The sequence below is a fragment of the Natronococcus roseus genome, from assembly GCF_043677095.1.
Taxonomy (GTDB): Archaea; Halobacteriota; Halobacteria; order Halobacteriales; family Natrialbaceae; genus Natronococcus; species Natronococcus roseus.
In genome coordinates this window covers 325,129-544,539 of sequence record NZ_JBHLJR010000004.1, presented here as the reverse complement: position 1 = coordinate 544,539, position 219,411 = coordinate 325,129, and the positions used below count along the sequence as shown (strand labels likewise).

At 66.2% G+C, this 219,411-nt stretch carries 234 protein-coding genes, 2 tRNA genes and 2 pseudogenes (2 of these 238 cut by a window edge); 134 read left to right on the top strand and 104 right to left on the bottom strand.

Annotated elements, in window-relative coordinates; genetic code table 11:
* From ACFEMD_RS13930 to ACFEMD_RS13920, 3 genes are all read left to right on the top strand, one after another.
* On the top strand, positions 1-47 hold the 3' end of the coding sequence (locus ACFEMD_RS13930; protein WP_394741617.1) for an RIO1 family regulatory kinase/ATPase domain-containing protein. Its footprint begins 766 nt before the window's first position; only the last 47 of its 813 coding nucleotides appear in the window; its start codon lies beyond the left edge, outside the window; its stop codon occupies positions 45-47.
* Between the two features lie 82 nt (positions 48-129).
* Positions 130-618, top strand: a complete 489-nt coding sequence (locus ACFEMD_RS13925; protein ID WP_394741616.1) for a hypothetical protein — start codon at positions 130-132, stop codon at positions 616-618.
* Between the two features lie 58 nt (positions 619-676).
* Entirely contained in the window at positions 677-2,212 is a 1,536-nt protein-coding gene (locus tag ACFEMD_RS13920; RefSeq protein ID WP_394741615.1) for an aldehyde dehydrogenase family protein, read from the top strand.
* A gap of 144 nt (positions 2,213-2,356) precedes the next feature.
* Here ACFEMD_RS13920 and ACFEMD_RS13915 read toward each other — a convergent pair whose 3' ends face one another.
* On the bottom strand, positions 2,357-2,689 hold the full coding sequence (locus ACFEMD_RS13915; RefSeq protein ID WP_394741613.1) for a 2Fe-2S iron-sulfur cluster-binding protein: 333 nt from the start codon (positions 2,687-2,689) through the stop codon (positions 2,357-2,359).
* A 128-nt stretch (positions 2,690-2,817) separates the two neighbouring features.
* On the opposite strand from ACFEMD_RS13915, the gene ACFEMD_RS13910 reads away from it, so the two are divergent.
* Positions 2,818-3,519 carry a class I SAM-dependent methyltransferase gene (locus ACFEMD_RS13910; protein WP_394741612.1) on the top strand — a complete coding sequence of 234 codons (702 nt, stop codon included), beginning with the start codon at positions 2,818-2,820 and terminating at the stop codon, positions 3,517-3,519.
* A gap of 222 nt (positions 3,520-3,741) precedes the next feature.
* Here ACFEMD_RS13910 and ACFEMD_RS13905 read toward each other — a convergent pair whose 3' ends face one another.
* From ACFEMD_RS13905 to ACFEMD_RS13875, 7 genes are all read right to left on the bottom strand, one after another.
* On the bottom strand, positions 3,742-4,566 hold the full coding sequence (locus tag ACFEMD_RS13905) for a carbon-nitrogen family hydrolase (protein WP_394741611.1): 825 nt from the start codon (positions 4,564-4,566) through the stop codon (positions 3,742-3,744).
* On the bottom strand, positions 4,563-4,997 hold the full coding sequence (locus ACFEMD_RS13900) for a CoxG family protein (RefSeq protein ID WP_394741610.1): 435 nt from the start codon (positions 4,995-4,997) through the stop codon (positions 4,563-4,565). Before ACFEMD_RS13900 ends, ACFEMD_RS13905 begins: the two co-directional genes overlap by 4 nt.
* Before the next feature lie 125 nt (positions 4,998-5,122).
* Positions 5,123-5,347: a DUF7123 family protein gene (locus ACFEMD_RS13895; protein WP_005553547.1), complete on the bottom strand. Its 225-nt coding sequence runs from the start codon at positions 5,345-5,347 to the stop codon at positions 5,123-5,125.
* 89 nt (positions 5,348-5,436) lie between these two features.
* Positions 5,437-5,622, bottom strand: a complete 186-nt coding sequence (locus tag ACFEMD_RS13890) for a DUF7525 family protein (protein WP_005553549.1) — start codon at positions 5,620-5,622, stop codon at positions 5,437-5,439.
* A gap of 79 nt (positions 5,623-5,701) precedes the next feature.
* Complete coding sequence (locus ACFEMD_RS13885; RefSeq protein ID WP_394741608.1) at positions 5,702-6,559, bottom strand: bile acid:sodium symporter; 858 nt, start codon at positions 6,557-6,559, stop codon at positions 5,702-5,704.
* 228 nt (positions 6,560-6,787) lie between these two features.
* Complete coding sequence (locus ACFEMD_RS13880; protein ID WP_005553556.1) at positions 6,788-7,819, bottom strand: phosphate signaling complex PhoU family protein; 1,032 nt, start codon at positions 7,817-7,819, stop codon at positions 6,788-6,790.
* A gap of 103 nt (positions 7,820-7,922) precedes the next feature.
* Positions 7,923-9,029: an ATP-NAD kinase family protein gene (locus ACFEMD_RS13875; protein ID WP_394741607.1), complete on the bottom strand. Its 1,107-nt coding sequence runs from the start codon at positions 9,027-9,029 to the stop codon at positions 7,923-7,925.
* A 96-nt stretch (positions 9,030-9,125) separates the two neighbouring features.
* Between ACFEMD_RS13875 and ACFEMD_RS13870 the strand changes: the two genes are divergently transcribed.
* Complete coding sequence (locus ACFEMD_RS13870) at positions 9,126-9,251, top strand: hypothetical protein (RefSeq protein WP_394741605.1); 126 nt, start codon at positions 9,126-9,128, stop codon at positions 9,249-9,251.
* 70 nt (positions 9,252-9,321) lie between these two features.
* Here ACFEMD_RS13870 and ACFEMD_RS13865 read toward each other — a convergent pair whose 3' ends face one another.
* Positions 9,322-10,014: a competence/damage-inducible protein A gene (locus ACFEMD_RS13865; protein ID WP_394741603.1), complete on the bottom strand. Its 693-nt coding sequence runs from the start codon at positions 10,012-10,014 to the stop codon at positions 9,322-9,324.
* 127 nt (positions 10,015-10,141) lie between these two features.
* On the opposite strand from ACFEMD_RS13865, the gene ACFEMD_RS13860 reads away from it, so the two are divergent.
* From ACFEMD_RS13860 to ACFEMD_RS13830, 7 genes are all read left to right on the top strand, one after another.
* Positions 10,142-10,531, top strand: coding sequence for a winged helix-turn-helix transcriptional regulator (locus ACFEMD_RS13860; protein WP_394741601.1), 390 nt, complete (start codon positions 10,142-10,144; stop codon positions 10,529-10,531).
* Between the two features lie 410 nt (positions 10,532-10,941).
* Positions 10,942-11,397, top strand: coding sequence for a 6-pyruvoyl trahydropterin synthase family protein (locus tag ACFEMD_RS13855; protein ID WP_394741599.1), 456 nt, complete (start codon positions 10,942-10,944; stop codon positions 11,395-11,397).
* A 1-nt stretch (position 11,398) separates the two neighbouring features.
* Complete coding sequence (locus tag ACFEMD_RS13850; protein ID WP_394741598.1) at positions 11,399-12,238, top strand: 7-carboxy-7-deazaguanine synthase QueE; 840 nt, start codon at positions 11,399-11,401, stop codon at positions 12,236-12,238.
* 20 nt (positions 12,239-12,258) lie between these two features.
* Positions 12,259-13,044 carry a 7-cyano-7-deazaguanine synthase QueC gene (gene queC / locus ACFEMD_RS13845; protein ID WP_394741597.1) on the top strand — a complete coding sequence of 262 codons (786 nt, stop codon included), beginning with the start codon at positions 12,259-12,261 and terminating at the stop codon, positions 13,042-13,044.
* A gap of 86 nt (positions 13,045-13,130) precedes the next feature.
* On the top strand, positions 13,131-13,898 hold the full coding sequence (locus tag ACFEMD_RS13840) for a DUF5518 domain-containing protein (RefSeq protein ID WP_394741595.1): 768 nt from the start codon (positions 13,131-13,133) through the stop codon (positions 13,896-13,898).
* 105 nt (positions 13,899-14,003) lie between these two features.
* Positions 14,004-15,305 carry a serpin family protein gene (locus tag ACFEMD_RS13835; RefSeq protein ID WP_394741594.1) on the top strand — a complete coding sequence of 434 codons (1,302 nt, stop codon included), beginning with the start codon at positions 14,004-14,006 and terminating at the stop codon, positions 15,303-15,305.
* A 127-nt stretch (positions 15,306-15,432) separates the two neighbouring features.
* Positions 15,433-16,482, top strand: coding sequence for an NAD(P)/FAD-dependent oxidoreductase (locus ACFEMD_RS13830; protein ID WP_394741593.1), 1,050 nt, complete (start codon positions 15,433-15,435; stop codon positions 16,480-16,482).
* 167 nt (positions 16,483-16,649) lie between these two features.
* On the opposite strand, the gene ACFEMD_RS13825 is transcribed toward ACFEMD_RS13830, so the two are convergent.
* Positions 16,650-17,834: a M24 family metallopeptidase gene (locus tag ACFEMD_RS13825; RefSeq protein ID WP_394741592.1), complete on the bottom strand. Its 1,185-nt coding sequence runs from the start codon at positions 17,832-17,834 to the stop codon at positions 16,650-16,652.
* 279 nt (positions 17,835-18,113) lie between these two features.
* On the opposite strand from ACFEMD_RS13825, the gene ACFEMD_RS13820 reads away from it, so the two are divergent.
* The 3 genes from ACFEMD_RS13820 (at position 18,114) to aroA (ending at position 22,072) form a co-directional block, all read left to right on the top strand.
* Positions 18,114-19,895, top strand: a complete 1,782-nt coding sequence (locus ACFEMD_RS13820; RefSeq protein ID WP_394741591.1) for a carbamoyltransferase family protein — start codon at positions 18,114-18,116, stop codon at positions 19,893-19,895.
* A 132-nt stretch (positions 19,896-20,027) separates the two neighbouring features.
* The gene (locus ACFEMD_RS13815) at positions 20,028-20,672 is read left to right on the top strand and encodes an SDR family oxidoreductase (protein ID WP_394741590.1); all 645 of its coding nucleotides are present in this window, start codon (positions 20,028-20,030) and stop codon (positions 20,670-20,672) included.
* A gap of 104 nt (positions 20,673-20,776) precedes the next feature.
* Positions 20,777-22,072 (top strand): 3-phosphoshikimate 1-carboxyvinyltransferase, encoded by a 1,296-nt coding sequence (gene aroA, locus ACFEMD_RS13810; RefSeq protein WP_394741588.1) that lies wholly within the window; start codon positions 20,777-20,779, stop codon positions 22,070-22,072.
* 74 nt (positions 22,073-22,146) lie between these two features.
* Here aroA and ACFEMD_RS13805 read toward each other — a convergent pair whose 3' ends face one another.
* A complete protein-coding gene (locus tag ACFEMD_RS13805; RefSeq protein ID WP_394741586.1) occupies positions 22,147-22,878 on the bottom strand; it encodes a GNAT family N-acetyltransferase in 732 nt (243 codons plus the stop codon).
* A gap of 107 nt (positions 22,879-22,985) precedes the next feature.
* Between ACFEMD_RS13805 and ACFEMD_RS13800 the strand changes: the two genes are divergently transcribed.
* Both ACFEMD_RS13800 and ACFEMD_RS13795 read left to right on the top strand, forming a co-directional pair.
* Complete coding sequence (locus ACFEMD_RS13800) at positions 22,986-24,257, top strand: alkaline phosphatase family protein (RefSeq protein ID WP_394741584.1); 1,272 nt, start codon at positions 22,986-22,988, stop codon at positions 24,255-24,257.
* A 43-nt stretch (positions 24,258-24,300) separates the two neighbouring features.
* Positions 24,301-24,513 carry a hypothetical protein gene (locus ACFEMD_RS13795; RefSeq protein WP_394741583.1) on the top strand — a complete coding sequence of 71 codons (213 nt, stop codon included), beginning with the start codon at positions 24,301-24,303 and terminating at the stop codon, positions 24,511-24,513.
* Between the two features lie 18 nt (positions 24,514-24,531).
* Here the strand turns inward: ACFEMD_RS13795 and ACFEMD_RS13790 are convergent, their stop codons facing one another.
* Entirely contained in the window at positions 24,532-25,086 is a 555-nt protein-coding gene (locus ACFEMD_RS13790) for an FxLYD domain-containing protein (RefSeq protein ID WP_394741582.1), read from the bottom strand.
* 198 nt (positions 25,087-25,284) lie between these two features.
* Complete coding sequence (locus ACFEMD_RS13785) at positions 25,285-26,016, bottom strand: hypothetical protein (protein WP_394741581.1); 732 nt, start codon at positions 26,014-26,016, stop codon at positions 25,285-25,287.
* Between the two features lie 215 nt (positions 26,017-26,231).
* Here ACFEMD_RS13785 and aroC point away from each other — a divergent pair, with 215 nt between their 5' ends.
* The 5 genes from aroC (at position 26,232) to ACFEMD_RS13760 (ending at position 31,208) form a co-directional block, all read left to right on the top strand.
* Entirely contained in the window at positions 26,232-27,383 is a 1,152-nt protein-coding gene (gene aroC, locus ACFEMD_RS13780) for a chorismate synthase (RefSeq protein WP_394741579.1), read from the top strand.
* A 170-nt stretch (positions 27,384-27,553) separates the two neighbouring features.
* Complete coding sequence (locus ACFEMD_RS13775) at positions 27,554-28,606, top strand: thiamine pyrophosphate-dependent dehydrogenase E1 component subunit alpha (protein ID WP_394741578.1); 1,053 nt, start codon at positions 27,554-27,556, stop codon at positions 28,604-28,606.
* Positions 28,603-29,613 (top strand): alpha-ketoacid dehydrogenase subunit beta, encoded by a 1,011-nt coding sequence (locus tag ACFEMD_RS13770; protein WP_394741577.1) that lies wholly within the window; start codon positions 28,603-28,605, stop codon positions 29,611-29,613. The genes ACFEMD_RS13775 and ACFEMD_RS13770 overlap by 4 nt, the downstream gene beginning before the upstream one ends.
* The gene (locus ACFEMD_RS13765; RefSeq protein ID WP_394741575.1) at positions 29,613-30,644 is read left to right on the top strand and encodes an NAD(+)/NADH kinase; all 1,032 of its coding nucleotides are present in this window, start codon (positions 29,613-29,615) and stop codon (positions 30,642-30,644) included. The genes ACFEMD_RS13770 and ACFEMD_RS13765 overlap by 1 nt, the downstream gene beginning before the upstream one ends.
* 54 nt (positions 30,645-30,698) lie before the next feature.
* Positions 30,699-31,208: a VOC family protein gene (locus ACFEMD_RS13760; protein WP_394741574.1), complete on the top strand. Its 510-nt coding sequence runs from the start codon at positions 30,699-30,701 to the stop codon at positions 31,206-31,208.
* Positions 31,209-31,217: 9 nt separating this feature from the next.
* Here ACFEMD_RS13760 and ACFEMD_RS13755 read toward each other — a convergent pair whose 3' ends face one another.
* Entirely contained in the window at positions 31,218-33,035 is a 1,818-nt protein-coding gene (locus ACFEMD_RS13755) for a 2-oxo acid dehydrogenase subunit E2 (RefSeq protein ID WP_394741573.1), read from the bottom strand.
* 257 nt (positions 33,036-33,292) lie between these two features.
* Between ACFEMD_RS13755 and ACFEMD_RS13750 the strand changes: the two genes are divergently transcribed.
* A complete protein-coding gene (locus ACFEMD_RS13750) occupies positions 33,293-35,197 on the top strand; it encodes a 2-oxoacid:acceptor oxidoreductase subunit alpha (RefSeq protein ID WP_394741571.1) in 1,905 nt (634 codons plus the stop codon).
* Positions 35,198-35,200: 3 nt separating this feature from the next.
* A complete protein-coding gene (locus tag ACFEMD_RS13745; protein ID WP_394741569.1) occupies positions 35,201-36,136 on the top strand; it encodes a thiamine pyrophosphate-dependent enzyme in 936 nt (311 codons plus the stop codon).
* Positions 36,137-36,371: 235 nt separating this feature from the next.
* On the opposite strand, the gene ACFEMD_RS13740 is transcribed toward ACFEMD_RS13745, so the two are convergent.
* Positions 36,372-36,788: a hypothetical protein gene (locus tag ACFEMD_RS13740; RefSeq protein WP_394741567.1), complete on the bottom strand. Its 417-nt coding sequence runs from the start codon at positions 36,786-36,788 to the stop codon at positions 36,372-36,374.
* A gap of 58 nt (positions 36,789-36,846) precedes the next feature.
* On the opposite strand from ACFEMD_RS13740, the gene lrpA1 reads away from it, so the two are divergent.
* The 5 genes from lrpA1 to ACFEMD_RS13715 all read left to right on the top strand — a co-directional run bounded on the left by lrpA1 (position 36,847) and on the right by ACFEMD_RS13715 (position 40,260).
* Entirely contained in the window at positions 36,847-37,275 is a 429-nt protein-coding gene (lrpA1, locus tag ACFEMD_RS13735) for an HTH-type transcriptional regulator LrpA1 (RefSeq protein WP_394741566.1), read from the top strand.
* Between the two features lie 108 nt (positions 37,276-37,383).
* Complete coding sequence (locus ACFEMD_RS13730) at positions 37,384-38,043, top strand: HAD family hydrolase (protein WP_394741565.1); 660 nt, start codon at positions 37,384-37,386, stop codon at positions 38,041-38,043.
* A 51-nt stretch (positions 38,044-38,094) separates the two neighbouring features.
* Entirely contained in the window at positions 38,095-38,574 is a 480-nt protein-coding gene (locus ACFEMD_RS13725; RefSeq protein ID WP_394741563.1) for an SRPBCC family protein, read from the top strand.
* Positions 38,575-38,629: 55 nt separating this feature from the next.
* Positions 38,630-39,271 (top strand): nitrous oxide reductase accessory protein NosL, encoded by a 642-nt coding sequence (locus tag ACFEMD_RS13720; protein ID WP_394741562.1) that lies wholly within the window; start codon positions 38,630-38,632, stop codon positions 39,269-39,271.
* An 80-nt stretch (positions 39,272-39,351) separates the two neighbouring features.
* Positions 39,352-40,260, top strand: a complete 909-nt coding sequence (locus ACFEMD_RS13715; RefSeq protein ID WP_394741561.1) for a DMT family transporter — start codon at positions 39,352-39,354, stop codon at positions 40,258-40,260.
* A 1-nt stretch (position 40,261) separates the two neighbouring features.
* Here the strand turns inward: ACFEMD_RS13715 and ACFEMD_RS13710 are convergent, their stop codons facing one another.
* From ACFEMD_RS13710 to ACFEMD_RS13700, 3 genes are read right to left on the bottom strand one after another with little or no spacing between them, the layout of a single operon-like run.
* Positions 40,262-40,477 carry a hypothetical protein gene (locus tag ACFEMD_RS13710; RefSeq protein ID WP_049891396.1) on the bottom strand — a complete coding sequence of 72 codons (216 nt, stop codon included), beginning with the start codon at positions 40,475-40,477 and terminating at the stop codon, positions 40,262-40,264.
* A gap of 59 nt (positions 40,478-40,536) precedes the next feature.
* A complete protein-coding gene (locus ACFEMD_RS13705; protein WP_394741559.1) occupies positions 40,537-41,379 on the bottom strand; it encodes a BKACE family enzyme in 843 nt (280 codons plus the stop codon).
* Positions 41,376-41,606 (bottom strand): hypothetical protein, encoded by a 231-nt coding sequence (locus ACFEMD_RS13700; RefSeq protein WP_394741558.1) that lies wholly within the window; start codon positions 41,604-41,606, stop codon positions 41,376-41,378. The genes ACFEMD_RS13705 and ACFEMD_RS13700 overlap by 4 nt, the downstream gene beginning before the upstream one ends.
* Before the next feature lie 141 nt (positions 41,607-41,747).
* Here ACFEMD_RS13700 and ACFEMD_RS13695 point away from each other — a divergent pair, with 141 nt between their 5' ends.
* The 5 genes from ACFEMD_RS13695 to ACFEMD_RS13675 all read left to right on the top strand — a co-directional run bounded on the left by ACFEMD_RS13695 (position 41,748) and on the right by ACFEMD_RS13675 (position 45,790).
* A complete protein-coding gene (locus ACFEMD_RS13695) occupies positions 41,748-42,311 on the top strand; it encodes an OsmC family protein (RefSeq protein WP_394741557.1) in 564 nt (187 codons plus the stop codon).
* Between the two features lie 116 nt (positions 42,312-42,427).
* The gene (locus ACFEMD_RS13690) at positions 42,428-43,429 is read left to right on the top strand and encodes a ring-cleaving dioxygenase (RefSeq protein WP_394741555.1); all 1,002 of its coding nucleotides are present in this window, start codon (positions 42,428-42,430) and stop codon (positions 43,427-43,429) included.
* Between the two features lie 66 nt (positions 43,430-43,495).
* Positions 43,496-44,722 (top strand): iron-containing alcohol dehydrogenase family protein, encoded by a 1,227-nt coding sequence (locus ACFEMD_RS13685; protein ID WP_394741554.1) that lies wholly within the window; start codon positions 43,496-43,498, stop codon positions 44,720-44,722.
* A 141-nt stretch (positions 44,723-44,863) separates the two neighbouring features.
* Complete coding sequence (locus ACFEMD_RS13680) at positions 44,864-45,523, top strand: helix-turn-helix domain-containing protein (RefSeq protein WP_394741553.1); 660 nt, start codon at positions 44,864-44,866, stop codon at positions 45,521-45,523.
* Between the two features lie 123 nt (positions 45,524-45,646).
* Positions 45,647-45,790, top strand: a complete 144-nt coding sequence (locus tag ACFEMD_RS13675; protein WP_394741552.1) for a hypothetical protein — start codon at positions 45,647-45,649, stop codon at positions 45,788-45,790.
* A gap of 526 nt (positions 45,791-46,316) precedes the next feature.
* On the opposite strand, the gene ACFEMD_RS13670 is transcribed toward ACFEMD_RS13675, so the two are convergent.
* Complete coding sequence (locus tag ACFEMD_RS13670) at positions 46,317-46,778, bottom strand: hypothetical protein (RefSeq protein ID WP_394741550.1); 462 nt, start codon at positions 46,776-46,778, stop codon at positions 46,317-46,319.
* Between the two features lie 121 nt (positions 46,779-46,899).
* Here ACFEMD_RS13670 and ACFEMD_RS13665 point away from each other — a divergent pair, with 121 nt between their 5' ends.
* Positions 46,900-47,901 carry a zinc-binding dehydrogenase gene (locus ACFEMD_RS13665; RefSeq protein WP_394741549.1) on the top strand — a complete coding sequence of 334 codons (1,002 nt, stop codon included), beginning with the start codon at positions 46,900-46,902 and terminating at the stop codon, positions 47,899-47,901.
* 27 nt (positions 47,902-47,928) lie between these two features.
* Here ACFEMD_RS13665 and ACFEMD_RS13660 read toward each other — a convergent pair whose 3' ends face one another.
* The 3 genes and pseudogenes from ACFEMD_RS13660 to ACFEMD_RS13650 form a co-directional block, all read right to left on the bottom strand.
* Entirely contained in the window at positions 47,929-48,195 is a 267-nt protein-coding gene (locus ACFEMD_RS13660) for a lipoyl domain-containing protein (protein ID WP_394741547.1), read from the bottom strand.
* Complete coding sequence (locus ACFEMD_RS13655; RefSeq protein ID WP_394741546.1) at positions 48,192-49,226, bottom strand: alpha-ketoacid dehydrogenase subunit beta; 1,035 nt, start codon at positions 49,224-49,226, stop codon at positions 48,192-48,194. The genes ACFEMD_RS13660 and ACFEMD_RS13655 overlap by 4 nt, the downstream gene beginning before the upstream one ends.
* A pseudogene (locus tag ACFEMD_RS13650) lies at positions 49,226-50,240 on the bottom strand (thiamine pyrophosphate-dependent dehydrogenase E1 component subunit alpha). The gene ACFEMD_RS13655 and the pseudogene ACFEMD_RS13650 overlap by 1 nt, the downstream one beginning before the upstream one ends.
* Before the next feature lie 137 nt (positions 50,241-50,377).
* Here ACFEMD_RS13650 and ACFEMD_RS13645 point away from each other — a divergent pair.
* The gene (locus ACFEMD_RS13645) at positions 50,378-51,034 is read left to right on the top strand and encodes a helix-turn-helix domain-containing protein (RefSeq protein ID WP_394741544.1); all 657 of its coding nucleotides are present in this window, start codon (positions 50,378-50,380) and stop codon (positions 51,032-51,034) included.
* Positions 51,035-51,114: 80 nt separating this feature from the next.
* Positions 51,115-51,465 (top strand): DUF7344 domain-containing protein, encoded by a 351-nt coding sequence (locus ACFEMD_RS13640; RefSeq protein ID WP_394741543.1) that lies wholly within the window; start codon positions 51,115-51,117, stop codon positions 51,463-51,465.
* Positions 51,466-51,475: 10 nt separating this feature from the next.
* Here the strand turns inward: ACFEMD_RS13640 and ACFEMD_RS13635 are convergent, their stop codons facing one another.
* On the bottom strand, positions 51,476-51,685 hold the full coding sequence (locus tag ACFEMD_RS13635) for a hypothetical protein (protein WP_005553627.1): 210 nt from the start codon (positions 51,683-51,685) through the stop codon (positions 51,476-51,478).
* 115 nt (positions 51,686-51,800) lie between these two features.
* Complete coding sequence (locus ACFEMD_RS13630) at positions 51,801-52,040, bottom strand: hypothetical protein (protein WP_394741541.1); 240 nt, start codon at positions 52,038-52,040, stop codon at positions 51,801-51,803.
* 102 nt (positions 52,041-52,142) lie between these two features.
* Here ACFEMD_RS13630 and ACFEMD_RS13625 point away from each other — a divergent pair, with 102 nt between their 5' ends.
* From ACFEMD_RS13625 to ACFEMD_RS13600, 6 genes are all read left to right on the top strand, one after another.
* Positions 52,143-52,895: a prephenate dehydrogenase gene (locus ACFEMD_RS13625; RefSeq protein WP_394741539.1), complete on the top strand. Its 753-nt coding sequence runs from the start codon at positions 52,143-52,145 to the stop codon at positions 52,893-52,895.
* On the top strand, positions 52,892-54,358 hold the full coding sequence (locus ACFEMD_RS13620; RefSeq protein WP_394741537.1) for a small ribosomal subunit Rsm22 family protein: 1,467 nt from the start codon (positions 52,892-52,894) through the stop codon (positions 54,356-54,358). The genes ACFEMD_RS13625 and ACFEMD_RS13620 overlap by 4 nt, the downstream gene beginning before the upstream one ends.
* A 48-nt stretch (positions 54,359-54,406) precedes the next feature.
* On the top strand, positions 54,407-55,213 hold the full coding sequence (gene surE / locus ACFEMD_RS13615; RefSeq protein ID WP_394741535.1) for a 5'/3'-nucleotidase SurE: 807 nt from the start codon (positions 54,407-54,409) through the stop codon (positions 55,211-55,213).
* A 357-nt stretch (positions 55,214-55,570) separates the two neighbouring features.
* Positions 55,571-55,966: a helix-turn-helix transcriptional regulator gene (locus ACFEMD_RS13610; protein ID WP_394741534.1), complete on the top strand. Its 396-nt coding sequence runs from the start codon at positions 55,571-55,573 to the stop codon at positions 55,964-55,966.
* A gap of 247 nt (positions 55,967-56,213) precedes the next feature.
* Positions 56,214-58,157, top strand: a complete 1,944-nt coding sequence (locus ACFEMD_RS13605; RefSeq protein ID WP_394741533.1) for an aldehyde ferredoxin oxidoreductase family protein — start codon at positions 56,214-56,216, stop codon at positions 58,155-58,157.
* Between the two features lie 30 nt (positions 58,158-58,187).
* A complete protein-coding gene (locus ACFEMD_RS13600; protein WP_394741532.1) occupies positions 58,188-58,556 on the top strand; it encodes a hypothetical protein in 369 nt (122 codons plus the stop codon).
* 273 nt (positions 58,557-58,829) lie between these two features.
* On the opposite strand, the gene ACFEMD_RS13595 is transcribed toward ACFEMD_RS13600, so the two are convergent.
* Positions 58,830-59,660: a hypothetical protein gene (locus ACFEMD_RS13595; RefSeq protein WP_394741531.1), complete on the bottom strand. Its 831-nt coding sequence runs from the start codon at positions 59,658-59,660 to the stop codon at positions 58,830-58,832.
* A gap of 611 nt (positions 59,661-60,271) precedes the next feature.
* Positions 60,272-61,027, bottom strand: a complete 756-nt coding sequence (locus tag ACFEMD_RS13590; protein WP_394741530.1) for a CHRD domain-containing protein — start codon at positions 61,025-61,027, stop codon at positions 60,272-60,274.
* A gap of 377 nt (positions 61,028-61,404) precedes the next feature.
* Here ACFEMD_RS13590 and ACFEMD_RS13585 point away from each other — a divergent pair, with 377 nt between their 5' ends.
* Positions 61,405-62,298: a peptidase associated/transthyretin-like domain-containing protein gene (locus ACFEMD_RS13585; RefSeq protein ID WP_394741529.1), complete on the top strand. Its 894-nt coding sequence runs from the start codon at positions 61,405-61,407 to the stop codon at positions 62,296-62,298.
* A 246-nt stretch (positions 62,299-62,544) separates the two neighbouring features.
* Here the strand turns inward: ACFEMD_RS13585 and ACFEMD_RS13580 are convergent.
* A tRNA-Ala gene (locus ACFEMD_RS13580) sits at positions 62,545-62,616 on the bottom strand.
* Positions 62,617-62,817: 201 nt separating this feature from the next.
* Here ACFEMD_RS13580 and ACFEMD_RS13575 point away from each other — a divergent pair.
* The 6 genes from ACFEMD_RS13575 (at position 62,818) to ACFEMD_RS13550 (ending at position 68,890) form a co-directional block, all read left to right on the top strand.
* Positions 62,818-64,413 (top strand): long-chain-fatty-acid--CoA ligase, encoded by a 1,596-nt coding sequence (locus ACFEMD_RS13575; protein ID WP_394741527.1) that lies wholly within the window; start codon positions 62,818-62,820, stop codon positions 64,411-64,413.
* 101 nt (positions 64,414-64,514) lie between these two features.
* Positions 64,515-66,137, top strand: coding sequence for a long-chain-fatty-acid--CoA ligase (locus ACFEMD_RS13570; RefSeq protein WP_394741525.1), 1,623 nt, complete (start codon positions 64,515-64,517; stop codon positions 66,135-66,137).
* 175 nt (positions 66,138-66,312) lie between these two features.
* Positions 66,313-66,780 (top strand): 30S ribosomal protein S15, encoded by a 468-nt coding sequence (locus ACFEMD_RS13565; RefSeq protein WP_394741524.1) that lies wholly within the window; start codon positions 66,313-66,315, stop codon positions 66,778-66,780.
* A 3-nt stretch (positions 66,781-66,783) separates the two neighbouring features.
* Positions 66,784-67,962 carry an exonuclease gene (locus ACFEMD_RS13560; RefSeq protein ID WP_394741523.1) on the top strand — a complete coding sequence of 393 codons (1,179 nt, stop codon included), beginning with the start codon at positions 66,784-66,786 and terminating at the stop codon, positions 67,960-67,962.
* Entirely contained in the window at positions 67,959-68,252 is a 294-nt protein-coding gene (locus ACFEMD_RS13555; RefSeq protein ID WP_394741521.1) for a KEOPS complex subunit Pcc1, read from the top strand. Before ACFEMD_RS13560 ends, ACFEMD_RS13555 begins: the two co-directional genes overlap by 4 nt.
* Positions 68,249-68,890: a 30S ribosomal protein S3ae gene (locus ACFEMD_RS13550; RefSeq protein ID WP_394741520.1), complete on the top strand. Its 642-nt coding sequence runs from the start codon at positions 68,249-68,251 to the stop codon at positions 68,888-68,890. Before ACFEMD_RS13555 ends, ACFEMD_RS13550 begins: the two co-directional genes overlap by 4 nt.
* A 31-nt stretch (positions 68,891-68,921) precedes the next feature.
* Here the strand turns inward: ACFEMD_RS13550 and ACFEMD_RS13545 are convergent.
* Positions 68,922-69,862, bottom strand: a pseudogene (locus tag ACFEMD_RS13545) (DUF3179 domain-containing protein).
* Positions 69,863-69,908: 46 nt separating this feature from the next.
* Entirely contained in the window at positions 69,909-70,352 is a 444-nt protein-coding gene (locus ACFEMD_RS13540; RefSeq protein ID WP_278294113.1) for a cupredoxin domain-containing protein, read from the bottom strand.
* Positions 70,353-70,573: 221 nt separating this feature from the next.
* Here ACFEMD_RS13540 and ACFEMD_RS13535 point away from each other — a divergent pair, with 221 nt between their 5' ends.
* From ACFEMD_RS13535 to ACFEMD_RS13525, 3 genes are all read left to right on the top strand, one after another.
* Positions 70,574-71,305 (top strand): protein sorting system archaetidylserine synthase, encoded by a 732-nt coding sequence (locus ACFEMD_RS13535; protein WP_394741518.1) that lies wholly within the window; start codon positions 70,574-70,576, stop codon positions 71,303-71,305.
* 66 nt (positions 71,306-71,371) lie between these two features.
* On the top strand, positions 71,372-72,913 hold the full coding sequence (locus tag ACFEMD_RS13530; RefSeq protein ID WP_394741516.1) for a HEAT repeat domain-containing protein: 1,542 nt from the start codon (positions 71,372-71,374) through the stop codon (positions 72,911-72,913).
* 54 nt (positions 72,914-72,967) lie between these two features.
* A complete protein-coding gene (locus ACFEMD_RS13525; protein ID WP_394741515.1) occupies positions 72,968-74,734 on the top strand; it encodes a phospholipase D-like domain-containing protein in 1,767 nt (588 codons plus the stop codon).
* A gap of 39 nt (positions 74,735-74,773) precedes the next feature.
* Here ACFEMD_RS13525 and ACFEMD_RS13520 read toward each other — a convergent pair whose 3' ends face one another.
* The 7 genes from ACFEMD_RS13520 to ACFEMD_RS13490 all read right to left on the bottom strand — a co-directional run bounded on the left by ACFEMD_RS13520 (position 74,774) and on the right by ACFEMD_RS13490 (position 84,422).
* Positions 74,774-75,202, bottom strand: a complete 429-nt coding sequence (locus ACFEMD_RS13520) for a metal-dependent transcriptional regulator (protein ID WP_005553659.1) — start codon at positions 75,200-75,202, stop codon at positions 74,774-74,776.
* Between the two features lie 64 nt (positions 75,203-75,266).
* The gene (locus ACFEMD_RS13515) at positions 75,267-75,761 is read right to left on the bottom strand and encodes a ferritin-like domain-containing protein (protein WP_394741513.1); all 495 of its coding nucleotides are present in this window, start codon (positions 75,759-75,761) and stop codon (positions 75,267-75,269) included.
* 32 nt (positions 75,762-75,793) lie between these two features.
* Positions 75,794-76,540: a hypothetical protein gene (locus ACFEMD_RS13510; protein WP_394741511.1), complete on the bottom strand. Its 747-nt coding sequence runs from the start codon at positions 76,538-76,540 to the stop codon at positions 75,794-75,796.
* 80 nt (positions 76,541-76,620) lie between these two features.
* Positions 76,621-77,841 carry a Fe-S cluster assembly protein SufD gene (sufD, locus tag ACFEMD_RS13505; protein ID WP_394741509.1) on the bottom strand — a complete coding sequence of 407 codons (1,221 nt, stop codon included), beginning with the start codon at positions 77,839-77,841 and terminating at the stop codon, positions 76,621-76,623.
* Between the two features lies 1 nt (position 77,842).
* Complete coding sequence (gene sufB / locus ACFEMD_RS13500; RefSeq protein WP_394741507.1) at positions 77,843-79,273, bottom strand: Fe-S cluster assembly protein SufB; 1,431 nt, start codon at positions 79,271-79,273, stop codon at positions 77,843-77,845.
* Between the two features lie 61 nt (positions 79,274-79,334).
* Complete coding sequence (locus ACFEMD_RS13495) at positions 79,335-80,243, bottom strand: ABC transporter ATP-binding protein (RefSeq protein WP_394741506.1); 909 nt, start codon at positions 80,241-80,243, stop codon at positions 79,335-79,337.
* Positions 80,244-80,456: 213 nt separating this feature from the next.
* Positions 80,457-84,422: a DNA polymerase domain-containing protein gene (locus ACFEMD_RS13490; RefSeq protein WP_394741505.1), complete on the bottom strand. Its 3,966-nt coding sequence runs from the start codon at positions 84,420-84,422 to the stop codon at positions 80,457-80,459.
* A 110-nt stretch (positions 84,423-84,532) separates the two neighbouring features.
* Here ACFEMD_RS13490 and ACFEMD_RS13485 point away from each other — a divergent pair, with 110 nt between their 5' ends.
* The 3 genes from ACFEMD_RS13485 to ACFEMD_RS13475 are packed head-to-tail and all read left to right on the top strand — an operon-like array spanning position 84,533 to position 85,819.
* Entirely contained in the window at positions 84,533-84,721 is a 189-nt protein-coding gene (locus tag ACFEMD_RS13485; protein ID WP_394741503.1) for a DUF7331 family protein, read from the top strand.
* 55 nt (positions 84,722-84,776) lie between these two features.
* The gene (locus tag ACFEMD_RS13480) at positions 84,777-85,331 is read left to right on the top strand and encodes a DUF7322 domain-containing protein (RefSeq protein ID WP_394741502.1); all 555 of its coding nucleotides are present in this window, start codon (positions 84,777-84,779) and stop codon (positions 85,329-85,331) included.
* Entirely contained in the window at positions 85,328-85,819 is a 492-nt protein-coding gene (locus ACFEMD_RS13475; RefSeq protein WP_394741501.1) for a DUF7346 family protein, read from the top strand. The genes ACFEMD_RS13480 and ACFEMD_RS13475 overlap by 4 nt, the downstream gene beginning before the upstream one ends.
* 28 nt (positions 85,820-85,847) lie before the next feature.
* On the opposite strand, the gene rad50 is transcribed toward ACFEMD_RS13475, so the two are convergent.
* The 3 genes from rad50 to ACFEMD_RS13460 all read right to left on the bottom strand — a co-directional run bounded on the left by rad50 (position 85,848) and on the right by ACFEMD_RS13460 (position 90,367).
* Positions 85,848-88,526: a DNA double-strand break repair ATPase Rad50 gene (rad50, locus tag ACFEMD_RS13470; RefSeq protein WP_394741500.1), complete on the bottom strand. Its 2,679-nt coding sequence runs from the start codon at positions 88,524-88,526 to the stop codon at positions 85,848-85,850.
* Entirely contained in the window at positions 88,523-89,983 is a 1,461-nt protein-coding gene (gene mre11, locus ACFEMD_RS13465; RefSeq protein WP_394741499.1) for a DNA double-strand break repair protein Mre11, read from the bottom strand. The genes rad50 and mre11 overlap by 4 nt, the downstream gene beginning before the upstream one ends.
* A 114-nt stretch (positions 89,984-90,097) precedes the next feature.
* Positions 90,098-90,367, bottom strand: coding sequence for a MarR family transcriptional regulator (locus ACFEMD_RS13460; RefSeq protein ID WP_005553676.1), 270 nt, complete (start codon positions 90,365-90,367; stop codon positions 90,098-90,100).
* Positions 90,368-90,492: 125 nt separating this feature from the next.
* On the opposite strand from ACFEMD_RS13460, the gene pan1 reads away from it, so the two are divergent.
* Positions 90,493-91,710, top strand: a complete 1,218-nt coding sequence (pan1, locus tag ACFEMD_RS13455) for a proteasome-activating nucleotidase Pan1 (RefSeq protein WP_394741498.1) — start codon at positions 90,493-90,495, stop codon at positions 91,708-91,710.
* 37 nt (positions 91,711-91,747) lie between these two features.
* Here the strand turns inward: pan1 and ACFEMD_RS13450 are convergent, their stop codons facing one another.
* The gene (locus ACFEMD_RS13450; protein WP_278291453.1) at positions 91,748-91,885 is read right to left on the bottom strand and encodes a hypothetical protein; all 138 of its coding nucleotides are present in this window, start codon (positions 91,883-91,885) and stop codon (positions 91,748-91,750) included.
* 90 nt (positions 91,886-91,975) lie between these two features.
* Between ACFEMD_RS13450 and ACFEMD_RS13445 the strand changes: the two genes are divergently transcribed.
* From ACFEMD_RS13445 to ACFEMD_RS13435, 3 genes are all read left to right on the top strand, one after another.
* A complete protein-coding gene (locus ACFEMD_RS13445; RefSeq protein WP_394741497.1) occupies positions 91,976-92,530 on the top strand; it encodes a GMP synthase subunit A in 555 nt (184 codons plus the stop codon).
* Between the two features lie 210 nt (positions 92,531-92,740).
* A complete protein-coding gene (locus ACFEMD_RS13440; protein WP_394741495.1) occupies positions 92,741-93,109 on the top strand; it encodes an ArsR/SmtB family transcription factor in 369 nt (122 codons plus the stop codon).
* A 75-nt stretch (positions 93,110-93,184) separates the two neighbouring features.
* Entirely contained in the window at positions 93,185-94,012 is an 828-nt protein-coding gene (locus ACFEMD_RS13435) for a hypothetical protein (protein ID WP_394741494.1), read from the top strand.
* 36 nt (positions 94,013-94,048) lie between these two features.
* Here ACFEMD_RS13435 and ACFEMD_RS13430 read toward each other — a convergent pair whose 3' ends face one another.
* Entirely contained in the window at positions 94,049-94,459 is a 411-nt protein-coding gene (locus tag ACFEMD_RS13430) for a hypothetical protein (protein ID WP_394741493.1), read from the bottom strand.
* Between the two features lie 262 nt (positions 94,460-94,721).
* Between ACFEMD_RS13430 and ACFEMD_RS13425 the strand changes: the two genes are divergently transcribed.
* Entirely contained in the window at positions 94,722-95,627 is a 906-nt protein-coding gene (locus ACFEMD_RS13425; RefSeq protein WP_394741492.1) for an NmrA/HSCARG family protein, read from the top strand.
* Positions 95,628-95,642: 15 nt separating this feature from the next.
* Here ACFEMD_RS13425 and mfnA read toward each other — a convergent pair whose 3' ends face one another.
* Positions 95,643-96,740, bottom strand: a complete 1,098-nt coding sequence (mfnA, locus tag ACFEMD_RS13420) for a tyrosine decarboxylase MfnA (protein WP_394741653.1) — start codon at positions 96,738-96,740, stop codon at positions 95,643-95,645.
* Positions 96,741-96,884: 144 nt separating this feature from the next.
* Here mfnA and ACFEMD_RS13415 point away from each other — a divergent pair, with 144 nt between their 5' ends.
* Together ACFEMD_RS13415 and ACFEMD_RS13410 are read left to right on the top strand one after the other, a co-directional pair.
* Positions 96,885-97,259, top strand: coding sequence for a TrmB family transcriptional regulator (locus ACFEMD_RS13415; RefSeq protein ID WP_394741490.1), 375 nt, complete (start codon positions 96,885-96,887; stop codon positions 97,257-97,259).
* The gene (locus ACFEMD_RS13410; protein ID WP_394741489.1) at positions 97,249-97,599 is read left to right on the top strand and encodes a type II toxin-antitoxin system PemK/MazF family toxin; all 351 of its coding nucleotides are present in this window, start codon (positions 97,249-97,251) and stop codon (positions 97,597-97,599) included. The genes ACFEMD_RS13415 and ACFEMD_RS13410 overlap by 11 nt, the downstream gene beginning before the upstream one ends.
* A gap of 39 nt (positions 97,600-97,638) precedes the next feature.
* Here ACFEMD_RS13410 and ppsA read toward each other — a convergent pair whose 3' ends face one another.
* The 3 genes from ppsA to ACFEMD_RS13395 form a co-directional block, all read right to left on the bottom strand.
* Positions 97,639-99,981: a phosphoenolpyruvate synthase gene (gene ppsA, locus ACFEMD_RS13405; protein ID WP_394741487.1), complete on the bottom strand. Its 2,343-nt coding sequence runs from the start codon at positions 99,979-99,981 to the stop codon at positions 97,639-97,641.
* Positions 99,982-100,088: 107 nt separating this feature from the next.
* Positions 100,089-100,988, bottom strand: a complete 900-nt coding sequence (locus tag ACFEMD_RS13400; RefSeq protein WP_394741485.1) for a PhzF family phenazine biosynthesis protein — start codon at positions 100,986-100,988, stop codon at positions 100,089-100,091.
* A 107-nt stretch (positions 100,989-101,095) separates the two neighbouring features.
* The gene (locus ACFEMD_RS13395; protein ID WP_394741484.1) at positions 101,096-102,418 is read right to left on the bottom strand and encodes a S46 family peptidase; all 1,323 of its coding nucleotides are present in this window, start codon (positions 102,416-102,418) and stop codon (positions 101,096-101,098) included.
* Positions 102,419-102,547: 129 nt separating this feature from the next.
* On the opposite strand from ACFEMD_RS13395, the gene ACFEMD_RS13390 reads away from it, so the two are divergent.
* The 3 genes from ACFEMD_RS13390 to ACFEMD_RS13380 all read left to right on the top strand — a co-directional run bounded on the left by ACFEMD_RS13390 (position 102,548) and on the right by ACFEMD_RS13380 (position 105,210).
* A complete protein-coding gene (locus tag ACFEMD_RS13390) occupies positions 102,548-103,243 on the top strand; it encodes a phosphoribosyltransferase (protein WP_394741482.1) in 696 nt (231 codons plus the stop codon).
* A 49-nt stretch (positions 103,244-103,292) separates the two neighbouring features.
* A complete protein-coding gene (gene mtnP / locus ACFEMD_RS13385; protein ID WP_394741481.1) occupies positions 103,293-104,147 on the top strand; it encodes an S-methyl-5'-thioadenosine phosphorylase in 855 nt (284 codons plus the stop codon).
* 451 nt (positions 104,148-104,598) lie between these two features.
* Positions 104,599-105,210, top strand: coding sequence for a DUF7344 domain-containing protein (locus tag ACFEMD_RS13380; protein ID WP_394741479.1), 612 nt, complete (start codon positions 104,599-104,601; stop codon positions 105,208-105,210).
* 76 nt (positions 105,211-105,286) lie between these two features.
* On the opposite strand, the gene ACFEMD_RS13375 is transcribed toward ACFEMD_RS13380, so the two are convergent.
* The 4 genes from ACFEMD_RS13375 to ACFEMD_RS13360 form a co-directional block, all read right to left on the bottom strand.
* A complete protein-coding gene (locus tag ACFEMD_RS13375; protein ID WP_394741478.1) occupies positions 105,287-106,222 on the bottom strand; it encodes a segregation/condensation protein A in 936 nt (311 codons plus the stop codon).
* Positions 106,215-109,796 (bottom strand): chromosome segregation protein SMC, encoded by a 3,582-nt coding sequence (gene smc, locus ACFEMD_RS13370; protein ID WP_394741476.1) that lies wholly within the window; start codon positions 109,794-109,796, stop codon positions 106,215-106,217. Before smc ends, ACFEMD_RS13375 begins: the two co-directional genes overlap by 8 nt.
* Before the next feature lie 53 nt (positions 109,797-109,849).
* Positions 109,850-110,164, bottom strand: coding sequence for a DUF7518 family protein (locus ACFEMD_RS13365; protein ID WP_394741474.1), 315 nt, complete (start codon positions 110,162-110,164; stop codon positions 109,850-109,852).
* Between the two features lie 84 nt (positions 110,165-110,248).
* Positions 110,249-110,965, bottom strand: coding sequence for a helix-turn-helix domain-containing protein (locus tag ACFEMD_RS13360; protein WP_394741473.1), 717 nt, complete (start codon positions 110,963-110,965; stop codon positions 110,249-110,251).
* Between the two features lie 143 nt (positions 110,966-111,108).
* On the opposite strand from ACFEMD_RS13360, the gene ACFEMD_RS13355 reads away from it, so the two are divergent.
* From ACFEMD_RS13355 to ACFEMD_RS13320, 8 genes are all read left to right on the top strand, one after another.
* Positions 111,109-111,966: an SDR family oxidoreductase gene (locus tag ACFEMD_RS13355; protein WP_394741472.1), complete on the top strand. Its 858-nt coding sequence runs from the start codon at positions 111,109-111,111 to the stop codon at positions 111,964-111,966.
* An 8-nt stretch (positions 111,967-111,974) separates the two neighbouring features.
* The gene (locus tag ACFEMD_RS13350) at positions 111,975-114,032 is read left to right on the top strand and encodes an AMP-binding protein (RefSeq protein WP_394741471.1); all 2,058 of its coding nucleotides are present in this window, start codon (positions 111,975-111,977) and stop codon (positions 114,030-114,032) included.
* A 134-nt stretch (positions 114,033-114,166) separates the two neighbouring features.
* A complete protein-coding gene (locus ACFEMD_RS13345) occupies positions 114,167-115,183 on the top strand; it encodes a PhnD/SsuA/transferrin family substrate-binding protein (RefSeq protein WP_394741470.1) in 1,017 nt (338 codons plus the stop codon).
* 245 nt (positions 115,184-115,428) lie between these two features.
* The gene (locus tag ACFEMD_RS13340) at positions 115,429-115,689 is read left to right on the top strand and encodes a hypothetical protein (protein WP_394741469.1); all 261 of its coding nucleotides are present in this window, start codon (positions 115,429-115,431) and stop codon (positions 115,687-115,689) included.
* Between the two features lie 48 nt (positions 115,690-115,737).
* Positions 115,738-116,010: a hypothetical protein gene (locus ACFEMD_RS13335; protein ID WP_394741468.1), complete on the top strand. Its 273-nt coding sequence runs from the start codon at positions 115,738-115,740 to the stop codon at positions 116,008-116,010.
* Between the two features lie 220 nt (positions 116,011-116,230).
* Positions 116,231-117,727 carry an Asp-tRNA(Asn)/Glu-tRNA(Gln) amidotransferase subunit GatB gene (gatB, locus tag ACFEMD_RS13330; RefSeq protein WP_394741467.1) on the top strand — a complete coding sequence of 499 codons (1,497 nt, stop codon included), beginning with the start codon at positions 116,231-116,233 and terminating at the stop codon, positions 117,725-117,727.
* A 95-nt stretch (positions 117,728-117,822) separates the two neighbouring features.
* A complete protein-coding gene (locus ACFEMD_RS13325) occupies positions 117,823-118,836 on the top strand; it encodes an MBL fold metallo-hydrolase (protein ID WP_394741466.1) in 1,014 nt (337 codons plus the stop codon).
* 107 nt (positions 118,837-118,943) lie between these two features.
* A complete protein-coding gene (locus tag ACFEMD_RS13320; protein ID WP_394741465.1) occupies positions 118,944-120,455 on the top strand; it encodes an amidase in 1,512 nt (503 codons plus the stop codon).
* Between the two features lie 40 nt (positions 120,456-120,495).
* Here ACFEMD_RS13320 and ACFEMD_RS13315 read toward each other — a convergent pair whose 3' ends face one another.
* Entirely contained in the window at positions 120,496-121,200 is a 705-nt protein-coding gene (locus ACFEMD_RS13315) for an SDR family oxidoreductase (protein ID WP_394741464.1), read from the bottom strand.
* Positions 121,201-121,299: 99 nt separating this feature from the next.
* The gene (locus ACFEMD_RS13310; RefSeq protein ID WP_394741463.1) at positions 121,300-122,091 is read right to left on the bottom strand and encodes an N-acyl homoserine lactonase family protein; all 792 of its coding nucleotides are present in this window, start codon (positions 122,089-122,091) and stop codon (positions 121,300-121,302) included.
* Positions 122,092-122,291: 200 nt separating this feature from the next.
* Here ACFEMD_RS13310 and ACFEMD_RS13305 point away from each other — a divergent pair, with 200 nt between their 5' ends.
* Together ACFEMD_RS13305 and ACFEMD_RS13300 are read left to right on the top strand one after the other, a co-directional pair.
* On the top strand, positions 122,292-122,429 hold the full coding sequence (locus ACFEMD_RS13305) for a transporter (RefSeq protein WP_394741462.1): 138 nt from the start codon (positions 122,292-122,294) through the stop codon (positions 122,427-122,429).
* Positions 122,430-122,496: 67 nt separating this feature from the next.
* Positions 122,497-123,795: an NAD(P)/FAD-dependent oxidoreductase gene (locus ACFEMD_RS13300; RefSeq protein WP_394741461.1), complete on the top strand. Its 1,299-nt coding sequence runs from the start codon at positions 122,497-122,499 to the stop codon at positions 123,793-123,795.
* A gap of 73 nt (positions 123,796-123,868) precedes the next feature.
* Here ACFEMD_RS13300 and ACFEMD_RS13295 read toward each other — a convergent pair whose 3' ends face one another.
* The 3 genes from ACFEMD_RS13295 to artA all read right to left on the bottom strand — a co-directional run bounded on the left by ACFEMD_RS13295 (position 123,869) and on the right by artA (position 126,074).
* On the bottom strand, positions 123,869-124,273 hold the full coding sequence (locus tag ACFEMD_RS13295; RefSeq protein WP_394741460.1) for a hypothetical protein: 405 nt from the start codon (positions 124,271-124,273) through the stop codon (positions 123,869-123,871).
* A gap of 74 nt (positions 124,274-124,347) precedes the next feature.
* Positions 124,348-125,067 (bottom strand): metallophosphoesterase, encoded by a 720-nt coding sequence (locus ACFEMD_RS13290; protein WP_394741459.1) that lies wholly within the window; start codon positions 125,065-125,067, stop codon positions 124,348-124,350.
* Positions 125,064-126,074, bottom strand: coding sequence for an archaeosortase A (artA, locus tag ACFEMD_RS13285; protein ID WP_394741652.1), 1,011 nt, complete (start codon positions 126,072-126,074; stop codon positions 125,064-125,066). Before artA ends, ACFEMD_RS13290 begins: the two co-directional genes overlap by 4 nt.
* A gap of 107 nt (positions 126,075-126,181) precedes the next feature.
* Between artA and ACFEMD_RS13280 the strand changes: the two genes are divergently transcribed.
* Complete coding sequence (locus ACFEMD_RS13280; RefSeq protein ID WP_394741458.1) at positions 126,182-126,961, top strand: DUF7839 domain-containing protein; 780 nt, start codon at positions 126,182-126,184, stop codon at positions 126,959-126,961.
* 67 nt (positions 126,962-127,028) lie between these two features.
* Here ACFEMD_RS13280 and ACFEMD_RS13275 read toward each other — a convergent pair whose 3' ends face one another.
* The 7 genes from ACFEMD_RS13275 to ACFEMD_RS13245 form a co-directional block, all read right to left on the bottom strand.
* Positions 127,029-128,408 carry a flavin monoamine oxidase family protein gene (locus ACFEMD_RS13275; protein WP_394741457.1) on the bottom strand — a complete coding sequence of 460 codons (1,380 nt, stop codon included), beginning with the start codon at positions 128,406-128,408 and terminating at the stop codon, positions 127,029-127,031.
* A 79-nt stretch (positions 128,409-128,487) separates the two neighbouring features.
* A complete protein-coding gene (locus ACFEMD_RS13270) occupies positions 128,488-128,667 on the bottom strand; it encodes a hypothetical protein (protein ID WP_394741456.1) in 180 nt (59 codons plus the stop codon).
* A gap of 76 nt (positions 128,668-128,743) precedes the next feature.
* The gene (locus tag ACFEMD_RS13265) at positions 128,744-129,520 is read right to left on the bottom strand and encodes a proteasome assembly chaperone family protein (protein ID WP_394741455.1); all 777 of its coding nucleotides are present in this window, start codon (positions 129,518-129,520) and stop codon (positions 128,744-128,746) included.
* Positions 129,521-129,526: 6 nt separating this feature from the next.
* Entirely contained in the window at positions 129,527-129,706 is a 180-nt protein-coding gene (locus ACFEMD_RS13260; RefSeq protein ID WP_005553723.1) for an RNA-protein complex protein Nop10, read from the bottom strand.
* Positions 129,706-130,560: a translation initiation factor IF-2 subunit alpha gene (locus tag ACFEMD_RS13255; RefSeq protein ID WP_394741454.1), complete on the bottom strand. Its 855-nt coding sequence runs from the start codon at positions 130,558-130,560 to the stop codon at positions 129,706-129,708. Before ACFEMD_RS13255 ends, ACFEMD_RS13260 begins: the two co-directional genes overlap by 1 nt.
* Entirely contained in the window at positions 130,557-130,730 is a 174-nt protein-coding gene (locus ACFEMD_RS13250; RefSeq protein ID WP_394741453.1) for a 30S ribosomal protein S27e, read from the bottom strand. Before ACFEMD_RS13250 ends, ACFEMD_RS13255 begins: the two co-directional genes overlap by 4 nt.
* 5 nt (positions 130,731-130,735) lie before the next feature.
* Complete coding sequence (locus ACFEMD_RS13245; RefSeq protein WP_394741452.1) at positions 130,736-131,017, bottom strand: 50S ribosomal protein L44e; 282 nt, start codon at positions 131,015-131,017, stop codon at positions 130,736-130,738.
* 124 nt (positions 131,018-131,141) lie between these two features.
* On the opposite strand from ACFEMD_RS13245, the gene ACFEMD_RS13240 reads away from it, so the two are divergent.
* From ACFEMD_RS13240 to ACFEMD_RS13225, 4 genes are all read left to right on the top strand, one after another.
* Complete coding sequence (locus ACFEMD_RS13240; RefSeq protein WP_278291410.1) at positions 131,142-131,408, top strand: HAH_0734 family protein; 267 nt, start codon at positions 131,142-131,144, stop codon at positions 131,406-131,408.
* Between the two features lie 51 nt (positions 131,409-131,459).
* Positions 131,460-131,906: a GtrA family protein gene (locus ACFEMD_RS13235; RefSeq protein ID WP_394741451.1), complete on the top strand. Its 447-nt coding sequence runs from the start codon at positions 131,460-131,462 to the stop codon at positions 131,904-131,906.
* Positions 131,907-131,972: 66 nt separating this feature from the next.
* Positions 131,973-132,047 (top strand) — tRNA-Met (locus ACFEMD_RS13230).
* A gap of 474 nt (positions 132,048-132,521) precedes the next feature.
* Positions 132,522-133,397, top strand: coding sequence for a hypothetical protein (locus tag ACFEMD_RS13225; RefSeq protein WP_394741450.1), 876 nt, complete (start codon positions 132,522-132,524; stop codon positions 133,395-133,397).
* A gap of 11 nt (positions 133,398-133,408) precedes the next feature.
* Here ACFEMD_RS13225 and ACFEMD_RS13220 read toward each other — a convergent pair whose 3' ends face one another.
* From ACFEMD_RS13220 to ACFEMD_RS13175, 10 genes are all read right to left on the bottom strand, one after another.
* On the bottom strand, positions 133,409-133,951 hold the full coding sequence (locus ACFEMD_RS13220; RefSeq protein WP_394741449.1) for a hypothetical protein: 543 nt from the start codon (positions 133,949-133,951) through the stop codon (positions 133,409-133,411).
* 46 nt (positions 133,952-133,997) lie between these two features.
* Positions 133,998-135,377, bottom strand: coding sequence for an ABC transporter ATP-binding protein (locus ACFEMD_RS13215; protein WP_394741448.1), 1,380 nt, complete (start codon positions 135,375-135,377; stop codon positions 133,998-134,000).
* Positions 135,374-136,459: an ABC transporter ATP-binding protein gene (locus ACFEMD_RS13210; RefSeq protein ID WP_394741447.1), complete on the bottom strand. Its 1,086-nt coding sequence runs from the start codon at positions 136,457-136,459 to the stop codon at positions 135,374-135,376. The genes ACFEMD_RS13215 and ACFEMD_RS13210 overlap by 4 nt, the downstream gene beginning before the upstream one ends.
* 1 nt (position 136,460) lies before the next feature.
* Positions 136,461-137,510, bottom strand: coding sequence for an ABC transporter permease (locus ACFEMD_RS13205; RefSeq protein WP_394741446.1), 1,050 nt, complete (start codon positions 137,508-137,510; stop codon positions 136,461-136,463).
* The gene (locus tag ACFEMD_RS13200) at positions 137,503-138,459 is read right to left on the bottom strand and encodes an ABC transporter permease (RefSeq protein ID WP_394741445.1); all 957 of its coding nucleotides are present in this window, start codon (positions 138,457-138,459) and stop codon (positions 137,503-137,505) included. The genes ACFEMD_RS13205 and ACFEMD_RS13200 overlap by 8 nt, the downstream gene beginning before the upstream one ends.
* Before the next feature lie 39 nt (positions 138,460-138,498).
* A complete protein-coding gene (locus ACFEMD_RS13195) occupies positions 138,499-140,436 on the bottom strand; it encodes an ABC transporter substrate-binding protein (RefSeq protein WP_394741444.1) in 1,938 nt (645 codons plus the stop codon).
* 202 nt (positions 140,437-140,638) lie between these two features.
* Positions 140,639-141,205: a hypoxanthine/guanine phosphoribosyltransferase gene (gene hpt, locus ACFEMD_RS13190; RefSeq protein WP_005553743.1), complete on the bottom strand. Its 567-nt coding sequence runs from the start codon at positions 141,203-141,205 to the stop codon at positions 140,639-140,641.
* A gap of 157 nt (positions 141,206-141,362) precedes the next feature.
* Positions 141,363-142,562, bottom strand: coding sequence for a bifunctional phosphopantothenoylcysteine decarboxylase/phosphopantothenate--cysteine ligase CoaBC (coaBC, locus tag ACFEMD_RS13185; RefSeq protein ID WP_394741443.1), 1,200 nt, complete (start codon positions 142,560-142,562; stop codon positions 141,363-141,365).
* A gap of 46 nt (positions 142,563-142,608) precedes the next feature.
* The gene (locus tag ACFEMD_RS13180) at positions 142,609-144,720 is read right to left on the bottom strand and encodes an IucA/IucC family protein (protein ID WP_394741651.1); all 2,112 of its coding nucleotides are present in this window, start codon (positions 144,718-144,720) and stop codon (positions 142,609-142,611) included.
* 49 nt (positions 144,721-144,769) lie between these two features.
* A complete protein-coding gene (locus ACFEMD_RS13175) occupies positions 144,770-145,558 on the bottom strand; it encodes an FAD-binding protein (protein WP_394741442.1) in 789 nt (262 codons plus the stop codon).
* Positions 145,559-145,741: 183 nt separating this feature from the next.
* On the opposite strand from ACFEMD_RS13175, the gene ACFEMD_RS13170 reads away from it, so the two are divergent.
* Both ACFEMD_RS13170 and ACFEMD_RS13165 read left to right on the top strand, forming a co-directional pair.
* Positions 145,742-146,263: an SRPBCC family protein gene (locus ACFEMD_RS13170; protein WP_394741650.1), complete on the top strand. Its 522-nt coding sequence runs from the start codon at positions 145,742-145,744 to the stop codon at positions 146,261-146,263.
* 282 nt (positions 146,264-146,545) lie between these two features.
* The gene (locus ACFEMD_RS13165; RefSeq protein WP_394741441.1) at positions 146,546-147,019 is read left to right on the top strand and encodes a response regulator; all 474 of its coding nucleotides are present in this window, start codon (positions 146,546-146,548) and stop codon (positions 147,017-147,019) included.
* Between the two features lie 96 nt (positions 147,020-147,115).
* Here ACFEMD_RS13165 and ACFEMD_RS13160 read toward each other — a convergent pair whose 3' ends face one another.
* On the bottom strand, positions 147,116-147,652 hold the full coding sequence (locus ACFEMD_RS13160) for an FxLYD domain-containing protein (RefSeq protein WP_394741440.1): 537 nt from the start codon (positions 147,650-147,652) through the stop codon (positions 147,116-147,118).
* Between the two features lie 134 nt (positions 147,653-147,786).
* Positions 147,787-148,854 carry a M42 family metallopeptidase gene (locus tag ACFEMD_RS13155; RefSeq protein WP_394741439.1) on the bottom strand — a complete coding sequence of 356 codons (1,068 nt, stop codon included), beginning with the start codon at positions 148,852-148,854 and terminating at the stop codon, positions 147,787-147,789.
* A 164-nt stretch (positions 148,855-149,018) separates the two neighbouring features.
* Between ACFEMD_RS13155 and ACFEMD_RS13150 the strand changes: the two genes are divergently transcribed.
* The 4 genes from ACFEMD_RS13150 to ACFEMD_RS13135 all read left to right on the top strand — a co-directional run bounded on the left by ACFEMD_RS13150 (position 149,019) and on the right by ACFEMD_RS13135 (position 152,900).
* Positions 149,019-150,185 (top strand): thiolase domain-containing protein, encoded by a 1,167-nt coding sequence (locus tag ACFEMD_RS13150; RefSeq protein WP_005553751.1) that lies wholly within the window; start codon positions 149,019-149,021, stop codon positions 150,183-150,185.
* Positions 150,182-150,571 (top strand): Zn-ribbon domain-containing OB-fold protein, encoded by a 390-nt coding sequence (locus tag ACFEMD_RS13145; protein WP_394741438.1) that lies wholly within the window; start codon positions 150,182-150,184, stop codon positions 150,569-150,571. The genes ACFEMD_RS13150 and ACFEMD_RS13145 overlap by 4 nt, the downstream gene beginning before the upstream one ends.
* A 62-nt stretch (positions 150,572-150,633) precedes the next feature.
* A complete protein-coding gene (locus tag ACFEMD_RS13140; RefSeq protein ID WP_394741437.1) occupies positions 150,634-151,989 on the top strand; it encodes a DUF389 domain-containing protein in 1,356 nt (451 codons plus the stop codon).
* Between the two features lie 56 nt (positions 151,990-152,045).
* Positions 152,046-152,900 carry an NAD+ synthase gene (locus ACFEMD_RS13135; RefSeq protein WP_394741436.1) on the top strand — a complete coding sequence of 285 codons (855 nt, stop codon included), beginning with the start codon at positions 152,046-152,048 and terminating at the stop codon, positions 152,898-152,900.
* 85 nt (positions 152,901-152,985) lie between these two features.
* Here the strand turns inward: ACFEMD_RS13135 and ACFEMD_RS13130 are convergent, their stop codons facing one another.
* From ACFEMD_RS13130 to ACFEMD_RS13120, 3 genes are read right to left on the bottom strand one after another with little or no spacing between them, the layout of a single operon-like run.
* Complete coding sequence (locus tag ACFEMD_RS13130) at positions 152,986-153,978, bottom strand: alpha/beta fold hydrolase (RefSeq protein WP_394741435.1); 993 nt, start codon at positions 153,976-153,978, stop codon at positions 152,986-152,988.
* 46 nt (positions 153,979-154,024) lie between these two features.
* Positions 154,025-155,098: a methylmalonyl Co-A mutase-associated GTPase MeaB gene (gene meaB, locus ACFEMD_RS13125; RefSeq protein ID WP_394741434.1), complete on the bottom strand. Its 1,074-nt coding sequence runs from the start codon at positions 155,096-155,098 to the stop codon at positions 154,025-154,027.
* Entirely contained in the window at positions 155,095-155,511 is a 417-nt protein-coding gene (locus ACFEMD_RS13120) for a cobalamin B12-binding domain-containing protein (RefSeq protein WP_394741433.1), read from the bottom strand. Before ACFEMD_RS13120 ends, meaB begins: the two co-directional genes overlap by 4 nt.
* A gap of 229 nt (positions 155,512-155,740) precedes the next feature.
* On the opposite strand from ACFEMD_RS13120, the gene ACFEMD_RS13115 reads away from it, so the two are divergent.
* A complete protein-coding gene (locus tag ACFEMD_RS13115) occupies positions 155,741-156,412 on the top strand; it encodes an HD domain-containing protein (protein ID WP_394741432.1) in 672 nt (223 codons plus the stop codon).
* A gap of 88 nt (positions 156,413-156,500) precedes the next feature.
* On the opposite strand, the gene ACFEMD_RS13110 is transcribed toward ACFEMD_RS13115, so the two are convergent.
* Positions 156,501-157,175, bottom strand: coding sequence for a LysE family translocator (locus ACFEMD_RS13110; RefSeq protein ID WP_394741431.1), 675 nt, complete (start codon positions 157,173-157,175; stop codon positions 156,501-156,503).
* 29 nt (positions 157,176-157,204) lie between these two features.
* Here ACFEMD_RS13110 and ACFEMD_RS13105 point away from each other — a divergent pair, with 29 nt between their 5' ends.
* The 5 genes from ACFEMD_RS13105 to ACFEMD_RS13085 all read left to right on the top strand — a co-directional run bounded on the left by ACFEMD_RS13105 (position 157,205) and on the right by ACFEMD_RS13085 (position 160,143).
* Positions 157,205-157,396, top strand: coding sequence for a hypothetical protein (locus tag ACFEMD_RS13105; RefSeq protein ID WP_394741430.1), 192 nt, complete (start codon positions 157,205-157,207; stop codon positions 157,394-157,396).
* Positions 157,397-157,694: 298 nt separating this feature from the next.
* A complete protein-coding gene (locus ACFEMD_RS13100) occupies positions 157,695-158,336 on the top strand; it encodes a TlpA family protein disulfide reductase (RefSeq protein WP_394741429.1) in 642 nt (213 codons plus the stop codon).
* Between the two features lie 117 nt (positions 158,337-158,453).
* Positions 158,454-159,149: a TlpA family protein disulfide reductase gene (locus ACFEMD_RS13095; RefSeq protein WP_394741428.1), complete on the top strand. Its 696-nt coding sequence runs from the start codon at positions 158,454-158,456 to the stop codon at positions 159,147-159,149.
* A gap of 190 nt (positions 159,150-159,339) precedes the next feature.
* Positions 159,340-159,642, top strand: a complete 303-nt coding sequence (locus ACFEMD_RS13090; protein WP_394741427.1) for a ribbon-helix-helix domain-containing protein — start codon at positions 159,340-159,342, stop codon at positions 159,640-159,642.
* Entirely contained in the window at positions 159,643-160,143 is a 501-nt protein-coding gene (locus ACFEMD_RS13085) for a hypothetical protein (RefSeq protein ID WP_394741426.1), read from the top strand.
* A 21-nt stretch (positions 160,144-160,164) separates the two neighbouring features.
* Here the strand turns inward: ACFEMD_RS13085 and ACFEMD_RS13080 are convergent, their stop codons facing one another.
* Positions 160,165-162,648, bottom strand: a complete 2,484-nt coding sequence (locus ACFEMD_RS13080; protein WP_394741425.1) for a DNA topoisomerase I — start codon at positions 162,646-162,648, stop codon at positions 160,165-160,167.
* Between the two features lie 308 nt (positions 162,649-162,956).
* On the opposite strand from ACFEMD_RS13080, the gene ACFEMD_RS13075 reads away from it, so the two are divergent.
* Positions 162,957-164,408, top strand: a complete 1,452-nt coding sequence (locus tag ACFEMD_RS13075) for an MATE family efflux transporter (RefSeq protein ID WP_394741424.1) — start codon at positions 162,957-162,959, stop codon at positions 164,406-164,408.
* Here ACFEMD_RS13075 and ACFEMD_RS13070 read toward each other — a convergent pair.
* Both ACFEMD_RS13070 and ACFEMD_RS13065 read right to left on the bottom strand, forming a co-directional pair.
* Positions 164,405-165,922 carry a flippase gene (locus ACFEMD_RS13070; RefSeq protein WP_394741423.1) on the bottom strand — a complete coding sequence of 506 codons (1,518 nt, stop codon included), beginning with the start codon at positions 165,920-165,922 and terminating at the stop codon, positions 164,405-164,407. The genes ACFEMD_RS13075 and ACFEMD_RS13070 overlap by 4 nt on opposite strands.
* Before the next feature lie 84 nt (positions 165,923-166,006).
* Positions 166,007-166,402 carry an FxLYD domain-containing protein gene (locus ACFEMD_RS13065; protein WP_394741422.1) on the bottom strand — a complete coding sequence of 132 codons (396 nt, stop codon included), beginning with the start codon at positions 166,400-166,402 and terminating at the stop codon, positions 166,007-166,009.
* A gap of 104 nt (positions 166,403-166,506) precedes the next feature.
* Here ACFEMD_RS13065 and ACFEMD_RS13060 point away from each other — a divergent pair, with 104 nt between their 5' ends.
* From ACFEMD_RS13060 to ACFEMD_RS13050, 3 genes are all read left to right on the top strand, one after another.
* On the top strand, positions 166,507-167,436 hold the full coding sequence (locus ACFEMD_RS13060; RefSeq protein ID WP_394741421.1) for a sulfide-dependent adenosine diphosphate thiazole synthase: 930 nt from the start codon (positions 166,507-166,509) through the stop codon (positions 167,434-167,436).
* A gap of 229 nt (positions 167,437-167,665) precedes the next feature.
* Positions 167,666-167,857, top strand: coding sequence for a hypothetical protein (locus ACFEMD_RS13055; RefSeq protein ID WP_394741420.1), 192 nt, complete (start codon positions 167,666-167,668; stop codon positions 167,855-167,857).
* A gap of 51 nt (positions 167,858-167,908) precedes the next feature.
* Positions 167,909-168,811 (top strand): NAD-dependent epimerase/dehydratase family protein, encoded by a 903-nt coding sequence (locus tag ACFEMD_RS13050; protein WP_394741419.1) that lies wholly within the window; start codon positions 167,909-167,911, stop codon positions 168,809-168,811.
* Positions 168,812-168,840: 29 nt separating this feature from the next.
* Here ACFEMD_RS13050 and ACFEMD_RS13045 read toward each other — a convergent pair whose 3' ends face one another.
* The gene (locus ACFEMD_RS13045) at positions 168,841-169,134 is read right to left on the bottom strand and encodes a hypothetical protein (RefSeq protein ID WP_394741418.1); all 294 of its coding nucleotides are present in this window, start codon (positions 169,132-169,134) and stop codon (positions 168,841-168,843) included.
* Between the two features lie 91 nt (positions 169,135-169,225).
* Between ACFEMD_RS13045 and ACFEMD_RS13040 the strand changes: the two genes are divergently transcribed.
* Positions 169,226-169,990, top strand: coding sequence for a DUF7001 family protein (locus ACFEMD_RS13040; protein ID WP_394741417.1), 765 nt, complete (start codon positions 169,226-169,228; stop codon positions 169,988-169,990).
* A gap of 80 nt (positions 169,991-170,070) precedes the next feature.
* A complete protein-coding gene (locus ACFEMD_RS13035) occupies positions 170,071-170,481 on the top strand; it encodes an acyl-CoA thioesterase (RefSeq protein WP_394741416.1) in 411 nt (136 codons plus the stop codon).
* On the opposite strand, the gene ACFEMD_RS13030 is transcribed toward ACFEMD_RS13035, so the two are convergent.
* Genes ACFEMD_RS13030 through ACFEMD_RS13020 form a run of 3 tightly spaced genes read right to left on the bottom strand, consistent with a single transcriptional unit; the run spans position 170,478 to position 172,546 of the window.
* Entirely contained in the window at positions 170,478-171,164 is a 687-nt protein-coding gene (locus ACFEMD_RS13030; protein ID WP_394741415.1) for a class I SAM-dependent methyltransferase, read from the bottom strand. The genes ACFEMD_RS13035 and ACFEMD_RS13030 overlap by 4 nt on opposite strands.
* A gap of 1 nt (position 171,165) precedes the next feature.
* A complete protein-coding gene (locus ACFEMD_RS13025; protein WP_394741414.1) occupies positions 171,166-172,065 on the bottom strand; it encodes a thiamine-phosphate synthase family protein in 900 nt (299 codons plus the stop codon).
* Between the two features lie 55 nt (positions 172,066-172,120).
* Positions 172,121-172,546 carry a universal stress protein gene (locus ACFEMD_RS13020; protein WP_394741413.1) on the bottom strand — a complete coding sequence of 142 codons (426 nt, stop codon included), beginning with the start codon at positions 172,544-172,546 and terminating at the stop codon, positions 172,121-172,123.
* 80 nt (positions 172,547-172,626) lie between these two features.
* Here ACFEMD_RS13020 and ACFEMD_RS13015 point away from each other — a divergent pair, with 80 nt between their 5' ends.
* Positions 172,627-172,980, top strand: a complete 354-nt coding sequence (locus ACFEMD_RS13015) for a hypothetical protein (protein ID WP_394741412.1) — start codon at positions 172,627-172,629, stop codon at positions 172,978-172,980.
* Here the strand turns inward: ACFEMD_RS13015 and dcd are convergent.
* Both dcd and ACFEMD_RS13005 read right to left on the bottom strand, forming a co-directional pair.
* Entirely contained in the window at positions 172,977-173,579 is a 603-nt protein-coding gene (gene dcd / locus ACFEMD_RS13010) for a dCTP deaminase (protein WP_394741411.1), read from the bottom strand. The genes ACFEMD_RS13015 and dcd overlap by 4 nt on opposite strands.
* A gap of 53 nt (positions 173,580-173,632) precedes the next feature.
* Entirely contained in the window at positions 173,633-174,202 is a 570-nt protein-coding gene (locus tag ACFEMD_RS13005) for a YIP1 family protein (protein ID WP_394741410.1), read from the bottom strand.
* A gap of 91 nt (positions 174,203-174,293) precedes the next feature.
* Here ACFEMD_RS13005 and pth2 point away from each other — a divergent pair, with 91 nt between their 5' ends.
* From pth2 to ACFEMD_RS12955, 10 genes are all read left to right on the top strand, one after another.
* A complete protein-coding gene (pth2, locus tag ACFEMD_RS13000; protein WP_005553789.1) occupies positions 174,294-174,632 on the top strand; it encodes a peptidyl-tRNA hydrolase Pth2 in 339 nt (112 codons plus the stop codon).
* Between the two features lie 60 nt (positions 174,633-174,692).
* On the top strand, positions 174,693-175,346 hold the full coding sequence (locus ACFEMD_RS12995; RefSeq protein WP_394741409.1) for an alpha/beta hydrolase: 654 nt from the start codon (positions 174,693-174,695) through the stop codon (positions 175,344-175,346).
* A gap of 366 nt (positions 175,347-175,712) precedes the next feature.
* Positions 175,713-177,083: a tRNA pseudouridine(13) synthase TruD gene (truD, locus tag ACFEMD_RS12990; RefSeq protein WP_394741408.1), complete on the top strand. Its 1,371-nt coding sequence runs from the start codon at positions 175,713-175,715 to the stop codon at positions 177,081-177,083.
* Between the two features lie 78 nt (positions 177,084-177,161).
* Positions 177,162-177,590: a zinc ribbon domain-containing protein gene (locus ACFEMD_RS12985; protein WP_394741407.1), complete on the top strand. Its 429-nt coding sequence runs from the start codon at positions 177,162-177,164 to the stop codon at positions 177,588-177,590.
* Between the two features lie 48 nt (positions 177,591-177,638).
* Entirely contained in the window at positions 177,639-178,373 is a 735-nt protein-coding gene (locus ACFEMD_RS12980) for a DUF2103 domain-containing protein (RefSeq protein ID WP_394741406.1), read from the top strand.
* A gap of 606 nt (positions 178,374-178,979) precedes the next feature.
* Complete coding sequence (locus ACFEMD_RS12975) at positions 178,980-179,186, top strand: hypothetical protein (RefSeq protein ID WP_394741405.1); 207 nt, start codon at positions 178,980-178,982, stop codon at positions 179,184-179,186.
* Positions 179,187-179,234: 48 nt separating this feature from the next.
* On the top strand, positions 179,235-179,492 hold the full coding sequence (locus ACFEMD_RS12970) for an eL43 family ribosomal protein (RefSeq protein ID WP_005553799.1): 258 nt from the start codon (positions 179,235-179,237) through the stop codon (positions 179,490-179,492).
* Between the two features lie 20 nt (positions 179,493-179,512).
* The gene (locus tag ACFEMD_RS12965) at positions 179,513-179,647 is read left to right on the top strand and encodes a DNA-directed RNA polymerase subunit P (protein ID WP_005553800.1); all 135 of its coding nucleotides are present in this window, start codon (positions 179,513-179,515) and stop codon (positions 179,645-179,647) included.
* Between the two features lie 5 nt (positions 179,648-179,652).
* Positions 179,653-179,925, top strand: coding sequence for a KEOPS complex subunit Pcc1 (locus ACFEMD_RS12960; protein WP_394741404.1), 273 nt, complete (start codon positions 179,653-179,655; stop codon positions 179,923-179,925).
* A gap of 48 nt (positions 179,926-179,973) precedes the next feature.
* Complete coding sequence (locus tag ACFEMD_RS12955; protein WP_394741403.1) at positions 179,974-180,459, top strand: DUF2243 domain-containing protein; 486 nt, start codon at positions 179,974-179,976, stop codon at positions 180,457-180,459.
* A gap of 6 nt (positions 180,460-180,465) precedes the next feature.
* Here ACFEMD_RS12955 and ACFEMD_RS12950 read toward each other — a convergent pair whose 3' ends face one another.
* Positions 180,466-181,665: a DUF7350 domain-containing protein gene (locus ACFEMD_RS12950; protein ID WP_394741402.1), complete on the bottom strand. Its 1,200-nt coding sequence runs from the start codon at positions 181,663-181,665 to the stop codon at positions 180,466-180,468.
* Positions 181,666-181,787: 122 nt separating this feature from the next.
* Here ACFEMD_RS12950 and ACFEMD_RS12945 point away from each other — a divergent pair, with 122 nt between their 5' ends.
* From ACFEMD_RS12945 to metG, 5 genes are all read left to right on the top strand, one after another.
* The gene (locus ACFEMD_RS12945; protein WP_005553807.1) at positions 181,788-182,189 is read left to right on the top strand and encodes a prefoldin subunit beta; all 402 of its coding nucleotides are present in this window, start codon (positions 181,788-181,790) and stop codon (positions 182,187-182,189) included.
* Positions 182,190-182,438 (top strand): DUF3194 domain-containing protein, encoded by a 249-nt coding sequence (locus ACFEMD_RS12940; RefSeq protein ID WP_394741401.1) that lies wholly within the window; start codon positions 182,190-182,192, stop codon positions 182,436-182,438.
* A 269-nt stretch (positions 182,439-182,707) separates the two neighbouring features.
* Positions 182,708-184,021: a GTPase HflX gene (hflX, locus tag ACFEMD_RS12935; RefSeq protein ID WP_394741400.1), complete on the top strand. Its 1,314-nt coding sequence runs from the start codon at positions 182,708-182,710 to the stop codon at positions 184,019-184,021.
* A 70-nt stretch (positions 184,022-184,091) separates the two neighbouring features.
* Positions 184,092-184,421 carry a hypothetical protein gene (locus ACFEMD_RS12930; protein WP_394741399.1) on the top strand — a complete coding sequence of 110 codons (330 nt, stop codon included), beginning with the start codon at positions 184,092-184,094 and terminating at the stop codon, positions 184,419-184,421.
* Positions 184,422-184,470: 49 nt separating this feature from the next.
* The gene (metG, locus tag ACFEMD_RS12925) at positions 184,471-186,573 is read left to right on the top strand and encodes a methionine--tRNA ligase (protein WP_394741398.1); all 2,103 of its coding nucleotides are present in this window, start codon (positions 184,471-184,473) and stop codon (positions 186,571-186,573) included.
* 556 nt (positions 186,574-187,129) lie between these two features.
* Here the strand turns inward: metG and ACFEMD_RS12920 are convergent.
* On the bottom strand, positions 187,130-187,417 hold the full coding sequence (locus ACFEMD_RS12920) for a GYD domain-containing protein (RefSeq protein ID WP_394741397.1): 288 nt from the start codon (positions 187,415-187,417) through the stop codon (positions 187,130-187,132).
* 118 nt (positions 187,418-187,535) lie between these two features.
* On the opposite strand from ACFEMD_RS12920, the gene pyk reads away from it, so the two are divergent.
* The 6 genes from pyk (at position 187,536) to ACFEMD_RS12890 (ending at position 193,521) form a co-directional block, all read left to right on the top strand.
* Positions 187,536-189,296 carry a pyruvate kinase gene (pyk, locus tag ACFEMD_RS12915; RefSeq protein WP_394741396.1) on the top strand — a complete coding sequence of 587 codons (1,761 nt, stop codon included), beginning with the start codon at positions 187,536-187,538 and terminating at the stop codon, positions 189,294-189,296.
* 45 nt (positions 189,297-189,341) lie between these two features.
* A complete protein-coding gene (locus ACFEMD_RS12910) occupies positions 189,342-189,692 on the top strand; it encodes a DUF7312 domain-containing protein (protein ID WP_394741395.1) in 351 nt (116 codons plus the stop codon).
* A 42-nt stretch (positions 189,693-189,734) separates the two neighbouring features.
* A complete protein-coding gene (locus tag ACFEMD_RS12905) occupies positions 189,735-190,346 on the top strand; it encodes an NfeD family protein (RefSeq protein ID WP_394741394.1) in 612 nt (203 codons plus the stop codon).
* A gap of 58 nt (positions 190,347-190,404) precedes the next feature.
* A complete protein-coding gene (locus ACFEMD_RS12900) occupies positions 190,405-191,610 on the top strand; it encodes an SPFH domain-containing protein (protein ID WP_394741393.1) in 1,206 nt (401 codons plus the stop codon).
* A 120-nt stretch (positions 191,611-191,730) separates the two neighbouring features.
* A complete protein-coding gene (locus tag ACFEMD_RS12895) occupies positions 191,731-192,822 on the top strand; it encodes an SPFH domain-containing protein (RefSeq protein ID WP_394741392.1) in 1,092 nt (363 codons plus the stop codon).
* Positions 192,823-192,903: 81 nt separating this feature from the next.
* Complete coding sequence (locus ACFEMD_RS12890) at positions 192,904-193,521, top strand: winged helix-turn-helix transcriptional regulator (RefSeq protein ID WP_394741391.1); 618 nt, start codon at positions 192,904-192,906, stop codon at positions 193,519-193,521.
* Between the two features lie 57 nt (positions 193,522-193,578).
* On the opposite strand, the gene ACFEMD_RS12885 is transcribed toward ACFEMD_RS12890, so the two are convergent.
* Positions 193,579-193,812 (bottom strand): DUF7123 family protein, encoded by a 234-nt coding sequence (locus ACFEMD_RS12885; protein ID WP_394741390.1) that lies wholly within the window; start codon positions 193,810-193,812, stop codon positions 193,579-193,581.
* A gap of 188 nt (positions 193,813-194,000) precedes the next feature.
* The gene (locus ACFEMD_RS12880; RefSeq protein ID WP_394741389.1) at positions 194,001-194,516 is read right to left on the bottom strand and encodes a DUF84 family protein; all 516 of its coding nucleotides are present in this window, start codon (positions 194,514-194,516) and stop codon (positions 194,001-194,003) included.
* Positions 194,517-194,741: 225 nt separating this feature from the next.
* On the opposite strand from ACFEMD_RS12880, the gene ACFEMD_RS12875 reads away from it, so the two are divergent.
* On the top strand, positions 194,742-195,722 hold the full coding sequence (locus tag ACFEMD_RS12875; RefSeq protein WP_005553824.1) for a transcription initiation factor IIB: 981 nt from the start codon (positions 194,742-194,744) through the stop codon (positions 195,720-195,722).
* A gap of 48 nt (positions 195,723-195,770) precedes the next feature.
* The gene (locus ACFEMD_RS12870; protein ID WP_394741388.1) at positions 195,771-196,475 is read left to right on the top strand and encodes a type I 3-dehydroquinate dehydratase; all 705 of its coding nucleotides are present in this window, start codon (positions 195,771-195,773) and stop codon (positions 196,473-196,475) included.
* Between the two features lie 16 nt (positions 196,476-196,491).
* Here ACFEMD_RS12870 and ACFEMD_RS12865 read toward each other — a convergent pair whose 3' ends face one another.
* Entirely contained in the window at positions 196,492-196,926 is a 435-nt protein-coding gene (locus ACFEMD_RS12865; RefSeq protein ID WP_449560123.1) for a DUF7344 domain-containing protein, read from the bottom strand.
* A 480-nt stretch (positions 196,927-197,406) separates the two neighbouring features.
* Between ACFEMD_RS12865 and ACFEMD_RS12860 the strand changes: the two genes are divergently transcribed.
* Positions 197,407-198,198, top strand: a complete 792-nt coding sequence (locus tag ACFEMD_RS12860) for a hypothetical protein (RefSeq protein ID WP_394741386.1) — start codon at positions 197,407-197,409, stop codon at positions 198,196-198,198.
* Between the two features lie 79 nt (positions 198,199-198,277).
* Here ACFEMD_RS12860 and ACFEMD_RS12855 read toward each other — a convergent pair whose 3' ends face one another.
* Positions 198,278-198,805: a DUF7344 domain-containing protein gene (locus ACFEMD_RS12855; RefSeq protein ID WP_394741385.1), complete on the bottom strand. Its 528-nt coding sequence runs from the start codon at positions 198,803-198,805 to the stop codon at positions 198,278-198,280.
* Positions 198,806-199,159: 354 nt separating this feature from the next.
* Here ACFEMD_RS12855 and ACFEMD_RS12850 point away from each other — a divergent pair, with 354 nt between their 5' ends.
* The 4 genes from ACFEMD_RS12850 (at position 199,160) to ACFEMD_RS12835 (ending at position 203,355) form a co-directional block, all read left to right on the top strand.
* Positions 199,160-199,996 carry a SipW-dependent-type signal peptide-containing protein gene (locus ACFEMD_RS12850; protein ID WP_394741384.1) on the top strand — a complete coding sequence of 279 codons (837 nt, stop codon included), beginning with the start codon at positions 199,160-199,162 and terminating at the stop codon, positions 199,994-199,996.
* Positions 199,997-200,401: 405 nt separating this feature from the next.
* Positions 200,402-201,463: a hypothetical protein gene (locus ACFEMD_RS12845; protein WP_394741383.1), complete on the top strand. Its 1,062-nt coding sequence runs from the start codon at positions 200,402-200,404 to the stop codon at positions 201,461-201,463.
* 123 nt (positions 201,464-201,586) lie between these two features.
* Positions 201,587-202,495: a signal peptidase I gene (locus tag ACFEMD_RS12840; RefSeq protein WP_394741382.1), complete on the top strand. Its 909-nt coding sequence runs from the start codon at positions 201,587-201,589 to the stop codon at positions 202,493-202,495.
* Positions 202,492-203,355, top strand: a complete 864-nt coding sequence (locus ACFEMD_RS12835) for a putative sodium/potassium/calcium exchanger (RefSeq protein WP_394741381.1) — start codon at positions 202,492-202,494, stop codon at positions 203,353-203,355. The genes ACFEMD_RS12840 and ACFEMD_RS12835 overlap by 4 nt, the downstream gene beginning before the upstream one ends.
* A gap of 705 nt (positions 203,356-204,060) precedes the next feature.
* Here the strand turns inward: ACFEMD_RS12835 and ACFEMD_RS12830 are convergent.
* From ACFEMD_RS12830 to ACFEMD_RS12820, 3 genes are all read right to left on the bottom strand, one after another.
* Positions 204,061-204,618 carry a hypothetical protein gene (locus ACFEMD_RS12830; RefSeq protein WP_394741380.1) on the bottom strand — a complete coding sequence of 186 codons (558 nt, stop codon included), beginning with the start codon at positions 204,616-204,618 and terminating at the stop codon, positions 204,061-204,063.
* Between the two features lie 469 nt (positions 204,619-205,087).
* Entirely contained in the window at positions 205,088-206,281 is a 1,194-nt protein-coding gene (locus ACFEMD_RS12825; RefSeq protein ID WP_394741379.1) for a DUF5305 domain-containing protein, read from the bottom strand.
* A 45-nt stretch (positions 206,282-206,326) separates the two neighbouring features.
* Entirely contained in the window at positions 206,327-207,490 is a 1,164-nt protein-coding gene (locus ACFEMD_RS12820) for a signal peptidase I (protein WP_394741378.1), read from the bottom strand.
* A gap of 411 nt (positions 207,491-207,901) precedes the next feature.
* Between ACFEMD_RS12820 and ACFEMD_RS12815 the strand changes: the two genes are divergently transcribed.
* From ACFEMD_RS12815 to ACFEMD_RS12805, 3 genes are read left to right on the top strand one after another with little or no spacing between them, the layout of a single operon-like run.
* Positions 207,902-208,471, top strand: a complete 570-nt coding sequence (locus ACFEMD_RS12815) for a DUF7344 domain-containing protein (protein ID WP_394741377.1) — start codon at positions 207,902-207,904, stop codon at positions 208,469-208,471.
* On the top strand, positions 208,468-208,944 hold the full coding sequence (locus tag ACFEMD_RS12810) for a hypothetical protein (RefSeq protein WP_394741376.1): 477 nt from the start codon (positions 208,468-208,470) through the stop codon (positions 208,942-208,944). Before ACFEMD_RS12815 ends, ACFEMD_RS12810 begins: the two co-directional genes overlap by 4 nt.
* Before the next feature lie 50 nt (positions 208,945-208,994).
* Complete coding sequence (locus ACFEMD_RS12805; RefSeq protein ID WP_394741375.1) at positions 208,995-209,420, top strand: DUF7575 domain-containing protein; 426 nt, start codon at positions 208,995-208,997, stop codon at positions 209,418-209,420.
* Positions 209,421-209,426: 6 nt separating this feature from the next.
* Here the strand turns inward: ACFEMD_RS12805 and ACFEMD_RS12800 are convergent, their stop codons facing one another.
* Entirely contained in the window at positions 209,427-210,629 is a 1,203-nt protein-coding gene (locus ACFEMD_RS12800; protein WP_394741374.1) for a 3-dehydroquinate synthase II, read from the bottom strand.
* A 154-nt stretch (positions 210,630-210,783) separates the two neighbouring features.
* Here ACFEMD_RS12800 and ACFEMD_RS12795 point away from each other — a divergent pair, with 154 nt between their 5' ends.
* Entirely contained in the window at positions 210,784-211,458 is a 675-nt protein-coding gene (locus ACFEMD_RS12795; RefSeq protein WP_394741373.1) for an HAD family hydrolase, read from the top strand.
* Here the strand turns inward: ACFEMD_RS12795 and ACFEMD_RS12790 are convergent.
* Together ACFEMD_RS12790 and ACFEMD_RS12785 are read right to left on the bottom strand one after the other, a co-directional pair.
* Positions 211,455-211,994, bottom strand: a complete 540-nt coding sequence (locus tag ACFEMD_RS12790) for a hypothetical protein (protein ID WP_394741372.1) — start codon at positions 211,992-211,994, stop codon at positions 211,455-211,457. The genes ACFEMD_RS12795 and ACFEMD_RS12790 overlap by 4 nt on opposite strands.
* A 45-nt stretch (positions 211,995-212,039) precedes the next feature.
* Positions 212,040-212,609 (bottom strand): SprT family zinc-dependent metalloprotease, encoded by a 570-nt coding sequence (locus tag ACFEMD_RS12785; RefSeq protein ID WP_394741371.1) that lies wholly within the window; start codon positions 212,607-212,609, stop codon positions 212,040-212,042.
* A gap of 83 nt (positions 212,610-212,692) precedes the next feature.
* Here ACFEMD_RS12785 and ACFEMD_RS12780 point away from each other — a divergent pair, with 83 nt between their 5' ends.
* A complete protein-coding gene (locus tag ACFEMD_RS12780) occupies positions 212,693-213,637 on the top strand; it encodes a phosphorylase family protein (RefSeq protein ID WP_394741370.1) in 945 nt (314 codons plus the stop codon).
* 36 nt (positions 213,638-213,673) lie between these two features.
* Here the strand turns inward: ACFEMD_RS12780 and ACFEMD_RS12775 are convergent, their stop codons facing one another.
* The 5 genes from ACFEMD_RS12775 to trpC form a co-directional block, all read right to left on the bottom strand.
* Positions 213,674-214,267, bottom strand: a complete 594-nt coding sequence (locus ACFEMD_RS12775) for an HdeD family acid-resistance protein (protein ID WP_394741369.1) — start codon at positions 214,265-214,267, stop codon at positions 213,674-213,676.
* Between the two features lie 132 nt (positions 214,268-214,399).
* Positions 214,400-215,194, bottom strand: a complete 795-nt coding sequence (locus ACFEMD_RS12770) for a 2-amino-3,7-dideoxy-D-threo-hept-6-ulosonate synthase (RefSeq protein ID WP_394741368.1) — start codon at positions 215,192-215,194, stop codon at positions 214,400-214,402.
* Positions 215,195-215,218: 24 nt separating this feature from the next.
* Positions 215,219-216,049, bottom strand: a complete 831-nt coding sequence (trpA, locus tag ACFEMD_RS12765) for a tryptophan synthase subunit alpha (protein ID WP_394741367.1) — start codon at positions 216,047-216,049, stop codon at positions 215,219-215,221.
* Positions 216,046-217,305: a tryptophan synthase subunit beta gene (gene trpB, locus ACFEMD_RS12760; protein WP_394741366.1), complete on the bottom strand. Its 1,260-nt coding sequence runs from the start codon at positions 217,303-217,305 to the stop codon at positions 216,046-216,048. The genes trpA and trpB overlap by 4 nt, the downstream gene beginning before the upstream one ends.
* Complete coding sequence (trpC, locus tag ACFEMD_RS12755; protein ID WP_394741365.1) at positions 217,298-218,086, bottom strand: indole-3-glycerol phosphate synthase; 789 nt, start codon at positions 218,084-218,086, stop codon at positions 217,298-217,300. The genes trpB and trpC overlap by 8 nt, the downstream gene beginning before the upstream one ends.
* A gap of 96 nt (positions 218,087-218,182) precedes the next feature.
* On the opposite strand from trpC, the gene ACFEMD_RS12750 reads away from it, so the two are divergent.
* Positions 218,183-218,653 (top strand): MGMT family protein, encoded by a 471-nt coding sequence (locus ACFEMD_RS12750; protein WP_394741364.1) that lies wholly within the window; start codon positions 218,183-218,185, stop codon positions 218,651-218,653.
* Between the two features lie 677 nt (positions 218,654-219,330).
* On the opposite strand, the gene ACFEMD_RS12745 is transcribed toward ACFEMD_RS12750, so the two are convergent.
* A protein-coding gene (locus tag ACFEMD_RS12745) for a hypothetical protein (RefSeq protein ID WP_394741363.1) crosses the window boundary here: on the bottom strand, positions 219,331-219,411 show its final stretch. The gene runs 264 nt beyond the window's last position; only the last 81 of its 345 coding nucleotides appear in the window; its start codon lies off the right edge, out of view; it ends in the stop codon at positions 219,331-219,333.

Here is a 219,411-nt window from a genome sequence, read left to right as displayed (position 1 = left end):
TGCGAAGCGAACTCGAGAAGGCGGCCGATCTGGGCCGGCAGCGCTGACGGCGCCACGTCTTCGGACGAGCGATCGCGACCCCGCGAGTGCAGGCACTGCCGGTTTTTTCCGCTCACCGTTAGCCCGCCCATGGGAACGCAACTCACCGAGGCCGACGTCGGCAAACCGGTCGAGACCGCGGACGGCGAACGGGTCGGCGTCGTCGCTTCACTCGAGGGTGCGACGGCCGAGATCGACTACGATTCAGACGCGCTCGAGTCGCTCAGGGGAGCGCTCGGCCAGAACGTCGACACCGATGCGGAAACGGTTTCGTTTGGCGAGGACGACGTCGGCGGGGTCACGGACGAGACGGTTCGGCTCGAGCGCGCCGGCGACGACAGGGGGCCGGATCCCCACACCGAGGACGAGACAGTAGCCGGACGAGACGACAAACACACGGAAGACGCCGAGGGACGGTCCGCGGGAGCCGACGAGTCAGGACGCTCCGGCGAGGCCCTCGAGCCCGAGACCGAGGAGATGGACGAGGCCGGCGACGAGCGCCACCCCGACACCGAGGAGGCGCCGCCCGAGGGCGATCGAACGGTGACCCGAGACCGCGGCAAGGACGAGGACCGCTGACCCGCTCGCGACCCTTGTTTCCATCAACGTTTTCACGTCGTTTGTCCTCTGTTCACACATGAGCCAACAGGCCACCGAGCAGGTACACAGCCACTACATCGCGGGAGAGTGGATCGACGGAAGCGGTTCGGAGACGTTCGCGAGCGAGAACCCGGCGACGGGTGAGACGCTCGCGGAGTTCCAGCGCGGGACCGCCGACGACGTCGACGCCGCCCTCGAGGCCGCCGAAGAGGCCTTCGAGGAGTGGCGCGGCCTCTCGTACATCGACCGGGCGGAGTACCTCTGGGACATCTACCACGAGCTCCGTGAGCGCCACGAGGAGCTCGGCGAGATCGTTTCCCAGGAGTGTGGCAAGGAGATCAGCGAGGGGAAAGCCGACGTCACGGAAGCCTGGCACATGGTCGAGTGGGCCGCCGGCAACGCTCGCCACCCCCACGGCGACGTCGTGCCGAGCGAGGTCGCGAACAAGGACGCCTACATGCGCCGCAAGCCGCGGGGCGTCATCGGCTGTGTCACCCCGTGGAACTTCCCGGTCGCGATCCCGTTCTGGCACATGGCTATCGCCCTGGTCGAGGGCAACACGGTCGTCTGGAAGCCGGCCGAGCAGACGCCGTGGTGCGGCCAGATCATCGCCGAGATGTTCGAAGATTCGGGGATCCCTGAGGGCGTGTTCAACATGATCCAGGGGTACGGCGACGCCGGCGCCGCGATCACCGACGACGAGCGCGTCGACACCGTCCTCTTTACCGGCTCCGCGGAAGTAGGCCAGGAGATCGCCAGCAAGGTCGGCGGCGAACCCGGCAAGCTCGCGGCCTGCGAGATGGGCGGCAAGAACGGCATTATCGTCACCGAGGAGGCCGACCTCGAGATCGCCGTCCACTCGGCGATCATGTCGAGTTTCAAGACGACCGGCCAGCGCTGCGTCTCGAGCGAACGGCTGATCGTCCACGAGGACCTCTACGACGAGTTCAAGGAACGCTTCGTCGAGATCGCCCAGGATATCGCCGTCGGCGACCCCCTCGAGGAGTCGACGTTCATGGGGCCGGCCATCGAGGCCGAACATCTGGAGAAGATCGAGAAGCATAACGAGCTCGCTCGCAAGGAGGGTGCCGAGGTGCTGGTCGACCGCTTCGAACTCGAGGACGGCGAGATCCCCGACGGCCACGAGGACGGCCACTGGGTCGGCCCGTTCGTCTACGAGATCGAGTACGACACCGACCTGCGCTGCCTGAAAGAGGAGTGTTTCGGACCCCACGTCGCCCTGCTCGAGTACTCGGGTGACATCGAAGACGCCGTCGAGATCCACAACGACACCCCCTACGGGCTGGCGGGGGCGATCGTCTCCGAGGACTACCGCCAGATCAACTACTTCCGCGACCGCGCCGAGATCGGCCTGGCCTACGCGAACCTGCCGTGTATCGGCGCCGAGGTCCAGCTTCCCTTCGGCGGCGTCAAGAAGTCGGGCAACGGCTACCCCAGCGCCCGCGAGGCCATCGAGGCCGTCACCGAGCGCACCGCCTGGACCATGAACAACTCGAAGGACATCGAGATGGCCCAGGGGCTCTCGGCAGACATCCTCACTCGAGAGGACTGATACGGTTTGCTGTGACGATCTACCGGTGCAACCGCGACCGCTCTGCGGTTGCACCGGTAATGACTCACAGTAGACCGTATGAACGGCGTCCTCGAGCCAGTCTCCGTTTTCGATGCACCGACCCCTGTCGGACAGCCCGCGACGCTAGTCGCGCGGCGTGTTCTCCGTGTGCTGTCCCCAGAACCCGCCGTGTTTCTCGACGTTCAGATCACCCTGCACTTCCGTCTGACAGGAGAGCCGTAGCCCGCCGTCGGAGCCGTGTGGCGGCACCGAGAGCCGGCGTTTTTCGCGCGTCGTCGGCTCGCTCGCGGGGCCGTCGATCTCCACCGCGCACGTCCCGCAGGTCCCGTGGCCCCGGCAGTTGAGCAGGGCCGCCCGCCCGTTGTGCGGCGACAGCCCCGCCTCGAGCAGGACGTCCCGAAGGGTCGCTCCGTCCTCGCAGTCGATCTCTTCCCCCTCGAAGGTAACCGTCGGCATGGGCTCCGTACGCGGCGCGGGACAAAAGATGTTTGCGACTACACACCACGGAACTTGGTGCCAATATCCTCATTCCTCGGTACCGACTCTCACTCACGCTTACGAGAGTTGAAAGTGTGTCACACAGTATGACAGCACACGATCCGTTCGGTCACGCCGTCCGCGACCACTACCGCGGCGAGCGAACGGCGCCGCTGCTCGACCGCGACGGCGAGGAGACCCGCGAGCACACTATCGAAGAGTGGTACTTCGGCGACCACGACGAGGACGCCTGGCGCGACGCGTGGCTCGAGGGACCGCTGCTCGACATGGGCGCCGGTGCGGGGCGGGACGCACTCTACTACCAGGAGCGGTTCGAGACCGTCGCTATCGAAGTGAGCGAATTCCTCGTCGACCTGATGCGGGAGCGGGGCGTCGAGGACGCCAGGCTCGCCGACATGTTCTCGCTCAGGGAACGCTTCGACCGCGACCGGTTTCGGTCGGCCCACGCGATCGGGACGCAGGTTGGACTGGCCGGTTCGATGGACGGTGTCCGGGAGTTTCTGGCCGATCTCGCGTTCGTGACGACTCCCGACGCTACCGCCGTGCTCGACAACTACGCGCCCGAGCTGGCGGCGACCGCGGACGCCTTCGGCTACCGCGAGGACGCCGTGCCCGGGCTGGCCTACAGAGCGTACCACTGCGAGTACGAGGGCGACGTCGGTCGGACGCTGCTGTTTCGACTGTTCAGCGTCGATCGGCTTCGGGAGGCGACCCTCGGCACGCCGTGGACGGTCGCCGCGACACGGTACGGCGACGTCCAGTGGCGAGCCGTTCTCGAGAAACGATGACTCGTCGAGCCGACGCGATGCTCGAGGTCGGAACGTGAAAGACGCGGGCGAAAGGAGTGGCGCGGACGAAGGCGAGCCGACGGGAGTGGGTCGCTCGATTCCCGGGAGATCGAGCGAGGCGCGGCCGGAGCGACGCGCAGTGCCGGTCTGACGTGAAAAGCGCCTGTAACCGGCATCGAAGACAATGCCGTCAGTGGATAAAAAAACAGCGGTCGAGGTCGGCTACAGTCTTCGGTCCCGAAGCGCGGGGAACTCCTCGCGAATCGACGCGATCGCGTCCGGATCGATCTCGGCGGTGACGAAGGCCGGATCGTCGCCGCTCGAGGCCAGCGTCACGCCCCAGGGGTCGTAGACCGTCGACCGTCCGAGCAGTTCGGCGCCGGCGTCGTCGAACTCGCCGGAGCCGTTGACCGTCGCGACGTAACACTGGTTCTCGATCGCCCGCGCCCGCGAGAGGGTTTCCCAGTGTTCGATCCGCGGGTAGGGCCAGGCGCTGGGGACGACCAGCAGCTCCGCGCCGGCGTCGACCAGCTCCCGGTAGAGTTCGGGGAATCGCAGGTCGTAACAGGTCGTTACGCCGATCGTGACGCCGTCGATCGTCGCCGTCTCGATCCGCTCGCCAGGGACGAGCAGCTCGGCTTCGGCCGAGTCGTAGCCGAAGAGATGGTGTTTGCGGTAGACCAGCTGTAACTCGCCGCCGGCGTCGAACAGCGCGGCGGTGTTGGCCAGTCCCTCGTCGGCGGGCGTCTCGACGGACTCGGTCTCGGCGAGATCCTCGACGATGGTCCCCGCGAGGACGGCGATCCCGTGATCGGCGGCGGCCTCGCCGAGTCGGGTGAACGTCTCACCCTCGAAGGGCTCCGCGTAGCGCTCGTAGAGGTCGAACGCGAAGTAGCCGACGTTGAACAGCTCCGGCAGGGCGACCAGGTCGGCCCCTTCGTCGGCGGCCCGTTCGACCGCCTCGAGGGCGCGCTCGACGTTGCCATCGACGTCGCCGGCCTCGATATCGAGCTGGGCGAGCGCGAGGTCGAGTCCGTCGGCGGTCACGGCGATCCCTCCAGGTCGCGCTCGAGCGCCCGCTGCAGGTTCTCGAGTTCGCCGTCCAGATTGCGCTTGAAGAACTTCTCGACGCCCGGCAGCTTGCCGTCGACGACGAACTCGTTCTCGAGGCGGCTTCCGGTCTCGGTCTCGACGATCCGGTGTTCGCCGGTGACGTCCAGCCCCGTCGATTTCCCGGTGAACTTGACGTACTCCGGGGGGTCTCGAGTGATATCCTCGGTTTCGACGGCGACGGTCTGGCGAACGAGCGGGATCGGCAGCTCGACCTGCCAGGTCGCTCGTCGGCCCTCGGGGCCGTCGATGGAGTACTCCTGGACGACGCTGATCGCCCGGGCGCGGTTCTCCGGATCGACGATGAACTCCCAGACCCGTTCCGGCGGCGCCGCGAGCTCGAACGACCGGTCGACGCGTACAGTCATGCAACTACGTCGGTCGTTCGCGGGTAAAAAGACCACGAACCCCTCAGACGGACCGTCACAGCGAGTTCCGACTCATCCTCGAGCCGTCCCGTGATCGCGTCGAAGCCGGCGTAGCGCGGCCCGCCTCAGCTGACGGTAACTCGCCAGGTCGTCGACCGGGCACGACCCCACTTCTCGATGTCGACCTCGTCCGACTTCTCGGCGAGGTGGGGGAGGCGGGCGCCGACCTGCTTCGAGGAGAGGTCGATCGCCTCCGCGATGTTTTTCGCCCGGAAGTACTGCTCGCCGCGGGCGGCACTCTCCCTGAGGTACGAGAGAATACGCTGCTCTTCGTCGGAGTAGTTCGTCATCGTCCGTTACACAGTGTAGGTCGTCGGCGGTATTAACGTTTGACGCCAACTCTCGAAGGGCGATATCGAACGGCGAACCGATGGGATCGTCAGTCCCAGTAGAGGTGAATCCCGACGACCGCGAGCGCGCTAAACAGCATTGCGCCGGCAAAGCCCCACGCGGCTTCGATGTCGGGGGCGCCGACCAGCATGCCGAGCGCGCCGATGGTTGCGACCGCACCGAGTGCAAGCGCCAGTCCCAGGCCCTTGTCCGTCGACTCCGATTGCGTAGTCATGCTCGAGGGTTCCGAGTGGCGTCGCTTAATTGCTTTCATTCGTGCAAGCCGAGGGGTACCCGCAACCGGGCACCGACGACTATCCGGAGGTGGCAGCGTCGAGATGACGAACCAGTGAGCTGCTCACGAGCTGCTGGACGACGTAGAAGGCGGTGATGCTGGCGACGATCGTCCCTCCGCCCAGCACCGCGCCGATCATCACCGAGACGCTCATGTTCTTCATTGAACTCGAGAACAGGACGGTGACGCAGTCGTCCTGTCGTACCCCATGTACGTACAGTCCGTACGCGACCGCCGCGCTGAGGCCGATCGCCGCGGCCCCGATCGCGCCGACGAACGCAAGCTGGGAGGGCTCGAGCGCGAGCGTCGAGCCGCCGACGCCGGCGTAGATCAGCGCGCCGATCGTGGCGATCGAGAACCCGTCGAGCTGGCTCTCGGAGACCGAGCCCTCGGGAACGACGTAGGCGAGCGCCCCGCCCGCGAGGACGATCGCGCCGAGCTCGAGGATCAGCGCCGAGGCGGAGACCTCGACTGCAGAGTCGGCGAACAGGGTGATGAGCGATGGCATGACGAGTGGCGCGAGCAGCATCGAAGCGAGGACGACGAGCGTCGTCAGAACGGTGTTCCCGCCGCCCAGGCGCGTCCAGATGATCGAGCTCCCGGCCGCCAGTGGCGCCGAGAGGACCACGAGGACGCCCAGGAGCATCTCCCCGGAGAGCACCACGGCGGCGACGGGGTACAGCGCAACCGGAACGAGCAGGTAGAGACAGAGCAGGGAGGCGACGACCGGCAGCGAGACGCGCTGGTCCGCCGCCTCGCCGAGGCTGAACCCGTAAAAACCGGTGAAGATCAGCCCGGCGACGAGCACCGGCAGGAGCGGCTGGAGTGGGGAGGCGAACGTCGGGTACGCGACGCCCGCGAGCGTGGCGCCGATCACGACCAGGAGCGTACTCTGCGATCGGGCGGCGTTCCGGAGACGGGCGATGTGTCGGACGATGGCAGCGAGTATTGGAACGGCCGTATATGTGTCTTTTCACTCGGCCAATACCTGATCTAAATTAGTGAGGAATACCGCTGGGAGCCGCGCTGGGCTCCGGCTCGAGCACTCGAGAGAGCCCTTCGTGACGGCTTCACGAGACCGGCGAGACCGAAGTTCGGAGACCGATCAGCTGATCGTCGTGTGCTCGGACTCCTCGTTGAGCGCGAGGTTTGCCGAGATCTCGGCGTTTCGCATCGCGTACTGGGCGGTCTGCTGGAGGCTAACGAGCACCTCGCGAACCCGCAGCAGGTCTTCGTTGTCCATCTCGGGAAGGTCGGCGAGGATCTCCGACTCCCGATCGGCGATCTCGTGGAACAGCGCTCGAACCTCGTTTGATTTGTCGTAGTCCCGCTCGACGGCGGCCTCGACCGCCAGCGAGGTGATCTCGTCGACGATCTCGTTCAGCTCGCGGATGTCGCGCATGACGGAGCTGTCGATGTCGAGGGTGTGGCCCTCCGTCTCCATGACGATGTCGGCGATGTCCTCGGCGTTGTCGGCCGTGAGTTCGAGGTTCTTCGCGATCGAGCGGTAGCCGATCAGCGGGAACCCGCTGTTGAGCCCGACCGCCCGAGCGAGGTTCGGGTTCTGGTAGGCCGTAAAGATCAGGCGCAACAGGAGCACGAAGATCTTGTTGGCCTGGCGCTCGCGGTTCAGCGCGCGCTGGGCGAGATCGGGGTTGCCGTGGGCCAGCGCCTTGATCGCTTCGCCACGCATCGTGCTCCCGGTTCGCTCGAGGCGCTCGAGGAGGTTGTCGAGGGTGAAGTCCTCCGGGTCGACCGAACAGCGAATCGAGATGTTCTCGGGGGTCTCCTCGATCACGCCCAGTCCCATGAGCTGGGTTTCGGCCTGGTAGACCGCGTTGATGTGCTCGGACTCGAGGGCGCCGTCCTCACACTGGATCCGGATCACTCGTCGGCCGAGCACGTACTGGGCGACGATCGCTCGTTCGACGGCGGCCGCGTCGAGATTGTCGACGTGGATCGTCGCTTCGGTCTCCTCGGTGTTAGCCGATTCGGGCATCACGGTCAGCGTTCCCTTGCCGCTGGTCCGGATCGTCACTTCGTCTCCCTTCTCGACGTCGTGTTCGGACGCCCATTCCGCCGGGAGGGTCATCGCGAGCGTCGACGGACCGAGTCGCTGCACTTTCCGCGTTTCCATACGCCGAAGTAGGCTAGAGGACACCTTAATCCTGACTATACACACAGTATATTTGCATCCGATAGTAATATCGTTGTCACAGATCCGTTAGAACGGTCTCTCCTTAAACAACCTTCACGAGCCGGGTCGTGAACCGTCCCGTTCGCACCTTCATCCAGCCCCGGAGCTCCTCGTCGAGGTCGTCGTCGTCGGTGTCGACCCGGAGCGCGTCGATCGCGTCCAGCTTCTCGCCGGCGGCGACGACCGCGATCTCGTCGGCCCGCTCGATGACGGCGGGCGAGAGCTGGTGGTTGCCCCGCCCGAAGACGAACCCCTGGCCGCCGATCGGCGAGACGACGATCGTGACCGGGTCCTCGAGGACTGCGAGGAGCTCCGCCTCCGCGGCGTCCCGTGCGAGGACCTCGCCGTCGCGCCAGACGTCCACCCCGAGCGGGGAGGCGTCGATCCCGAGTTCGGCCTCGATCGCGCCGACCGTTCCACCGGGACCGAAGACGTAGGTCCGCTCGTTCTCGATCTCGCGGGCAAAGCCCGCGGCCAGCGATTCGGTGCTGCCGCTCGAGACCTGCTTGCCCGACTGAACATCCGGCGCGACCGGTACCGGAACGACCGCCCGTAGCTCGGATCGAACCTCGCCCTCGCGGTAGGCCGCCTCGTCGATGTCGTTGACCTCGCGGGGCTCGACCGCGTCGAACCCGGCCGCGATCCGCCCGGCGTCTCTGGGCGTGACGGCGAACACCGAGGAGTAGATCTTGACCCCAGCCGGCACGCCGAGCATCGGCGTCTCGTCGCCGATCTCCTCGAGCACCTCGGCGACGTCGACGGCCGTCCCGTCGCCGCCGACGAACAGGACGAGATCGACGCCCCGCTCGAGAAACGCCCGGACGGCCGCCCGCGTGTCCTCGGCGGAGGTCTCGGCGTCACCGGGGTCCTCGGGCGGTCCCTCGGCGGACTCCGACCACGGATCGTAGACGACCTCGGGCTCGAAACCGGCGTCTCGAGCCGCGTCCTCACCTATCGGGCCCGCGGCCGCGTACACCGTCAGCCCGTCGGTCTCGCGGGACAGTACCTCGAGCGCCCGGCGCGCCCGTTCGGGCGCCCGCGTGGTCGCGCCGCGCCGACGCGCTTCCGCGACTTTCCCGTCGGTTCCCTTCAGCCCGACCCGCCCGCCCATGCCGGCGATCGGGTTGACGACGACGCCGATCGTATCCATAGCGGGCCTTCGGAGGCGGCGACCAAAGCCGTGTGGCTTTTCGTCGAACGACACGCTTTCTGAAAGACTAAGAGGGACCGGAACCGACCGCGACGCATGAACGAACTGATTGCCGTCGTGCTCGAGGCCGAACCGACGCTGCCGATGGATATCGCCGGCTGGGGAACGCTCCTGTTGAGTCTCGTCGTCACGGTCGTCTGGCTGGCGTATCTCTACCGGTAGACCGGGCGAGTGCCTCGAGGCCTGCCCCGAGGCATTCCCGATAGCGCGGTCCGACGGGTGTCCGCGACCGCTACGACTCCTCGACCGTCTCCACTCGCTCGCGGAGCCACGTCGCCGCCGCCGCGACCGTCTCCTCGTCGGGTCCGGAGAGCTCGAGCCTGACCGACTCGCCGGGGTAGCTCCCCACCGAGACGTCGAACTCCCGGTTGAGGGTCTCGAGGCGATCGAGCAGCGCGCTCTCGGGTTCGTCGGCGACGACCGTCTCCCGGTACACCCGGGTCCCGGTGAACTCCTCGGCGACCGTCTCGAACATCGCCCGCATCTCCGACGGAACCCCCGGGAGAACGTAGACGTTCTCGAGAACCGCGCCGGGTGCGACTCCCGCATCGTTGTGTAGCGGCCGTGATCCCGCGGGCAGGTCGGCCGTTCCGGTCGTCAGATCCGACCGCGAGTAGCCGTGTTCCTCGAGCCACTCGAGGGCGGTCTCGTCGGTCTCGAGCTCCCGTCCGAACGTCGCCGCGATCCCCTCCATCGTAACGTCGTCGTGAGTCGGACCGAGCCCGCCCGTGACGAGGACGGCGTCGTAGGCCGCGCTGTAGTCGCCGACGACCGCCGAGATGTCCTCGATCCGGTCGGGGACGGTCGTCACGCGCTCGACGGTCACGCCCCGATCGGCGAGCCGTTCGCAGAGCCAGGTGGCGTTGGTGTTCGTCGTCCGTCCGGCGAGCAGTTCATCTCCGACCGTCACGACCGCGGCGTTCATACCCTCGCCTTCGAACCGACGGTTGAAATGGCTCCCGCCACCCGTCGACCCCGCTCCCTATCGCATAAAAAGAAATACTTTCAGTCGATCCACAATACTCACTGCCGATTCGCGCGTGGACGGTTCCATGACTCGAGGCCGGAACGACGACCTGACTCGAGACCGAAGCGACGACCGTATCGACTCGCCGGCGCCGACGGTGCTGTCGGCGGTCGGCAAGGAGTACAGCGCGTCGATCCTCTGTGCGGCGGCGACCCCCAAGTCCGCGAGGCGGTTGAGCGACGACGTCGGCATCCCGATCGCCACCTGCTACCGGCGCATCGAGGAACTCGTCGACGCCGGCCTGCTGACCTGTGACGGACAGCGGCTCTCCGAGGAAGGTCGCCAGACGACCGTCTACCGCCGAACGGTCGACGAACTCGAGGTCGAGTTCTCGCTCGAGGGACCGACCTGCTCCCGGGAACGGCGAAGCGAGGCGAGGGTTCGGCTACAGGAGCGACTCGAGGGCGAGCCGTAACGGCGGTTGGGAGTACGGTTTCGAGATCGAGTGCTATCCGAGACTCCGGATCAGATGAGCCTTCACGCACAATCGGTATCGAGGTACGCGGAGGTCGAGTTCCTGGGAACAGAGTTTGTTCCGAGTGACCTCCTCCCCGTCGTAAACGACGGGGCTTCCCACGGCACCGCACCGCTGGATTGGGATATTTACTGGTTTCCAGCCTGTCGGCATGACGGGCGGATGGCGGGGCCACACCGCCGTTACCCCTATCCCGGCAGGGGACCCGGAGTTATCTTGACCGAGACACCACTGTCGACGCTCGTTAGCGAAGAACAGCGGAAACGTACTCTCCCACTCCTCCCTCACTTTGGACCGTCGACTCGAGCACGGACCGACCGGTCTAAGTATTCCAGGAAGAATATCCAGGTATGACCGAGAAGCACACCGCCCGCGAGGAGAGCGTGGCCGGCAGCCGCCGGGTCCTCCACGTCGGCCGGGACCGCCCGATTCGGATCAGCGCCGGCCATCGGCTCCTTCACCACGACGGCAAGTGCGCTCGACCCCACGGGCACAACTACGAGGTGGCCGTCAGGGTCGAGGGCGAGCTCACCGAGGAGGGGTGGGTCGCGGACAAGGGCGATATTACCGCGGTGATCGACGAGTGGGATCACATGTTTCTGCTCGAGCGGGGCGACCCCCTGGTCGAAGCGTTCGAGGAAGCCGGCGACGACGACGGCGTCGTCGTCCTCGAGCACCCGCCCACGGCGGAGGTGATGAGCGTCCTCCTCGAGGAGAAACTCGAGGCGGCCCTGCCCGACACCGTGGTCGACGTCGCCGTCCGGGTCAACGAGACGAGCGAACTCTGCGGGGGAGGGCGGCTCTGAGATGCCCGTCTCCGACTCCGTCGACCGGGAGGCAGTCGGCGACCGCTCCCCGAGCGGCGAGGGCCTCCCGATCAACGAGCTGTTCTACTCGCTGCAGGGCGAGGGGACCCTCGCCGGGGTTCCGTCGGTGTTCGTCCGCACCAGCGGCTGCAATCTTCGATGCTGGTTCTGCGACTCCTACCACACCTCCTGGGAGCCGACCCACGCCTGGATGAGCCTCGAGGAGATCGTCGCCGAGGTCGAGGCCCACGCCGAGGCCGACCACGTCGTCCTCACGGGCGGCGAGCCGCTGCTCCACGAGCGAAGCGTCGCCCTGCTCGAGGCCCTCGAGGAGCGTGGCTACCACACCACCGTCGAGACCAACGGCACGATCCACCGCGAGGCGCCGATCGACCTCGCCTCGATCAGCCCGAAGCTCGAGAGTTCGACGCCGACGCCCGAGCGAGATCCCAGGAGCGAGATTCCTCCGGAATCTGGGAACGGTGAACGGCGACCGGAGGGAGCCGTGAACCAAGGAGAGGGCGAGTGGGCCGAGCGCCACGAGAACGACCGCATCGACCTCGAGGCGCTTTCCGCGCTCGTCGAGGACTACGCGTTCCAGCTGAAGTTCGTCGTCACCGACGAGGGCGACATGCCCGAGATCCTCGAGCTGCTCGAGGAGCTTCGCGAAGCAACGAGCGAGCCGATCGGCGACGACGACGTCCTCCTGATGCCCGAGGGTGCCACCCGCGAACGCCTCGCCGAAACCCGCAGCCGCGTCGCCGAGCTGGCGATGGAACACGGCTTTCGGTACACGCCCCGACTCCACGTCGACCTCTGGAACGACGCCCCCGAAACGTAGCTGACGATACCGATCGCACCATGACCGACGACACCACGACCACGACCACGGCCGACGGCACCACCACGACGACCAAGGACACGTCCGCACGGGACGACGAACCGGCCGCAAAACGCGCCGTCGTCCTCCTCTCGGGAGGGATGGACAGCGCCACCGCCGCCGCCGTCGCCCGCGAACGGGGCTACGACGTCTACGCCCTGCACACCTCCTACGGCCAGCGTACCGAAGACCGCGAACTCGAGTGCGCCCGCAGGCTGGCCGAGGCGTTCGACGCGGCCGACTTCCTGCGGATCGAAACGGGCCACCTCTCGGCGATCGGCGCCTCGAGTCTCACCGACGACGAGCTCGACGTCGCCGACGCCGACATGGACAGCGAGGAGATCCCGACCTCCTACGTTCCCTTCAGGAACGCGAACCTGCTGGCGATGGCGGTCTCCTACGCCGAGGCCAACGGCTGCGAGGCGGTCTTTATCGGCGCTCACAGCGAGGACTTCTCGGGCTACCCCGACTGCCGACCCGAGTTCTTCGAGGCCTTCGGGCGCGTCGTCGACGTCGGCACGAAACCAGACACCGAGATCGCGATCGAGGCGCCGTTCGTCGAGAAGTCGAAGACCGATATCGCCGAGCGGGGGCTCGAGCTCGAGGTCCCGTACGAACACACCTGGAGCTGTTACCGCGAGAACGAGCCCGCCTGCGGCACCTGCGACGCCTGCGCCTACCGCCTGCAGGCGTTCCAGCGCCTCGGCGTTCGGGATCCGATCGAGTACGAGCAGCGGCCGTCATACCTCGAGGGCGAGTCAACGTAGCAGTCGGTCCCGACAGCCCGAGTTCGGTCGATTCCACTTCGGTCCCAACGAGCTATAAGGAACCGCGTCGCGTACGAACGAATGTCATGGGATCGACACCAACCGAGCGGGTAGACGGGGAGCGGCATCCGACCGCTGACGAGCCGTTGCCGGCGGTCGTCGACTGGATCCTCGCGACCGTCGTCGCGCTGGTCGGCCTGCTCTCGATCGTCGCCGGCAGCGCGCTCGTCTTCCTCGTCGACCGGGACGAGCTGGCGGCGGGGATCGAGGATGGCACGGTGACGGTAACCGTCGGAACGACGGAGCTGACCGACGCCGAGGCGCTCGAGGTGGCCGACGCCGTCGTCTCGTGGACGGGGACGGGACTGCTGGTGGTCGGCGCCGGGACGGTGCTGGTCGCCGTCGGCTACCTCGTCGCGAGACGGCGCGCCCACCGCCGAAGCGAGGCGGACGAGCCCGCGAGTGCGTATGGAACCTACGCCGTCCTCGGCGCCGTCGTCACCGTCGTGCTGTCGTTCGTTCCGTTCTCGCCGGCGCTGGGCGGCGCGCTGGCGGGCTACCTCGAGCGCGGCGAGTCCGAGCGAACGGTCAGCGTCGGGGCGCTCGCCGGGTTCCTCCCGGCGGCCCCGGTCCTCGCAGTTCTCGTGTTCGTCCTCGGCGGACTGATCGCAGGGCTGCTGACGATCGGACAGGTCGGTGAGGCGATCGTCGTCGGAGCGACGCTGTTCCTGACCGCGATGCTCGTCGCAACCCTCGCGGGCGCGCTCGGTGCACTCGGAGGCTACGTCGGCGGCCGGTTCGCGGAGCGTCGAGCGACGGCTCCTCGCCCGCGGAACGCTCCCGACAACGGGTAGCGACGCGGTCTCGAGAGCGCTCCCGATCCGCCTACGCTACCCCTAGCTCAAATGCCCCTTTCACCCTGCCCCGGGGTTTTTCGACGCCGCCAACGAGTTAGAAGCATGAAACTATCGCGACGACGGCTCGCGACCGCGTCGGGGGCGGCCCTCGCGAGCGGCGCCCTCTGGTGGCGGTTCGGCCGCGACGACGCCTCGAGCTCGAGCGTCGAGCCCGTTCCCGGCGTCGGCGCGGCGACCGATCACGACGGCGACGCCCTCGAGCGGGCGGTCGAGGGGAACGTCGAGTTCGGGCTCGCGCTGCTGAATCGGCTCGCCGACGCCGACCCCGACGAGAACCTGCTCGTCTCGCCCGCCAGCGTCGGCTTCGCGCTCGGGATGGCCGACGCCGGGGCTCGCGGGGAGACGGCCGAGGAGCTCGCCGAGGCGCTCCGGTTTCCGGACGACCGCGAGGCGCTCCGATCCGCCCATCAGCAGCTCCAGTACGAACTGAACGAGCGTGCGGACGCCGCGACCGACGGCGAGTTCGAACTCGCGGTCGCGAACGGGGTTTGGGGACTCGAGGGCTACCCCTACCGCGAGTCGTACCTGGAGACTCTCGAGGACCACTACGGGGCCGAGCTGCGAACGGCCGAGTTCGGCGCGGATCCGGAGGGGGCCCGCGAGGAGATCAACGGATGGGTCGCCGAGCGGACGAACGAGCGCATCGACGAGCTGTTTCCGGACGGCTCGTTCGACGGTCAGACGCGGCTCGTGCTGGCGAACGCCGTCTACCTGCTGGCCGACTGGCACCACCAGTTCGAGGAGAGCGACACGCGAACGGAGGAGTTCACGCTGCTGGACGGCGAGACGGTCGAGGTACCCCTGATGCGCCAGACCGAGACGTTCCCCTACGCCGAGGTCGACGGCCACCAGCTCGTCGAACTCCCCTACGTCGGCGAGGGGGTCGGCATGCTCGTCGTGCTCCCGTCGGAGGACGAGTTCGAACGATTCGAGGACGAGCTCGACGCCGAGGCGCTCGCGACGCTCACGGCGGCCCTCGAGGATCGGGAGGGCGAGGTCGTCCTCCCCCGGTTCGAGTTCGACGCCGGATTCGACCTGACCGACGCCCTCGCGGAGCTGGGGATCGAGCGGGCGTTCGACCCCGACCGGGCGAACTTCGACGGGATGGTCCCCCTCGAGGAGATCGACGAGAACCTGTTCGTCGACGACGTCCGCCACGAGACCTACGTCGCCGTCGACGAGGAGGGGACCGAGGCCGCGGCCGCGACGGGGGTCGAGATGGAGGCCGACTCCGCCCCTGCGGTCGACTTCCGGATGGTCGTCGACCGGCCGTTCCTGTTTCTGATCCGGGACCGCGAGACGGGCGCGACGCTGTTTCTCGGCCGCGTGGTCGACCCCCGATAGTCCCCTCGAGCCGTCGAACCTTCAGCGAGACGAGCCGTCGAACGACCGTTCTCGAGGGACGCCGCGACAGCCGGCAATCGACGCCGACTGCGGAAGGGTACTTCCGGGTTGCCCTCGAACGCCGCGTATGAAACGGATCGGGATCGTCGGCGCGGGCGTCGGCGCCGCCGGGGCGGCGTTCGCCCTCGAGGAGTCGACCGACGACGTTTCGGTGACGGTACTCGAGAAATCGGGCGGGCTCTGCGGACGGGCCGCGACCCGTCGCCGGGACGACGTCGTCTACGACTACGGCGCGAACTACCTGAAAGCCGGCGACGATCGGGTCGTCGAACTGGTGACGGAGACGCTTCCGACGGAGGGCCTCGTCGACGTCGAGGACCCGGTGTGGACCTTCGACCGGGACGGCGCGATCGAACCCGGCCGCGACGCGGATGACCACAAATGGACGTACCGACGGGGACTGACCCAGCTCGCCAAGCGGCTGTTCGCCTACACCGACGCGACGATCCACCGCGAGACGCGCGTCGAGCGACTGGTGCGAGACGAGGACGCCGGGACGTGGACCCTCGAGGACGCCGCCGGCAATCCATGGGGCCCGTACGATATCGTCCTCCTGAATCCGCCGGCGCCACAGACGGCGACACTGCTCGAGTCGAGCGTCTGGGAGTCGGACCGGCGGGAGTCGCTGCTCGAGGCGCTCGCCGAGGTCTCCTACCGTCGCGTGTGGACCGGCGTCTTTCGCTACCCGTTCGAACTCGACGTCCCCTACTACGCGCTGGTCAACACCGACAAGGACCACGAGATCGGCTGGATCAGCCGCGAGGAGTGCAAGTCCGGCCACGTTCCCGACGGCGACTCCCTGCTGATCGTCCAGGCCAACCACGAGTGGTCCGTCGACAACTACGATCGTGACCCGGAGCGAAACCTCGCCGAACTCGCCGCGCTGACCGCCGGCCTGCTCGAGGACGACCGCCTTACCGAACCCGAATGGGCCGACCACCAGGGCTGGCGCTACGCGATCCCCGAGGACGGCGTCTCGAGTGACTCGCTGGAGCGAGCGGAGTCAGAGGGGTTGTACTGCGTCGGCGACTGGACCGCGGGCGAGGGACGGATCCACGCGGCGCTGCGAAGCGGCCTCGAGGTCGGCGAGCGGATCGCCGGGCGACGTCGGGACTGAACGATCGGACAAAAGGGGGGGGGGAGAGGGGTGGATCAGCCGGGACGGCGTACCAGCGATTCGGACGCGGTTGGGGGGGATCGGTCCCGGCTATCTCTTCGTTCAGCCCTCCAATATAAATGCTTTGTGGAAGGGCCTGAAAAATAGATCAAGAGCCCCCGAGCCACTCAGTTCGCCCGCGGCTCGAGTCCGATCGGGTACTCGGTCAGATTCTCGTAGCCGTCCTCGGTGACGACCACCAGGTCCTCGATGCGGACCCCGCCGACCTGGGGGTCGTAGATACCGGGCTCGACGGTGACGACGTGGCCCGGCTCGAGTTCGCCCCCGGTCGGCGAGAGGCTGGGCTGTTCGTGGATGTCGAGGCCGACGCCGTGGCCGGTGCTGTGGATGAACCCGGTCCCGGCGCTGGGGTCGCTCCGGAGCGTCTCGTAGCCGGCGTCCTCGATGACGTCGCAGGTCGCGTCGTGGACGGCCGCGCCGGTGACGCCGGGCTCGATCGCCTCGAGAGCAGCGTCGAACGCTTCGCGGGTGACGTCGTACCGCCGTCGGGCCTCCTCGCTTGGCTCGCCGCGGACGAAGGTACGGGTCATGTCCCCGAAGTACCCGGTTCCCTTGTCCCGCGGAAAGATGTCGATCACGATCAGTTCGCCGGCCTCGAGCGTCCCGCTACCGCGGTTGTGCGGGTCGGCGCCGTCGGGACCGCAGGCGACGATCGTCTCGTCGAGCGCGCAGCCGTGGCGCAACAGCGCGATCTCGATCTCCTCTTTGACCCGTTCGCTGGTCAGCTCCTCGCCGTCGCGGACGAGCGCGCCGTCCTCGACCTCGGCCGTCGCGATGAGCCGTTCGGCGACGGCCATCGCGGCCTCGTTGGCCGACTGGGTGGCGCTGATCTGGTTCGCCTCCCAGGGCGTCTTGGTCGCACGGATCCCCTCGACGACGCCCTCGCGCTCGACGGCGACCTCGAGCCCCCGCTCGCGGAGCCCGTCGGCGGTCCCCGTCGGGAAGTTCCGCGGGACGGCGACCGAGTCGACGCCGTGATCCGCGAGGAACGCGGCGATCGTTCCCACCGTTCCCTCGTAGGAACCGTGCTCGGCGACCAGTTCCTGGTAGTCGTACTCCGATCGTCGGCTCACGGAGTCGGCGTCGGCCTCCTTCGTCGCGCGGCCGTACTCGAGCCCCGAGACCAGCAGGTGGACGTCGCCGTCGGCGGTGACGAGCGTCTGGTAGGCGTCGGGCGCCGTAAAGCCGGAGACGTAGCGCTGATCGGAGTCGGAGTCGTCGTCGTCGATGAGGTAGCCGTCGAGCGAACCGTCCTCGAGGACGGCGAGCAGCGGGTCGAGATCGGGTTCCATGTCACGTGCTTCCGGAACCGTCCTACATAATTGCGGGGGTTGCGGGCCGGCGTCGCCCCGCCAGAGCCGGATGCCCCGCCGTTGGTCCGGCGTTGCCGCCGCCTGGATCGGTAGGTGAAACCGTCGCCGGACCCAGCATCGGACTCGAGTCGCCGTCGGCGTTCGATTCCGGCTCCTCGAGGCCGTCAGCATCATCAGGCGGTCGACGTCTCTCGAACGAGACGAGTTTCGGGAAGACTTTGAACCCCCCTCACGGAGTGGTGGAACGAGTCCCCGCGAATGAGTTCGCCATCGTACATCGTTGCCTGTAAGCCCGCGATCGGACTGTACGGCCAGCACGATCCAAGCGCCGTTCTCTTCGAGGACGGGGCGCCGATCTTCGGTATCGAAGAGGAGCGACTAACGCGGGACAAACACGCCGTCGACACGTTTCCCGAGCGGGCGATCCGCGCCTGTCTCGACTTCCGGGACCTCGAGCTCGCGGACCTCGAGCGGGTCCTCCTCCCCTACGACCCGAAACTCCGCGCGCGCATTCGACGCCACTACGTCACCGACGCGATCACGGCAGAGGGGTTCGCCCGAAAGGTGTCGGCGCTCGAGGAGACCGTCGTCGACGAGATCCGGAGTCGGTTCTTCCCGACTCGACAGGTCGAGAGCAAACTCGAGTCGATCGGGACGCCGATTCCCCCCGTCGAGTGTCTCTCCCATCACCGCTGTCACGCCGCGAGCGCGTTCCACCCCTCCGGGTTCGACGACGCGTTGATCCTGACGATCGACGCGAAAGGCGAGTACGACTCGACGGTAATCTGGCGGGGCACCCCCGACGGCCTGGCGCGAGTCCGGACCTACGAACACCCCAACAGCCTCGGGCTCTTTTTCGCCATCGTCACCGAGTTCCTCGGCTATCGGATGTTCAACGGCGAGGGGAAAGTCATGGGGCTCGCGCCCTACGGCGAGCGACGACCCGAAATCGAACGCACACTGCGGAGCCTGATCGACACCGGCGTCGACTACGACGTCACGGCGCTGACCAGGCGCTGGGGGACCGGCTACGGCGTCCGCCAGCTCGAGGCGGCGTTCGGCCGGTCGCGAAACGACGAGCCCGGCCAGTTCGACCAGTGGGAGAAGGACCTCGCCCGCACCGCCCAGGAGCTGCTCGAGGAGACGGTCTGTGAGATCGTCGACGCCTACCTCGGCGCCTCCCGGTCGAACGACGTCGCGCTCGCGGGCGGCGTCGCGCTGAACTGCAAGCTCAACAAGACTGTGCGAGAGCTCGAGGCGGTCGACGACACGTTCATCCAGCCCGTCGCCCACGACGCGGGGCTCGCCCTCGGCGCCGGCTGGCTCGAGCGGCGACCCGCCGACGTCGAAACCCAGACGACGGCCTACCTCGGCCCCGAGTACGGGACCGACGAGATCGAGTCGCTGCTCGAGACGAACAAGATCCGGTACGGGAAACCCGACGATCTCGAGGCCTACGTCGCCGAACGGCTGGCCGACGGCGCCCTCGTCGGCTGGTTCCAGGGACGGATGGAGATGGGGCCCCGAGCGCTCGGCGCCCGGAGCATCCTCGCCGACCCTCGTACCGCCGAATCCCGGGATCGGGTCAACAGGTACGTCAAACACCGCGAGGAGTGGCGCCCGTTCGCCCCCTCGATGCTCGAGTCCGCCGCCCCCGAGTACCTGATCGACGGCCAGCCCGCCCCGTTCATGATCGACACCTTCGACGTCCGCCCCGAGAAGGTCGACGAGCTCGAGGCGGTGCTTCACCCCGCCGACGACTCGACGCGGCCCCAGACCGTCCGCGAGGACCAACACCCGCGCTACCACCGGCTGATCTCCGAGTTCGAGTCCATCACGGGCGTTCCGGTCGTCCTCAACACCTCCTTCAACGACCACGCCGAGCCGATCGTCAACACGCCCACCGAGGCGCTCAAGGACTTCTACGGGATGGGCCTGGACGTGCTCGTCCTTGAGGACTGCGTCGTCGAGAAGGCCGCGGGGAAGACCGGCGAGGGCGCCCTCGAGGGCGACGTCGTGGCCGGGCCGACGAACGAGTAAGCACACCGCGCCCACGGAGCGTCTCGACGGCAGCCCCGCCCTCCCTCGAAGGAGCGTCCGTCCGGACGGCTCCTCGTTCGGGGTTCGCCGACCGCAGCACCTATTGACGGCGCTCCAGTGGGACGGTACACGATGCACGTCGCAGTTATCGGCGCGAACGGCGGAATCGGTCGCGAGCTACTGTCTCGACTCGCCGACGCCGGCCACGACCCGATCGGCGTCGTGCGAGACGAGTCCCAGTTCGACGAGATCCGCGAGCGCGGCGGCGAACCCCGCCTGGGCGACCTCGAGGGCGAGTTCGAGTCGGCCCTCGAGGGCGCCGACGCCGTCGTCTTCACGGCGGGTTCAGGCGGGGACACCGACTGGGGGAAGACGCTGTTGATCGACCTCTGGGGCGCGCGACGGAGTATCGACGCGTGCGTCGAGCACGGGATCGACCGGTTCGTGATGATTAGCGCCTACCGGGCCAGCGAGCCGCTGGGCGACCCCGAAGCGATGCGTCCGTACTGGGTCGCCAAGCGCTGTGCCGACGATTTCCTCGAGGCGTCCGCGCTCGACGCGACGGTCCTCCGACCGACGGCGCTGACCGACAACGAGGGGACGGGCCGCGTCTCGGCGAGCTTCGAGTACGACGGCGAGGGCGGCGACGACATCCCGCGTGCCGACGTCGCCCACGCGGTCGTCGCCGCGCTCGAGACCGACGAGACGATCGGCGAGACGATCAGGCTCTTCGGCGGCGACACCGCTATCGAGGACGCGGTGCGTCCCGAGCGCTGAGCGCGCCGGCTGCCGTCCCGAGCTCTCGATCGATTGGGAAGCGCACCGACTGCAATATCACCAGCATCGGTACCGTGATAGGGCGCCCCTTCCCAGGAGTCGGTATGGACGTCACCATCACTCCCTCCCGCGTCGCGGGACGGGCTCGAGCGCCGCCCTCGAAGAGCTACACTCACCGCGCGATCCTCGCGGCCGGCTACGCCTCGCGGACGACGGTCCGGGACGCACTCTGGAGCGCCGACACGAAAGCTACAGCGCACGCCGTCTCGCTGTTCGGCGGGAGCGTCGACCGCAACGACGACGCACTCGAGGTCGAGGGCTTCGACGGCCAGCCGGGCGTCCCCGACGACGTCATCAACTGCGAGAACAGCGGGACGACGATGCGGCTGGTGACCGCGGCGGCGGCGCTGGCCGACGGCACGAGCGTCCTCACGGGCGATGGGTCGCTCCGGAGCCGTCCCCAGGGGCCGTTGCTCGAGGCTATCGCCGACCTCGGGGGCGAAGCCTTCAGCACCCGCGGGAACGGTCAGGCCCCGCTGGTCGTTACGGGACCGATCTCGGGTACCGAGGTCTCGATCCCCGGCGACGTCTCCTCGCAGTACATCACCGCCCTGCTGATGGCCGGCGCGGTAACCGAGGAGGGGCTCGAAATCGACCTCGAGACGGAGCTCAAGTCGGCGCCGTACGTCGACATCACCCTCGAGGTGCTCGCCGACTTCGGCGTCGAGGCCGAGAAGACCGAGACCGGGTTCACCGTCGACGGCGGCCAGCGCTACGATCCCGCGGACGGCGAGTACCGCGTCCCCGGCGACTTCTCCTCGATCTCGTACCTGCTCGCGGCGGGCGCGATCGCTGGCGAGGAGGACGAGGTCGTCCGGATCGAGGGCGCCCAGCCCAGCGCCCAGGGCGACAAAGCTATTGTCGAAATCGTCGAGGAGATGGGTGCCGACGTCGACTGGAATCGCGAGGGTGGGACGATCGACGTCTCCGCGGCCGACCTCGAGGGGGTCGAGGTCTCCGTCGAGGACACGCCGGACCTGCTGCCGACGATCGCGACCCTGGGCGCGGTCGCAGACGGCGACACGCGAATCACGAACGCCGAACACGTCCGCTACAAGGAGACCGATCGGGTGAGCGCGATGGCCGAGGAGCTGGGGAAGCTGGGCGTCGAGACGACCGAAAAGCAGGAATCGCTGACGGTCCACGGCGGCGAGTCGACCCTCGAGGGCGCCGCGGTCGACGGGCGGGGCGATCACCGCATCGTGATGGCGCTGGCGCTGGCGGGGCTGGTCGCCGACGGCGAGACGACGATCGCGGGCGCCGAACACGTCGACGTCTCGTTCCCGAACTTCTTCGAGACGCTCGAGGAGCTGGGCGCGACCCTCAAGCGCGACGACTGAGCGGCGTCCGAACTCGAGTGCGACGACTGACGGGAGCGACACTCGAGTCCGAAACGCGGGCGAGCCGAACGCCCTCAGAACGTGTAGGCCATCAACACCTCGTCGACGAACTCGTCGTCGATCGTGTAGTGGTTCCGGCGGATCCCCTCGGTGTTCCAGCCGTGGTCCTCGAGGAACGCCAGGGCTTCGTCGTTGGTCGCCGGAACGCTGTTGTACACCTTCCGGTAGCCGTTGGCTTCGGCCCAGTCGACCCCGCGGGTGAGTAAGGCGTCGCCGACGCCGCGTCTGCGGTGGTCGGGTCGGACGCCGACGGTGAGCTGGGCCGTCTCGCGGAGCTTCTCGACCTGCGGGAGGTCGAGGTGGACCCAGCCCGCGATCTCGTCGTCGATCGTGGCGACGAAGAACACTCGCGACTCGACCGTGTTGTGGCGGGTCACGGCGTCCTCGTACAGCAGCTGTTCGGCGACGCTCTCGGCGACGACGTAGGACTCCCTCGAGGTCACCTCGCGGATCGCGTCGACGAGCCCGTCGAAGTCCCGGTTCCGCCCGGGGCGAATGAGATAGGTCCCGTCGTCGGTCTCGTACTCCTCGACCGAGCCGACGTCGAGCGCGAGCCGGACCGTGCCGCCGTCCTCCTCGAGGTAGCCCTTCGTCTCCAGTCCCTCGAGCTCCGTTCGGAACCGTTCGGGCGACAGCGACGTCATCTCCCGGATCCGATGTCGAGCCGCCGTCCCGTGGCGCTCGACGTACTGGTAGATCGACCTGCTCGCCTCGGTCTCGAACGTCGGCCGCTCGGGTGCGCGCATAGGGGAAGTCATCGGGTGGCACGAGTATAGTCCTTGGCATTCAGTACCATGCTTTCCGAACCGCCCGCGTCGGTGGTACTATCCCGGCTGCGATCATCGGAAGAGGCATGCGAACGTCCCTCGAGTCGCGGCTTCGGCAGCGTCTGAGCGAGGGCGAGTACCTGTTTCCCGACTACGACGGCTACTGCGTCGCGAACGTGCCGGAGACGGCGCTGTCGCTGCTCGCCGACGGGTTCGAGCGACGGCTGCCCGGCGACGCGCTCGAGGGCGTCGACACCGACGTCGACAACGTCGTTCTCTTCCTGCTGGACGGGTTCGGCTACGAGCACTGGAAGCGCCACCGCGGGGTCCACCCGTTGCTCGATCGCTTCTCGACGGCCGGCACCGTGGCGCCGCTGACGACGATCTACCCCTCCGAGACGGCCGCCGCGCTGACGACGATCAACACCGGATCCTCGTCCGTCGAACACGGGCTGCTCGGCTGGTTCCAGTACCTCGAGTCCGCCGGCGAGATCGTCGAGACCCTGCCGTTCCGGACCCTCGAGGGCGACCCACTGGCGGACGTCTCGCCGTCCTCGGCCGCGTCGGAGCTGTTCGACGCCGACTCCGTCTACGAGCGGGCCGAGCGAGCGGGGATCGATACGTACGTGATCCAGCCCGCCGAGTTCGTCGACTCGGGCTACACTCAGGCGACGACGGCGGGCGCCACCCGGGTCGGCTACGACACCGCGACCGACCTCGCGCTGTCGATCCGCCGCGCCCTCGAGGAGTCCTCGACGCCGGCGTACGTCTACGCCTACGAGCCGACGATCGACGCCGTCTCCCACGCCGAGGGGACCGGCACCGAGCGCTACCGACAGCACCTCGAGGCGATCCTCGAACGCTTGCAGTACGAACTGGTCGAGTCGCTCGACCCCGATCTTGCGGAGCGAACGCTGCTGGTGGTGACGGCCGACCACGGGATCGTCGACACCGCGCCCGACGAGAACGTCCTGATGAGTGACTGGGAGGCGTGGCCGGCGCTGCGGGAGACGTTCCGCCGCGACGGGACGGGCGAGCCGCGATTGCCGACCGGCAGCCCGCGCAACGTCCACTTCCACGTGCGACCGGAGCGCCTCGAGAAGGCTCGCCGGATCGTCGACTCGGCTCTGGACGGACGCACGTTCACCCGCGAGGCGGCCCTCGAGCGCGGGCTGTTCGGCCCCGGCGAGCCGTCCGCGCTGTTCGACCGGCGCTGCGGCGATCTGCTCGCCGTCCACCGGAACCGCGGACTGTGGTGGTCGGAGATGGATTCGATCGGGATGCACGGCGGGCTCACCGATGGGGAGATGCTGGTTCCGCTGGCCGCGGCGCGTCTGGACTCACTGCAAGCGGAGTAGTCCGGGGAGAAGACATATACGTTCACTGTCCCGTACCCCGAGCATGAGCCTTCCCGGCACGACCGACGTCCCGCCGGCCCTCGGAAACTTCCTCTATCTCGTCGGCGCGTTCCTCCTCACCGGAATCGCGACGCTGACGGTCGTCGGTCTCACGGGCCTCGAGGGAGTCGCCGCCTACGCGGTCGCGGTCGCTTCGTTCGTCGCCGTCTTCGTCGGACTGCTCGCCGCGTACGATCGCTACTATCTCGTCGAGTGAGAGAAACCGAACGGAAGGCTACAGCGGCGACCGCTCGACCGGTTCGGCCCCGATAACCCCGATCGCGTAGCTCGCGACCTCCTCCTCGAGCGTCATCACGCTGAACGACCACTCCTCCTCGTCGGCCAGCTCGGACGTGCTCGTCGTGGCCTCGTCGATCCGCTCGCCGTCGGCGTCGTGGAAGACGATACCCACTTGCACGGACCGGACGTCCTCGCCCGACTCGTTGACGACGAGCCCTTCGACCGAGCCCGAGAGGTCGTCCTCGACGAGTTCGTGTTCTTCGATCACGAGCCCCTCGATTGGGGATCCTTCCTCGATGCGCTCCTCGAGATCGTCATCACCCTCGTCGTCGGTCTCCTCCGTATCGTCCTCGCTCTCGTCGTCAGTGTCTTCGTCTTCGTCCCCGTTCCCGCCGTTTTCGCCGTTCGTCTCGTCGTCGGTCCCGACTTCGGCATCGTCCGTCTCGTCTTCGACGTCGTCGTCGCCTTCGTCCCCGTCTTCGGACGCGCATCCGGCGAGGAGCGCCGAGACTGTAATGCCTGATCCAAGTAGCACCGTTCGTCTGTGCATGCGAAAGCGTATCCCGTTCGTCGAGTTGAGTATAGGCTACCTATCCGTGGGTCGAAGACCGGTCGCGAGGCCGTTCGTCGGCGTACGCTGTGCCTATCGTCGCACCGTCCCGAGCGAATCGGTCTTCGTCGCCGCGCTCGAGCCGACCCGGCGGTTTTCGTCCGCAGTAGGCGTCGCCTTCAGATCGTTCGCGACTGCTCACCGAAGCGCGACGAGCAACAGGCAACACACCGACACGACGACCGAAGCGAGAGCGATCAGCGAGAGAACCGACTGCACCATCACGTCCTCGACCACGATCAGCCCCGCGACCGCGGTGATCCCGACCGCCGCGAGGAGCCAGACCGCGAACAGCTCGCGTCCTATCCCTCCCGTCTCGACGGACCGTGGTGAGCGACCCTGGCGTCGTCGGAGCGTTCGGAGCGCGTGAAATTGCCCGTCTCTGGAACTCCGGAGGAGCGATCGCTTCAGTTGCCGCCAGACGTCGATGGTTTCGGCCGAGATTTGGTGGCCGTACAGGACCAGGTAGTCGTACTCCTGAAGCAGCGACCGAAGCTGTTTGTGCATCCACTCCCTGGACCGTCTGGTCAGGTTGTGAACGATCTTCACGCCGATTCGTCCGTTGACGACGATATCGCAGTACCCGGTCCGTTTCGGCCGCAAGACCGAGTCGGCCGCGTTCGGGTGTCCCGCAGCACGGAGGTCGCGTCTGATCGAGCGCCGAAGGGATCGCTCGGCGATCCGCTCCGACTTCTTCTCGCTCCCGTCGATCCACCGTCTGAGAGCCAGAAGCACGTGCCAGTAGACGTGTTCGGTCTCCCGATCCGTGTCCGTTGTTCGTTCGTTCAGCCGAGCCTCAATCGCGGCGCACTCGTCGGTTCCCCTCGAGAGCCCTCCCTCTCCGACGGGTCCCGAAGGTAGCCGACTCATACTCTAAATTCACTCTCGATTCATATATTCTCTCTGGTACGTTTGCCGCCCAGTCCGTCGGCGTTGACAGTGTCGGTTTCCCTTGTCAGACAATGGGGGTACTTGCCACACTCGCGCGCCAGCGAACCGACTTCGCTCGGTACGGGGCCTTCGGCCACCGGCCCTGATCTGCTAATCATGCACCCATAAGTACGCGCGCCACCGAGAGGCTGGCAATGAACGGCAACCGTTTCGGTCGCCTCTTCCAGGTGACCACGTTCGGCGAGAGCCACGGGGAGGCGATGGGCTGTACCGTCTCGGGCTGTCCCGCTGGCCTCGAGCTCTCCGAGGAGGACATCCAGGCCGACCTCGATCGACGCAAACCGGGCCAGTCGATGATCACGACCAGCCGCGGCGAGCCCGACGACGTCTCGATCAAGTCGGGGATCCAGGACGGCTACACCACGGGGACGCCGATCGGCATGGTGATCCAGAACAAGGACGCCCGCTCGGGGAAGTACGAACCCTTCATCACCGCGCCGCGGCCCTCCCACGGCGACTTCACGTACTCCGCGAAGTTCGGCACGCGCAACTGGGGCGGCGGCGGGCGCTCCTCGGCCCGCGAGACGGTCAACTGGGTCGCCGCGGGCGCCATCGCGAAGAAACTGCTCGCCCGCGAGGGGATCGAACTCAAGGCCCACGTGAACCAGATCGGCGACGTCGAGGCGCCCGAGGTGAGCTTCGAGGAGATCAAAGCACACAGCGAGGAGAACGACGTCCGCTGTGCCCACCCCGAGACCGCCCAGGAGATGCAGGAGCTGATCGAGGAGTACCAGGACGAGGGCGACTCGATCGGCGGCTCGATCTACTTCGAAGCGCAGGGGGTTCCGGTCGGCCTCGGCGCGCCCCGCTTTGACTCCCTCTCGGCTCGACTCGGGCAGGCGATGATGGCGGTGCCGGCGACGACGGCCTTCGAGTTCGGACTCGGCACCGAGGCCGCCGAGTGGACGGGCAAGGACCGCAACGACGACTGGGAGTTCGATTCCGAGGGGAACCCGACCCCCGTCGAGAACGACCACGGCGGGATCCAGGGCGGCATCTCGAGTGGCGAGCCGATCTACGGCGAAGTGACGCTTCACGCCCCGACCTCGATCCCCAAGAGCCAGCAGACGGCCGACTGGGAAACGGGCGAACTCAAGGAGGAGCAGGTCATCGGCCGCCACGACCCCGTTTTGCCGCCCCGCGGCGTCCCCGTCGTCGAGGCGATGCTCGCGCTGACGCTCGTGGACTTCATGCTGCTCTCCGGTCGCCTGAACCCCGACCGGGTCGACGACCAGCCCGGCGAGTACGACACGGAGTACCACCCGAGCAGTCCGCGCAACGAGTAGCTCGAGAACTCCTCGCCGGTCGGCGGTCGACCGCTGCCGGGAGCAGCACTCGCTTCCACCGATCTTTGCAGACCGCTTTCCAGCAGTGTCTCCGATCCGAACATCCCCGTTGTACCTTCTCGTGGTAGGTGCTAGCACTTATTGTGGATGTTGTGTTACCCTCACACGTCATGGGAGGACTTGACATAGAGACCGAAGAGGGACGACGGGAGGCGTTGCGCCGGATGCTGACGATCCGAGCGTTCGACAGCGAGGCTGGGGACCGCTTCGCGGACGGCGAGATCCCCGGCTTCGTCCACCTCTACATCGGCGAGGAGGCGGTCGGCGTCGGCACCTGCGCCTCGCTCGAGGACGACGACTACATCGCGAGTACACACCGCGGCCACGGCCACTGCATCGCGAAGGGACTGGATCCGAAGTACATGATGGCCGAGCTGTACGGCAAGGCCGAGGGCTATTGTAACGGCAAGGGCGGGTCGATGCACATCGCCGACGTCGACGCGGGGATGCTCGGCGCGAACGGCATCGTCGGCGCAGGACCACCACTGGCCACCGGCGCGGCGCTGTCGATCGACTACCAGGACCGCGACCAGGTCGCGGTCGGCTTCCTCGGCGACGGCGCGGTTGCCCAGGGCCAGGTCCACGAGGCGATCAACCTCGCGGCGACGTGGGATCTGCCGGCGATCTTCGTGATCGAGAACAACCAGTACGGCGAGGGAACGCCCGTCGAGGAACAGCACAACGTCGACAACCTGAGCGACACCGCCCAGGCCCACGACATCCCCGGACTGACCGTCGACGGGATGGACATTACCGCGGTCGCGGAGGCCGTCGGCGAGGCTCGAGCTCGCGCCAGGGCCGGTGACGGGCCGACGCTGGTCGAGGCCGAGACCTACCGCTACCGGGGCCACTACGAGGGCGACGAGGAGCCCTACCGCGACGAGGACGAACTCGAGCGCTGGAAGGCGCGGGATCCGATCGACTCCTTCAAGCAGCGGCTGATCGATCGGGGCGAGCTCACCGCCGAGGAGTTCGACGAGCTCGAGCGCGAGATCGAGGCCGAGATCGATGCGGCGGTCGACTACGCCCGGGATGCGGAGCCGCCGGCGCCACACGAGGCCTACGACGACATGTTCGCCGAGACGCCCCCCGAGATCGAGCGCTTTGCGACTGCCGCGCGGACCAGCACCGATGGTGGCCATCCCGGAGGTGAGCGACGATGACGGCCCAGGCCGAACACGAACTCGAGACCGAGACCGAGACGATGACCGTGCGGGAAGCGATCCGGCAGGGGCTGCGCGAGGAACTCGAGCGCGACGAGGACGTCTACGTCATGGGCGAGGACGTCGGCCTCTTCGGGGGCGTTCTCGAGGTGACGAGCGGACTGTACGACGAGTTCGGCGGCGAGCGCGTGCGGGATACGCCGATCAGCGAGGCCGGCTTTATGGGTGCTGCGACGGGCGCGGCCGCGACGGGCACCCGTCCGGTCGTCGAGCTCATGTTCTCCGACTTCGCGGGGGTCTCGATGGAGCAGATCATGAACCAGATGGCGAAGATGCGCTACATGTTTGGCGGAAAAGCCGAAATGCCCGTCACCGTTCGCACCACCGAGGGCGGCGGTATGGGTGCCGCCAGCCAGCACTCGGGGACCATCCACACCTGGATGGCCCACTTCCCCGGGCTGATGGCCGTCGCCCCCGGCACCGCCGCGAGCGCGAAGGGGCTGACCAAGGCTGCGATCCGGTCGGACGACCCCGTCTTCGTCTTCGAGAACAAGATGATCTACGAGCAGGAGGGCGCGGTGCCGACCGACGAGGACTTCACGATTCCGCTGGGCGAGGCCGCGATCGAGCGCGAGGGCGACGACGTTACCGTCGTCGCCACCCAGCGGCTGGTCGGCGAGTCGCTCCAGACCGCCGAAAGCCTGGCCGAGGCCGGCGTCGAGGCCGAGGTGATCGACGCCCGATCGCTGTACCCCCTCGACACCGAGACGATCGTCGAGAGCGTCCGGAAGACGGGGCGGCTCATCGTCGCCGACGAGAGCCCGCTGTCCTACGGCACCCACGCCGAAATCGTCGCCCGCGTCCAGGAGGAGGCGTTCTTCAGCCTCGACGCGCCGATCCAGCGGGTCGGCACGCCCGACACGCACATGCCGTTTAGCACGCCCCTCGAGCAGGAGGTCCTGCCCGACGGCGACGACGTCCGCGAGGCAGTCGAGCGGGTGACGTAGTGGCCCGCATCGGACTGGTCGTCAACCCCGCCGCCGGGCGCGACATCCGGCGACTCACCGGCGGCGCCAGCGTCGTCGACGACTACGCGAAACGGCGGGTCGCCGACTGCGTCCTCGAGGGACTGACCGCGGTTGCCGACCCTCCGGCCGTCGGCGTTATGCCGGACCGCGCGGGGATCGCCGACCACGTTCTCGAGGAAGCCCCCGAGGAACTCGCGGCCGACGTTCTCGAGATCGCGGTCGAGAACACGGCGACCGACACGCGACGGGCTGCGGCCCGGTTCCGCGAGCAGGAGGTCGGCGCCGTCGTCGTCCTCGGCGGGGACGGGACGACCCGCGACGTCGCCAGCGAGGTCGGCTCGGTTCCGGTCGTCGCCGTCTCTACAGGGACGAACAACGTCGTTCCCTCGGCTGTCGACGGCACCGTCGCAGGCGTCGCCGCGGCGCTTGTCGCGACGGGCGCCGTCCCGGCTGCCGACGTCGTCGAACGACACGGACGGATCGAGGCTCGAGCCGAGACTCCGAACGGCGAGAAGCGACTTACTGCACTGGCAGCGGCCGAGGTCTCCTCCCGGTCGTTCATCGGCTCCAGGGCGCTGCTCGATCCCGATGACCTTCTCGGGGGCGTGGTCTCGAGAGCCCACCCGGGCGACATCGGGCTCCCCGCGGTCGCCGGGGCGCTCGAGCCTATCGCACCCGACGGATCGGGTGGCGTCGCCCTGCGGCTGACCGATCCCGACGACGCCCCACGGACCGCTCGAGCGGTGCTCGCACCCGGCGTCGTGGCGACCGTCGGTATCGAGTCGTGCGAACGAGTCGACCCCGACGAGCCGGTCGCGTTCGAGGTCCCGGACGGCGTCGTCGGCGCCGACGGCGAGCGCGAACTCGAGCTCACCGACGCGACCGTCGAGTTCCGGGTTCGCTCGGACGGCCCGCGGCTCGTCGACGTCGATGCGACGCTCTCGGCCGGGGCTGAAACGAGCGCGTTCGCGCTCGAGGCGGTCGACGCGTCGCCGGCGCCGGAGGACTGAGACGGCGGCGGCGCGCGCCCAAAACGCTATTTCGCCGGCTGTCGACGGCACGATATGGTTGGTGAAAACATACCACAGATCGATGTCGAGCTTCCCGAACTCTCGCAGGTCGCGTTCGTCGTCGAGGACATCGAGGACGGGATGGACCGTTTCGGCGGACTGCTCGGGATCGGCCCCTGGGAGATCCACCGGTTCGAGCCGCCCGCGATGACCGACCGGACCTTCCGGGGCGAGGACGGCGAGTTCTCGATGCTGCTCGCGCTCGCACAGCTCGGCGACACGATGATCGAGCTGATCGAACCGCTCGAGGGTCCCAGCATCTACACCGAACACCTCGAGGAACACGGCGAGGGACTCCACCACGTCGCCTGCTTCGCGTTCGAGGATCCCTACGCCGTCGTCGAGGCGTTCGAGGACGCGGACATGCCGGTGCTTCAGAGCGGGAACTACGAGGGCGTCGAGTTCTGGTACTTCGATACGGCCGACGACCTCAACGGGACGATCTTCGAAACCGCGGCGAACGTCGAGTTGCTCCCCGAGCCCGACTCGACGTACCCGGAGTGAGCGGGTTCCTCAGATCCGCTCCCAGGAGAGCTCGAGCACCAGGTCCTCCCGGAGCAGCTGCGAGACGTGACAGCCCCGCTCGCCGAGGTCGACGATCCGCTCGAGCGTGTCGTCGTCGGCGTCGCTCTCGAGACGGATCGTCGCGGCAATCCGCTCGACGGCGCCGTGTTCGGGCTCGGCGTCGGTCGTGACGTCGATCTCGCCGACCGCGGCGTCGCGTTTTTCGGCCTGGAACCGGACCGAGAGCGAGAGACAGGCCCCGAATCCGCCGAGGAAGACGTCAACGGGCGTCGGTCCAGTCTCCGTCCCGCCGGCGTCCTCGGGCTCGTCGTAGGGCCACTCGAACGAGCCCGCCTCGATCGTACCGGCCATCCCCTCGGGGTTCGAGGCGCTGACGGTCCGATCGGGCATCTCCGTTTCGGCCGTGCCCGCTCGCTCGCCGGCCGCAGCGCCGACCCCGTCGGGCAGCAGCGCCCACGGCTCCTCGACGCGCTCGATCAGCGTCTCGAGGAACCTGGCGGCGTCGGCGCCGTCGACGACCCGGTGGTCGAAGGAGAGATCGAACGGGAGGTGACGTCGCCACTCGACGCCGTCGTCGGGACCTCGCGTCGGTCGCTCGGCGACGGCGTCGATCCCGAGGATCGCGACCTGTGGCGGGTTGATGATCGGGTCGAACGACTCGACCCCGAGAACGCCGAGGTTCGTCACCGTGAACGTCCCGCCCCGCAGGTCGTCCATCGTGTACTCGCCCTCGAGGGCGGCCCCGACGAGCTCGCGGCGCTCGCGCGCGACCGCCTCGAGCGACTTCTCGTCGACGTCACGGAGCACGGGGGCGATGAGCCCCTGCTCGACGTCGACGGCGACGCCGAGGTTGTGTTCGTTCCAGAGCCGGTGGGTATCGTCCTCGAAGGTCGCGTTGAACTCGGGGTGGTCCTCGAGCGCCGCCGAGATCGCGAGCAGGAGGACGTCCTGGACTGAGACGTCGGCCTCGAGGGCGTCGTCCGCGGCGTCGACGGCGCCGAACAGCGCCTCGGCGTCGGCCTCGCGGTGGGTCGTGACGTGGACGGCCTCGCGGTAGCTCTCGCCGAGCCGCGAGGCGATCGTTCGGCGCATCCCGTCGAACGGGCGCTCCTCGAGGAGGCTGCGTCCGGCGTCGTCGACCGACTCGGCCGCTTCCTCGACGTCCTCCTCGGTGACTGACCCCTGGTAGCCCGTCCCTTCGACGGTCGCGAGGTCGACGCCCAGCTCCTCGGCGCGCTTGCGGGCCCGCGGGGAGGCCTGGACGTCGGCCGCCGACTCGTCGGCGTCGGCCGCCCGTTCGACGTCGTCCTCCGTGATCGCACCCTGATACCCCGTTCCCTCCACGCCTGCGAGGTCGACGCTCAGCTCTTCGGCTCGTTTCCGTGCACGGGGGGAAACCTTGCCCGCGTCGGCGGCTGATTCCGTCGCTGCCTCCGAGGCGGCGCCATCGGTCGCGGCTTCGGCGCTCGAGCCCCCGGGTGCGGCCGAGTTATCCGTCGGTTCGCCACTCCCGTCGACATCCTCGAGCTCCGCGTCGACCTCGGCCTCCAGATCGTCGATCTCGGCGTCCGCGGCGGCGACGATCCCGATCGGAGTCCCCGGGGGCACCGTTTCGCCGGGATCGAGGTAGGTCCGCCGAAGGACGCCGTGTTCCCGGGCCTCGATCTCCCCGATACTCTTCTCGGACTCGACCTCGGCGACGAGTTCGCCCTCCTCGATCGTCTCGCCTTCCTCGACTGCCCACTCGAGGAGCTCTCCGCGTTCCATCTCCAGTCCGAGTTTCGGCATCTTGATAACATACCCCATAGACTCTCCTCTAACGACGAGCGAATAAAGCGTATCGGTCGGGGGACCTCTCGAGAAACGAGTCCCAATCGTCCGGATGCCGGGTGCCGAATCGTTCGCTATCGGTCGGTTTTCTTACTGCTAACCGCGCGAGACTCCCGTCCTAAATTGGATGGTTGTACATTCTTCACGATAGATGCATGACAATCCATAGCAAAGGCTTTAGGCACCGTGAGCCAAAAATCCGGATACGGCTGGCCACCTGGCCACTGATCTCAATGAGCGATGACGAACTCATCTGGCGAGTCTCAGGCGGTTCCGGAGACGGGATCGACTCGACGAGCCAGAACTTCGCGAAGGCGCTGATGCGCTCGGGGCTCGACGTATTTACACACCGCCACTATCCGTCGCGGATCCGCGGTGGCCACACCTACGTCGAGATTCGGGCGGCAGCAGACGAGGTACAGTCACGGGGCGACGGCTACAACTTCCTCCTCGCGCTGGGGGACTCCTTCGCCCGGAATCCACAGGAAGAGGCCTACTACGGCAACGAGGAGATCAAACCTCTCTCGGAGAACTTAGACGAACTCCGTGAGGGCGGCGTCATCGTCTACGACGAGGGGCTGCTCAGCGAGGACGACATCGCCGAGCTCGACCTGGAAGAGCGCGCCGAGGAGAACGACTGGCACGTCTACCCGGTCGACCTGCGCGGTCTCGCCAAGGAACACGGCCGCGAGGTCATGCGCAACACCGCCGGCGTCGGCATCACGGCCGGACTGCTCGATATGCAACTCGAGCACATCGAGGACCTGATGTCCGACGCGATGGGCGGGGACATCCTCGAGGCGAACCTCGAGATCCTCCACGAGGCCTACGAGATGGTCGACGAGGAGTTCGAGACGACCCACGATCTCCGCGTCCCGACGGGCGAACACGACACCGAGCAGGCGCTGCTGTCGGGGTCGAACGCGATCGCTTACGGCGCCATCGACGGCGGCTGTCGCTTCATCGCGGGCTACCCGATGACGCCGTGGACGGACGTGTTCACCATCCTCAGCCAGAACTTCCCCGACATCGGGGGGGTCTCCGAGCAGGTCGAAGACGAGATCGCCGCGGCCGCGCTCGCGGTCGGCGCGAGCCACGCCGGCGCGAAGGCCATGTCCGGCTCTTCGGGCGGTGGCTTCGCGCTGATGAGCGAACCGCTCGGCCTCGCGGAGATGACCGAGACGCCGCTCGTGCTCGTCGAGTCGATGCGCGCCGGTCCTTCGACCGGGATGCCGACGAAACCCGAACAGGGCGACCTCGAGTTCGTCCTCTACACGAGCCAGGGCGACTCCTCGCGGGTCGTCTTCGCGCCCGGCACCATCGAGGAGGCCTACGAGCAGACGCGACTGGCCTTCCACATCGCCTGGGAGTACCAGATCCCGACGATCCTCATCTACGACCAGAAGCTCTCCGGCGAGAACAAGAACGTCGACGTCGAGTTCTTCGACCGCGAGCCCGAACCGGGGCTGGGCACGACGCTCACCGAGGAGGAACTCAAGGAGGCCGCACACGACAACTCCGGCAAGTTCGAGCGCTTCGGCTACGAGGACAACGAGAAGAACGTCAGCAAGCGTTCGCTGCCCGGCCAGAAGGGCGGGCGCTACCTCGCGACCGGGAACGAGCACTCGCCCGTCGGGCACATCAGCGAGGATCCGGACAACCGGGTCTACCAGATGACCCGCCGCATCGAGAAGCTCGACTCGATCCGCGAGGAGCTCGACGAGGAACACGACTCCAACCAGACCTACTTCGGCGACGAGACGGCCGAGTACGGCATCATCACCTGGGGCTCGAGCCAGGGCGCCGTCGTCGAGGCCGTCGAACGGCTGAACGATAACGGTCACTCGGTAAAGGGTATCAGCGTCTCCGACATGATGCCGTTCGCCGAGGCCGAAGTGACGGAGTTCTTAGAGAGCGTCGACGAGGCGATGGTCGTCGAGATGAACGCCACCGCCCAGTTCCGCGGGCTGATCCAGAAGGAACTCGGTCGCTTCGGCGAGAAGATGACGAGCCTCCTGAAGTACAACGGGAACCCGTTCGAGCCGGCGGAGATCGTCGAGGGCTACGAGGTCAACGTCGCCGACGAGGACCGCGAACCGTCCGCACAGGTACGAATCGAACCCGCTGCAGGTGACTAATCCATGAGTGCATTCAACGCAATCGGTGAGGAACGAGAGATCGACCGGGACGAGTTCACGCCCGGCGTCGAACCGCAGCCGACCTGGTGTCCTGGCTGTGGCGACTTCGGCGTCCTGAAGTCGCTGAAACAGGCCCTCCCGGAGGTCGGCAAGACCCCCGAGGAGGTCCTGACGGTCACCGGGATCGGCTGTTCGGGCAAGCTGAACAGCTACCTCGACACGTACGGCTTCCACACGATCCACGGGCGCTCGCTGCCCGTGGCTCGTGCGGCGAAGCTCGCGAACCCCGAACTCGAGGTCATCGCGGCCGGCGGCGACGGCGACGGCTACGGGATCGGCGGCAATCACTGGATCCACACGGCCCGCGAGAACCACGACATCACGTACATCGTGTTCAACAACGAAATCTTCGGGCTGACGAAGGGCCAGACCTCGCCCACGAGTCCGAAGGGCCACAAGTCCAAGACCCAGCCCTCCGGCAGCGCGAAGACGCCGCTGCGGCCGCTGTCGACGTCGCTGACCGCCGGCGCGACCTACGTCGCCCGCACCGCCGCGGTCAACCCCAACCAGGCCAAGGAGATCATCAAGGAGGCCATCGAGCACGACGGCTTCGCTCACGTCGACTTCCTGACCCAGTGTCCGACCTGGAACAAGGACGCCCGACAGTACGTCCCCTACGTCGACGTCCAGGAGTCCGACGACTACGAGTTCGACGTCAACGATCGGGCGGAGGCCGCCGAGATGATGCGCGAGACCGAGGACGTCCTCAACGAGGGTACCGTCCTTACCGGTCGGTACTACGTCGACGACGAGAGCCCCTCCTACACCCAGGAGAAGAAGGCCGTCGGCGAGATGCCGGAACAGCCGGTCGCCGAGCGCTACTTCGACGAGGACGCCGAGTGGGAGCGCAGCTACGACCTGCTCGAGCGCCACACGTAACGACGACCTCGAGCGATCTTTTTCGCGGCCGTCGCCCGAACCGATAGCGTCGGTATTCCTCAAGTGGATATCTTCGGTGTGAATCGAGATTGACGGGTAGAGAGTGGAAACCGCCAGACAGAACGGCAGGATCGTCGCGTTCGGGGCGGCGCTGGCCGCGATCGGCACGGGGCTGTTCCTGCTCGAGACGATCCTCGCGTCGGTTTGACCGCACCTCCGTCCCGTTTCGGCCCGCTTACTCCGCCGTGGCGTCGTCGTCCGCGTCGTACCCCCACCCCTGCGCGAACCGCTTCGTGAGCGAACTCAGGACCAGCAGGGCCACGAGCAGGCCGCCGAACGCCGTCGAGGAGAACCCGTACAGCAGCTGGTGGGCGCCGTAGGCGATGGTCACCAGCCCCATCAGCAGGGCCGTCGTCCCGGCTCGCCGCGAGACGTAGTCGGGATCGACGGCCTCGTCGTAGTGGACGTGGAGATCCGCCCGCCCGCCGAACGCGATCAGGACGGCGGGCGCGAGGATGACGAGCCCGCAGCCGATCCAGAACAGCCCGAGCAAGACGTTCGCGTCGACCATCGGCGGGTGTCGGCGGAGCGAGCGAATAAAACCGACGATCTCCTTGCCCTCGACGGCGACCGAAAACGGACCTTCACTCACGGCAGCCGACGTTTTCGAATACAAAAGTTATTTTCCGTCCGGAGCAAAACTGTACCGTATGAGCACGCAAGCGACGGAAGACCGCATCCTTGCGGTTCTCGAGGAGGACGCGCAGGCGTCTTACGCCGAAATCGCCGACCGCGCGGACGTCTCGAAGCCGACGGTCCGAAAGTACATCAACCAGCTCGAGGAGGAGGGGGTCATCGTCGGCTACTCGGCCGACGTCGACCCGAAGAAGCTCTCGAGCCAGACGATCGCGCTGGTCGGACTGGACGTCGCCAGCGAGCGCTACGTCGAGGCGACGAAGGCGATCAAGGAACTCGAGGAGGTCGAGGCGCTGTACAGCTCCAGCGGCGACCACATGCTGATGGCCGAGGTGCGAGCCGAGGACGGCGACGCGCTCGGCGAGATCATCTCCGAAGGACTGCTCGAGATCGAGGGCGTCACGGCCGCCCACCCCTCGTTTCTCCAGGAACGACTGAAGTAACGCCCGCCGTCCGCCGCCGGCTCCGTCGCTTCTCGTCGCCGTCCCTGCTGCGTTTTCCCGGCCCACTCTCCCGGCGGATCCATACGCGCTCGGTCCGTAGCCGTCCCCGTGACCGAGACGATACTGCTCGATATGGACGGCGTCGTCCTCGAGGGACCGGGGACGCCGCAGTCGGTCTACGACCGCGCGGCCGACGCCGCGGCCGCCGAGCTGGACCTCGAGCCGACGGACCGACAGCGCCGCGAGCTCCGGAGCCACGGCTACGAGACCGTCGCATCGGCCTGTTCAGCGCTCGGTGCGGACCCTCGAGAGTTCTGGCGCCGGAAGGAGGACGAGGCCTCCCGGCTCGCGGCCGAGCGGATCCGCTCCGGCGAGCGGGGGATCTACGGGGACATCGCGGCCCTGGAGTCGCTCGCCGAACGGGCGACGCTCGCGCTCGTCAGCAACAACCGCCACGAGACCGCCCGGTTCGTCGCCGACTTCCTTTCGGTGCCGTTCGCGGCCGCAAGGGGGCGGCCGCCGACGCCCGAGGGGTTCCGTCGGCGCAAGCCCGATCCCCACCTTCTCCGCGAGACGCTCGAGGAACTACGCGTCGAGGACGGGCTGTACGTCGGCGACCGCGAGACCGACGTCGTCGCCGCCGAGAGGGTCGGCCTCGAGTCGGCCTACCTCAGACGATCGCATAACGCCAACGCGGCGCTTCCTGAGGGTGCAACCTACGAACTCGAGGGGCTCGACGAGCTACTCGACGTCCTCGAGAAGCGGTAAGCGGGTGCCGATAGGCGGGCGCTTTTGCCCTCGAGGGGTCTACCGACGGTCATGGTCACCTACGAGCGCCAGACCCGAGTCGACGCCCCGCTCGAGGACGTCTGGGAGTTCTACTCGCGAGTGTCGGGTCTCGAGGCGGTGACGCCCGCGTGGATGGGACTGGCCGTCGAGTCGGTCGTCGGCCCCGACGGGGAGCCCGACCCGGACGTCCTCGAGGCCGGCTCGGAGGTGACGCTGTCGACTCGCCCGTTCGACGTGGGGCCCCGCCAGCGGTGGACGTCGGTGATCACCGAGCGCGAGCGAACCGACGGGACGGCCTACTTCCGCGACGAGATGACCGACGGCCCCTTCGAGCGCTGGGTTCACACCCACGCCTTCTACGGCGACGGCGACGAGACGGTCCTGCGGGATCGCGTCGAGTACGAGCTGCCGTTCGGCCCACTGGGCAGGGTAGCGACGCCGTTCTCGCGGATCGGCTTCGAGACGATGTTCCGGGCTCGCCACCGGCTGACGAAGGAGAACCTCGAGTGAGCGAATCGACGGACGAACCACGTCTGTTTTGATCGCGGCGTCGCTACCTTCCCGCATGAGTGCACACGATCGTCGACCGCTCGCCCGACGGCGACTCCTGGGCGCACTGGGCGCGGGCGCCTGTGTCGCCGTTGCGGGCTGTCTCGACGGTGACGGTGCGGACGACGACGCCGACGAAGACGGGAACGGTGACGACGGCGGCGCGAACGGCGACGACGACGGCGAACACCAGAACGCGCCCCACCTCGAGGAGTCCGGCGACGAGCCCCTCGAGTTCGAGCGGGATCAGAACTGCGTCGTCTGCTCGATGACGCCAACGGACTACCCCGACTGGCACAGCCAGCTCGCCCACGAGAGCGAGGAGCGAGCAATCTTCTGTTCCTCGGGCTGTATGACCGCCTATCTCGCGGACGTCCCGGTCGACTCGGAGATCGTCGGCGCCTGGACGGTCGACTACGAGACCGGCGAGCTGATCGACGCGCTCGAGGCCCACTTCGTGATGGTCACCGACGAGGACGGCGTCGACGACGAGGTGATGGGGCTCAATCCCCGCGCGTTCGCCGACGAGGGCGACGCCCTCGACTACCTCGAGGAGTGGGACGCCGAGGACCTCACGGAGGACGATATCGTCGGTTTCGAGGAGATCGACGCCGACGTCGCCTCCCACTACCGGGACGGTCGGTTCCCCGAGGAGTAGGTTTGTTTCGGCGGGCTGGCACCGGTCTGCTTGACCGGCTACCGGAACTCGTTTGTTCCGGTCACGTATTGTGACACGACGTGAACGCCGCCGACCTCGAGGTCACGCCGCTGGCCGCGCTGGGATTCGCCGTCTTCGCCGCCAGCACGAGCGCCATCCTGGTGCGCTGGAGCGCGGCCCCGAGTTCAGTCGCGGCCCTCTACCGCGTGCTGTTCACGACGGCGATCGTCGCGCCGATCGCGCTGGTGTGGTACCGCGACGAGTTCGCCCGACTCTCCGGACGGGACCTCGCGTTCGCGGTCATCGCCGGAATCGCCCTCGCGGTCCACTTCGCGGCCTGGTTCGAGAGCCTCAATCACACGAGCGTCGCCGCCAGCGTCACGCTGGTTCAGACCCAGCCGATCTTCGTCGCCCTCGGCGCGGCGCTGGTGCTGGGCGAGCACGTCAACCGCGAGACGGTCGTCGGCATCGTCGTCGCCCTGATCGGAGCGACCGCGATGTCGCTCGGCGACGCCGGCGAGGCGCCGATCTCGGACGCGACGATGTACGGCAACGCCCTCGCGGTCCTGGGGGCGGTCACCGTCGCGGGCTACGTGCTCGCGGGGCGGTCGATCCGCCAGCGCGTCTCGCTGTTTCCCTACGTGACCGTCGTCTACGCGGCCTGTACGCTCACGCTGTTCGTCCTCGTCGGCGCGCAGGGCCACGCCTACCTCGCCTACCCTCCTCGGGAGTGGCTGCTCTTTCTCGGAATGGCGATCGGGCCGGGGATCTTCGGACACACGATCGTCAACTGGGCGCTGAAACACCTGGAGTCGGTCGTCGTCAGCGTCACCTGGCTGGGCGAACCGGTCGGATCGACCCTGCTGGCACTCGTCCTGCTCGCGGAGGTCCCCGACGCAATCACGGTCGCGGGCGGGCTCGTCGTCCTCGCCGGCATCTACGTGACGACGATCGAGCGCGAGCGCCGGCGCGCCTCGAGCGGCTCGTAGCTCACTCCGAGAGCGTCTCGAGGTAGGCCCTGCCGTCGTCGGTAATCACGTAGACGCCGCCCGAGATCTGCCGGACGTGGCCGTCCGACTGAAGCTCGTAACAGCGTTCGGTGATCGTCACGGGGTGGGTCTCGAACTCGTCGGCTAACGTCACCATCTCGGCCGGCCCCCGCTCGGCAAGCGTGGCTAACAGCGCTTGATCCGAGCATCCTTGCATGTGTGTTAATACCTTACATGCCAATGAGAGATATAAGGATTTCGACGACCGTCGGCCTCTCAGAGGTCGAGGATCGACCGCGCCTCCGCGGGGGTCGCGACGGGACGGCCGAGTTCGTCGGCCACGCGAACGATCCGCTCGACCAGTTGGGCGTTGCTCTCGGCGAGTTCGCCCCGCCGGTAGTAGACGTTGTCCTCGAGGCCGACGCGGACGTGGCCGCCGAAGAGGATTCCCATCGCCGCGAACGGCAGCTGGTGGCGCCCGAAGCCGAGCGTGTTGAACAGCGCGTCGTCGGGCAGGTTGGAGACGGCGGTCAGGAAGTTCCGCGGCGTCGGCGGGGTGAGCGTCCCCGGTCCGAAGATCAGCGTCGCGTAGACGGGATCGGCGAGCTCGCGGCGCTCGAGCAGTCCCAGCACCTCGTTGGCGTGGCCGTCGTTGAACACCTCGAGTTCGGGCTTGATCCCGCGGTCGACCATCTCCTCGTGGAGGGCGTCGACCAACCCGCGCGTGTTCTCGCTGGTGAGGTGGTCGTACCGGTTCAGCGGACCCATGTCGAGCGAGGCCATCTCCGGCGGGGGATCGGTCCGCAGCGGGAGGTGGCGCCGGTCGTCGGGGGCGCCCGTTCCACCGGTCGAGTGCTGGATGACGACGTCGTCGGCGTGTCGCCGAACCGCGTCGTCGATCGCCTGAAAGCGCTCGGTCTCGAAGCTGCGCTCGCCGTTCGGTCGGCGGGCGTGGAGGTGGACGACCGCGGCGCCCGCCTCCTCGGCCGCCGCGGCGGCCCGACCGATCTCCTCGGGCGTCTCCGGGAGGTTCGGGTTCGCCTCCTTCCCGTGGACGCCCCCGGTCAACGCCGCGGTGACGATCAGCGGCTCGCCGGCGAGGTAGTCGTCGTAGCTCATTCGGTCGTCGCCTCCGGATCGCCGACGCCGTCTTCTTCGTCGGTGTCGTCGCGGGCGTGCTCGAGGTAGATCTCGCAGTGGCGCTCGTGTGCGAGTTCGTAACGGTCGTTGCAGATATCGGCGCGCATCGGCTGGACGAACCGGTCGGCGACGGCACAGTACGCTCGCGGCTCGTCGAAGCGCCGGTCGTCGGCTCGGTCGCGGTACTCGAGGTGCGGACAGGTCACCCCCGTCGGTACGTCCCGTTCGATGGTAACTGTTATCACTGGATAGAACTCGGGCGAATCGCGGCGAACCGGACAGAAAGATAGAGAATGACTAGCTAGGTTATCGTCGCGGTCGTCGAAGGGAGAACCGGTGAGTCAACAATGGCGACGAGAGAGGAAACCACAGTCAACGGCGTCGACGTCTCCGCCCTCGAAGGAGCGATGGAGGCGATCGACGACGACGCTGCCGTCGGGGCCTTTACCTTCCGAGCCGAAACCGAGTGGGAGGACGCGCTGAAGGCGACAACGGTCATCGACGAGTTCGATCAGGCGGGAGGGACCGTCCATACACGGGAGTTTACGCTTCAGGGCGACGAGCCGGAGGAGATCCTGGGCGAGCGGACGGGCCCCAACGCAGTCGAGCTACTGCTGGGTGCGCTCGGCTCGTGTCTGACCGTCGGCTACGCGGCCAACGCCGCGGCCATGGGGATCGAACTCGACGACCTCCGGTTCGAGATGAACGGTGACGTGGACCTGCGGGGGTTCCTCGGGCTCGACGAGGACGTCCGTCCCGGCTACGAGTCGATCACCTGTACGACCCACATCGAGGCCGACGCGTCGGAGGAGCGTCTCGAGGAGCTGCGCGAACGCGTCGAGGCGACCTCGCCGCTGATGGATGTCGTCACGAACGAGGTCCCGCTCGTGACGCGGCTCGAAATCGAGTGAGACGCGGTCCGTCCGAGACGGACCGTTTTCGACGACTCTACTCCCGATAACGTTGGCGTCACCCCGTAACACCGGTGTGAGCGAAACGTCTCAAGGCTCGAGCGCCTCCCTCCGGTATGGCACCCGAAACGCCCGGCCTCCACCACGTGACCGCGATCGCGGGCGACCCGCAGCGAAACGCCGACTTCTACGTCGGAACCCTGGGACTGCGCCTCGTCAAGCAGACCGTCAACCACGACGATCCCGGCACCTACCACCTCTACTTCGGCGACGGGGAGGGGACGCCCGGGACGAACATCACGTTCTTCCCGTGGACCGACGAGGGTCGACCCGGACAGTTCGGCGCGGGACAGACGCAGGCGACCGCCTATCGGATTCCGCAGGGGTCGGTCGACTACTGGCGCGACCGCCTCGAGTCGCGGGACGTTGCGGTCGACGTCGAGGATCGATTCGGCGAGACGGTTCTCCAGTTCGAGGACCCGGACGGGATCGGACTCGAGCTGGTGGCCGCGAGCGAGGCGCAACGAGCCTCGGATAGCGCGAGCGGTGACACCGCGAGCGACGAATCGAACGCGACGCCGTGGACCGACGGCCCGGTTCCCGCGGAGCACCAGCTGCGGGGCTTTCACGCCGTGACGCTCGCGGTCGATTCGATCGAGTCGACCGCGGCCGTGCTGACCGACGTCCTGGGGTACGACCTCGAGGACGAAACCGACGGCCGACGGCGCTACCGGAGTGCAGCGGGCGGTCCGGGCTCGATCGTCGATCTCGTCGAGACCGACGTCGGCCGCGGTCGAATGGGCGTCGGGACGGTCCACCACGTCGCGTTCACGGTCGGGGACGTCGAGGAACAGGAGGCGTGGCGCGAGGCGTTCGCCGACCACGGGCTCTCGCCGACCGAAGTGATCGACCGGAAGTACTTCCGCTCGATCTACGTCCGCGAGCCCGGCGGGGTTCTCTTCGAGATGGCGACGACCGGTCCCGGGTTCGCCGTCGACGAGGACCCAGCGGAGCTGGGTTCCGAACTCGTCCTCCCCGACCATCTCGAGGACGAGCGCGAACGGATCGAGGCGCAGTTGCCGCCGTTCGACGACCCGACCGTCGACGCGAGCGGCTGAGCTCGCTCCCTCGGGCCGGCTGACGCCGCTGGTCCTTTTTACTGTGGCCCCATCCTACGGGAAGCCATGACCGCAACCGACGAGACGACGCGCGATCCGGCGTTCCGGTTCGAGTACCACCCGGCGACGATCAGGTTCGGCGCGGGCTGTACCGACGCCCTCGAGAGCGAACTCGAGGAATTGGACCTCGAGCGAGCGCTGGTGGTCTGTGGCTCCACGGTCGGGGACACGCCCGAGGTGATCGACCCCGTTCGCGAGGGGCTCGGCGATCGGCTGGCGGGCGTCTTCGACGAGACGACGCCCGACAAGCGCCTCGGCACGGCGTTCGACGGGCTCGATCGACTCGAGGCCGAAGACGCGGACATCCTCGTCAGCCTCGGCGGCGGGAGCAGCCTCGACGTCGCGAAGGCGGTCAGCGTCCTCGCGGCGAGCGACCGCTCGCGCGATCGGATCGCCGAGGAGTTCGCTCAGACGGGCACGATCGACGTTCCCGACGACGGCTTGGTTCCGATCGTCGCGGTTCCGACGACGCTGGCCGGCGCCGACCTCTCGACGGGCGCCGGGATCACCGCCGCGCCCGACTCGGGACTGGTCGACGAGGAACTCGGGGGCGGCGTCTCCGATTCCGGGCTGATGCCGACCGCGGCGTTCTACGACCCCGAGCTGGTCGCGACGACGCCCGACTCGATTCTCACGGGGTCGGCGATGAACGGCTTCGACAAGGGCCTCGAGACGGTCTACGCCGCCAACGCGTCCCCGGTGACCGACGCGACGGCCAGACACGGCCTCGAGAAGTTCGGGGACGGACTCGAGGCGTTCGGACGGGGCGAGCGCGACGTCGAAACGTTCGAAACCCTGCTCGAGGGCCTGCTCCTCGTTCAGTACGGAATCTCCCGTCCCGACGGGACGACGCTGTCGGTCGTCCACGCCTTCGGCCACGGCCTGCGGGACGCCTACGACCTCCAGCAGGGGGTCGCCCACGCCGTCGTCGTCCCCCACGTCCTGCGCTACCTCTTTGAGCGGGAGGGCGTCGACGCGCGGGCGGGGCTGCTCGCGAGCGCGCTGGGGGTCGGCGATGCCGCCGACCACGGCGCCGCGGTCGTCGACCGGGTCGCCGAACTGCGCGACGAACTCGGGCTGCCGTTCCGCCTGCGGGACCTCGAGCCCGTCGAAGATGACGAGTTCGGCGACGTCGCGGAGGCGATCCTCGCCGACGGCTTCATGGCAAACGCCCCGCCGGGACTCGATCCGACCGCCGAGGAGATCGAGGGCGTGCTCGAGGAGGCGTGGTAGTTCAGCGATAGTCGGTGAGACGGGTTCTCCGTCCGGCTCTAGTTTCGAATCCGAATCGTCCGGATCGTGCGGATCCTCACGCGGTCGGTTCCCTCTGTTCGCAGGGGGGCTATTTGTCGATCGGAGTCGACGATTGGGACGATGGCTACCGAGGCTACGTTCACGGTTCCATCGCACCAGTTTCCCCTGGGAACTGTATTCGAGCAGTTACCGGACGTGACGGTCACGCTGGAGCGGATTATCCCGGCGCAGGACGTGGTGGTACCCTACTTCTGGGTGCGAGGGACCGTCGTCGACGACATCGAGGGAGCGTTTCTCGACCACCCCGGAGTGGAAGACGTTCGTCTCGTCGACTCCGTCGCGGACGAGTACTTGCTGCGCGTCGAGTGGACGTTGGAGTACTCCGGCGTTCTGAGCGCGCTGACGGAGACAGAGGTCCCGCTCATCGAAGCCGTCGGGACCGATCAGCAGTGGACGTTCGACGTACGCGATGACGACCGAAGCGACATTGCGGCCTTTCAGCACCGGTGTCAGGAGTTAGACGTTCCGATCACGTTGACGAAGCTCCACGCACTCACCCCGCTCGAGACGGAGACCGAAGCGGCGCTCACCGACACCCAACAGGAGGCGCTGGTCCTCGCCTACGATCGCGGCTACTTCGAATTACCGCGCGAGGTGACGATGGAAGATATCGGCGACGAGCTCGGCATCTCTCAGCAAGCCGTCGCATCCCGACTCCGACGCGGAATCAAGCATATCCTGGGAACTACGATTCCCGAAACGGAGCGACTCCACCGATAGATCACTTAATGGGTTTTGTATAACACCAAGCTACCTTGACTGCGCTGGTCGTTGCAGTGGGGGAACAGAATGCCCGACGGCAAACGCGAACGGATACTCGCCGAATGTCTCGCCTGCAGGTCAGTGTACGCCGCTCAAAAATGGGCTGACGGAACGATCAAGCCGATCGGAGCGAAAAACGGCTGTCGATGCGGCTCGACGGAGTTTCGAGCGCTCGAGGATCCGGCTCCCGCTGACCTTCACGAGGAGCACCCGATCGGCGAGTGAGGCGGCTCTCTTATAGAACGCTTCTCGTGCCATCGAGGTGATAGATACAGGCGGACGACGTATCATTCGGCTCATCCACTTGGTCTGCGGTGGCGCGCACTGTCGGCCGTCCGAACGCCAGTGAAGGCGGTCGACGATGTTGTGCGAGGGATGAGCGAGGGAGCGACGCGACCGAGCGAATCGGCTGGGGAGGGTGTGGCGATCCCCTGTGTTCGTGCGAGCAGGATCTGCGTCCGTAGAGGTTACCACGAAAGCCCCTGGACCGCTCGAGGGCTGTGGCTCGCTGCGCGCTTCCCTCGCTCCGCTCAGTCCAGTGCTTGCTTCGCCTCACTTCTCGAGCGGTCCAGCCCCTTTCAGTCCCACCCAGTAGCGGTTGGCCGATACTGCAGGCTCATTGCCGGACGGTCCACACGCACTCGCGCACTCACTACGTAACGAACCGACCAGTTCAGATTCACGTCGGATAGTGAATAACGAAACCGCGCTACTATCCACTGTTAAAAAGATGCTCTGACGCTATCTGCTACTATCGCTCGAGGTCGGCCGACGCGGGCGGTTCGACGCCCCGTCGTTGCGGTTCCATTCCCTCGTGGAGCGGCGAGACGAGCCTGAGCAGGGAGACGACGAGTACCGTCGTTCCGGCCGCGAGAACGAACAGGACGGTCGGCTCGGCGAGGTGGACGACCTCGAGGACGGAGAGCCCGAACCCGCCCGTTATCAGCGAGCCGAGCGTCCAGCCGCCGAGCCAGTCGGGGACGGCCTCGAGCAGCCGCTCCCGAAAGAAGGCGGCGTATGCGAACCCGACCCAGACGCCGACCGCGAGCGCGAGCCAGCCGTCGCCGGGCTCGAGTCCGCCCAGATCGGCGGACGCGAACCAGGCGAACAGCGGAAGTCCGACGAGCAGGACGAGGAACTCGCCCGCCCGGCCCGACGGGCTGGTCCAGTCACCGTCCTCGTCCAGAAACGGTTCCAGTAGGACCCGCGTCATTACCCATCGGTTCGACGGCCACGAGGTTGAATGTTTCCCGAGCCGACACGAAACAGATGTTCCGGCACGTCCCTCCGCAAGCGCGGGATACTCCGGCAGGCGGTCCCTCGCTCGAGCCACGATGAGCGAGATGACCGCCCACGTGCTCGAGGAGTACGGCGATCCGAACAACTTCGCGGAGACGACCGTCGAGGTCCCTGATCCCGGCCCGGAGGAGATCCGCGTCGAGGTCGCCGCGACCAGCCTCAACCCGGTCGACTACAAGATCCGGCGGGGCGACCTCGCCGATATCGGCCCCGAGATGCCCGCAATCTTGCACTGCGACGTCTCGGGGGTCGTCGACGCCGTCGGCGAGGACGTCGAGGCCTTCGAGGCGGGCGACGAGGTCTACGGCATGCCCGGCGGCGCGGGCCGACAGGGCGCGCTCGCGGAGTACGTCGTCGGCCACGCGGGAACGTTCGCACACGCCCCCGAAGCGATTTCGCTCGAGGAGAGCGCGGCCCTGCCCGTCGTCGCGCTGACCGCCTGGGAGATGCTCGCGGACAAGACGACCGTCGACATCGACGAGGAGGTGCTGGTCTACGGCGCCAGCGGCGGCGTCGGCCACCTCGGGGTCCAGTTCGCGAAGTGGTTCGGCGCCGAGGTAACCGCGACGGGCTCGAGCGACGAGAAACGAGAGCTGGCGGCGGAGCTGGGCGCCGACGCGACCGTCGACTACACCGAAACCGACGTCGAGCGCTACGTCGAGGAACACGCCAGCGGCGACGGCTTCGACACCGTCTTCGACCCGATCGGCGACGACCACCTCGAGACGGCGTTCGAGGCGGTACGACCGTTCGGGACCGTCGTCACGACCGAGTCGAGCGCGGCCGCGGAGCTCGATCTGTCACCGATGCACATGAACTCGCTCGAGCTCGGCGTCGTGTTGGTGATCCTCCCGGTGATACTCGGCGAGCGCCAGGAACGGATCGGCGAGGAGCTCGCCGATATCGCGGCGCTGGTCGACGACGGCGCGGTCGAACCGCACATCGACGAGCGGTTCGGGTTCGACGCGGTCGCCGACGCCCACCGCCTCGGCGAGGACGGCGACTTCGTCGGGAAGCTGCTGTTGGTCAACGAGTAAAGCGGTCGTTCCCATTGAACCCCACTGTCAGTCGGGAGCGACGTAGGCGAGGACGTCCTCGCGCGTGAGTTCGGCGTCCTCGTCGCGTTCGATCGCGACCAGCTCCCCCGCGACGGGGGCGGGGACGTCGACGCTGACCTTCTCGATCTGGATCTCGCAGATCGTCTCGCCGTCGTCGACGCGTCGACCCTCCCGGGCGAACCAGTTGACGACGACGGCCGTCTCGTCGTCCTCGACGTCCTCGGGCCAGACGCCGCTCGCGGCGACGGCGACGCGGTCGTCGGTTCCGCTCATGCGTCGTGTGCGGAGCGAACCGCGCGCTCGATGTCCTCGCCGTCCGGAATGACCTCGTTCTCCATCGGCCGGGCGTAGGGCAGCGGCACGTCCGGAACGGCGACCCGTTCGACCGCCTCGAGGTCGGCGAGCCCCTCCTCGGCGACGCTGGCGATGATCTCGCCGGTGACCCCGTAGGATTGGTAGTCCTCGTCGACGACGATCAGCCGCCCCGTCTTCGCGACCGACTCGCGGATCGTCTCCGTGTCGAGCGGTACCAGGGTCCGGAGGTCGATCACCTCGGCGTCGATCCCGTCCTCGGCGAGGGCGTCGGCGGCCTCAAGCGCCCGGTGAACGTGCAGGCCGAGCGTGACGACGGTGGCGTCCTCGCCCTCGCGCTTGACGTCGGCGCTGCCAAAGGGAATAGTATAATCCTCCTCGGGGACCGGGGTCTTCGGGCCGTCGGGGGCGGGCATCCAGCCGATCCCCATCAGGCGCTTGTGGAAGAGGTAGACGACGGGGTCGTCGTCGCGAACGGCGTTGTGCATCAGCCCCTTGGCGTCGTAGGCCGTCGACGGGACGACGACCTTCATCCCCGGCAGGTGGGCGAAGGTGCCGTACAGCGTCTGGGAGTGCTGGGCGGCGTCGTTGTAGGTGCCCCCGACCGCGGCCGTCAGTACCATCGGGACGTTCACCGCCCCGCCGCTCATGTAGGTGTTTTTCGCCAGCTGGTTGTAGATCTGGTCCATCGCGACGCCGAAGAAGTCGACGAACATCAGCTCCGCGATGGGGCGCATCCCCTCCTGTGCGGCGCCGACGGCCGCCCCGAGGTAGGCAGTCTCGCTGATCGGCACGTCCATGACCCGGTCGTGGCCGAACTCCTCGAGCAGCCCCTCCGTGCTGTCGAAGATGCCGCCGTAGTCGGCGACGTCCTCGCCCATGTAGAACACCTCCTCGTCCTCGCGCATCTCGTGGGCGATCGCCTCGACCATCGCGCGGCTCATCGTCAGTTCGCGTTCGATCACCTGCTGTCGTTCTTGTTGCTCGGACATCAGTCGTCACCTCCGGCGAGTTCGTGGCTCGGTTCCTCTGTCGTCACGCCCGACGGCGGGTTGACGAAGACGTCCTCGTAGGCCGCGTCCGGATCGGGCTCGGGCTGCTCTTTCGCCCACTCGATCGCCTCGTCGACGCGCTCGCGGGCCTCCTCGCGGATCGCCTCGAGCTCGTCGTCCTCGAGACCCTCGCTTCGCAGGTCGTCGGCGAGGCGCTCGATCGAGTCCCGCTGCTCGGCGGCCGCTACGTCCTCGTCGGGCCGGTAGCTCTCGGGGTCGCCCATGAAGTGACCCATCCGTCGGTGGACCTGCACCTCGAGCAGCGTCGGTCCGTTGCCGGCCCGCGCCCGACCGACGGCCTCCTTCGCGGCGTCGTAGACGGCCGTCGCGTCGTCGTAGTCGACGCGGACGCCCGGCATGTCGAACCCCCCCCGCGCGCCGGGAGCCGTCGGCGACGTCGGTGACTCGTTCTTTGGGCATACTGATCGCCCAGTCGTTGTCCTCGACGACGAAGACGACGGGTAGCTGCTGTACCGCAGCCAGGTTCAGCGACTCGAGGAAGGCGCCCTGATTGATCGCCCCCTCGCCGAGGAAGGCGACGGCCACGCTATCCTCGTTGCGCTTCTTGGCCGCGAGCCCCGCGCCGACCGCAGGGGGACAGCCCTGGGCGATGATCCCGCTGCAGGCGAAACCCGCGTCGGGGTCGAACAGGTGCATGTGACCTCCTTTCCCGCTGCTCAGCCCGGTCTCGCGGCCGAAGATCTCGGCGGTCATTCGCTTCAGGTCGACGCCCTTCGCGATCGCGACGTGGTGGGGACGGTGGGGTGCCGTCACGGTGTCGTCGTCGCGCAGGTGCCGACAGACGCCCGCCGCAGCGGCCTCCTGGCCCGCGGCGAGGTGCAACTCGCCGGGGATCGGCCCGGCCGAGATGTCGAACGCCGGCTGTTTGCCCTCGAGGTACTCCTCCTGGAGGCGCTCCTCGTAGTACCGCGCCGTCACCATGTCCTCGAACATGGATTGTAATTCGCTATCAGCTACCATGAGATGTGCCAGCAGTATCGATACGAATCCACATATAGGTGTTCGCCGAGCCACAGGAGCCGCAGGAGACGGCAGACAGCGTATAGCTCGGCCGCTCGTAGGACTCTCACATGAGCGTCATCGTGGAGTTCAGCATCGCAACCGAGGAGTTCGTCTTCGGCTCGGCCCTCGAGACGGTCGAGCGCATGGAGATCGAACTCGAGGCGATCGTGCCGGTCGGGGGGCAGGTCATCCCGTACTTCTGGGCGACCGGGGAGGGGTTCGAGGCGTTCGAACGCCACGTCGGCTCGGAGCCGGATATCGAGAGCATCAGCCAGATCGATCGGATCGACGGCACCGCGCTGTACCGGGCGGTGTGGTCGAGCGACGCCGACGGGCTCCTGGGCGGGCTCGCCGAGGCGGAGGCCGTCGTCCTCGAGGCGATGACTGCAGAGGAGGGCTGGTACTTCCGGGTCCGGTTCCCGAGCAACGAGCTGGTCGAGCGGTTCTCCGAGTACTGTTCCGAGCGATCGATCTCGATCCGCGTCGGCCGGGTTCATCCGCTCGCGGAGGCCTCACGGGCGGGGCGGCTCTTCGAGCTCACGCCCGGTCAGCGGGAGGCGATCGTCCTCGCCGTCCAGCGGGGCTACTTCGAGGTGCCCCGAGAGACGGACCTCACGGCGATCGCCGACGAACTGGGGATCTCCCAGCAGGCCGCCTCCGAGCGCGTCCGCCGCGGCGCCAACGCGGTGCTTCAGGCCGCTCTCCCCATTTCTCGGTCGGAGTGAGCGGTCCGAACGGATTCCGTAATAAACTGGTTGTCGTAACCGCCCAACGTTCGAAGATAGACGAGGGTCTACACGGGGGTATGATATCCCCCAGCCACGACGCGTCCGACGCGGTCGACGGGATTCACGACGTCTGCGCTCACCCGACTCGGCGGCGGCTCCTTCGCGTGCTCCGGACGCGGTCCGAGACGACGCTCGAGGCCGTCGCCGCGGAACTCGTCGGAACCGAGGACGACGACCGACGGGCGAAGCGAACCAGACTCGAGGTCGCGCTCTATCACTGGCACCTGCCGAAGATGGCGGACCTGGACGTGATCGAGTACGACCGGGAAAGCGGACGGATCCGCACGAACGAGGGGACTCGCGCCGCCTGGCGGCTGCTCCGGGTTCGAGAGGAGAGGGTTCGATCGGCCCGGAACGACGGTCGGTGACCGTACGGGCCTACCTGAGGCCGATGAGTACCAGCACGATCCCCAGCACCGCCCCGACCGCGACGAGCCCGAGGCCCGTGGCGCCGATCATCTCCGCCGACGTCCAGCCGGTTATCTGGTCCTCGTAGGTCATTGCTCCGGCCGAGACGACCAGCGACAGTCCCGCGCCGAAGATCGTCGTCGCCAGGTCCACGCCGAACGGGCTTCCAATATCAGGCATCACCGTCACTGATCGTTCGAGGTGGATACCGATAGTGCCGTCTGTCGCAGACGGTATTTACATCCTCCTTGAACGATCCATCGAGGCGGACGAACGCAGTCGCAGACGGCCAGTGTTAACTCTCGTTTTCGTCGTCGCGTTCGTCGGGGCTGCCGCCGGTCTCGTTCTCCTCGTCGACCGGACCGCCGCCGCCGCCGTTGGAGTCGTTCGCCTCGTCGGGGTGGTCGACCTGGTCGTCGTCCTCGCCGTCGTCGTCGCTACAGCCGGCCAGCGCGGCCAGCGAGCCGACCGCGGCCAGGCCGGTGAGTTTCATCGCGTCTCTGCGCTCGAGGGGCAACTGTGAGTCCTCGGTCATCGGGTACGTCGAGGTTCTCGACTCGCATGGATAGCCCTCGTGCTTGCGGGATCGGACGACCGATCGAACGCCTTTTGCGACGCCGTCGGGTACGTCACCCCAATGGACGTACTGATCGTCGGCGCGGGGGCCATGGGGACGTGGTTCGGCGACGCCGTCGACAGCGAGGTCGCCTTCGCCGACGTCGACCCGGCGGCTGCGGTCGCGGCTGCGGACGCCGTCGGGGGCGAGGCCGCTTCCCTCGAGGGTGAGGGAACCTACGACGTCGTCTGTATCGCGGTCCCCCTCTCCCACGCCGACGAGGCGATCGCCGCTCACGCCTCGAGGGCGGGAGAAGCCATGGTCGACGTCTCTGGGGCGATGACCGACCCGCTCGCGGCGATGGCTCGACACGCCCCCGACCTCGAGCGTGCGAGCCTCCATCCGCTGTTTGCCCCCGAGCGGGCGCCGGGCTCGATCGCGGTCGTCCGCGAGAACGCGGGACCGACGACCGCAGCGGTGCTCGAGGCCCTCGAGGACCGGGGCAACGACCTCGTCGAGACGACCCCCGAAGAACACGACGAGGCGATGAAGACGGTTCAGTCGGCGACTCACGCCGCCGTCCTCGCGTTCGCGCTGGCGGCCAGAGAGGTGCCCGACGGGTTCGAGACGCCGATCTACGAGGAACTGCGAGCGCTCGCGGCGCGGGTGACCGAGGGAACGCCTCGAGTCTACGCGGATATCCAGGAGACCTTCGACGGCGCCGAGTCCGTCGCCGACGCCGCCGGAGCGCTCGCCGACGCCGACCACGACGAGTTCGAGGCCCTGTACGCGGAGGCGGCGCGGAAGCTACACGAGGAGGGAGATCACGAATGACCGACCAACGAGAGGCGATCCGTTCGAACGCGAAGTACCTGCGAAACGTCCGGCCGATCGACCCCGAGGAGATCTGCGACTACGTCGAGGGAAGTCCACACCCGGCGGTCGTCCGCCAGCACCTCCGGGAGGACGCCGTCTCACTGGGCCTGCTCGAGCGCGAGGACGGGACCTTCGTCCCGGTCGGAGACGAGCCCGTGAGCCCGCGTCGCGGCCCCGTCGAGCGCTTCCCCGACCGCTACGGGGGGCGCCTCGAGAACTTGCTCGTCGATCGCTACGGCGTCGACTGGCACCGCGACGGAACGGGCCAGCTTCTGCGGTCGACGATCCGACGGTTCAAATCCCGCTACCTCGAGGGTCGACCCGTCGAGTACGACGACGACGTCGCCGCAGGTTACGCGATCTACCACCTGCCCGGCTACTACGCGGCGGTACAGTACGCACTCGACGATCTGGCCGAGCGGGGGCTGCTGGGCCGGGAGCTTCGGGTCCTCGATATCGGGGCCGGCGTCGGCGGCCCCGCGCTCGGGCTCTCTGAGTACCTTCCCGACGACGCCGTCGTCGACTACCACGCGATCGAACCCAGCGCGGCCGCCGACGTCCTCGAACCGCTGCTCGAGGAGACGGGCCGGAACGTCCACCCGACGATTCACCGCGACCCCGTCGAGGACGTCGACCTCGCCTCGCTCGGCGACGGCGAGGAGTTCGACCTCGTGCTCGCCTGCAACGTCCTGAGCGAACTCGCGGACGCCGAGGCGGTCGCCCGTTCGGCGCTCGAGTCGCTCGCACCTGACGGCACCCTTCTCGGGATGGCGCCCGCGGACAAGAACACGAGCATCGAGCTTCGGGAGATCGAACGCGACCTCGAGGGGACGACGGTCGAGCCCTCGAGCGCTGACGACGGCTCGGCCCGTGAGGTCACCGTCTACGGGCCGACGGTTCGGCTCTGGCCCGGCGCGACGCCGACCGATCGGGGCTGGTCGTTCGACGTCCGGCCCGATCTGGCGGTGCCGTCGTTCCAGCGCCGGCTCGACGAGGCGACGCCCGAGGACGACGCCGACCACGCCCCCGGCGAGTTCGTCAACGTCGACGTCCAGTTCTCCTACTCGCTGCTCCGTCTGGACGGGACACGTCGGATCGAGATCGACCTCGCGACCAGCGACTGGGCGAAGATGGCCGAGTCCGAGCGCCACGTCACCAACCGCGTCGACCTCGCCGCGGCGAAACTCAGTCGCTCGCTTTCGGCCGAGGACGCGAACCCGCTGTTCAAGATCAGCGACGGCAGCGAGGCCGTCGACCACTACGCCGTCCTCACGCGGGAGAGTTCGCTCAACCGGCCGCTGCTCGAGGCGGACTACGGCGAGGTGCTCACCTTCGAGGGGATTCTGGTCCTCTGGAACGACGACGAGGAGGCCTACAACCTGGTCGTCGACGAGGAGACGATCGTCGACCGGATCGGGTAGCTCGCCCCTTCCGGAGCCCTTTTCGCACCCCCGTCCGAGAATCCCGATATGAGCGACACCCTCGAGATCCTGTTGACGAACGACGACGGGATCGACAGCACGGGAATCCGGGCGCTTCACGACGCCCTCGCGGAGCACGCGAACGTCACCGTCGTCGCGCCAGCGAACGACCAGAGCGCCTGCGGCCGATCGATCTCCCACGCGGTCGACGTCCGGGAGCACGAACTCGGCTACGCCGTCGAGGGGACGCCGGCCGACTGCGTCGTCGCCGGACTGGCGGAACTCGGTCCCGAACCGGATCTCGTCGTCGCGGGCTGTAACAAGGGCGCGAACCTCGGCGAGTACGTGCTCGGCCGGTCGGGGACGATCAGCGCGGCCGTCGAGGCCGCCTTCTTCGACGTGCCGGCGATCGCGACCTCGCTGTACGTCCCGCTGGGTGACATCACGTTCGACGAACTCGAGGTCGAGCCAGCCGACTTCGAGGAGGCCACCCGCGTCACCTCCTACCTCGCCGAACACGTCCTCGAGGCGGGAATCTTCGATCACGCGGCGTACCTGAACGTTAACGTCCCCCTGCCGGACACGGATCCCGCACCGATCGAGATCACCCAGCCGTCGAAGCGCTACGAGATGGACGCCGAGCGAAACGGCGACGCCGTCCACCTCACCGACCGGATCTGGGAGTCGATGGATCCCGAAACGATTCCGGATCCCGAGGGGACGGACCGACGGGCCGTCGCCGAGGGCCGGATCAGCATCTCGCCGCTGACAGCACCGCACTCGACGAACCACCACGAGGCGCTCGAGGCGCTGGCCGAGACCTATCTCGAGACCGTCACCGCGGCCAGCAGGTGACTCGACTCGGGGTCAAGCCCCGGGGCTTTCTTCGATACCGCTCGTAAATTCGGCGCGATCCGGAACCGTTTCTGTCTCCGCCGTCCTCCCGTTCGTACGGTACGCTGGAGAACCGATCGGGACTCGCACGGGGCTGAACACCTCCCGCGGTACGGTCGTGGTGACGGGTACGATGGGCTCCGCCGTCCTCGCGAACCGGTTCGGTCGACTTGCGCCTCGCAAGGCCGTCGCTATTCGGCCGGGATCGCATGAGCACAAACCGAACTCGACAGCAGACCAAGTATATAACGGACCGAACACAAGTGCAAGGTAGACCGACGTTCAAGCAGCGATACTTACAGCGGAGGAGATCAACAGATGGTATTTAACACACTCTGGACACGGCTTTCGTCGCTCTGGTCAAAGGAGTCAGCCGACACTGACGACGCCGACACCGGGGCCGAAACGGAGACGGAGCCCACCGAGGAGCAGCGAAACGAAACACTGAGCTACGCCGAACAGATCGAGTACGGCACGGACGATCGGCAGCTCCCCGACGACGACAAGGTGTTGCGCCTGCTCGTCAAACGCGGGGGGCGCGTCGACGAATCGACGGTTCTCGAGGAGACCAACTGGTCGGAGGAACACCTGCGCGAGGTCGTCGAACAGATGGAAGACGACGATCAGGTCAGCGCGATCACGGTGGGACAGAAGCGCGTGATCTGTCGGCGCGGGTTCGAGCCGAAGGGATACCGTTCTCACCTCAACGAGTAGTCGAAGTTCGGATCGCGTTCGAGACGCTTTTTGCCAGAGACATCTCCTCGCGCCTTCCCCTGGAGTGCGTCACCCGGTGCTCGAATCGTTCGAACACGGTCTTCGGACGAGATTCCACCACCGGTGGCCAGGATCGGTCGCGACCGGAGCGATTCCGCCAACGGCTGGCTGGTATAACCGGTACCGGTTACCTCTACACGGCAACACCTAACACGGGTCGGAACGAATGCACTAGTCGTACATTACAATGACCGAGATCGGCGGATTCCAAGACAACGTCGCACGCATCGACCTCAGCGAGGGCGAGGTAAACTACGAGGGGATCGACGAGGAGGACGCGCGGAAGTATATCGGTGCGCGCGGACTGGGGGTAAAGTACGTTTTCGAACAGGGAGCGGACGTCGACCCGCTCGGGCCGGACAACCTGCTGGCGTTCATGAACGGCCCGCTGTCGGGGACACAGGTGACGATGAGCGGTCGAATCGCCATCTGCACGAAGTCGCCGCTGACGGGGACGGTCACCGACAGCCACCACGGCGGCTGGTCGGGCGCCCGACTGAAGTGGGCCGGCTTCGACGGCCTGCTGTTCGAGGGTGAGGCCGACGAGCCGGTCTACGCCTTCGTCGAGGACGGCGAGGTCGAACTTCGCGACGCCTCCCACCTCTGGGGCAAAGGCGTCCACGAAACCCGCGACACGATCGAGGAGGAGGTCGACGGCCAGTACGGCAAGAACCTCTCGATCATGGCGATCGGCGACGGCGGCGAGAACCAGGTTCGGTACGCCTGCATCATGAACGAGGACGACCGGGCCTCCGGCCGGGGCGGCACCGGCTGCGTCGCCGGTTCGAAGAACCTCAAGGCCGTCGTCATCAAGTCCAACACGAAGATGCCCCAGCCTGCCGACCCCGAGACGTTCAAGGAGGGCCACCAGCAGGCGATGCAGGCGATCACCGAGTCGGACGTCACCGCGCCCAACGAGGGCGGGCTCTCGATGTACGGGACCAACGTCCTGATGAACATCACCGAGGAGATGGACGGCCACCCGACCAAGAACGGTCGGTACACCTCGGCGATCTCCTACAACGACGCCGAGCAGGGCGGCGAGAACGTCCTCGACGCCGAGCGCATCAGCGGCGAGAACGTCCGCGAGAACATCCTCGTCGACGAGCCGACCTGTCACTCCTGTCCCGTCGCCTGCAAGAAGGAAGTCGAGGTCGACGTGATGCACAAGGGCGAGGAGATGAACGTCCGGATGGAGTCGTTCGAGTACGAGTCCGCCTGGGCGCTCGGCACGAACTCGCTGAACGACGACCGCGACAAGATCGCGGTGATGATCGACCGCTGTAACGACATGGGGATCGACACGATCGAGGCGGGCAACATCATGGCGATGGCGATGGACGCCACCGAAGAGGGCAAGCTCGACGACGTCGACGAGGGAATGGAGTGGGGCGACGCCGACGAGATGATCGAGATGATCGAGCGCATCGCCAACCGCGACGGCGAGCTTCCGGACCTGCTCGCGGAGGGCCAGGAACGGTTCGCCGACGCGGTCGACGCCCACGACTGCCGCCTCGACGTCAAGGGCCAGGCCATCGCGGCCTACGACCCCCGCTGCATGAAGGGAATGGGGATCGGCTACGCCACCTCGAACCGCGGCGCCTGCCACCTGCGTGGCTACACCCCTGCCGCCGAGATTCTGGGCATCCCCGAGAAGGTCGACCCCTACGAGTACGAGGGCAAGGGCGAACTCACCGCCGAGTTCCAGGACCTCCACGCCATCTCCGACTCGTTCGACATCTGCAAGTTCAACGCCTTCGCCGAGGGGATCGAGGAGTACGTCTCCCAGTACAACGGGATGACCGGCTTCGACGTCACCGAGGACGAGCTGATGGAGACCGGCGAGCGCATCTACAACCTCGAGCGGTACTACAACAACCTGGTCGGCTTCGACGGCGACGACGACTCTCTGCCCGAGGTCTTCCTCGAGGAGGGCGGCACGCCCGGCCAGGGCGCAAGCGAGGGCGAGTACTGCGAGCTCGAGGAGATGAAAGAGGAGTACTACGAGCACCGTGGCTGGGTCGACGGCGTCGTCCCCGACGAGAAACTCGAGGCGCTCGAGATCGATATCGGTCCCGGCACCGGCGTCAGCGCCGGCGACAGTGCCGGTGCGGCACCGAGCGACGACTGAGACCGGCTCGCGTGGGGTGAATTATTTTTGGTGGCGATCGTCCCGATGACCGAACCCGAACCCGAACCTGATCCCGGACCACCGCGCCTTGCAGACCTCGATCAGTTAGCGTCCCGACTGCTCGAGCATGCCGCCGCCGAGCTCGAGCCTACCCGAACGACCCTCGAGCTGACCGGGTACGCCGACGGCGACTACGAGCTCCGGGCGTTCGAGACCGTCTCGATCCGCTCGGCTCCCGACGGCGAGGGGGACGTCTGGGAACGGGTCGAAATCAGGTACAACCGTCGACTCGAGTGGATTCAGCGCCGCCACTACTACGAAACCGATCGGAGATGTCTCGATGAAACGATTACCGACCTCGAGGCGTATCCGGATCCGACGACCGCTGTCGACGAGTGACGCTCTTCGGATTCGATCGACAACCGGGGGCGACCCGGCTCGAGGCGAGCGATCGGTCTCCGACAGCGGACGACGGTTTCGCCAGTCAGGATCCTCGATTTTCCGAACCGATCGAGCACGTTTACGAACTCAGGATCGGACGGACCGTTTCGCAACCCGATCTGCTGGCGTCGATAGCGAAGCGGTGAGCGAACGTCGATCCGTTGCTCGAGACGTTTCTCGCGGAACGAATCTCCCAAAGAATAGCGGCGGTATCGAGATTGCTACCAGCGGTTAGCAGTAGTAGCTTTTCTTCATGTCGTCGTGTTTGTCGTCAACCTCGTCGTTGTGCTTGTCGTCGACCTTCTCGTCGTGCTTGTCGGCGTAGTCGTCGTGTTTGTCGTCAGCCTTGTCGTCGTGCTTGTCGTTAGCCTTGTCGTTGACCTTCTGGTCAGCCTTGTCGTCGTGCTTGTCGTTAGCCTTGTCGTTGACCTTCTGGTCAGCCTTGTCGTCGTGCTTGTCGTTAGCCTTGTCGTTGACCTTCTGGTCAGCCTTGTCGTCGTGCTTGTCGTTAGCCTTGTCGTTGACCTTCTGGTCAGCCTTGTCGTCGTGCTTGTCGTTAGCCTTGTCGTTGACCTTCTGGTCGGCCTTGTCGTCGACCTTCTGGTCGGCCTTGTCGTCAGCCTTGTCGTCGACCTTCTCGTCGGCCTTGTCGTTGGCCTTGTCGTCGACCTCTTCGTCAGCCTTGTCGTCGACCTTCTCGTCGGCCTTGTCGTCAACCTTCTCGTCGGCCTTGTCGTCGACCTTCTCGTCGACGTCGTCAGCCTTGTCGTTGACCTTCTCGTCAGCCTTGTCGTTGACCTTCTGGTCGGCCTTGTCGTCGACCTTCTCGTCGACGTCGTCAGCCTTGTCGTTGACATTCTGGTCGGCCTTGTCGTCGACCTTCTCATCGACGTCGTCAGCCTTGTCGTCGACCTTCTCGTCAGCCTCCTCGTCAGCCTTGTCGTCGGCTTTCTCTACGTCTTCTTTGTCGACACCGTCGTCGACTTTCTCCTCCTCGTAGTCGTCATCGGTCGCAATCACGCCAGCACCGCTGACGATGGCCACTGCCATCATCAGCGCCATCACGAGCGCAATCGCACGTTTTGATATATTTACCATTGGTAGCTCTGCACACCCGAAGCGGCTATCGCCGCCATGCATCGGGTGCACGGGAACAGCTAACCAGAGACCGGATAGTAAGTATCTGCAAGCTACTCAGCTCCGCTCGAGAGAGAATCTCCGCCGAAAACCCTAGATACTGCTTACGTGCCAGCCGGGATCCGTTTGTCGCACCGAACTGTTCGAACCGCGATACTGTACACGTTCGGGACAGTTCCCGTGTGACGCCGAAATCGTAGCGAGCACAGGTAACGCGACCGTCAGACGGAGAATGAGTCATTTCGAAGCCTGACCTGTAGCCACCGACGACCTTCTTTCCCAGCTCTGCTGACGTGTAGTACTGTCATAGAGCGGAATCTATCGGCGAGGTTCCCGTTCGATCGGCGGTAGGGTGGGCGTACACGACGGACCCACCGATCGAGTCGGCTCGAGATAGGCCGAGCGCAGAAGGGGATCCACCCGTATCACGAATGGATCGACCGGCGGATATCGGACTCGGTTCTCGACGATCGGTTCCCCCGAAAACGCGACTCATTCGACTCGAGAGCGGTATCCGTTCTCAGACGCGAACGAGTTCAGTCCGCGTCATCGTCGTCCGCCGGATCCTCGGGATCGGCAGGTGCACGGTAGACCGGTTCGTCGTCGTCCTCCGCTTCGGCGTCGGATTCTTCAGCGTCTTCCGTTTCGGTGTCCGTGTCGTCGGTGTCGGACTCCTCACCGTCTTCCTCCTCGGGCTCGGATTCCGTCGCATCCGATTCCGCTCTCTCGTCGGTGTCCGGCTCTGCGGACGACTCGTCCTCGAGGACGATCTGCCCGCGGATCTCACCCTCCGGATGGGCCTCGGTAGCCACGCCGACGTAGATCTCTCGCTCGGCCAGCTTGGCTGCGACCCGCTCGAGATCGTGTCGCTCGAACGCTTCGAGTAACTCGTCGACGGTGAGAGTTCCCTCTGCGAGGATCCCGTCGAACCGTCCCTCGACGGAGTCACTGTCTGCACCGGGGTAGAGCTGAACGAACGGCTCTCCGGACTCGCCGTCCGCCCCGTACCCGATATGTGCGTCCGTCGGATCACAGAGGTCGTCGACGTCGAGCACGTAGTGGACGGCTCGCTCCTCGAAGTCGACCTCGAACGTGGCGGTGCCGCTCGCCTCCGTCTCGACCTCCCGCGGAACGGACTCCGGCGTGAGCTCCGCAGCGAACGTCGTCGGAAGATCCTCGAGTTCGGTCCCGTCGTCGGTATCCGCACCCGCAGTCCCCGCTGCGAGTCCGCTACCGATGGTGACACCTGTCGCCCGTAGCACCCATCGTCTGGATCGGAGATCATCAGTCATGTATAGCTGAACTACAGTAGCAGAGATATTTCTGCGAAACGAGATAAATCCATTTTACGTAAAGGTCTGAGTTTCAGCCTTTCTAATATTAACTGGCCGGAACGTACTCACCTATCGGCACTGCAGCCCCGAGGCGGTTGATTTCCTGCTTACGGGTCTGACACGATCTTCGGCACTATAGCGAGGTTGGGAGCGCTCGGACGACTGAGTACGAGCCCGGAGCCAGTCTCGAGTCCGAGCGAGGGGAACACGTCCTCAAACCGATCGTTCATCGAGCCTCGAGAAACAGCCAGAACTATACGTTTTATAGCTGAGATGTATCCATGACGTCTCAAGGCCGTTGGAATCGACGACGAGTGCTGGTTTTGGCGGGCGGAATGTCGGCTCTCGCCGGGTGTAGTACGGACGACGAGTCCGCAAACGGTTCGGAGTCAGAGTCGGACGACGGGAACGAAACCGACAACGACGGAGAGAGTGGAGACGATGCGGAGACCGATGAACTCGAGGGCGAGACGGACGAGGACGGAGACGACGCCGAGGAAGAGGCGGGCGAAGACGAGGACGAGGATGATGCCGAACCGGAGGAGGGGGGTGAAGACGAAGACGACACCGAGGCGGACGAGGACGGAGACGACACCGAGGCGGAGTCGGAGTCGACGGACGAGGACGACGATTCGGCGGCGGAGGAACCCGAACTGTCGGAGTTTACCCTCCGGGTGATCGACGTCAACGGCGATCCGGCCGAAGCGATGCTCGTCGCCGGTGAGGGTGAGCCCCTGGACGCCGACGTGCCCCTCGAGTTCACGGGCGTGACGGGATCGGAGGGGTACCACCACAACCGGATCTACGAGAACGAGTACACGATCGAGATCGACCATCCCGACTACGAGGGGACCACGATCGAACACACCCACGACGGCCCGAGCGAGGTCACGGCCGAACTCGACGTCGAAGTAGACACCGACGAACCCGACGAGGACGCCGACCCGTCCGAGGACGAGGCGCCCGACCACGCGGAGCTCATCCTCCGAGCCGTCGACCTCGACGGCGACCCGATCTCGGGCGCGGTCGTCAGCGGCGAAGGCGAACCCCACGAGGCCGACATTCCCCTCGAGTTCACCGGCATTACCGGTGGGGACGGCTACCACCACAATCTGATCTACGAGAACGAGTACACGATCGAGGTCGATCACGACGACTACGAACCGACGACGGTCGAGCACACCCACGACGGCGACAGCGAACTGACCGTCGAACTCGAGCTCGAGTAGTTCCAGCCGAAGTTCCAACAGAGATCGCCAGCAGCCACCGTGTCGTTTCTTCTGCATCCTCGAGCGGCACTGCGAGCGATGCACAGGCAGTGAGAAGATGGAACACGGCGCGGCTTCCTCGAAGACCTACAGCGGAAATGTGACTCTCGAGCAAGCAGCCGTAAGCACCGATGTATCGGAAGGCTATAGGCTGTCCGCAGGGAGCGCTAGTCGGAAAGTAAACGGCTTGAGAATGTTAACTTCGCATGGACTCGCGGGGATTTGAACCCCGGGCCTTCCCCGTGCCAGGGGGATGATCTACCACTGATCTACGAGCCCTCTCTGCACTCCCTGTTTTCGCACACATCGGTATAAACCCCTCGATATCGGGTGACAGCGGCGGGGAGGGACACGGTACGTGATCTCGAGTCACGCTCTTTCGATCGCGTCGCAGTCGCCTCGAGCGCCGAATCGACGGCGGGCATCCGTGTACATGAGAAAAAATTAGGCAGATACTGCCGTTGGATGTGAACGGGACCCATGAAAACGGCAATGCGGACCACGGACTTCCTCGACCGGGCCGTCGACCTCTACGACGACGTGACCGGGGTCGTCGCCCACGACGGCACCGAGTACACCTACGCCGAGGTGAACGAGCGGGTGAACCAACTGGCACATGCCCTCGAGGAGAGCGGCGTCGAGCGGGGCGACCGGGTGGCACTGCTGGCGCCGAACACTCACTACTTCATCGAGACGCTGTACGCGACGAACAAGCTTGGTGCGGTGTTCGTCCCGCTGAACTATCGGCTGACCAGCGGCGAGTACGAGTACATCCTCGAGGACTGTGCCGCGAACACGTTGATCGCCGACTACGACTACGCCGACAAGGTAGAGCCGATTCGGGACTCGATCCCCGCCGAAACGTTCGTCGGCTACCGGGCCGACGAGATCGAGGGGGAGTGGACCGACTACGAGGCGCTCCTCGAGGGCCAGCCGACCGACGAACCCGACCGACCCGACATCGGCGAGGACGACGACGCCAGCATCAACTACACCTCGGGGACGACGGGCGATCCGAAGGGCGTCGTCCGCACCCACCGCACCGAACACTGGCACGCCCTCGTGCTCAACCAGCACATGGAGATCCGCGACGACGACACCTACCTCTGGACGCTGCCGATGTTCCACTGCAACGGCTGGGGCCACACGTACGCAATCACGGGCACCGGCGGCACCCACGTCTGTCAGCGCACCTTCGACGCCGAGGGGGTCTTCGACCGGGTCCGAGAGTACGACGTGACGTTCATGTGTGGCGCACCGACGGTGCTGAACTCGCTGATCCAGTACCACGAGGAACACGACGTCGAGACGACCGGCGACCGCGACGTTCGGATCGCGACTGCAGGGAGCGCCCCTGCCACGGCGACCATCGAAACCGTCGAGGACGAGTTCGACTGGCGGATCGTTCACATCTACGGTCTCACGGAGACTGCGCCGATCATCACGACGAGCAACTCGCCGCGACGGCTCGCCCAGCGCGGGCGCGAACTTAAGGTCAAACAGGGCGCCGAGACGCTCTGTACGGACGTCAGGGTCGTCGACGAGGACGGCGAGGACGTCCCCCGCGACGGGGAGACGATCGGCGAGATCGTCGTCCGGGGCAACCAGGTGATGGATCGCTACCTGAACAAACCCGATGCCACCGAACGGGCGTTCTCCGAGCGTCTCGAGGGGTACTTCCACACCGGCGACCTCGCGACGATCGACGAGGACGGGATGGTCGCGATCCAGGACCGCAAGAAGGACATCATCATCTCCGGCGGCGAGAACATCTCGAGCATCGAACTCGAGGACGTCCTCTACGACCATCCCGACGTCCAGAAGGCCGCGGTCATTCCGGTTCCGAGCGAGCAGTGGGGCGAGACGCCGAAGGCGCTGATCGTCCCTGGCGGGGACGCCGAGCCGACCGAGGGGGAGATCGTCGACTTCGTCACGGATCACCTCGCGGGCTACAAGAAGCCGACGAGCGTCGAGATCGTTGACGACCTCCCGGAGACGGCGACGGGAAAGGTCCAGAAGTACGAGCTCCGCGAGCAGTACTGGGACGACGCCGAGCGACGAGTCGGCCAGCAGTAAGCCGAACGGGTTCGATTCGCGTTCCAACGCGGCCTTTCGCTCTCGACACCGATTGATCCATCCGCAAGGAGTATAATGAACGATATCCAAGAATCTCGTATATGGAGGTTCCGCTCCTCGTAACCGACTTTCTCGACCGCGCACGGAAGTACTACGGCGACGAAGAGGCGGTCGTCGCGACGACGGGTGAACGCTACACCTACGACGAGTTTGGCGACCGCGCCGATCGGCTCTCCGCGGTACTCCAGGAGCGGGGCATCGAGAAGGGTGATCGGGTGGCGGTGCTCGACCCGAACACCCACTACCACCTCGAGTCGGCCTACGGGATCATGCAGCTCGGGGCGATCCACACGCCGCTGAACTACCGGCTGACGCCCGAGGACTACGAGTACATGCTGAACGACGCCGGTGTCGACGCCGTCGTCGCGGACTACGAGTACGCACACAAGATCGACGCCGTTCGCGACGAGGTGCCGACGGAGACGTTTATCGCAACCGACGCCGACGCCCTCGAGGACTGTGACGGCGACTGGCTCGACTTCGAGGCGCTGATCGACGAGGCCGGCGCCGACTACGACCGCCCCGAGATGCACGAGGACGACGTCATCACGATCAACTACACCTCGGGGACGACGGGTGATCCGAAGGGCGTCATGCGGACCCACCGGACCGAGTCCTTACACGCCCAGCTGGTGACGATCCACCACGAGATCAGCGACGACGACGTCTATCTCTGGACGCTGCCGATGTTCCACGTCAACGGCTGGGGGCACATCTACGCGATCACGGGAATGGGGGCGACACACGTCTGTACGCGCGGCGCCGACGCCGAGACGAACCTCCGGCAGATCCGCGAGGAGGACGTCTCCTTTCTCTGCTGTGCGCCGACCGTCCTCACCCTCTTCGAGGAGTACCTCGAGGAGGCCGACGTGCCGACGACCGGTGACGCGCCGATGCGGGTCACCGCAGCCGGCGCCGCCCCGCCCGAGAGCATCATCGAGACCGTCGAGACCGAGTTCGGCTGGTACTTCCGTCAGCTCTACGGGGCGACCGAGACCGGGCCGCTGATCGGCACCTCCGCGACCCGACGGCTGATCGACGAAGAGAGCGAGGAGCGCTTCGCGTTGAAGAAACGCCAGGGGATCGCCCCACTGGCGACCGAGGTCGAGGTCGTCGACGACGACGGAGCCGAAGTCCCCTGGGACGACGAGACGATCGGCGAGATCGTCGTCCGGGGGAACCAGGTGATGGACGGCTACTGGGAGAAACCCGAGGAGACTGAGGCGGCGTTCGACGACAAGCGCGAGGGCTGGTTCCACACCGGCGACCTGGCGGTCGTCAACGAGAACGGCCTGATGGCGATTCAGGACCGCAAGAAGGACATCATCGTCTCCGGCGGGGAAAACATCTCGAGCATCGAACTCGAGGACACCCTCTTCGATCACCCCGACGTCGCCGATGTGGCGATCATCCCCGCGCCCAGCGAGAAGTGGGGCGAGACGCCGAAGGCATTTGTCGTGCCCGCCAACGGCGATCCGGAGAACCCGCCGGTCACTGCGGACGATCTGACGGCCTACACCCGCGAGCGGCTCGCGGGCTACAAGGTGGTTCACCGCGTCGAGTTCGTCGACGAACTGCCCAAGACCGCGACGGGCAAGATCCAGAAGTACGAGCTCCGCGAACTGGAGTGGGAGGACGAGGAGTCGATGGTCGGACAGGGCTGACGGCAGGACGCAACCCTTTAGTCGCTGCTCCCGGTAGCGACGGTGGGAAGCGCACGGCCGCAAATCCGACTCGCTGTCCACCCTTTCGGGCAGCTTGGGATTGCGGAAGTGCACGGGCAGCTGGCAATCCGGCTGCCGAACACTCGAGCGGTCAGTGCGGTTCCTATCCTCACCAATGGCACGAATGCACACCCGCCGTCGAGGCTCGTCCGGATCGGACAAGCCGACGGCAGACGAACCGCCGGAGTGGAGCGACGTCGACGCGGACGAGATCGAAGCCCGCGTCGTCGAACTGGCAGAGCAGGGTCACGATCCCAGCCAGATCGGGATCAAGCTGCGCGACGAGGGCGTCACGGGCACGCCCGTCCCGGACGTCAAGCTGGCGACCGGAAAGAAGGTTACCGAGATTCTCGAGGAGAACGACGCGAAAGCGGACATCCCCGAGGACCTGCGGAGCCTGATGCAGCGGGCCGTCCGCCTGCGAGAGCACGTCCGAGAGAACCCACAGGACTACCAGAACAAGCGCGCCCTGCAAAACACCGAGTCGAAGGTCCGTCGCCTGGTCAACTACTACCGTGGCGACGAGCTCGAGGCCGACTTCCAGTACTCCTACGACGTGGCAGTCGAACTCCTCGAGGAGTAAGCGATGTCCACCGAGGGTCGAACCGCCGAGGCGACGAAAGCCCCCCTCGAGAGCGCCGGCTTCGTCCGGCTCGTCTCGAGCGCCAACGGTGACGCGCTCGCGGCGACCGGGCTGCTCGCGCGAGCGATCCGCGAGCGCGGAACGCCGTTTCAGGTCACCGTCGGCCGCACCGTCGCCGAACGAACCGAACGGGCGACGATCGGCGAACCCGAGACCGACGACGCGACGATCGTCGTCGGCAGCGCCGACGACGACCTCGAGGCGACCCGGCTCGCGGCGACCGACAGGGCCGCCACGCTCGAGGCCGCCGAACTCGTCCGTGAGCTAGGCGAGGCACCCGACCCGGTCCTCGCGCTCGCGGGACTCGTCGCCGCCGGGAGCGAACCCGGCGCCGGCGAGAGCGAGTGGGTCCTCGAGACCGCACGCGACCGCGGCCTCGTCGATCGGCGACCCGGCGTCGCGGTACCGACCGCGGACCCGGTCGACGGCCTCGCACACTCGACGCGCGTTCGCGCCCCGTGGTCCGGCGATCCGGACGCGGTCCGCGACGCGCTTTCGGGACTCGAACTCCCCGAACCCGACGCGCTCGGGACCGACGATCACCGGGCGATCGGCTCGCTGGTCGCGCTCGATGCGGTCGGCGCCGAGGACGCACACGAGGCGAGCGCTCGATCGATCGGGCGCGCGCTGAAGCCGTACGCGACGCCCGAGGGGCCGTTCGCGACCGTCGGCGGCTACGCCGACGTGCTCGCAGCGACGGCTCGAACCGAACCCGGGACCGGCGTGGCGCTCGCGATGGGCCACGGCGTCGACCGGGCCGCACTCGAGGCCTGGCGAGCCCACGGCCGGCGCGCCCACGCGGCGCTCGACTCGGCGTCGGTCAGCCGACACGACGGCCTGTTCGTCCTCGGAATCGAGGACAGCCCCGTCGAGACGGTCGCCGAGATCGCCGTCGCCTACCGATCGCCGGAACCGACCGTGCTGGTCGTCGGCGACGGCGAGGCCGCACTCGCGACTCGGACCGACGAGTCACTCGGCTCGACAGTCGAAGCGATCGCCAGGGCCCTCGAGGGCGACGTCGACGGCCTCGAGTACGACGACGGCCGGCGACGCGGCTACCTGCGGTACGACCCCGAGACGGACGACTCGACGATCATCGCGACGGCGAGGGAGTTCAGATGACCCGACGAGCGACGATCCGGACGACCCACGACGATCCGGCACTGATCGCGCGCGCGATCGAACCGGACAACACCGCCGAGATGGAGACGACGGTTGACGACGGCGAGGGAGACGGTCCCTCGAGCGACGGCGCGGTCGCCACCCGGATCGAACGCGAGACGACGTCGGGGCTGCAGTCGACGGTCGACGACTACGTCGTCAACCTCGCGGTCGCGATCGAGGTCGCACAGCACGCACACCCGACGGACACGGGCACTGTGTCCGACACCCCAGATAACACCAAACCATGAGTGAACGATCGGTTTCACGAACGAAACAGGAAAAGCGGTGGTACACCATCCTCGCGCCCGAGCAGTTCGATCGCAAGGAGCTCGGTGAGACCCCCGCCGACGAACCCGAGAAAGTCTACGACCGAACCATCGAAACGACGCTCGGCGAGATAACGAACAACGCCAGCGAGAACAACACGAAGCTGACCTTCAAGATCACCGACGTCGGCAGCGACGCGGCGTACACGGAGTTTCAGGAGCACGCCCTGACCCGTGACTACCTGCGCTCGCTCGTTCGACGGGGCGCCTCGAAGGTCGAGGCCTACGTCACGGTCCTCACGACCGACGACTACCGCGTCCAGATCCAGCCCGTCGCCTTTACGACGAAGAAGGCCGACGCGAGCCAGGAGAAGGCTATCCGCGAGCAGATGGTCCAGATGATCGAGGAGGCTGCCGCCGAGCGAACCTTCGACGAACTCATCGACAGCATCGTCGAGGGACGGCTCTCCTCGGCGATCTACGGCGAGGCCAAGACGATCTACCCGCTGCGCCGCGTCGAGATCCAGAAGACCACCCTCGAGGCCCACCCCGAGGAAGTCGCCGAGGAGGAAGCGACCTCCGTCGACGTCGACGAGGAAGACGTCGCAGCCGAGAACTGACGCGACTCGCGAACCCGTTCGATCTCGATTTTTACTGCCGACGGTAAAACGAGTCGACGCCGTGATCGTCCCGCCAGGCGAACGCGAACAGCCGCCGGGCCGGAAGTCGGTCGAGCCGTCGGCCGTCCGCAGCCGATCCGGTGGCGGCGTCCCACGCGGCCCCGTCGGCGCGGACCGTCCCGTCGTCGGTCCTCTCGAACTCGAAACCCGGGTTCTCGAACGCGTGAATTCCCTCGCCGGTCGCGAGGACGACGATATCGGTACCACCGACGGTCTCGTGGACGACCCCGCCCGCTGCCTCCACCTGTCGGAAGGGGTAGCCGCGCGCTTCGGAGCCGACCTCGAGACCGAAAACGACGGTCTTGGGGTCGAAGTCGGAGTGGTCCCAGGACCGTTCGCCGTCCGTTCCCCGGTGGGCCGCAAGGCCGAACCCGTTGCTCTCGAAGTACCCTGCGTACGGAGTCTCATCGTAGTCGACCGGAGCCGGCTCGTCGCCGTCGCTCGCGGCTTCGCTCGTCGCGTTCTCGGGAGGCTGTAGCACCAGCCCGTCACGATAGCGCTCGCGAAACGACTCCAGAGAGAGAGGACCGCAGCCGGCCGAATCCGCAGCTTCCGTCCTCGCAGCGGGCCGTCGATACACTTGCCCGACGACTGTTTCCACTCGGAACCGGTTTCGCGGTCGTACATCACCAGGTCATCGTCCGCGAGCTTTCCGCTGACGCCGAACTCGACCGTTCGATCGTAGACGACGGCGCTCCCGCAGAGCGGACATCACGTGACCGCGATCGGCTCTCCGTCGGCGGCGTCGTTGACTATTTCGTGGTAGTTTAGCACGCGGACCGGGTACGCTTTCGGCGGGGAGGTCTCGACGACGACCACCTCGTCGTCGGGGTCGCCGACCCGTTCGGTCCCGAACGTCGGCTCGTCGATGCTCGGAATCGCGTCCCTGGGAATTACCTGACGGACGTTCATGGCCGAGCCCACGGTCTTCTGTGAGAAAAGAACCGCGTCGCGCGGGCTACTCGACGACGACTTCGCCGATCATCCCGCCTTTGACGTGGGGTTCGCAGATGTAGGCGTACGTCCCGGGAACTTCGAAGGTGTGCTCGTACGTGTCCCGCGTTCCGAGCCGTCCGCCGCGGTACTCGTGCCAGGCGTCGATCGCCGTGTCCTCGTCCTCGTAGCCGCCGCTTGCGAAGTACGCGGCGTCGTCGGGGATCTGGTTCTCGAGGGCGGTAACGGTGTGATCGGCCCCGCTCGTGTTCTTCCAGACGACGGTTTCGCCAACGCTCGCGGTGTACGTCTCGGGGAGGAACTCGTTGCGGCTCATCCCGATGTCACACTCCTCGCCGGCACACGGGCCGTCGTCATCGTCGTCGAAGACGCTGAGGACGGACGAGCAACCGGCCAGGCTGGCCGAGGCGGCGGTCCCGACGGTGGCGAGGTAGACGCGCCGGTGCATACGCGAGCGTTAGGACGGTCACGGTATAACGGGCCCGGTTCGCATCTCGAGCCTGTCCTGTAGTGTCGAACACGTTCGGAGGCGGACGTGACGCGGTCGACTGTCCGAACGGATTCGATTCGGTCCCGGGTCCCGTCGGGTTCGATTCGACCGTCGGCCGGATTAGTTCACCGCCCCCCGAAACGAAAACAGTAAGGTGGCCGCCACTCGAATCGAGGAGTATGCTTCCGCGGTTCGTCGGACGACTGGGGGTCGCGGACGCGGTGACGATCGCCAACGCGACGCTCGGCTTCGTCGCGATCGTCGTCGCGTTCGTCGATATCGAACTCGCGGCGCGGCTCATCCTGCTGGCGGCGATCGCCGACGGCCTCGACGGCCTGCTCGCGCGCCGGTACGGCGGGACCGAGGCAGGGCCCTACCTCGACTCGCTGGCCGACGTCTCCTCGTTCGCCGTCGCTCCGGCCGTCCTCGCGTTCGTCGTCGTCAGCGACGGGCTCGGACTGAGCTTCGACGCCGTCACTGCCGAGTTGCTCGTGGTCACGGCGGTCTGTGCGCTGTTCGTCGCGATGGCCGTCACCCGCCTGGGGCTGTACACCGCCTACGACACGACCGGTAGCTACACCGAGGGGGTCCAGACGACGCTGGCCGCGACGATCATCGGCGCCGCCATCCTCGCCGGCGACCCCGCCGATGCCCCCGTGCTCATCCTGGCGATCACGGCCACCTTCACGTATCTGATGGTCTCGCGGATTCCGTATCCGGATCTGCTGGCTCGAGACGCCGCCATCATGGGGGTTGTCCACGCGCTGGCGATCCTCGTGCCGACGGCCGCCGGCCGAACCTTCCCCTACGCCCTGTTGACCCTCGGGATCGCGTACATGACGCTGAGTCCCTGGCTCTACTGGCGCCCCGAACCCCGTCCGGCCGAAACCGACCTGCATGGAAACGCTTAGGAACGTGCTGACACGACCTGTACGTATGAACGAAGTCACGCGTCGGTGTCGTCCCCGGGTGATTCCATGAGCGAGGACGAGGCGAACGGTGACGAGGAGCCGGCCGACGAGCCGGACGAGCGGGAAACGGCCGACGAGGAACCCGAAACAGAGGCGGCCGAAACCGAGGAGGAAGCGGAATCCGACGAAGACGGGACCGAGGAGGAGTCAGAGTCGGCCGAAGACCCAGAGGACGAAGCGGACGCGGAAGACGAGAAAGACCTAAACGAGGATGCGAACGAACTCGAGGCGATCCGCGGCCAGCTCGCCGCCTTCGAGACCCAGACCGAGGAATTCGAGGCCGAACTCGAGGCCGCAGAGACCGAGGACGACCTCGACGAGGTCGAGCCGAAACTCGAGGCGTTCCGCGAGGAGCTCGAGGCCCTCGAGATTCCCGAACCGCCCGAGGAGGACGACGAAGACGAGGAGGAAGAAGACGTCGTCCACCCCGAGGAGGAGCTCCAGGACCGCTACGACGAGATCGAGGACGACCTCGAGGACCTCGAGGACGACCTCGAGGACCAGCGCGGTCCCTACGCCGAGGACGTGATCGGCGAGATAAACGGCGTCGCCGGGACCATCACCGGCACCCGCTGGACGATCGAGGGCGAGGAGGAGCTGATCGACCCCGTCGAGGCGTTCGTCGCGGACGCGAACGACCTGCTCGGCGCGTCCGTTTCGGTCCCCGATGACCTCGAGCCCACCGAGTGTGCCGAACTCCGCGAGGACGCTCCCGACGAGGACGAGGGCGTTCCCGAGCGGCTCGCGGCGACGCTCGAGGACGTCACCGACGCCGTCGAGGACGCCGACCTCGATCCCGACGAGGACGCCGAGACGATCGCCGCGCTGCTCGAGGCGACCGACGACCTCGAGGACGGCGTCGACGACGCCACCGAGTGGACCGACCTGAAGGTCCGCGAGCAACTCCGCCGTGAGGGCTTTTACGACGTCCTCGACCACGTCAAGGACTTCCCGCCGGAGTGGCACGCTCTCAAAGTCCACGAGAAGCAGGGCAACGTCGAGATGATCCTGCTCGCACTCGACTCCCTGGGATCGGAGTTCATGGAGGACCACTGCATGGAGGCCCTCGAGCGAATGGGCCGCGAGGAGGCCATCGAGCCGATGATCCAGAAGGCCAGCCGACGGGACACCAAGGCGATGAGCATCCTCGGCAAGATCGGCGCCGACGACGAACAGGTCGTCGATGCGCTGCTCGACTACGTCGACTCGAACATCCAGCTCCAGCGGCCTGCGTTCAGGGCCCTGGGCGAAATCGGCGCCGAGGACGCTGTCCAGCCGATCGCCGAGGAGCTCGCCACCAACGACGAGCCGGCCGTTCGCAGCAACGCCGCGCGTTCGCTCGGACTGATCGGTGACACGCGGGCAATCAAGCCGCTTTCGGACGTCCTCGAGGACGACGACGCCGACCGCGTCCGGGCCAGCGCCGCGTGGGCGCTCAACCAGATCGGCACGAAGGAGGCCCTCGAGATCGTCGCCGACTACGCCGACGACCGCGCCTACCTCGTCCAGGCCGAAGCCGAGCGCGCCGACCTCGAGCCGGCTGCCTGATCGTCACTCCTTCTCTCCGCAGGTTTATATCCGAGAGCGCGGCCAGGAGAGCCGATGGTCTCCAGGCGAGTCGCGCTCGTACTCTGCGCGACGGCCCTGCTCGGTACTCTCTTTGGAACCCCGCTCATGACGGGTCTCGGCGCCGCATCTCCCTCGTCGGGGCTCGACGGTTCGGGCGCGACAGCCGAGCGTTCGCAGCCGACAGCCGAAGCCGACGGGCTCCGCTGTCCGCAACCGATCGACGCTACCGAAACAGACGATGGTCCTCGAATCGTCGAGCTATATCCGAACCCAACGGCACACGGAAACGTCGGCGAATACCTCGTCGTCGAGATCCCTTCGGAGACCGACCTCGAGAACTGGTCGCTCAGCGACGGCCACACGACCGCAGGACTCCCGAACGAGACGGTGTCCGGGCGGATCGCGCTCACGACCGATCCCGAAGAGACCCGCGAGCTGACGGACGATCCGGTCGGCGAGCTCGAGGGAACGGTGCGACTCGCTGCCGACGGGGACGACCTCGAGCTCCGAAACGGAAGCCGAACGATAGATACGGTGGCCTACGACCGCGCACCGACGGCCGAGCGGTGGTACCGAACGGCCGAGACCGACGGTAGCGAGCCGACCGACGAGACACCCGGCAGCGGCGAGTGGTGGCCCCGCGGCGCGACCTGTCTTCCGTCGTCGACCGTCGACACTGACGAGGCGACCACGTTCGTTCTTCCCGACAACCCCGACGTTCCACAGGAGACGATTCGGGAGGCCGACGATCGACTCCTGCTGGCCGGCTACACGTTCACCGACGAGGACGTCGCCGCCGACCTCGTCGCGGCCGCCGACCGCGGCGTCGACGTCGCGGTGTTGCTCGAGTCGGGACCCGTCGGCGGGACGCCCGCGGCGACCGAGTCCGTCGTCGAGACGCTCGAACGCGGCGGCGTCGACGTTCGGTTCGTCGGCGGTGAAGGGGCGCGCTACCGGTTTCACCATCCGAAGTACGCGGTCGCGGACGAGTCGGTCCTCGTGACGAGCGAGAACTGGAAGCCCGCGGGTGTCGGCGGCGAGTCGAGTCGCGGCTGGGGCGTCCGTCTCGCGGACGACGCGCTCGCGGACGAACTGGCCGCGATCTTTCGGGCGGACTTCGGAGGCTGGGACGCCGAGTCGGGAGCGAGCTTCCGTGAGGACGCCTCGTTCGTCGAGGACGACGCCGCGCCGCCGCGGGAGTTCCCGACGAATCACGGAGCGGAGACCGTCTCGGTCGACGCCGCCGAACTCCTGCTCGCGCCGGAGAACGCCGAACCGCGGCTGCTGGAGCTGCTCGACGGCGCCGACGACGAGATCCTCATCAAGCAAGCGAGTATCGCCGACGACGTCTCCCTGCTCGAGGCGACGCTCGACGCGGCCCGGCGCGGCGTCGACGTCCGAATCCTGCTCGACTCGAGCTGGTACGTCGAGGACGAACACGAGACGCTGGCGGCCGATCTCGAGCGCACGGCCGACGAGGAGGAGTTATCGCTCGAGGCCGAACTCGCCGAGGACACAGACGCCTTCGAGAAGATCCACGCGAAGGGGATCGTGATCGACCGCGAGGTCGCCGTCGTCGGGAGCGCGAACTGGAACGAGAACTCGCTGCAGAACAACCGCGAGGTGTTGCTTGCCCTGCACGGAACCGACGCGGCGGCGTACTACGCCGACGTCTTCGAGAGCGATCGGGACGAGGACGACGCTTGGTCGCTCCCGTTCGAACTCTCCGCCGCGGTCGTCGCCGCACTCGTGGTTGCGGCGGTCGTCGGCCACCGGTACGTGCGATTCGGCTCGGAGTAGTCCGATTCTCGCCCGAAACGGTCCGTCGTCGGGAACTCGCTAATCTGCCCTGGTGGGGACCTCGAGGTACTTACAGCAGTCGGCCTCGGGGTCGAAACAGTCCGGACACTCCTCGGGGCGGTCGATGATCGTGTCGAGGCGCTCCGCGACGGTGTCGTCGATCACCGCCTCGAGCGCGTGGGCCTCCTCGCGGAACTCCTCGACCTCGAGGACGTTCGCGAGAAACCGCTCGATGATACAGTAGGTCTGGAGGGCGTCGTGGGCGCGTTCGAGCCCCTCGTCGGTCAGACTGGCTCCCTTGTACTTCTCGTGTTCGACGAGGCCACGTTCCTCGAGCTTGCCGATCATCTCGTTGACGCTGGCCGGGCTGACCTCGAGCAGGTCTGCGAGCGTGCCGGTCGAGGCCGGACCGTCATCGATGCGCTGTGCGAGGTAGATCGCCTTGAGATACTGGTCTGCGGTGTTCATCGCGTCCCTCCGTCGGTGTCGGTCTGGCTGCGATCCGCCGATCGTCGATCGGTCCGGACGCCGATCATGCTCTGCGCTCCATGATCTCGGTTACGTCTTCGACGCCCTCCCGTTCCTCTTCGCGGATGTCGTACAGCGTCTCGAGGAGCCGATCCCGGTCGATGGCGAACTCAGCGTCGGAGGCCTCGACGGCCTCGATCAGGTCATCGTAGAACTTGTAGGCGGTCTCCTCGTTGCAGAGCTGATCGTAGAGCACGCCGTCGGTGTCCTCAGGAGGGCCGTACTGCGCGTCGACCAGGGCGTTGATTTCCTCGTAGGCGACCGTCTCGGCGTCGAGGTCGTCGACCAGCGTCTCGAGGCGCTCGCGGTGCTCGGCCGACTCCTCGGCGGCTTCGGCGAGCAGCGCCCGCACCTCGTCGTCGATCGTCTCTCGTTCGTCGGCCGGCAGCGACTCGAGGTGGTGGGCGGCGCGCGACTCGACCACCTCCTCCAGGACGACCCCGATCTGGAGGAGTCGGGCGAGCTGGTGGTCGCTCGAGACGCGCTGTCCCAGACTCATACACGTACCGTCGGTGAGCGTGCTACTTAACTTCAGGCATCCCGCCTTCGAGTGTTCCCGACGTACCGCCAGACGCGGCTGCCGGCACCGCCCTCGACCGCGTCGACCTGCTCGAAAACGTCCTTGAGAAACGTCCACCAGCCGTCGGCGGTCTCGTAGCCCACAGGATAAGAGTCGTACAGCTCCCCCACGACCGTCGCCTTCCTTGCCCGGCCCTCGTCGCGGAGGAAGGCGATCGCGCGTCCGGCGACGGCCCGTCGCCGCTCGCGTCGATCCGCGGATCGACCCGGAACCGACAGCGCGTCGAGATCGACGAGGTCTGCACCGGATCGGAGGCTCTCTCGCCCGAGCGATGCCGTCGATCGGTACTCGAGGCCCGTCTCGACCTCCCGATCCAGCCGACTGCGCGTCTCGGCGACCGCTCGTCGCGAGAGTTCGTCGAGGCGATCGAACCGGACCGTCTCGAGGACGGTTGCGTCCGCGCCGACGTCGTCCTCGGAAACTCTAGTAACACGCTCCGGAGTCAGCGATCCCGGAGCGTCGTCGAATCCGTCGGTTTCGGTCGCCCCACTCGTCCCGTCCGGGTTCGTCGCGGTCGAATCCTGGTCCTCGGACTCGATCTCGAGTCCGTCCGCTCGAGGCCGAGCGTCCTCGAGCGCGTCCCGCCGGTCGACGAGCCACCGGACGTAGGCGCCTCGGCTCTCGAATCCCAGAAGTCGCCGCTCCGCCTCGAGTTCCTCGAGCGTTTCGGCGTCGAACGCGACCGACAGCCCCGGCATGACCGGTCGATACCGGGCTTCGATACAAAAAAGCTCGTCAGACGGACGAAAACGGTGTGTCCGAACCGCTTCGATCGTCGTTAGTCGCGCTTCCGGAGGCGCGCCGCGACGAGGTCCTCGAGGTCCTCGCGGAGCTCGTCGACCGCGATCTCGTCGAGGACGGGCACGAAGAACCCTTCGACGAGCATGTTGCGCGCGTCCCGGGGCGAGATGCCGCGAGAGGTCATGTACAGCAGATCCTCCTGGTCGATCTGACCGACCGTCGCGGAGTGGCTGGCCTCGGTGTCGTGGTTGTTGATGATCAGCTTCGGCGAGGCGTCGGCCTCGCTCTCGTCGCTAAGCATCAGCGTGTTCTCGCGCTGGTAGGAACTCGTGTCCCACGCGTCGCGACCGACGTCCTGGACCCCCTCGTACACCGAGCGGGCGACGTCGTCGGTGACGCCGCGGGTGACGAGGTCGGCCGTCGTGTGCTCGCCGCGGTGCCAGACCTTCGCATCGAGGTCGAAGTGCTGGTCGTTGTGGCCGTAGAAGGCACCGACGATCTGGGTCTCGGAGCCGTCACCGTTGAGCTCCGTCGAGACGCCGGACTTGGTCAGCTGTGTGCCGACGTTGACCTCGATCCAGTTGATCGTGGCGTAGGTGTCGGCGTCGCCGCGCTTGAGCGCGAAGTTGTAGGCCTCCTCCGAGAGATTTTGAAGGCTGCCGTACTGGACGTTGCTGTTCTCGCCGGCGACGACTTCGACGATCCCGCTGTAGTACTGCTCCTCGGCCTCCTCGCCAGTCGACTGGCGCTCCATGATCGTAACCGAGGAGGACTCCTCGGTGACGACGAGTGTGTAGTTGAACAGCGAACTGGAGTTCTGCTCGGTCCGGATCGTCACGTCCTCGGCGTCGACGCCCTCGGGGACGTAGATCACGGTCCCGGTGCTGAACAGTGCTGTGGACAGGGCCGTCAGATAGTTCGCCTGGGGGTCGACGATCGAGCCGAAGTGCTCCTGCAGGAGCTCTTCGTGTTCGGCAACGGCCTCGCTCCAGGGCAGGACCTCTGCCTCGTCGGGCCCGACCTGATCCTTGTTCTCCGCCGCGTTCAGCGGATCGACCAGCGACTCGAAGTCGAGCTCGTGGAGGTTCGTCCAGTCCCGACCCGGCGTCCGGATGACGTCGGGCATGTCGAGTTCCTCGAGGGCCTCGAGGGCCTCGAGACGGGTCTCGAGCAGCCAGTCGGGCTCGTCGAGATCGCCGCTGATCTGGCGTACCTGTTCTTCGGTCAGATTGGCGTGTACCTGCGTTCCTGCGCTCATATTATCCGAGGCTCCCCTCCATCTCGAGTTCGATGAGGCGGTTGAGTTCGACCGCATACTCGATCGGCAGTTCCTCCGTGATCGGCTCGATGAAGCCGGCGACGATCATCTTCTTGGCGTCGTCGTCGTCCAGACCGCGGCTCTGGAGGTAGAAAATGTCCTCGTCGCCGATCTTGCCGACGGTGGCCTCGTGGGCGACGTCGACCTTCGACTCCTCGATCTCCATGTACGGCATGGTGTCCGAGGTGGACTCGTTGTCGAACATCAGCGCGTCACACTCGACGGCAGTGCTCGAATTCTCGGCGCCGTCGGCGATGTGGACGAGACCGCGGTAGTTGGTGCGGCCGCCGTCCTTGGCGATCGACTTCGACTCGATGGTCGAGCTGGTGTCGGGCGCGTTGTGGTAGACCTTCGCGCCGGTGTCGATGTCCTGGTCCTCGCCCGCGAAGGCGATGGTGATGTGGGTGTCCGTCGAGCCGCGACCCTTGAGGATCGTACACGGGTAGAGCATGGTGGCCTTCGAGCCCATCGAGCCCGAGACCCACTCCATCGTTCCGTTCTCCTCACAGATCGCGCGCTTGGTGTTGAGGTTGAACGTGTTCTTCGACCAGTTCTGGACCGTCGAGTACTGGACGTGGGCGTCCTCGCCGACGAACACCTCGACGCCTCCGCTGTGGAGGTTGTGGGTGCCGTACTTCGGCGCGGAACAGCCCTCGATGTAGTGCACTTCGGAGCCTTCCTCGGCGATGATGAGCGTGTGCTCGAACTGGCCCATCCCCTCGGAGTTCATCCGGAAGTACGCCTGGACGGGCATCTCGACGGTGACGTCCTCGGGGACGTAGACGAACGAGCCGCCCGACCAGACGGCGCCGTGGAGCGCGGCGAACTTGTTGTCGCTCGGGGGGACGCAGGTCGTCATGAAGTGCTCCTTGACGAGCTCAGGGTGCTCCTGAACCGCCTTGTCCATGTTCATGAAGACGACGCCCTTCTCCTCCCACTGCTCCTGCATGTTCTGGTAGACGACCTCGGACTCGTACTGGGCGCCGACGCCCGAGAGGGCGTTCTTCTCGGCTTCCGGGATGCCCAGCTTGTCGAAGGTGTCCTTGATCTCGTCGGGGAGCTCGGTCCAGTCGTCGACGCCCTCGCGCTTGTCGACGTCCGGACGGATGTAGGGAACGATCTCCTCGATGTCCAGCTCGGTCAGGTCGGGCTGACCGGGCCAGTCCGTCGGCATCGGCATGTTCTGGTACTGCTTGAGCGCGCGGAGACGCCGCTCGAGCATCCAGTCGGGCTCGTCCTTGTCGTCGGAGATCATGCGGATGACCTCTTCGGTTAGGCCCTTATCGGACTTGACGGCGGCGTTCTGCTCCTTCTTGAACTCGAAGCGCGCCTCGGTGTCGGTTTCTTTGAGGTGGTCTTGTTCGGAACTCATGATTGGTATGTATTCGTGTTTACGGCTGCAGCGTTATTACGGTTGTTCTAGTCGGATTCGGTTACGCCGTGCCGTAGACTTCTTCGCGGACCCAGTCGTACCCCTTGTCCTCGAGCTCCTCGGCGAGCGAGGCGTCGCCGCTCTTGGCGATCTGGCCGTCGAGCATCACGTGGACGTGATCGGGCTCGACGTAGTCGAGGATGCGCTGGTAGTGGGTGATCTGGAGGATCCCGGTGCCCTGCTCGTCGCGCAGGGCGTTGATCCCGTTCGAGACGTCCTGCAGGCGGTCGATGTCGAGCCCGGAGTCGATCTCGTCGAGGACGGCGACCGACGGCTCGAGGATGGCGGCCTGAAGGACCTCGTTCTGTTTCTTCTCCCCGCCGGAGAAGCCGGCGTTGAGGTATCGCTGGGCGAACCGCTCGTCCATGTCCAGTTGCTCCATCTTCTCCTGGAGGATCTCCTGGAACTCGGCGACGCCGACCTCGCCCTCCTCGACGTCTCCCTCCATCGGGGACGTCTCGAAACCGGCCTCCTCTTCGTCCTCCTCGTCACCGTCTTCGCCCTCGAAGAGCTCCTCTCGCTCCTCGATCTTGGCGTTGAGCGCCGTGCGAAGGAAGTTGACCATCGTGACGCCCTCGATCTCGGCGGGGTACTGGAAGCCGAGGAAGACGCCCAGCGCCGCGCGCTCGTTGGGCTCGAGTTCGAGCAGGTTCCAGGTGCGCTGGTCCTCGTCGATCTCGATGTCCTCGCCGAACTCGTCGTCCTCGAGGTGGAGCAGGACCTCACCCTCGGTGACGTCGTAGGCCGGGTGGCCGGCGATGACCTTCGCACAGGTCGACTTCCCGGAGCCGTTCGGTCCCATCAGGGCGTGGATCTCGCCCGATTCGACCTCGAGGTTGACGCCCTCGAGGATCTTCTCGTCGCCGTCCGCCACTTCCGCGTGCAGGTTGCGTAGTTCGAGGCGTGCCATAGTAGTCTGTCGTGTGAACCGTGGGTCGTCTGCCTGATAACGGTTTCGTATGCGATTGGATACGGTTTCGAATAACCAAGAATATTTCACCGAACGAGAAGCGCCGACGGACAGATGCGAACCGCAGTACCGTCGACGGTTTCGGTCCGTCGGGCGCTGAACCTGCCGATTCCCTCCCACACGAGTCCGCGAGGCGACGTTGTCGAGTGACGGTTACCAGTACTGGTCGAGCCCGGTCTGTTCCTGGCCCGATTTTATCTCCTCCCAGGAGACGTCCAACGCCTCGAGGATCCGCGAGATCGGCCCCTTCAGCGTCTTCTCGAGCATCGTGTCGTAGTCGACCGTGAACTCCTCGGGGATCTGGTCGTCGTACTCGAAGCAGATGACGTCAGGGTCGCGCTTGAACGCGCCGTAGACGGGATCCCGGCGCGCGTCGAGCCCTTCCTCGTCCTCGAGTCGCTCGAAGAAGGCGGGATCGACGCGCTCGAGGTAGAGCCGTTTCGGCTTGCTTCCACGCTGGAAGTTCGTCCCGAGCACTCGGTTTGCGTACTTGGCGCCCCGAACCTGGGCCGTGTCGGTGTCGTAGTTGTCCAGGCGCTTGCCGATCCCGCCCGGGATAGCGAGGTCGTCGAGGCTCACCTCGCCCGCGCGAACGTCCTCGATGACGCCCTGGACGTACTCCTTGGCGCCCTCGATATCGCCCTCCTTGACGATCATCTCGATGACCCGATGCTGGACCTCCTTGGTGATCGGCGCGATGTCCGAGCGCTGGTACTCGAAGCCGACGATGTCGATGTCGTCGACGTCTTTCCCCTCCTTCCAGGTGATGTGGCCCGCGTAGCGTTTCTTCTTGCCCGCCTGGAAGAACCGTCGGTAGAGCTTCTCGAACTCGATCTGGAAGCGGTGGAACTCCGCGTTGAGTTCGGTGCGTGCGAAGTCGTCGTAGCGGTCGTTGATGTGTTCCTCGATGTCGAACGATTGCTCTATCGCCTCGGACTTCGAGACGTCGGGTCCGAGCTCGAGCATGACTGAATCGGTGTCTCCATAAGTAACTTGATAATTCATCTCAGTCGCAGCAGTCTCGGTAAATTCGATGACTTCGCGCCCAGTAGCGGTAATTGCGGATGCGGCTTCCTTATCATATAGTCTGAATTGTTCCCAGCCTGAGACACCATATAGGGATTGCCCGACGAACTGGAACTTCCCGTTTCGTCCCGCAAGCAGCGTGTGATTGTCCTCGACGGTAACACAATAGACGCCGTTTTCGGCGGTGCTTCGGGACGAACTTCGATGCGTCCGAAGCGTGTTCTTCGATCCTTCGGTGACGTAGATCCGCCACGTGTCGCTATCACGACTGTAGTTCGCGGTCAGACCGAGGTGTGCACAGAGCCGCAGAACGTCGTCTCGGAGCTCGTCGCTCGAGGTGGAGTAGCGCCACGAGTTCACCTGTCGATCGCCGTCCCCGTCGATGAGTACGTCCAGAAACCGCCGCTTCTGTCGACGGCTCCGATCGAAGACGAACTCGGGGATTCGTTTCTCGAAACTCCCCTCGCCGCAGAGTTCGGTCACGAGGTCTCCGAGAAGCTTTGACGTGATCGTGTACGACCGATCGTCGACGTACGAGTCGAACCCCATCCCGTCGAGGAGTTCGCCGATCGTCGTATGGTAATTTTCCCCTCCGTCGGCGACGGGACGATCGTCCTGCGCGAGTTTGACGGTCGTCGCAGAGCCACGGAAGTTCTCGCCGAACTGCTTGTCCTCGGACGTGTAGACGTTTCCTTCCGTTACGAACCACGCAAGGAGATCGAGGAAGTCGTCACCGTCGTACGTCCGCGGAATCCACTTCCGGCCGGATTCACGGTGGACGAAGCTCGTCTCACAGACGCCCTCGATGTACTCGCGGTGCTGCTCGAACTCCTCGGCGGTGAACACGTAGCCTACTTCCCCCACGTCGGCTTTCGGCACGCGACGCGGTATCCAACCCAGTTCTGCGGTGAACGTGTGGCCGTGTACTGATGGCCGGACCCACACCTCGTACTCGCCGTCGATCAGTTCCGTCAGATCGACCTCTTCGAGTTCGTCCCCGTCGGGACCCTCCCAGTCGTGGGGAAGCTCGTAGTTCGTCGCTCGGTCGAGATCGCCCGCCTCGACGAACCTGTATTCGTCTTCCGTGATCCCGTTCGTCTCGTTCTTGCGGACGAGCATTCGGTGATTCGGCGTGACGCTGAAATCGATCTTGCTCGTCTCGATATCGATCAGATCGCCGCCGTAATCGGGGTAGGCATGGGTTTCGACGACAGTCTTTGTTTCCAGTTTTTCGGTTTCCGGATCGAGCGAGTACACTTCGTCGCCGACCTCGAGATCAGTGACATCTCGGACGCCCTCGGGAGTCAACACCTCCGTATCCGGCGTGAAGCAGTTCATGATTACCTTCACCGCACCCTGCTGGCGGTCGTACTGCTCGTACGCCGGCGTTCCGGGCTCGTGTTCGTTCCGAAGCCCCTTCTTCTCCTCGCGCTCGGCAAGCAGCTCCGTGATCATCTCCCGCATCACGCCGTCGGGCTCCTTGCGGAAGTGGATGGGGTCGGGCTGAGTCGGCGCGGTGTAGGTCTCGCCGTCGTACTCGTCGGGATCGACCCGCGTCTCCGGCGAGGCATTGACCGTCGTCATACACATCGGGTACAGCGACTTCAGGTCCAGCACGGTAACGTTCTCCTTGACGCCCGTGATCGGGTCGAAGACGGCCCCACCCTCGTACTCCTCGCCGGCCTCCTGCTGGCCCTTCGACGGTAAGGCGAACTGGCCGTAGGCCTGGTGGAGGACGTACATGTCGACCGCGTCGCCGGGCGTGGGAGCGTCCTCTAACTTGCAGCCGACGAAGGAACGCACCTCGTCCCAGAAGGGGATGATGCTCTGTTGGCGGTCGAGTTCGACACAGATCTCGACGTCCCGGAGGTTGTACGCGAGCAGCTGGGTGGGGTCTCCCTCCCAGAGGTCGCCGATGTCGCCGGCGTACCGTTCCTTGCCGACGCCGAGCTCGGACTCGCCGACGGCGTCGAGACGGTAGGAGTCGAGTTCGGAGAAGACCATCCGTTGGTAGCCGTAGAGCAGGTCGAAGACGACCCGACCCTTGATGTCGGGGCCACCCCAGTTGCTGCGCCAGACCTCGTCGACCCGCGAGAGGCGATCGATCTCGAGGTCGTACTCGTGGTTCGGGCTCTGGAGCACCTCGAGTCGGTCGAGGAAGTACGGGGCGTCGAAGTCCTCGAAGTTCCACCCCGTCAGCACGTCGGGATCCGTTTCCCGAATATAGTCGACGAACGCCTCGAGCATCGCCTCCTCCTCGTCGAAACTCCGCACCTCGTGGTCGAGCGGTCCCTCGATGGGATCGTACTCCTCGATCGCGTCGGGGATCGGCCCGTCGCCGATCGGCGCCTCGTAGAGCCACATGACGTACTCGTCTCGGTAGGAGTCGTGGCTCGTGAGGCAGATGATCGGTTCCTCGCCGTCCTCCGGGAACCCCGACCGGTCGTCGACCTCGATGTCGAACGTCTGTACTCGGGGCTCGGCGTCGACCTCGGCCGCCTCGACCTCCTCGTGGGGAACGACCAGCGAGTCGTCGTCGGCCCGTCGCTCGGGGACGCGAATCCCGCTGCGGACGTCTTTGTCGATGAGAAATCGGTTCGGAAAGAGGATGTCGGCCTCGTAGTGGTCGAACTCGTCGCGGACCTGTCCGACGTCCCGCGGCGTCTGGCCGAAGATCTTCGTCAGCTTCTCGCCGCGGATGCTCTCGTAGGGTTCGCCGTCCTCGCCGACCTCACGGCTGCCGGTGAGTCGGTCGTAAGCCTCCTCGGGCGGCCGCTCGAGGGACTCCGTCGGCGCGTAGAAGTACGGGCGAAAGCCGACGACCTGGACGTGCTCGAGTTCCCCCTCACTCGTCCGGCCGAAGACGTGCATGATCGGGCGCTCGTCGTCGCCGTAGCCGGCGATGGTGTAGTCGACCTGCATCACGGCGAACTCGAGCGCTCCCGTCGGCTCCGGAAGCGTCTCCTCGCGAACGTCGATCACTGCTGTGCTCTCTCCCGTTCCGTCGCCGGCGACGGCGGCTGCCTCTTCGTCCGGCCGTTCGGAGGACTCGCGGGAAAACTCCGCGAGTCCGGTCTGGCCCGCCTCGGTCATTGTGTCGACGTTTGGCGCCGCCGGTTAAAAACCCACCATTCCCGACGATACCACCCAAAACTGAAGGAAGAACAAAGCATATAATGTGGTAACACATAGCAAGCCCTGAGGTGACCGATGTGTCCATTCGTGCCAACGAAGACGAGGTGGCGGATCGAAGCGAACCGAGTAGCGAACCCGAGGGCACAGCGACGATCGAGGCCTACGAGATCGAGGACGGCGTCGTGTTCTACGACGCGGAGAACCCCCTCGCGTGGGTCGAGGCGAACAGAACGCTGACGCTCGAGGAGTTCGTCTAGAGCTCTCCGCGGGTGAACGCGAATCCTTTTCCTTGCGCTTCCCGTCTTTGGCCGTGTGGTGTTCGACCGATCCGAACACGAACCCGAGGAGTGGGACCCCGAGGAGGAGTTTACCGATCCCGAGGAGGAGTTCACCGACCCCGACAGCGACTCACTGACGATCCCTCGAGTGTCGACCGAGGACGCGGGCTCCAACCTCAGGTCGGACCTGCGCTCGGAGTTCGGATCGTCGGCTGACGCGGAGACGACGGTCGAAACCGACGTCTCGAGCGACCTGCTACAGGCGTTCTGGTCGATCGTGCTCGTTGTCAACGCGGCCGTACTCGCGTTCTCGGTCGGCGTGTTGTTTCTGCTCTTCGACGGTCCCTCGGCAAACGGTTTCGCTCTCGTCGCCGGCGGAGTCGTCCTCTCGGGGTTCGCCGTCCGCCGCTACCGAAACTACCGAGCGACGAGCCGCGAGGATCCGCCGACAGCCGCCGACGACACCGACACTGACGACGACGCCGACACTGACGACGACGGCACGGATACCGAACCGTCAACACCCGGCGAAACGACTTCGGAGCCGGACTCCAAACACCGATCACCCGACGACCCCGACCGCACATGAAACCCGTCCAAGACGACACCGGGAAGCGATACGTCCTTCTCAAACGCTCCGAGCACGCGAGCCTCGTTCGTGATCCCGAAACCGGAAACGAGTGTTACGTCCAGAACGATCGCCTCGAGCACCTGGCCGAGGAGTCCGTCCTCGAGACTGCCGCCCGGACGGTCGAGGGACCGGTCCGAACGCTGCTGTCGGCCGTCCACGACGAGACCGCTCTCGGGCTGCTCGTCGAACTCGGCAAGCGCGGGCCGCTTGGCGTTCGCGAGATGATCGGCGTCTACGACTGCTGCGAGAGCGATCTCCACGGCCGACTCACGGTGCTGACGGCCGCGGACCTGATCGCCGAAACCGACGTCGCCGGCGAGCGTGGGTATCGACTCACCGACGACGCCGAGGCCGCGCTCGAGGCCATCGGTGCGGATATCGGCGAGGAGTCGGCAGCCACTCGATCGGCCGACGACGGTTCGTCCGGGACCGAATCCGACTCCTGACGGATCTTCCCCGCCGTTTTCGAACCCGTTAGTCCGAGGTCAGCAACGCCGCCTCCGTCGGCCGGCCGCGCTCGAGCCGGGATCGGTTCGAGGTCGCGTCCTTCTCGACGCGGACCAGCGAGTCCGCCGCGCCGATCAGTTCCTCGTCGTGGCTGACGACGACGATCTGTTCGACGCCCAGATCCCGCATCGACTCGACGAGCGAGACCAGCTGTGTGACGTGTCCCGAGTCGAGGAAGACGGTCGGCTCGTCCAGGATCAGCGGCGGCATCGGGGCGGTTCCCTCGACGCCCTCCGCGAGCAGCCGGTAGATCGCACACCGCAGACTGAGGTTGAACAGCGCCCGCTCCCCACCGGAGAGCTGTTCGGGCTCGAGCGGTTCGCCGTCCTTCTGGTAGACGGTCAGCCGGTACTCCCCGTCGAGGTCGATCGCGGCGTAGGAGTCGTTCCGGTAGACCAGGTCGAACGTCTCGTTGAGAAGTCGCTCGAGGGTCTCGACGTTTCGCTGGCGAAGCTCCGCGCGCAACTCCCCGTAGGTCGTCTGCAGGGTCTCGGCCTCGTCGTACAGCGAGTCGAGCCGCTCGAGTTTTTCCTCGACGGTCTCGAGACGGTCTCGAAGCCGCTCGAGCTCCTCGATCTTCTCCTCGACGCCGCCGATCTTCCCCTGTAGCTCGTCGCGGTCGGCCTCGAGCGCCGCGAGCTTCTCGTCGACCTTCTCGAGGTACTGCTCGGCGTTTGACTGTTTCGTTCGGGCGGTCTCGATCCGATCGTCGTCGAACTCGGACTCGAGTTCGCGCTTGCGTTCGCGGTCGGCCGAGAGCTGCTCGCGGCGCTCGTCGTTCATCGTCTCCCAGTCCGCGCGTCGCTCCCGCAGCGTCTCGATCTCGCGGTCGAGTTCGGTGCGTTCGGTCTCGATCTCGCTGGCTCGACGAAGCGTCTCCAGGCGCTCTTTGATCTCGCCGCGCTCGGCGTTGATCTCGCCGAGCTCGGTTCGCGCGTCCGCGACCTCGCTCTCGAGGTCGCTCGCCCGCTCGCGTTTCGTTCCGGCCTCGCGTTCGTACTCGTCGGCTTCCTCGCGGAGCCGGTCGCGTTGTTCCCGACGGTCCTCGAGGCTCTCGCGCTTCTCTTCGAGCAGCTGTGCAACGTTCTCGCGGTTTTCCTCGAGGCGGTCGACGCGTCGTTCGGCCTCGACCAGCGACTCGGCGCGCTCGATTCGCTCGTCGAGCTCCTCGCGGTCGTCTTCGAGGCCCGACAGCCGCTCCTCGAGGCTCGTGAGCGTCTCGCGTTTCTCCTCGAGGACGTCAACGTGGGGCGAGTCCGCGACGTCCTGGCCGCACTCGGGGCACTTCCCCGCCTCGCGGAGCCGCTCGCCCTCCTCGATCGCGTTCTCGACGGACCGGATCTCGGCGGTGACGTCGTTGATCGTCGAGACCAGCTCCTCGCGGTCGCTCTCCAGCTCCTCGAGGTGGCTCTCGGCCTCACCGAACGCGACCGATGCGTCGTCGAACGCCGAGCGGGCGGACTCGACGTCGTCGTCAAGGTCGTCGACCGTCTCCTCGCGATCCGCGATGGCCTCGCGGTCGTTCTCGATCCGCTCGTCGAGCTCGTCGGCCTCTTCGCGGGCCCGCTCGGCCTGGGATTCGAGCTCGTCGGCCTCCTCGCGAAGCCGCTCGACCTCGCCGTTTCGCTCCGTGATCGAGACGCGGACGTCCTCGAGATCGTCCCGGAGCTCCTCGTCGCGGGCCTCCAGTTCCTCGATTCGGGACTCGACTGCGTCGGCGTCGCCCGTCCTGAGTTCGGTCTCTTCGAGCAGTCCGTCGCGCTCGTCTTCGAGTTCCTCGCGTTCGCTCCTGCGTTCGCGGAGGGTCTCGCCGGCGTTCTCCCGTTTCCGTTCGGTCTCGGCGATCTTCGAGCGCAGCTCCTCGATTCCCTCCTCGAGGTCGGCGATCTCCTCGCGGGTCTCCTCGTGGCGCTCGAGAACGTTTTCGGCGGCCTCGAGGGTCTCCCGCGCGTTCTCGCGCTGAGACTCGAAGTGTTCGATCTTCGAGACGACGTCGGCGTGACTCGACTCGAGGGCGTTCAGCCGGTCGTGGAGCTCCTGGTCTTCCTTGCGCTTTACCTGCGTTCGGAGATCCTCGAGCACCTCGTGCTGGCCGTCGAGCACCGACTTGACCCCGAGCCGGGCGTCGCTCGCCCGCTCGCGGTACTCCTCGAGCGCGCCCAGCTGCAGGAGGTCGTCGATCATGTCCTGGCGCTCGCCCGGCGAGGCGTGAATCAGTTTGTTCACCTCGCCCTGGCGGACGTACGCGCAGTTGACGAACGCCCCGGCGTCCATCCGCAGCAGCTCGGTTACCTCGTGGCGGACGTCCCGGGCCCCCTCGATCGTCCCGTCCGGCCCCTCGAGGACGCACTTGGTCGTCGTCGCGCGGTCGCCCCGCAGCTTGAGCCGTCGCTCGACGCGGTAGCTGCGGCCGTCGTGGGTGAACTCGAGTTCGACCTCACACTCCTCCTCGCCGGTCGTGATCACGTCGTCGAGGGTGCGATCGCCGAGCGCCTTCGAGCCGTACAGCGCGAAGAAGACGGCCTCGAGCAGCGTCGACTTCCCGCTGCCGTTGACGCCGTGGACGATCGTCACCCCCCGCTCGAGGCCGAGCTCGGCCTCGCCGTAGCACTTGAAGTTACGCAGGCGAACGTGGTCGACCCTCATTCGAAATCACCCAGCGAGGCGTACTCGCCGTCGGAGCTCGGCTTCGACTGGGTCTGGTCCTCGGAGTCCGCATCGGCGGTCTCGTCGGTTGACGGTCGGTCCGCTTCGGCTCCGTCGCCGTCGGCAGCGTCGTCGGCCGACGCCGCGGCGACGTCGATTTCGGAATCCGCGCTCGAGTCGTCCGTCGCGGATTCGTCGGCGCTCGCTTCCGCCGCCGAATCGGTCGTCCCTGCGTCGTTCGCCTGCACGTCGGCTACCTCCGAGTCGTCCGCGTCCGTCAGTTGATCGGCGACCGTCGACACGTCCTCGTCGCCCGGCTCCCGATCGGGTGCGGGTTCGAACGCCGTTTTGTCGTCCTCGAGCAGCTCCCGCGTGCGCCGCTCGACCCGTTCGCGGACGTTCGCGTCCGCGAGGTCGTCGTCGCGAACGGTGCGGTCGATCTCGAGGGCGGCGTCGCTGAGACCGAGTTCGCGAACCCGCTCGCGGACGGCGTCGTCCGGGTTGGCGAAGCTGACCGAGACGCCCTCGCCCTCGTCGGGCAGCTCCCGGCGATCGTTTACGCGAGCGACGAGCGCGTCGCGGTCGACGGCGAGCTCCTCGACGGCCGCGGGCGCGATCGGCTTCCCCTCGCCCTCGATCGTGACGACGACGACCGCGTCCTCGAGGTCGTGCTGGCGGACCCGCTCCTGGACCCGGTCGACGCCCTCGCCCTCGGCGAGTTCGACGTCGACGAAGACGAACTTGCGGGTCGACTCGATTCCTCGGCGCCGGATCGCCGGCTCCTCGCCGGGCTCGAACGCGACGAGGTTGTATCCGCGATCCTCGCGCTCGCTGGCGCTTGCGCGTTCGGTCGATCCACAGTAGGTGAGCCACGTCTCCCGCAGCTCGGCGGTGTCGGGGTGGTGGTTGTCGCCCAGCAGGACGGCGTCGAACTCGACGGTCGATTCCGTCAGGAGCCGCTCGGTGTCCCAGTCGGCGTGGGGAAACGGTTCGAACAGGCCGTGGCTCACGAGCGCGGCGTGTCCCGCTCCGTCGGGAATCGGAGCGAACTCGTACTCGAGGTCCTCGCGTCGGGATCGGGGCACGAAATCGAGCCCGTAGAGCGCGACGTCACCGAGTACGTACGGCTCGGCGCCAAGTCGAGTTGCGAGCCCCAGGTCGGCAAAGAGATCGAGCCACTGGGCGTCGCGTTTCCCCTCGTGGTTGCCGACGACCGCGAGGAAGGGGACGTCCGCGTCCTCAAGCGACCGGAGAATCTCGACGGTTCCCTGAAGATCGACCAGGTTCGGCCGACGGTCGTGAAAGAGGTCGCCGGCGTGGATCACGGCGTCTACGTCGCCCTCGATGGCGTCCTTGGCTACGCTCCGGAACGCCTCGAGGAAGTCCCGTCGTCGCTCGGGCGAGTTGTACTGCTGGTACCCGATGTGGGTGTCGCCCGTGTGTATCACCCGCGTCATCTATCGGGAGTTGACCACGGGGCCCTAAATGGATTCCGCGACCGAAGTGAAAGTAGAGTGCGCTGACGAAAACGAGCGACTCCCCTCGCGCGGGATCGGTGCGGGAGGCGTCCGTTACGACTCGATGTCGAGGCTGTACAGACGCTTGCGCGCGTCCGAGAACGAGAAGCGGGAGTCGATGACGTGCTCCTCGTCGAGTCGGTTCAGCGCGTACCGAACCGTCCGCGCCGGCAGAAGCGTCTCCTCGGCGATCTGCTGTTGGGTCATGGTGTCGTTGTATTCGAGAACTTTCGCGACGAGTTTCGCACTCGGCGGGAGCTCGCGGACGTCGTCCCACGACCCCCGGTTCGTGGGTTCGGGCTGTGGCGACTCTAGAGAACTCATCCTATACACTCATTGCGAATACGGCCTGATAATATTTTCTGTTTCATTCTATGTCCTATGGTAATATTCCTGTGGGGCTGTAGTTACCCGAAGCCTCTTATGAGCCAACACCCAACTCACGAGTGATGAGCGACACTGTGGACGACGTCGACCTCCCCTACGACGAGGACGAGGCGTCCCAACAGGAGAAAATCCAGGCACTCGAGGATCGGTTAGAGATTCTCGAGTCGCAAAACGAGGAGATGCGCGACAAGCTCCTCGATGCGAACGCCGAGAACAACAAGTATCAGCAGAAGCTCGAGCGGCTTACCCACGAGAACAAGAAGCTCAAGCAGTCTCCCCTGTTTGTCGCCACGGTCCAGGAACTGACGGACGAAGGCGCTATTATCAAACAACACGGGAACAACCAGGAAGCGCTGACCGAAGTGACCGAGGAGATGCGCGAGGACATCGAGCCCGACGCCCGCGTGGCCGTCAACAACTCGCTGTCGATCGTCAAGACCCTCTCGAACGAGACCGACGTCCGCGCCCGCGTGATGGAGGTCACCGAAAGCCCCGAGGTCAGCTACGAGGATATCGGCGGCCTCGAGGAGCAGATGCAGGAAGTGCGGGAAACCGTCGAGATGCCCCTCGAGAAGCCCGAGATGTTCGACGACGTCGGCATCGAGCCCCCGAGCGGCGTCCTGCTCTACGGCCCGCCGGGCACCGGGAAGACGATGCTCGCCAAGGCCGTCGCCAACCAGACCGACGCCACCTTCATCAAGATGGCCGGCTCCGAGCTGGTCCACAAGTTCATCGGTGAGGGGGCGAAGCTCGTGCGGGACCTGTTCAAGGTCGCCCGCGAACACGAGCCGGCCGTCATCTTCATCGACGAGATCGACGCCATCGCCGCCAAGCGCACGGAGTCGAAAACCTCCGGCGACGCCGAGGTCCAGCGAACGATGATGCAGCTCCTCAGCGAGATGGACGGCTTCGAGGACCGCGGCGAGATCCGCATCATCGCCGCCACCAACCGCTTCGACATGCTCGATCGCGCGATCCTCCGGCCGGGCCGATTCGACCGGCTCATCGAGGTCCCCAAGCCCAACCAGGAGGGCCGCGAGATTATCTTCGAGATCCACACCCGCGGCATGAACGTCGCCGACGACGTCGACTTCTCGGAGCTGGCCGCCGAGGCCGAGGAGGCCTCCGGTGCCGACGTCAAGGCGATCTGTACCGAGGCCGGGATGTTCGCCATCCGCGACGACCGCACGGAGATCCGGATGGAGGACTTCCGCGGCGCCTGGGAGAAGGTTCAGGCCGAGACCGACGAGACCGACGAGGTCTCGAAGACGTTCGCCTGATCGGACTATCGGGTCGACTCGTCCCGTCGTTTTCTCTTTACAGCGCGGCGAAGACGAGCCACGGCACCACGAACAGCGCTGCCGTCAGCACGGCGATGATCAGGAGGTAGCCAGCGACGGTGCTTCCCGCGGTGAGCCAGGCGGGATGCTCGAACTCGCGCGTATCGATTGCCATGTGGGTACGAACCGGGGAGGCGTCCATAAACGTACCGACGAACTCGCGGTTCCGGTCCGCTTTTACCGGCCGACTGGCTATACCGTCGTAATGACGAAGATCGTCGTGGTGGACAACCACGGACAGTTCACCCACCTCGAGCAGCGGGCGCTTCGGGACCTCGGCGTCCAGACGGAACTGATCGACAACGACGCGGATCCCGCGGAGGTCGACGCCGACGGCGTCGTCCTCTCCGGCGGTCCCGACATGGATCGGATCGGCCGCTCGGCGGAGTACCTCGAGTCCGACGTCCCCGTCCTCGGCATCTGTCTCGGCATGCAGCTGATCGCGACGGAACTCGGCGGCTCGGTCGGCAGCGGCGAGTACGGCGGCTACGCCGATGTGACCGTCGACATCGTCGACGAGGACGATCCGCTCACCGGTAGCCTCCACCCCGAAACCCGCGTCTGGGCGAGTCACGCCGACGAGGTCACCGAACTCCCCGACGGGTTCGAACTCACCGCACGCAGCGACGTCTGTGACGTCGAGGCGATGAGCGATACCGATCGCGACCTCTACGGCGTCCAGTGGCATCCCGAAGTGGCCCACACCGAGGAAGGCGAGGAGATCTTCGAGAACTTCCTCGAGATCTGCGAGACAAAGTAGACCGTCACGACGCGAAGCCACCGATCGCTCTAGCTCTCCGGATAACTCAAACTCGATTTTGAGCAACGGCAGCAGTTACGTACCACGGGTTCGAACGGGCCAGTAGAGTCTCGTTGCATGTCACGACTGTTGCCGACAACGTCGGATGCCTCGACCGACCGCTCGGGTCCGCCGGCACTTTTGCATCTCGACGACGACCGAACGGACGACGTGCTCGACGCGCTCTCCTCTGAGACGTCGAGAGCAGTCTTCCGGGAGTTAAACGAGCAGCCCTCGACGCCCGCGGCGCTCGCGGACCGGCTCAAGATGTCGATCCAACGCGTCAGCTACCACCTCGAGAACCTCACCGAGGCGGGTCTGATCGAGGTTGCAGACACCTGCTACTCGGAGAAGGGCCGCGAGATGAACGTCTATACGGTCACAGGAGAACCGCTCGTCGTCTTTCTGGGAACTGAAGGTGATCAGCCCGGCCTCAGAGCCGCGTTCAAGCGGCTGTCGGCTTCCGTCGGGCCGCTTGCAGCCGTGTTCGCTCTCTGGGAAACGATCGTTCGTTATCTCGGTGTTGGCGACACGCACTGATCGTCAACGGCGGCAGGAGTCTTCACAGCGAAGCGATCGGTACGCTGATAGCAACCGCGACGAACGTGTCGGTCGATGATCGAGCGACTCGAGCGCCGAGAGGATACGGAGGGCTGTGCGTGTCTCGAGTGTCGAGGTGTGCAGTCGCGAGCGATGCGGCGATCTCTCGTCGACGCGATCCAGTGGTCGGGTCGGATTCTACGCACCCGTCGTTCACTCGTCGTTCTCGTCTTCGTCCTCGCGTCGCTACAGGTGGGAATGCGTCTCGCATCCCTCGGCGTGGAACTTCTGCTGAGCGGATTCGTGTTCATGGGCGGGCTCTTTGCGCGCAACTACGCTATCACCCTCATTGCGGGCCGTGTTCGCGGTCGCCGAGTGGCTGCGTCGACGGCGATGCAACACGCCCTCGCCAGACTCCCAGCGGTGATCGGAACGTGGATCCTCACGTTCGGCATCTTGATGCTTGTTACCGGTGTCCTCACGGGAGTCGGAATGGGTGCCGTAGCTGCCGTCTGGGGTCCGGACGTACTGACGACGCCGTTCGGCCTTACCGCCCTGTGGATCGCCTCGATTGGGCTCGGAATACCCGTTATCGTCAAGTTCGCGCTCGCGACGGAGGCCGCGGTCATCGGCGGCTACGGTCCGTTCGCGTCGCTTCGGGTGAGTTGGGGACTCATCTCGTTTCGTCGCCGGACCGCAATTGCCCTGATTGGGGTTGTCGTCTCGTTCGCGGTCCCGATCGTGCTCTGGAATCACATGACGACGCTCAGCAGCAGCGGAGTCGCCGACGCCACCGTCTTAGCCGTTTTCGGTTCGATCGGCGGAGCGTTCCTGACCGTCGTCTGGTACTGCTGTTCCTGCGTCATTTTCGGCCAACTGTACGTCCAGCGGGTACTCAGGTGAGCGACACCGAAATGGGGAGAGGCGACCGGTTCGTCTTCACGCCGACGCGTTCAGGTCGTTCCGCGGGACGATTACGTATCGGATCCACAGGACAGTGCCGACTGACATGGCGAGGTACAGCGGGCCGACGACCGTCGCGGAGTAACCCAGAGCGAACACCGAGTAAACGGCGGCGAACGCCCCAGTAATTATCCCGAGGACGACCCAGAGCATGAGTCCGTCCTCGGAGTGAGCCTGCAGTTCCATCCCGGTTCCCAGACGGAGCAGAATCATTCCGATCGTTAGTCCTGCCCATGTAAGGACTGGGAGTCCGACAACGGTGATCGGGATCGCCTCGAGCTGTGCGGATCCATTGATGATGGTCAGCCAGCCGATCAGTCCGAGTCCAGCCCAGACCACGCTTCGCCAGAGCTCTTCTTTGAGGATCCGCTTTGTGGTTGCGTCCATAGTCGGAACAACCAGCTGACTGTGAGTAATGCTACCGGAGGCTCAAAATCCGTTTTGAGCCACTGTTCCTCGATCTACTCGGTATTGAAGTCGATCGAAAGCAGCCAAGAACCCGTACTGACACCGGTGTTACGTGGTATCTCCGGTGTCGCCAAACGCGTATATGGTTACGTGACGAATCAGGTAACGTAATGCAACCACAAACCGACGCCGCTCGAGCCGAGTTCGCCGCACCGACCGCGACCGACGAACGGGGTGGAAAATGAGCACGAGCGTTCTCGTCACCGGCGCGACCGGTAACCAGGGCGGCGCGGTCGTCGACCACCTGCTCGAGAGCGAGACCGAGTTCGAAGTCTACGGACTCACGCGGGACGCCTCGAGCGAGACGGCTCAGGAACTGTCCGAGCGAGGCGTAACGATGGTCGAAGGCAATCTGGACGAGAAGGAGTCGCTCGAGTCTCACGTCGCCGAGGTCGACGCCGTCTTCGCCGTCACCAACTTCTGGACACAGGGCTACGACGCACAGGTCCAGCAGGGCAAGAACATCGCCGAGGTCGCCGCCGACGAGGGGGTCGACCAGTTCGTCCTCAGCGGCGTCGGTAGCCACTGGGAGGACACCGGCGTCCCCCACTTCGATTCGGCCCAGGAGATCGACCAGTACGCACAGGAACTCGAGCTCCCGATGACCGTCCTCGGACCCGTGTTCTTCTTCCAGAACTTCGAGGCGTTCGCCGAGGACGTCGTCGAGGAGGGGCAGATCGCGCTGCCCCTCGAGGAGGGCGTCTCCCTGCAGATGATCGACACCGACGACGTCGGCCACGCCGCCGCCGTCGCGCTCGCGAACCCCGAGGCGTTCGTCGGTGAGCGGATCGAACTCGCGGGGGACGAACTCACCCTGGCGGAAGCTGCGGAGACCCTCTCCGAGGTGACGGGCCGGGACGTCGAGCCGGTTCACGTCCCGATCGAGGACGCCTACGACTCCTTCGGCGAGGAGTTCACCGTCATGTGCGAGTGGTTTAACGAGGTCGGCTACGGGGCGGATCTCGAGGAGCTCGAGGAGCGCTTCGGCTTCGAGTTCACCGAGTTCGAGCGCTACCTCCGCGAGCACGGCTGGGAGGACAAGGAGGGGATGGCCTCGGTTCCGGGCTGGGTCAAGGCGATGCAGTAGCGCCTCGAGTCTTTCTCAGTCGTCGCTCGCCACGGGCACGCTCGCGCGCACTTCGAGTCGGTCCAGCTCCCCGACGAAGGAGGCGAGCATCTCGCGGGTGACGTGGGGCATACAGACAACTCGAAGCTCGCCCGTCGCGGTCCTGGAGATCCGCCACCCCTTCGCTCGGAGCGCGTCGAACGTCGCTCGAGGGACCGTCGCGGCGACCAGCGGCAGGGTGGGATCGACGACCTCGTACCCGCGTTTCTCGAGGGCGTCGGCCAGCCACTCGGCGTTGTGCTGGGAGCGAACGTACTGCTCGCGGTAGCCGTCGGGCCACAGCGCCTCCATCGCCGCCACGGCGCTGGCGACGCCCGCACCCGACCGAGTTCCTGTTAGTGTGGCCTGGGCGGTCGACTCGAGGTAGGGCGTGTCGACGGCGAGCTCGTCGAGCAGCGACTCGGAACGGGCGAGCAAGCCGCCCGCCGGAATCGCGGCCTGGCCCATCTTGTGGGGGTCGATCGCCATCGTGTCGACGGCTGCGTGGCCGAAGTGCCACTCGTGGTCCGTGAAGGGAAGAACGAACCCGCCCCAGGCGGCGTCGACGTGTAACAGGGCGCCGATCGAGTCGGCGATTTCGCCGAGTTCGGGAATCGGATCGACCCGACCGTACTCCGTGGTTCCCGCGACGCCGACGACCAGGGCGGTGTCGGCATCGACGCTGGCCCGAACCGCCTCGAGGTCCGCCCGGTGATCGTCGTCGGTCGGCACGAGCCGGAGCTCGACCTCGAGCACGTCGGCGGCCTTCTGGAAGCTGAAGTGGCCCGACTCGGGCACGACGACGTTTGGCCTCGGGGAGTCGGCTCGCTCGCGGGCGATACGAACGGCCTGGATGTTCGCCTCCGTCCCGCCGCTTGCGACGTAGCCAGCGGGATCCTCGAGGCCGGCGAGCTCCCCGAGCATCGCGATGGCGTCGTCCTCGAGGGCCGCGACCCGCTGGTAGGTGGCGGGGTCGCCGGGGTTCGTCGCAAGAAACCGTTCGGCCGCATCGCGTGCGTCCGGGTGGGGTGTCGTACACATCGAGGATAACACCCGGTCGAACGCCTGCGGCTCCGCTTGCATATCACTCAGCAGTCGGGTCAGCCGCTTAGTAGTTGCGCTCTTCCCGAACGGGGTCTTCGAGAGTGGCGGCCTGCTCGAGCGATGGTAGATACATCTCTACATCACATACAAAGCTACGCTAGGAACACTTACGGGTGATCGACGGTAAGAGCACGTATGGCGATCGACATGGAAACGTTCGAGAACACACCCGAAGACGAACTCCAGGAGCTAAGTAACCCGGAGAAGGTCCTGCAATTTCTAATCGCGAACGACGATCACGCGTTCAAAGCGACGGAGATAGCCGACCGGACGGAAATCAACCGGAACTCGATTAGCACCGTCCTCGGTCGGCTCAAGGACCGCGATCTCGTCCGTCATAAGGGTGAATACTGGGCGATCGGCGACCGAGAACGGATTCGGTCGTTCGACCGATACCGACGGGCGACCGAACGGCTGAACGAACGATACGGATCCGAGGACAAGGATGCGTGGCGAGCGCATGCAGCCGACGCGGAGACGCCGAACGACGAGTCGGATAATGACGAGTGATCTCGAGCGCTGTGACGTCTGCTACGGGGCGGATCCGTTCAAGGGAAGCGACTACGCTCGCCCGTGGCTGATAATCAGCAACGAGCACCACCCATTTCACGGAGAACAGTACGTCGTACTCGCGCTGACAACTCGAACGTGGCACGACGGCTTCGTTCGCATCGCCGAAGACGAGTGGATAGAAGGTGGCACACCGAAGTCGAGTAGTATCGTGCCGTGGAGCGTCGAAACGATCGAACACGGTGATATCGAATTTCGGCAGGGACGAATTGAGAGCAGCCTCGTCGATCGGACGGTTGCTGAACTTACCGACTACCTTCGATCCGAAACGATCGACTGATAGCTGCCACGAAAGCGCGAACCGAACGACTGTCCTCGATCAGCGCACCGAGTCGAGCAGCAGCTTCTGCTCGACGCGTTTGACCTCGTGTTGGACGTCGCGGACGGCGTCGATGTTCGCCGAGATCGAGTGGACCCCCTCGTTGACGAGGAACTGGACCATCTCGGGCTTCGAGCCGGCCTGACCGCAGATGCTCGTGTCGACGTCGTGTTCGCGGCAGGTCTCGATGACGTCGCCGATCAGCCGGAGCACGGAGGGGTGGAGCTCGTCGAAGCGGTCGGCGACGTGCTCGTTGTTGCGGTCGACCGCGAGCGTGTACTGGGTGAGGTCGTTGGTCCCGAAGGAGGCGAAGTCGATGCCCGCTTCGGCCATTCCCTCGACGGCCAGCGCCGAGGCGGGCGTCTCGATCATCACGCCCCAGGTGCGCTTCTCGGGGTCGATCCCGGCTTCGGTCATGAGCTGCTTGGTCCGGTAGACGTCCTCGGCGTCGTTGACCAGCGGGAACATGATCTCGACGTTGTCGTAGCCCATCTCGTAGAGCCGGCGGAACGCCTCGAGCTCGTGGGCGAAGACGTCGGGCCGATCGAGCGAGCGGCGGATGCCCCGGTAGCCCAGCATCGGGTTGTGCTCGTGGGGTTCGTCCTCGCCGCCCTCGAGCTGGCGGAACTCGTCGGTCGGCGCATCCAGGGTCCGGACGCGGACGGGTCGGGGATAGAACTCGTCGGCGACGCCGCGAACGCCCTGGACGAGCTCCTTGATGTAGGCGTCCTCGCCGTTGTCCTCGATGAACTTCGCTGGCGTCTGATTCAGCGAGAGGATCATGTGCTCCGTGCGAAGCAGGCCGACGCCGTCGGCGCCGGTTGCGGCGGCCCGCTCTGCGGCCTCGGGGATGGAGACGTTGACCTTGACCTCGGTCGCGGTCATCGGCTTGACCGGCGACTGCGGGCGTACCTCCTCGACGGGTTCGGCCTCCTCCTCGGACGAGACGACGTCGCCCTCGAGCACCGACCCCTTGTCGCCGTCGAGCGTGACGACCTGGCCGTCCTCGAGGACGGTCGTGGCGTTGGTCGTACCGACGATCGCGGGCACGCCGAGCTCGCGGGAGACGATGGCTGCGTGGCTGGTCATCCCGCCTTCGTCGGTGATGATCCCCGCGGCTCGCTTCATCGCGGGCACCATATCGGGCATCGTCATCTCGGTGACGATGATGTCGCCCTCGCCGACCTTGTCGAGCTCGTCGAGCTTGGTGACGATCCGGGCGGCGCCGCTGACCCGACCCGGGCTCGAGCCCAGCCCGTCGACCACCACGTCGCCGGTCCCGGCTCCGGTCGCGCTCTCGGCGCTGTCGGCGGCCCGGGCCTGTGTCCCGCTACCGTCGGTAAGTCCCTCGGTGATGTCGCCGGTCTCGGCGGCGCTCGTCGCGTCTGTGTCACTCTCGTCGATCGTCGTGATCGGGCGCGACTGGAGCATGAAGACCTCGCCGTCGAGGATTGCCCACTCGACGTCCTGGGGGGTGTCGTAGTGGTCCTCGACGCGCTCGCCGAGCTCGACGAGTCGGTCGATCTCCTCCTCCGAGAGGACGCGGGCGGTGCGTTTGTCCGCCGGGACCTCGCGTTCGACGGTTTCGCCGGTTTCCTCGTCTTTGGCGTGCATCACCTTCTTCTCGGCGACAGTGACGTCGGTGTCGCCGTCGTCCCGCGGAACGATGTAGTTATCCGGGGAGACGGCCCCCGAGACGACAGCCTCGCCCAGTCCCCAGGCGGCCTCGATGATCATCGTCGGATCGCCGGTCGAGGGGTGGCTCGTAAACATGACGCCGGATTTCTCGGCCTCGACCATCTGCTGGACGACGACGGCGATGTTCACTGCGGAGTGGTCGAACCCCTTCTCCTGTCGGTAGTAGATCGCCCGCTGGGTGAAAAGAGAAGCCCAGCAGCTCCGAACGCGGTCGAGCAGGTCGTCCTCGGTGATATTGAGATACGTCTCCTGCTGGCCGGCGAAGGAGGCGTCGGGAAGGTCCTCGGCCGTCGCGGAGGATCGGACGGCGACGAACGCCTCCTCGCCCGCGTCGCCGACCTGTCGGTAGGCTTCGAGGATCTCCCCGCGAACGTCCTCGGGAAACGGCGTCTCGCGGATGAGTTCCTGAGCGCGCTCGGCCGCCGCCGCGAGCGCGCTCGAGTCGTCGACGTCGACGTCGACGACCTCGAACAGCTCCTCGTCGATGTTCGCGTTCTCGATGAACGATCGGTAGGTGTCCGCAGTTACGACGAATCCAGGTGGGACGGGAAGTCCAGCGCCCGTGAGCTCGCCCAGAGAAGCTCCCTTGCCGCCGACTCTCTCGAGGTCACCGGCGCTGATCTCGTCCAACCAGAGTACAGCCATCTGTAGCTGGAAGGTCACCGGACCGGCTAAAGAAGGTTGCGAACGGCACACATGATTCAGAACTCGTGACCGAATGAGTTTGTCGCAGCCGCGGCAATTTTGAACTGTCAGCCCTCGATTATTTCGTCGCCGTCGTCGTCGGGAACGACGAGGGTCCCGTCGAGCGCCGTCACGCCGCGGCCGCCGACCCGAACGCGATCGCCGACCCGAACGAAGACCCTCCCGGGGCGGTCGACGTAGTGGCCCTGCTCGAGTCGAAGCTCGTCGGGGAGGTCGTCGTCGAACGCGCCGAACCGATCGAGGTACGCACCGACGGCGCCGCTCGCGGTCCCCGTAACCGGGTCCTCCGGGACGCCGGCGCCGGGAGCGAACATCCGTCCGTGCAGGGTCGACTCGCGCTCGAGCGTGTCGAACGAGAAGAGGTAGACCCCGGTCGCCTCGAGGTCGTCGGCGAGATCCTCGATCGCAGCCATATCGGGCTCGGCCGCACCGAGGTCCGAGAGGTATGTGATCGGCACGATCAGGAAGGGCAGACCCGTCGAGGCGACCGCCAGCGGGATGTCGTCGCTGGCACCCTCGAGCGCGGCCGCCTCGACGCCGAGCGCCTCGGCCACCCGATCGTAGCCGACCTCGATCTCTCGGATCGTGGGTTCGTTCTGGGCCATCCAAACCGTTCCGTCGGCCTCGAGTTCGATCTCGAGGACGCCGACGTTCGTCTCGAGGGTCGTCGTTCCCGGCTCGAGTCCCTCGTCGTGGAGGTGGGCGTAGCTGCCGATCGTCGCGTGGCCGCAGAGATCGACCTCCTGTGTGGGGGTGAAGTACCGAATTCGGCGGTCGGCGTCGTTGCTCGAGCGGAGAAAGGCGGTCTCGCTCAGGGACAGTTCGCGGGCGATCGCCTGCATCTGCTCGTCGGTGAGCCCGTCGGCCTCGGGGACGACGCCGGCCGGATTGCCCGTCAGCGCCTCGTCGGTGAACGCGTCGACCTGCAGGACCCGAATCGTCTCCATACGTCGGGGTCGAACGCGTGGCGCATCAATCCATCGTCGCCCTCTCACGGTCCGTCGCTCGGATCGACGACCCCGGAGATAGCGGTCCGACGCCGTCGAGTAGGTTCTTACCTGATCGTGCCGCCGCGGATCGCAACGGTGCCCGTCGAATCCGCGTCGTCCGGAAGGGGGACCGTCACGTCGATCTCGTGTTCCGCGTCGTCCCCACCGCTCTCGAACGTTTTCCGTTCGTCACCGATCTCGAGCCAGTACTCGCCCGCCTCGGTCGCCGTCACGACGACCGTTCCGCCGATCGTCGCACCTGGCTCCGGCTGTTCGTCGAACGTCACCGACTCGAGCGCGAGCGTCGCGTCCCGAAGGTCGATCTCGAGATCGGTTTCGAACGACGTCGTGTACACCGGAACGTCCCGATCGTCGTCCTCGTCGTCTTCGTCGTCGTCTCCGCCGCCGTTACCGTCGTCCGGTTCCTCGAGGAGGATCTCCACCCCGAGCTGCCGTTCGACGTTCTCGATCCGGTTGCAGATCGTCTGCTGGAACGAGCCCGCAAACAGAAGACCGACGAGCTCGCCGTCCTCGAGAAAGACCGGCGAGCCGCTGTCCCCGCCCTCGGACATGTAGTCCGTGATCAGCTGGTCGCGCAGCGTCACCGATCCCTGTTCGGCGCCGAACTCGACCTCGACGGTCGCGCTCGTGGCTTCCACGGTGGCGCTGGTTACTCCCGTCGTCCGCCCCGTCTTGGTCAGCGTTTCGTTTCGGAGCTCGCCGTACTCGTCCCGGCGGATACCCGTCGGCCACGCCTCGTCGAGTTCGTGATACCGATCGGACTCCCGCTCCGGGTCGACGGATCTTGCGGCGACGTCAACCTCGACGCCGTCCTCGACCGGAACGTACCCCACGAGCTGACCGACCTCGTCGTCGGGGCCGCCGCCGTCGTGGGGCGAGGGCTGGAGGATCGACTCGCCGAGCTCGGCCTCGTTCGAGCGCGCGTAGACGTGGTTGTTCGAGAGCCGAACCAGCTCGTCCGGTTCGACCGCCTCGTCCCAGATCGCGTCCTCGGCGTCGCCCGTGACCCGCGCGGGGTAGGGCCCTCCGGTGCCCGCCGACAGGTCGTCGTTTGCCTCGCTCGCCCCGGCAGGCACCGGCCGCTTGCGATCGCTTCGTCCCTCCGCGGCTTCGGGGACCACCTCGAGGGTCGCCAACGGATCGAACCCCTGCCGTTCCTCGCCGTAGCCGGCGTCGACGACGTCGACGGTGACGTCCGCGTCACCGACTTCGCGGACGCGCTTCTCGACGTCGTCCTCGTCCTCGAGCGCGTCGGGCGGGAGCTTCCGGGAGACGAACACCCGGACCTCGTTCTCGGCCTCGTCGTAGTCGACCCCGATCACGTTCTCGCAGTCGAGCAGGTACTCGAAATCCTGTGTTTTAGGCATAATTTGAACCCGTAACCAATTTGTACCGAACTACCTTAGCTGTGTGGCTGTCTATCGCACACCGAGACGCCGTCCGTTTAGTCCCACTTATGGGGACGGGGCGAATTCCTTCGGGTAGGTGGCCACCAGATGTCCGACTTACCGGACGATTTCGACTGTACGATAACGAACTGGGACTACATCTACAGCCTCTGTCGCGACGTCAGCGACGAGGTCCGTCGGGACGACTTCGAGCCCGACGTCATCGTCGCGCTCGCTCGCGGCGGCTGGTTCGCGGGTCGCTGTATCTGTGACTTCCTCGGGATGGACGACCTGACGAGCCTGAAGATGGAACACTACGTCGGCACGGCCGAGAAGAGCGGCGAGCCGACCGTCCGCTACCCGATGCCGGAGGGCAGCGTCGAGGGGAAAGACGTCCTCATCATCGACGACATCGCGGACACGGGCGGCTCGATCGAGCGCGCCCACGAGTATGTCGACGACCGCAACGCCGGTGAGGTCCGTACTGCGACCCTCCAACTCCTCCAGACCAGCGAGTACGAACCCGACTACATCGGCGAGCGTCTCAAGGAGTGGACCTGGGTCGTCTACCCGTGGAACTTCATCGAGGACATGGTCGACCTGATCTCGGGTGCAATGGAGCGGGCCGACCAGAAGGCGTTCACAATCAAGGAGATCCGTCACTACCTCTCGGAGTATCACGGCATCGATCGAATGGAGATGGAGATCGCCCAGCCCGACCGTCTTCAGGAAGTTCTCCGGGAGATGGATCGACGAGAGGTCGTCGAGATGGCCGACCACGGCGAGTGGCGGCTGCTCGAGTAGTCGGTCCGAACCCACATCGTTTACGTCTTCGCCCACGCGAGGTGACCGTATGACCATCGGTGTCATCGGCGGCAGCGGTATCTACGAGGCACTGCCACTCGAGAACGTTTCGACAAAGTCCGTCTCGACGCCCTACGGCGAACCGAGCGAGGACGTAACCCTCGGCGAACTCGGCGGCCGAGAGGTCGCCTTCCTCCCACGCCACGGCGGCGACCACCAGCACACGCCGACGGGGGCGAGCTACCGGGCGAACATCTACGCGCTGAAGTCGGTCGGCGTCGATCGCGTGATCTCGACGAACGCCGTCGGCAGCCTCCGTGAGGACCTGCCGCCCCGAACGCTGGTCGTTCCGGATCAGATCTACGACCGGACGAAACACCGAACGCCGACGTTCTTCGGCGACGGGATGGTCGTTCACATGAGCTTCGCCGAGCCGTACTGTCCGGAGATGACCGCACACCTCGCGGAGTCCGCCCGCGACGCAACCGACGCCGACGTCTCGGAGGACGGTACCTACGTCTGTATCGAGGGGCCACAGTACTCGACGAAAGCCGAGAGCGAGTTCTACCGCGAACAGGGGTGGGATATCGTCGGGATGACGACGATCCCGGAGGCGAAACTGGCCCGCGAAGCCGAACTGAGCTACGCGACCGTCGCGGGCGTCACCGACTACGACGTCTGGAAGGACGACAGCGAGGTCAGCCTCGAGGAGGTGCTCGAAAACGCCGAGGCGAACCAGGAGTCGATCAACGCCGTCGTCGAGCACGCGATTCGGACGATGCCCGAGGACTTCGAGAGCGAGGCCTGGAGCGCCCTGGAGGGAACGATCAACACGCCGACCGACGCGATCCCCGAGGAGACCCGCGAACGGATCGAGCTTCTGGCCGGCGAGTACCTCGAGTAGCGGACGTCCGCCGGCGCTGAGACGTCGACTGCCGCGGTTCGTTCGTTTCTTGGAACCGTTTCTATTCGACAATCGGTCCGTTATCGACCGCGTAGCGGCGACGTATCGATTGGATAGAGAGTCCCATGTTCGACAGGAATTCCGGCAGCAGGGTGGGACCGGCCGTTATGCGGGTCCTATCTGAATCCTGTCAGAGAGTACCATACCAAATATCGTTGGAGCAACCCCTATGCCGCTCTCACCCCTTTCCGTATGTACGAGGCGAACTGAGCCCGCCGATATGCTCGAGAAGGCGATCGACGATACACCGTCGATCCCGAAGTGCAACAGTTGTGCACTTTCTCAGCGATTAATTCTTCATTAGTATCCCACATTTACGTATATCTTCAGAAGTTGAGATTGTCACGGAAAGTTTTATGTATGTACGGACACCACTGTTCGAGTGAAGAGCATGACCCTCGAAACTGACCACTCAGCCCACCCATCGGACGACGAGGAAGAGACGGTGTCCGACGAGACGCCGACCCTCTCCAGTGACGACATCTTCCACCTGCTCCAGACAAACCGCCGGCGGGACACCATCCGCTACCTCCTCGAGGAGGAGGGTCCCGTCAAGATGCGCGACGTCGCCGAGTACGTCGCCGCCCGCGAGAACGACACGACCGTCGCGGAGCTGTCCTCGACCGAGCGCCAGCGCGTGTACATCCCGCTGTACCAGTCGCACCTGCCGAAGCTCGACGAGGAAGGCGTCGTCGAGTACAACCAGCCCCGCGGGATCGTCAAGCCGACCGACAACCTCGAGATCTTCGCGCCCTACATCGAAGCGACCGAGAAGGGAACCGCGGAGCTCGACTCCCACCTCGCGAGCAATCGCGCGGTCCGGGAGTACTACGTCACCGCGGTCGCCGCGAGCGCGAGCCTGTTGTTCGCCTCCGCGGTCGGCCTCCTCTCGATCCCCGGCGTCGCCCTCGCGGCGATTATCACGGCGCTGTTCGCGCTGATCACGCTCGTTACGAACCTCTCACAGTTCGTGGAATCGGCGAACAGCCTTACCGCACAGTAACGTCTCTCTCCCTCGTCTGTAGTGGTTCGCGTGCGGGTTCGCCGGACCGAACCCGCACCCGGTTTTGCAACGATCGTTAGTTCGCTACCGGCTCGGCCCGATCGGTGTCGGCGTCGGCCCGCCGGAGCCAGAGGTCGCCGAACAGCTCGTCCTGCTCGAGCGTGATCGTTCCTCGGTGTGACAGAAAGAGCACGGCGAGATACGTCATCACGCGCGAGCCGCCGACCTCGTCGATCTCGGCGTACAGGACCTCCTCGCGGCCCCGCTCGTACCGGGTCTCGAGTTCGGTCGCGACGTCGTCGATCACCCGTTCGATGTCCTCCTCGTGGGTCGTGTGCGTGACGTCGTCACTGGTCGGCTCGTCGTCGACCCGGAACTGGTCTTCCGCGTGGTAGCTCAGCTCCTGGACGCCGCGGTCGTACCCTCGAGGCGAGTCACTCGTATCGTAGCTCCGGGACTCCTTCCACCAGGTGTCCCGCTCGGCGTCCCGGAGGTCACGAACCAGCTCGTCGAGCGTCTCGGGCTTTCCGCGGGCCTGCTTTCGCTCGAGACGGCGTTCCATCTCCGCCTCGAGTCCCTCGATGGGGTCAAACGCAGGTGCGTCGTCACCCTCCTGAATCGGCGCCTCGTCGGCAAAGGGGGCCTCCCACGGCGGCAGCTCCTCCTCCTCGGGTTCGTCCGGACCGAACAGCTCGTCGCTTTTCATCCGCAACAGGACGCTGGCGTAGAACAGCGCCCGACCCGAGGTCCGCAGGTCCGCGTCGTCCAGCGCCTCGAGGAACCGATCGGTCACCTCGACGATGTCGATGTCCCAGGGGTCGATCTCTCCGTTTTCGGCGAGCTGGACGAGCAGTTCGACGGGCTCGACCTTCTCGTCGTCTTCGCTATCGTCGTCGACCGGCCCGACCTCCTCGTCGTCGAACTCGAACACGGCATCCTCGTCGCTCGCTCGCGCTCGCTCGTCGTGTCCGGCGATATTCAGCGGGATCTCGTCGTCGGAGTCGCTAGTCATCGGCCGGAACCTCCGTCGTCTCCCCGTCGCCCAGATCGATACCGGTCACCGCGCTCACGTTGTCCCGCTGCATCGTCACCCCGATCGCGCGCTCGGCACGGTCGAGCATCGCCGAGCGGTGGGAGACGACCGCGAACTGGGCGTCCCCGGAGAGCTCGTCGACCATCTCGCCCACCCGGTCGGCGTTGACAGCGTCGAGGAAGGCGTCGATCTCGTCGAGCGCGTAGAACGGCGCCGGGTTGTGTCGCTGGATCGCGAAGATGAACGCAAGCGCGGTCAGGGACTTCTCGCCGCCCGACATCGCGTCCAGGCGCTGGATCGGCTTGTCGCCCGGCTGAGCCTTCATCGTCAGTCCGCCCTCGAAGGGGTCGTCCTCGTCCTCCAAGTGCAGCGATCCGGTCCCCTCCGAGAGCTGTTCGAAGATCTCGGTGAAGTGACCCGCGATCGCCTCGTAGGCGTCCATGAACGTCCGCTTCTTCTGGGTCTCGTACTGCTCGATCCGGTCGCGGATCCCCTCGGCCTCCTCGACCAGCGTCGCCTTCCCCTCCTCGAGCTCCGCGAGATCCTCCCGGACCTCGTCGTACTCGTCGATCGCGAGCATGTTGACCGGCTCCATCGCCTCCATGTCGGCTTCCAGGAGCTCGATCGTCTCGAGAACCGTCTCGTGGTCGGGGACGTCCTCGGGATCGTAGTCGCCGACCTCGGCCTCGAGGCTCTCGATCTCCCACTCGAGGTCCTCGAGTCGACCCCGTTTGTCCTCGAGTTTGCTCTCGACGGCGTTGACCCGGTCCTGTTGTTGGTCGCGTTTCGTCCGGGCGTCGGCGAGCTCCTCCTTGAGTTCGCTCCGGTCGTCCTTGAGCTCGGTCAGCTCGTCCTCGAGCGCCGCGACGGCCTCGTGTTTCGCCTCGAGCTCCTCGCGTTTCTCCTCGATCGTCGCCTCGTGGTCGTCGATCCGGTCCTCGTGGTCCGCCTTCCGGTTCTGGGCGTCCTCGATGTCGTCGTGGAGCTCCTCGATCGCGTCCTCGGTGTACTCTTTCTCCAGGCGAAGCTCGTTGAGTTTGCCGTCGAGGTCGTCGATGCGCTCTTCGCGCTCGTCGATCTCGTCCTCAAGCTCTTCGATCTCCGCGGTGAGTTCGGGGATCTTCGAATCCGCGAGTTCGGACTCGAGCTCCTCGATGTCGGCCTCGATCGCCTCGATCCGCTCGGTCTTCGCGTCGATCTCGTCGGAGATCTCGGTCATCCGCTCGTCGACCGACTCGCGCTCCTCGCGCAGCTCCTCGAGTTCGCTCTCGAGGTCGTCGATCTCGTCCCGCACCGTCTCGCGGTCGCTCTCGATTCGCTCGAGTTCGCTCTCGATCGAGCGGACCTCGTCGGCCGCGTCCGTCTTCCGGTCGCGGGCGTCGTCGAGGCGCTCCTCGACGCTCCGGAGCTCCTCGCGCAGCTCCTCGCGCTCTTCCTGCAGGTCGGTGATCCGCTTTGCGACGCGCTCGAGCTGACCCTCGCCGCCGCCGGTAAAGGAGTACCGAGAGCCCTTCCGGGAGCCCCCAGTCATCGCGCCGCTTTTCTCGACGAGGTCGCCGTCGAGGGTAACCATCCGGTAGTCGCCCGTGTACGAGCGGGCCGTCTCGAGGTCGTCGACGACCAGCGTATCGCCGAGCACGTACGAGAAGATCCCCGCGTACTGCTCGTCGAACTCGACCAGATCGTACGCGAAGCCGACGATGCCGGGATCGGTCGGCGCCGACGGGAGTCGGCGCTCGTGCATATCGGTCATCGGGAGGAACGTCGCGCGCCCGGCGTTGCGCGATTTGAGGTGTTCGATACACCGCTGACCGACGCCGTCGTCGTCGACGACCACGTTCGCGAGCCGGCCGCCCGCGGCGGTCTCGCAGGCGACGGCGTACTCGCCCGGCACCGACCCCAGCTGGGCGACCGCGCCGTGGACGCCGTCGACCCCCGCGTTCAGGATCGTCGTCACCGCGCGACCAAAGGATGAGTCGCCGCTCTCGCCGGCGTTGGCCTCGAGTTCGGCGTACTCCTGTTGTTTCGCCTGGATCTCGTCGTCGAGCTCGTCGAGTTGCGACTGGGTCTGTCGCTTCTCGGCTTTCAGGTCGTCGACGACGCTCGCGATGTTCTCGCGGTTCGTCTCGGCCTTTTGTAGCTCGCGCTCGAGGTCCGACTCCCGCTCCTCGAGTTCGGGAAGCTCCTCGCGTTTCTCCTCGATCGTCGCCTCTTTCTCGCTGATGGCGTTCGAACGGCGGCGGGCCTCGTCGAGCAGCCGATCCTGCTCGCGCTGAAGATCGTTTCGTTCCGTTTTGACCGCCTCGAGGTCCTCCTTGCGACCGGCGAGGTCCGCCTTGAGCTCGTCGAACTCGGTGTCGACGGCGTCGATCTCGGCCTCGAGTTCGTCGCGCTCGGCCTCGCGCTCGGCGATCTCGGTCTTGACCGACGCCTTCTCGAGTTTGTGCTCGCGGATGTCGGCGTCGAGCTCGTCGACCTGTTCCTGCTTGCGGTCGATCCCGACGAACGCCTCCCGGCGGTCGGATTCGGCGGCCTCGATCTGTTCCTCGCTGGCCTCGATCTTGTCCTCGAGCCGGGAGATGTCGCCCTTGATCTCCTCGATCTCGCCTTTGATCCGGAGCTGTTCGTCCTCGCCTTTCCGCTCGATCTCGGCGTTTAAATCCTCGAGGTCCTCCTGGAGGCGAACGACCGTCCCCTGGCGCTCGTCTAGGGTGCGCCGGAGTCCTTCGAGTTCGGCTTCGAGCTCGTCGACGGTCGCCTCGAGCCCGTCGAGCTCCTCGCGTTTCTCCTCGAGCTCGCTGGCCTTCTTGTAGCTCTCGTACTCCTCCTTCTCGCGACGAAGCCGTCGGTAGCGAAGCGCCTCCCGTCGTTCGTCCTCGAGTTGCGTGAGTCGAGTTCGTTTCTCCTCGATCCGGAGTTCGGCCTCGTCGATTCGTTCCTGAACGGTTTCGAGCTCCGCGAAGGCATCCTCTTTCTTCGCGTCGAACTCTGCGACACCCGCGATCTCGTCGATGATCTCCCGGCGGGAGTGTGGCGTCATGTTGATGATTTCGGTGACGTCACCCTGCATGACGACGTTGTACCCTTCCGGGGTGACGCCGGCCTGTGCGAGCAGGTCCTGGATGTCCGAGAGGTTGACCGAGCGATCGTTGAGGTAGTAGTAGGAGTAGTAGTTGTCCTCGGTCTCCTTGACGCGGCGGCGGATGCGGATCTCGTCGACGTCGCCGACGTCGTCGCTGCCGGCGGCGTTGACGACCTGGGATCGCTCGAGCGTCCGATCCGAGTTGTCGAGGATCACCTCGACGGTCGCCTCACGGGGACCGCTCGAGGAGGCGTCGTCCTCGTGACCGGGGTTGTAGATGAGGTCGGTCAGCTTCTCGGCGCGGATTCCCCGGGTTCGTGCGAGCCCCAGCGCGAACAGCACCCCGTCGATAATGTTCGACTTCCCGGAGCCGTTCGGTCCGGTGACGACGGTGAAGTCCTCGTAGAACGGAATCTTGGTCTTGCGTCCGAAGCTCTTGAAGTTGTCTAAGACGAGCGCCTTGATGTACATACCCTTCTCGAATCCTCCGTCAACTCGGCCGTCTCGGCCCGGATGCGGTGCGGTTATGCGACGATAATGTCGTCGCTACCTGAGTCTTCCGCTTCGTCGCCACCGCTCTCCTCGGTCGCCTCGGCGTCCGCGGGTTCGGCCTCGGCCTCGTCGGTCGAGGAGTCGGCTTCCTCGGTCGCCTCGGCGTCGACCGGCTCCTCGCTCTCGCTTCGTCGTTCCGGAACGCGGGTTGGCGTGTCGGCGTCCAGTTCGGCCTCGAGAACGCGGATTCGTTCTTTCGCTTCGATAAGTTCGCTCGTCAGTCCCTCGACGGTCGACTCGAGTTCGGCGACGGTCGACTCGAGTTGCTCCACGCGGTTGTTCGACATACCATCTAGGGAATGGTCTGGAACCATAAACGTACGTCAGACACAACTAACAGTTCTGGTAACTTACTGTGAATCTGTACCAAACTACAGCTCGTCGTGACCGTCCATCCCCTCGATCGCACCCAGTGCGGCCTTCAGGATCTTGCGCTCGCTGCGTCGCAGGTTCATCGAGACGGCGGTCTTCGAGATGTCGAAGTGGTCGGCCAGCTCGTCGAGGGTCGTCTCGCGGGGCGTCTCGTAGTAGCCGTTCTTCGAGGCGACCTCGAAGGTCTCCTGTTCGGTCTCGGTGAGGGAACGACAGCCCTCGAGCAGGCGAAGCGCGCTGTCGGAGTTCTCGAGCAGGTCGAACAGCGTCGTCGGGCCGAACTGGTCGCGATCCTCGACCTCGTAGTCGTTGTGTCGCTCGAGTTCGGCGAGGGTGCGATCCTCGGCGCCGTCGTCGTCGAAGCCGACGTGCCAGCGCTCGCGACCGTCCTCGATCCGGAACGGACCGGTGATGTAGCCGTCGTTCTCCTGGATCGCCCGCATCGCGTTCGTCTGTTCGATCGTCGTCCCGATCTGGGCGACGTTGTCCCGTTTCGTGAGGATGTAACAGTCGCGCATGTTCGGGTGGGTCCGAAGCTCGTGGAGTCCCTGGTCAAGCGCCGCCGCCGACTCCCCCTTCGCGATGAGCCGCGTCTCGAGCTTCTCGGCGTCGGTGTCGAGCTGCCACTGGACGGCCGAGAACGCGACGTCGACGTCGTCCGTGGTGTCGATAAAGGGGCAGTCGTACTGCCGCATGTCGAGATCGAGGTCGATCATAGCACGGTACATTATAACCATAATACGGATATTAATCGTTCGCATTTGCGGGCGACGCGGACTGCGGCCGCGACGGCGGGTCGGCGACCGCCGTTGATATGTTAACAGGGTCGCTTTAGCGCCCTGCGACCCACCTACACGGTATGCCTCAGGACAAAGTGAGCCCGCCGACGATCACGCGGGAAGATATTCACACGATATCGGACGATTCCTTTACCGACCGAAACGTCTGTCTAGTCACGGGTGGTGGATCCGGTATCGGCCAGGCGACCGCGCTGGCGGCCGCAGGCAACGGCCTCACCGTCGCGATCACGGACATCGACGAGTCCGGCCTCGAGGAGACCGTCGCCCGCGGCGAGGAGCTGGGTCTCGAGGGGGAGATCGTCCCGATCGTGGGCGATCTCACGGTCGACGACGACATCGAACGAATCGTCGCCGAGGCCGCCGAACTCGGCGACCTCAAGTACCTCGCCAACGTCGCGGGGATGCAACACATCGACTCGATCGAGGAGTTCCCGATGGAGACCTACGATATGCTCCACGAGATTATGCTCCGGGCGCCGCTGTACCTTTCGAAGCTGTGTATGCCCCACTTCCGGGACACCCAGAACGGACAGGGTTGTGTCGGGAACATGGCGTCGGTCCACGCCCACTACGTCACCAGCGACAAGGTCGCGTACAACGTCTCGAAGTTCGGACTGCGCGGGCTCACCCAGTCGATCGCAGCCGAGGGCAACGGCAAGATCCGCTCGTTTTCGGTGAGTACGGGCTACGTGAAGACCCCGCTCGTGACCGCCCAGCTCGAGGACACCGCCGAGCAACGCGGTATCAGCGTCCAGGAGGTGATCGAGGACGTGATGGTCGGCCAATCCCGGGTCAAGGAGATGATGGAACCGATCGACGTCGGCAACCTCTTCGTCCTCGGCTTTTCGGATCTCGGCCGACACCTTGACGGTGGCGACCTGTTGTTTGATGGGGGCATGACGCTAACCTACGAGTGAGAGTGACGATGGGAGGAAACACCAGTCTGGAAGACGTCGACGAGATCGTTCACGAACCGAGCGAGGAGTTCGTCGAATCGACCAACGTCGCCGCGTTCATGCGGGAGTACGGAATCGACGACTACGAGGCGCTGATCGAGCGGACGACGACCGAACTCGAGGGCGAGCCAGAGAGCGGCGTCGACTGGTTCTGGGACGAGCTGGTCGACTACCTCGGGATCGAGTTCTACGAGGAGTACGACGAAGTCAGAGACGACAGCGAGGCGCAAAGCGCCTCGGACGACGCGAGCGGTGAAACCGCGAGCCGCGGGGGACCCCAGTTCACCGACTGGTACCCCGGCGGCGAGCTCAACCTCGCCCACAACGTCGCCGACCGCCACGCCGCCCGCGACGAGGAGCGGCGAAACACGGTCGCGACCATCTGGGAGGGCGAGGACGGCGAGGTTCGCGAGATCACCTACCACGAGCTTCGTCGGCAGTCGAATCAGGTCGCGAACGCCCTCGAGGAGCGAGGGATCGAGACGGGCGATACGGTCGGGCTCTACATGCCGATGGTCCCGGAGGTCGCCTCGATCCTCTACGGCTGTTTCAAGGTCGGCGCGATCGCGGTGCCGATCTTCTCCGGTTTCGGCGTCGACGCCACGGCGACCCGGATCGCCGACTCGGAGTGTTCGGTGCTGTTTACCGGCGACGGCTTCTACCGACGGGGGAGTCCCGTCCGACTGAAGGGGTCGGCCGACGAGGCGATCGAGGAGGCCGGCTACGTCGAGGACGTGATCGTCTTCGATCGGTTGGGTAGCAATGACGACGGCGACGTTCCCTGGACCGACGACCGCGACGAGTGGTGGGCTGACGCCGTCGAGAGCCAGTCCGACGAGTACGAGACGAAGTCCCTCCCGTCGGATCAGGAGTCGATGCTGCTGTACTCGTCGGGGACGACGGGCAAGCCCAAGGGGATCGTCCACACCCACGCGGGCGTCCAGGTCCAGTGTCCGAAGGAGGTCCACTTCGGGATGGATCTCAAGCCCTCGGATCGGTTCTTCTGGGTCTCCGACATCGGCTGGATGATGGGGCCCTGGACGCTGATCGGAACCCACACCTTCGGCGGCACCGTCTTCATGTACGAGGGTGCGCCCGATCACCCGCAGCCCGATCGGTTCTGGGAGATGATCGACCGCCACGAGCTAACCCAGTTCGGGATCTCGCCGACGGCGATTCGAGCGCTCCGGAAACACGGCGACGAGTGGCTCGAGGACCACGACCTCTCCTCGCTCCGGTTGCTGGGGTCGACGGGCGAACCCTGGGACCCGGAGTCCTGGCAGTGGTTCTACGAGAACGTCGGAGGCGGCGAGGCCCCGATCATCAACATCTCCGGCGGCACCGAGATCTGTGGCTGCTTCCTGATGCCGATGCCGACCGAGCCGCTGAAACCCTGCACGCTCGGTGGACCCGGTCTCGGCATGGACATCGACATCGTCGACGCGACCGGGGAGTCGGTCAGGGAGGACAACGAACGGGGCTACCTCGTCGCCCGCGATTCGTGTCCGTCGATGACCAAGTCGCTGTGGTCGGGCGACGAGCGCTACCTCGAGGAGTACTGGTCGCGGTTCGACGACATGTGGAACCACGGCGACTGGGCCCAGAAGGATCCCGACGGCTTCTGGTTCCTCCACGGCCGGGCCGACGACGCCCTGAACGTCGCGGGCCGGAAGGTGGGCCCCGCCGAGGTCGAAGGCGCGCTGATCGACCACGAGGCGGTCAATCAGGCCGCGGCGATCGGCGCCCCGGACGACACCACGGGTACTGCGGTCGTCACCTACGTCATCCTCGAGGACGGCCGCGAGGAAAGCGACGACCTCCGTGAGGAGCTGCGCGCACAGGTCGGCGAGGAGCTCGGAAAGCCGTTCCGCCCGCGCGAGGTGCTGTTCGTCGACGAGTTCCCCAAGACTCAGTCGGGCAAGATCATCCGCCGGGCGATCCAGGCGACCTACACGGGCGAGGATCTGGGCGATATGAGCAGCATCGAGAACCCCGACGCGCTCGAGGACCTCGAGGACGCGCGGTAGGTCCGACCGAACCGGTATTGGAAGCGAACCCGACCCGCTCGGTGTTCCAGATCAGTCGCCGAGACGAGCCGTCGTACGAAACGCCCGCGGCCGCATCTCGTTGATTTTATACTGATCGACTCTCGGTACGGGATATGGCGAAGCTACCACGTCGTGGTACCAACACTCGGCGAACGTTTCTGACCGCGACCGGCGGGATCGCATTCGCGGGCCTGGCCGGCTGCCTCGGAGAGGGCGACGGCGGCGGCAGGGAGGACGACGATCCGGTTCGGTTCGTCCTCAACCCGGCAGAAGAACAGACCGACATCGTCGAGGAGTACACGCCGATGAAGGAGTACCTCGAGGAGGAAACCGGCGCCGAGATCGAACTGATTCGTGCCGGCAGCTACGTCGAGACCTTCGAGGCGCTCAACACCAACCAGGCCGAGATCGCCGACACGTCGCCGACGGGGCTCCCGGGGAGCCAGGAGTTCGCCGACGTCGTCGGGATGCGGACGGCCTTCGGCGGGCCGCTGTACTTCTCGACGATCATCACCACGCCCGACAGCGGGATCGAAACGATCGACGACCTCGCAGGCGAGACGATGGCCACCGGCGCGCTCCTGTCGTTCAGCGGGACGCTCGCGCCGGCGATGATGCTGAGCGAGGCCGGGCTGGACATCGGCGATTTCCCGCAGGGCGACGCGAACGATCTGGAGATCCAGACCGCGGACGACCACGATACGACTCGCGAACAGATGATCAACGACGACACCGTCGCGGCCGCGGCAACGGGGGCGTTCGCCTCCGCGCCGCAGATCCCCCAGGAGCAGTTCGACGAACACGAGGAGTTCGTCGAACACTCCGCGGAGTACGACGACGCGGGGAGCGCCCTCGAGGACGGCGCGGAGGAACTCCAGCTAGTCGCCGTCTCGGACCCGCTCCCGCGGGCGCCGATCACGGCCCGGAGCGACTGGGACGAGCCCGTTCGCGACGACGTCAGGGAGGCGCTGCTCGACGCCGAGGAGGAGGACCTCATTCCCGAGGACGTCGACGAGGACTACGAGCTCTGGTTTACCGGCATCGAGGAGGCCGACAGGGACGACTACGAGCTGGTCGTCGAGCTCTTCGACGAGCTGGATCTCGAGTTCGAGGACTTCGAGGACGAGTAGAAGCGAGTACCGCGGACGGTCGTCGGGGCCGTTTCGAACCCGTCTGAGGGCACGTCTTCTCGAACGCAGACCGGGTGCGTGCTCCCGAAGCGGACCGCACTCGAGTCCTCGTGACGTAACTCGAGGACCTCGAGTGGGAGACCGAGGACCGGTCGGCGACCGCTGAGGCGGCACCGTCGTCGGCGATCTCACGTGTAACGTGGCGAATGTTTCTAAGGATGGGGGTCGAATCGACGTACAGAGCCATGCCCGAGGACGAGATCGACGGATCCGATTCGAACCCGCCGGACGACGCGAGCGACGGGATAGAGTTCGCGACGCCGGCGGTCGACGACGCCAGCGGGTACGGCCTCTCGATGACCCTGCTCGGCGGGGCGTTGCTCGCGCTCGCGTACTACGGCTACCTCGCCGTGAGCGCCGTCGGTTTCGGGGCCGTTCCCGAGCCGTTCTACAGGCGGAGCAGGCCGAGTGCCTCGGGGTCGTCCGGAAATCTTCGATTTCCGTGATGACGAGAATCGGAGATTCTCGAACCACTTGACCCCGAGGCGGTTCACGTGCTGGCGCTCGCGTTGCTGTTCGTGGTCGAACTCTTTCGAAGCCCGGGGTACGACGGGGAAGCGCTCGTCCGGGCGGTCGCGTTCACCGCGGTCTACGGCGGGCTGGTCGTCCTCGCCATCGAGGGCGGCGCGTACCTCTTCGAGCGACCCGAGGCGGCGCTCGAGGGATTCGTCGGCGTGACCGTCCTCGCCGTCTCGATCGTCGTCGCCGCGCTCGCGTACTTCCTCTTTCTCGCGGTTACCACTGCGACGCGCTCGGACGAGCGCTGATCGAGCGGACAACGCTGGCGGACGGCCGATACTCCGTGTCGACCCGCTCGAGAAGTCGATCCCGCCGTTCCAGCGGGCGACGACAGCCGTGACTGCGAGATCACCGTACAGCTGTCGAACCGATGCTACCGTCCGGCGTTCGAGGCGAACGTGCTTTCCGTTCCCGCGCGACGCCCTCGCTCCGTTATGTTTTACCGGCCCCGGCCCGAATCGAGGTCCAATGACTGCCCAGACCGTCCAGCAGGGCGACCTCGTCACCGTCATCGGGCTCGAGGTCCACGTCCAGCTGGAGACCGACACGAAGATCTTCTGTGGCTGTTCGACCGAGGCGACCGACGAGCCGAACGAGAACGTCTGCCCGATCTGTCTCGGCCTGCCGGGCGCCCTTCCCGTCCTGAACGAGGGCGCCGTCGAGGCCGCGGTGAAGATCGGGAAGGCGATCGACGCCGACATTCCCGAGGAGACGCGGTTCCACCGGAAGAACTACTACTACCCCGACCTGCCCAAGAACTTCCAGATTACCCAGTACGACGAGCCGATCTGCCAGGAGGGGGGCCTCGAGATCAGCGTCGAGGGCGACCGCCGTACCGTGACGATCGAACGGGCCCACCTCGAGGAGGATCCGGGAAGTCTGCAACACGTCGGCGGTGGCGGCGGGATCGACTCCGCGGAGTACACGCTCGTCGACTACAACCGCGCGGGGACGCCCCTGATGGAGATCGTCACGGCACCCGACTTCCGCAGCCCCGACGAGGTGCGAGCGTTCCTCTCGGAGCTCGAGGAGGTCCTCGAGTACCTGGGCGTCTTCGAGGCCGAGCGCGACGGCAGCCTCCGGATCGACGCCAACCTCTCGATCATCCCCGCCGAGGAGATCGAGAGCGACGACGTCACCGAGATCGGACCGGACGCCCTCGCCGCAGCGAACCGCACGGAGGTCAAGAACATCTCGAGTCACAAGGGGGCCCAGAAGGCCCTGGCCTACGAGGAGACCCGCCAGAAGAACGCGATCCAGCGCGGCCGCGCGGTCGAACAGGAGACCCGCCACTGGGACGAGTCGCGGGGGATCACCGTCTCGATGCGCTCGAAGGAAGAGGAGAAGGACTACCGCTACTTCGAGGAGGCCGACCTGCCGCCGCTGCGGGTCTCGGGCTGGAAGGAAGAGATCGCGATCCCCGAACTGCCGACCGCCCGGCGCGAACGGTTCGAGGAGGAGTACGGACTGAGCGACGAGGCCGCCTCCAAGCTCACCTCGACGAAACAGGTCGCGGACTTCTACGAGGACGTCGCCGGCGAGTACGATCCCGACCTTGCCGCGACCTGGGTCGCCGACAACCTGCTCGGCGAGCTCAACTACCGCGACATGGAGATCACGGACATCGAGGGCCGGCTCGAGGAGGTCACCCGGCTCGTCGAACTCGTCGCCGAGGACGAGATCACGGCGAAAAACGCCCGCGAGACGGTGCTGCGAGGGATGCTCGACGACGGGAAGGAGCCAGACGAGATCGTCGAAGCGGAGGGGCTGGGCAAGACCGGCGAAGACGAGGTCCAGCAGGCCGTCACCGAGGCCGTCGAGGAGAACCCCGAGGCGGTCGCGGACTACGAGTCGGGCGACGACGGCGCGATCAACTTCCTGGTCGGCCAGGTGATGCAAAAGACCGGCGGCAGCGCGGATCCTGGCGACGTCAACCAGCTGCTGCGGGCCGAACTCGAGGAGTAGCCACCCCTCGTCCCCCGATCGAGGGCGGCCCGACCGCGCCGACGGGCGTTTTGTTATCGCGCAAACTAATAGCGGGTAGCCGTTTCCTACTCGGTATGGACAGGATCACGCTGGGCAACGAGGAGTTCGAGGGACGGAACAACGCCTACGTCCTCGCCGACGGAGACGAGCTCGCCCTGGTCGACACCGGCGTCTCGACCGACGACATCCGGGCCGACCTCCGGGACGGGCTGGCCGAACGGGGCTACGAGTTCGCCGACGTCGACGACATCGTGCTCACGCACTTCCACGTCGATCACGCGGGACTGGCGGGAGAGATTCAACGCGAGAGCGACGCGACGGTGTACGTCCACGAGGCCGACGCTCCCCTCGTCGAACAGGACGAAGAGGCCGTCGCCGCCCTCGAGGACCGCCGCGAGACGCTGCTCGAGGAGTGGGGGCTTCCCGAGGACGCCCGCGAAGAGCTGCTCGCGTTTCTCGACGGCTCGGTCCACATCGAGGGGCTGCCCGCGGAGCCGACCCCCATCGAGGACGGAACCGTCCTCGAGGTCGGCGGAACGACCCTCGAGACGGTCCACGCGCCCGGTCACGCGGCTGGACTCTGCTGTTTCGAGATCGGCGACGCCGCGGAGACGGACCGCCGCGGAGAGGGGACTGACGGGGACTCGCGAACTGGCGGAGAGGCGTTCGTCGGCGACGCCGTCCTCCCCGTCTACACCCCGAACGTCGGCGGTGCCGACGTTCGGGTCGAGCGCCCTCTCGAGCGCTACGCCGAGACGCTGCGGGCGTTTATCGACCGGGAGTACGATCGGGTCTGGCCGGGCCACCGCGATCCCATCGAGGACCCCTCGGAGCGCGCGCGGACGATCCTCGACCACCACCGCGAGCGGACCGGAAACGTCCTCGACGTCCTCGAGGAGCACGGGCAGGCCGACGCCTGGACGGTCAGCGCCCACCTCTTTGGCGACCTCGAGGGGATCCACATCGTCCACGGCCCCGGCGAGGCCTACGCCCACCTCGATCACCTCCGCCACGAGGACGTCGTCGCGTACGACGACGGCGAGTACCGACTGCTCGAGCGGCCGACCGACCTCGAGGCGCTCGTCTAGCTCGCCGAGTCCGCGGAGCGACGGCTCCCCGCAGTCGGCTCTCGCGACGGAATCGACTGCGCAGGGTCATGCTGAATCCCTTTTTGTTGTAGCGGTGATGAGTAGGTATGCCAATCCGTCCGCCGTCCGAGGACGACATCCGGGAGCTGGGCGAGGAGCTGTTCCTCGACCTCACGCCGGGAGAAGTCGAGTTCTACCACGAGCAGCTCACCGACAACCTCGAGGAGTACGAGACGATCCAGGCGTACGATCCCGAACCTCGCGGGCCGATCACGCGAACCCGACCCCGAAACCCGGGAACCCGGCTCGACGACGACGAGGATCCCCACAACGCCTGGGTCACGAAGTGCGAGGTCGAGGGCGACGAGGACGGGCCGTTGTCGAACTGGGAGGTCGCGATCAAGGACAACGTCGCGGTCGCCGGCGTCGAGATGACCTGCGGCTCGAACGTCGTCGAGGGGTACGTTCCGAACGCCGACGCGACGGTGGTCAGCCGGCTGCTCGAGGCCGGGGCCGACGTCGTCGGGAAGACGAACATGGACGACATGGCCGTCACGCGGGTCGGTCACACCGCGTTCGGCCCGATCACGAACCCCCGCGACGACGACTACCTCGCGGGCGGGTCGAGTGGGGGAAGCGCGGTCGCGGTCGTCGAGGGCGAGGTCGACGCCGCGATCGGAAGCGACCAGGGCGGGAGCATCCGGATCCCCGCCTCGCTGTGTGGGATCGTCGGCCACAAGCCGACCTACGGCCTGGTCCCCTACACCGGCTGCGTCGGCCTCGAGCACACGATCGACCACCCGGGACCGATGACCCCCGACGTCGAGACGGCCGCGGAGATGCTCACCGAAATTGCCGGCAGCAACGCGGCACACCTCCGGCGACCGACGGACGTCCCGACCGAACGCTACCAGGACGCCCTCGACGGCGACGTCTCGGACCTTTCAGTGGGTGTTCTCGAGGAGGGGTTCGACAAACCCGACGGCGATCCTGGCGTCGACGAGCAGGTTCGGGACGCGATCAGCCTGCTCGAGGAACGCGGCGCGACCGTCGAGGAGGTCTCGATTCCGCTACACGAGGACGCCGACACGATCCACACGATCTGTACGAACGAGGGGCTGGTCGCCGCGATGATGGGCCAGGGGATCGGCCACGGCTGGAAGGCCTGGTACAGCACCTCGTGGGTCGAGGCCTTCGGCAAGTTCCAGCGGGCGCAGGGCTACGACTTCCCGCCGAACCTCAAGCTCAAGCTGCTCCAGGGGCTGTACACCCTCAGTCGGTACCACTCTCGGTACTACGCGGCGGGAATGAACCTGATGCTCGAGCTGGCCGAACAGTACGACGCGGCCCTCGAGGAGTACGACGTCCTCGCGATGCCGACGACGGACGTGACCGCGCCCGAACACGACCCCGATCGGGACGCGTTCGATCGGCTCCTCGAGACCGACGTGCCGGCCAACACCTCGCCGTTCAACCGCACCGGCCACCCCGGCATCAGCGTCCCCGCGGGCGAGGTCGACGGGCTCCCGATCGGGCTGATGCTCGTCGGCGCGCGGTTCGACGACGCGACGGTACTCAACGCCGGCTACGCGGTCGAGCAAGCTCGTGGTGGACAGTAGCGTTCGACAAGAGTGGGCGCCGTAGCCGAAACTGGTGCGTTCAGACGGACGACGTCAGCCCCCCGTCGACGCGGATGTTCTGCCCGGTGACGTAGCTCGAGGCGGGCGAGAGCAGGTACGCGACGGCGTCCGCGATTTCGGCGGTTCGCGCCGGCCGTCCCATCGGGATTCGCTCCCTCGTTTCCTCGTCGACGTCGTAGCTGTCGACGAACCCGGGCTGGACCGTGTTCATCCGGATTCCCTTCGCCGCGTACCGGTCGGCGTAGAGCTTGGTAAAACTCCCGAGTCCGGCTCGAGCCACCGACGAGACGGGGAACTCGAGCGACGGTTCGAACGCCGAGAACGTGGAGACGTTCACAATCGATCCGCCACCCCGTTCGTCCATGATGGGCGTGACGAGTCGAGCCATACGCACGACGTTCAACAGCGCGAGGTCCAGCCCCTCGTACCACTCCTCGTCGGCGATCTCGAGGAGATCGCCCGAGGGCGGGTGACCAGTGTTGTTCACCACCGCGTCGATGCGCCCGTAGCGTTCGCGGGTCGTTTCGACGAGAGCCGCCAGATCGTCGGGGTCGGTCACCGATCCCTCGAACCCGTCCCCGCCGAGGTCGTTTGCGACCTCGACGGCGCTACCCGACGGCGACAACAGCACCGGCGTGTATCCCTCGTCGGCCAGTCGCCGGGCGCACGCCTCCCCGATACCGCTTCCGGCCGCCGTTACGATCGCGACCTTCTGATCGGCCATACGACCACTACCCTGACACCCGTCATAAAGGTCAGCTCGCCGCGCGGGTCTCGTCCCAACCGAGTGTGAGGCGGACGGTCGGCCCCCGCCGACGAACCGCTACAGCTCCCGCAACGTCTCGAGATCCCGCTCGTCGTGACCGCAGATAATCGTCGCGTCGTGGCGTCTCGCCTCCTCCTCGAGCAGCCGATGGCTCTCGAGCCAGGACCGCTTGCACCACAGTAGGCTCCCGCCCATCGGGTGTTCGTCCTCGTAGTTCTCCCGGACGTAGGCCTGGTCGCCCGCGATCAGGACGGTGCCCGCGTCCTCGAGTTCGAGACGAACTCCCAACAGGCCGGGTGTGTGACCCGGTAGACGGACGAGCTCGAGATCGCGGAAGCGCCCCTCGCGGTCGCCGTGAACGATATCCCAGTTGAGCTCCCGGTCGAAGTCGCCCGCGAGGTAGGCCTCGTCGCCCGCGTCGGTCTTGGCGCTGTAGTAGGCGTGTTTCAGCTCCCGCTCGTGGACGACGATCGGCACGTCGGTTCCCTCGAAGGCGTACAGCCCGCCCGCGTGGTCGAGGTGGAGGTGGCTCTGGATCACGCAGTCGATCTCCTCGAGTGCGTAGCCGGCCGACTCGAGGTCGTCCTCGAGCGGCCGGAGCCCGGTGTGTTCGAAGGCTGCGTACAGCTCGGCGGGCCAGTGGCCCGAATCGGCTTCAGGGTGGGAGCCGGTGTCCCAGAGGATCGTCGCCTCAGGGTGGTCGATCACGACGTTGTAGACGGGGCCGTCGCCCATCGTCGTCTCGGGATTCGGGTCGTCTGCCGTCCCCACCGTGTGGCCCTCGAGGATGTGGTTGTAGTCGGTCGTGATCGTGCCGCGCTCGATCGGCGTGAGTGTCACATCGACCATACCGTCCCTACGGTCGGTCGGAAGTTATAGTAGCCACTGAAAGTCAGTGCGCACCCGATCGCACGACGGCTGTGTGATCGGTGTGCAAACAGCTTCAGTTGTTACGATAGGAGTGGGCTTCCGTCGATCGCCGATCGAATCGGCGCACGCGCTGGAGATGCCTGCCACAGCGGTACCCGTCGCGAGGCCCACTGAACGGTATGGTCAGAGTGTCGACGATCGTCGCCCTGCTCGGTGTTGCACTGCTTCTGGTCCCGGTTCCGCCGTTTATCACCGCCGCGATCGGTATTCCGGTGATTCTGGCCGGGGTTGTCCTCCGGCTGCTGACGGACCACTGACGAGTTCGGGGTTTGCCCGGCGTCCGCGACGGGTACGACTTTCCGTCTCGGTTTCCAACGACCGAATATGACTCAGACGCCGCGAGCCGTCGTCGCCGGCGGCGGGCTCGCCGGACTCGTCGCCGCACGGCATCTCGCCGGTGCGGGACTGGACGTAACGTTGCTCGAACGCTCGGAAAACGTCGGCGGACGGGTTTGGACCCAGGAACACAGGGGGTTCCGGTTCGACCGCGGATTTCAGGTACTGTTCCCGTCGTACCCCGCCGTCCAGCGGGAGCTCGATCTCGAGCGTCTCGATCTGCGCCGGTTCGCGCCGGGTGCGTGCCTCGCTCGACCCGGCCGTCGGTCGACGCTATCGGATCCGATCCGGGATCCACGAGCGTTGTTCGCGACGCTGTCGAACACGGACGTCTCGACGGGAGACAAGCTCCGCGTCGCGCGGCTGGCGGTCGAACTCGCCCGACGCGATCCGGAGACGATCTTCGACCGTTCCGAACCGGACACGACCATCGAGGAATTCCTCCGCGATCGCGGATTCTCGGACCGGTTTATCCACAACTTCGTCGCCCCCTTCTACGGCGGGATCACCCTCGATCGGTCGCTGTCGACCTCGAGCCGGGTCTTCGAGCACACGTTCCGGACGCTGTTGACGAGCCGTGCGGCCGTTCCCGCGACCGGGATGGCCGCGGTCCCGGCCCAGCTGGCCCAGCACGCGCGGGATGCCGGCGCCAGCATCCGACTCGAGACCGAGGTGACCGACGTCTCGGTCGAGGGCGCGAACGGGGAGTCGGCGACGGTAACCGCGACCGAGAGCGAGTACGACGTCGACGCGGTCGTGGTTGCGACCGATCCGCCCGCGGCGCGGGGGCTGACGGGTGTCGAGTCGATCCCCACCGACGCCCGAGCCTGCGTCACCCAGTACTACGAGTTACCGGCGGGGACGGATCTCGAATCCGGAGGAAAGCTCCTCCTCAACACGGCCGACGAGGGCCCGAACCAGATCGTTCCCCACAGCGCGGTCGCTCCCGAGTACGCCCCCGACGGCGCCGAACTGATCAGCGCGACCTACCTCGGGGAGCGCGAGGAGAGCGACGCGGAACTCGAGACGATCACCCGCGAGACCCTCGAGTCGTGGTACCCCGACCGTCAGTTCGACGCACTCGAGACCCGGCGGACTGACCGAATCGAGTTCGCGCAGTTCGCGCAGCCACCGGGCTTTCGCGATCGACTGCCCGATCCCCGCGATCCGGACGGTCCGGTCTATCTGGCGGGTGATTACACCCAGTGGTCGTCGATCCAGGGCGCGATGAAGAGCGGGCGCCTCGCGGCGAAGGCGGCGGTAGACGACCTCCGCAGTCGCCGGTGAACGTCACTGCACTCCTGTTCGCACTCGAGCGGTAAAGTAAACCGTTTCAGGACCTCGATGGCCGAACGTCCGATCAGAGTCGGTCCTGAAAGAGAACTCCGTTCGTAACGAGCAGTACGCTCATCACGGCGATTTCGAAGGATGCGGCGCCGACGAGCCAGAACCCGAGTGCGACGCCGTTGAATCCGAGTGCGATAGCCGGCGCACTCGTCCGGATCGTCCGCAGGTAAGGAGCGATTCGATCGTCGCTCCCGCCGTCGACCGCTCGGTCCGTCTTGGCTCTCGCGTCGGATCCCGTCTCGCGACCGTCGTCCTCCGGACAGCTGTTCCCGTCGCGGGCCTCGTCGGGCGCCAGGAAGTCGGTTCCGCAGCGCCGACAGCTGATCCGTCGCCTCGAGAACGGCGTCGGGTAGTCCGCCGGACAGTTCGGGCAGACGAGGCGATCCGCAACCGAATGATGTTCCACGGGTTCGGCCATCTTGCTACCGGAGGGTATGTGTGATGTACTATATGTCTTTCCTTGGATACAGTCTTTTAATTTTATATTTCTGTTCAGAGGAGGTGACGCGACTCTCCTAACGGCGGGAACCACAGGGTCTCCCCGCTCGAGCGATCGTAGACGGCCGGGTAGTAGTCGTCGAGATCGCCGATCAGCGGCGACTGCAGGTCGCTCGAGCGGAGTCGGTTGACGGTTCGACCGCCCGCGAGGCGAGTAAACGCCGGGAGGATCAGGGTCGCCGTGCGGTCGTCATCGCCGGGATCGTACAGTGTGCAGGGCCGTTTTCGCCCGTCGATCTCGATCGCGGGATGTTCGTGCCCGACGACGTACCGTGTCGCGTCGCGGACATCGTCCGGAGGCGACTCGTGGCCGTGACAGACGACGGTCTCCCCGTCGGCCAGCCGGTACGCGGCTGTCGTCTCGCCGTCGAGCACCGACTCGAGCATCGTATCGTGGTTACCGGGGGTAACGACCAGCGAGGCACCGGCGGCCTCGACGCCGTCGACGAGCCGGGTGATCGATCGTTCGACGCCGCGAGGGATCCGGGAAAACGAGTGCAGCAGATCGCCGGCGATCACGACCGTTTCGGGGTTCCGGGCGGCGAGCAGTTCCTCGAGCCTGTCGCCGACGTCCTCCTCGCCGCCGATCGGTGCCTGGACCCTCGAGGCGGCGCCGCGTCCGAGGTGGAGGTCCGCGAGAACGAGCGTCTCGGCGCGGGGAAAGTAGACCGCTCGATCGTCCAGTTCGAAGGGGACGTCGACGGCGTCGGTCATGTGTCGCGAGAGCCGCCGTCGGTCCGGACGTCCGCGCCGAGGGCCGTCTCGAGATCGTACTCCGTGCCCGTGAGCACGAACAGCACCTCCTCGAGGGGCTCGAGGACCTCGGGGAGGATCTTGACCACCAGGTAGGTGACGCCGATCAGGGCGACGACCGCCAGCAGCTGGGAGATGTAGTTGTGCGCGACGAGGTAGGAGACGCGGGCCTCCTCGGCGCCCATGTAGGTCGTCACCAGCGAGACGACGAGGTCCTGCTGGAACCAGCCGTGTGGGGTCGCCAGACCGATGAAGACGTTCCGGACGAGGTTCAGCAGCCAGATGACGCCGATCGCGAGCGCGAACGCCGTCAGCTTTCGCCGCAGCGGAGCCGACACCGCGGCAATCAGTCCGCCGAAGATAGCCATGCTCCCGAGCCCGGTACAGGCGAGGACGATGTACGTCGTTCGGCCCGTCGCCGTCTCCTCGGAGTTGAAGTTGAACCGGCTCTCGTACCCGTTCATGCCCTCGTTGATGCCGGGGCTGTGACCCAGCAGCTCCATCCCGTAGTGGGTCTGGACCGCGGTCGTCTCGATCAGCCACTGGCGGACGATCGGGATCGTCTCCGCGGGCAGGTAGATCAGCCCCATGAGCGCGACGGCCTTGGTCAGCACGAACAGCGACTCCCGGCCGTTCCAGAGCAGGTAGCCGGTGTAGGCACACAGCGGTAAGGCGACGAGCGCCAGTACCGTCTGGAGGGGGCTCTGTGCGTCGTAGTAGTAGTACGGCACCATCGTCAGCCAGTAGGTGCCAAAGAGGAGCCAGGCGACCCCCGCGATCGGACGGGCGGGAACCACGACGTCCGACCACCGAACGAGCAACGCGAGGCCGAAGGCGACGATGGCGATCCAGGCCAGCGCGTCGATCGGCTGGGCGCTCCGGAGCGCCGAACCGACCGCACCGTTGCCCGTAGACGCGACGCCGACGGCGGTCTCGAGTCCGACCGACGTCGAGGAGGGCGGCGACATAGTCATTCTTTCTGATGTACTCTCGCGGTATCAACTTGTTGCCTCGACGACCGAAACCGACCGGCGACTGCGTACCTTTTTTGCCGCGCTGGGGGAAAACGACCCGTATGGTCGACGTCCTCGATAACAAACGGGCTGCGACGCGGTTCCGGATCCTCGTCCAGATCGCCGAGCGCCAGCCCGCCGTCAGCCAGGGAGAGATCGCCGAGGAGGTCGGCGTCACGAGCCAGGCCGTAAGCGAGTACATCCGCGAACTCGTCGACGACGGGCTCGTCGAGAAGGAGGGCCGCTCCCGGTATCGGGTCACCAAGGAAGGGGTCGACTGGCTCTTTCAGGCCGCCGGCGACGTTCGACGGTTCGCCGACCACGTCACCGAGGACGTGCTGGGCGCGATGGGCGAGGACACCGCGATCGCACTCGAGGATCTCGAGGAGGGCGACATCGTCTCGCTGTCGATCGACGAGGGGCTGCTCCACGCGGAACCCGGCGAGGTCGGACCGGCGACGGGCGTCGCGACGACCGACGCCGAGGCCGGCACCGACGTCGGCGTCACGAGCTTCGAGGGCGTTATCGACCTCGAGCCCGGCTCCGTCACCGTCCTGCAGGTACCCGCGGTGCGGTCGGGTGGCAGCCGCGAGATCAGCGCGAAAGCGATCACCGAGCACTGCGAAGACGCCGACCTCGTCCTCGCGACGGGCGTCGAGGCGGTCGTCGCCTGCCGACGAGCCGACGTTGATCCCGCCGTCACCTTCGCCGTCGGCGAGGTCGCGACCGATGCCGCCGAACGCGGGCTTGCAGTCACGGCAGTTGCGACGACCGAGGCCGTCGGTCGAGTCACCGACACGTTACGGGACGCTGCCGTCTCCTACGAAGTCCTCGAGGGGTAGTCGAGCCGAGCGGTGTTCCGGCCCCGCGTTCCGGGAACGGTCCGACGGATTCTCGCCGACCGACCGATCAGCCCCCTCGATCACTGCGATCCTCGAGAATTTCGCTCGCGACCCGCTCCCCCGAGCGGATCGCTCCCTCCATGAAGCCGCGCCACTCGAGGGCCGTCTCCGACCCGGCCCAGCGGACGCGACCGACCGGTTCGCGGAGCGTGTCGCCACAGGACGTCAGCGTCCCCGGGGTCATCGCGGCGTTGTACCCGCCCGTCGACCACCGGGTCTTCGACCAGGCCTCGTCGTCGTACGCCAGCGGATCGGTCGCCTGCGGCCCGAGGTAGCGGCCGAACTCCTCGAGCACCCGATCCCGGCGCTCGGCCGCGGGACGGTCGCTCCACTCGAGGGCATCGGCGCCGGCGACGAACCCGACCAGGAGACCCCGGTCCCCGTCGGGGAGCGTTCCGTCCGCGATTTCGGTTACGATGCCGTCGGTCGCCAGCACCGACCCCGAGTAGCCGTCCTCGCGCCAGAACGGCTCCTCGTAGGCGGCGAAACACTTGATCACCGCGCCCATCGGCATCCGCTGGACCAGCCCCTGTCGACGGGCGGGCAGCGGCGGCTCGTGGTCGATGCGGTCGATCAGCGGCGGCGGGACGGCGACGATGGCGTCCGAGACCGCGTACGCTCCGTCGTCGGTCTCGAGCGTCACGCCATCGTCCCGTCGCTCGAGCCGGCGAACCGGTTCGTTCAGTCGGATCGCGTCGCCGAGACCGTCGGCGAGCCCGTCCGAGAGCTGCTGGGTGCTGCCGGCGAGGCGATACTCCTGCGTTGCGCTGGTCGACTCGCCGGGGCTCTCGAGTCCGCCGCCGGCGTCGACGGCCGCGAGGAAGTACAGTAGCGAGATCGCGCTCGGCTCGACGGTGAACTCGGCGCGGACGAACGCGTCGAACGCCTCCCGGGCGGCCTCGGTCGCCATCGTCTCCCGCTTCCAGGACTCGAGGGTCGTCCCGTCCCACCGCTCGGCATCGGGCGCCTCGTCGGGCGACTCGAGGGGAACGTCGCAACGGAGGCTCTCGATCCGCTCGAGCGCCGCCCGCAGCTCCGCGGCCGACTTCTCCGGAAGTGCCCGAAAGCGGTCCTCGTGGTCGAACACTTCGCCCGCGACGGCGACCCGATCGAGGCCCGCGTCGTACTGCTCGCGAAGCTCGAGGTCGAACTCCTCAACCAGCTCGAGGATCCGGTCGTGGTCAGCACCGATCCACTCCGCGCCGCGGTCGATCGCGTCGCCGGTCGACAGCGAGCCCGCGGCCGTCCGACCGCCGACGCGGTCTCTGGCCTCGAGGACGACTACCTCGAACCCGGCGTCGGTCAGCTCCCGTGCCGCCGTCAGCCCGGCGAGCCCCGCGCCGACGACGGCGACGTCGTAGCGCTCGATCGCTCGAGGGTTGGTCATGTGTGGTCCGTTGGTCGAGGCGAAAATAGTGTTCGCGATTCGCGGGGGTCAGCTGGCCTGGGACGGCGGGCGAACCACGCTACCGGTCGACGTGGGGCCAGTCCGCTTCGGATACGAATTCAGTCCCGCCACAACAGCCACACGCTTCGGGTGGCTCGTACCGGTGGCCGGTGTCGGTACGCTCGGCGACCGTTCCGGCGTGTATCGTCTGACAGTCGACACAGACGTACTTTTCCGGAAGTTCGGGGCTGTGTGCCATGTCCGGGACCACTACGCCCAGAACGATATAACACGAGTACGACGTTACTCGCGGCAGCCGACTCGAATCGAAGCGACTACCCGATGTAGCGCAGGTCGTCGTCGGTCGGCACGTCCATCTGCTGTTGTTGTTGCTGCTGTTCCATCTCCTGGATCTTGCCGATGACGTCCTCCATCTCGTCGGCACGCTCGTCGAGACTCTCGTAGTCGAGTTCGAACCCGAGCAGCTCCTCGAGCACCTCGAGCACCGCGCGGGCGCTCTTGGGGTCGACGAGGTAGCCGCTTGTTTCGCCCATCAGGCAGGCGGCCTCGAAGCCCCGGCGCTCGCCCAGTCCGAGCAGGAGTCCGGAGACGCCGACGATGCCGCCGGCGGGCTCGTCCTCGCGGAACTCGACGCCCGCGTCCTCGAGGGTCTCGACCAGCGACTCGTCGCTGACCGCGCCGACGACGGCGTACTCGTCGATCAGTTCGCCGGTCGGCACGCCGCCGAGGGCGTACAGCTCGCTCGCGCCGAACTCCTCGGCGACGTCGAGAAACGCCGACGCCAGCACGTAGTGGCCATCGTTGGTCTGGGCCTGGTGGTCGCCGGTCAACACGAGCAGGTCGCGACCGTCGGGGACCGAGACGGCGTGGATCTCGGCGCAGGTCAGGTCGGCGACGCCGTCCTCGATGCTCACCTTCGGCGGGAACTCGTGAGAGTAGATCCGGCGGACGAGAGTGCTCTCGCCCTCGAGCTCCTCGAGGAGGTGTTCGGCCGCGAGGCTGCCGACGTGTCCGACGCCGGGCAGCCCCTCGACGAGTACGGGGTCGTCCAGCTCGACCTCGGCGACCGCGTCGATCTCGAGTTCGTCCATACCGTATCAGCGACTGCGACGTTTAAGAGCGCGTCGGTACTCGCCGTAGGCGTCCTCGGGGTCGAACGGCGCCGGCGCGCTGTTTACGGCCTCGGCGCCGCAGTCGGGACAGGTCGACAGAAGGGTGTACACCGGGCGGTCGTGGGCGTCGCGCCACGCCGAACAGACCCGGATGTCCGACTTCATTACTCGTCGTCGGTGCGCCGTTCGCGGTGGAACTCGCCGGAGCCGCCCTCGCCCTCGATCGCGGCGACCGCACGGCGGGCGCTCTCCTCGAGCTGGGACTCGGCGGTCTTGTAGTTGGGCGCACGGACGTTGATCCGGTACTCCGGAGCGCCGACGTAGCTGACCTCGAGGTCGACCTCGTCGGGGACCTCGCCGTCATCAGAAGCGTCCGCTTCTGATTGGCTCGAAAGAGCTTTGTTCTTTCGAACGTTCCCCTCGGCGGCCTCCAGGGCGGTACGAATGCCGTCGACGCCGCTCGGGGAGGCGTTCTCGAGATCGACGTAGCCGGTGACGTCGACGTACGGCACCGAGACGTTCTCTCGGGCGGTTTCGACGAGCGCGTCGATCTCACCCTCCGAGAGGTCGGTTCCCTCGAGCGCCTCCTCGCCGTGGATCGCGGCCTGCTTGAACCCGTCGTAGAGGCTGCCGTGGGCGCCGATCAACTCGTTGGCGACGGCGGTGTAGGTCTCGTCGGCGGCGTCCTCGCCGAGCGCGAGCGCCATCCAGTTGTCGGCCTTCTGCTCGTTTTTCCACTCCTGGATCTTATCGGAGCGCTGGTGGTCGTTGACGTCCTTGAGCGAGAGGTCGATCTGCTGGGACTCGGTGTTGACGTCGAGTACCTTGCAGACGACGATCTGGCCCTCGCGAACGTGATCGCGGACGTTCTTGATCCAGCCGCTCGCGACCTCGGAGATGTGGATCAGCCCGCGCTGGTCCTGGTACTCCTCGAGGTCGACGAAGACGCCGAAGTCCTCGATCTCGTCGATCTTGCCGACGACGAGCTCGCCGGTGTCGGGCCAGCCGCTGTACTTCATCGTGACTCGACTGTCTCTACGATCTCGTGGTCGATCTCGGCTTTGCCGCCGGTCGGTCGCGCCAGCGTCGTTCCGCAGACGGCACACGCGACCTCCGTGGAGGCCTTGCCGAAGACGGTCTGTTCGTTCTCGCAGTCACCGCAGCGGACGTTGTAGAAGTTTCCTGCCATAGTAATCACTCCTGGAACTCGAGTCGGCCGGCGCGCCATCCCTCGCGGAGGTGGGCCTTGCCGCAGTCGCTGCAGCGGTACTTGAGATCCGTTTTCTTCGTCGGCTTCTCGCCGCCGGGCACCTTCGAGAAGCGACCGGCGTTTCCGATCGTCGCGGTGTTGCGCCGGGTGCGGCGCGCGTCCCATTTCATCCCCGAGGAGCGGCCGGAACGGGACTTCTCGACCTCGTGCTCGTGGTGTTCGTTGCAGTGCGGACAGTACGTATTGAATCGGCGTGGCATCTGCATCGTTAGCTCACTTGACGTGGGCTAAGACAGCGCTGTTTAAAACCCGTTTGGTTCGTCGTCGACCCGATGGCGGCCCCCTTGGGCCTTCGAAGCGTTTAATCCCCTCTCGCGTGAACGCACTCGCATGAAGCGTCTCATCATCCACGGGGACCCGGGAATCCGGAAGGGGGCCATCGTGGAGTACGACGGGGAGGAGGTGGTGTGTTTCGCCGTGACGCGCAACGGCGAGTGGCACGGCCCCGAGAAGGTCCAACTGTGGTGTACCGTCGGCGCCGACTCGGAGTTCGAGGACTTCGAGAAGCGCAACTTCACCCCTCACTTCCTCGACGTCGACCGCGTCGACGCTGACGACGTCGACGTCGTCCGCGCGAAAGCCGACCTCGAGCTATAGCCACGAGCGCCGACCGTTCTCTCGAGACCGACACTCCAGCCAGGGACGGCAATGTCACGATCACCCACGGACGCGCTCCGGGTGCGGATCCGGGCGCTGCTCTCGACGACTCGGTTCACCCAGTTCGCGAGCGTCGGGCTCGTCGGCGCGACCGTCGACAACCTCGTTCTCGTCACGCTCGTCGAACTCACCGTTCTGGGACCCGTCGCCGCGAAGGTGATCGCCTGGGAGTTCGCCATCGCGGTGATCTTCGCGATCAACGAACGCTGGACGTTCGCGAGCCACGGCACCTCGAGCGCTCGAGCGCTCGGCCGGCGCTTTCTCCGATCGAACTTGGTTCGGCTCGGGGGACTTTTCGTCTCGCTGAGCGTGTTGACCCTGCTGGTGTACGGTTTCGGCGTCTGGTATCTGGCGGCGAACCTCGTCGGAATGGGGATCGGCTTCTTCGTCAACTACACCTGCGAGAGCCTCTACACGTGGAAGGTCCACCAGGGTTGACGACAGAAACCCACATACGGCGGCCGAATCACAACCCTTAACTAGCGCACCGGGTTACGAAGAAGTAGCGGGATGGGATAGCCAGGAGATTCCGGCGGGCTCATAACCCGCAGACCGGTAGTTCAAATCTACCTCCCGCTACTTTTCGAGGCGAGCAACAACGAGGAACGGAGTGACAAGTGGCGTGTGCCTCGAAAATAGTATAGAGGAGATTTGAACCAGGCCACGAGCGACCGCAGGGAGCGAAGTGGACGTGGTTCAAATCTCCCTCCCGTCTTCATCTCGAGAACGCTCGAGCCGTCCCCCAACATCGATTCGGGATACACGGTCGTCCGGCCGCCGCCAACTCGAGTAGAGGCCTGTTTTCCAGACAATCACTGTCGCCACCAGCTCTTGTGCCGTCCAGTGACGCCCTCCACACGGGTCACGGTAGCGAGGACGACCTCGAGTGGACCGGCCTCGAGCCGTTCGTGAGTTCGCTCCCGAATGACGGGACGAACAGCCGCTCGAGGGATGCCACGGGAACGACGATGTCGGCGCCTGAAACCAGTAAGTCGGCGAGGCGACCCCGCTCGAGCCGTCCCGTTTTTGGTGACACCGTCACAACCGACGGGTATGAGAGAGTCGATTCGGACGGTGCTGGCTCGCGTCCGAAACCCCGAGTACACCGGCGAGAACAGGTGCGTTCCGTGTACGATCGTCAACGTCTCGCTCGCCGCGGCGGCGAGCGCCATCGTCGGTCGCGTCTCGCGAAAGGGCGGCGCCGCGGCGTTCGCAGGTTCGCTGGCCGCGATCGGCCTCCGGGGCTACCTCGTTCCCGGAACGCCGGCGCTGACGAAGCGATACCTCCCGGCGCCGATCCTCGAGCGCTTCGACACGCACCCGCTCGAGGAGTCCGACGAGGACGCCGAGGAGCTGACGGCCGAGACCATCGAGGAGTACGAACGCCAGCAGGAACGAGCGGTCGATCCGGAGCGGTTCCTCTTGGACGTCGGCGCCGTCGAGGTCCGAGAAAACGATCTCGGCTTTACTGACGACCTCGCCGACCGGATCGATAATCGGCTTCGAACGCTGCCCGACGACCCGCTCGAGCCGGCGCTCGTCGCCGAGCTATACGGCCTCGAGCCCGCGGCGGTAACGGTCGCGGACCGTCCGTACCCCGCCGTCAGGATCGGCCGTCGGATCCACTCGTGGCCGTCGACGGCCGCCCTGCGAGCGGATCTCGCGACCCATCGTGCGCTCGAGGGATTGACCGATCGCTGGCGGGAGGTTCCGCAGGGCCAGCGGATCGAACTGCTCGAGGTGTTGCGATCGTTCCGCGAGCGCTGTCCGGACTGCGAGGGGCCGATCACGCTGACCGAGGACACCGTCGACTCCTGCTGTCAGACCTACGCGGTCCACGCGCTCAACTGCGACGGCTGCGAACAGCCGCTGCTCGAGTTCGATCCGGACGACGCCGATCGTGGTGCGAGCGGCGGCTTCCAGCCGTAGGGACTCGTCGATCAGGCGTCGTCCGGATCGACGGTGATCGTCGTCTCGTCGTACAGCCCCTTCTCGTCGGCGTCCGCGACGTTCAGGCCGGCACCGATCGTGTGCGTTCCAGGCTCGGCAGCCTCCCACTCGTCGTCGGCGACCCGAAAGTGCTGGTGCCAGCGCTTCGTGAACTGCTTTCGCTCGCCGCGGTCGAACCGGAACCCCTGGGGTTCCGCGGGCGGATCGTGAACCGGGATTTCGGCGGCGTCGACGAGCCCGTCGACGCTCCAGCGCCAGAGAATCGGCGATCGCGTCCTCACCGTAATCGGGAACGGCATCGCGTTTCGCATCGTCACTCGAAACGGGATCGCGACCCCGGCCGGGTACGTCGACCGCGGCGTCGAGACGTCGATCGAGATCGCCCAGTGACAGAGTCGGTCGGGAACGAGCCGACGGCTCAGGCTCGTGCTGTCGATCGACCGCATCGACTGCGGCTCGGTCTCTCGCTCCCGGGGGGAGAAGGGTTCGTCGTCGTCCCGGCGGAGAGCGCTCGACTCGTAGATCCGACGCATAGTCGATACAGGCGCGACGAGAACTAAAACGTTCGGAAGCCGCAGGTTAGTCGTCGGCGACGGCGTCGCTCGCGCCGTCGTCAGACCGGAACTCGCCGTCGGCGTACCGGTCGTCGTACAGCAGACAGGCGATCTCGTGGGTCTCGCCCGTCGGAACCTGGTGGGGATCGTGGGTTTCACAGGGCGACGTGAAGGTCTCCTCGAGTCGCTCCCGGGCGGCCTCGAACTCCGCGTCGTGAAGCGCATTGAGACTCTCGTCGAGCGCGCGCTCGGCCGTCGGGTCGGAAACGGTCTCGGGAATCTCGAACTCCTCGCGGACCGACCGATCGAACGCCTCGCGGGGGAGCTCGTTCGGGTCCGTCGCCTCCTCGTCGACCTCGTCGACTGCGGTGACCGCCTCGAGCTCCTCGGCACCCCGGACCCGTAGCTTGAGATCGACGATCGAGCGCCAGACGTCCTGCGGGAGGTCGATCCCGTCGGGCGGGATGATCCGCGGACACCGGGTGTGGAACCGACAGCCCGACGGTGGGTCCATCGGCGACGGGACGGTTCCGGGGAGCAGGATCTGCTCGCCGTTCCAGAGTGGATCCGGCTCCGGGATCGCCGACAGCAGCGCCTCCGCGTAGGGGTGGTGGGGCGGCGAGAACACCTCCTCGGTCGTTCCGACCTCCGCGAACTCGCCGAGGTACATCACCGCGATTCGATCGGAGATGTGCTCGACGACGCTCAGGTCGTGGGCGATGAAGATATACGAGAGGCCGAACTCCTCCTGGAGGTCCTCGAGCAGGTTGAGGATCTGGGCCTGCACCGAGACGTCGAGCGCCGAGACGGGCTCGTCGCAGACGATGACCTCCGGGTCGACCGCCAACGCCCGGGCGATCCCGATTCGCTGGCGCTGCCCGCCGGAGAACTCGTGGGGGTAGCGGTGGGCGTGGTTCTGGCTGAGGCCGACGGTCTCTAACAGCTCGTAGATCCGCTCGGTTCGCGCCTCGCCCTCGGCGATGTCGTGGATGTCGAGCGGTTCGCCGATGATGTCGCCGACCGTCAGCCGGGGGTTCAGACTCGAGAACGGGTCCTGGAAGATGTACTGGACGTCGGTTCTGAGATCCCGCAGCTCCGAACTCGAGAGGCCGGTGATCTCGACCTCTTCGCGGGCATCGCCCGCACCGGTCCGCTGGCGGTAGTAGACCGAGCCGTCGGTCGGCTCGAGCAGCCGCAGCAGCGATCGGCCGAGCGTGCTTTTCCCGCAGCCCGACTCGCCGACGACGCCGAGGGTCTCGCCCTCGTGAAGCTCGAGATCGATCCCGTCGACGGCCTTGACCCACTGCGTTCGGCCGAGCAGTCCGTCGATGAAGCCGCTGCTCGCGTCGTAGTACTTCGTCAGCCCCTCGGCCCGCAGGATCGGCTCCCCGCTGGACCGGCTCATCGACGATCACCCTCCGGATTCGGCGCGGTCGCGTCGGCGCGGGTGTCGTGTCCCTCTCGGATCTCGACCTCGTAGTCGAGTCCCTCCCGGAGCTCGCCGGTGTACTCGAGACACGCCGCCGCGCGCTCGGCGTCGGTTCCCGAAGCGTCCCGGCCCGTTTCCGGATTCAACAGCGGGGGTTCCCGCTTGGTGCAGACGTCCTCGGCGTACGGACACCGGGGGTGGAAGCTACAGCCCGGCGGCAGCTCGACGAGGTCGGGCATCGTGCCCGGGATCGTCTGGAGGCGCTCGCGCCTGTCGCCGACGCGGGGGATCGAGCTCATCAGCCCCACGGTGTAGGGATGTTTCGGGTCGTAGTACAGCTCCTCGACGGGCGCCTTCTCGACGGGGCTGCCCGCGTACATGACCATCACTCGATCGCAGACCTCGGCGACGACGCCGAGGTCGTGGGTGATGAGCTGGATCGCCGTGTCGAACTCGTCGGCCAGGCTCTCGAGCTCCTCTAGGATCTGGGCTTCGATCGTCACGTCCAGGGCGGTCGTCGGCTCGTCACAGAGCAACAGATCGGGGTCACAGGAGAGCGCCATCGCGATCACCGCCCGCTGTTGCATCCCGCCGGAGAACTCGTGTGGGTAGTCGGAGTACCGCGACTCGGCCTCGGGGATGCCGACGGTGTCGAGCAGCTGGATCGTCCGCTCGCGAGCCTCCTCGTCGGCGTAATCGAGGTGGTGGCGGACCGCTTCGGCGATCTGCTCGCCGACGGTGTACACCGGATTCAGCGCCGTCTGGGCGTCCTGGAAGATCATCGCGATCTCGTTGCCCCGGACGTTCCTGATCTCCTCCTCGCTCATCTCGAGTAAGTCCTCGCCCTTGAACAGGATCTCGCCGCTCTCGATGCGGCCCGGACTCTCGATGAGTCGCATCAGCGAGAGGGCGGTGACGCTTTTCCCGGCGCCGCTCTCGCCGACGACGCCGAACTTCTCGCCGCGCTCGATGCGATAGGAGAGGTCGTCGACAGCGGTGACGACGCCCTCCTGCGTATAGAACTTGACCGTGAGATCGTTGACCTCGAGTAGTGCCATCTTAGCCACCTCCCTGCCCTTCGATACCCGTCTCCTGGGCGTCGAAGGCGTCGTTGACCCCGTCGCCGATCATGTTCATCGCCATCACGAACAGGAAGATCGCGCCGCCGGGGAAGACCGTGGCCCACCAGGGGATCGCACCGCCGGGACCCTGGATGAGCGTCTCTCGCGTCTGATCGAGCATCGTCCCCCACTCGGCGGTGCCGGGCGGCATGCCGAGCCCGAGGAACCCGAGCGCGGCGACGCCGATGACGACGGTGCCGATGTTGAGCGTCCCGTAGACGATCAGCGGCGGCATCGCGTTCGGGACGATGTGTTTGAAGATCACCGATCGATCGCGCGCACCTAACGCCTTCGCGGCCATAACGTACTCGTTTTCCTTGATCGTCAGGACCTCGCCGCGTATCAGTCGGGCGTAGGTGATCCAGCCGGGGATCGCGAACGCGGCGACGAGCTGCCAGTAGCCGCCGCCGAGCGTGGCGACGATGATCAGCGCCAGGATGAGACCGGGGAACGCGTAGACGGTGTCGACGATCCGCATCAGGATCTCGTCGGTCCAGCCGCCGTAGTAGCCCGAGATCGCCCCGTAAACCAGTCCGAAGGTGGCGCTGAGCCCGACGACGATGAAGCCGATGGAGATGCTGTACCGGCCGCCGTACAGGACCCGCGAGAACAGGTCGCGGCCGTCGCCGTCGGTCCCCATCGGGTGGGAGAGCGTCGGCGAGTCGTAGGTTCCCGCCGACGACTCCGGGCTCATGTACATGATCGTCGTCGGATCGTAGGGGGCGATCGAGAACGGCTGGACCGTCATCCCCATCATCGTAATCGGGCGGGCGAAGACCGCGAGCAGGGTGAGAACGGCGACGACGAACAGCCCGATCAGCGCCGTCCGATTGCGCTTGAACCGCTTCCAGGCCCGTTCGAACCGCCCCTCGGTCTCGCCGCCGCTCTCCTCGGTCCAGTCCGACAGCGAGTCGCGCTGTCGGACCCGGTCCGGATCGAAGCCGGTCACTCGGATTCGTCCGCGCTCGGAGTGTTGCTCGTTACTCATATCTGATCCTCGGATCGAGAACCGCGTACAGGATGTCTGCGAGCAGATTCGCCAGGACGATGAACACGCCGGTAAACAGCGTGATCGCCATGATCAGGTTGATCTCGCGCTGGTTGATCGCGTCGATGAACTCCCGACCGAGCCCCGGCCAGTTGAACACCACCTCGACGACGACCGATCCGGCGACGATGCTCGCCGTCAGCGTCGCGGCGAGGGTCACCACCGAGATCAGCGAGTTTCGCAGCACGTGCTTGAGGATCACCTGTCGCTCCGGAAGTCCCTTCGCCCGAGCGGCGGTGACGTACTCTTTGTTCAGCTCCTCGGCCATCGAGGTCCGCATCACGCGCATGATACTCGCCGCCGCGGCGGTCCCGATCGTGATCCCCGGAAGGATCAGGTAGAACAGCATCTGTGGATGGTACAGCGGCAAGCGAGAGGGCGGCAACACGTCCCAGATTCCGAGCCAGAGCGCGCCGACCAGGATCAGCATGAGGCCGAGCCAGAAGTTCGGGATCGAGATCCCCGACAGCGCGACGAAGCGGCTAACGGTGTCGGCGAACTGGTCCTTGTTGATGGCCGCGTAGATCCCGGTCGGGATCGCGATCACGAGACCGAACACCCAGCCGAACAGGCCGAGGACGATCGTCTCGGGAAGACGTGCGAGGATGACCGACGAGACATCCTGGCCGGAGCTGATGACCTCGCCGAAGTCCCCGCTCAGGACGCTGCCCATCCAGGTCAGGTACTGCTCCCAGATCGGGCCGTCGAGCCCGTACCGGGCGCGCATCTGGGCTTCGTCGGCCGCGGTCATATGGGGGTTCGTCGCGGCCATCTGGCTGATCGGATCACCCGGCGTGAGATGCACCAGCGCGAAGGTGATCACCGAAACGCCGAACAGAATCGGAACGATCGACAACAGTCGCTTCAGTATGAAACGTCGTAAACTCATGATATTTCTCGAACACTGCAAACGGCTACCGGGACGACCTCACTCGAGGTCGTGGTCTTCAATTACTTCTTCGATGAGCTCCGCGGCGGCCTCGGGGTCGTACTCGTTCGTCGGCCGGATGGTCTCCTCGAGGGCCTCGGCGTCGGTCGTCCCGTTCTCCTCGGCGAGCTCCGGCAGGTCGGTCCAGGCCGGACGTGCCCAGCCGTTGAGCACGTTGTCGACGATCTCCTGGCGCGGAACGAGGTGGTTGACGGCCCGCCGGAGACGGTCGTCGTCCCACGGCTCGACGTGCATCGGGTACTGGATGTACTCGTAGCCGCCGGCCTCGACGCTGTCGATGACGTAGTCGTCGTCCTCGTCGAAGTCGTCGAGGACGTCCGTCGCGAGCCCGTAGGTCATGTCGATCTCGTCGCTCTGGAGCGCTCCGGCGCGACTCGAGTCGTCGGGGACGATCTCGAGCTCGAGCTCGTCGATGACGGGGCCGTCCGGGAACTCCTCGGGACCGTCGAACCACTCCTTGTTCTCGAGGCCGATCTCCTCGAGCCAGTAGCCGTCGTTCTTGGTGAACTCGGCGTACTGTCCCTCGGAGTAGTCACTGAGCTCGTACGGTCCGGTTCCGATCGGATTGTTGTCGGCGCTGGGGTCGATCTCGCCGCCCTCGAGCTCGGCCTGCTCGAGCGAGTGGATGTACAGTCCGGGCAGCTCGCGTTCGGCCTCGGCGTCGGGAATCTGGGCGTAGAGGTTGACGGTGTACTCGTCGACCTCCTCGGCGTACAAAAGCGAGTCGTACGTCTGGGCCTCCAGATCGGAGTTCTCGTAGCGCTCGGCGGTCGCGACGACGTGTTCGGCCGTGAGCTCCTCGCCGTTGGTGAACTCGATTCCCTCGTGGAGCTCGTACTGGAACTGCATCCCGAAGGTGCCGTCCTCGACGGCCTCACTGGCCTCCTCGGGGGTGAGCACGCGCACCGTATCGTCCTCGATCGGATCGTCGTCGGGGTGGGTGACGACGATCTGTTCTTCGGTGTCGAGGGCGCCCTCCTCGTCGGCGTCGACCTCGATCATGTACTCCTCGTAGTCGGTCCGGTCGACGTCCTGGGTCTCGACGAGCTCGTAGTCCTCGGCGAGCCACGGGTAGAGGTTCCCTTCGCTGTCGCTGGCGACCAGCTGCTCGAAGATCAGCACCTGGACGATCGTCGAGTTCGCACCGGTCGTGTACGGCGGGTCGAACAGCTCGGGATCCTCGGTGAGTCCGGCCCGGAGCGTGCCGCCCTCCTCGAGGTCCGAGATGTCGGTCTCGTCGGGATGGGCGTCCTCGTCCATCCAGGTGACGACCTCGTCCTGTGGCGCGTAGAGTCCGTATTCGAACGTGCTCTCGGTGAACGGGTTCTGCCGGAACCCGTGGACGTCGGTGTTCATCACGCCGGCCTGCAGGTCGAAGTGCGTGATCGAGCTGTAGCGCTCGTCGGCGAGGTACTCCCAGATCTCGTCGTAGCGCTCGCGTCGTTCCTCGTCGTCGTCCGCGACGTCGACGCCGTAGCGGGCGTCGTCCATCATCTGGTCGAGTTCGTCGTCGCTGATCCCGTTTAGGTTACAGCACTGGCCGATGTTGTCGCTGTGGTGAAGCGCCTGACAGAAACTTTCGGGGTTGAACGTGCCCGAGAGCCCGATACAGGGGACGTACCCGTTCTCGGCGTACTCGGGATCCATGACGCGCTGGGAGTAGTCGTTGAACTCGTAGGTGTCGATCTCCGTCGTAAAGTAGCCCGACTCCTCCAGGGAGGTCGCGATCAGGTCGACCATCTGGACCCGGTCGTCGTTGTCGGAGTTGACCTCTAGCTGGACGTGGATCGGCGCGTCGTCGTCGCCGTCGTCTCCACCAAGACAGCCGGCGACCGCCGCGATACTTACCCCACCAGCACCCTGCAGTAATCGCCGTCTATCGATATCGATTGAGGATTGCTTGTGATCCTGCACCATGATCTTTCATGTGTAAAGCTGATATATATATGTATTGCTTCAGGACGGCGCAACACTTACCCCGTCTAATTCGGCGTTACTGTGGCGGATGGACGTCCAGTAGAACCACCAGTAGGAGACGATCGTTGGAAAGCCTCGGTTACCTGTTGAAGGAATAGAAAACAATCAGAGAGTTTCAATCGCTCAGAAACGAACGTGTAACTTAATCGCCCTCTTCGTCGACGATGACGACTTCACCGTCGACGACGTCGACGTTGATCAGCGTCTTAACGTCGTAGCCGGCGTCGGCCACCTTGTTCTCGCCACCGGCCTTCTTGATCACCGCGACCGTGTCGATGACCTCCGCGCCGATATCGTCGAGCGCCTCGAGCACCGCCGCCAGCGTGCCGCCCGTCGAGAGGACGTCGTCGAGGACGAGCACCCGTTCGCCCTCGCGAACGTCGTTGATGTACATCTCGTTCTCGGAGTAGCCCGTCTCTTGGAAGATCGCGACCTCGTCGTCGAGCCCGTACTGTCGTTTCCGGATGACGGTCAGCGGGATGTCGGTCATCAGCGACACCGCCGTGGAGATGTGAATCCCCATCGCTGCGGGCGTGACGATCCGGTCGACGTCCTCGAGGTCGGCCTTCCGGATGATGCGGATGACGATTTCGCGCAGGAGGCCAGGGTCGAGCTTCGGGACGCCGTCGCTGATCGGGTGGACGAAGTAGTGGTAGCCGTCTTTCTCGATGATCGGCGCCTCGAGGAGCGACCGCTTCAGCTGGTCCATGTCGTGGGTCGGACGGTAGGCGAGTAAAAGTTGACGATACACGCCGGAGCCGTCCGCGCTGAATCGTCCGTACTACGGCTCTCTCCGACATCGAGCGCTGTAACCGAGCCACACGGCCGTCGGAGCGCGATCTCGGAACCCCGACGTGTCGCCGCCCCTACGTCTCGAGGACGGCCGCAAGCGAGTCGGCGACCTCGAGGGAGAGCCCCACCTTTGAGCCCGTGTACGACGACGTCTCCCCCTCACGGACCAGCAGCGCGCGCGTTCGATCCGATCCCATGACGCTCGCGTCGTTGGCGACGACGAACTCGAGGGCCGTCCGCTCGAGGGTTTCCCTGGCCCGATCGATCATCGCCTCGTCGTCGCCGGAGGTCTCGGTTTTGAAGCCGACGATCGGCAGGTCGGGGTGGGTCTCGCGCATCTCATCGATGAGCTTCGGCGTGGGTTCGAGCTCCAGGGACAGCTCCTGACCGGAGCGGATCTTCTCCGGGCTCGACTCGAGGGTGTAGTCGCCGATAGCGGCGACCGACACGAGCGCGTCGGCGTCCTCACAGCCCTCGCGGGTCGCGTCGAGCATCTCCGCTGCGCTCTCGACCCGCTCGACCTCGACGCCGGGGATCGACTCCCACTCCGACCCGCCCCCCGCCTCGAGCGAGTGCGGGCCGACGACGCCGTGAACCAGGGTCACGCTGGCGCCCCGAACCGCACAGGCCCTGGCGACGGCCCGTCCCGTCTTTCCCGACGACCGGTTCGTCAGCACGCGAACGGGATCGATCGTCTCGCTCGTCGCGCCGCTGGTGACGACGACGTGACGCCCCTCGAGCGGGCGGTCGTCGACCGCGCGGGCGACGCTCGCGACGATCGCCGCCTCGCTGGCGATCTTGGCCTTCCCCTCCTCGATCCGAGGGTCGACGAACTCGACGCCCCAGTCCTCGACGGTCTCGATCGCCTCGAGCACGCCGGGATGGTCGTACATCGGCTCGTGCATCGCGGGGGCGATCACGACCGGCGTGTCGGCGCCGAGCGCCGTTGTCGCGGTCGTAGTTACGGGCGTGTCGTCGACCGCGCCCGAGATCTTGCCGACGGTGTTCGCCGTCGCGGGCGCGATCAGGAACACGTCGGCCCAGCCGTCGTACCCGCAGAGCTCGACGTGCTCGACGCTGCCCGTGATCTCGGTGACGACGTCGTTCTCGGTCGCGAACTCGACGGCCCAGGGGTGGACGATCCCCCGTGCGCTCCCGGTCATCACCCCTCGCACCGCTGCGCCGTGGCGTCGCAGCTCGTGGGCCAGTTCGACCGTTTTCACGGCCGCGATCGACCCCGTCACTCCGAGCGCGACGTTGACTCCCTCGAGCATTCGTCCCCTACTCTCGCTCGGGACGTGTTAAGCGTAGCGAGGGCGATTACGGGTCGATCCGATCCCGTCCGAGCGCCGAGAGGGGGTTGGCGACGTCGCTCGTCACGTACTCGTGGCGCTTGCCCCGCAGGCGCATCGCGGTCAGGGCCTTGTGGGTCGTCGACGCGGCGAACAGCGCCTGCTCGTCGCGCTCGAGGCGGTCCTCGGGAACCGCTTCTGTCGCTCGAATCTCGTCAAACGCGCGCTCGCAGCGGTCGGCGATCAGCTCCCAGCACTCCCGCTCGTCGATCGCGAACTCGTCGGCGACCGTCGCGACCAGTTCGGCGAGGTGGTTCTGGAACAGCGCGTAGTGCAGCTTCCGGTAGCAGTCCGCGGCGTCGTCGGCCTCGAGGTCGGAGTCGGGGTAGGGCTCGAGCGAGAGACCGCGCTCGGCGAGCCGATTCCGGTCGACGCGGATCCCGCCCAGATCCCGGACGAGCGTCGCGACCGGTTCGGCGTCCTCGAAGACGATCAGGCTGTTCTGGAGGTGGCTCTCGAGGGCCACTCCGTACTCGCTCAGCAGGGCCAGCTGCTCGGGGACGACGACGTCGGCGTAGCGCTCGAGGAACGACAGGGCCGCCTCGCGGGTCGTCGACGCCCCCGTTCGGTCGCCGTAGCGCTCGATCACCCCGCAGACGAGCGGGCGCCCGGTCGTCGGGGCGTCGGCAACCAGGCTCGAGGCGACCACCGGAACCCCGTCCTCGGGGACGAGCGGGTGAGCGGACGGGCTCTGTCGCACCAGCCCGGAGAGGTGACGCGCGTCGTCGAACGCCTCGCCCTCGGGGTGGGGACCGCCCGGCGGGGAGTAACAGGTCGCGGCCGGTTCGGCGAGCAGCCCCAGTCGGTCGAGGTCCTCCCGCTTCTCGATCTCCCGAACGACGTCGGTCACCTGCGGGCCGTTCGAGACGGCGTGGGGCGATAGCGTGCGCACGACGTTCGTGGTCTGGACGGGAATCGCGAGCTTGAGGTGGGGGAGCGGACCGTCGGCGGTCCCCTCAGTCTCGTAGGGAACGACCGTCCGGAGGTTGAGCTGAGGCGTCGCTGGCGACGCGTAGTCGGGGATCGGGACGACCCGCCCGTCCTCGATCCCGTCCGCGTACCGCTCTGGAATCGTTCGGTGGTACTGCAGCGGGTGAACGGGGACGACCGCGTACGACTCGCTCGAGCGACCCGCGGGGATCGCCCGCTCGAGGGCGCCCTCGAGGCTCTCGAACGTCGCGTACAGGCGATCGGTTAGCTGCCCGTCCTCGATCGCTTCCGCTCGCGTCTCGAGGGCGTACTCCCGGTCGACGGCGACGAACCGGAGATCGATTCGGTCGGTGAACTCGGGCGCGTACGCGAGGCCGTCGGCGGCGTTCATTCCCCGCCGAATCTTTCCGGAGGGGTGGAACGGGTGGCCGTCCGTGACGATTCGCTCGAAGGCGGTCGCCGGATCCGCGGCCGGAACGCCGCTCGCGACGGCCTCGAGGGTCGACTCGTTCGGGGCGGCCGCCTCGATGTCACGCGCGTGGACGGGTCTCGCCAGCCGCGCTAACGCGAGGTTGGCGACGCTCTCGGCCACCTCGAGGCGGATCCGCTCGGCCTGCTCGGCGTCGCTGAACGCGCCCTCGCGCTCGAGGAGCGGAACGAGGTCGACCGGATGATCGAGCTTCCGGCTCGCGCCGTCGCGTCCCGTCGACTCGGGCGACCAGCGGCGCATCGGTCCGGCAAACCGAAAGCGGTCGTAGCCGTGTCTCGCCGCGATCAGCGCCACGAGCACCGTCTCGGAGGCCGAAAACGGCAGCAGCGCGAGTCGACGACACCGCTCGGATAGCGGATCGACGAGCGACCGGAGTTCGTCGGCTCCGAGGCCCTCGAGCGGAGCCGGCTCGTCCGGGACGACGGGATCATCCGGCTCGACGAACCTGACGTCGGGAAGGCCCGCCGGGCGGCCGCGAAGCAGCCCCCGGACGAAGCGGCGGAGGATCTCCCGGCGAGCGCCGGGGAGCGCCTCGAGATACGCCGCCTCGGCCGGAGTCCCCAGTCCGTTCGCTCGCGCGTAGCTGGTGGCCGCACCGAGGGTTTCCCGTTCGACGCTCGTTCGGAGCCGGACCGACTCGCCGTCGACCCGGTCGCTCATCTTCCCCTCGGCGAGACGGTCACCGTCGACCCGGAATCGGTATTCGGCCTCATTCTCGGCCACGCTCGACGCTCGGGTGCATCGTCGGTCGCTCCTCGAGCGGCTCCGAGAGCGCCTCGACCATCGTTTCGCGGGCGCGCTCGTCCCGCCGTCGGCGCTCCTCGTCGTCGATCTCCTCGCACGCCGGCGGCACCTCGCGGCCGCGCCCGGTGAAGTACCCCTCCGGGACGACCCAGTCCTGGTAGTAGTTGACGTCGGCGTCGTGGATCACCGCGAAGCCGACCTTCGCGCCGTGACCTGCGGCGATGATCGCCTGGTGGGGCTCGTCGGCGATTCGGCCCGCAGCGTAGACGCCGTCGACGGCGGTTCGGCCGCCCTCGTCCACGCTGACGAAGTGTTTGTTCCCGCGCTGGAGCCGACCGACGTCCAGTGGGAGGAGATAGTCGCTGTCCGACCAGGAGGCAGCGATCACCCGCCGCGCCTCGAGCGGGTCGCCGCCGTCGGTCTCGAGGACGAACCCCTGGTCAATGTCGGTCTCGACGCCGGGTTCCCCGATTTCTTTTGATTCCGATGGAATCGCACTGTCGACGGGCTCGATGCTCGTCACCGTGCCGAGTTCGAACGTGGCGCCGGCGTTTTTGGCCTGATCCCGGGTGAGTTGGAGGTACCGGCGGGCATCGATCCCGTCCGGGAAGCCGGGGTAGTTCTCGAGGCTGGCGTTGCGCGCGAGGATCGATTCGCCCCCGTCGACGACCAGCGTATTCAGTCCCGCACGCGCGGTGAAGATCGACGCGGCGAGGCCGGCGACGCCCCCACCGACGATACAGACATCTCGCATACCTGGCCGTTGACGGCCCGCCGTATAGAAGATTCCCAACCAGGTGTCCCCGAGTGGGAACCGTCGGCCCTGTTCCGTCGCACCCCGTGACGCAAATATAGCGGAAGCCCACGACTTCAGTCGTGGGAGGACATCACTCTCCGAATGGGAATCCTTACTATCGACGCCCGTCCTATATCGGTCGTGGACAGGATCCTGCTCAGTACGGTCGCGTACCGCCCGCCCGAGGAGGTGTTCCCGTACGTTCGGTCGTTCGTCGACTACCCGCGGTACACGGAACATCTCGAGGAGGTCCGCGTCCGCGGAAACGGTGACGTCGGCTCGGTCTACGACCTCCGGCTCGCCTGGTGGAAGCTCAGCTACACCGCCCGATCGAAGGTAACCGCGATCGACGCACCCGAATCCCTCGAGTGGCACCTGCTCAACGACGTCGACGCCAGCGGCGAGTGGCGCGTCGAACCCGAACCTGACGCCGCGCCCGCGGGCGTCGAGACGGCGAGTCGGATCTACTTCGACGCGACCTACGATCCGTACTCGGCCGACGAAAGCGCCCTCTCGCTGCCCCGGTTCGTCTCGCTGGACTGGGTCGTCCGAAAGGTCGAGCCCAAGATCCTGAACGAGGCCGAAACCGTCGTCGAACGGCTGGTCGCCGACATCGAGGGCCAGTACCGGGACGTCGAGCTGACGGTCCACGAGATGCCGTAACCGACTGTTACTCCGAACCGTCGCTGTTGTCGGTTCCCGACCGCCGAGAAACCGCTCTAGCTCGTAGGGAGACGTCGAGCCGCTCGTTCGCTCCGACGGCGACGAAACTCGCCGAGTATATAAAGGCGTTACATAGGTAGTCCGTATTCTCTCGGGGGTCGGTAGTCTGTCACTCTGTATGGGACGCTCGAGCACACACCGGTCGGCGACGGACGTACTCTTCTCTGCGATCGATAGCCTCTCCACGGACGCCGCGATCTCACGAACCACGCTCGAGGAGCGATGACCGACAGCGAGGCCTCGAAACGTGCTCCGCCGTCGGAACCCAGCACCGAGGAGGCCGAAATCCTCCTCGTCGAGGACAACCCCGGCGACGTCCGCCTGCTGCAGGAGGCGCTTGCAGTCACCGCGATTCCCCACCAGCTTCACGTCGTCACCAACGGCGACGAGGCGGTCGAGTTCGTCTACCAGCGCGGCGAGTACGCCGACGCTCCCCAGTCCGATCTGATCCTGCTCGACCTGAACCTGCCCCACACGGACGGCCACGAGGTGCTCGCCGAGGTGAAGTCGGATCCCGAACACAGCCGGATTCCGATCATCGTCCTCTCGAGTTCGAACGACGAGGACGACATACAGCGGGCCTACGCGGCCGGCGCCAACGCCTACCTGACGAAACCGGTCGACCCCGACGAACTCGTCGAGCGGGTCGAACTGATCCAGACGTTCTGGTTCTCGCTCGCCCAGCTCCCGAACTGAAAGCGGTCGGACGGCGCGAGTTCGTTCCGCGGAAGCCCGTGGCGTCTCCGAGAGACGTCTGCGAAAAAGCGACGGCGTCGGTATATTCGACCGACGTCAGTACTGACTGCCGCTGACCCCGATGTCGTAGTCGTCGACATCCTCGGCGTCCTCCATGATCATGATCTCGAACGCCCAGGTCTGGTCGCCGTCGAGGTCCTGCGTGTTGGTCATGTATCGGTCGAGCTGGTGACCGTCCGGATCGTAGATCCGAACGCCGACTTCGACGTAGTCGAACTGCTCGTCCCCGGTGTTCTCGATGACACCCTCGACCTCGATATCGTCGCTGAACTCGTCTTCCTCGATCACGAGCTCGTGCTCGAGGATCTCGAGGTCGCCGAACTCGAGGACGTCCTCGCCCTCGTCGCGGTCCTCGACGTCCTCCTCGTCGAGGTCGTCCTCGTCACCCTCGTCGGTTTCGTCGTCATCGTCACCGTTCCCGTCGTTGCCGTTTCCGTCGCCGCCGTTCTCGTCGTCTCCGTTTCCATCACCGTCCTGATACTCGTCGTCGCCGCTATCATCGTCACTGGCGCAGCCCGCCAGAACGCTTGTCAGCACCACTGATCCACCAAGTAGCACGTTTCTTCGTTCCACGAGACAGTCAACGCCGACGACACATAAAAGGTTATTGAATTGATATGAATGCGCCGGAAACTTTCACTACAATTTTTATGTCGGCGTATTAACTGATGGTGCGGGTCGCTCGAACCGGGCGCCGTTTGCCGGTCTCAGAGCGTGTACTCGTGGTCGCCGTCCTCGCTCTCGAGGAAGGCCTCGAGCAGGTCGATCGTCGCCGCGATATCGTTGACGTGGGCGGTCTCGGTGACGGTGTGCAGATAGCGCGTCGGGATCGAGATGGCGCCGACGGGTTTCGCGCCCGCCGTGTTCTGGAAGCCGGCGGTGTCGGTGCCGCCCGCGGGCAGGATCTCGAGCTGGAAGTCGATCTCCCGCTCGTCGGCGACGGCCTGCATCCGACGGTGGACCTTCGGGTTCGTGATGACGCTCGAGTCCTTGAGCTTGATCGCCGCTCCCTCGCCGAGTTCCGTGACGGACTCGCCGTCGTCGAACTCGGGCAGGTCGTTGGCGACGGTGACGTCGAGCGCGATCGCGAGGTCGGGGTCGACGTCGACGCCCAGCGCGTTCGCGCCGCGGAGCCCGACCTCCTCCTGGACCGTCGCACAGAAGTGGATCGTGACGTCGGGTTTGGTGAGCCGGCGCGCGGCCTCGAGCATCGCGAACAGACAGACCCGGTCGTCCAGCGCCTTTCCGGTGATCGTCTCGCCGACGCGCTCGGTGGTCTGATCCATCGTGACCAGATCGCCCGGGGAGATCCGCTCGCTCGCCTCCTCGTAGGGGAGGCCGACGTCGACGTCGACGTCCTCGACTTCGGCTTTCTTCTCCCGCTCTTCGTCGTCCAGGGTGTGGGGCGGCGGTGAGCCGATGACGCCCGGGACGTCGCCCTCCTCGGTGTGGATCGTCACGCGCTGGGCCTTGAGCACGCGGGCGTCCCACCCGCCCAGTGCGTCGAGTTCGACGAAGCCGAACCCCTCGTCCTCGCCGCGGACGTTCCGGACCATGAAGCCGATCTCGTCCATGTGGGCCGCGACGGCCACCGAGTACTCCGAGTCGCCCTCGAGGGTGCCGACGACGTTCCCCATCGCGTCGGTTCGAACGCGGTCGACGCTGTCCTCGAGTTCCTCGATGACGAGGTCGCGAACGCGATCCTCGTACCCGGGGACCCCGCTGGTCTCGGTCAGCTCCTCGAGAAGCTCGGTGTCGAACGGCGCGGATTCCATACTCGAACGTGTGAACGAATCGGTGATAAGCGCGTGGAAACCGATCGGGATCCACCCACAGGTTAAACTCGGGATAGAGTTAATTTACAGTCTGGGCGGCCAATACTGCCGCGTTTGAGATGTTAACCGCGGGGTATTAACGGGTCCGTCCACAATGGATGCGTATGTCTGACGTACGTGTCGCAGGTTCCGGGTTGACCGCGTTCGGTCACAGTCCCGAACGGACGAGCCGGGACCTCTTCGCGGAGGCAACCGTCACCGCCTTCGAGGAAAGCGACGTCCCCCGATCGGACGTCGACGCACTGTTGTACGGAAACTTCATGGGAGAGCTGTCGGAACACCAGGGCCACCACGGCCCCCTGATGGCCGAGGCCGCGGGGATCCAGGCCCCGGCCACTCGCTACGAGTCGGCGTGCGCCTCGAGCGGGGCCGCCGTCCGCGACGCCGTCTTCCGGATCCGCAACGGCGAGGACGACGTCGTCCTCGTCGGGGGCGCCGAGCGGATGACCAACCTCGGCACCGCGGGCGCGACCGAGGCCTTAGCGATCGCGGCCGACGATCTCTGGGAGGTCCGTGCAGGAATGACCTTCCCCGGCGCCTACGCGCTGATGGCCCAGGCGTACTTCGACGAATACGGCGGCGAGCACGAGGATCTGGCCCACGTCGCGATGAAAAACCACGAGAACGCCCTGACCAACGAGAAGGCCCAGTACCAGAGCGCGATCGAGATCGAGGACGTCCTCGAGGCGCCCCCGGTTTCGGAACCGCTCGGGCTGTACGACTCCTGTCCGATATCGGACGGCGCCGCTGCGGCCGTCCTCGTAAGCGAGGAGTACGCCGAGGAACACGACCTCGACGCGCCGGTCTCGATCTCCGGAACTGGCCAGGGCGGCGACCGCATGGCCCTCCACGACCGCGAGTACCTCGCGCGCTCGCCCGCCGCCCGCGAGGCCGGGGAGGAGGCCTACGCCGACGCGGGGATCGACGCGGCCGACGTCGACGTCGCCGAGGTCCACGACTGCTTTACGATCGCGGAGGTGCTGGCGATCGAGGCGCTCGACCTCGAGCCGGTGGGCGAGGGGATCTCCGCGGCTCGTGACGGTCGAACCACGGCCGACGGCGAGACGCCGATCAACCTCTCTGGCGGACTGAAGGCCAAGGGCCACCCGGTCGGCGCGACGGGCGTCTCACAGATCGCCGAACTGTCCGATCTGCTTTCGGGCGATCATCCGAACAGCGAGTTCGTCTCCGACGCGGCGACCGGCGTCGCGCACAACGCGGGTGGAACGGTCGCGAGTGCGACCGTTCACGTTCTGGAGGTGGACCGATGAGCGACGACGACGTCCAGGACGCCGGCTTCGACGAATGGCTCGACGCCGCCGAGGACGACGCGGCTTACTGCCTCGAGTGCCCCGAAGGCCACGCCTCGCTGCCGCCCCGTCGGGTCTGTCCGGACTGTGGCGCGACCGACCTTGAGGAGACCGCCCTGCCCGACAGCGGCGAGATCCAGACGTTCACCGTCACTCACGTCCCGACGCCTGCTTTCGAGGAGGACGCCCCCTACGCCACGGCCGTCGCCGCCTTCGGCCCCGTTCGGCTCACCGGCCAGGTCGTCGACGCGGACCTCGAGACCGTCGAGACCGGCCTCGAGGTCGAACTCGAGATCACCGTCTCGGAGACGACCGGCGAGCGCGTCCTCGGGTTCAGCCCGGTCTGAGAACTCGGCACAAGACACAACGGTCTTGACCCCTCGCGGGAGAGTCGTGGTCGATTCGGAGGATGCGTCTTTTACAACTGAAGCTCGACACCGACCGCCGCGAGGACGTCCTCGAGGCGTGTGACTCGCTCGACCTGGAGTGTTTTCTCGTCGAGGAGGCAACCGACCGGGCGCTCACGCTGGCGTACGTTCCCGTTCCGACGGGCGCCGTCGACGGGGTGTTGCGGGAGCTGCGCGAGCAAGGCCTCGAGGCCGAGGAGTACGTCGGGATCGTCAACATGGAGGCGGCCATCGGCGTCGAGACCGACGAGATCTCGGGGCGGTTCGCGGAGGGACCGCGCAACCAGCGCGGAATCACCCACCGCGAACTCCGCGCGAAAGTCGAGGACCTCAAGCCGGGACGGGTCTCCTATGCGGTGTTCGCGGCGCTCGCCGGTGCGGTCGCGACGGCCGGGCTCCTGCTCGACTCGGCGATCGTCATCGTCGGCGCGATGGTGATCGCACCCTTCGTCGGCACCCTGATGGCCGCCAGCGTCGGCGTCGTCGTCGACGACGACGAGATGGTCGTCGAGAGCATCGCGACCCAGGGTATCGGTCTCGCGACGGCGTACCTCGGCGCCGCGCTCGTTTCGGGGTTCGTCCAGCAGTCGGGAACGGTGTCGCCGGCGCTGGTCGTCGGTCGCCTCGAGCAGGTGGCGCTGTTCCAGACGCCGAACGTGCTCGCGATCGCAATCGCGATCTGTGCGGGCGCCGCGGGGGCGCTCGCCCTCGCCGAGAACCTCCCCACCGCAGTCGCAGGCGTGGCGGTCGCCGCGGCGATCGTCCCCTCCGTCGCGACCTCGGCGATCGGGGTCGCCTGGGCCCGTCCCCAGATCGCACTGGGTGCGCTCGTCCTCCTGCTCGTCAACGTCGTCGCGATCAACCTGACGGCGTACCTCGCCTTCTACGCGGTCGGCTATCGGACCGCGCTGCTCGACTCCGTCCGGGAGGATCTCGCGGTGTCGGTTCGGACCGGTCTCTACGCCGTCGTCACCGTGCTGTTCGTCGCCGTCGTCGGCATCACCGTCCTGGCGACGGTACAGCACCTCGCCTTCGAGACGACGGCCCAGTCAGAGGTCGAGGCCGCCCTCGAGGACCCCCGGTACGAGGAGCTCGAGCTGGTGTCGGTCTCCGCGGAGTACACGACCCGCGGGGCGTTCGACGATCAGCAGGTCGTCACCGTCGAGGTCGCGAAGCCGGCCGACAGCGAGTTCCCCGCGCTCGGCACCGAGTTGCACGGACGGCTCGCCGCCGAAACAGACCAGGAGGTGATGCTCGAGGTTCAGTTCGTCGACTACCAGCACGCGGGTATCGAACAGCCCAGCGAGGCCGAGGTCGCAGATGATAATTTACCCGAAATCGGGCAGATCAGGGCCTGATCTGCTCTTGAAAGCGCATGGCTTTTCAGTCAGACGCCCGGTTATCCAGTACTCACATGGCAGACCACTACGAGCAGACGCAGGACGAGATCAGTCCCGTAGACCTTCGATTCTCCGAAGACGAGATGAACGCACAGGTCGATCACCTGACCAACTTCATCCGGGAACGCGTCGACGCGATGGGTGCCGACGGCGCGGAGATCGCGCTCTCGGGCGGGATCGACAGCACGACGACCGCCTACCTCGCCGTCGAGGCGCTCGGTGCGGAGAACGTCCACGGCGTGCTCCTCCCCAAGGAGGTAAACGAGGACGAGAACATGAGCGACGCCGAACGCGTCGCCGAGGAGCTGGGTATCGACTACGACGTGATCGGCATCGACTCGATCATGGAGGAGGTCCTGGCCCAGGGCGACGCCGAGACCGAGAACCCCTCCGAGGACGAGTGGGAAGGACGCTACGTCGGCAACACCAGCGCCCGCGTCCGGATGACGCTGATCTACCTGCTGGCTAACCGCGAGAACCGGATCGTGCTCGGTACCGGAAACCGCGCCGAGCTCGGGACCGGCTACGTGACCAAGTACGGCGACGGCGGCGTCGACTGCAACCCGCTCGGCAACCTCTACAAGCAGCAGGTCCGACAGGTCGCAGCCCACCTGGGCGTCGACGAATCGGTCGTCCGGAAGACGCCGACCGGCGGGATGGTCGACTACGGCACCGACGAGGAGGAGATGGGGATGAGCTACGACACGCTCGACGCCGTCCTCGCGTTCCACATCGACGGCAATCTCCCCGCGTCAGTGACGGCCCGACTGACCGACACCTCGATCGAGGCGGTCGAGCGCATCCGGGAGTTCCACGAGGAAAGCGCCCACAAGCGGACGCCGCCGACGGTCCCCGAGCCGCTGTTCTGAGGCCGTCTCCTCTCGAGTCGCGTCGTTTTCTTTTCAACCCGGTACTCGGCAGCGGCGAGCTCTTAAATCGGTCGGCCGTCAGGCGTCAGGCCTCGAGATCCGAGTCGGAGCCGATACCGGAGTCCGAACTGGCCCCGGAGTCGACGCCCAGATCGCCCTCGAGCAGCTCCGTCGTCAGGTACTCGACGAACTTCTCGGGGTGTTCGGCGTGGGGGAGCTGGGTCGCGTAGTCGATGACCACAAGGTCCCGATCGGCCGCGTCGGCGAGAGTCCGTCCCTCCCGTAGTGGAACGAGCTCGGCGTCACGTCCCCAGACGAGCGTGGTCGGCGTCTCGAGGGCGGCGAGTTCGGTCTGGAGGTCGAAGTCGGGATCGAGCGTTCCCGCGACGAAGGAGGCGGGGGCGTACCGGGCGCCGGGCTGGTGGGCGCTCGTCCAGGCGTACTCGACCTCGTCGTCGTCGATCCGATCCGGGTTGTAGTAGCCGTCGCGGTCGTAGAAGTACCGGATCGACGGCTTGCTCGCCACCAGATTGAACAGCGTCGTGCCGACGACGGGCGAACGGATCAGCGATCGTAGCCACGGGCGGCTGTCGCCGGTGTCGCCAGTCGGGCCGATCAACACCAGGTGCTCGAACTCGCTGTCCGCGGCTGCGTCGACGGCGAACGTCCCGGTCAACGAGGACGCGATGACGATCGGTTCGTCGGTGACGTCGGCCGAGAAATCCCGAACGAACTCGGCGTACAGCCCCGCGGAGTAGACCAGCGGCGGCCGCTCGGAGCGACCGAAGCCGGGCAGGTCGACGGCGACGACGCGGTAGTTCTCGGCCAGCAGCTCGATGAGAGGTTCGAACTCGTAGTTGCTGGCGCCGGCGTGAATCCCGTGGAGCAACAGCAGATCGTCGTCGTTCGGGTCGCCGGCGACGGTGTAGCTCACTTCCATCCCCCGCCAGCGGTACGTTCGCTCGAGGCCGGGCAGCTGGTGCTCGAACTCGCTGGCGCGACGTTTCAGGAGCCGATTCCCGAGCACGGCCGCCCCGGCGGTGCCGACGATCCCTCCAAGAACTGTTCGGATTCGCATACCGACCCGTACCGCGGCGATTACCTTAGGCCTGCGGTTGGCACAGCTACGGGTCGCGGGTCTCGAGCTCCGCGAGACAGTTCTCGACCGGCGAGAGCACCTCGTCGGCGACGGTGTAGGGGTCGGTCTCGCCCGCGGCGACCGCGTCGGCGAGGTCGTCGATCCCGCCTGCGCGCTCGAGTTCGTCCTCGAGCATGGTATGGACGTCTTCCCGGAGCAGGGTTCGGATCTCCTCGGCCGAGCGCTGGCGGGCCTTCTCCGCGCGGGCGCCGGAGTCGACGAGGTACTCCCGGTGGGCCGCCAGCTCGTCGATGAAGTCGTCGACGCCGGTGCCGTCGGTGGCGACCGTCTCGACGATGGGCGTCGTCCACGTCGCGCGCTTCTCGGGATCGTCCTGCGTCGCGACCGCGGAGCCACCGCCGTCGTTCCCCGCGTCAGCGCCGTGGTGACCGCTCCCGCCGAAGCCGCCGCCGGAGTCGAGTTCGATCATCTCCCGGAGCTCTTGGACCGTTCGATCGGTGCCAGGACGGTCGGCCTTATTGACGACGAAGACGTCCGCGATCTCGAGAATTCCGGCTTTGAGCGTCTGGACGTCGTCGCCCGATCCCGGCGGGACGAGCACCGCAACCGTATCTGCAGTGCGGACGATGTCGATCTCGTTCTGGCCGGCGCCGACGGTCTCGATGATGATCTTGTCCTTGCCGAAGGCGTCCATCGCCTTGACGGCGTCCGCCGTGGCGGTCGAGAGCCCGCCCAGCGTGCCGCGGGCGCTCATCGAGCGCACGAAGACGTCCATGTCTCCAACCGTCGAGGCCATCCGAATCCGATCGCCCAGCACCGCCCCGCCGGTGAACGGCGAGGAGGGGTCGATCGCGATGACGCCGACGGTCTCGCCGCGCTCGCGGTAGGTCTCGGCGAGTTTGTCGACCAGCGTCGACTTCCCCGCGCCGGGACTGCCCGTGATCCCGATCACCTCGGCCTCGCCCGTGTGGGCGTACAGCTCGGAGATCAGCTCCCGGTAGCCCGGCGCGCGGTTCTCGATCTTCGAGATCGTTCGGGCCAGCGCGCGGTGTTTCCCCTCGAGGAGCTCCGTCAGCAACGTTTCGTCGTCGGCGCTCATCGGTCGGGGGCGTTCTCGCGGACGAACTCGATCGTCTCCTCGATCGACGTCCCGGGGCCGAAGATGGCCGATACGCCCTCGGCCTCGAGTTCGGGTCGGTCCTCCTCGGGGATGACGCCGCCGACGAGGACGAGGGTGTCGTCCTTCGCGTCGTACTCCGCGAGGCCGCTCATGATCTTCGGGACGAGCGTGTCGTGGGCGCCGGAGAGAATCGAGATTCCCAGGACGTCGACGTCCTCCTGGACGGCGGCCTGGACGATCTCCTCGGGGGCCTTGTGCAGCCCCGAGTAGATGACCTCGAACCCGGCGTCGCGGAACGCGCGCGCGATGACGTGTGCCCCGCGGTCGTGCCCGTCGAGACCGACCTTGGCGACCAGACAACGGATCGACTCCTGCTCCGGTTCACTGCTCATACGCTCCCTTCCCGAGCCGGCTGTTTGACTTTAACGGAAATTCCTGCAGATTTCCTCGTCCCGGTTCCCCGTCGGCGGAGGATCGGTGCGGTCGCGACCGAAACGGAACCGAACCGGACAGGTTCCGGCGATCGTGACAACAACCACCATTCCGAACCAAAGGCCTAAGAGCGAAACCAGCTTACATTCACCCAATGAGTATCGTACATCTATTGCGGAGGGATCTCTCATGGGCGTCGAAATAAAAGAAACCCGAGTAACCGACGCCGAGTTCGAGGCGATGCAGGAGTTCGTCTTCGAGTATCTCGCCGCGAGCGTCGAAAAAGAGGAGGAGGGTGGGCGGATGCGCTGGTACCCCTGGCACTCCGCGGAGTACCGGCACAATCACATCCTCAACGTCGTCTCGCTGGCCGAGGAGATCGCCCGGAAGGAAGGCGCCGACGTCGACATCACCCGCGTCGCCGCGCTCTTTCACGACGTGGCGAAACTCGAGACCGACCAGGACCTCCACCCGGAGGCCGGCGCCCGCGTCGCCCGCGAGTACCTCGAGTCCCGCGCCGAGTACCCCGACTCGTTTATCGATCAGGTGTGTCGCGCCGTCGAACGCCACGCCTACCAGGGCGACCTGAACGACGTCTCGCTCGAGACCCAGTGTCTGATCGAGGCCGATCTGCTCGACAAGATCGGCGCCAACGGCACCGCCCTGATGCTGTTGCGGATGGGGTACGAGGCCCGCACGCACATGGACACCGACGAGATGGTCGATCGGGTCCTCGAGCGCGGCTACGACGCGGCCTCGCGGGTCGAGAGCGACACCGCCGAGGGGATCGCCCACCAGCGACTCAAGCGCGTCAAGTGGTTCCGCGAGTGGCTCGAGGACGAGATCGCGGCGATGGGCTGAGACGGGAGCGACTTCCAGCAACCCGTCCGTCTCGTCGTCGCCCCGACCGCTTTTCCATACAACGGCTCGAGCGACGCGTCCGGCCTCGTCAGACGAGTCCCGTCGCCCCGACCGCGAGGAAGACGACGCCGAAGCCCGCCAGCACGAGCGCGCTGCCGGCGGCGACGATCGGCGCTAGCGCGTCGACCCGTCGACCGGCCGACACCAGCCCCGCGGGGTAGAGGACGATCCAGACCGCGATTCCCCCGAAGAAGCCGGCCAGTAGCGCGGGCGAGCCGGTGTCGACGACGAGCGCTCCCTCGAGGGCGGCGCCGACGGCCGGGACGTGTGCGAGGACGTCCAGCGACCCCGGCCGGAGCAGGCCGACGCCGGCGGTGAGCCAGAACCCGATCTGGTAGGGGTTGGTCAGCGACAGCGCGAACGTCTTGCGAAACCCGGTCGACGTCGCGTGGCCCCCGTCGGTAAAGGAGGTCGCGGCCCGCGCCTCCCGGATCGCGCCGACGGCGAAATAACACATGAGCAGTCCGCCGAGCAGGTAGAGCACGGGACGAACGAGCGGGTAGCGATCGATCACGGCCACGACGCCGGCCAGCGTGAGCACGAAGAAGAGCACGTCGGCGAGCATCGCGCCGAGTCCCGCCCGGAAGCCGGCCGACCAGCCGCGGACGACGCTCTCCTCGGCGATGATCGCGTTCATCGGTCCCGGCGGCGCGGCGAGTGCGATGCCGAAGAGGACGCCGGCGAGCGCGGTGGCGACTGGCACGGTGTTCGGTCTCCTCTCCGTCGCCGATCGTGAAAAACGACGCGTTCGGCGGCTACTCGAGGCTGCCGGGAACGAACTGGCAGCCACAGGGCGAGGCCACACCCTCGGTCGGCCCGGTCAGCGTGACCGTCACGATCGACTGCCCGCAGACGGGACAGTCTGGAAGCGTTCCCGAGGACGTCGAGTCGGCGGCGTCGCGGGTCATCGCTCACCCCAGTTAGAGGCCTGCAACCGTCTCGAGCGAGGCATCGAACGTGTCGCGCGGTCGTGAATCATGGATTTGGCTCGGTACCCACTCGAGACGGTGGCTCCCGAGTCGGCGTTCGACTGAACGTTCACACGAGTGGTCTTATTCCTACTGGTGATTATCGTTCGCTGCGTCGTGACCGCCTCGCGGCTATGTCGGACGGCAGGTAACTCTTTGCCGTCGACGCCCGACACTGCAGGTATGAATCGACTCCGCGACCGTCCGTCGGCGGGTACGCTCCGGAGCCGACGTTCGGGGACGGCGAGGGTACGATGGGACTGAGACGCCGAACGCTGCTCGCGGTCGCCGGGGCGAGCGCGGTCGCGGGCTGTCTCGAGGACGACACGGAGGACGATTCCGACTCCGACGGCAGCGATGATGACGACAACGGCGACGAGCCCGAATCGCCGCCGTTCGAGCTACGAACGGTCGACGCACCCGGCAGCCAGGCCGGGACGACGACCGTCCCGGGCGAGGGACAGGTCACGTTCCTCAACCCGACGCGGACGCTGTGTCCGACGAGCGAGGGGCTGATCGAGACGATCGGCGATGCAAGGGCTGATCTCGAGTCCCGGTACGACGTCGGTCCGGACGGCGACGTTCGGTTCGTCTCGATGGTCGACCCCCGCTCCGGCCCGGATCCCACAGAGGAGGAACTGGCCGACTGGTGGGTCGAACACGGCGGCGAGTGGACGGTCGGGATCGACGAAGGCGGGACGATCAACGACTACTACGAGGTCGACGGGTTCCCGACAGTGCTGGCTCTCGACGCCGACGGCGAGGCTCATTGGCGGGACACGGGCGGCACCGGCGCCAGCAACATGAGACGAGGGATCGAGCGCGCCCTCGAGGCCGAACCCGACGCTCCGGACCCGGAGGACGCGCCCGACGACTCGAACGAGTCGGAAACGTAACCGAACCGGAGGATCCTTTTCCGTTCGCTCCCTACGTGGGGCCATGAACTGCCCTCCCGTCGGTCGGCCCGCTGACGGCGCCGTCCCGTCCTCTCACCCTCGAGGGGTGAGCGACCGATGAGACGGCGCGACCTCGTCGCCGGGATCGGTAGCCTCGGCATGCTCGCGGGCGCAGGGTCGATCGTACGCTACGGCCCACCGTCGGTTGGCGACGGCGAGGCAGACGGCGAGACCGAGGACGACGGGGACGAGGACGAGGAGTGGCCGATCGAGGTCGAGACGATCGAGGCCCGCGGAAGCGAGGCCGGGACACTGACTGTCCCCTCCGAGGACGTCATGGTCCTCATGTTCTTCGTCAACGGCTGTGGCAACTGCCAGGTCCAGGCCGGACGGCTCGCCGACGCCAGGGCCGAGCTCGAGGCCGACCACGGCGACGATGTCCGGTTTCTCTCCTTGACGTACGACTCCGAGGACCAGTTTCCGCCCGAGGAACTCCGCGAGTGGTGGGAAACCCACGGCGGGAACGGCTACGTGAGCTACGACGCCTCGAGACCGATGCAGGAGTACGCGGCCGTCGGCTACCCCGTGACGATCGTCATCGACCCCGACGGAGAGGAACACTGGCGCGAGACGGGAACTACCGACGGAAGCGAGATCGCGTCGGCGGTCGAGAACGTTCTCGAGGCGACGGCCGACGAGAACGACGAGGAGTCGAACGGAAACGAGTCGTCGGACGGCGACGCTGCAAACGAGAGCGACGGTACGGACGACGAAGCGGAGACAGCCGAAGACGACCCCGAGGGGTCTGACTGACCGTCTCGAGTCGCCACCGTTCCTGGACGGCTTTGTGACCGACCTGGCGACTGTCGAAAGTTCCGTCTTAGGGGGAAGACCGATAGTGAAATCTGCCCTCTCGACGCGGTCGCCGTCCTCAAGACGGGTAGATCGCGATAGCGGTCCAGCTGGCACAATAGCTAAGTTCTGTGTGTACGAATGTACACACGTGAGTTCGAGCAAACGAGTCCAGTTCCGCGCGCCCGAACAGTTGATCGAACAGGCGGATATCCTGGCGACGGCAGCGGACCGCGACCGAACGGACGTGATCATCGAAGCGCTTCGTTCGTATCTGCGTGAATCATCGGAGAGCGACGACGTAAAGCGTGATATCGCTAACGCGTACTACGACGGAACCATTCAGTACGACGAAATGAAGGCGGTTCTCGGACCGAAAGAAGCCGAGAACCTTCGGCTGCTTAAGGAGCAACTCGAGGACGACGAGCTCGCGGAAGACGTTGCGAACCTATAGATGGTCGTCGTCGCAGATACGTCCGCTCTCGTCAGCCTCGCAATTGCGAGCAACGAGCGTCCGATTCGGCTCCTCTTCACGGAGTACGACGTTCAGGTTCCGCCCGCAGTCGTCGAGGAACTCGGGGAGATCGCTGCCCACGACGATGCGCATGCGGAGGCAGCAACGCGGGTGCTTGATCACCTGGCCGAAGAGCATATTCGGCAACCGAGTGAGCAGCCGGAGTATCCGCTCGACGAGGGTGAAACGGCGGCTATCGCGCTCGCGAACGAGGTGAACGCCGAGATATTCCTGTGTGACGAGTACGGTGAACTCTCGACGGTGCACGCACTCTTATGGGGTTCCCGGCTTCTCACGACGCCCAAGATGATCGAAGCACTCGTTCTGCGGGACGTCCTTTCGGCCGAGGACGCACGAGCAGCGCTTTCGGAGATGGTGGACGAGCGAAGTTGGCGCAACAATTCGTACGTCCGGCAGTTTCTTGCTCGCTTCCGAGATTGAATCCCGGAGCGCGTACCGACGCTACGCCTTCGCCTGCCAGCTTCGGACCCGATCCGCGCTGACGCCGTCGACGTCGTCGGCGACCGCGTCGGGATCCGCGTCGCTCAGATCCTCGAGGCTCTCGATGCCCGCGTCGACGAGCTTCTCGACGGTCTTTGCGCCGACGCCGTCGAGGCTCTCGAGATCCGAGCCGCTGTCGGCCTCGCGGGCCTGGAACTCCTGGTAGTTACAGATCGGACAGCCGAGCTCCCAGGGTTCGTCGCCGCTGTGGACGACGAGCTCGGGAAGCTCGTGTTCCTCGCAGTGCTCGTCGGTGACCTCGATCTCGCCACGGCGGGGTAGCGGCAGCGAGTACTCACAATCGGGGTATCGGGTACAGCCTACCAGCCGGGAGCCGCTCTGGAGGGTCTTGATGACGAGTTCCCCGTCGTGCTCGTCGCCGCAGTCGGGACAGATCCCCAGGATCTCGCCCTCGCCCGCCTCGTCGGCCTTACACAGCGGACAGCCGTGGACGAACGTCTGGCGGCCGGCGAGCATCTTCACCTCGTTGAGCCCGTGTTCCTCGCACTCGCCGTCCATGATCAGCGGCTTGCCCGTCGAGGGCAGGGGCAGCGTGTTCTCGCAGTCGGGGTAGCCGTCGCAGCCGATGAAGTACGAGCCGTGACGGCTCTGACGGACGAGCAGGTCCTCGCCACACTCCGGACAGGGGCCGAGGCGCTTGTCGTCTTTCAGCGACTTCCGGAGGTGGTCGCCGATCTCCTCGCGCGAGTCCGCGAGGTTCGCGAAGATCTCCTCGAGCATCTCCCGGGATTCGTCGGTCACATCCTCGAGTTCGGCCTCGCCGGAGGCGATGGCGTCCATGTCTTCCTCGAGCTGGGCGGTCATCCCCTCGCTGACGACGCGGTCGGCGTAGTTCTCGGCGGCGTCGACGACCGCCATCGCCAGCTTGGTCGGGCGGGGCGGATCGCTCTCGATGTAGCCCCGGTCGTATAATTTTTCAATAGTGTTGTGTCGTGTACTTTTTGTTCCCAGCCCCAGATCCTCCATGGTCTCGATCAGCCGCGACTGCCCGTACCGGCGGGGCGGCTGGGTCTCCTTCTCCTCGAGCTCGACGGACTCGATCGAAAGCTCCTCGCCGGTCTCGACGTCGGGGACGTAGTTCTCCGTCGTGTTGAAGTACGGGTAGACGTCGTGGTAGCCCGGCTCGACGAGGCGCTTGCCGTTCGCCTTTAGCCGGGCGTCGTCGACCTCGGCGACGACCTTGAGGTGTTCCCACTCGGCTGGGTCGGCGACGGTCGCGTAGAACCGGCGCACGACCAGCTCGTAGATCTCCCACTCGTCGTCGGAGACGTCCCCGCCGCGGCTTGGAATCTCGCCCGTCGGGTGGATCGGCGGGTGGTCGGTCGTCTCCTCGTCGCCTTCGGTGGGTTGGATCTCGTCGGCCTCGAGCAGCGAGTCGGCCGAATCGCCAAGCGTCGAGTGGCCGACGAACTCCTCGAGCAGTTCCTCGGGATCGAGATCGTCGGGGTAGACGGTGTTGTCCGTTCGAGGGTAGGTGATGTAGCCCGCCGTGTACAGATCCTCGGCGATCGACATCGCGCGCTTGGCCGAGTAGCCGATCGCGCTGGCCGCGCGGATGAACTGGGTCGTGTTGAACGGCGCGGGCGGGGCGTCGGTCCGGGTGCGGCGGTTGACGTCGACGACCGTCGCGGCGTCGTGACCCGACAGGGTCTCGTAGACCTCGTCGGCGCGGGCCTCCGCCCAGACGCGCTCGGCCTCGTTGCCGTCCTCGTCGCGGTAGAAGTACTGCGCTTCGAACGTCGTTTCCGATTTTTGGAGGTCGGCAAAGAGCTCCCAGTACGTCTCGGGATCGAACGCCTGGATCTCGCGCTCGCGGTCGACGATCAGCTTGAGGGTGGGCGACTGGACACGGCCCACCGAGATGAAGTCGTTGCCGAGCTGGCCCGCCGACAGCGAGAGGAATCGGGTGAGCGCGGCGCCCCAGATCAGGTCGATGATCTGGCGGGCCTCGCCCGCCGCGGCGAGGTCGAAGTCCAGCTCGTCGGGCTCGTTGAAGGCGTTCTGGACCTCGTTTTCGGTGATCGAGGAAAACCGCACTCGACGGATGGGGACGTCCTCGTCGACCTCGCGGACGATGTCGTAGGCTTCCTTCCCGATGAGTTCGCCCTCGCGGTCGTAGTCGGTCGCGATCGCGACCCGTTCGGCCCGGCGGGAGAGGATCCGCAGCGTGGCGACGATGTTCTCCTTCGTCGCCGTCTTCTCGATACTCGCGTCGATGAGCTCGACCGGCTCGACGTCGCGCCAGTCGGAGTACTCCGCGGGGAAGTCGACGCCGACGACGTGGCCCGACAGCCCCACGCAGCGCTTGCCGCCCCACTCGTAGACGTTGACGCCGTTCTCGCGGCTCGAGTCGTACGTCCCGCCGCTCAGGATGTCGGCGATCCGTCGCGCGGCGTTGTCCTTCTCGGTGATGATCAGCTCCACCGCCGATCACCTCGCGGCTCGAGCGGGAGGTCCGGGAAACGAGTCGTCGTCATGGTCGCTCGGTACGACTGAGTCTCTGATAACGCTTTCGGCAAAAACGACAGACAGCGCGGGTGTGCGTGCGTTACGCGGGCGTCTGCGCTCGCGCGTGCGTGAGGTCCGTGCGGTCGGGTCGGCCGCGGCGAGCGCGACTCGGGACACTCGAGAGTCGGCAACCGATCCGGGGAGTCGAGCCCTTTTCGGCTCGGGAGCGAGAAGGCACCGAAAGCGCCGTGGCAGAGCCGGAATCCGAGCGGAAACGCGTCGATATGACGACGGGGGCGATCCCGCCGAAGCTGCTCCACCTAGCCTGGCCGCTCGTACTCGGCAACCTCCTGCAGACGTTTTACAACCTGGCTGATATGTTCTGGGTGGGTCGCGTGAGCAGCGAGGCGGTCGCTGCCGTCTCGCTGATGTTTCCGCTGTCGTGGATGTTCGTCTCGACGGCGATGGGACTGACCGCCGCGACGATCGCACTGGTCTCCCAGTACGTCGGCGCCGACGAGGACCGGATGGCCGACCGGGTCGTCGCCCAGACGATCCTGCTCGCGGTCGCCGTCTCGACGGCGCTCGCAGCGGTCGGTCTCTACTTCCGGCGACCCCTGCTTACCCTGATCGGCGCCCGCGATCAGGTGTTCGTCGAGGCGCTCGCCTACATCGAGGTCATCTTCCTCGCACTCCCGCTTACGTTCCTCTTTTTCGCGTTCCGGTCGTCGCTCCAGGGAGCCGGCGACACGAAGACGGCGATGTGGCTCGTGATGATCTCGGCGGGGCTCAACGTCGTCCTCGATCCGTTCTTCATCCTCGGCTGGGGACCGTTTCCCGAGATGGGAACTCGAGGTGCGGCCGTCGCGACGTTTATCGCCCGCGCGTTCGCCACCGTCGTCGGGATCGCCATCCTGCTCGACGGGCGGTTCGGCGTTCGGCTCCGGCTCGGCGACCTGACTCCCGACCTCGCAATCCAGCGCCAGCTGATCGACATCGGCTACCCGGCGACGATCGACGGCTGGGCGCGCAGCTTCGCGTCGGTCGCGATGGCCGGCTTCGTCGCCCGCTTCGGGGCCGCGCCGACCGCAGCGTACGGAATCGGCGTCCGATTCATGTCGGTGACGTGGGCCGTCGCCGGCGCGGTCGGCAACGCGACCGCGACCGGGGTCGGGCAGAACCTCGGGGCGGGTACGCCGGATCGGGCCGCCGCGGTCGCCCGGATTGCGACCGCGGGGACGATGCTCCTGATCTTCGCGGTCGCCGCCATCCTCGTCGCCTTCCCCGCCCAGGCGATGCGGATCTTCGTCGCCGACCCCGACGTGATCGCCGAGGGTGTTCTCTTCCTCCGGATCATGGCGCCGTTCTGGGCGCTGTTCGCCGGCGTGATGGTCCTCCAGGGGGCGTTCCGGGGCGCCGGCAACACCCGTGAGGCGATGGTGCTTTCGTTCCTCTCGCGGTGGATATTCCGGGTTCCGGTCGCGCTGGTGTTGGCCTTCACGGCCGTGACGGTCCCGTTCGTCGGCGTGACGATTCCGACGGTCGCCGCGATCGATCTCGGCGTCGCGGGCATCTGGTGGGCGTTCTCGTTCGGGATGGTCGCCTCGTTCGTCGTCGCCGTACTCTGGTTCCGGCTCGGCACCTGGACCGAGGGCGTCATCGACGAGGCGGGCGAGCATCGAGAGACTCAGGTTGGCTCGAGCGCTGCCGACGAAGGCGAGGTGCTCGATTCCTAGCTCGAGCCGCCGACAGGGAGCCACTTTCGCAGCGTTGGGCTGAACTCGGCGGCCATGCGGGCGTCGTCGTCGGTGAAGGCGTCCGTGAGGACGAGCGTCCCCGCGTAGGTTCCGACCACGACGATCGGCAGGACGACGACGGTCAGGAGATCCGACTCGAGGAAGTAAACGACCGGTGCGCCGGCGACGGTGGCGGGGACGCCGCTGCCGACGATCTTGGCGAAGTCCCTGGTGAACGGGTGAATCCCGTCGAGGTAGTAGATCTCTGCGAGCGTCAGTCCGCCGACGAGAAAGAGCGCGGTCGCCGAGCCGATCGCGGCACCCTCCATCCCGAGAAACGGGACGAGCGTGAACGAGACGAGGAGGTTGACGCCGAAGAGGACGAGGGTGTTAGCGAAGACGAACCTGGAGTAACCGAGCCCCTGCAGCAGCGAGCCGTCGGGGCCGCCGAATGTGACGTTGAACAGGAAGGCGGCGGCCAGGAGGGCGACGACGGCCGTCGCCTCGGCGTACTGGGGCGTGTACAGCACCGCGAGGAAGGAACTCGCGCCGAGCGAGAGGAAGATGGCGATCGGCAGCGTGATGCCCGCGATCCAGCGGGCCATAATTCGGAACCGCTGTTCGACGAGGTCGATATCGTCTCGGCTCTCGGCGATCAGGGGTTTGAACACGGGCGACAGCGAGTTGAAGATGATCATCAGCCCCGAGCCGAGCATGTAGCCGACGCGGTAGATCCCGACGTCGTCGGAGTCGAGGAAGAAGCCGAGCACGAAGTAGTCGACGTGGCCCATCAGGACGAAGACGACGCTGGTCATCGCTAACGGGACCGAGTACTTCACCAGCGGGCCGGGGGCGACCAGCTCGAGCTCCCGCGAGAGCAGGTCCCAGGCCTTGTAGGTGAAGACGGCGGCGCCGACCGTAATCGCGACGAACAGCCCGACGATGTAGCCGGCGACGAGCCCGAGCAGCCCGAACCCCGCGAGCAACAGCCCGGCGGTGGCGATAAACCGAACGATCGGACGAACCAGATCCCGCATGATCACCCGGTACTGGAGCTTCTTGATGCTGTAGTAGGAGGTCAGCAGGACGTTGTAGATCGCCAGCATTGGGATCGTCACCGAGAGGAGCAGGAGTCCGACCCGCAGCGCCGGCTCCTCGAAGAACTCGGCGAAGGCGGCGGCGCTGAGTGCGAGCGCGAGCGCGACCAGCGACGACGTTACGAGCACCGTCGCGGTCACCTGGACGATCACGCCCTTGGCCTTCCCGTACTCGTCGTCGTCGAGGTACTGGGGAACGAAGTAGTCGATGGCGAGGGGGAGCCCGAGGTTGGCAAAGACCTGCATGAAGAGGATGACCGACGTCGCTAGCACGAACAGCCCGTAGACCGAGGGGCTGACGAACCGCGTCATCAGCATGACGATCGCAAACCCCAGCGCGCCGTTGATCACGTTCCCGGCGAACGTGATACTCCCCTGTCTGGCGAGCGTGGTGACGCCTTCGTCCTGGTCGGTCATGGCAACGTGGGTTGTCGGTGGTCGCGACGTCCCGTCGGCGTCGCGTGCGGTCGTCGGTTCGCTCCCGGGATCGGCTCGGACACGTCAGACACCCGTCGCCGGCTCGAGCTCGTAGCTGTCGACCGCGGCGGCCTCCTCGCCGAAGTGAGGAAACTCCGCGTCGAACGGCCACTCCTCGCCCTCGGCGACGTCCTCCTCGACGTTCTCGATGACGCTCTCGAGCTCCTCGCCGTCCTCGTCGAAGAACGTCACTCGGATCTCGACGTACGACAGCGTTCGCTCGCCCGCGTTCCTGACGACGCCCCAGACATAGACGCGTTCGTCCTCGGTACCGGGATCGTCGCGCACGAGGTCGTCCCAGACGATCTCCACGTCGGCGGGTTCGGTGATCTCCTCTGCGTCCTCGGTGAAGTACTCGAGACAGCCCGACACCGACACCGACAGCGAGGCGGCGACGGCCAGGAACGCGCGGCGGTGCATCGAGTCGGTCGTTTGCAGCCGCGGGTCTTGAGGGTACGGATTCGGGTCAGCGATCCGACGCGTCGCGACACACTTTTCACTACCCGCTGTTACCACCTAGTTGTATGAGCGAGTTCGATCAGTTCAGCGACGTCGGCGAAGCGGACGTAACACGGGCAATCGGCCAGGAGTGGACCGAGGAGTTCATGGACTTCTCGGACTCGGACGTCATCATCGTCGGCGGCGGCCCCTCGGGGCTGACCGCGGCCAAGGAGCTCTCCGAACGAGGCGTGAAGACGATGGTCGTCGAGAAGAACAACTACCTCGGCGGCGGGTTCTGGCTCGGCGGCTTCCTGATGAACAAGGTTACCGTCCGCGACCCCGCACAGAACATCCTCGAGGAGCTCGAGGTCTCTTACAAGCAATCGGAGGACAGCGAGGGACTGTACGTCGCGAACGGCCCGGAGGCCTGTTCGGGGCTGATCAAGGCCGCCTGCGACGCGGGCGCGAAGATGCAGAACATGACCGAGTTCACCGACATCGTCATCCGCGAGGACCACAAGGTCTCGGGGATCGTGATGAACTGGACGCCCGTCCACGCCCTGCCCCGCGAGATCACCTGCGTCGACCCGATCGCCGTCGAGGCCGACCTCGTCATCGACGCGACGGGCCACGACGCGATGGCCGTCAAGAAACTCGACGAACGGGGCGTCCTCGACGCGCCGGGTATCGGCGACGCCGAGGCAAACGCGACGGGAATGGACCAGACCGGCGACGACAGCTACGGCGCGCCCGGCCACGACTCGCCCGGCCACGACTCGATGTGGGTCGGCAAGAGCGAGGACGCCGTCGTCGAACACACCGGGCTCGTCCACGACGGGCTGATCGCAACCGGAATGGCAACCGCGACGACCTACGGCCTTCCGCGTATGGGGCCAACCTTCGGCGCCATGCTCGTCTCGGGCAAACGCGCCGCCCAGGAAGCACTCGACGAACTCGAGGTCGACGCCGACCCCGTCGACATCACGTCGCGCGCCGCACCAGCGGACGACTGACGTCGCGGTCGACTCCCACCGCGGGTAGCGACAATCACTGAATTGATATGAAGTCCGGCCGTCGGCCGTCGTATGGAAGACGACCGCGACGACGTGACCGCCGTCCGGATCGCCCTGCGACGCGAGCTGCACCGATTTTTCAAACGGATCGTCGGGCTATAGTAACAACTGAAACTGTTTGCACACCGATCACACAGCCGTCGTGCGATCGGGTGCGCACTGACTTTCAGTGGCTACTATAGTCGTCGCCACCGTCGGTATTCTGCTCGGTCTCGCCGCGATGCTCCTGCCGTTCATTGTGGGGTTCGGTAGTTCCACTCTGTTCGGAGCGGGCATGCTCGTGGTTACTCTCTGTAGCTGGTGGATCCTCGGCGCAACCGGAAGCCCCGATTTCGAGGATCTGACGGACGACCTCGAGTGATCGATCGCCGAAACCCACACTGTTTTCGTCGGCCCACCGCAGCCTTCGGGCATGAAACTCGTCGTCACCGGTGCAACCGGCGGGATCGGGAGCTGGATCGTCGAGGGCCTCGCGAGCGCGGGCCACGAGGTGCTCGGCGTCGACCTCGAGCGCCCGCCCGGGGAGCGCGAGAACGCCACGTTTCTCGCGGGGGATCTGACCGACCAGGGCGTCGCCAGGGAGCTGATCCGCGATCCCGATCCCGACGCCGTCGTCCACTGCGCCGGAGTCCCCGCGATGGGGATCCGCGCGGGCGGCGAGACCTTCGAGACGAACGTCCTGAGCACCTACCACGTCCTCGAGGCCGCCGGACGGGCGAACGCGGACGTGGTCTGGACCTCGAGCGAGAGCACCTACGGGATGCCCTTTGCGGCGACTCCCTCCCTGCCCGACTATCTGCCGATCGACGAGGCCCACCCGCAGCGCCCCGAGGACCCCTACGGCACCTCCAAGCTCGTCGGTGAGGTGATCGCCAGGCGCACGGTTCGGGCGTTCGACGTTCCGGTGACCTCGCTGCGCCCCGCGTGGGTGAGCTATCCCGGCAGCCAGCAACTGGCTCGCGTGAGGGAGGCGTTCGACCCCGAAACGGTCGAACCCGGGGACCAGGGAAGCGGTAACTTCTGGTCGTACGTCGACATCCGTGATCTGGTCTCGCTGGTCGAGGCCGCGCTCACGGCCGATATCGAGGGCCACGAAGCGTACCTCGCCGTCGCGGCGGAGAACTACCTCGGTCGACCGACCGCGGAGACGATCGAGGCCGTCTACGGCGATCTGCCCGAGGACTGTACACTCGAGGGCGAGGAGGCGGCGTTTACGACGGCGAAAGCCCGCGAGGAACTCGGCTGGGAGCCCGAGCACACCTGGCGAGACGCGGAGGAAGAGGCACCCGACGAGCCGGTGTTTCTCCACGGCTGAGTCGACGTCAGTCCGAGCGCTCGAGACGGCTACCGGAAGCCGAACCGTCCGGTTCGCCGCTCGTCGTCGCCCGCGTCGCGGTCGTCGTTCTCAGCGGGCGGTCGCTCGTCGTCGTAGATATCGACGTGGTGGACCGCGCTCGGCGAGAGCAAGCGGTTGCCCTCGAGTTCGAGCCAGCCGTTGGCGTGGACGACCAGCGGTCCTTCGTAGAGGGGGTCCTCGGCGTCGGCCTCGTCGTAGACGACCGCGTCGTGATACGCTCGCATAAGCGGGCTCACCTCGTCGGTGAGAATTGACTCGTTCGAAAACGGTGGCGGAAACATATATACAGAACTGAACGAATGGCGACGGCATAAATCGGTCGGCGACCGCGAGACCGTAATTGATTCACCCCGTGGTACGACTAGGTAATACATGGTCGAGCAGATCCTGTGTTATCGGGCGCCGACGACGGTCGCCGACGCGGCCGAGATCGCTGACTGGCTCGAGCCTCGCGTCGAGGCGTCGGTCTCGGTCCGGGATCGGTTCCTCGACGTTCACCGCGACGAGGACCTCGCCGAGCGGTTCGCCGAGGCGCGGGTCCCCTCGCCGTACGACCGCGAGACCGGGAACACCATGCTGGGAACCATCCGCTACGAGGAACGCGCCCTCGAGCACCCCGAGCGCGAGGGCGGCGTGCTCTACGACGGCCGGCAGGTTCAGCGGGCGCTGAACAGCGCGCTGCCGGCCGAGGAGCGCGGACTCGAGACGCTACACGTCGCTCTCCTCGATCGGGCGATCGGCACCTGGGGCGCCCACGACGGGCGCTGGCACAAGCGCGTGAGCGCCCTCGGCCAGCCGGCGCTGGTGTCAGTGCCGGGGCTCTACGAGGCGCCCGCCAAGCCCGAAGACTACTACAAGGAAAAGCAGCGTCACTCGCTGCTGTCGGGCGACGTCCCGCCTCGAGAGGTTCTCGAGAACCGCGTCGAGGGCGATTTTCTGATCGAGAACGACCCCCGGACGACCGACGCACTGAAGGGATACGTCCTGCAGGCGTACCACGTCCTCGAGACCGGCGAGGCCTTCTGTGGCCGCGAGGGGTGTCGGCTGTTCAACGCTCACTACCACGAGGACCTGATCGCGGCACAGCTCCGCGAGCCCGAGTTCTGTCCCGAGCATGCCCGGCGATACGATGCGTAGTCGGGGCGACGGCTCCGCCGATTGACGGTCAGGACCGGAACCGGAGCCTACTTTTGTCCGACCGTCCTGGAAAACGCACAATGAGTGAGAAGTTTATCAGGGAGGTCCCGGTCCGGTTTCGCGATCTCGACCCGCTGAACCACGTCAACCACGCCGTCTACGCGAGCTACCTCGAGTCGGTCCGGATCGACTACATCGAAGAAGTGCTGGACCAGCGCCTGCGGGAGCTGTCGTTTGTGATCGCGAACCTCGAGCTCTCCTACCGACGACCGATCGAGTACGGCGACGAGCCCGTCGTCGCCCTGTGGGTGACCGACCTCGGCGAGACGAGCTGTACGATGGCCTACGAGATCCGGGTCGACGGCGAGGTCGCGGCGACCGCCGAGACCGTGATGGTCCACACCGACGGCGAGACCGGGAAACCGACGCCGATCGACGAGGACGTCCGCGAACGGATCCGCGAGTACGAGGGACTCCAGGCGTCAACCTAAGCGCCGTCGCCGATCCGTCCGCCCGTCAGCCGGACGACCCCGAAGACGTGGCTCTCGTCGGCGACCGCTCGCGAGCGCTCCCGGAGCCGCGCGTGGGCCGCGTCGATCTTCGCGTCGAGTCGCAGGTGCGGGGCGTCCTCGTAGCGCAGCTTCATCGTCGGCGGCGTCGAGAGGACGACGATCGCCCGGAAGACGGCGTTGACGGGCGGGGCGTACCACTCGTCGCTTCGGGCGGCGTTGGCGAGCACGACGTGGCCCCCGGGGCCGACGAGGTCACACCAGTCGTCGACGGCCCCCGCGGGGTCCTCGAGCATGCCGACGACGAACGTTGCGAGGACGGCGTCGACGTCCTCGTCGACGGGCGGTTGGGTCGCGTCGCCGCGGGCGACGTGGACGTTGTCGTACTCGGCCGTCAGCTCGCGCGCCCGCTCGAGGATCGGTCCCGTGAAGTCGATCCCGACGACGGTTCCTTCGGGACCCACCTGCTCGCGCAGATAGGGGAGGTTCGCGCCCGTCCCACACCCCATCTCGACGACGGTGTCGCCGCGCTCGAGCCGACAGGCGGCCGCCGCCCGTCGGCGTAGCGCGGGGATGCCGGGCGTTCGACGCGCGATCAGGTCGTAGAGGCGCGCCCAGCGGCCGTAGAACTCTTGTGCGGTCTCGCCGCTCGTGCTCGCCGACATGTTAGAGGAGCGCTCGGATACTGTCGGCGACCGACTCCGCGTCGGGGCCGAGCACGTAGATTAGCGGTTCGATTCCCATCCCGCCGGTCTGGTAGAGCACCGTCGCGTCGGGCTGCTCGTCGATGGCCGCGCCGACGCTCTCGTCGACGTCCCCCGATTCGTCGAACTCGGCGGTGACGTGGCCCTGGTCGGCGAGCTCCTCGAGGACGTCGGAATCGTAGGCGACGTTGATCGCTGCCGAGGCGTCGGCGCCGTGGCGACGCGCCGAGAGCAACACCGTCGCGACGTGCTCGGAGACGCCGAACTCGGGGCTCGTGGGCACCGTCGTCCGCCCCTTCACGTCGAAGATCCGGCCCGGGACGCCGGCGACGTCGTCGACGTCCTCGGCGTCGGGCGTACAGGCGACGAGGTTCGAGCCGACCGCGGGGATCAGGGTCGCGAACCCGCTGGCGTTCTCGAGGAGCCGCAGCCCGCGCCGCAGCGAGGATAGCACCCGCTCGCTGGTCCGAAGCTCGCTCTTGGGGTCGTGGATTCGAAAGCTCGTGCCGTGGTCGGCCAGCTCGGGGACGGCCTCCTCGTGGAGCTGGGCGAGCAGGTCGCTCCCGCTCTCGAGTTCGCGGATCAACACCTCGGTCTCGATCAGCGCCTGCACCGGCGCCATATCGCCGCTGGCGAGCCCCTCGCCGAGCTCGTCAACGAGGGCGGTGACGCGCTCGTCGTCGGCGATGCGGTCGTTGACAGTCACGTCCCCGTGGGCGTACTTCGAGACGGCGCTCTGGCTGATGCCGAGCACCGCCGCGACTTCACTCTGCGTGAGCCCCCGCTCCCGGAGCTCGCCGGCCAGCAGCGAGCGGAAGGTCGGCAGGAACTCGTCGACGACGATCTCTTCGACGAATTGCATTTCGTAGATGAGCAGACGCACGCCGCGGAAATAACTTCTGGGTCCCGCAGGGGAGCTAGCGGATGATCGTCACGGGAACCGGTGCGCGTCGGGCGACGGTTTCCGCCACGCTGCCGAGGAGGATCCGACTGACGCCGTCCCGGCCGTGGCTGCCGAGGACGATGTGGTCGACGTCGTGGGCGGTCGCGTACTCGGTGATCGTCCGCGCTGGCGACCCCAGCTTCAGCTCCGTTCGGACCTCGCGGTCGTACTCCGCGGCCGTCTCCCGTGCCTCCTCGAGCACCGTCCTCCCCTGACCGCGGAGCCACGTCTCGATCTCGTCGTTGTAGATGTAGCCGTCCGTGTCGCCGTACCAGTAGCTCGAGGGGTTAATTACGTGCAACGCGATGAGTTCCGCGTCCGGAAACGATTCGATGGCGTACTCGAGGGCGCGGTCGGATCGCGCCGATCGGTCGACGGGGACGAGGACACTCTCTCCCATGAGTCTCGTAGCTGCCGAACGTACAAATCGCCGCCGCCGTCGCGGACGATTTATCCCGCTCTCGACGAAACCCTCTGCTGATGAGCGACCAATCCATCGGGCTCGTGATCGGCTCCGGCGTCGCGACGTTTTTCATCGTCAGCGTCGCCGTCGGCGAGCTCGCTCGCGAGCTGATCGGCGTGGGACTGCTCGTCGGCCTTCCCGTCGGCGCGCTGGCCGGGGCCGTCGCGGTCGCCAGCGTCGCGACCGGGCTCGCCGAGTCGACCCCGCCCCGCCAGCGCCGGCTGACCGGGGGGTTCGCCGGGTTCAGCATCGGCTTCGTGATCGGCACCGCGCTGTCGGCGTCCCTGCTACACTTCGACCTTAGCTCGTCGGTCGCCGCGGGCGCGGCCGTCGGGATCGTCCTCGCGGTGCTGGTCTCTGATCGAGTCTAGTCCTCTCGCTCGAGCTGGTCGCCGCCGAACTCGTCGTCGCTCTGAATGCGCGAGGCCTGCGGGCCGGCCTGGTCCTGGTACTTCGAGCCCCGCTCGCTGCCGTAGGGTCGCTCCGCCGCCGTTTTGAGCTCGGTGAAGGTGAGCTGTGAGATCCGCATCCCGGGGGTGAGCGCGACGGGCGCGGTGCCGAGGTTCGACAGCTCGAGGGTGATCTGGCCGCGGTACCCGGGGTCGCAAAGGCCCGCTGTGGCATGAACTACCACGGCAAGACGTCCCAAAGAGGAGCGACCCTCGACGTGAGCGATCAGGTCGGCGGGGATCTCGACGCGCTCGTGGGTCGTCCCTAGCACGAAGTCGCCGGGATGGAGGATGAAGTCGTCGCCGTCGTCGACGACCGTCTCGGTGACGTACTCGTCGACCTCGTGTTCGGCGTCGGGGTGGATACAGGAGATGTTCGTTCGCTGGAACTCGAGGAACTCCCGGCCCAGCCGCAGGTCGACGCTGGCGGGCTGGATCTGCAACTCGGGATCGTCGAGCGGGTCGACGACGAGGTCGCCGTCCTCGAGGCGCTTCAGAATATCGGCGTCGGAGAGGATCATACGCGACGAGTCGAACCCTCGGATGTAAACGGTTCGGGTTTGGGCCGACGCTGTCAGCCGAGGACGGGGAGAACGAGCAGCGCCGCACAGACCCCGCCCGCCAGCAGCGCGGTCGCGGTGGCGGTCGAACGCTCGAGACCGAAGCCAACCGCGAGCCCGCTGCGCCAGACGAAAGCGGCCCAGCCGCAGGCCAGGAGCGCGAGGGGAACAAACAGCCAGACGTCGGGGTCCGACGGAACCGCGCCGGAACCGACCCCGAGGGTCGCGAGCGCGGCGAGCGCGAGGTTGAAGGTAATCAGCCCGACCAGCAGGGGAACGAGCCCCCAGGCCGCAAGCGAGAGCGTCTCGGCCGGTTCGCCCTCGGCGCCGACCGCGAGGACCAGCCCGTAGAGGACGACCGTCGGCACGACCCAGTACAGCAGCGTCGCCTCGAGGTGTTGAAGCGCCGAGAGCACGGTCACGGGATCGCCGGCGAGGTCGCCGGCGAACCACCAGCCGAGATCGACGGCGAGCGAGCCGAGCCAGTACGCGAGGACGAGCCCCGCAGCTCGCCGCAGCGAGAAGGCGTCCGCTCGAGCGAAGTAACCGTCGGGATCGGCAAGCGGCGTCGACGTTCGCGTCACGGTTCGACCGTCAGAGTAGCGAAACAAAAAGGGTTCGGGCCGGCTCGGCGGTTTCGCCGCGGCTATAGGGATCGACCCCGTTCGCTCGAGCATGAAACAGGCTATCGTCGCCCGCACCGACATCGGCATGGGACAGGGAAAGCTCGCCGCGCAGGTCGCCCACGCCTCGCTGTCGGCCTACGAGAAAGCCGACAAGCGAACCCGCGATCAGTGGAAGTCAGGGGGGCAGAAGAAGGTCGTCCTCAAGGGCGAGAGCGAGCGGCAGCTCCACGAGCTCTCCGAAATCGCGGAGAGTCGCGGCCTGCCCAGCGCCGTGATCCGCGACGCGGGCCACACCCAGCTCGAGTCGGGCACCGTCACCGCGCTGGCGGTCGGGCCGGGTGACGAGGACGTCGTCGACCGCGTCACGGGCGAGCTCTCGCTGTTCTAGTTCGCGCGTCCGCTTCGCCGGCTCGGAAACGCCTTTTCGGCTGGCGGCCCTCGATCGAGTATGAGCAACGACCCACACGGCGGACAGTCGATCGAGCGGGCCGGCGCCAACCTCGCTGATGCCTCGGCGGCGATGATCCTCGTCCACGGCCGCGGCGCCCGGGCGCGAGGCATGCTCGGCCTCGCCGACGAGATCGGGCGCGACGACGTCGCCTACCTCGCGCCACAGGCGGCGCGGGGAACCTGGTACCCGAACTCGTTCCTCGCCGACCTCGAGTCGAACCAGCCCCACCTCGAATCGGCGCTCGGGCTGCTCGGCGACGTTCTCGAGGAGGTGACGACCGACGACGGCGACGGGAGCGTGCCCCTCGAACGGACGGTGCTGCTCGGGTTCTCGCAGGGCGGCTGTCTCGCGACCGAGTACGCCGCACGGAACGCCGACCGCTACGGCGGTGTCGTCGCGCTCAGCGGCGGGCTGATCGGCCCCGAGGGGACGCCGCGGGCGTACGAGGGCTCGATGGCCGGCACTCCGGTGTTCGTCGGCTGCGGCGATCAGGACCCCCACATCCCCGTCGAGCGCGTCGAGGAGACCGCGCGGACCTTCGAGGAGCTCGAGGCCGACGTCGAGAAACGGATCTATGAGGGGGTCGGCCACACGGTGCTCGAGGATGAACTCGAGTACGTGCGGGAACTCGTCGGGAACGTCACCGACTGACCGAACCGGTTCGGCCGTACTTTACTGTCAGATCGGTCATCGCTCGCCGCACGGATCCAAAATAACGGGGAATCGGATTGAACACTGCCCGTTCGGTAGCCCCAGGTGGTGATGAACGCTCGATGTCCGGTATGCGACGATGGCCTCGGCGAACTGGTCCAAAAGAGCCGTAGTGACGACGACGTGGTAGCGGAGTTCGAGTGTCCCGACTGCGGACACGAGTGGTCGGTTTCGATCTAGCCGTTCATCGCCATCGTTTCTTTCCTCGGTTCGAGAACCGACGCGACACCGGTGTCGCCACCCGGGCAGAGACGTCGTCGAGAACGAACCGATTTACCCGCGGCGACCGAACCGCCGGCAACGAGCATGCGCCCAGCCCACCCCACAGAGCAGGCCGTCGGAATCGACTGCTACGTCAGCGACGCCGACGGCGTCGGCGGCCGCCTCCGCGCCGCGGACGACCAGTTCCGAGTTCGCGAACTCGAGCGCTTCGACACCGAGCCCCTCGAGGCCTCGACCGACGCCTACCCACACCTCGTCTTCCGGGCGACGCTTCGGGGGTGGGACACGAACGACTTCGCCTCCCGCATTTCGGACGCGCTGGGGATCTCCCGCGAGCGCGTGAACTGGGCCGGTACGAAGGACAAGTACGCCGTGACCACCCAGCTGTTCTCGGTCTACGGCGCCGAGCCCGCGGACCTTCCCGACGTCGACGGCGCCGACCTCGAGGTGCTCGGCCGAGCGGGGCGAAACCTCGAGTTCGGCGATCTGGCGGGCAACGCCTTCGAGGTCGTCGTCGGCGACCCGGAGCGTCCGGCAAACGCCGAGGCGATCACCGACGAGCTGTGCGAGTTCGGCGGGCTCGAGGGCGGGCGGAACGCGAACGCGGACGACGGGAGCGACGCGACGCCGATCGGCGTCCCCAACTTCTTCGGCCAGCAGCGCTTCGGCAGCCGACGCCCCGTCACCCACAGGGTGGGTCTCGAGATCGCTCGCGGAAACTGGGAGGGGGCCGTGATGGCCTACCTGGGGAATCCGACCGACGCGGAGCCCGAGGGAACCCAGGAGGCACGGGCGTTCGTCGAGGAGACCAGAGACTGGCAGGCGGCCCTCGAGCGCATCCCCAACCGCCTGCGCTACGAGCGCTCGATGTGTCACGCGCTGGCCGAGTTCGAGGGCGAGCCCGGTCCCGAGGAGTTCCGGGCGGCCCTCGAGCGCGTCCCCTCGAACCTCCAGCGGCTGTTCGTCCACGCGGCCCAGTCGTACGCCTTCAACCGGATGCTGAGCGAACGGCTCGAGCGCGGGCTCCCATTCGACCGACCCGTCGCGGGCGACGTCGTCTGCTTCTCGGACGCGGACGCTCCGGAAGGCCTCGAGCTACCCGACACCGATCGTCTGCAGCGCGTCGACGAGCGCCGGGTCGACTCCGTCACCCGCCACTGCGAGCGCGGGCGGGCGTTCGTCACCGCGCCGCTGGTTGGCACCGACTCCGAACTGGCCGACGGCGAGCAAGGCGAGATCGAACGCGACGTCCTCGAGGAGCTAGGGCTCGAGCCCCGCGACTTCGATCTGCCGGGGGAGTTCCACTCGACGGGGACCCGTCGGGCGATCCTGGTGCGAACGGAGCTGGGACTCGAGCGCGACCCGCTAACGCTCTCCTTTGCGCTGCCGAAGGGGTCGTACGCGACGGTCGTCGCGCGGGAGTACCTGAAGGTCGACCCCGTCGACCTGGGCTGACTCGCCTCGAGGGCATCGCCGGAAACCGGCCCCGCTTTCGGCTGATAGCCTTTTGCTCGCTCGAGCCCTACCTCGAGCATGCGAAGCGAACGCCTGCAGCGGGAGATCGACGACCTCGTGGCACAGGGGTGGAAAATCGAGGACGAGGGTCGAGACAGGGTCGTGATGGTCGACCGGGAGTTCGGCTCCGTCGCCTCCCACATCCTCGTCGCGATCCTGACGATCTGGTGGACGATGGGGATCGGAAACGTCCTCTGGGGCGCGTACAACTACATCTCTCGATCACGTCGGCAGGTGCTCTGGGAAGGGCACTCGCGCTGTCCCTCCTGTGGGACCGACGTCTCGGAGGACGCCGCGTACTGCCCCTCCTGTGGCACCGACGTCGAGACCGCGTCCGTCGACGGCTCCGGGCTCGCGTGTCCGAACTGCGAGGCCGTCGTCCTCGAGGGGTCGCGGTACTGCCGGGCCTGCGGAACGAAACTCGCCGACGAGATGGGCTCGGCGTAAGCGAACGAAAAACAGGGGCGTTTTACACCGCTCTCCCGAATCGCTACTATGGAGTGTCGCCACTGCGGCTCGGCTCTCGAGAAACCCGGCGACTTCTGTCTGGTCTGCCGGGCCGAGAACACCGAGGCGATCGTGCTCGAGGCGACCCGCGAGCGGGCGACGCTGACGATGCTGGCCGGCGAGGACGCCGACGATCCCGTCATCGCGGAGACGACGGTCACCACCACGCCCGAGGAAGGCGAGAACGGGGTCGTCGAACTGCGGAACTTCGCGGGGCTGCTCGCCGACGACATCCGCCGCAAACGTCCCGAGGAGGTGTACGCCAGCGGGAACCGGGAGGTGATCCGTGCCGTTCGACGCGAGGTCCACTACCCTTTCTATCGCGTCGACGGCGACGCCGACGACCCCGTGGCGGCGACCCTCGAGCGCCGAGGCAATCGCGCCCTCGAGGTCGTCGAGACCCCGCCGGCCGAGAAGATCGGCGGCAGCCACTCGACGCTGATCGGCGGTCGCACCGGAATGCGCGCGATCCAGACCGTCGCGGGCCACCCCCACGTCAAGAAGGTGATTCCGGGCCCGATCGACGCGGGCGGGAAGGGCTCGCAGTCCGGACTCCGGGCGAAAGTCACTCGCGCCGACGACGGCGGCAACGTCCGCATGCTCATCCGGGACGGCTCGAGCGTCCAAGAGAATCGGGTCGTCACGACGGCGCCCAACCGGGAACTCGGCGAGCGGATCCGGGACGACCTCAACGACGTGCTCGCCGACTCGGAGTTCCAGTAACGGTAGATCGGTGCACGGGTTCCGTACCCAGCACACTGCGTGAGACTCGTGGGACGTACAGGAGAGCTACTGAATATCCTCGACCGGAACCAAATCGTAGTGACGAAATGAAAGTAAAAGTTCGTTGTCCGTTTCCACGTCTCGGACAGTGTACCAGTATGCATCTGTGGTTTGGCTGGTTTCCAAACCAAGATCGTCGGTGAAAACGTCGACAATCTCACAAACTTCGACGTGATACCGAGAGTCAGGATCGTTAGAACCGATGTCTATCCGCACTCGATCGCCGACTGAGTACGAACCGTGTGATGGCTGCGGGATGTCTTTCATCGATTCTCTCACTGAACGTCTGATCCATTGGCTTCGGGATGAAATAGTTTGTCTACACTTGGCATAGGACATATTAGTAGTAAACGTTGATAATAGAGCTAGATTTTCACAGAATTTATCTTTTTGATTAACTGAGTTACACAGGCAAGGGCTGTTCGGTATGCATTCGCTACGTAACGGACCGGTCGGAAGCGATCGTTTTCGTCGCTCCGGAAAAGCGACAGGTGCTGCTGGTTGTCGGTCCCTTATCCGACCGGGTGTAATTAGATATAATTAGCCATGCTCGAGCGACCCGACGCGATCCTGGCTGCGATCCCACTGCTCTCGGTGAGCGGCCTCGCCCTCCAGACGACGATCGCGGTGACGGGACTCGGGACCGGGCTGCTCGCCGCACCGCTGGCCCCGGCCGGCCCGGTCGCCGCGCTCGCGCTCGTCTTCCGGGAGCTGCTCGCCGGACCCGTGGCCGAGCGTGCCGCGGACGAGTAGTCGCAACTCAACAGGTTTAAGAATCCAGTACCGATAGATAGCGGTACTATGGGTAACCAAGAAGTCGGCAGCGCGGGCCGTTTTGGCGCACGCTACGGTCGCGTCGCTCGACGCCGCGTCAGCGAGATCGAAGACGACATGGAAAACGCCGAGGTCGACGGTGACAGCGTCACCCGCGTCGGTACCGGCATCTGGAAGAACGACGAGACCGGCGAGGTCTTCACCGGCGGCGCCTACCGGCCGGAGACTCCCGCAGGTCGCACCGTCCAGCGCTCGATTCGAGCCGCGCTGGCCGAAGACGAATAACGGTTTCTCACTCTCTACGCATGAGCTACAAGTGTTCCCGCTGTAAACGCGACGTTCAGCTCGACGAGTACGGCGGCGTTCGGTGTCCCTACTGCGGCCACCGCGTCCTCCTGAAGGAGCGCAGCCGCGACGTCAAGGAAGTCAGCGTTCGGTAGCGTCCGTGGCCGCCCACGGCGCGACCCTCGAGTTCGAGTACGACGAGCCGGCTCGAGCCCGCCTCGTCGCCGAATCGGTCGCCCTCGAGGTCGGCGAGATCGACGACGACCGGTCGCAGACGACGATCGACAGCGAGGGGGCAATCGTCTCGCTCGAGATCGAGGCCGCGGATCCGGTCGCGCTTCGCGCGGCGCTGAACACCTGGTTCTCGCTGGTCGACGTCGCCGAGCGAACCGCCGACGTCGGCGACCAAGTTCGGTCGCGTTCGGAAACGTAGCAGTCGTCGGCCGGCCGTTTTTCCCTGCGGTCCGCGAAGGACTGCGGTATGGTAACGGATTCGAGCACGGGGAGCCGCCGGCGCGTTCTGCTGGCCGGCGGAACCGTCGGCTTCGGCTTCGGTGCGATTATCGACGTCGTGATCTTCCATCTGACGCTGCAGACCCACCACCTGCTGTCGGGGATCTACGACCCCTATAGCCTCGACGGGATGCGGACGAACGTCATGTTCGACGGTCTCTTCTTGCTCGGAATGCTCGGCGTGATGGGCGTCGGCCTCGGGCTCACCTGGCGACTCGTCAACGGCTCCGACGCCCGGTTCTCGACGCGGTACCTGATCGGTTCCGTCGTCGTCGGGGCGGGCGCCTTCAACGTCTTCGACGGCGTCGTCAGCCACTACGTGCTCGACCTGCACAACGTCGTTCACGGCACCGAAGCCTGGAACCCCCACTGGCTCGCGGTGAGCGTGCTCATGCTCGCCGTCGGAACCCTCCTGGTCCGCAGCGCGGGCGGCCACCTCGCTCGAGCCGACTGATCGGTTCTACTCGAGGTCGATCCCCACCGTCGCGGGCTCGAGGTCGAAAAACGCCGTCTCGTACCCCTCGTGGCGCGAGAGCTGCGGCGTCGCGTCGACGACCACCGCCAGCTCGGTCGTCGACTCGAGGCGCTCGCGGAGTTCCCGCTCGAGGGGAGCGCCGTAGTGGTGACCCAGCTCGGCGTCGAGTCGCTCCCCGAGCGGGGTTTTCTCGCCGAGGGATCCGTCCCGAACCGGAGCGACCGACAGTCCGACGAACGGGAGCGAAAACTGGTTGTACCGCGTGCGAGCGCTCACGACGACGGTGTCCTCGCCGATCCCGTCCGATCCGCCCTCGAGGACGCCGACGCCGAACTCGAGATCCCCGCTGCGGGCGGTGCCGAGCCACTCGTCGGTGGCGGCCTCGAGATCGGCTTCCGCCCCGCGGTCGTCCGCCTCGTGCGTATCGTGATCGCCGTGACCGTTTTCGGACCCGTGATCGCTGTGGCTATCGTGGTCATCGTGGCCGTCCTCCGACCCGTGCTCGTCGTGGCCGTCCTCCGACCCGTGCTCGTCGTGATCGTGTTCCATCGGCTCGACCGCCCCGCTCTCGCCACGTCCCTCGTCCTCGTCGATCAGCCGGCGGTCGAGCGACTCGATCGCCTCGGCCGCGTACTCGAACTCGAGGTCGACGGTCCGGGCCGTGTCGAGCCGGTCGGCGAGAGTGCCCGAGACGTGGGCGCTCGTCGGTTCGATCCGAACGGTCGCGTCGTGGGGGCCGTCCTCGCCCAGCGGGACGTTGTCGCCGTAGTGAAACCCCATCCGCTGGGAGAGCATCGGCCAGAGGGTGCGCTCGTCGATTCGCTCATCGCGACTGTGGACCGCCGTCGACACCGACGTCGGAACCGCGAGACCGGTCTCGGCGTCGGTGACCGTCGCCATCAGGTGGGCGTCGTGGTGGTCCCGAACGTCCGCACGCGCCCGCTCGCCGTCGGCGACCGTCCAGAACGAGTGGGGTCGCGTCGCCGACAGCGAGACCTCGAGGCCGTCGGCGGCCGCAGTGCCAAGCGGAAGCATTTCGTCGACCTTCGGCGGCACGTAGGCGCCGTCGGGTGGGTCGACGACCAGCTCCCGCCAGGCGTCCTCGCGCTCGAGCGTCTCGAGACAGCCCGCAAGCGAGAGCGCGCTCGAGAGGGCGCCGGCAGCGAGGAGGTCGCGACGTCGCATCACCGGAGGGACGCCCGCGAGGGGGATAGGTTTCGAGGTTGCACGCCCAACGGGCTCGGACGCTCGCTTTCGTTCGAGCGACAAAGCTTGGCTTTATCAGTCCGGAGGGCGACGGTCGAGATATGCAAGGAAACCTGCCGCCGGAAGCACAGGAGAAGATCGAGCAGCTCCAGGGCCTTCAGGAGACCGCACAGGAAGTCGCCATGCAGAAACAGCAGGCCGAGACGAACCTCGAGGAGGCCGAGAGCGCCCTCGACGAGCTCGACAACATCGACGAGGAGACGACGATGTACCGCAACGTCGGCGAGCTGTTCGTCGAGACCGACTACGACACGGCCGAGGACGACCTCGAAGAGAAGGTCGACACCCTCGAGATCCGTCTCGAGACCTTAGAGAAGCAAGAAGAGCGCGTCCAGGAGCAGTTCGAGGACCTCCAGGGCGAGCTCGAGGAACTGCTCGGCGGCGCGGGCGGCGGCATGGGCGGCCCGGCAGGTCCGGGCGGTCCCGGTGCCGGCGGCGCGTAAATGTCGAGTGAGGAGCCGACCGACGAGGAGGTCGTCCAGACCGCGTCCGACGCGGCGGAGGGACTGATCTTCTCCCGGTACAAGCAATCCGAGGTTCGAGACTACGACGTGACGGTCGTCTTCGAGGACGGCGTCCTCGAGGTCGACGTCTACCTGAACGCGCCCGAAGACGAGGCCGACCCGGAGCAGGTCGCCGACGACGCCGCCCTCGCCGCGCGCGAGGCCGTCGACGAGCTGTTCGGGGAGTAAGGTATCCGGCTCGCTTTTCGCGACGAGTTCGATCGAAACGGCCGTACTCCCGAGAGGATGTGTCACAGTCACCCACACTACCACAACCGATTAGTGGTGTGCTCGGCAAATCCACGCCACAGCAGATGGAGATCGTTTTCGCTCGGTGAGTCGGGTTCGCCTCCGTCGTCGACAGTTCGGTCGACGGCGACGCAGCCCCCGATCCCCGCTCGTTTCGCCCGGCGCGGACTCGAGCCGGAGCGACGCAGTACTCGCAGCTACAGACCCACATGTCACGATCAGCACCCACGCAGACCGCACGCACAGTTATCGCGAAACGATCGCCGAACGCACCCGTCGAGACCGACGAGATCGAGGCGCTCGTCAAGGCCAACGGGGACGACGTCGTCGCGACCGTCACGCAGGTTGGACCGAACGACTCCGGAACCTACCTCGGCAGCGGGAAGCTCGAGGAGCTCGCGGCCGTCGTCGAGGAGGAGAAAGCCGGCCGCGTCGTCGTCGACGGCGAGCTCACGCCCGACCAACACCACACGGTCGAGCAACGGATGCCCGAGGAGACGATCGTCGTCGATCGCTATCGGCTCGTCCTCGAGCTCTTCGAGAGTCAGGCCGGCACCCGTCGGGCCCAGCTCCAGGTCGAGCTGGCGCGCCTGCGCTACGACCTGCCGCGGGTGATCGCCGCGGCCGACGAGGGGATGTTGAACCAGCAGACCGAGAAGGGGTCCCGGATCTACGACGTCGAGGAGCGGATCGACCGCCTCGAGACCAAACTCAAGGAGCTGCCCGAGCCCGCCGAGCAGTTCCGGCAGCGCCGCCGCGAGGAGGGGTTCGACCTCGTCACCCTGGCGGGCTACACCAACGCCGGGAAGTCGACGCTGTTGCACCGACTCGCCGACGAGATGAGCCTCGAGGATCGAGCCGAGGACGCTCCCGCGGACGGCGACGGAAAGGACGCCACCGCGGCGATCGAGGATCGGTTGTTCGAGACCCTCGAGACGACGACCCGTCGAGCGACCCTCGAGGGCCGGCCCGCGCTCGTCACCGACACGGTCGGGTTCGTCGACGACCTGCCCCACGACCTCGTCGAGTCGTTCAGCTCGACGCTGTCGGAGGCGGCCGCGGCCGACGTTGTCGTGCTGGTCGTCGACGCGGGCGACCCCCTCGAGACGTTCCGCGAGCGGCTGTCGGTGTCCCTCGAGGTGCTCGAGGCCCAGGGGGTCGACGACGATCGGATCGTCCCCGTGCTCAACAAGGCCGAGACGCTGTCCGAGGAAGAGCGCCGGCGGCGCTCCTCAGTAGCTGCGGATCTCGTTCCCGAGCCGGCGGCCGAACCGATCCTCGCGAGCCTGCTCGAGGGGACGAACCTCGAGACCGTTCGCTCGGAAATTCGAGAGCGGTTCCCCGAGGAGCGGGCGACGCTTCGGCTGCCGAACACCGACGACGCGATGTCGCTGGTTTCGACTGCTTACGACCGCACGACCGTCGAGTCGGTCGACTACGAGGGCGAGACGGTCACGCTTACGTGTCGCGGCCGGCCGTCGGTGCTCGAGCGGCTGCAGGGTCGGGCCGAAAAGTTCGGGTAAGCGGGGCTTGGCCGACCGTGGTTGAGAGCCGATCGATACCCGTTTGGCACGTCGCCGGAAGATAGTCTGTATGGGCCTGGACCGGATCGACGTCGTCGCGATCGTCGGCGTCGGCGCGCTGATCGCGGCGTCGACGACCCTCGAGGGCGTCCTGGTGGCGGCCGCGCTCGGCGGCTTCGCGCTCTCGCTCTCCAGTTGGCGGCTGTACGGCGGGCGACCCTGGGAGGCGCTGGCTTGGCTGGCGTGGGTGGTCACCGCCGTCTCGCTCGTCGTCCCTGTCGGTGGTGCGATGTCGACCGTCGTCTTCTTCGCGTCCCTGCTGGTTGGGCTCGGGCTGCTGATCGGCGCTCGAGCCGGCCTGCTGCCGGAGGTCTGGGTCGTCGGCGACGCCTCCGAGTGACCGAGCGGAAACCGGCGGCTTTTACGCCCGGCACCGACTCATGGCGAGTATGAGCACCGACGAGTTTCCAACCGACAGTCCCGCGATCGTGACCTGCGGGTTGCCCTACGCCAACGGCGACCTCCACATCGGTCACCTCCGCGGATACATCGGCGCAGACGCTTTCAACCGCGCGCTCGAGACGCTGGGCCAGGAGACGGCCTACGTCTCCGGCTCGGACATGCACGGGACGCCCGTGGCCGTCAACGCCGAACAGAAGGGCGTCGATCCCGCGGAGTTCGCGCTGGACTGGCACGAGCAGTACGAGGAGACGTTCCCCAAGTTCAACGTCGACTTCGACAACTACGGCCATACCCACGACGAGACCAACACCGAGCTCACCCAGGAGATCGTCCGCACCTTAGACGAGGAGGGCTACGTTTACGAGAAGGAGATCCAGGTCGCCTACGATCCCGACGCCGACCAGTACCTGCCGGATCGCTACGTTCAGGGCACCTGTCCGTACTGCGGCGAGAAGGCCCGCGGCGACGAGTGCGACGAGGGCTGTCAGCGCCACTTGGAGCCCGGCGAGGTCGAGGATCCCAAGAGTACGATCACCGGTAACGACGCCGAGTACCGCGAGCGCACCCACAAGTTCTTCCGCGTCTCGGAGTTCTCGGACTACCTCACTGAGTTCTTGGATGGCCTCGAAGGAACATCGAACGCCCGTAACCAGCCCCGCCAGTGGATCGAAGAGGGGCTCCAGGACTGGTGTCTCACGCGGGACATGGAGTGGGGGATCGACTACCCCAACGGCGATGACGAGAGCACGGAGGACGTCGTCCTCTACGTCTGGGTCGACGCCCCCGTCGAGTACATCGCCTCGACGAAGCAGTACAGCGAGCGCGTCGGCGCCGACGAGTACGACTGGGAGCGCGTCTGGAAGGAGGACGGGGATATCGTTCACGTCATCGGCCGGGACATCATCCAGCACCACACGATCTTCTGGCCCGCGATGCTCGAGGGCGCCGACTACAACGCGCCCCGAGCCGTGGCCGCGACCGGCTTCATCACGATCAACGGGAAGGGGCTCTCGACGAGTCGCAACCGGGCGATCTGGGCCGAGGAGTACCTCGAGGAAGGGTTCCATCCCGACCTTCTGCGGTACTACCTGACGACTACTGGGGGTCTCCAGCAGGACGTCGACTTCTCCTGGGACGCCTTCCAGGAGAAGGTCAACGGCGAGCTGGTGGGGACGGTCGGCAACTTCTGGTACCGCTCGCTGCTGTTTGCCTACCGGAACTTCGAGGGGACGCCGGACGCGGACGTCTCGGAGGAAGTTCAGGAACGCATCGAGGGCGCCATCGGCGAGGTCCGCGAGGCCGTCAACGACTACTCGCTGCGCGGTATCGGCCAGGCAGCGACTCGTCTGGCGCAGTTCGGCAACGAGTACATTCAGCGCAACGAACCCTGGAAGCTCACCGACGAGGACCCGGAGCAGGCCGCGCAGGTCATCCGTGATTGTGTCCAGATCGCCAAGGCCGTCGCCGTCCTGCTCGAGCCGATCACGCCCGACAAATCCCAGCTGCTGTGGAACCAGATCGGCGAGGAGGGCGAGATCGCGGACGCCGGTCTCGAGGCCGCCCTCGAGGCGCCACCTCGAAACTTCGCGGAGCCCGGCGAGCTGTTCGAGAAGATCGAGGACGACCGCGTCGACGAACTGAACGAGAAACTCGAGGAGCGCGTGGCTGCGGCCGGTGACGGAGAAAGCGAAAGCGACGACACCTCGGCGGACGAAGCTGACGACATGGCAGACGGAGACGGAGACACCGACGAGCTCGAGCCCCTGCTCGAGGACCGTATCGGCTTCGAGGAGTTCCAGGACGTCGACATCCGCGTCGGCCGCATCGAGACGGCCGAGGGGATCGAGGGCGCCGACGACCTCGCCAAACTCGAGGTCGACATCGGCTTCGAGACTCGCCAGGTCGTCGCGGGGATCAAGCAGCTCCACGACCTCGAGGAACTCCCCGGCGAGAAGTGTATCCTGTTGGCGAACATGGAGCCCGCCGAGCTGTTCGGCGTCGAGTCGAACGGAATGGTGCTCGCCGCGGGCGAGCAGGCCGACCTGCTGACGACCCACGGCGACGCCGAAGTCGGCGAGAAGGTTCGGTAGTCGTTCCCACGGTATTTGCTCGAGTCGGAGGCGTTCCGGAGGGACGGTTTGGAGGGAGCCGTTATAAAGAACGTGCGAATGGACCGTTCGAGATTGTATCTGCAGCCTCAACCAACCATTGCCGGGTGGGACTGAAAGGGGCTGGCGTTCTCGGGCGTTCCGACGACACAAGCACGCGACTGCAAGGAGCGCGCGCAGCGAGTCAGAACGCCCGAGAACGGCAGGGGCTTTCGCGGTAATACTGACAGAAGCAACGCTGTTCGCACGAACAGAGGGGATTGCCACGCCCTCCCCAGCCGACTCACTCGCTGCGCTCGTTCGTCCACTGGAAGACGCGCTGCGTCTTCCAAGCCGTTCGCTCGCATGGCTCGCGAAGACCTCGCACAGTGTCGCCGACCGCCCTCACTAGCGTTCACGGTCGACAGCGCGCGCCTCCGCAGAAAGAGTTCGATCGGATTCGACCCGAAACTGGAAGGAAGGCAAGAACGCACGCTGTAGTGTCAGTGCGAAACCGTAAGGACGGCGTCCTCCCGAGTACCGGGAGAACCGATCCGAGTCAGACCTCGTCGACGAGGTCGGCGAAGTCGTCGGTGTCCTTCAGCGCCATCGTCTGGGCGTCGAGCCCGTGTCGATGCATCGTCAGTGCAGCCTTGTACGCTGCATCCTGGTCGGGGGCCTCGAAGATGACGAGGAAGTCGTGCTCGCCGAGCATCGCGTAGGAGTCCTCGAGCGTGGTGTCGTGTTCCTCGAACTCCGTTCGGATCTCGCCCCAGATCGAGGCGAGTTCCTGCATGTTCTGGACGTCACGGTCGGCAAGCTCCACGACGGACGCGAACGTTGGCATATACAAAGAGAGGCACGAACCTCGGAAAACCGTTCCCGTGGCACATGATGGGTCGGGAAGGAACTCGAGACCGAGTAAACCACGCAGCTTTTTGACGGTGCTCGCGCTATCAGGGGACATGAGAAACGCGAAGATCGTCTGTACCCTCGGACCCGCCTCGGACGACCGGGGAGCGATTTCGGCGCTCGCCGACGCCGGAATGTCCGTTGCACGGCTGAACGCGAGCCACGGCAGCCTCGAGGATCGAGCGACGCTGATCGACCGCGTGCGCGCGGTCGACGAACAACGGGACGAGCCGGTGGCCGTCATGCTCGACATGAAGGGACCGGAGGTCAGAACGGCCCCGCTCCCGGAGGGTGAAACCGTCTCCCTCGAGACGGACTCCGAGATCGAGTTCGTCGAGGGCGAGGAGGTCTCCCCCGAGCGCGTGGGTCTCTCGCTTCCCATCCGGGAGGTCGAGGCGGGCGACCGCATCCTGCTCGACGACGGCCTGATCGAGACGACGGTGCTCGAGCGCTCCGGCGGAACGGTCCGGGCCCGCGTCGACACCGGCGGGGAACTCGGCGGCCGCAAGGGCGTCAACGTTCCCGGCGTCGACCTCGACCTGGATATCGTCACCGACTCCGACCGAAAGGACCTCGAGCTCGGCGCCGAGAAGGAGGTCGACTTCGTCGCGGCGAGTTTCGTCCGCGACGCCGAGGACGTCTACGAGGTCAGCGAGGTCCTCGAGGAGCTGGGCGCCGAAGACATTCCGATCATCTCGAAGATCGAGCGGGCGGGCGCCGTCGAGAATCTCGACGAGATCATCGAGGCCTCCTACGGCATCATGGTCGCCCGCGGCGACCTGGGCGTCGAGTGTCCGATGGAGGACGTCCCGATGATTCAAAAGCGAATCATCCGCAAGTGTCGAGAGGCCGGCTCGCCGGTCATCACGGCGACGGAGATGCTCGACTCGATGGTCCACGCCCGTCGACCGACCCGCGCGGAGGCCTCCGACGTCGCCAACGCCGTCCTCGACGGAACCGACGCGGTGATGCTCTCGGGCGAGACGGCGATCGGCGACCACCCGTCCGCGGTCGTCGACGCCATGGACAGCATCGTCCGTCAGGTCGAGAACTCCGAGGAGTACGCCGAGACCTTAGAGCAGCGCGTGCCGACTGCGGGCGAGGCCCGAACGGACGCCCTCGCACGCTCAGCTCGCTACATGGCCCGGGACATCGGCGCGGAGGCGGTCGTCGCCGCGACCGAGTCCGGCTACACCGCGCTGAAGACGGCGAAGTACCGCCCGGGCGTTCCGGTCGTCGCCTCGACGCCGAACCACGACGTGCGTCGACGACTCGCGCTGTCGTGGGGCGTGACGCCGCTGTACGCCCGGGTCTCCGATCAGGGCGCCGACGCCGTCGTCGAGAAGGCCGTTCAGGCGGCGCTCGACGCTGGCGTCGCCGACAGCGGCGACACCGTCGTCGTCCTCTGTGGCATGATGACCGAACTCGAGGGCGCGAACACGACGAACATGATGAAGGTCCACGTCGCCGCGGACGCGTTGACGACGGGACGGGTCGTCGTCGAGGGACGGACGACCGGGCCCGTCGTTCGGCTCCGAGATGGCGACCTTTCGTCGATCCCCGACGGCGCAATCGTCGCGCTCGGATCGGCGTTCGACAACGAGTTCGAGGGCGACCTCGAGCGGATCGGCGGGATCGTCAACGCACAGCGGGGGATGACCGGCTACCCCGCGCTCGTCGCCCGTGAGATCGACGTCCCGATGATCAGCGGGGCCGACGTCGACGAACTCGAGGACGGATCAACGGTGACGCTCGACGCCGAGCGCGGCGTCGTCTACGGCGGCAACATCGCCCCCCGGTCCGAGCGGAACTGAGTCGAGGACCGCGGGTTTTTGACCGCGGCGCTCTAACCTCGAGGTATGGCAGGCGACGCCTCCGGCGACCGACGCGAGGGCGACGACGGGACGCGGGAGCAGCCGACGGCGGGATCGACCGACGAGCGGGAAACGGTGCGGAACGTCCGGGACACCTCCGGCGTCGAGCCCGCCCGCAGCGGTGATCGCGATCGAATCCCGATCGACCTCTCGAGCTACGATACCGACGAGACAGATGCGAGCGAGGACGCCGAAGAGGACGACCCCTACGCGCCCGAGCCGAGTTCGACGCCGATCGAACGCGGCGATCCCACCCTCGAGAACGCGGTCTTCGTCGTGCTGGGCGCGATCGCAATGGTCCTCGTGATTGTCCGGGTCGTCTCGCTGCCGTTCTGAGCCCACTAAACATTTAATCACGGCGAGACCTTAGCATCGGACATGATCGAAGTTCTCTTCGAGAATATGCCCCTCGTGTTGCTGGCGACGGGTCTCGTGTTGATGGGGCTCGAGGCGCTGTCGCCGGGGGCCCACCTGATCGTCATCGGCATCGCCCTGGTCGGTGCGGGACTCATCGGGATGCTGTTCCCGCCGGCGGCGAACCTGCTGGTGCTCGCGGGGCTGACCCTGGCGATCGGGCTCGTCGCGACCTACGTCTACCGCGAGTTCGACTTCTACGGCGGGAAGGGGACCCCCCAGACCTCGGACTCGGAGTCGCTGGCCGGAACCACCGGCTACGTCACCGAGACCGTCACTAACCGCGGCGGCGAGGTCAAACTCGAGAAAGGCGGGTTCGCCCCCTACTACAGCGCCCGGACGTCCAGTGGCACCATCGAGGAGGGCGAGGAGATCATCGTCCTCGATCCCGGTGGCGGCAACGTCCTGACCGTCGAGTCGCTGGGATCGATCGGCGAGGACGAGATCGACCGGGCGCTCGCCAGGGAGTCCGCAGACCTCGAGAGCGCCGACTCGGAGCCCGAGACGGAGCCGGAGTCCGGCGACTCGAGCACCGACGACTCGATCCGCGAGCCCGAGACCGAGAAATCCGGCTGACAGCTGGGATATGTTGACCAGGGGAACGTTTTTCCCCTCACCGCCGTAAGATCGACGTATGGCGATCGAATTACTCCCCATGCAAACCGGCGGTGCACTGCTGTTTCTGGGTGCGCTGGTTCTCGTCGTCGTCGTCGCCGCGCTACTGAGCGCGATCGAGATCGTCGACGCCTACGAGAAACGCGCCCTGACCGTCTTCGGCGAGTACCGAAAGCTGCTCGAGCCGGGGATCAACTGGGTCCCGCCGTTCGTCTCGAACACGTATCGGTTCGACATGCGAACACAGACCTTAGACGTTCCCCGTCAGGAGGCGATCACGCGGGACAACTCCCCCGTGACCGCCGACGCGGTCGTCTACATCAAGGTGATGGACGCAAAGAAGGCCTTCCTCGAGGTCGACGACTACAAGAAGGCCGTCTCGAACCTCGCCCAGACCACCCTGCGCGCCGTGCTGGGCGACATGGAGCTCGACGACACGCTGAACAAGCGCCAGGAGATCAACGCGAAGATCCGCCAGGAGCTCGACGAACCCACCGACGAGTGGGGCATTCGGGTGGAGAGCGTCGAAGTTCGAGAGGTGAACCCCTCGAAGGACGTCCAGCGCGCGATGGAGCAACAGACCTCCGCCGAACGGAAGCGCCGCGCGATGATCCTCGAGGCGCAGGGTGAACGCCGCAGCGCCGTCGAGAAGGCGGAAGGTGACAAGCAAAGCGAGATCATCCGCGCACAGGGTGAGAAGCAGAGCCAGATCCTCGAGGCCCAGGGTGACTCGATTTCGACGGTCCTGCGGGCGAAGTCCGCCGAGTCGATGGGCGAACGCGCCATCATCGATCAGGGAATGGAGACGCTCGAACAGATCGGCCAGAGCGAGTCGACCACCTTCGTCATGCCCCAGGAGCTGACCTCGATGGTCGGGCGCTACGGCAAACACCTCTCGGGCAGCGACGTCAAGGAAGACGGCGACCAGCTCGAGAGCCTCGAGTTCTCCGAGGAGACCCGCGAGCTGATCGGTCTCGACGACATCGCCGAGATCATCGGCGAGATCGACCAGGAAGCCGAGATGGACGTCGAGGCGATGGAACAGGAGGCCCAGGCGATCAAGGAGGGCGAGGACCCCGCCGAGATCACCGACCCCGACGAGGTCATCGAGGAGATGGACCAGGAGTTCCAGCAGACCGACGGCGGAACGACCGAACCCGCAGGCGACGATACCGACCCCAACGACGCCGAACCGCCGGTTGACGACTCGAGCGCGGACAACTAGCGCTCCGTCCGAGACGGCGGTTTTTACGGTTCGGTGTGCCGACCCCTTTCGCGCCGGCTCTCTCTCATATTTGTCAGTGTATTAGAAACACTTTTGCAGTGCTGAGTTCGTCGTAGAAGTATGTCCTTGTTCACGCCGCTTTTTGTGACGACCGTCGCCGGACTGGCGATCGGACTGCTGGTGTTGTTGCTCGTTCCGATCGTCCTCCGGAGCAGTATCGTCATCGTCGACGCCTACGAGAAGAAAACGCTGACCGTCCTCGGCGAGTACCGCAAGCTGCTCGAGCCCGGGATCAACGTCGTTCCGCCGTTCGTCTCGAACACCTATCGGTTCGACATGCGGACCCAGACGGTCGACGTCCCGCGCCAGGAGGCGATCACGCGGGACAACTCGCCCGTGACGGCCGACGCCGTCATCTACATGCGCGTAATGAACGTCAAGCGGGCGTTTCTCGAGGTCGACGACTACAAGAAGGCCGTCTCGAACCTCGCCCAGACGACCCTGCGTGCCGTCATCGGCGATATGGAGCTCGACGACACGCTGAACAAGCGCCAGGAGATCAACGCGAGGATCCGCCAGGAGCTCGACGAGCCCACCGACGAGTGGGGCATCCGGATCGAGTCGGTGGAAGTTCGGGAGGTAAACCCCTCGAAGGACGTCCAGCAGTCGATGGAGAAACAGACCTCCGCGGAACGGAAGCGCCGCGCGATGATCCTCGAGGCCCAGGGCGAACGCCGCAGCGCCGTCGAGAAGGCGGAAGGTGACAAGCAGAGCGAGATCATCCGCGCACAGGGCCAGAAGCAGAGCCAGATCCTCGAGGCCCAGGGTGACGCTATCTCGACGGTCCTCCGGGCGAAGTCCGCCGAGTCGATGGGCGAACGCGCCATCATCGATCAGGGAATGGAGACGCTCGAGAACATCGGTCAGAGCGAGTCGACCACGTTCGTCATGCCACAGGAGCTGACCTCGATGGTCGGACGCTACGGCAAACACCTCTCGGGCAGCGACGTCGAGGAAGACGGCGACCACCTCGAGAGCCTCGAGTTCTCCGAGGAGACCCGCGAGCTGATCGGCCTCGACGACATCAGCGAGATCCTCGGCGAGATCGACGCGGAGCTCGAGGCGAACTCGGCGATCGAGTTCGAGGAGATCGACGAGGAGCCGTCGCCTGCAGGGGACGATACGACAGATCCCTCCCAGAGTACCGACTGAGGCCGTTTCACCGCTGATCTTGGGATCCGAGACGGAGCGAAACCTGTTTTACTGCGGGTCACATTGCTGACTGTAGAAGTCATGACATCGTCCGAAGGGGTCGACGACGACAAGCGCTCGACCCTGCGTCGGTTCGCCGCACTCGGTGCCACCGCACCGGTGGCGGGCCTCTCGGAAACCGCGAGCGCCGACACCGGAGAGAGCGACGCTCGCGACGCGATCTCGGGCTACCTCTCGACGACGCCAGGCGCACACTTCTCGAAGATCCGTGACGACCTGCAACTCGGTACCGGTGAGACCCAACACCACCTCCGCCAGCTCGAGGAGCAAGGCGCTATCGAGCGCTACCGTGACGGTGACTACAAGCGATTCGTCCCCGCCGATCGGTTCGACGAGTTCGAGAAACGCACGCTGGGGTATCTCCGCCGGGACACCCCGCGAGGAATGCTGATCGAACTGCTGCTGTCGTCGGACTCGACGGCCGGCGACCTCGCGGACGCCCTCGAGGTCTCGGCGCCGACGGTGAGCAAGTACGCCGGCGAACTCGAGGGAGCCGGCCTGCTCTCCCGCGAGGACGGGTACGCGGTCGAACGACCCGAGACCGTCCTCGTACTCATCGTTCGCCACGCCGACTCCTTCGGCGACCGCGCGCGTCGCCTCGCGCGCAACGCCGACCAGTTCGTCGCCTACGACGGGTAGCGCGGTGACTCTCTCCTCAGTTCGATAAAACCGTCTCCAAACGTTCTCGCGTCGGCTCTACAGGCTGACTTTCCAGGTCGTACTCGAGGAGTAGCCCCATTTCTCGATTTCGACGCCGGAGTCGCTCTCCTGGAGCGCGGTGATGTTCGATCCGACCTCCTTCGCCGTCATCCCCAGCTCCTGGGCGATAAGTCGCGACTTGAAGTACGTCTTCGTCGCCGCGTGCTCCCGGAAGTACCGGAGGATCCGGCGCTGCTTGCTCGTGAGGTCGGTCGCCGTTGCGGTGCTCATACGACGTGCCACACCGGGAACGCTCTTAGGGGGTTTGGTACGACCGGTTAACTCCCTCTCGTCTGGCGATTACTCGGAAAGTAACGACGGAATTCGGGGACCGAAACGACGCGTTGGTACGGTCGGCTAATCGGTCCGGATCGACGACTGTCCGCGGGAGCACTCATAACCCGGCGCTGCCGGGCCGGCTACTCGTACTCCGGAGTCAGAAGCGGGCCGACGCTACAGGCGACCGCCTCGCCGAGCGCCCGCGTTCGGTCGGTGAGCCCGCCCGTGAGTACGCCCGCGGCCCCGTCAGTTTCGGCGACGTCGTCCCGACCGAGGACGTCGTCCATCACCGGTCCGAGTTCCTCGCCGTCCTCGAGTCGATTCGCGATCCGATCGGGGAGCCGAAGCGTCGGTCCGCCTCCGCGCTCGAGACGGCGGCCGTCGGTCGCCGCGCCCCACATGATCAGCGAGAGCCCCGGCGTCCCCTCGACCCGGGCCACGCCGCCCTCGAGGCCGATTCCGTACTCGCAGTCGGTCGCCTCGAGGGCTCGCCGGGCCCGGTTCTCGGCGCCGGAGACCGTCTCGGCGACCGAGCGGGGCTGTTCGGCTATCCCGGAGTCGACCGCGATCGGCGTGACCGTCGGATCGTATCGCTCGAGCGTGCGTTCGACCGCGTCAACCTTGACCGGGTTCGTGCTCCCGACTGCAACGTCCATACGTGGGGCTTGGCGCGGAGCCGTTTGGAACTCCCGTTTCGTTGCTTCTCTCCCGGGCCCGAACGCTCGCGGCCGCAAGATCTACACGGATTTTGACGATGAACCGCGTCTCGAGCGGAGAACGGGGGCGATTTCGAAACCATTAACTCCGGCGTCTCGGAACCTGGTAGGTAGCAACTCCGTCCGGATTCTGTACGCGACCTACCGGGCAGTACCCGCCATCCCATGACTAACGCATCACCGAGCACGAGAGTCCGACGTAGCGAACACGAAACGAGCGAGGAGACGACCGAAAGCGAGGAAAGCGACGTCGTCTGTCCCGAGTGTACGGGCAACCTCGTCGTCGACGACGAACACGGCGAGACCGTCTGTGAGGACTGTGGTCTCGTCGTTGAGGAGGATTCCGTCGACCGCGGTCCCGAGTGGCGCGCGTTCGACGCCAGCGAGAAAAACGAGAAGTCCCGCGTCGGCGCGCCGACGACGAACACGATGCACGACAAGGGGCTGTCGACGAACATCGACTGGCGAAACAAGGACGCCTACGGCAACTCCCTGGGATCGCGCCAGCGCGAGAAGATGCAGCGCCTGCGCAAGTGGAACGAGCGCTTCCGTACTCGCGACTCCAAGGAGCGTAACCTCAAGCAGGCACTCGGCGAGATCGACCGGATGGCGAGCGCCCTGGGGCTGCCCACGAACGTCCGCGAGACCGCCTCGGTGATCTACCGGCGCGCACTCGACGAGGACCTCCTTCCCGGACGCTCGATCGAGGGCGTCTCGACGGCCTGCGTCTACGCTGCCGCGCGTCAGGCCGGCGTTCCGCGCTCGCTGGACGAGATCGCCGACGTCTCCCGCGTCGAGAAAAACGAGATCGCTCGCACCTACCGCTACGTCGTCCGCGAACTCGGCCTCGAGGTCCAGCCCGCCGACCCCGAGAGCTACGTGCCCCGCTTCGCGTCGGGACTCGAGCTCTCGGACGAGGCCGAACACCGCGCCCGCGGCCTGCTTCAGAACGCCAAGGAGAAGGGCGTTCACTCGGGGAAGTCTCCGGTCGGCCTCGCGGCCGCCGCGGTGTACGCCGCCGCACTGCTGACCAACGAGAAGACGACCCAGGCCGCGGTGAGCGACGTCGCCGACATCTCCGAGGTCACGATCCGCAACCGCTACCACGAGCTGCTCGAGGCCGAGGAAACCCTCGGGATGGCCTGAGTCGCCGAAACGACACCGTTTTTCGCCGCCCCGTTCTCACAACCGGCTATGCGTATCGACTTCGACTCGTTCACGGTTACAGCCGCGACCGCCGATCTCGCGGACGCCGACGAGCCGACGGCTCGCGAGCACGCCGACGCCGTCGAGTTCCGGATGGACCTGACCGACGACCCCCTCGAGGCCCTCGAGGCCTACGACGGTTCCCTCCCGATAATCGCGACCAACCGCGCCGCCTGGGAGGGCGGCGAGTGGGACGGCGACGACGGCGATCGGCTCGAGACCCTCTCGGAGGCGACCGCGTTCGACGCCGTCGGCGCGATCGACGTCGAACTCGAGTCGATCCTCGACGGGGCGGCCGAGGACGTCCTCGAGACCGCCCGCGAACGGGACGCCTCGGTTATTGTCTCGTCGCACGACTTCGAGGGGACGCCGCCCCGCGGCGAGCTGGTCTCGACGCTGACCGAGGCGGGCAAGTACGCCGACGTCGCGAAGCTGGCTGTGACGGCGGAGTCGAACGCCGACACGATCGCCTTGCTGTCGGCGACCGAGCAGCTCGCGTACCACGGCGATCGGGTGGCGACGATGGCGATGGGCGAGGTCGGGCGGCACACGCGGGCCGTGGCGCCGGTGTACGGCTCGCGAATCGGCTACGCCCCCGTCGACCCCGACGAGGCGACGGCACCCGGGCAGTACGACCTCGAGACGCTCTCGAGGCTCGTGGCTGATCTCGACGGACCGACAGCGGAAAACTGAGCACGGAGTTCGCTACTTACGAAAGGCGACGCTTCCAGCGCTCGAGCAGCGTCGTCCCGGAGCCGTTGGACGCCGCTCGATCGTCACCGATCAGATCTCGCTCGAGAACGCGCGCGAGGTGACGACCGTCCGCGGTCAACTCGACGCGTCCGCGTCCTCTGTCGTATCGGACGAACCCCCCGTCCCGAAGCGTCCCCAGGTGGATCTGGATGAGCGACGTGTACGTCCGCTTTCGTTGCTTGTAAGATACTTCCTCGACGCTCACGTCGTTTTCGCGCGCGGCGAGCCACTCCGAGAGTTCTCTGACCGTCGCCTCCCGTCCGTTCGCGTGCAGGTGCGTCAGCACGTGCCGACGTCGCTGGTTGCTCAACGCGTGAAAGAGTTCGTCCCTCGCGGACCGCTTCTCGTTCGATACCCCTCGTCGAACCTCGTGTACCTCTCCTTCGTCCATCTCTGACCCGTCCTCGATCGGATATTCCTCGGATCGCTAATAAGACGGTGAGACCGTTTAACACCAATACCGATATCGACCGAGAGACAAGGAGCGCCTTCAGTAGGCCGTAACTGTCGGTGTATCCGAAACAGTCTCCGTCGAAAGTCACGCCGAGACAAGAGATACGAGTCGTCGATTCGGGAGCTAGGTGGGAAGGACAGACCCCTATCCCGGTGTGAGCGCTCGAGCAGAGGGGACGAACGAGTTTGAAGTCGCTACACGATCTTCCTGTCGTCTATCAGGGCAGGCTTGAAAACCACGAACAACCTGTTAAGCGGCCGAGGAGCGGCGAGCGAGCGAATCGGGAACGGTACGTCGTCGAACCACCGACTCGATGATGCGAGCGACCGCGGTGTGGTTCGCCGACCGTTACGAGCGACGAGCGATCGAACGCGGTAGAGTGGTCATACATATTTCGTCCAGGATCCGAACGAACGTATGACGAGACCATGGGCTACTCTGCTCGAGCGAGTAACCCGACCGGAGTACACCGGGGAGAACAGGTGTCTCCCGTGTACGGTACTCAACGTCGCGGTTGCGACAGTCGCGGCGGTCGCCGTCGGCGTCACCGCTCCGGTTGCGGGAATCGTACTGTTTGTCGTCGCCATCGGAGCGATCTGGCTGCGAGGCTATCTCGTTCCCGGGACGCCGTCGCTGACGAAGCGCTACCTCCCGGCTCGGGTCCTCGACTGGTTCGGGAAATCGCCGGACCCGACTCCGATCGCGGAGCTACAGGTCGATCGCTACCTCAAACAGACGGGCATCGTAATGGAGGATCCGGTCGTCGACGACCTCGTCCTCGAGCCGACGTTCGAGCGTGCGTGGCGACGAGAGTGTGCAGCCGTCGGCGTGGAACACGCCGATCGAGATGCGCTCGCCGAGCTCGTCGGCCTTCCACCCTCGGAACTCGAGATCCGCTGGCACGGCGACGCGTTCGTCGCGGTGGTCGAGGGAGAGCGGATCGGACAGTGGGAGTCCCGGTCGGCGTTCGTCGCCGACGTGGCCAGCGCCAGGCTGCTCGAGGAGCGGGTCGAGAGCTGGGACCGGCTGTCGCTCGCCCAACGCAGCGAGGTTCTCGGCGCGCTGCGACTGTTTCTCGAGCGCTGTCCGACCTGCGACGGCGCCGTGAACTTCGAGCAGGCGGTCGTCGAGTCCTGCTGTCGGCAGTACGACGTCGTCGCCGCGACCTGCGAGGAGTGCAACGACAGGCTCCTCGAGGTCGGAGTCTGAGTAACTACGCCGCGAGACCGTCCGAAGACTCTCCCTCGAGGGCTGCCGTCGGCACGGTTGTTTATCCGCGAAAGGTCGTTTACTCTCGAAACCCCGAGAGCACGAGACTTCGGTTCGTCCACAGCTGGTACAGCGAGAGGACGGCGAACAGCGCCAAAAAGAGGCTCGTCCAGAGGAGCGGGTCGACCCCGCCCAGAAGCGGAGCCTCGAGCAGGGCGCCGAGGACGACGAGAAGTCCGGACACGCCGAGCGCGCGGTAGATCTCCGACCACGTCACCCCGTACCGCGTGACGACCTCCATGTAGAGATCGACCTCTCTGGCGTGCTTGCAGAGCCGGACCTGACGGCGGTCGCGGTCGTACTCGACGACGCCGACTTCCTCGAGCTGCGGGAGGTGGGTCTGGTGAAGCGAGTTGTAAACGCTCTCCCTAACGTTCGACGGCGGCGGCGTCTCCCCGGTCTCGAGGGCCGCGACCCGCTCCGACAGCTCTCGGAGCGAGACGATGCCGCCGTTCTCCCCGAGCTGGCGAAGCGTCGCGCTGCGACGGCTGTTCCCTAGGAGCCTGTGGATCTGATCTTCAGAGAGGGAGGTGTTCCGAACGCGCATGGATCGTCGATACGGATCCATGCCGACTATCGGACAAATGTATGAGGCTCGTGTCGGCGGTACGACGGTCCTGTTGGCTCGTTGGGCGCTCTCGAGGGTGGTTTCGGACTCGATTCTATCGCTGTCAACCGATCGGTGGGTCGACAGGGGTGTCGTACCGCTCGCGCTAACGGCCGGATTGATCGTTTCTGGCACGGCCCGACCGATCGCTCGATCGGTTCCATCGGACGTTAGACGCGTTGATTCGCCCGTTCGAACGGGGGATGGGGAATTGTAACTACGAGGGTATGTCTCGACGGCTCGAGTAACCGGTCGCGGTCCGTCGGGCGGGCCGAACCGGGGAGATGAATACAAATGACGAAAGACGGATTCGAAATCTCACGGCGAAAGGCGCTCGCGGGACTGGGTATGGTCGGCGTCGCTTCGGCCGGGGCGGGACTGGGAACGACGGCGTACTTCAGTGACGGTGACGGGTACGACGAGAACACGATCACGGCCGGCGAGTTCGGGCTCAAGGTCGAGCCCAATGTGGACAAAAGCAGTGTCGACCAAGACGGGATCGGCCCGGACGAACTGGAGTTCGGCGACGACGGTGGTAGCGTCTTCGCGGGCGGTATCGTCGAAGTCGACGACGCGAAACCGGGCGACACGTACAAATTTTGCTGGGATATCAAGGTCAAAGAGAACCCGGGCTACGTGAAGATCGGGGTACCACGGTACGCCGATGAGGAGGGCGACGTTAGTACTGAGGACCTCTTCGACACCGACGAACTCTCGACGCTCGGCACGGAGGCGACCGGACGGCTCATCGTGAAGGTCGAGGGCGAGTCCTACGAGGTCGCCGAAGAGTCGCTGGGAGAGCTGCTCGAGAACCTCGGCGACTCCGGATACGCCCTCCCGAGCTTCGTCGGCGACGACGGTGTCGGGACGCTCAGCTTCGGATGGCCACCGTTCCCGTGGCCGCCACATGAGCCCAAGCCCGAAGAAACAGAGTACTGCCACCAGTTCAAGGACGGCAAAGACCACTCAAAGACGGTCACGGTCTGCATCGAGATCGAGATCCCGACAGACGTCGGCAACGAGATCCAAGGCGCAACCCTCGACTGGGACTTCCTCGTCTACGCCGAACAGTGCCGCCACAACGACGTTGACGACTTCGAAGACGCGGAGCTCCCGGAGATTTCGTCGTAGGTACAAGAGGCGTCGAAGCCACGGCACCTCCCGCCCTCGGCTGTTGACGATTTGCGACTGCCATTACAATTCAGAGGAACACAATCGCGACGGTGCCGGTGAAACGTGCGGTAGCGATCACGGTTTACGTTTTCGGGACGGTCCTACGTGAGCCCGGAGACAACGGTATGACCGTCCTGTCGATCCCAGGGAGGCGGTACAGAGTTCATACATACGTCCTCGTTCGTGGCACTCGCTTACGTGACCGCGGACACCGACCGGCGGAACGATTCACGGAGCGAAACCAATGACAATAGGAACGATTGATTTCCGGAGCGACTCTCGCTGTCCGGGGACTGACCGTGGGACGGAACCGGTACGTCCTGGTGGACGGTCGACAGACGGTCGATCAGCCGAGGTGGGGGCATGAGAGACGACGCGAACGGACCGCTCTCGCGACGGCAGATCCTTGCTAGTATCAGCGGCATCGGCGTCCTCGGCGCAATCGGCGGTGCTGGAACGCACGCGGTGTTGAACGACGCCGAACGACGAACAGAGGGACGGATCCGGGCGGGAGAACTCGCCCTTGCTATCGACTGTCCGGGTCCGGGCTGTGTAACCGTCGGTAACAGCGTCGCTTTTTCAGTTGAGAACCTCGAGCCAGGCACCTCAGGAACCGAAACGCTCGAGATCACCGTCGAAGGGAACGCGGCCCGGCTCTGGATGCGGACGGACTGTCCACCGGAGGCCGACCTGCTCGGCGCAGTTCTGGAGGTGACGCTTCGGTACGATCCGTCCTGTGGTTCCAGTGGGGACACGCTCTTCGACGGCACGCTGAACGACCTCCGACTGGCGTTCGCCGACGGCCTGCGGCTCGACGACGACTGTATCGACGGCGACGAGACGGTGTGTCTGACCCTCGAGTGGTCGCTGCCCGCCGACGGGAGCGACGGACTCGCCGGCCTCTCGAGCGACCTCCACCTCGAGTTTTTCGCCCAGCAGTGTCGCCACGTCTCGGAGGCCGACGTCGAGAACCCCTTCGCCGACGCCGCGGACTGTCCTGATCCCGAGCCAGCGTGTCCGGACTGCGAGGAACTGGGGAAGGCCGATATCGATCCGGACTCGGTCTCTCCCGGAGATCGGTTCCCGATCGAAGCCGAGGGCGACTACGAGCTCGAGGCGTTGACCGTGACGAACAAGCCCGACGGCGACACGGTCTGTGCGAATTTCAGACTCCTGCTGGACGGTAGCGAGGACGCCGCGCCGCGAATCTGTAAGGTCGTCGTCCGTGGCGGGCCACCGGACAACGGACCCCCAGGCCGCAATCCGCCGGGTGATAATGGGCCCGCCAGCAACCCTAACGAAATCGAGATTCACCCCCCGTCGACGCGAACCGGGGAGGTCTGCACGGAGACGACCGAGGCGGGCAGCAGCGGAAATGAGATCTGGCCCGCGATTAGCAACGTGACCGTCTATATCTGCCCCTAACTCTCGAGCCATGACATTCAGTACTCAACAGCCGATCCGACCGTCCCGATTCCGCACCGATCACGAAGACACCCTCGGGGACGAACGCTGTCCTCTCGAGATCCCCGACGGGGGTCGGAAGCGATGAGCGACGCCCGTCCAGTCGAGCCTGGGTCGGAGCAGATCGACCCGTCCTCGCAGACGTCGTCGAAACCGCTCTGGAAACGCGGACTGCACCTCCTCGCCGCGCTGGTCCTGCTCGCGGTCGTCGCGGTGTTCGTGATCTACGCCGTGCCGGCGGTGATCGGCGCGGACCATAGCTTCGTCGTGATGACCGGGAGCATGGCGCCGGAGATCGAACCCGGCGACGCGGTCGTCGTCGGCGAGCAGGATCCCGCGACGATCGAGACCGGCGACGTCATCACCTTCTACAGGGGCGACGCCGAGGCACCGGTCACCCACCGCGTGATCGGCGTCGAGCAGACCTCGGACGGCTACCTCTACGAGACCCAGGGCGACGCGAACGACGAGCCCGACGCGAACCCGGTCCCCCACGAGAACGTGCTGGGGACCGTCGTGTTGACGATCCCCGCTATCGGCCACGTCATCGAGTTCGCCAACACGACCGAGGGGTTCCTGGCGCTCGTCGTGCTTCCGTTCGGCCTCCTCGCGCTGAACGAAGTCTGGTCGTTCGCGAAGGGGTCTCGAGACGAGAGCGCGGCGACGGAATCCGGCGACGGTGACGGCGCGCTCGAGGACGGCCAAGATCCCGAACAGACAGCGGCATCCGAGGATACGCTCGTCGTCACCGACCGAATTCTGGTGCGTGCGGTCGGCGTCCTCGCCGTGTTGGCGCCGGTAAGCGGGCTTCTGGCCTACCTGTTCCCGATGGTCGTGACCGTCTCGGTCGCTATCGCGACGGCGATCTGTCTCGTGCTGGTCGCGGTCCTGTGGCTGTCGTCCCGAGGGGACGACCCGTCCGAGGAGCTCGAGGACGCGACGGAGACAACCTCCGACGAGCTCGAGGAGCCGGACCCCGAGGTGGACCGATGACCGCTCGAAGCCGCCCCGTCCTCGCGCTGCTGGCGGCGCTGGTCGTCGTCCTCGCGTTCGCGGGCGGCTACGGGACGATCGCGCTGCTCTCGGCGTCCGGGGACGCAACTGGAACGTTCGAAACCGACTCGGAGTTCGGCGATGGGGTTTCGGTGGTCGACACCGACCTGCCGAGCGAGCTTCCTGCGGAGAACGAAACCGACGGCAACGAGACCGAAGCGAACGAGACGATCACGACGAACGGGGATGACGAGGACCTCGAGCCGGCCGACGACGAGGAAGAAACTCCCGGCGCTGAGGATAGCGAACTCGAGGCGAACGAATCCGGCGAGACGAACGAGTCGGATGACCTCCCCGAGGCGAATGAAACCGAGGACGGCGTCGAGCGATCGGAGTCCGACGACGCACCCGAAGAAGGTGTCGTCGACGGAGCGATGGAGAACGACACCGATCCAGGGACGGATGACGGCGAGGCCGACTCGAGCGAGTCGAACTCGACGGACGACGAGACCGAGACCAACGAGATCGCCTCGAGCGGGAACGAGAGCGAACCGAACGAGTCGACACCGGCCAGCGTCCAGTCACTCGAGACGGCCGCCACCGGAGATTCCGAGCCAGACGAATCCAACAATTCGGAGAACTCGAGCCAGACCTCGACTCAGGTCGAGGACTCCGCCGAGCACAACGAAAGCGACGACGCAGACGACGAAGCGTTGACGGAGGACGATGAGCCAGCAGTAGGGAACGACTCCGACGACGGTGACCACACACTGAACGAATCTGTAGAGGAGACCGAAACGGACGAGTCCGAGGCGAACAAGTCGGACGACGACGCCAAAAGCACCTCCACCAAAACGTGAGATGGCGACGCCGGACTCGAGCACCCCGCTGACAACGAACCGGACCTAAACCTCGAAGGGAGCAACGAGAGCGTCACCGTCTCGATCATCGGGAACACGGCGGACTCGCCGCTCGAGTTGCGAACCGACCAGCTACTGGAGAAACCCGGGGCAGATTCGGTTGAGGATCTGTCAAATGTGACTGTCGACAGCGAAGAGTTCGAGGTACGCGAGATCGTCGATGATGAAGGGAGAAGTGGGTTCGGCTCGAGGTGGCAGAGGGGTCGGTGATCGTCGAAGTCGTGGATACGGGCCTCGATCGAGCCTGCACACTCCTCGATTGCTTCTTTCCGAGCAGAGGAGGATGAGCGTGATTCTGAACATAAGGAGGCGTCCGACCGACACTCTCCGTTGTTCCGAGCGGATGCTGGTGAGTGTGACTTCCGTCCTCGCCGTACTGACACCGTTGAGCGCGTTCCTTTCCTACTTACTCTGGATTAGCCGACTCACGTTGGTCGCCACCGAGATAACGGTATATTTCGTTCTGGTTATTAGTCTGCGAGTGCCCTTGCGAGCGGTGACGGTGCGACCGCTGATTTCAAGGCGGCTGATGTCGAGTTCGGCAGGCATGAAGAGTCGATTTGTAAGGTCGAGTACTGATCTTACAAATCTGGCCTGTTCTTACGCTGCTAGCGACACCGAAAACAAGCGTGAATGTATTATAAACTATTCAATTTCTGGTGCATTGCCATGAGAACTGGGGCCCTCGTCAGGGTGTGAATCCGAATCATCAGAAACACCATATATAGTAAACTCACCGCTTTCACTGGTTCCCGGATCTGGCGTACTGCCATCGTACCCTCCAATTAGTAGAGAGACACCTACTGATTTTCCAGAATCTAGTATCACGCCTTCCGCAGTCATAGATGCATTAGGGTCATCGTGCCCAGTATATGCCTCAATATTCCAATGACCCGAGAGGCCATCAAAATCAACCCATACACGGACTTCGCGAGACCCTTGGTTAACTATTGTAAAGGCATCAGTGAATTCAGTCGAGGCATCAGCGTTCAGGTCATCAATATCGAGTTCAAGTCTACCATCATCGTAGCTAGCGATATCGCTTTCACCTGTTTCAAGACCCAAATAAGCATTTCCATCATTTCTAACTCGAAGATCCAGATTTCGTTCCGCTTCGACTGCTGAAAACGCACCTGAACCAACAAGTGCACTTGCTCCGATTGCTGTACTCCCCGCACCGATCAGGAATTTACGTCGTTCCATGGTAACACCAGTTGTTGCGCGCTCGAGCTACCGACCAACCGTCACCCGCCAACGTGGCCGTCGTCTTCGAGCGCATGCAATTCGGCCATCGATAGCACACCCCTTTTGTATACACTGGCAGGAGGGACGACACTCCGACGCTGCAGTTCAGTACCGTCTGCGTGACGTTGCTCGGCGAACGAGTACGGGCTTCCAGTGGGACCTGCAAGCGGAACATGCCGCAGCGAACGGGAGTACGTGAACCGTGAAACGATGGCTCAGGCTGAGTCTGTCGACGTCGAATGACAGTTGTTCTCAGTGAAAGCGTCGAATCCGGTCCTCGAGTCGGTCACCAACTACCCGATATGAGGACATCGACGACAGCTCGGCTTCGAGCACGTTCTGCGGCTCGAGTGACCGACAAAAGAACGAAAACACGTCACCGTTCCACAGTTCGTCCGAATCGACTCGAGAAACCCGAAAATCGCTACTAATCGGCGTCGTCGCTGTCGTCCTCGAGCTCCGCTTCACCAGACCCGTCACCGATGACCGTCGGCTCCTCGGCTTCCTGCGGGTCGACCTCGAGAACCGGATCTCGATCGTCCTCGAGCCCCTCGGGCGCGTACACGTACACCGCCTCCCCGTCGACGACGTAGTACCGCCCGTCGCGCTCGTCCTCGAGCACGCGCCGATCGCAGTCGACGGCGACGTCCACGAGGTCCTCGAGGGTCTCGATCTCGATCCGCGAGCGCTCGCGGATCTCCGCCGGAAGCCGTCCCCGAGAGATCCAGTCGTCGAACGCCTCGCGCTCGTAGCGGGCGTCGATGCGCTCGAGTTCGGCCGCCGAGGGCGCGAGCGTTCCCTTCCGCCGAGCGGTGCCGAGGACGCCGAGAGCCGCGACCGACCCGACCCCGAGCAGGGCGAGAACAACAGAACTGAGCCCGCCGGAGCTCCCCGCGACCGCGACCTCCTCGGTTCGCTCCTCGGTGCGTTCCTCGGCCGCGGGCGCCTCGACCACGTAGGTCGCGTCGTCGGGTTCGATGACCAGCTCGTAGCTGTCGACGCGATCGATCGACTCGCCGTCGATCGTCCCCTCGAGGGCCACCCGGACCTCGACGACCGTCTCGAGGTCGCCCGCGGATTCGTTGAGGTCCTCCTGGATCGCCTCGGCCTCCGCGGCCGTTTCGGGCACGTCGACGGCGAACGACGTCGTGTGCTCCTCGCCGGGCTCGAGGCCCTCGATCTCCTCTTGGGCGATCGTCTCGTTGACCGCCCAGTACTCGACGACCTCCTCTTCCTCGTCGTCGGCCTCGCCGACCGACCGGATCACGCGGTCGGCCTCGACGTCGACCGCGACGTCGCCCTCGGGCGCGTCGTACCCGTAGGTGAAGCTCGCCTCGAGTTCGGGTGCGATCTCGGCGAAGTACATCGAGCGATCCGAGAGCTCGGTGCCGACCGGGAACACCTCGTTTTCCTCCTGGACGGTCGCGCCGTGGTCGAAGCCGCCCGTCGTCGACCACGCTTCGACGGTTCGCTGTTCGAACTCCTCGTCGCTGTCGTCGGCGACTGCACCGTAGGCACCCCACCCCCCGAGGAGGGCGAGCGCGAGCAGGGCGACGACCACCACGACGAACCACTCGTCGAGCGCGGTGCGAAGCCGCACGCGCCGCCGGTCACTGATCACGGTCGATCCCCCCGCCGTTCGAGTCGTTGTATCGAATCATAGCTATCAGTCGTTCACACCGCCCGGGGAGCGCGAGCGAGACCGCGAGCGCGTCCTGATCGTCCCGGTGCCGACCAGCAGGGCCAGCGGCGCGACGATTATCCCCGTCAGCACCGCCGTTACGGAGGCCATCGCCGCCCACGGGTGGATCGCGTGCAGGGTCGCGATCGCCGGCTCCGGCAACACCGCGAAGTAGGTGCGTTCGCTCACCGATCGGAGGTAGTACCCCGTCTCGGGCGGCGCGGTGTAGGCGACGGTCGCCGTTTCGTTCTCGCCGTAGCCGAGGGTCGTCCGCTCGCCGACGGCGACCCCCTCGCTGGCCGGCTCGACGATCGTCACGGTCGGCAGGAGCCCGCCGTTGTACAGCTCGTACTCGTGGCTCTCGGTCTCACCCGCGGGAATCACGTCGGGGCGATCGGAGTCGAACTCCGCGCTGACGATCCCCGTCTCGGTCGTCCCTGACATCGCGACCATCGTCGCCAGCGAGACGACGACCAGCAGCGCGGCCAGTCCGACGACGAGCGTCCGCGCGTCGTACACGTCCGCGCGCGAGCGCTCCCGCGTGCGCTCTCGAGTCGCTCCGCTCCGTCGCTCGAGCGCGAGCGAGGCGCCGAGGACGACCAGGCCGAACGCGAGCAACAGGTACGACAGCCCCTGGGTGCCGAGCACGGCGGTCGTCCCGAGCGTCGACGCCAGCTGTTGCTGACCCGACTCGAGCCCGCTCTCGACGCCCATCACGGCGGACCCGAGGTGGGGGACCGTCACCGGCTCACCGTCGACCTCGAGGGCCGTCGCGACGACCTGACCGTCGGTGACGAGTGGTTCGCCGGAGTCCTGGTCGGGGAACGGGTTCGCGTCCCCCTGGGTGACGTAGCCCTGGTCGGTAACCTCGACGACCCGGTGGGTCGTGAGCCCGCCGCCCTCGATCTCCTGGGCGTCGAAGACGATCACGTCGCCCTCCTCGACGGGGCCGGCGACGGCGGTCGGAACCGCGACGAAGCCGTCGCCGGTCTCGATCGTCGGCTCCATGCTGCCGGTTTCGACGTAGCTGAGCGCGATCGGAACCCCGAGCAGGTGTCCCGCGACGATTGCGAGCAACACGACGGCGACGGCGCCGATCGCGGCGAGCTTTGCGTATCTCCGCGCGTTCCCCTGTTCCTGTGTGCTCATCGTCCCCCCGCACGTCCGGGTTCCCGCCCCCGAGAGATCGGACGTACCCGGAACCGACGACGAGCGGGCGGCCCCTTACTATAGGCACGTTAGATAACGTCTGGCAGTGCCTGTAGGTCGACAAGCCGACCCTGAACCCCCGCTATCGGTCGTCAATACGGTCTTGAACTGTAACGGTAGTATCAAACGAACCGGCAAGCGCTGCCAGAACCCCTCCACTGTGTAACTCGACCGAACAGTGACGAAAGCCCGAAGACACCGCTTTCAGGCCCTATCAATCGAATTCTATTCAAGTGCTGTTCGGGAGCTATCCTCTACGCTCTCAATAATAAATATCGTCGGTAATGATGAGCCAGTGTACCTCACGCTCACCGGGGGGTGGCGCCGAGGGTTACGAAGGGAGGGATCCGAATGAGTGTCAGCAAATTGGACGAGGAGGAGCTCGAAACGGGTGAACTCGATCGAGACGACGTCTTCGAGATGTTGAGCAACCAGCGCCGACGCTGGGTACTGCACTACCTCAAACGGGAGGAGGGGGAGCGAGTCGACCTGCGTACCCTCGTCGACTCGGTGTCCTCGTGGGAGTACGAGACGCCCGCCGACGAGCTTCCCTGGAAGAAACGGAAGCGAGTCTACACCTCGTTGCGACAGTCCCATCTGCCGCGGCTCGACGAGACCGGCGTCATCGAGTACGACCGCAACCGCGGCGAGGTCGCGCTCACCGACGAAGCCCGGAAGCTGCAGCTGTACCTCGAGTACGTCCCCGAGGACGACATCCCGTGGAGCCACTGCTATCTGGGCCTGTCGGGAGTCGGCGCGGTGATTACTGCGCTCGCGTGGGTGCCGGTGTACCCGATCGGCGAGCTCTCGGCCGTCGCGCTGGGCGCCCTGCTCACCGCGATGTTCGGCGTCTCGGCGATCGTCCACACCTACTACCTGCGGCGAAACCGCATCGGCCACGAGGGGCCGCCGAAACGATGAGCGGGCGTATCGGGATCGCTCTGATCGCCGTCGCGATCGCCCTGCTGATCACCGCGAGCGCCGGCACAAGCGTCGTCTCGATGGACCGCTCGATCGCCGTTGAGGTCGTCGACGACGAAGACGCGAACGTCGCCGTCGAGCCAGTCGAGGTGACGAACGAAGGAGAGTCGGCAAACGAGAGCGATACCGCTGCCGACGCGACGACACAGGCGGACGACGAGGAGGAACTGCTGACTGTCACCAATCGATTCGCTGATTCGATCGAGGTGACGGCGTTCGAGGCGCCGTCCGGCGTCGAGATCGAGGCCGAGGGGACCGAGATCGAACCCGGCGAGTCCACCAGCCTCGAGGGAACGGTCGACTGCGACGAGCTCGAGTCGGAGCCGGAGGCGACCGTTGAACTCGACGGGAGCGGCGTCACGATCTCCCAGACCGTCGATCTCGAGGTGGGCTGCTCGGACGCGTCGGTCTGACGGGAAATCGGAATGTTAAGGGCGCCGCTCCACTACCGGGTTGACGTACAATGACTTGGATCCGCGCGCTCGCGGCCGCCGGGCTCTCCGTGCTCCTCCCCGGTGCGGGCCACGTGTTCATCCGCGACTGGATTCGTGGCCTCGCCTTCGGCGGTATCTTCGTGGCGTCGCTGGCGATCTTGTTTCCCACCGATCAGATCGCGGCCGCCGACTCGCTCTCGGGAGCGGTGAGCGTCATCACCACCGAGACCGACACGATAAGCCAGTTCGTCATCTCGTTTATCATCCTCTTCGCCGCGATCGACGCGACGTTTCGGTCGATGGGATTCCCGCCGGGATCGAACAACGGCGCCGACCAGGACGGGCCGAGCTGTCCCCACTGCGGCAAACCCCTCGACGAGGACCTCACGTTCTGTCACTGGTGTACGACGCGCCTCGAGCCGGCCAACCCCGACGACGACGAACCGACGAACTGACGGCGGCTATTTTTCGATGATGCTCTCCTCGACGGCCTCGCCGAAGTGGCGAGCCGTGTCCTCGTAGTACAACAGGAGTTCGTCCCCGGTCTCGAGGTCGGTCACCGCCTTCCGACCCCCGCTCGTGGGAACCTTGATCGTCTCGGCGTTCTGGAGCAGGGTCTCGACGCGGTCGCCGTCGGCCGTCTCGAGGGCGACCCGGAACATCGGCCGCTTCTCGATCTTGACGCGGCCGACGATCGCCTCGCGGGTGTTGCCGTCGGTGTCGACGACCTGGACCTCGTCGCCGCTCTGGAGCTCCGAGAGATACTTCGTGCCGCCGTCGGGGGTGCGGACGTAGGCGTGGACCGCGCCCGCGTTGACCCGGAACGGACGGGAGGCGACGTACGGCGACTCGGCGGTCTCGGCGTGGACGAAGACGAGCCCGCGGGCCATCGAGCCGACGAGCATCCCCTCGTCGTGCTCGAGCAGGGAGCCCGTATCGACGCAGACCCGGTCGGCGCTGCCGATCTGTTCGACGTCGAGTACCTCGGCGTACTCGAGGTCGAGGGTCTCGCGCTCGGCGGCGTCCCGGACCTCGACGGTGCGACGGATTTCGTCGGGATCGTCGGAGTCGAGGAGGACGGCATCGGCACCGATCTCGAGCGTCTCGAAGGCGGTTCTGGCCTCCTCGGCGCTGGTGACGCCCGCAACGAGTTCCGTTTCGTCGCCGATCCGCGCGATCAGGTTCTCGAGCGGGATGATCGTCCAGTCCTCGCCGACGACGATCGTGTGGTCGGCTTCCTCGGCGGCCGACTCGGCGAAGGCCTCGTACTCCTTCGCGAGGATACGGACGTAGGCACCCCGGTCGAGCTCGCCCTCGCGGCGCAGCGTCGAGAGGTCGGCCGAACCCGACAGATCGCCAGGAAGATCGATTGTCCCGTCGCCCTCGCCGTGCTTGCCGACGACGACGGCGTCGGGCTCGGCGGTCGACGCCGGCTCCGACTCCGCCTCGGCGTCGACGACGTCGACGTCGTCGACCAGGGTGACGTCCCCGTCGGTTCGAAACGCCGCGACGTTGATCTCGCCGAGTTCGCGGACGCGTCCGACGTCGTCCTCGTCGACCAGTACCCAGTCGGCGCCCGCCTCGAGCGCGGTCGTGATCCGTGCGCGGCGGGCGTTCCAGTCGCCGACGGCGTCGTCGGCTTTGACCCAGACAGCTCTCGTCATAGCTCGAGTCTCGAAGGGGAACGGCTTGAACGTGGCGGATCCGACAGCAGTCGTGGGAACCGAACGGTCGGGCCGACGACCCCAAAAGTGTGCCGGGTTTCCACCTGTCGCGGGTCGAAACGTTCAGAACGCTCGCCATCGTACCGGAGATCAGATGGCTGTCTACGACGCGATCTGTTTCGATCTCGACAGCACCCTTTGCGAGCCCACGCAGGACCCCGCCGCGGTGCTCGAGCGGGCCTTCGAGGGCGTCGACCGCGACCCGTTCTGTACCCCTACCGATCTCCGTGCGGCCGTCCCCGCCTTGCCGACGGTCGGGACTGCCGAGGAGTTCTACGCCGAACTGTTCGCCGAAGTCGCCGACCGGGCCGACGCCGACCCCGAACTCGCGCCCGATCTCGCACGACAGTACCTCGAGGTACAGGACCCGAGCGCCGTCCGGTTTCGTCCCGGCGCCGAGACCGCCCTCGAGTACGCCCGCGAGCGCGGTCGGGTCGGGCTGATCACCAACGGCGGCCGGAGGACCCAGATTCAAAAGCTGCGGGCGCTCGGCATCGAGGACGCCTTCGACGTCCGCGTCTACACGGATCCCAACGCCGGCGTCCTCCCGAAACCTGACGCCGCGCCGTTCGAACGGGCGCTGGGCGCCCTCGAGGCGAGTCCGGAGCGAGCGATCCACGTCGGCGACTCCCTGCGGGCCGACGTGGCGGGCGCCAACGCGATGGGGCTGGATTCGGCGTGGATCGACGTCGGCCGCGACGACGTCGCCCGCGAGCACGAGCCGACGTACGAACTCGACTCCCTCGAGGAATTCGCGTCGATCGTTTAGCTCTCGGGCAACAGATCGGTGTGGACGACCGCCCGGTACCGGCTGTCGGTCGCCTCGTCCAGTCGTGCGAGCAGAGCGGCGACCGCGGGCAGCGACTCCGGCAGCTCGAACTCGCCGCTGCCGTCGTCGCGTTGCTTGCAGCGCTTGACGAACGAGCGGATCGCCTCGAACTCCCCCTGCTGGACGTAGACGACGCCGAGCCTATCGTCCCCGTCGGGCACCTGCCCGCGCCAGGTCTCGAGGACGGTTTCGACCGTCGAGCGAGCGGCCTCCTCCCTGGCGGCGATGTCGGTCGCGTCGGGTCCCTGCCCGTCGAACAGCTCGTCGAAGGTGTCCTGGAGCTCGTCGGCGTTTTCGGCCAGCGACGGCGCCGACTCGTCGGCCGCCAGCAGCTCCGCGAGCGCCTCGAGCTCGATCCGGCGGACGGCGACGGGGTAGACGAACTCGTGGCTCTCCTCGGGCAGCTTGTAGGAGTGGCCATCGATTCCCTGCTGGCCCTCCCCCGACCGCCCGAGCATCAGATCGAGTATTCCCATGGCTGGACCTGTACTCGGTTTCCGGATAAGTGTTCCGCGCTCCGCTCACCAGTCCTCCCCGAGCGCGGCCTTCGCGCCCCCGTACCCGCTCGCGGCGTTCCAGGTTCGGCCGCTGTCGACGTGCTCGACCTCGAGGGCGCCCCCGCAGTCGCCACACCGATACCGGCCCGGCGTCCGAACGGGCTCGGACGCCCGGTGGCGCGTCGCTCGCCAGTCGCAGTCGTCCCCCCGACAGCGGAGCACGTACCGCGGCTCGGCAAAGGAGCGACAGCGACGCGGCGCCTCGAGCCGGGCTGCAAGCTCCTGAAACCGCTCGCCGTGGCCCGACTCGCCGAAGCGCTGGAACTCCCAGGCGTGGACGAGTTCGTGGCGGACGACCGCCGCGAACTCGGCCCACTCGTAGCGCTCGTAGGCCCGGCGGGCGAGGACGATCGTCGCCACCTCGCGATCGGCGTCCCACCGACACAGCCCCGCGCGGCGACGCGCCCGTCCCGACACCGCCCACTCGATCGCGTCGAGGTCGAGTTCGAGGCCGTGTTCGTCGACCACCTCGCGGGCGTGGATCCGCGCGCGGGCGAGGATCTCGTCGTCGATCGTGAGCGCCTCGTCGGTCACGGCTCGACGGACGGCCCCCCGTTCCGAAACGGTTTCGACCGACCCTTCGGCACGCCTTTTTCCGCGCGCGCCGACCGTCGACCATGAGCGACCCCCCGCTTCCGGAACCACGACGCCCCGACCCGAACGATCCGGTTCGTCCCGCCGTGCTCGTGCTCGTCGCGGTCGCCGAACCGCCCCTGGACGAGCGCCGGCCCTGGCTCGAGCGGGCCGACCTCGTCGACGCGCTGACCGTCCCGGGCGCCGACACGCCGGTCTACCTCACCGACGACGGCGTCGCGGTCACGACGACCGGAATCGGCAAGAGCGACGCCGCGACGACGACGACGGCACTGCTAACCGCTCCCGGATTGGACCTCGAGTCGGCGTACGTCCTCTCGGCGGGGATCGCGGGCGGCCCGCCGTCTCGAGCCGCACTGGGCTCGGTCGTCCTCGCGGATGCGGTCGTCGACTGGGACCGCAAACACCGGTGGGATCGGGGCGAGGCAGACGACCAGCGAACGGACGACCCTGCCGAGTCGATCGACACCCTCGCCTACCGTCCTCGGGACTACGTGCACCGACTCGAGGATCGGCTCCTCGAGCCGGCGCTCGACGCAGCAGCGCAGATCGATCTCGGGGCCGATCCCGAGGTCCGGGCCTACCAGGATCGGTACCCGACCGCACCCGACGACGGGCCGACCGTCGAGGTTGGAACGACCGTCTGCGGCGACGAGTTCTGGCACGGCCCGCGCTACGCCAGGGAGGTGGACTGGCTCTGCGAACGGTACGGGGTCGCCCCCTACGCGACGACCCAGATGGAAGACGCCGCGACGGCGACCGCCCTCGAGCGGTTCGGCCTGCTCGAGCGCTACCTGAGCGTACGCGCAGTCTCGAACTACGACCGTCCGGCGCCCGGCGAGACCGTCGAAGAGAGCTTCGACGGCACCGCGGCGAGCCTCGCGCTGGCGATCGACAACGCCGAGCGCGTCGGCTCGGCGATCGTCGAGGAACTGCTCAAGTCGGATCCGGTCGACATCCGGGGGTGAGCGAGCGCAGTTCGGCCGAAAAGCGGAGACGGCGTCTCAGGCGCCGCGCGGTTCACTCGCCGGCGGCGCCACGTCGTCCTCGAGCCGGCGTCCGCTGTAGGCGACGGCGGCCATCGAGACCCCCGTCGTGAGGAGACTGATCCCGACGAGCAGCCCGATCACCCAGGCTGCAGTCGCGGGGAAACCAGCCCACAGAAGCCCTGCGAGAACGAGCGAGAGGACGCCGCTGGCGGCGATCCAGGCCCGTCCCGGTTCGCCCGCCATCCGAAGACTCACGCCCAGTTCGGCGAGGCCGTCGACGAGCAGGTACGCGACGACCAGCATCGTCAGACTGAGCAGGCCCAGGATCGGATTGACGAGCAGCAGCAACCCAGCACCGATCGACACCGCTGCGAGTGCGAGCTGCCACAGCGATCCCCGCCAGCCGCGCGCGGTGAACGCGTGTCCGGCGTGGACGATTCCGCCGACGACCAGCAGGGCGCCGACGACGAACGTGATCGCGAGTCCCGTCGCGAACGGCAGGAGTATCGCGAGCAGGCCGAGCAGCGCGACGACGCCGCCCGCGATCGCGAGCGTCCGCCAGCCCTTCTGTAACGAGTAGGTTCCGGGTTCGGTAGTTGGTGTGCTCATGAAACGCTCCGAACGAACGGACGCGTCGCACGGAGATAGCGGTTATCTGCGCGCTGACAGTAACTCCGAAAAACGGACCAGTCCGTACGTGAGAGGGCCGAACGCGAACGAAACGGACGAGCGCGCTACCGATCAGACCTCGAGTGCCAGTCCAGACCTGGTCAGCGCCTCGTCGACGGAGAGGTCGTCGTGGACGATCCCGCCGACGGCCGTCGCGATCGCCTCGGGGTCCTCGTGCTGGAAGATCGAACGCCCCATCGAGATGCCGGCGCCGCCGGCGTCGGTCGCGCCCCGGACCATCTCGAGGGTCTCGCGGTCGGTGCCCCGCGAGCCGCCGGCGATGACGACGGGAAGTCGGGTCGACTCGATGACGTGCTGGAAGCTGTCGGCGTCGCCGCTGTAGCCCGTCTTCACGAGGTCGGCGCCGACCTCCTCGGCGAGGCGGACGGCGTGGCCGAGCGACTCGGGGTCTTCGGAGTCGACCCCCGGGCCGCGGGCGTAGGCCATCGCGAGGACGGGGATGCCGTACCGGTCGGCCTCCGCGGTGATCTCCGCGAGCTGGCTGGTCTGGTCGGGCTCGTAGTTCGAGCCGACGTTAATGTGGAAGGAGACGGCGTCGGCGCCGACCCGGATCGCCTCCTCGACGGTGCCGGTCAGCCGTTTGTCCTGCTCGTCGGGGCCGATCGTCGTCGACCCGTTGAGGTGGACGATGTACCCCTTGCCGTTCTTGTTGTCGTGGACGCGGGGGGCGATCCCCTTCTGTGTGAGGACGGCGTCCGCGCCGCCACGCGTCACGCCGTCGATGGTCGATTCGATGTCCTTCAGTCCCTGGACGGCGCCCATCGTGATGCCGTGGTCCATCGGGACGATTACGTACGATCCGTCTGTACCGATCCGCTCGAGTCGTGCCTCGGTGCCTGTGGTCATTGCGAGTGTCTAGCAATCAGGTGGTTATGGCTGTTCTGGTTCCGGTACATCTACCCCGCCGCCCCGGAGGGCGCCGCGTTTGAGCTCCTCGGCTTTGGCCTCGAGGGCGTCGGCCGCGGGGGCGTCGCCCTCGCCGTGTTCGGCAATAATGTCGACGAGCGCGCTGCCGACGATGACGCCGTCGGCGCCGGCCTCGATTATCTCGGCGGCGTGGTCGCCCTCGCTGACGCCGAAGCCGACCGCCTTCGGAACATCATACTGCTCGAGGCGGGTCAGGCTGTCGTGGGTCGCGTTCGAGACGTCCGCCCGCGCCCCCGTCGTCCCCAGGCGGGCCTGGACGTAGGCGAAGCCAGAGACCTGGGACATGATGGTCTCGAGGCGCTCGCCCTCGGTCGTCGGCGCGACGATGAAGACGAGGTCGAGCCCGTGGTCGTCACAGGCCGATCGCAGCGGGCCGGCCTCCTCCGCGGGCAGGTCGGGGACGATGATTCCGGAGAGCCCGACCTCGGCGGCGCGCTCGACGAACGGGCCGACAGCCGCTTCGGAGCCGTACTGAAGGATCATGTTGTAGTAGGTCATCACCAGCAGCGGCGCCTCCGTCTCGAGGTCGTCGACCAGCTCGAAGAAGCCCTCGGGGGTCGTTCCCGCGTCAAGCGCGCGGTTGATCGCCGCTTGGATCGTCGGCCCCTCGGCGATCGGCTCCGAGAACGGCAGGCCGAGTTCGATCAGATCCGCGCCGCCTCTGTCGAGGGCCTCGACGTACTCCCTGGTGTCCTCGAGAGAGGGATCGCCCGCCGTGATGTAGGTGATCAGAGCCGGGTGGTTCTCGCGGATGACGGCCTCGATCTCGCTCACCGGTCGAACACCTCCACGTCCGGCGCGGCCTCGAGATCGCGCTTCTCGGTTTCCTCGAGGACGGTCTCGAGGTCCTTGTCGCCCCGGCCGGAGACGTTGACGACGACGAGATCGCCGAGTTCCTCGTGGTGCTCTTCTAAGTAGCCAAGCGCGTGACTCGTCTCCAGGGCGGGGATGATCCCCTCGAGGTTCGACAGGCGGTGGAACCCGTTGAGCGCCGCGTCGTCGTCGACGCTGACGGGTGTCACCCGATCGGTCTCGACCAGATACGACAGCTCGGGACCGACGCCGGCGTAGTCGAGCCCCGCGCTGACGCTGTGTGACTCCATGATCTGCCCGTCGCCGCTCTGGAGGAGCTTGGTCATCGCCCCGTGAAGCACGCCGTCGGTGCCCGTCGACAGTGTCGCCGAGTTCGGTGCCAGCGCGTTCGCCTCGTCGATCTCGAGGCTCGAGCCGCCGGCCTCGACCGCGTACAGCTTCACTCCCTCGTCCGGCACGAACTCGTGGAACGTTCCCATCGTGTTCGAGCCGCCGCCGGCACACGCGAGGACGCTGTCGGGGAGTCGTCCCGCCTTCTCTCGAACCTGTTCGCGGGCCTCCCGGCCGATCACCGACTGGAAGTCGCGAACGAGCTTCGGGAACGGGTGCGGGCCGACGATCGAGCCGATCACGTAGTGGGTTCGCTCGACGGTCGTCGCCCAGTCGCGCATCGTCTCGTTGATCGCCTCCTTCAGGGTGCCGGAGCCGGCGGTGACCGGGTTGACCTCCGCGCCGTTCATCCGCATCCGGTAGACGTTGGGCCGCTGGCGGTTGATGTCGGTTCGGCCCATGTAAATCTCACAGGGCATATCGAGGTGGGCCGCGGCCATCGCCGTCGCGGTGCCGTGCTGGCCCGCCCCGGTCTCCGCGATGATCCGCTCCTTGCCCATGTACTTCGCCAGCAGTACCTGCCCCAGCGCGTTGTTGAGCTTGTGGGCCCCGCCGTGGACGAGATCCTCGCGTTTGAGGTAGATCTCGCGGTCGTACCGATCGCTGAGCCGATCCGCGCGCTGGAGCGGGGTCGGTCGCCCGCCGAAGTCGCGCATCCGCTCGCGGAACTCGTCCATAAAGCCGTCCTCGTTCTCGAGAACGTAGCGCTCGTAGGCGTCCTCGAGCTCCTGGACGGCGGGCATCAGCGCCTCGGGGACGTACTGGCCGCCGTACTCGCCGAACGTTGCCTCGCTGTCTCGGTCTCGGTTTCGCTCCGGTTTACTCATTGGGTGTCTCCTGTGTCGCGTCCACGAGCCGTCGCGTGTTTTCGGTCACGTCGCCCGCGCCGTCGTGGTCCATGATCGCGCTGCCGACGAGCAGGGCGTCGGCGCCCGCCTCGCGCATCCGTCGGACGTCCTCGGGGGTCGAGACGCCGCTCTCGGCGATCAGCGTCACGTCGTCCGGAACGTGGGGACTGAGGGATTCAAACGTTCCGAGATCGACCTCGAGTTTCGCCAGATCCCGGTTGTTCACACCGACGATCTCGGCGCCCGCCTCGAGGGCGTCCTCGAGCTCTCCGCGGTCGTGGACCTCCACGAGGGGCTGAAAGCCGCGATCGCGGGCGGCCTCGACCAACCCCTCGAGGTCCGCTACGAACCGCGCGATGAGCAGGAGGAGGTCGGCCTCGACGACGTCCATCCCGCGCTCCTCGAGCACGAAGTCCTTCCGGAGGACGGGGACGTCAACGGCCGCCCGCACTCGCTCGAGGGCCTCGGCCGACCCCCCGAAGTGGTCGGGTTCGGTCAGCACCGAGATCGCCGCCGCGCCGCCCGCGACCATCGCCTCGGCCAGTTCGACGGGATCGTCCCCTCGGGTGCCGTCGGCGGTCGGACTCGTCGGTTTCACTTCGGCGATGATCGGCACCCGTCCGTCGGCCGCCGCTCGAGCCAGCGCGTCGGGAAGCGACCGCGCGTCGACCGAGAGCCGGTCTCGATCGGCGTTCGATCGCTCCCCGGCGGACTCGAGGATCGACCGTACTTCGGGTGCGAGCTCCGTCGGAGAGTTCATTATTGTACATCGACGTACTGTTATGTACATAAGGCTTGCGTCCGCGGCGCCCGAACGACCGGCGAATATTCAAGTCCGTCGCTCGTATCGCCGTGCATGGAGGATGTCACCGACGCCGGGATCTACGCGCGGGAGTCGTCGTACCTCGATCGATACGTGCAGGTCGGCGTCGCGGGTGGACGGGTGCTGCGGGTCACGTTCCCCGAGACGCCCGAGGACGACGCTGAAACCGACCACGACGTCCTCGAGCGGATCTTCGAGTACCTCGACGGACTCGAGGAGGTCGCGTTCGACGACGTCCAGGTCGCGCTGACGATGCCGACCGACCAGCGGGCGGTGCTGGAGGGTGTTCGGGAGATACCCTACGGCGATCAGGTCGATGTCCGCACGCTGGCGCGGATGACTCCGGAACTCGACCACGAAGAGAACGAGGATCTCAACCTGGTTCGGACGGCCCTCGATAACAACCCCGCACCGATCCTGATCCCGGACCACCGGGTTCGCGACGGCCCCAGCGCCGCGCCCCCGGCGATCGAACAGAAGCTGCGTTCGCTCGAGGGATTGTAGCAGCAGTCGGTACTAGGTATTTTTATCAGCACTAGGAACTCGGATCGGCTGAATCGTTACGTAGACGTGCGAACGGAACACTACAATTCTTGTCAAAGAGATAGTTTTGAAGCACAAAGAATTTACATCTAATACAAATCAATTCTTATATGAACGGGATACACCTCAGTCTCGTTGGGCTACACCTCTCGATAGTAGGTGGGTTTTGGATAGTTAGTACGAACTTCACCACTGCTGCTGTTACAAATATTCACTATATATTACTCTGGGGTGGACTGGTACTCACGCTCGTAAGTCTATTTCTCCCTTCCCAGACGAGAGTTGATAAATAATTCAGGACTGTATTCGTGCGCTTCTCTTGATGAAAGTCAACATCCCCAATTTACAGCGGTACCTACTTGGCCTATACGTAGCGGCTGTCGGTCTCGAGTACAGTTGTGTTATAAATGAACAGGCGTTACGTAGAGATGCACACGTACCTTTTTGCTGCGGGTCCTCGCTCCCTGCGGTCGCTCGAACCGCTTGCAAAAATCTACGCTAAAAAGGCCGCTCGCTCCCGCTGGTCGCTCGCGGGTGCTGCGCTTGTGGCGCGACCGCAGCGGTATCGCCTTCGCCTGTCTGTAACGAGATTCTCACAAGATGTCTCGTGAAAATTCGCACTCCCAGGACGCCGGTTTCTAGCTGTTCCAGGCCGCGTAGATGTAGAGCCCGATGCCGGCGTAGACCAGCAGCGTACTCGCCAGATCGATGATTACCAG

Excerpts from the sequence above, each read along its gene's own strand:
- ACFEMD_RS13760 (WP_394741574.1), top strand. The coding sequence starts at position 30,699 with ATGGTTGGTGAAAACATACCACAGATCGATGTCGAGCTTCCCGAACTC.
- ACFEMD_RS13920 (WP_394741615.1), top strand. The coding sequence starts at position 677 with ATGAGCCAACAGGCCACCGAGCAGGTACACAGCCACTACATCGCGGGA.
- aroA (WP_394741588.1), top strand. The coding sequence starts at position 20,777 with ATGGACGTCACCATCACTCCCTCCCGCGTCGCGGGACGGGCTCGAGCG.
- ACFEMD_RS13400 (WP_394741485.1), bottom strand. The coding sequence starts at position 100,988 with ATGGAGACGATTCGGGTCCTGCAGGTCGACGCGTTCACCGACGAGGCG.
- ACFEMD_RS12750 (WP_394741364.1), top strand. The coding sequence starts at position 218,183 with ATGGAGGATGTCACCGACGCCGGGATCTACGCGCGGGAGTCGTCGTAC.
- ACFEMD_RS12840 (WP_394741382.1), top strand. The coding sequence starts at position 201,587 with ATGAGCGACGCCCGTCCAGTCGAGCCTGGGTCGGAGCAGATCGACCCG.
- ACFEMD_RS13805 (WP_394741586.1), bottom strand. The coding sequence starts at position 22,878 with ATGCGCGCACCCGAGCGGCCGACGTTCGAGACCGAGGCGAGCAGGTCG.
- ACFEMD_RS12795 (WP_394741373.1), top strand. The coding sequence starts at position 210,784 with ATGGCTGTCTACGACGCGATCTGTTTCGATCTCGACAGCACCCTTTGC.
- dcd (WP_394741411.1), bottom strand. The coding sequence starts at position 173,579 with ATGATCCTCTCCGACGCCGATATTCTGAAGCGCCTCGAGGACGGCGAC.
- ACFEMD_RS13860 (WP_394741601.1), top strand. The coding sequence starts at position 10,142 with ATGACTCGAGGCCGGAACGACGACCTGACTCGAGACCGAAGCGACGAC.
- ACFEMD_RS13850 (WP_394741598.1), top strand. The coding sequence starts at position 11,399 with ATGCCCGTCTCCGACTCCGTCGACCGGGAGGCAGTCGGCGACCGCTCC.
- ACFEMD_RS12930 (WP_394741399.1), top strand. The coding sequence starts at position 184,092 with ATGGGCCTGGACCGGATCGACGTCGTCGCGATCGTCGGCGTCGGCGCG.
- ACFEMD_RS13925 (WP_394741616.1), top strand. The coding sequence starts at position 130 with ATGGGAACGCAACTCACCGAGGCCGACGTCGGCAAACCGGTCGAGACC.
- ACFEMD_RS13305 (WP_394741462.1), top strand. The coding sequence starts at position 122,292 with ATGGTCAGAGTGTCGACGATCGTCGCCCTGCTCGGTGTTGCACTGCTT.
- hpt (WP_005553743.1), bottom strand. The coding sequence starts at position 141,205 with ATGGACCAGCTGAAGCGGTCGCTCCTCGAGGCGCCGATCATCGAGAAA.
- ACFEMD_RS12805 (WP_394741375.1), top strand. The coding sequence starts at position 208,995 with ATGACTTGGATCCGCGCGCTCGCGGCCGCCGGGCTCTCCGTGCTCCTC.
- ACFEMD_RS12815 (WP_394741377.1), top strand. The coding sequence starts at position 207,902 with ATGAGTGTCAGCAAATTGGACGAGGAGGAGCTCGAAACGGGTGAACTC.
- ACFEMD_RS13605 (WP_394741533.1), top strand. The coding sequence starts at position 56,214 with ATGACCGAGATCGGCGGATTCCAAGACAACGTCGCACGCATCGACCTC.
- ACFEMD_RS13040 (WP_394741417.1), top strand. The coding sequence starts at position 169,226 with ATGGTCGAGCAGATCCTGTGTTATCGGGCGCCGACGACGGTCGCCGAC.
- ACFEMD_RS13645 (WP_394741544.1), top strand. The coding sequence starts at position 50,378 with ATGAGCGTCATCGTGGAGTTCAGCATCGCAACCGAGGAGTTCGTCTTC.
- ACFEMD_RS12870 (WP_394741388.1), top strand. The coding sequence starts at position 195,771 with ATGCGTATCGACTTCGACTCGTTCACGGTTACAGCCGCGACCGCCGAT.
- ACFEMD_RS12900 (WP_394741393.1), top strand. The coding sequence starts at position 190,405 with ATGGCGATCGAATTACTCCCCATGCAAACCGGCGGTGCACTGCTGTTT.
- ACFEMD_RS13590 (WP_394741530.1), bottom strand. The coding sequence starts at position 61,027 with ATGACTGATGATCTCCGATCCAGACGATGGGTGCTACGGGCGACAGGT.
- ACFEMD_RS12995 (WP_394741409.1), top strand. The coding sequence starts at position 174,693 with ATGAGCAACGACCCACACGGCGGACAGTCGATCGAGCGGGCCGGCGCC.
- ACFEMD_RS13025 (WP_394741414.1), bottom strand. The coding sequence starts at position 172,065 with ATGCAATTCGTCGAAGAGATCGTCGTCGACGAGTTCCTGCCGACCTTC.
- ACFEMD_RS12895 (WP_394741392.1), top strand. The coding sequence starts at position 191,731 with ATGTCCTTGTTCACGCCGCTTTTTGTGACGACCGTCGCCGGACTGGCG.
- ACFEMD_RS13375 (WP_394741478.1), bottom strand. The coding sequence starts at position 106,222 with ATGACTAGCGACTCCGACGACGAGATCCCGCTGAATATCGCCGGACAC.
- ACFEMD_RS12810 (WP_394741376.1), top strand. The coding sequence starts at position 208,468 with ATGAGCGGGCGTATCGGGATCGCTCTGATCGCCGTCGCGATCGCCCTG.
- ACFEMD_RS13915 (WP_394741613.1), bottom strand. The coding sequence starts at position 2,689 with ATGCCGACGGTTACCTTCGAGGGGGAAGAGATCGACTGCGAGGACGGA.
- ACFEMD_RS13890 (WP_005553549.1), bottom strand. The coding sequence starts at position 5,622 with ATGACTACGCAATCGGAGTCGACGGACAAGGGCCTGGGACTGGCGCTT.
- ACFEMD_RS13020 (WP_394741413.1), bottom strand. The coding sequence starts at position 172,546 with ATGGGAGAGAGTGTCCTCGTCCCCGTCGACCGATCGGCGCGATCCGAC.
- ACFEMD_RS13195 (WP_394741444.1), bottom strand. The coding sequence starts at position 140,436 with ATGGTGCAGGATCACAAGCAATCCTCAATCGATATCGATAGACGGCGA.
- ACFEMD_RS13315 (WP_394741464.1), bottom strand. The coding sequence starts at position 121,200 with ATGGCCGATCAGAAGGTCGCGATCGTAACGGCGGCCGGAAGCGGTATC.
- ACFEMD_RS13855 (WP_394741599.1), top strand. The coding sequence starts at position 10,942 with ATGACCGAGAAGCACACCGCCCGCGAGGAGAGCGTGGCCGGCAGCCGC.
- ACFEMD_RS12965 (WP_005553800.1), top strand. The coding sequence starts at position 179,513 with ATGAGCTACAAGTGTTCCCGCTGTAAACGCGACGTTCAGCTCGACGAG.
- ACFEMD_RS12950 (WP_394741402.1), bottom strand. The coding sequence starts at position 181,665 with ATGCGACGTCGCGACCTCCTCGCTGCCGGCGCCCTCTCGAGCGCGCTC.
- ACFEMD_RS13510 (WP_394741511.1), bottom strand. The coding sequence starts at position 76,540 with ATGCCGGGGCTGTCGGTCGCGTTCGACGCCGAAACGCTCGAGGAACTC.
- ACFEMD_RS13785 (WP_394741581.1), bottom strand. The coding sequence starts at position 26,016 with ATGAGTCGGCTACCTTCGGGACCCGTCGGAGAGGGAGGGCTCTCGAGG.
- ACFEMD_RS13270 (WP_394741456.1), bottom strand. The coding sequence starts at position 128,667 with ATGGCACACAGCCCCGAACTTCCGGAAAAGTACGTCTGTGTCGACTGT.
- ACFEMD_RS12835 (WP_394741381.1), top strand. The coding sequence starts at position 202,492 with ATGACCGCTCGAAGCCGCCCCGTCCTCGCGCTGCTGGCGGCGCTGGTC.
- ACFEMD_RS13015 (WP_394741412.1), top strand. The coding sequence starts at position 172,627 with ATGAGCGACCAATCCATCGGGCTCGTGATCGGCTCCGGCGTCGCGACG.
- ACFEMD_RS12800 (WP_394741374.1), bottom strand. The coding sequence starts at position 210,629 with ATGACGAGAGCTGTCTGGGTCAAAGCCGACGACGCCGTCGGCGACTGG.
- ACFEMD_RS13050 (WP_394741419.1), top strand. The coding sequence starts at position 167,909 with ATGAAACTCGTCGTCACCGGTGCAACCGGCGGGATCGGGAGCTGGATC.
- ACFEMD_RS12975 (WP_394741405.1), top strand. The coding sequence starts at position 178,980 with ATGCTCGAGCGACCCGACGCGATCCTGGCTGCGATCCCACTGCTCTCG.
- ACFEMD_RS12885 (WP_394741390.1), bottom strand. The coding sequence starts at position 193,812 with ATGAGCACCGCAACGGCGACCGACCTCACGAGCAAGCAGCGCCGGATC.
- ACFEMD_RS13225 (WP_394741450.1), top strand. The coding sequence starts at position 132,522 with ATGAGAGAGTCGATTCGGACGGTGCTGGCTCGCGTCCGAAACCCCGAG.
- ACFEMD_RS12830 (WP_394741380.1), bottom strand. The coding sequence starts at position 204,618 with ATGGAACGACGTAAATTCCTGATCGGTGCGGGGAGTACAGCAATCGGA.
- ACFEMD_RS13135 (WP_394741436.1), top strand. The coding sequence starts at position 152,046 with ATGGCAGACCACTACGAGCAGACGCAGGACGAGATCAGTCCCGTAGAC.
- ACFEMD_RS13665 (WP_394741549.1), top strand. The coding sequence starts at position 46,900 with ATGAGCGAGATGACCGCCCACGTGCTCGAGGAGTACGGCGATCCGAAC.
- ACFEMD_RS13630 (WP_394741541.1), bottom strand. The coding sequence starts at position 52,040 with ATGACCGAGGACTCACAGTTGCCCCTCGAGCGCAGAGACGCGATGAAA.
- ACFEMD_RS13340 (WP_394741469.1), top strand. The coding sequence starts at position 115,429 with ATGCCCGAGGACGAGATCGACGGATCCGATTCGAACCCGCCGGACGAC.
- ACFEMD_RS13260 (WP_005553723.1), bottom strand. The coding sequence starts at position 129,706 with ATGAAGTCGGACATCCGGGTCTGTTCGGCGTGGCGCGACGCCCACGAC.
- ACFEMD_RS13575 (WP_394741527.1), top strand. The coding sequence starts at position 62,818 with ATGAAAACGGCAATGCGGACCACGGACTTCCTCGACCGGGCCGTCGAC.
- ACFEMD_RS13540 (WP_278294113.1), bottom strand. The coding sequence starts at position 70,352 with ATGCACCGGCGCGTCTACCTCGCCACCGTCGGGACCGCCGCCTCGGCC.
- ACFEMD_RS13350 (WP_394741471.1), top strand. The coding sequence starts at position 111,975 with ATGGGAGGAAACACCAGTCTGGAAGACGTCGACGAGATCGTTCACGAA.
- ACFEMD_RS13070 (WP_394741423.1), bottom strand. The coding sequence starts at position 165,922 with ATGACCGACCAGGACGAAGGCGTCACCACGCTCGCCAGACAGGGGAGT.
- coaBC (WP_394741443.1), bottom strand. The coding sequence starts at position 142,562 with ATGCTCGAGGGAGTCAACGTCGCGCTCGGAGTGACGGGGTCGATCGCG.
- ACFEMD_RS13770 (WP_394741577.1), top strand. The coding sequence starts at position 28,603 with ATGACGGCCCAGGCCGAACACGAACTCGAGACCGAGACCGAGACGATG.
- ACFEMD_RS13120 (WP_394741433.1), bottom strand. The coding sequence starts at position 155,511 with ATGAGCAGTGAACCGGAGCAGGAGTCGATCCGTTGTCTGGTCGCCAAG.
- ACFEMD_RS13820 (WP_394741591.1), top strand. The coding sequence starts at position 18,114 with ATGAGTTCGCCATCGTACATCGTTGCCTGTAAGCCCGCGATCGGACTG.
- ACFEMD_RS13685 (WP_394741554.1), top strand. The coding sequence starts at position 43,496 with ATGACCGCAACCGACGAGACGACGCGCGATCCGGCGTTCCGGTTCGAG.
- ACFEMD_RS13115 (WP_394741432.1), top strand. The coding sequence starts at position 155,741 with ATGGGCGTCGAAATAAAAGAAACCCGAGTAACCGACGCCGAGTTCGAG.
- pyk (WP_394741396.1), top strand. The coding sequence starts at position 187,536 with ATGAGAAACGCGAAGATCGTCTGTACCCTCGGACCCGCCTCGGACGAC.
- ACFEMD_RS13210 (WP_394741447.1), bottom strand. The coding sequence starts at position 136,459 with ATGGCACTACTCGAGGTCAACGATCTCACGGTCAAGTTCTATACGCAG.
- ACFEMD_RS12775 (WP_394741369.1), bottom strand. The coding sequence starts at position 214,267 with ATGAGCACACCAACTACCGAACCCGGAACCTACTCGTTACAGAAGGGC.
- ACFEMD_RS13030 (WP_394741415.1), bottom strand. The coding sequence starts at position 171,164 with ATGTCGGCGAGCACGAGCGGCGAGACCGCACAAGAGTTCTACGGCCGC.
- ACFEMD_RS13530 (WP_394741516.1), top strand. The coding sequence starts at position 71,372 with ATGAGCGAGGACGAGGCGAACGGTGACGAGGAGCCGGCCGACGAGCCG.
- aroC (WP_394741579.1), top strand. The coding sequence starts at position 26,232 with ATGAACGGCAACCGTTTCGGTCGCCTCTTCCAGGTGACCACGTTCGGC.
- ACFEMD_RS13535 (WP_394741518.1), top strand. The coding sequence starts at position 70,574 with ATGCTTCCGCGGTTCGTCGGACGACTGGGGGTCGCGGACGCGGTGACG.
- ACFEMD_RS13585 (WP_394741529.1), top strand. The coding sequence starts at position 61,405 with ATGTCGGCTCTCGCCGGGTGTAGTACGGACGACGAGTCCGCAAACGGT.
- ACFEMD_RS13775 (WP_394741578.1), top strand. The coding sequence starts at position 27,554 with ATGGGAGGACTTGACATAGAGACCGAAGAGGGACGACGGGAGGCGTTG.
- ACFEMD_RS12985 (WP_394741407.1), top strand. The coding sequence starts at position 177,162 with ATGCGAAGCGAACGCCTGCAGCGGGAGATCGACGACCTCGTGGCACAG.
- ACFEMD_RS13300 (WP_394741461.1), top strand. The coding sequence starts at position 122,497 with ATGACTCAGACGCCGCGAGCCGTCGTCGCCGGCGGCGGGCTCGCCGGA.
- rad50 (WP_394741500.1), bottom strand. The coding sequence starts at position 88,526 with ATGAGGGTCGACCACGTTCGCCTGCGTAACTTCAAGTGCTACGGCGAG.
- ACFEMD_RS12945 (WP_005553807.1), top strand. The coding sequence starts at position 181,788 with ATGCAAGGAAACCTGCCGCCGGAAGCACAGGAGAAGATCGAGCAGCTC.
- ACFEMD_RS13430 (WP_394741493.1), bottom strand. The coding sequence starts at position 94,459 with ATGGACGCAACCACAAAGCGGATCCTCAAAGAAGAGCTCTGGCGAAGC.
- ACFEMD_RS13360 (WP_394741473.1), bottom strand. The coding sequence starts at position 110,965 with ATGATCGACCTCGATCTCGACATGCGGCAGTACGACTGCCCCTTTATC.
- sufD (WP_394741509.1), bottom strand. The coding sequence starts at position 77,841 with ATGAGCGCAGGAACGCAGGTACACGCCAATCTGACCGAAGAACAGGTA.
- ACFEMD_RS13265 (WP_394741455.1), bottom strand. The coding sequence starts at position 129,520 with ATGGACGAACTCGAGATCGACGCGGTCGCCGAGGTCGAGCTGGACGAC.
- hflX (WP_394741400.1), top strand. The coding sequence starts at position 182,708 with ATGTCACGATCAGCACCCACGCAGACCGCACGCACAGTTATCGCGAAA.
- ACFEMD_RS13635 (WP_005553627.1), bottom strand. The coding sequence starts at position 51,685 with ATGCCTGATATTGGAAGCCCGTTCGGCGTGGACCTGGCGACGACGATC.
- ACFEMD_RS13620 (WP_394741537.1), top strand. The coding sequence starts at position 52,892 with ATGACCGACCAACGAGAGGCGATCCGTTCGAACGCGAAGTACCTGCGA.
- ACFEMD_RS12780 (WP_394741370.1), top strand. The coding sequence starts at position 212,693 with ATGAGCGACCCCCCGCTTCCGGAACCACGACGCCCCGACCCGAACGAT.
- ACFEMD_RS13345 (WP_394741470.1), top strand. The coding sequence starts at position 114,167 with ATGGCGAAGCTACCACGTCGTGGTACCAACACTCGGCGAACGTTTCTG.
- ACFEMD_RS13560 (WP_394741523.1), top strand. The coding sequence starts at position 66,784 with ATGTCCACCGAGGGTCGAACCGCCGAGGCGACGAAAGCCCCCCTCGAG.
- smc (WP_394741476.1), bottom strand. The coding sequence starts at position 109,796 with ATGTACATCAAGGCGCTCGTCTTAGACAACTTCAAGAGCTTCGGACGC.
- ACFEMD_RS13155 (WP_394741439.1), bottom strand. The coding sequence starts at position 148,854 with ATGGAATCCGCGCCGTTCGACACCGAGCTTCTCGAGGAGCTGACCGAG.
- ACFEMD_RS12910 (WP_394741395.1), top strand. The coding sequence starts at position 189,342 with ATGGCAGGCGACGCCTCCGGCGACCGACGCGAGGGCGACGACGGGACG.
- ACFEMD_RS13745 (WP_394741569.1), top strand. The coding sequence starts at position 35,201 with ATGAGTGCATTCAACGCAATCGGTGAGGAACGAGAGATCGACCGGGAC.
- ACFEMD_RS13525 (WP_394741515.1), top strand. The coding sequence starts at position 72,968 with ATGGTCTCCAGGCGAGTCGCGCTCGTACTCTGCGCGACGGCCCTGCTC.
- ACFEMD_RS13655 (WP_394741546.1), bottom strand. The coding sequence starts at position 49,226 with ATGTCCGAGCAACAAGAACGACAGCAGGTGATCGAACGCGAACTGACG.
- ACFEMD_RS13870 (WP_394741605.1), top strand. The coding sequence starts at position 9,126 with ATGAACGAACTGATTGCCGTCGTGCTCGAGGCCGAACCGACGCTGCCG.
- ACFEMD_RS13830 (WP_394741593.1), top strand. The coding sequence starts at position 15,433 with ATGAAACGGATCGGGATCGTCGGCGCGGGCGTCGGCGCCGCCGGGGCG.
- ACFEMD_RS13895 (WP_005553547.1), bottom strand. The coding sequence starts at position 5,347 with ATGACGAACTACTCCGACGAAGAGCAGCGTATTCTCTCGTACCTCAGG.
- ACFEMD_RS12865 (WP_449560123.1), bottom strand. The coding sequence starts at position 196,926 with ATGGACGAAGGAGAGGTACACGAGGTTCGACGAGGGGTATCGAACGAG.
- mtnP (WP_394741481.1), top strand. The coding sequence starts at position 103,293 with ATGACCATCGGTGTCATCGGCGGCAGCGGTATCTACGAGGCACTGCCA.
- ACFEMD_RS13755 (WP_394741573.1), bottom strand. The coding sequence starts at position 33,035 with ATGGGGTATGTTATCAAGATGCCGAAACTCGGACTGGAGATGGAACGC.
- ACFEMD_RS13295 (WP_394741460.1), bottom strand. The coding sequence starts at position 124,273 with ATGGCCGAACCCGTGGAACATCATTCGGTTGCGGATCGCCTCGTCTGC.
- ACFEMD_RS13825 (WP_394741592.1), bottom strand. The coding sequence starts at position 17,834 with ATGGAACCCGATCTCGACCCGCTGCTCGCCGTCCTCGAGGACGGTTCG.
- ACFEMD_RS13410 (WP_394741489.1), top strand. The coding sequence starts at position 97,249 with ATGACGAGTGATCTCGAGCGCTGTGACGTCTGCTACGGGGCGGATCCG.
- ACFEMD_RS12955 (WP_394741403.1), top strand. The coding sequence starts at position 179,974 with ATGGTAACGGATTCGAGCACGGGGAGCCGCCGGCGCGTTCTGCTGGCC.
- ACFEMD_RS13660 (WP_394741547.1), bottom strand. The coding sequence starts at position 48,195 with ATGAGCGGAACCGACGACCGCGTCGCCGTCGCCGCGAGCGGCGTCTGG.
- ACFEMD_RS12970 (WP_005553799.1), top strand. The coding sequence starts at position 179,235 with ATGGGTAACCAAGAAGTCGGCAGCGCGGGCCGTTTTGGCGCACGCTAC.
- ACFEMD_RS12770 (WP_394741368.1), bottom strand. The coding sequence starts at position 215,194 with ATGACCACAGGCACCGAGGCACGACTCGAGCGGATCGGTACAGACGGA.
- ACFEMD_RS13280 (WP_394741458.1), top strand. The coding sequence starts at position 126,182 with ATGGTCGACGTCCTCGATAACAAACGGGCTGCGACGCGGTTCCGGATC.
- ACFEMD_RS12905 (WP_394741394.1), top strand. The coding sequence starts at position 189,735 with ATGATCGAAGTTCTCTTCGAGAATATGCCCCTCGTGTTGCTGGCGACG.
- ACFEMD_RS13180 (WP_394741651.1), bottom strand. The coding sequence starts at position 144,720 with ATGAGCGACCGGGTCGACGGCGAGTCGGTCCGGCTCCGAACGAGCGTC.
- ACFEMD_RS13275 (WP_394741457.1), bottom strand. The coding sequence starts at position 128,408 with ATGACCAACCCTCGAGCGATCGAGCGCTACGACGTCGCCGTCGTCGGC.
- ACFEMD_RS13495 (WP_394741506.1), bottom strand. The coding sequence starts at position 80,243 with ATGGCACGCCTCGAACTACGCAACCTGCACGCGGAAGTGGCGGACGGC.
- ACFEMD_RS13255 (WP_394741454.1), bottom strand. The coding sequence starts at position 130,560 with ATGAAGTACAGCGGCTGGCCCGACACCGGCGAGCTCGTCGTCGGCAAG.
- ACFEMD_RS13395 (WP_394741484.1), bottom strand. The coding sequence starts at position 102,418 with ATGCCTAAAACACAGGATTTCGAGTACCTGCTCGACTGCGAGAACGTG.
- ACFEMD_RS13045 (WP_394741418.1), bottom strand. The coding sequence starts at position 169,134 with ATGTTTCCGCCACCGTTTTCGAACGAGTCAATTCTCACCGACGAGGTG.
- ACFEMD_RS12855 (WP_394741385.1), bottom strand. The coding sequence starts at position 198,805 with ATGCGCGTTCGGAACACCTCCCTCTCTGAAGATCAGATCCACAGGCTC.
- ACFEMD_RS13515 (WP_394741513.1), bottom strand. The coding sequence starts at position 75,761 with ATGAGTCTGGGACAGCGCGTCTCGAGCGACCACCAGCTCGCCCGACTC.
- ACFEMD_RS13680 (WP_394741553.1), top strand. The coding sequence starts at position 44,864 with ATGGCTACCGAGGCTACGTTCACGGTTCCATCGCACCAGTTTCCCCTG.
- ACFEMD_RS12980 (WP_394741406.1), top strand. The coding sequence starts at position 177,639 with ATGGAGTGTCGCCACTGCGGCTCGGCTCTCGAGAAACCCGGCGACTTC.
- ACFEMD_RS13310 (WP_394741463.1), bottom strand. The coding sequence starts at position 122,091 with ATGGTCGATGTGACACTCACGCCGATCGAGCGCGGCACGATCACGACC.
- ACFEMD_RS13610 (WP_394741534.1), top strand. The coding sequence starts at position 55,571 with ATGGTATTTAACACACTCTGGACACGGCTTTCGTCGCTCTGGTCAAAG.
- ACFEMD_RS13490 (WP_394741505.1), bottom strand. The coding sequence starts at position 84,422 with ATGACCGAGGCGGGCCAGACCGGACTCGCGGAGTTTTCCCGCGAGTCC.
- ACFEMD_RS13690 (WP_394741555.1), top strand. The coding sequence starts at position 42,428 with ATGGCACCCGAAACGCCCGGCCTCCACCACGTGACCGCGATCGCGGGC.
- ACFEMD_RS13460 (WP_005553676.1), bottom strand. The coding sequence starts at position 90,367 with ATGAGTTCTCTAGAGTCGCCACAGCCCGAACCCACGAACCGGGGGTCG.
- ACFEMD_RS13215 (WP_394741448.1), bottom strand. The coding sequence starts at position 135,377 with ATGAGCCGGTCCAGCGGGGAGCCGATCCTGCGGGCCGAGGGGCTGACG.
- ACFEMD_RS13550 (WP_394741520.1), top strand. The coding sequence starts at position 68,249 with ATGAGTGAACGATCGGTTTCACGAACGAAACAGGAAAAGCGGTGGTAC.
- queC (WP_394741597.1), top strand. The coding sequence starts at position 12,259 with ATGACCGACGACACCACGACCACGACCACGGCCGACGGCACCACCACG.
- ACFEMD_RS12920 (WP_394741397.1), bottom strand. The coding sequence starts at position 187,417 with ATGCCAACGTTCGCGTCCGTCGTGGAGCTTGCCGACCGTGACGTCCAG.
- ACFEMD_RS13175 (WP_394741442.1), bottom strand. The coding sequence starts at position 145,558 with ATGCGAGATGTCTGTATCGTCGGTGGGGGCGTCGCCGGCCTCGCCGCG.
- ACFEMD_RS13140 (WP_394741437.1), top strand. The coding sequence starts at position 150,634 with ATGCGTCTTTTACAACTGAAGCTCGACACCGACCGCCGCGAGGACGTC.
- ACFEMD_RS12845 (WP_394741383.1), top strand. The coding sequence starts at position 200,402 with ATGAGAGACGACGCGAACGGACCGCTCTCGCGACGGCAGATCCTTGCT.
- artA (WP_394741652.1), bottom strand. The coding sequence starts at position 126,074 with ATGTCGCCGCCCTCCTCGACGTCGGTCGGACTCGAGACCGCCGTCGGC.
- ACFEMD_RS12880 (WP_394741389.1), bottom strand. The coding sequence starts at position 194,516 with ATGGACGTTGCAGTCGGGAGCACGAACCCGGTCAAGGTTGACGCGGTC.
- ACFEMD_RS13815 (WP_394741590.1), top strand. The coding sequence starts at position 20,028 with ATGCACGTCGCAGTTATCGGCGCGAACGGCGGAATCGGTCGCGAGCTA.
- ACFEMD_RS13595 (WP_394741531.1), bottom strand. The coding sequence starts at position 59,660 with ATGGCGCTGATGATGGCAGTGGCCATCGTCAGCGGTGCTGGCGTGATT.
- ACFEMD_RS13065 (WP_394741422.1), bottom strand. The coding sequence starts at position 166,402 with ATGCACCGCCGCGCGTTCCTGGCCGTCGCCGCCTCGCTGTCGGTGTCG.
- ACFEMD_RS13705 (WP_394741559.1), bottom strand. The coding sequence starts at position 41,379 with ATGAGCTACGACGACTACCTCGCCGGCGAGCCGCTGATCGTCACCGCG.
- ACFEMD_RS13450 (WP_278291453.1), bottom strand. The coding sequence starts at position 91,885 with ATGGCAATCGATACGCGCGAGTTCGAGCATCCCGCCTGGCTCACCGCG.
- ACFEMD_RS13435 (WP_394741494.1), top strand. The coding sequence starts at position 93,185 with ATGATCGAGCGACTCGAGCGCCGAGAGGATACGGAGGGCTGTGCGTGT.
- ACFEMD_RS13415 (WP_394741490.1), top strand. The coding sequence starts at position 96,885 with ATGGCGATCGACATGGAAACGTTCGAGAACACACCCGAAGACGAACTC.
- ACFEMD_RS13475 (WP_394741501.1), top strand. The coding sequence starts at position 85,328 with ATGAAACCCGTCCAAGACGACACCGGGAAGCGATACGTCCTTCTCAAA.
- ACFEMD_RS13710 (WP_049891396.1), bottom strand. The coding sequence starts at position 40,477 with ATGCAAGGATGCTCGGATCAAGCGCTGTTAGCCACGCTTGCCGAGCGG.
- ACFEMD_RS13035 (WP_394741416.1), top strand. The coding sequence starts at position 170,071 with ATGAGTGAGAAGTTTATCAGGGAGGTCCCGGTCCGGTTTCGCGATCTC.
- metG (WP_394741398.1), top strand. The coding sequence starts at position 184,471 with ATGAGCACCGACGAGTTTCCAACCGACAGTCCCGCGATCGTGACCTGC.
- gatB (WP_394741467.1), top strand. The coding sequence starts at position 116,231 with ATGACTGCCCAGACCGTCCAGCAGGGCGACCTCGTCACCGTCATCGGG.
- pan1 (WP_394741498.1), top strand. The coding sequence starts at position 90,493 with ATGAGCGACACTGTGGACGACGTCGACCTCCCCTACGACGAGGACGAG.
- ACFEMD_RS13750 (WP_394741571.1), top strand. The coding sequence starts at position 33,293 with ATGAGCGATGACGAACTCATCTGGCGAGTCTCAGGCGGTTCCGGAGAC.
- ACFEMD_RS13165 (WP_394741441.1), top strand. The coding sequence starts at position 146,546 with ATGACCGACAGCGAGGCCTCGAAACGTGCTCCGCCGTCGGAACCCAGC.
- ACFEMD_RS13795 (WP_394741583.1), top strand. The coding sequence starts at position 24,301 with ATGAGCCTTCCCGGCACGACCGACGTCCCGCCGGCCCTCGGAAACTTC.
- lrpA1 (WP_394741566.1), top strand. The coding sequence starts at position 36,847 with ATGAGCACGCAAGCGACGGAAGACCGCATCCTTGCGGTTCTCGAGGAG.
- ACFEMD_RS13325 (WP_394741466.1), top strand. The coding sequence starts at position 117,823 with ATGGACAGGATCACGCTGGGCAACGAGGAGTTCGAGGGACGGAACAAC.
- ACFEMD_RS13565 (WP_394741524.1), top strand. The coding sequence starts at position 66,313 with ATGGCACGAATGCACACCCGCCGTCGAGGCTCGTCCGGATCGGACAAG.
- ACFEMD_RS13380 (WP_394741479.1), top strand. The coding sequence starts at position 104,599 with ATGACCCTCGAAACTGACCACTCAGCCCACCCATCGGACGACGAGGAA.
- ACFEMD_RS13835 (WP_394741594.1), top strand. The coding sequence starts at position 14,004 with ATGAAACTATCGCGACGACGGCTCGCGACCGCGTCGGGGGCGGCCCTC.
- ACFEMD_RS13390 (WP_394741482.1), top strand. The coding sequence starts at position 102,548 with ATGTCCGACTTACCGGACGATTTCGACTGTACGATAACGAACTGGGAC.
- surE (WP_394741535.1), top strand. The coding sequence starts at position 54,407 with ATGAGCGACACCCTCGAGATCCTGTTGACGAACGACGACGGGATCGAC.
- ACFEMD_RS13570 (WP_394741525.1), top strand. The coding sequence starts at position 64,515 with ATGGAGGTTCCGCTCCTCGTAACCGACTTTCTCGACCGCGCACGGAAG.
- ACFEMD_RS13130 (WP_394741435.1), bottom strand. The coding sequence starts at position 153,978 with ATGCGAATCCGAACAGTTCTTGGAGGGATCGTCGGCACCGCCGGGGCG.
- mre11 (WP_394741499.1), bottom strand. The coding sequence starts at position 89,983 with ATGACGCGGGTGATACACACGGGCGACACCCACATCGGGTACCAGCAG.
- ACFEMD_RS13425 (WP_394741492.1), top strand. The coding sequence starts at position 94,722 with ATGAGCACGAGCGTTCTCGTCACCGGCGCGACCGGTAACCAGGGCGGC.
- ACFEMD_RS13075 (WP_394741424.1), top strand. The coding sequence starts at position 162,957 with ATGACGACGGGGGCGATCCCGCCGAAGCTGCTCCACCTAGCCTGGCCG.
- ACFEMD_RS13150 (WP_005553751.1), top strand. The coding sequence starts at position 149,019 with ATGTCTGACGTACGTGTCGCAGGTTCCGGGTTGACCGCGTTCGGTCAC.
- ACFEMD_RS13640 (WP_394741543.1), top strand. The coding sequence starts at position 51,115 with ATGATATCCCCCAGCCACGACGCGTCCGACGCGGTCGACGGGATTCAC.
- ACFEMD_RS13725 (WP_394741563.1), top strand. The coding sequence starts at position 38,095 with ATGGTCACCTACGAGCGCCAGACCCGAGTCGACGCCCCGCTCGAGGAC.
- ACFEMD_RS13790 (WP_394741582.1), bottom strand. The coding sequence starts at position 25,086 with ATGCACAGACGAACGGTGCTACTTGGATCAGGCATTACAGTCTCGGCG.
- ACFEMD_RS13670 (WP_394741550.1), bottom strand. The coding sequence starts at position 46,778 with ATGACGCGGGTCCTACTGGAACCGTTTCTGGACGAGGACGGTGACTGG.
- ACFEMD_RS13085 (WP_394741426.1), top strand. The coding sequence starts at position 159,643 with ATGGTCGTCGTCGCAGATACGTCCGCTCTCGTCAGCCTCGCAATTGCG.
- trpC (WP_394741365.1), bottom strand. The coding sequence starts at position 218,086 with ATGAACTCTCCGACGGAGCTCGCACCCGAAGTACGGTCGATCCTCGAG.
- ACFEMD_RS13865 (WP_394741603.1), bottom strand. The coding sequence starts at position 10,014 with ATGAACGCCGCGGTCGTGACGGTCGGAGATGAACTGCTCGCCGGACGG.
- ACFEMD_RS13900 (WP_394741610.1), bottom strand. The coding sequence starts at position 4,997 with ATGACTGTACGCGTCGACCGGTCGTTCGAGCTCGCGGCGCCGCCGGAA.
- ACFEMD_RS12890 (WP_394741391.1), top strand. The coding sequence starts at position 192,904 with ATGACATCGTCCGAAGGGGTCGACGACGACAAGCGCTCGACCCTGCGT.
- ACFEMD_RS13320 (WP_394741465.1), top strand. The coding sequence starts at position 118,944 with ATGCCAATCCGTCCGCCGTCCGAGGACGACATCCGGGAGCTGGGCGAG.
- ACFEMD_RS13625 (WP_394741539.1), top strand. The coding sequence starts at position 52,143 with ATGGACGTACTGATCGTCGGCGCGGGGGCCATGGGGACGTGGTTCGGC.
- ACFEMD_RS12820 (WP_394741378.1), bottom strand. The coding sequence starts at position 207,490 with ATGAGCACACAGGAACAGGGGAACGCGCGGAGATACGCAAAGCTCGCC.
- ACFEMD_RS12850 (WP_394741384.1), top strand. The coding sequence starts at position 199,160 with ATGACGAAAGACGGATTCGAAATCTCACGGCGAAAGGCGCTCGCGGGA.
- pth2 (WP_005553789.1), top strand. The coding sequence starts at position 174,294 with ATGAAACAGGCTATCGTCGCCCGCACCGACATCGGCATGGGACAGGGA.
- ACFEMD_RS13880 (WP_005553556.1), bottom strand. The coding sequence starts at position 7,819 with ATGGAAACGCGGAAAGTGCAGCGACTCGGTCCGTCGACGCTCGCGATG.
- ACFEMD_RS13240 (WP_278291410.1), top strand. The coding sequence starts at position 131,142 with ATGAAGCGTCTCATCATCCACGGGGACCCGGGAATCCGGAAGGGGGCC.
- ACFEMD_RS12790 (WP_394741372.1), bottom strand. The coding sequence starts at position 211,994 with ATGGGAATACTCGATCTGATGCTCGGGCGGTCGGGGGAGGGCCAGCAG.
- sufB (WP_394741507.1), bottom strand. The coding sequence starts at position 79,273 with ATGAGTTCCGAACAAGACCACCTCAAAGAAACCGACACCGAGGCGCGC.
- ACFEMD_RS13720 (WP_394741562.1), top strand. The coding sequence starts at position 38,630 with ATGAGTGCACACGATCGTCGACCGCTCGCCCGACGGCGACTCCTGGGC.
- truD (WP_394741408.1), top strand. The coding sequence starts at position 175,713 with ATGCGCCCAGCCCACCCCACAGAGCAGGCCGTCGGAATCGACTGCTAC.
- ACFEMD_RS13235 (WP_394741451.1), top strand. The coding sequence starts at position 131,460 with ATGTCACGATCACCCACGGACGCGCTCCGGGTGCGGATCCGGGCGCTG.
- ACFEMD_RS13205 (WP_394741446.1), bottom strand. The coding sequence starts at position 137,510 with ATGAGTAACGAGCAACACTCCGAGCGCGGACGAATCCGAGTGACCGGC.
- ACFEMD_RS13695 (WP_394741557.1), top strand. The coding sequence starts at position 41,748 with ATGGCGACGAGAGAGGAAACCACAGTCAACGGCGTCGACGTCTCCGCC.
- ACFEMD_RS13365 (WP_394741474.1), bottom strand. The coding sequence starts at position 110,164 with ATGTCGAACAACCGCGTGGAGCAACTCGAGTCGACCGTCGCCGAACTC.
- ACFEMD_RS13445 (WP_394741497.1), top strand. The coding sequence starts at position 91,976 with ATGACGAAGATCGTCGTGGTGGACAACCACGGACAGTTCACCCACCTC.
- ACFEMD_RS13250 (WP_394741453.1), bottom strand. The coding sequence starts at position 130,730 with ATGGCAGGAAACTTCTACAACGTCCGCTGCGGTGACTGCGAGAACGAA.
- ACFEMD_RS13290 (WP_394741459.1), bottom strand. The coding sequence starts at position 125,067 with ATGACCGACGCCGTCGACGTCCCCTTCGAACTGGACGATCGAGCGGTC.
- ACFEMD_RS12860 (WP_394741386.1), top strand. The coding sequence starts at position 197,407 with ATGACGAGACCATGGGCTACTCTGCTCGAGCGAGTAACCCGACCGGAG.
- ACFEMD_RS13245 (WP_394741452.1), bottom strand. The coding sequence starts at position 131,017 with ATGCAGATGCCACGCCGATTCAATACGTACTGTCCGCACTGCAACGAA.
- ACFEMD_RS13555 (WP_394741521.1), top strand. The coding sequence starts at position 67,959 with ATGACCCGACGAGCGACGATCCGGACGACCCACGACGATCCGGCACTG.
- ACFEMD_RS13875 (WP_394741607.1), bottom strand. The coding sequence starts at position 9,029 with ATGGATACGATCGGCGTCGTCGTCAACCCGATCGCCGGCATGGGCGGG.
- ACFEMD_RS13060 (WP_394741421.1), top strand. The coding sequence starts at position 166,507 with ATGAGCGAGTTCGATCAGTTCAGCGACGTCGGCGAAGCGGACGTAACA.
- ACFEMD_RS12875 (WP_005553824.1), top strand. The coding sequence starts at position 194,742 with ATGACTAACGCATCACCGAGCACGAGAGTCCGACGTAGCGAACACGAA.
- ACFEMD_RS13520 (WP_005553659.1), bottom strand. The coding sequence starts at position 75,202 with ATGAACACCGCAGACCAGTATCTCAAGGCGATCTACCTCGCACAGCGC.
- ACFEMD_RS13800 (WP_394741584.1), top strand. The coding sequence starts at position 22,986 with ATGCGAACGTCCCTCGAGTCGCGGCTTCGGCAGCGTCTGAGCGAGGGC.
- ACFEMD_RS13100 (WP_394741429.1), top strand. The coding sequence starts at position 157,695 with ATGGGACTGAGACGCCGAACGCTGCTCGCGGTCGCCGGGGCGAGCGCG.
- meaB (WP_394741434.1), bottom strand. The coding sequence starts at position 155,098 with ATGAGCGCCGACGACGAAACGTTGCTGACGGAGCTCCTCGAGGGGAAA.
- ACFEMD_RS13145 (WP_394741438.1), top strand. The coding sequence starts at position 150,182 with ATGAGCGACGACGACGTCCAGGACGCCGGCTTCGACGAATGGCTCGAC.
- ACFEMD_RS13840 (WP_394741595.1), top strand. The coding sequence starts at position 13,131 with ATGGGATCGACACCAACCGAGCGGGTAGACGGGGAGCGGCATCCGACC.
- trpB (WP_394741366.1), bottom strand. The coding sequence starts at position 217,305 with ATGAGTAAACCGGAGCGAAACCGAGACCGAGACAGCGAGGCAACGTTC.
- ACFEMD_RS13095 (WP_394741428.1), top strand. The coding sequence starts at position 158,454 with ATGAGACGGCGCGACCTCGTCGCCGGGATCGGTAGCCTCGGCATGCTC.
- ACFEMD_RS12940 (WP_394741401.1), top strand. The coding sequence starts at position 182,190 with ATGTCGAGTGAGGAGCCGACCGACGAGGAGGTCGTCCAGACCGCGTCC.
- ppsA (WP_394741487.1), bottom strand. The coding sequence starts at position 99,981 with ATGGCTGTACTCTGGTTGGACGAGATCAGCGCCGGTGACCTCGAGAGA.
- ACFEMD_RS13910 (WP_394741612.1), top strand. The coding sequence starts at position 2,818 with ATGACAGCACACGATCCGTTCGGTCACGCCGTCCGCGACCACTACCGC.
- ACFEMD_RS13200 (WP_394741445.1), bottom strand. The coding sequence starts at position 138,459 with ATGAGTTTACGACGTTTCATACTGAAGCGACTGTTGTCGATCGTTCCG.
- ACFEMD_RS13355 (WP_394741472.1), top strand. The coding sequence starts at position 111,109 with ATGCCTCAGGACAAAGTGAGCCCGCCGACGATCACGCGGGAAGATATT.
- ACFEMD_RS13220 (WP_394741449.1), bottom strand. The coding sequence starts at position 133,951 with ATGCGTCGGATCTACGAGTCGAGCGCTCTCCGCCGGGACGACGACGAA.